Annotated in this window: 191 protein-coding genes and 4 pseudogenes (2 of these 195 only partly in view); 97 read left to right on the plus strand and 98 right to left on the minus strand. The window is 63.9% G+C overall.

Annotation, left to right across the window (positions count from 1 at the left end; all coding sequences use genetic code 11):
- The 6 genes from KXR83_RS06420 to KXR83_RS06445 form a co-directional block, all read right to left on the minus strand.
- Positions 1-1,373, minus strand: partial view of a substrate-binding domain-containing protein gene (locus KXR83_RS06420; RefSeq protein ID WP_437424096.1) — the 5' portion only. Its footprint begins 310 nt before the window's first position; the window shows 1,373 of its 1,683 coding nt (coding positions 1-1,373); its start codon is at positions 1,371-1,373; the stop codon falls past the left edge of the window.
- A gap of 129 nt (positions 1,374-1,502) precedes the next feature.
- A complete protein-coding gene (locus KXR83_RS06425; RefSeq protein WP_437424097.1) occupies positions 1,503-1,940 on the minus strand; it encodes a type II toxin-antitoxin system Rv0910 family toxin in 438 nt (145 codons plus the stop codon).
- A 54-nt stretch (positions 1,941-1,994) separates the two neighbouring features.
- A complete protein-coding gene (locus KXR83_RS06430; RefSeq protein ID WP_437424098.1) occupies positions 1,995-3,302 on the minus strand; it encodes a lipase family protein in 1,308 nt (435 codons plus the stop codon).
- A complete protein-coding gene (locus KXR83_RS06435; RefSeq protein WP_023962599.1) occupies positions 3,229-3,435 on the minus strand; it encodes an antitoxin in 207 nt (68 codons plus the stop codon). Before KXR83_RS06435 ends, KXR83_RS06430 begins: the two co-directional genes overlap by 74 nt.
- A gap of 30 nt (positions 3,436-3,465) precedes the next feature.
- Positions 3,466-5,955, minus strand: coding sequence for an HAD-IC family P-type ATPase (locus tag KXR83_RS06440; protein WP_437424099.1), 2,490 nt, complete (start codon positions 5,953-5,955; stop codon positions 3,466-3,468).
- Positions 5,952-7,082 (minus strand): MBL fold metallo-hydrolase, encoded by a 1,131-nt coding sequence (locus KXR83_RS06445; protein WP_437424458.1) that lies wholly within the window; start codon positions 7,080-7,082, stop codon positions 5,952-5,954. Before KXR83_RS06445 ends, KXR83_RS06440 begins: the two co-directional genes overlap by 4 nt.
- 194 nt (positions 7,083-7,276) lie before the next feature.
- On the opposite strand from KXR83_RS06445, the gene KXR83_RS06450 reads away from it, so the two are divergent.
- Together KXR83_RS06450 and KXR83_RS06455 are read left to right on the plus strand one after the other, a co-directional pair.
- Positions 7,277-8,455 (plus strand): thiolase family protein, encoded by a 1,179-nt coding sequence (locus KXR83_RS06450; RefSeq protein WP_437424100.1) that lies wholly within the window; start codon positions 7,277-7,279, stop codon positions 8,453-8,455.
- Between the two features lie 98 nt (positions 8,456-8,553).
- Positions 8,554-9,492 (plus strand): ROK family protein, encoded by a 939-nt coding sequence (locus tag KXR83_RS06455; RefSeq protein WP_437424101.1) that lies wholly within the window; start codon positions 8,554-8,556, stop codon positions 9,490-9,492.
- 10 nt (positions 9,493-9,502) lie between these two features.
- Here KXR83_RS06455 and KXR83_RS06460 read toward each other — a convergent pair whose 3' ends face one another.
- A complete protein-coding gene (locus KXR83_RS06460; protein WP_437424102.1) occupies positions 9,503-10,642 on the minus strand; it encodes an acyl-CoA dehydrogenase family protein in 1,140 nt (379 codons plus the stop codon).
- 95 nt (positions 10,643-10,737) lie between these two features.
- Between KXR83_RS06460 and KXR83_RS06465 the strand changes: the two genes are divergently transcribed.
- The gene (locus tag KXR83_RS06465) at positions 10,738-11,322 is read left to right on the plus strand and encodes a TetR/AcrR family transcriptional regulator (protein WP_437424103.1); all 585 of its coding nucleotides are present in this window, start codon (positions 10,738-10,740) and stop codon (positions 11,320-11,322) included.
- Positions 11,323-11,333: 11 nt separating this feature from the next.
- Here KXR83_RS06465 and KXR83_RS06470 read toward each other — a convergent pair whose 3' ends face one another.
- Positions 11,334-12,437, minus strand: coding sequence for an FUSC family protein (locus tag KXR83_RS06470; protein ID WP_437424104.1), 1,104 nt, complete (start codon positions 12,435-12,437; stop codon positions 11,334-11,336).
- A gap of 61 nt (positions 12,438-12,498) precedes the next feature.
- Between KXR83_RS06470 and KXR83_RS06475 the strand changes: the two genes are divergently transcribed.
- Entirely contained in the window at positions 12,499-12,999 is a 501-nt protein-coding gene (locus KXR83_RS06475) for a MarR family winged helix-turn-helix transcriptional regulator (protein ID WP_437424105.1), read from the plus strand.
- A gap of 20 nt (positions 13,000-13,019) precedes the next feature.
- On the opposite strand, the gene KXR83_RS06480 is transcribed toward KXR83_RS06475, so the two are convergent.
- Entirely contained in the window at positions 13,020-13,478 is a 459-nt protein-coding gene (locus KXR83_RS06480) for an NUDIX domain-containing protein (protein WP_437424106.1), read from the minus strand.
- A 155-nt stretch (positions 13,479-13,633) separates the two neighbouring features.
- On the opposite strand from KXR83_RS06480, the gene KXR83_RS06485 reads away from it, so the two are divergent.
- Positions 13,634-14,506, plus strand: coding sequence for an aldo/keto reductase (locus tag KXR83_RS06485; protein WP_437424107.1), 873 nt, complete (start codon positions 13,634-13,636; stop codon positions 14,504-14,506).
- Positions 14,507-14,563: 57 nt separating this feature from the next.
- On the opposite strand, the gene KXR83_RS06490 is transcribed toward KXR83_RS06485, so the two are convergent.
- The 9 genes from KXR83_RS06490 to KXR83_RS06530 all read right to left on the minus strand — a co-directional run bounded on the left by KXR83_RS06490 (position 14,564) and on the right by KXR83_RS06530 (position 24,072).
- Positions 14,564-15,949: an aspartate aminotransferase family protein gene (locus KXR83_RS06490; RefSeq protein ID WP_437424108.1), complete on the minus strand. Its 1,386-nt coding sequence runs from the start codon at positions 15,947-15,949 to the stop codon at positions 14,564-14,566.
- A complete protein-coding gene (locus KXR83_RS06495) occupies positions 15,946-17,259 on the minus strand; it encodes a M20 family metallo-hydrolase (protein WP_437424109.1) in 1,314 nt (437 codons plus the stop codon). The genes KXR83_RS06490 and KXR83_RS06495 overlap by 4 nt, the downstream gene beginning before the upstream one ends.
- 25 nt (positions 17,260-17,284) lie before the next feature.
- Positions 17,285-18,304, minus strand: coding sequence for a TIGR03842 family LLM class F420-dependent oxidoreductase (locus KXR83_RS06500; RefSeq protein WP_437424110.1), 1,020 nt, complete (start codon positions 18,302-18,304; stop codon positions 17,285-17,287).
- A 71-nt stretch (positions 18,305-18,375) separates the two neighbouring features.
- A complete protein-coding gene (hydA, locus tag KXR83_RS06505; protein WP_437424111.1) occupies positions 18,376-19,797 on the minus strand; it encodes a dihydropyrimidinase in 1,422 nt (473 codons plus the stop codon).
- On the minus strand, positions 19,797-21,116 hold the full coding sequence (locus KXR83_RS06510; protein ID WP_437424112.1) for a uracil-xanthine permease family protein: 1,320 nt from the start codon (positions 21,114-21,116) through the stop codon (positions 19,797-19,799). The genes hydA and KXR83_RS06510 overlap by 1 nt, the downstream gene beginning before the upstream one ends.
- 87 nt (positions 21,117-21,203) lie before the next feature.
- On the minus strand, positions 21,204-21,614 hold the full coding sequence (locus KXR83_RS06515; protein ID WP_437424113.1) for a VOC family protein: 411 nt from the start codon (positions 21,612-21,614) through the stop codon (positions 21,204-21,206).
- Positions 21,615-21,630: 16 nt separating this feature from the next.
- Positions 21,631-21,906: a 2Fe-2S iron-sulfur cluster-binding protein gene (locus tag KXR83_RS06520; protein WP_437424114.1), complete on the minus strand. Its 276-nt coding sequence runs from the start codon at positions 21,904-21,906 to the stop codon at positions 21,631-21,633.
- Positions 21,906-22,901 carry an isopenicillin N synthase family dioxygenase gene (locus KXR83_RS06525; RefSeq protein ID WP_437424115.1) on the minus strand — a complete coding sequence of 332 codons (996 nt, stop codon included), beginning with the start codon at positions 22,899-22,901 and terminating at the stop codon, positions 21,906-21,908. The genes KXR83_RS06520 and KXR83_RS06525 overlap by 1 nt, the downstream gene beginning before the upstream one ends.
- A gap of 181 nt (positions 22,902-23,082) precedes the next feature.
- Positions 23,083-24,072, minus strand: coding sequence for an isopenicillin N synthase family dioxygenase (locus tag KXR83_RS06530; protein WP_437424116.1), 990 nt, complete (start codon positions 24,070-24,072; stop codon positions 23,083-23,085).
- A gap of 52 nt (positions 24,073-24,124) precedes the next feature.
- Here KXR83_RS06530 and KXR83_RS06535 point away from each other — a divergent pair, with 52 nt between their 5' ends.
- The 3 genes from KXR83_RS06535 to KXR83_RS06545 all read left to right on the plus strand — a co-directional run bounded on the left by KXR83_RS06535 (position 24,125) and on the right by KXR83_RS06545 (position 27,581).
- A complete protein-coding gene (locus tag KXR83_RS06535) occupies positions 24,125-25,585 on the plus strand; it encodes a PucR family transcriptional regulator (protein WP_437424117.1) in 1,461 nt (486 codons plus the stop codon).
- A gap of 74 nt (positions 25,586-25,659) precedes the next feature.
- Positions 25,660-26,355: a FadR/GntR family transcriptional regulator gene (locus KXR83_RS06540; protein WP_437424118.1), complete on the plus strand. Its 696-nt coding sequence runs from the start codon at positions 25,660-25,662 to the stop codon at positions 26,353-26,355.
- Positions 26,352-27,581 (plus strand): CynX/NimT family MFS transporter, encoded by a 1,230-nt coding sequence (locus tag KXR83_RS06545; RefSeq protein WP_437424119.1) that lies wholly within the window; start codon positions 26,352-26,354, stop codon positions 27,579-27,581. The genes KXR83_RS06540 and KXR83_RS06545 overlap by 4 nt, the downstream gene beginning before the upstream one ends.
- 9 nt (positions 27,582-27,590) lie before the next feature.
- On the opposite strand, the gene KXR83_RS06550 is transcribed toward KXR83_RS06545, so the two are convergent.
- A complete protein-coding gene (locus KXR83_RS06550) occupies positions 27,591-28,514 on the minus strand; it encodes an oxygenase MpaB family protein (protein ID WP_437424120.1) in 924 nt (307 codons plus the stop codon).
- 77 nt (positions 28,515-28,591) lie between these two features.
- On the minus strand, positions 28,592-29,050 hold the full coding sequence (locus tag KXR83_RS06555) for an O-acetyl-ADP-ribose deacetylase (RefSeq protein WP_437424121.1): 459 nt from the start codon (positions 29,048-29,050) through the stop codon (positions 28,592-28,594).
- A gap of 17 nt (positions 29,051-29,067) precedes the next feature.
- On the opposite strand from KXR83_RS06555, the pseudogene KXR83_RS06560 reads away from it, so the two are divergent.
- Positions 29,068-29,286, plus strand: a pseudogene (locus KXR83_RS06560) (allophanate hydrolase subunit 2 family protein); the annotation flags it as partial.
- Complete coding sequence (locus KXR83_RS06565; protein ID WP_437424122.1) at positions 29,283-30,104, plus strand: putative hydro-lyase; 822 nt, start codon at positions 29,283-29,285, stop codon at positions 30,102-30,104. The pseudogene KXR83_RS06560 and the gene KXR83_RS06565, both read left to right, overlap by 4 nt.
- Here the strand turns inward: KXR83_RS06565 and KXR83_RS06570 are convergent.
- Positions 30,101-31,420: a DUF222 domain-containing protein gene (locus KXR83_RS06570; RefSeq protein WP_437424123.1), complete on the minus strand. Its 1,320-nt coding sequence runs from the start codon at positions 31,418-31,420 to the stop codon at positions 30,101-30,103. The genes KXR83_RS06565 and KXR83_RS06570 overlap by 4 nt on opposite strands.
- Before the next feature lie 275 nt (positions 31,421-31,695).
- Between KXR83_RS06570 and KXR83_RS06575 the strand changes: the two genes are divergently transcribed.
- The gene (locus KXR83_RS06575) at positions 31,696-32,274 is read left to right on the plus strand and encodes a TerD family protein (protein ID WP_437424124.1); all 579 of its coding nucleotides are present in this window, start codon (positions 31,696-31,698) and stop codon (positions 32,272-32,274) included.
- 31 nt (positions 32,275-32,305) lie between these two features.
- Positions 32,306-33,223 carry an RNA polymerase sigma factor SigJ gene (gene sigJ, locus KXR83_RS06580; protein WP_437424125.1) on the plus strand — a complete coding sequence of 306 codons (918 nt, stop codon included), beginning with the start codon at positions 32,306-32,308 and terminating at the stop codon, positions 33,221-33,223.
- 8 nt (positions 33,224-33,231) lie between these two features.
- Here the strand turns inward: sigJ and KXR83_RS06585 are convergent, their stop codons facing one another.
- The 6 genes from KXR83_RS06585 to KXR83_RS06610 all read right to left on the minus strand — a co-directional run bounded on the left by KXR83_RS06585 (position 33,232) and on the right by KXR83_RS06610 (position 41,283).
- Positions 33,232-34,701, minus strand: a complete 1,470-nt coding sequence (locus KXR83_RS06585) for a flavin-containing monooxygenase (protein WP_437424126.1) — start codon at positions 34,699-34,701, stop codon at positions 33,232-33,234.
- A 32-nt stretch (positions 34,702-34,733) separates the two neighbouring features.
- Positions 34,734-35,858 (minus strand): FO synthase, encoded by a 1,125-nt coding sequence (locus KXR83_RS06590; RefSeq protein ID WP_437424127.1) that lies wholly within the window; start codon positions 35,856-35,858, stop codon positions 34,734-34,736.
- On the minus strand, positions 35,855-37,573 hold the full coding sequence (locus KXR83_RS06595) for an MFS transporter (RefSeq protein ID WP_437424128.1): 1,719 nt from the start codon (positions 37,571-37,573) through the stop codon (positions 35,855-35,857). Before KXR83_RS06595 ends, KXR83_RS06590 begins: the two co-directional genes overlap by 4 nt.
- Before the next feature lie 90 nt (positions 37,574-37,663).
- The gene (locus KXR83_RS06600) at positions 37,664-38,404 is read right to left on the minus strand and encodes an alpha/beta fold hydrolase (protein WP_437424129.1); all 741 of its coding nucleotides are present in this window, start codon (positions 38,402-38,404) and stop codon (positions 37,664-37,666) included.
- A gap of 50 nt (positions 38,405-38,454) precedes the next feature.
- Positions 38,455-39,276, minus strand: coding sequence for an alpha/beta fold hydrolase (locus KXR83_RS06605; RefSeq protein WP_437424130.1), 822 nt, complete (start codon positions 39,274-39,276; stop codon positions 38,455-38,457).
- Positions 39,277-39,423: 147 nt separating this feature from the next.
- A complete protein-coding gene (locus KXR83_RS06610; protein WP_437424131.1) occupies positions 39,424-41,283 on the minus strand; it encodes a sensor histidine kinase in 1,860 nt (619 codons plus the stop codon).
- A gap of 171 nt (positions 41,284-41,454) precedes the next feature.
- Here KXR83_RS06610 and KXR83_RS06615 point away from each other — a divergent pair, with 171 nt between their 5' ends.
- Entirely contained in the window at positions 41,455-41,823 is a 369-nt protein-coding gene (locus KXR83_RS06615; protein ID WP_437424132.1) for a response regulator, read from the plus strand.
- A 38-nt stretch (positions 41,824-41,861) separates the two neighbouring features.
- Here KXR83_RS06615 and KXR83_RS06620 read toward each other — a convergent pair whose 3' ends face one another.
- From KXR83_RS06620 to KXR83_RS06630, 3 genes are all read right to left on the minus strand, one after another.
- The gene (locus KXR83_RS06620; protein WP_437424133.1) at positions 41,862-42,521 is read right to left on the minus strand and encodes a response regulator; all 660 of its coding nucleotides are present in this window, start codon (positions 42,519-42,521) and stop codon (positions 41,862-41,864) included.
- A 65-nt stretch (positions 42,522-42,586) separates the two neighbouring features.
- Complete coding sequence (locus KXR83_RS06625) at positions 42,587-43,174, minus strand: carboxymuconolactone decarboxylase family protein (RefSeq protein WP_437424134.1); 588 nt, start codon at positions 43,172-43,174, stop codon at positions 42,587-42,589.
- A gap of 84 nt (positions 43,175-43,258) precedes the next feature.
- A complete protein-coding gene (locus KXR83_RS06630; protein WP_437424135.1) occupies positions 43,259-43,540 on the minus strand; it encodes a DUF3253 domain-containing protein in 282 nt (93 codons plus the stop codon).
- 158 nt (positions 43,541-43,698) lie between these two features.
- On the opposite strand from KXR83_RS06630, the gene KXR83_RS06635 reads away from it, so the two are divergent.
- The 10 genes from KXR83_RS06635 (at position 43,699) to KXR83_RS06680 (ending at position 54,756) form a co-directional block, all read left to right on the plus strand.
- Positions 43,699-44,436 (plus strand): SDR family NAD(P)-dependent oxidoreductase, encoded by a 738-nt coding sequence (locus KXR83_RS06635; RefSeq protein WP_437424136.1) that lies wholly within the window; start codon positions 43,699-43,701, stop codon positions 44,434-44,436.
- A 36-nt stretch (positions 44,437-44,472) separates the two neighbouring features.
- Entirely contained in the window at positions 44,473-45,138 is a 666-nt protein-coding gene (locus KXR83_RS06640; protein WP_437424137.1) for a DUF998 domain-containing protein, read from the plus strand.
- A gap of 169 nt (positions 45,139-45,307) precedes the next feature.
- Positions 45,308-46,048, plus strand: a complete 741-nt coding sequence (locus KXR83_RS06645; RefSeq protein ID WP_062795960.1) for a GntR family transcriptional regulator — start codon at positions 45,308-45,310, stop codon at positions 46,046-46,048.
- Between the two features lie 5 nt (positions 46,049-46,053).
- Positions 46,054-46,281, plus strand: a complete 228-nt coding sequence (locus KXR83_RS06650; protein WP_023962513.1) for a 4Fe-4S dicluster domain-containing protein — start codon at positions 46,054-46,056, stop codon at positions 46,279-46,281.
- A 61-nt stretch (positions 46,282-46,342) separates the two neighbouring features.
- A complete protein-coding gene (locus KXR83_RS06655; RefSeq protein ID WP_437424138.1) occupies positions 46,343-47,782 on the plus strand; it encodes an ABC transporter substrate-binding protein in 1,440 nt (479 codons plus the stop codon).
- Positions 47,782-48,639, plus strand: a complete 858-nt coding sequence (locus KXR83_RS06660; RefSeq protein WP_437424139.1) for an ABC transporter permease — start codon at positions 47,782-47,784, stop codon at positions 48,637-48,639. The genes KXR83_RS06655 and KXR83_RS06660 overlap by 1 nt, the downstream gene beginning before the upstream one ends.
- A complete protein-coding gene (locus KXR83_RS06665; protein ID WP_437424140.1) occupies positions 48,636-49,415 on the plus strand; it encodes an ABC transporter ATP-binding protein in 780 nt (259 codons plus the stop codon). The genes KXR83_RS06660 and KXR83_RS06665 overlap by 4 nt, the downstream gene beginning before the upstream one ends.
- 8 nt (positions 49,416-49,423) lie before the next feature.
- Positions 49,424-52,135, plus strand: a complete 2,712-nt coding sequence (locus tag KXR83_RS06670; RefSeq protein WP_437424141.1) for a fumarate reductase/succinate dehydrogenase flavoprotein subunit — start codon at positions 49,424-49,426, stop codon at positions 52,133-52,135.
- A 99-nt stretch (positions 52,136-52,234) separates the two neighbouring features.
- Positions 52,235-53,176: an AurF N-oxygenase family protein gene (locus KXR83_RS06675; RefSeq protein ID WP_437424142.1), complete on the plus strand. Its 942-nt coding sequence runs from the start codon at positions 52,235-52,237 to the stop codon at positions 53,174-53,176.
- Complete coding sequence (locus KXR83_RS06680) at positions 53,176-54,756, plus strand: FAD-dependent oxidoreductase (protein WP_437424143.1); 1,581 nt, start codon at positions 53,176-53,178, stop codon at positions 54,754-54,756. Before KXR83_RS06675 ends, KXR83_RS06680 begins: the two co-directional genes overlap by 1 nt.
- A gap of 31 nt (positions 54,757-54,787) precedes the next feature.
- Here the strand turns inward: KXR83_RS06680 and KXR83_RS06685 are convergent, their stop codons facing one another.
- Positions 54,788-55,354, minus strand: coding sequence for a TetR/AcrR family transcriptional regulator (locus KXR83_RS06685; RefSeq protein WP_437424144.1), 567 nt, complete (start codon positions 55,352-55,354; stop codon positions 54,788-54,790).
- 82 nt (positions 55,355-55,436) lie between these two features.
- Positions 55,437-55,955 carry a PaaI family thioesterase gene (locus KXR83_RS06690; protein ID WP_437424145.1) on the minus strand — a complete coding sequence of 173 codons (519 nt, stop codon included), beginning with the start codon at positions 55,953-55,955 and terminating at the stop codon, positions 55,437-55,439.
- A gap of 128 nt (positions 55,956-56,083) precedes the next feature.
- Between KXR83_RS06690 and KXR83_RS06695 the strand changes: the two genes are divergently transcribed.
- A complete protein-coding gene (locus KXR83_RS06695; protein WP_437424146.1) occupies positions 56,084-59,128 on the plus strand; it encodes an RND family transporter in 3,045 nt (1,014 codons plus the stop codon).
- A 44-nt stretch (positions 59,129-59,172) separates the two neighbouring features.
- Here KXR83_RS06695 and KXR83_RS06700 read toward each other — a convergent pair whose 3' ends face one another.
- The 3 genes from KXR83_RS06700 to KXR83_RS06710 form a co-directional block, all read right to left on the minus strand.
- A complete protein-coding gene (locus KXR83_RS06700; RefSeq protein ID WP_437424147.1) occupies positions 59,173-60,906 on the minus strand; it encodes an alpha/beta hydrolase in 1,734 nt (577 codons plus the stop codon).
- Between the two features lie 14 nt (positions 60,907-60,920).
- Entirely contained in the window at positions 60,921-61,241 is a 321-nt protein-coding gene (locus KXR83_RS06705; RefSeq protein WP_437424148.1) for a hypothetical protein, read from the minus strand.
- A 149-nt stretch (positions 61,242-61,390) separates the two neighbouring features.
- On the minus strand, positions 61,391-62,104 hold the full coding sequence (locus tag KXR83_RS06710) for a hypothetical protein (RefSeq protein WP_437424149.1): 714 nt from the start codon (positions 62,102-62,104) through the stop codon (positions 61,391-61,393).
- 84 nt (positions 62,105-62,188) lie between these two features.
- On the opposite strand from KXR83_RS06710, the gene KXR83_RS06715 reads away from it, so the two are divergent.
- Entirely contained in the window at positions 62,189-63,718 is a 1,530-nt protein-coding gene (locus tag KXR83_RS06715) for a glycosyltransferase family 39 protein (RefSeq protein WP_437424150.1), read from the plus strand.
- An 18-nt stretch (positions 63,719-63,736) separates the two neighbouring features.
- Here the strand turns inward: KXR83_RS06715 and KXR83_RS06720 are convergent, their stop codons facing one another.
- Positions 63,737-65,050: a uracil-xanthine permease family protein gene (locus KXR83_RS06720; RefSeq protein ID WP_437424151.1), complete on the minus strand. Its 1,314-nt coding sequence runs from the start codon at positions 65,048-65,050 to the stop codon at positions 63,737-63,739.
- Positions 65,051-65,274: 224 nt separating this feature from the next.
- Here KXR83_RS06720 and KXR83_RS06725 point away from each other — a divergent pair, with 224 nt between their 5' ends.
- The 4 genes from KXR83_RS06725 to KXR83_RS06740 all read left to right on the plus strand — a co-directional run bounded on the left by KXR83_RS06725 (position 65,275) and on the right by KXR83_RS06740 (position 69,844).
- Entirely contained in the window at positions 65,275-65,592 is a 318-nt protein-coding gene (locus tag KXR83_RS06725) for a hypothetical protein (protein ID WP_062795588.1), read from the plus strand.
- Positions 65,589-67,976 carry a hypothetical protein gene (locus KXR83_RS06730; RefSeq protein WP_437424152.1) on the plus strand — a complete coding sequence of 796 codons (2,388 nt, stop codon included), beginning with the start codon at positions 65,589-65,591 and terminating at the stop codon, positions 67,974-67,976. The genes KXR83_RS06725 and KXR83_RS06730 overlap by 4 nt, the downstream gene beginning before the upstream one ends.
- 157 nt (positions 67,977-68,133) lie before the next feature.
- Positions 68,134-68,862, plus strand: a complete 729-nt coding sequence (locus tag KXR83_RS06735) for a hypothetical protein (RefSeq protein ID WP_437424153.1) — start codon at positions 68,134-68,136, stop codon at positions 68,860-68,862.
- A gap of 163 nt (positions 68,863-69,025) precedes the next feature.
- The gene (locus KXR83_RS06740; RefSeq protein ID WP_437424154.1) at positions 69,026-69,844 is read left to right on the plus strand and encodes a hypothetical protein; all 819 of its coding nucleotides are present in this window, start codon (positions 69,026-69,028) and stop codon (positions 69,842-69,844) included.
- A 392-nt stretch (positions 69,845-70,236) separates the two neighbouring features.
- Here KXR83_RS06740 and KXR83_RS06745 read toward each other — a convergent pair whose 3' ends face one another.
- From KXR83_RS06745 to KXR83_RS06775, 7 genes are all read right to left on the minus strand, one after another.
- The gene (locus KXR83_RS06745) at positions 70,237-70,968 is read right to left on the minus strand and encodes a heme peroxidase (RefSeq protein ID WP_437424155.1); all 732 of its coding nucleotides are present in this window, start codon (positions 70,966-70,968) and stop codon (positions 70,237-70,239) included.
- 84 nt (positions 70,969-71,052) lie between these two features.
- Positions 71,053-72,276, minus strand: coding sequence for a nitrate/nitrite transporter (locus tag KXR83_RS06750; RefSeq protein ID WP_437424156.1), 1,224 nt, complete (start codon positions 72,274-72,276; stop codon positions 71,053-71,055).
- The gene (narI, locus tag KXR83_RS06755; protein ID WP_437424157.1) at positions 72,273-73,019 is read right to left on the minus strand and encodes a respiratory nitrate reductase subunit gamma; all 747 of its coding nucleotides are present in this window, start codon (positions 73,017-73,019) and stop codon (positions 72,273-72,275) included. The genes KXR83_RS06750 and narI overlap by 4 nt, the downstream gene beginning before the upstream one ends.
- Before the next feature lie 7 nt (positions 73,020-73,026).
- A complete protein-coding gene (narJ, locus tag KXR83_RS06760; RefSeq protein ID WP_437424158.1) occupies positions 73,027-73,674 on the minus strand; it encodes a nitrate reductase molybdenum cofactor assembly chaperone in 648 nt (215 codons plus the stop codon).
- Positions 73,671-75,335, minus strand: a complete 1,665-nt coding sequence (gene narH, locus KXR83_RS06765) for a nitrate reductase subunit beta (protein ID WP_437424159.1) — start codon at positions 75,333-75,335, stop codon at positions 73,671-73,673. Before narH ends, narJ begins: the two co-directional genes overlap by 4 nt.
- Positions 75,335-79,063 (minus strand): nitrate reductase subunit alpha, encoded by a 3,729-nt coding sequence (locus tag KXR83_RS06770; RefSeq protein ID WP_437424160.1) that lies wholly within the window; start codon positions 79,061-79,063, stop codon positions 75,335-75,337. The genes narH and KXR83_RS06770 overlap by 1 nt, the downstream gene beginning before the upstream one ends.
- 364 nt (positions 79,064-79,427) lie before the next feature.
- Positions 79,428-80,720, minus strand: a complete 1,293-nt coding sequence (locus KXR83_RS06775; RefSeq protein WP_437424161.1) for a lipase family protein — start codon at positions 80,718-80,720, stop codon at positions 79,428-79,430.
- A gap of 233 nt (positions 80,721-80,953) precedes the next feature.
- Here KXR83_RS06775 and KXR83_RS06780 point away from each other — a divergent pair, with 233 nt between their 5' ends.
- From KXR83_RS06780 to KXR83_RS06795, 4 genes are all read left to right on the plus strand, one after another.
- On the plus strand, positions 80,954-82,969 hold the full coding sequence (locus KXR83_RS06780) for an OPT family oligopeptide transporter (protein WP_437424162.1): 2,016 nt from the start codon (positions 80,954-80,956) through the stop codon (positions 82,967-82,969).
- A gap of 49 nt (positions 82,970-83,018) precedes the next feature.
- Entirely contained in the window at positions 83,019-83,165 is a 147-nt protein-coding gene (locus KXR83_RS06785; RefSeq protein ID WP_437424163.1) for a hypothetical protein, read from the plus strand.
- 285 nt (positions 83,166-83,450) lie between these two features.
- Positions 83,451-86,477: a hypothetical protein gene (locus KXR83_RS06790; RefSeq protein WP_437424164.1), complete on the plus strand. Its 3,027-nt coding sequence runs from the start codon at positions 83,451-83,453 to the stop codon at positions 86,475-86,477.
- Positions 86,478-86,690: 213 nt separating this feature from the next.
- Complete coding sequence (locus KXR83_RS06795; protein WP_437424165.1) at positions 86,691-88,001, plus strand: hypothetical protein; 1,311 nt, start codon at positions 86,691-86,693, stop codon at positions 87,999-88,001.
- Between the two features lie 104 nt (positions 88,002-88,105).
- Here KXR83_RS06795 and KXR83_RS06800 read toward each other — a convergent pair whose 3' ends face one another.
- Together KXR83_RS06800 and KXR83_RS06805 are read right to left on the minus strand one after the other, a co-directional pair.
- Positions 88,106-88,594 (minus strand): hypothetical protein, encoded by a 489-nt coding sequence (locus KXR83_RS06800; RefSeq protein ID WP_437424166.1) that lies wholly within the window; start codon positions 88,592-88,594, stop codon positions 88,106-88,108.
- A 47-nt stretch (positions 88,595-88,641) separates the two neighbouring features.
- Positions 88,642-89,382 (minus strand): DUF6745 domain-containing protein, encoded by a 741-nt coding sequence (locus KXR83_RS06805; protein ID WP_437424167.1) that lies wholly within the window; start codon positions 89,380-89,382, stop codon positions 88,642-88,644.
- A 652-nt stretch (positions 89,383-90,034) separates the two neighbouring features.
- Between KXR83_RS06805 and KXR83_RS06810 the strand changes: the two genes are divergently transcribed.
- Positions 90,035-90,937 carry an FAD-dependent oxidoreductase gene (locus tag KXR83_RS06810; RefSeq protein ID WP_437424168.1) on the plus strand — a complete coding sequence of 301 codons (903 nt, stop codon included), beginning with the start codon at positions 90,035-90,037 and terminating at the stop codon, positions 90,935-90,937.
- A gap of 261 nt (positions 90,938-91,198) precedes the next feature.
- Entirely contained in the window at positions 91,199-92,149 is a 951-nt protein-coding gene (locus KXR83_RS06815) for a DUF808 domain-containing protein (RefSeq protein ID WP_116916037.1), read from the plus strand.
- Positions 92,150-92,222: 73 nt separating this feature from the next.
- Here KXR83_RS06815 and KXR83_RS06820 read toward each other — a convergent pair whose 3' ends face one another.
- A complete protein-coding gene (locus KXR83_RS06820) occupies positions 92,223-92,813 on the minus strand; it encodes a GIY-YIG nuclease family protein (protein WP_437424169.1) in 591 nt (196 codons plus the stop codon).
- Positions 92,814-92,920: 107 nt separating this feature from the next.
- Between KXR83_RS06820 and KXR83_RS06825 the strand changes: the two genes are divergently transcribed.
- Together KXR83_RS06825 and KXR83_RS06830 are read left to right on the plus strand one after the other, a co-directional pair.
- Positions 92,921-94,063 (plus strand): HNH endonuclease, encoded by a 1,143-nt coding sequence (locus KXR83_RS06825; protein ID WP_437424170.1) that lies wholly within the window; start codon positions 92,921-92,923, stop codon positions 94,061-94,063.
- A gap of 106 nt (positions 94,064-94,169) precedes the next feature.
- Positions 94,170-94,490 (plus strand): hypothetical protein, encoded by a 321-nt coding sequence (locus KXR83_RS06830; RefSeq protein ID WP_437424171.1) that lies wholly within the window; start codon positions 94,170-94,172, stop codon positions 94,488-94,490.
- Positions 94,491-94,694: 204 nt separating this feature from the next.
- Here the strand turns inward: KXR83_RS06830 and KXR83_RS06835 are convergent, their stop codons facing one another.
- Positions 94,695-94,955, minus strand: a complete 261-nt coding sequence (locus KXR83_RS06835) for a LuxR C-terminal-related transcriptional regulator (RefSeq protein WP_437424172.1) — start codon at positions 94,953-94,955, stop codon at positions 94,695-94,697.
- Positions 94,956-95,274: 319 nt separating this feature from the next.
- Between KXR83_RS06835 and KXR83_RS06840 the strand changes: the two genes are divergently transcribed.
- The 4 genes from KXR83_RS06840 to KXR83_RS06855 all read left to right on the plus strand — a co-directional run bounded on the left by KXR83_RS06840 (position 95,275) and on the right by KXR83_RS06855 (position 98,508).
- Positions 95,275-96,093 carry a T3SS (YopN, CesT) and YbjN peptide-binding chaperone 1 gene (locus KXR83_RS06840; RefSeq protein ID WP_437424459.1) on the plus strand — a complete coding sequence of 273 codons (819 nt, stop codon included), beginning with the start codon at positions 95,275-95,277 and terminating at the stop codon, positions 96,091-96,093.
- 44 nt (positions 96,094-96,137) lie between these two features.
- Entirely contained in the window at positions 96,138-96,329 is a 192-nt protein-coding gene (locus tag KXR83_RS06845; protein ID WP_437424460.1) for a hypothetical protein, read from the plus strand.
- Positions 96,330-96,337: 8 nt separating this feature from the next.
- Positions 96,338-97,096 (plus strand): hypothetical protein, encoded by a 759-nt coding sequence (locus tag KXR83_RS06850; RefSeq protein WP_437424173.1) that lies wholly within the window; start codon positions 96,338-96,340, stop codon positions 97,094-97,096.
- Positions 97,097-97,197: 101 nt separating this feature from the next.
- Positions 97,198-98,508 carry a hypothetical protein gene (locus tag KXR83_RS06855; RefSeq protein ID WP_437424174.1) on the plus strand — a complete coding sequence of 437 codons (1,311 nt, stop codon included), beginning with the start codon at positions 97,198-97,200 and terminating at the stop codon, positions 98,506-98,508.
- A gap of 105 nt (positions 98,509-98,613) precedes the next feature.
- Here the strand turns inward: KXR83_RS06855 and KXR83_RS06860 are convergent, their stop codons facing one another.
- Together KXR83_RS06860 and KXR83_RS06865 are read right to left on the minus strand one after the other, a co-directional pair.
- Complete coding sequence (locus tag KXR83_RS06860) at positions 98,614-99,648, minus strand: restriction endonuclease (protein WP_437424175.1); 1,035 nt, start codon at positions 99,646-99,648, stop codon at positions 98,614-98,616.
- A gap of 379 nt (positions 99,649-100,027) precedes the next feature.
- Positions 100,028-102,481, minus strand: coding sequence for an AAA family ATPase (locus KXR83_RS06865; protein ID WP_437424176.1), 2,454 nt, complete (start codon positions 102,479-102,481; stop codon positions 100,028-100,030).
- 120 nt (positions 102,482-102,601) lie between these two features.
- Here KXR83_RS06865 and KXR83_RS06870 point away from each other — a divergent pair, with 120 nt between their 5' ends.
- The 3 genes from KXR83_RS06870 (at position 102,602) to KXR83_RS06880 (ending at position 110,921) form a co-directional block, all read left to right on the plus strand.
- Positions 102,602-105,676, plus strand: coding sequence for a DUF3427 domain-containing protein (locus KXR83_RS06870; protein WP_437424177.1), 3,075 nt, complete (start codon positions 102,602-102,604; stop codon positions 105,674-105,676).
- A 159-nt stretch (positions 105,677-105,835) separates the two neighbouring features.
- Positions 105,836-107,716 (plus strand): GmrSD restriction endonuclease domain-containing protein, encoded by a 1,881-nt coding sequence (locus KXR83_RS06875; RefSeq protein ID WP_437424178.1) that lies wholly within the window; start codon positions 105,836-105,838, stop codon positions 107,714-107,716.
- A 1,411-nt stretch (positions 107,717-109,127) separates the two neighbouring features.
- On the plus strand, positions 109,128-110,921 hold the full coding sequence (locus KXR83_RS06880) for a hypothetical protein (RefSeq protein ID WP_437424179.1): 1,794 nt from the start codon (positions 109,128-109,130) through the stop codon (positions 110,919-110,921).
- 381 nt (positions 110,922-111,302) lie between these two features.
- Here the strand turns inward: KXR83_RS06880 and KXR83_RS06885 are convergent, their stop codons facing one another.
- The 3 genes from KXR83_RS06885 to KXR83_RS06895 form a co-directional block, all read right to left on the minus strand.
- Entirely contained in the window at positions 111,303-111,614 is a 312-nt protein-coding gene (locus tag KXR83_RS06885) for a DDE-type integrase/transposase/recombinase (protein ID WP_437424180.1), read from the minus strand.
- 16 nt (positions 111,615-111,630) lie between these two features.
- A complete protein-coding gene (locus KXR83_RS06890; RefSeq protein ID WP_437424181.1) occupies positions 111,631-111,855 on the minus strand; it encodes a hypothetical protein in 225 nt (74 codons plus the stop codon).
- Between the two features lie 193 nt (positions 111,856-112,048).
- Complete coding sequence (locus tag KXR83_RS06895) at positions 112,049-112,354, minus strand: transposase (protein WP_437424182.1); 306 nt, start codon at positions 112,352-112,354, stop codon at positions 112,049-112,051.
- Positions 112,355-112,992: 638 nt separating this feature from the next.
- Between KXR83_RS06895 and KXR83_RS06900 the strand changes: the two genes are divergently transcribed.
- The 5 genes from KXR83_RS06900 (at position 112,993) to KXR83_RS06920 (ending at position 125,548) form a co-directional block, all read left to right on the plus strand.
- Entirely contained in the window at positions 112,993-116,262 is a 3,270-nt protein-coding gene (locus KXR83_RS06900; protein ID WP_437424183.1) for an ATP-binding protein, read from the plus strand.
- Positions 116,259-116,735, plus strand: coding sequence for a DUF7680 family protein (locus KXR83_RS06905; RefSeq protein WP_437424184.1), 477 nt, complete (start codon positions 116,259-116,261; stop codon positions 116,733-116,735). Before KXR83_RS06900 ends, KXR83_RS06905 begins: the two co-directional genes overlap by 4 nt.
- 14 nt (positions 116,736-116,749) lie before the next feature.
- Positions 116,750-119,662, plus strand: coding sequence for a DUF1156 domain-containing protein (locus tag KXR83_RS06910; RefSeq protein WP_437424185.1), 2,913 nt, complete (start codon positions 116,750-116,752; stop codon positions 119,660-119,662).
- A 3-nt stretch (positions 119,663-119,665) separates the two neighbouring features.
- A complete protein-coding gene (locus tag KXR83_RS06915; RefSeq protein ID WP_437424186.1) occupies positions 119,666-122,977 on the plus strand; it encodes a DEAD/DEAH box helicase in 3,312 nt (1,103 codons plus the stop codon).
- Positions 122,978-123,355: 378 nt separating this feature from the next.
- The gene (locus KXR83_RS06920) at positions 123,356-125,548 is read left to right on the plus strand and encodes a hypothetical protein (protein WP_437424187.1); all 2,193 of its coding nucleotides are present in this window, start codon (positions 123,356-123,358) and stop codon (positions 125,546-125,548) included.
- A gap of 597 nt (positions 125,549-126,145) precedes the next feature.
- On the opposite strand, the gene KXR83_RS06925 is transcribed toward KXR83_RS06920, so the two are convergent.
- Positions 126,146-126,340: a hypothetical protein gene (locus KXR83_RS06925; RefSeq protein WP_437424188.1), complete on the minus strand. Its 195-nt coding sequence runs from the start codon at positions 126,338-126,340 to the stop codon at positions 126,146-126,148.
- 9 nt (positions 126,341-126,349) lie between these two features.
- On the opposite strand from KXR83_RS06925, the gene KXR83_RS06930 reads away from it, so the two are divergent.
- Entirely contained in the window at positions 126,350-126,478 is a 129-nt protein-coding gene (locus KXR83_RS06930) for a hypothetical protein (RefSeq protein ID WP_437424189.1), read from the plus strand.
- On the opposite strand, the gene KXR83_RS06935 is transcribed toward KXR83_RS06930, so the two are convergent.
- The 4 genes and pseudogenes from KXR83_RS06935 to KXR83_RS06950 all read right to left on the minus strand — a co-directional run bounded on the left by KXR83_RS06935 (position 126,471) and on the right by KXR83_RS06950 (position 127,677).
- Positions 126,471-126,947 carry an amidase family protein gene (locus tag KXR83_RS06935; protein WP_437424190.1) on the minus strand — a complete coding sequence of 159 codons (477 nt, stop codon included), beginning with the start codon at positions 126,945-126,947 and terminating at the stop codon, positions 126,471-126,473. The genes KXR83_RS06930 and KXR83_RS06935 overlap by 8 nt on opposite strands.
- Positions 126,931-127,206: pseudogene (locus tag KXR83_RS06940) on the minus strand (amidase family protein); the annotation flags it as partial. The gene KXR83_RS06935 and the pseudogene KXR83_RS06940, both read right to left, overlap by 17 nt.
- Positions 127,207-127,218: 12 nt before the next feature.
- A complete protein-coding gene (locus tag KXR83_RS06945; protein ID WP_437424191.1) occupies positions 127,219-127,383 on the minus strand; it encodes a hypothetical protein in 165 nt (54 codons plus the stop codon).
- A 42-nt stretch (positions 127,384-127,425) separates the two neighbouring features.
- Positions 127,426-127,677, minus strand: a complete 252-nt coding sequence (locus tag KXR83_RS06950) for a hypothetical protein (RefSeq protein WP_437424192.1) — start codon at positions 127,675-127,677, stop codon at positions 127,426-127,428.
- 30 nt (positions 127,678-127,707) lie between these two features.
- Between KXR83_RS06950 and KXR83_RS06955 the strand changes: the two genes are divergently transcribed.
- The gene (locus KXR83_RS06955; RefSeq protein ID WP_437424193.1) at positions 127,708-127,974 is read left to right on the plus strand and encodes a hypothetical protein; all 267 of its coding nucleotides are present in this window, start codon (positions 127,708-127,710) and stop codon (positions 127,972-127,974) included.
- 367 nt (positions 127,975-128,341) lie between these two features.
- On the opposite strand, the gene KXR83_RS06960 is transcribed toward KXR83_RS06955, so the two are convergent.
- Genes KXR83_RS06960 through KXR83_RS06970 form a run of 3 tightly spaced genes read right to left on the minus strand, consistent with a single transcriptional unit; the run spans position 128,342 to position 129,778 of the window.
- Positions 128,342-128,827, minus strand: coding sequence for an HD domain-containing protein (locus tag KXR83_RS06960; RefSeq protein ID WP_437424194.1), 486 nt, complete (start codon positions 128,825-128,827; stop codon positions 128,342-128,344).
- Entirely contained in the window at positions 128,820-129,068 is a 249-nt protein-coding gene (locus KXR83_RS06965) for a hypothetical protein (RefSeq protein ID WP_437424195.1), read from the minus strand. Before KXR83_RS06965 ends, KXR83_RS06960 begins: the two co-directional genes overlap by 8 nt.
- A complete protein-coding gene (locus KXR83_RS06970; protein WP_437424196.1) occupies positions 129,065-129,778 on the minus strand; it encodes a hypothetical protein in 714 nt (237 codons plus the stop codon). Before KXR83_RS06970 ends, KXR83_RS06965 begins: the two co-directional genes overlap by 4 nt.
- Positions 129,779-129,812: 34 nt before the next feature.
- Between KXR83_RS06970 and KXR83_RS06975 the strand changes: the two genes are divergently transcribed.
- On the plus strand, positions 129,813-130,136 hold the full coding sequence (locus KXR83_RS06975; RefSeq protein WP_437424197.1) for an SIMPL domain-containing protein: 324 nt from the start codon (positions 129,813-129,815) through the stop codon (positions 130,134-130,136).
- 138 nt (positions 130,137-130,274) lie between these two features.
- Here KXR83_RS06975 and KXR83_RS06980 read toward each other — a convergent pair whose 3' ends face one another.
- The gene (locus tag KXR83_RS06980; RefSeq protein WP_437424198.1) at positions 130,275-130,772 is read right to left on the minus strand and encodes a hypothetical protein; all 498 of its coding nucleotides are present in this window, start codon (positions 130,770-130,772) and stop codon (positions 130,275-130,277) included.
- 646 nt (positions 130,773-131,418) lie between these two features.
- Between KXR83_RS06980 and KXR83_RS06985 the strand changes: the two genes are divergently transcribed.
- The 6 genes from KXR83_RS06985 to KXR83_RS07010 all read left to right on the plus strand — a co-directional run bounded on the left by KXR83_RS06985 (position 131,419) and on the right by KXR83_RS07010 (position 138,657).
- The gene (locus KXR83_RS06985; protein WP_437424199.1) at positions 131,419-131,742 is read left to right on the plus strand and encodes a hypothetical protein; all 324 of its coding nucleotides are present in this window, start codon (positions 131,419-131,421) and stop codon (positions 131,740-131,742) included.
- 8 nt (positions 131,743-131,750) lie between these two features.
- Positions 131,751-132,992: a hypothetical protein gene (locus tag KXR83_RS06990; protein WP_437424200.1), complete on the plus strand. Its 1,242-nt coding sequence runs from the start codon at positions 131,751-131,753 to the stop codon at positions 132,990-132,992.
- A gap of 1,383 nt (positions 132,993-134,375) precedes the next feature.
- Positions 134,376-135,152: a hypothetical protein gene (locus tag KXR83_RS06995; RefSeq protein WP_437424201.1), complete on the plus strand. Its 777-nt coding sequence runs from the start codon at positions 134,376-134,378 to the stop codon at positions 135,150-135,152.
- On the plus strand, positions 135,035-137,575 hold the full coding sequence (locus KXR83_RS07000) for a DEAD/DEAH box helicase (protein ID WP_437424202.1): 2,541 nt from the start codon (positions 135,035-135,037) through the stop codon (positions 137,573-137,575). Before KXR83_RS06995 ends, KXR83_RS07000 begins: the two co-directional genes overlap by 118 nt.
- A 144-nt stretch (positions 137,576-137,719) precedes the next feature.
- Positions 137,720-138,142 (plus strand): ArsR/SmtB family transcription factor, encoded by a 423-nt coding sequence (locus KXR83_RS07005; protein ID WP_437424203.1) that lies wholly within the window; start codon positions 137,720-137,722, stop codon positions 138,140-138,142.
- Positions 138,139-138,657, plus strand: a complete 519-nt coding sequence (locus KXR83_RS07010; protein ID WP_437424204.1) for an SRPBCC family protein — start codon at positions 138,139-138,141, stop codon at positions 138,655-138,657. The genes KXR83_RS07005 and KXR83_RS07010 overlap by 4 nt, the downstream gene beginning before the upstream one ends.
- Positions 138,658-138,689: 32 nt before the next feature.
- Here KXR83_RS07010 and KXR83_RS07015 read toward each other — a convergent pair whose 3' ends face one another.
- The 4 genes from KXR83_RS07015 to KXR83_RS07030 are packed head-to-tail and all read right to left on the minus strand — an operon-like array spanning position 138,690 to position 141,617.
- The gene (locus tag KXR83_RS07015; protein ID WP_437424205.1) at positions 138,690-139,934 is read right to left on the minus strand and encodes an alpha/beta hydrolase; all 1,245 of its coding nucleotides are present in this window, start codon (positions 139,932-139,934) and stop codon (positions 138,690-138,692) included.
- The gene (locus KXR83_RS07020) at positions 139,931-140,176 is read right to left on the minus strand and encodes a hypothetical protein (RefSeq protein WP_437424206.1); all 246 of its coding nucleotides are present in this window, start codon (positions 140,174-140,176) and stop codon (positions 139,931-139,933) included. Before KXR83_RS07020 ends, KXR83_RS07015 begins: the two co-directional genes overlap by 4 nt.
- Entirely contained in the window at positions 140,173-140,832 is a 660-nt protein-coding gene (locus KXR83_RS07025; RefSeq protein WP_437424207.1) for a VOC family protein, read from the minus strand. Before KXR83_RS07025 ends, KXR83_RS07020 begins: the two co-directional genes overlap by 4 nt.
- 29 nt (positions 140,833-140,861) lie before the next feature.
- The gene (locus KXR83_RS07030) at positions 140,862-141,617 is read right to left on the minus strand and encodes a maleate cis-trans isomerase family protein (protein WP_437424208.1); all 756 of its coding nucleotides are present in this window, start codon (positions 141,615-141,617) and stop codon (positions 140,862-140,864) included.
- 254 nt (positions 141,618-141,871) lie between these two features.
- On the opposite strand from KXR83_RS07030, the gene KXR83_RS07035 reads away from it, so the two are divergent.
- From KXR83_RS07035 to KXR83_RS07055, 5 genes are read left to right on the plus strand one after another with little or no spacing between them, the layout of a single operon-like run.
- Entirely contained in the window at positions 141,872-143,980 is a 2,109-nt protein-coding gene (locus KXR83_RS07035) for a hydantoinase/oxoprolinase family protein (protein WP_437424209.1), read from the plus strand.
- A gap of 18 nt (positions 143,981-143,998) precedes the next feature.
- A complete protein-coding gene (locus KXR83_RS07040; RefSeq protein WP_437424210.1) occupies positions 143,999-146,320 on the plus strand; it encodes a hydantoinase B/oxoprolinase family protein in 2,322 nt (773 codons plus the stop codon).
- Complete coding sequence (locus KXR83_RS07045; protein WP_437424211.1) at positions 146,317-148,014, plus strand: (2,3-dihydroxybenzoyl)adenylate synthase; 1,698 nt, start codon at positions 146,317-146,319, stop codon at positions 148,012-148,014. The genes KXR83_RS07040 and KXR83_RS07045 overlap by 4 nt, the downstream gene beginning before the upstream one ends.
- A 10-nt stretch (positions 148,015-148,024) precedes the next feature.
- Positions 148,025-149,599 (plus strand): FAD-dependent monooxygenase, encoded by a 1,575-nt coding sequence (locus tag KXR83_RS07050; RefSeq protein ID WP_437424212.1) that lies wholly within the window; start codon positions 148,025-148,027, stop codon positions 149,597-149,599.
- A gap of 19 nt (positions 149,600-149,618) precedes the next feature.
- Positions 149,619-150,356 (plus strand): TetR/AcrR family transcriptional regulator, encoded by a 738-nt coding sequence (locus tag KXR83_RS07055; RefSeq protein WP_437424213.1) that lies wholly within the window; start codon positions 149,619-149,621, stop codon positions 150,354-150,356.
- A 631-nt stretch (positions 150,357-150,987) separates the two neighbouring features.
- On the opposite strand, the gene KXR83_RS07060 is transcribed toward KXR83_RS07055, so the two are convergent.
- From KXR83_RS07060 to KXR83_RS07070, 3 genes are all read right to left on the minus strand, one after another.
- Positions 150,988-152,874, minus strand: a complete 1,887-nt coding sequence (locus KXR83_RS07060) for a WXG100 family type VII secretion target (RefSeq protein ID WP_437424214.1) — start codon at positions 152,872-152,874, stop codon at positions 150,988-150,990.
- A 587-nt stretch (positions 152,875-153,461) separates the two neighbouring features.
- Complete coding sequence (locus KXR83_RS07065; protein WP_437424215.1) at positions 153,462-154,844, minus strand: aspartate aminotransferase family protein; 1,383 nt, start codon at positions 154,842-154,844, stop codon at positions 153,462-153,464.
- A gap of 15 nt (positions 154,845-154,859) precedes the next feature.
- A complete protein-coding gene (locus KXR83_RS07070; RefSeq protein ID WP_437424461.1) occupies positions 154,860-156,350 on the minus strand; it encodes a CoA-acylating methylmalonate-semialdehyde dehydrogenase in 1,491 nt (496 codons plus the stop codon).
- A gap of 144 nt (positions 156,351-156,494) precedes the next feature.
- On the opposite strand from KXR83_RS07070, the gene KXR83_RS07075 reads away from it, so the two are divergent.
- Complete coding sequence (locus tag KXR83_RS07075; protein WP_437424216.1) at positions 156,495-158,102, plus strand: PucR family transcriptional regulator; 1,608 nt, start codon at positions 156,495-156,497, stop codon at positions 158,100-158,102.
- Between the two features lie 5 nt (positions 158,103-158,107).
- Here the strand turns inward: KXR83_RS07075 and KXR83_RS07080 are convergent, their stop codons facing one another.
- From KXR83_RS07080 to KXR83_RS07105, 6 genes are all read right to left on the minus strand, one after another.
- Complete coding sequence (locus KXR83_RS07080) at positions 158,108-158,947, minus strand: enoyl-CoA hydratase-related protein (protein WP_437424217.1); 840 nt, start codon at positions 158,945-158,947, stop codon at positions 158,108-158,110.
- A gap of 90 nt (positions 158,948-159,037) precedes the next feature.
- Positions 159,038-160,021, minus strand: coding sequence for an SDR family oxidoreductase (locus tag KXR83_RS07085; RefSeq protein WP_437424218.1), 984 nt, complete (start codon positions 160,019-160,021; stop codon positions 159,038-159,040).
- 51 nt (positions 160,022-160,072) lie between these two features.
- Complete coding sequence (locus tag KXR83_RS07090) at positions 160,073-160,453, minus strand: nuclear transport factor 2 family protein (RefSeq protein ID WP_247207842.1); 381 nt, start codon at positions 160,451-160,453, stop codon at positions 160,073-160,075.
- 107 nt (positions 160,454-160,560) lie between these two features.
- Positions 160,561-161,961: an acyl-CoA synthetase gene (locus KXR83_RS07095; protein ID WP_437424219.1), complete on the minus strand. Its 1,401-nt coding sequence runs from the start codon at positions 161,959-161,961 to the stop codon at positions 160,561-160,563.
- A gap of 118 nt (positions 161,962-162,079) precedes the next feature.
- Positions 162,080-163,189, minus strand: a complete 1,110-nt coding sequence (locus KXR83_RS07100; protein WP_437424462.1) for an NAD(P)/FAD-dependent oxidoreductase — start codon at positions 163,187-163,189, stop codon at positions 162,080-162,082.
- 22 nt (positions 163,190-163,211) lie between these two features.
- Positions 163,212-164,231, minus strand: coding sequence for a ketopantoate reductase family protein (locus tag KXR83_RS07105; RefSeq protein WP_437424220.1), 1,020 nt, complete (start codon positions 164,229-164,231; stop codon positions 163,212-163,214).
- 141 nt (positions 164,232-164,372) lie between these two features.
- Between KXR83_RS07105 and KXR83_RS07110 the strand changes: the two genes are divergently transcribed.
- The gene (locus tag KXR83_RS07110; protein ID WP_437424221.1) at positions 164,373-165,725 is read left to right on the plus strand and encodes an FAD-binding oxidoreductase; all 1,353 of its coding nucleotides are present in this window, start codon (positions 164,373-164,375) and stop codon (positions 165,723-165,725) included.
- A 29-nt stretch (positions 165,726-165,754) separates the two neighbouring features.
- Here the strand turns inward: KXR83_RS07110 and KXR83_RS07115 are convergent, their stop codons facing one another.
- Positions 165,755-166,615 (minus strand): sulfurtransferase, encoded by an 861-nt coding sequence (locus KXR83_RS07115; protein WP_437424222.1) that lies wholly within the window; start codon positions 166,613-166,615, stop codon positions 165,755-165,757.
- Entirely contained in the window at positions 166,615-167,511 is an 897-nt protein-coding gene (locus tag KXR83_RS07120) for a LysR family transcriptional regulator (RefSeq protein WP_437424223.1), read from the minus strand. Before KXR83_RS07120 ends, KXR83_RS07115 begins: the two co-directional genes overlap by 1 nt.
- A 332-nt stretch (positions 167,512-167,843) precedes the next feature.
- Here KXR83_RS07120 and KXR83_RS07125 point away from each other — a divergent pair, with 332 nt between their 5' ends.
- From KXR83_RS07125 to KXR83_RS07155, 7 genes are all read left to right on the plus strand, one after another.
- On the plus strand, positions 167,844-169,040 hold the full coding sequence (locus KXR83_RS07125) for an LLM class flavin-dependent oxidoreductase (protein WP_437424224.1): 1,197 nt from the start codon (positions 167,844-167,846) through the stop codon (positions 169,038-169,040).
- A 20-nt stretch (positions 169,041-169,060) separates the two neighbouring features.
- A complete protein-coding gene (locus KXR83_RS07130; protein ID WP_437424225.1) occupies positions 169,061-170,209 on the plus strand; it encodes an acyl-CoA dehydrogenase family protein in 1,149 nt (382 codons plus the stop codon).
- A 47-nt stretch (positions 170,210-170,256) separates the two neighbouring features.
- On the plus strand, positions 170,257-171,939 hold the full coding sequence (locus KXR83_RS07135) for an ABC transporter substrate-binding protein (RefSeq protein WP_437424226.1): 1,683 nt from the start codon (positions 170,257-170,259) through the stop codon (positions 171,937-171,939).
- Between the two features lie 83 nt (positions 171,940-172,022).
- Positions 172,023-172,991 (plus strand): ABC transporter permease, encoded by a 969-nt coding sequence (locus KXR83_RS07140; RefSeq protein ID WP_437424227.1) that lies wholly within the window; start codon positions 172,023-172,025, stop codon positions 172,989-172,991.
- A gap of 1 nt (position 172,992) precedes the next feature.
- Positions 172,993-173,958 (plus strand): ABC transporter permease, encoded by a 966-nt coding sequence (locus KXR83_RS07145; RefSeq protein WP_437424228.1) that lies wholly within the window; start codon positions 172,993-172,995, stop codon positions 173,956-173,958.
- A complete protein-coding gene (locus tag KXR83_RS07150; protein WP_437424229.1) occupies positions 173,955-175,628 on the plus strand; it encodes a dipeptide ABC transporter ATP-binding protein in 1,674 nt (557 codons plus the stop codon). The genes KXR83_RS07145 and KXR83_RS07150 overlap by 4 nt, the downstream gene beginning before the upstream one ends.
- 51 nt (positions 175,629-175,679) lie before the next feature.
- Positions 175,680-176,426, plus strand: a complete 747-nt coding sequence (locus KXR83_RS07155) for a DUF1684 domain-containing protein (protein ID WP_437424230.1) — start codon at positions 175,680-175,682, stop codon at positions 176,424-176,426.
- A 24-nt stretch (positions 176,427-176,450) separates the two neighbouring features.
- On the opposite strand, the gene KXR83_RS07160 is transcribed toward KXR83_RS07155, so the two are convergent.
- Both KXR83_RS07160 and KXR83_RS07165 read right to left on the minus strand, forming a co-directional pair.
- Positions 176,451-176,870: a nitroreductase family deazaflavin-dependent oxidoreductase gene (locus KXR83_RS07160; protein WP_437424231.1), complete on the minus strand. Its 420-nt coding sequence runs from the start codon at positions 176,868-176,870 to the stop codon at positions 176,451-176,453.
- A gap of 27 nt (positions 176,871-176,897) precedes the next feature.
- Positions 176,898-180,233, minus strand: coding sequence for an SNF2-related protein (locus KXR83_RS07165; protein ID WP_437424232.1), 3,336 nt, complete (start codon positions 180,231-180,233; stop codon positions 176,898-176,900).
- A gap of 124 nt (positions 180,234-180,357) precedes the next feature.
- On the opposite strand from KXR83_RS07165, the gene KXR83_RS07170 reads away from it, so the two are divergent.
- The 3 genes and pseudogenes from KXR83_RS07170 (at position 180,358) to KXR83_RS07180 (ending at position 182,719) form a co-directional block, all read left to right on the plus strand.
- Positions 180,358-180,954, plus strand: a complete 597-nt coding sequence (locus tag KXR83_RS07170; protein WP_437424233.1) for a pyridoxamine 5'-phosphate oxidase family protein — start codon at positions 180,358-180,360, stop codon at positions 180,952-180,954.
- 294 nt (positions 180,955-181,248) lie between these two features.
- A pseudogene (locus tag KXR83_RS07175) lies at positions 181,249-182,167 on the plus strand (DUF222 domain-containing protein); the annotation flags it as partial.
- A 126-nt stretch (positions 182,168-182,293) separates the two neighbouring features.
- Positions 182,294-182,719 (plus strand): hypothetical protein, encoded by a 426-nt coding sequence (locus KXR83_RS07180; RefSeq protein ID WP_437424463.1) that lies wholly within the window; start codon positions 182,294-182,296, stop codon positions 182,717-182,719.
- Between the two features lie 28 nt (positions 182,720-182,747).
- On the opposite strand, the gene KXR83_RS07185 is transcribed toward KXR83_RS07180, so the two are convergent.
- Positions 182,748-184,292, minus strand: coding sequence for a carboxyl transferase domain-containing protein (locus KXR83_RS07185; RefSeq protein WP_437424234.1), 1,545 nt, complete (start codon positions 184,290-184,292; stop codon positions 182,748-182,750).
- Between the two features lie 84 nt (positions 184,293-184,376).
- Complete coding sequence (locus KXR83_RS07190) at positions 184,377-185,189, minus strand: mycofactocin-coupled SDR family oxidoreductase (RefSeq protein WP_437424235.1); 813 nt, start codon at positions 185,187-185,189, stop codon at positions 184,377-184,379.
- Between the two features lie 324 nt (positions 185,190-185,513).
- On the opposite strand from KXR83_RS07190, the gene KXR83_RS07195 reads away from it, so the two are divergent.
- The 3 genes and pseudogenes from KXR83_RS07195 to KXR83_RS07205 all read left to right on the plus strand — a co-directional run bounded on the left by KXR83_RS07195 (position 185,514) and on the right by KXR83_RS07205 (position 188,544).
- A complete protein-coding gene (locus KXR83_RS07195; protein ID WP_437424236.1) occupies positions 185,514-186,887 on the plus strand; it encodes a styrene monooxygenase/indole monooxygenase family protein in 1,374 nt (457 codons plus the stop codon).
- Between the two features lie 89 nt (positions 186,888-186,976).
- Positions 186,977-187,626, plus strand: a pseudogene (locus KXR83_RS07200) (class II aldolase/adducin family protein).
- 3 nt (positions 187,627-187,629) lie between these two features.
- Positions 187,630-188,544, plus strand: coding sequence for a carbohydrate kinase family protein (locus tag KXR83_RS07205; protein ID WP_437424237.1), 915 nt, complete (start codon positions 187,630-187,632; stop codon positions 188,542-188,544).
- Between the two features lie 44 nt (positions 188,545-188,588).
- Here the strand turns inward: KXR83_RS07205 and KXR83_RS07210 are convergent, their stop codons facing one another.
- The 3 genes from KXR83_RS07210 to KXR83_RS07220 form a co-directional block, all read right to left on the minus strand.
- Positions 188,589-189,245: an SDR family oxidoreductase gene (locus tag KXR83_RS07210; RefSeq protein WP_437424238.1), complete on the minus strand. Its 657-nt coding sequence runs from the start codon at positions 189,243-189,245 to the stop codon at positions 188,589-188,591.
- Between the two features lie 174 nt (positions 189,246-189,419).
- Complete coding sequence (locus KXR83_RS07215; RefSeq protein WP_437424239.1) at positions 189,420-191,099, minus strand: purine-cytosine permease family protein; 1,680 nt, start codon at positions 191,097-191,099, stop codon at positions 189,420-189,422.
- A gap of 200 nt (positions 191,100-191,299) precedes the next feature.
- Entirely contained in the window at positions 191,300-192,031 is a 732-nt protein-coding gene (locus tag KXR83_RS07220) for an enoyl-CoA hydratase (protein WP_437424240.1), read from the minus strand.
- A gap of 30 nt (positions 192,032-192,061) precedes the next feature.
- On the opposite strand from KXR83_RS07220, the gene KXR83_RS07225 reads away from it, so the two are divergent.
- The 6 genes from KXR83_RS07225 (at position 192,062) to KXR83_RS07250 (ending at position 197,497) form a co-directional block, all read left to right on the plus strand.
- Positions 192,062-193,195, plus strand: a complete 1,134-nt coding sequence (locus tag KXR83_RS07225; RefSeq protein ID WP_437424241.1) for an NAD(P)-binding domain-containing protein — start codon at positions 192,062-192,064, stop codon at positions 193,193-193,195.
- 156 nt (positions 193,196-193,351) lie between these two features.
- Positions 193,352-194,401: an esterase/lipase family protein gene (locus tag KXR83_RS07230; RefSeq protein WP_437424242.1), complete on the plus strand. Its 1,050-nt coding sequence runs from the start codon at positions 193,352-193,354 to the stop codon at positions 194,399-194,401.
- 75 nt (positions 194,402-194,476) lie between these two features.
- The gene (locus tag KXR83_RS07235) at positions 194,477-194,752 is read left to right on the plus strand and encodes a helix-turn-helix transcriptional regulator (RefSeq protein ID WP_023959804.1); all 276 of its coding nucleotides are present in this window, start codon (positions 194,477-194,479) and stop codon (positions 194,750-194,752) included.
- Positions 194,749-195,375 (plus strand): hypothetical protein, encoded by a 627-nt coding sequence (locus KXR83_RS07240; RefSeq protein ID WP_437424243.1) that lies wholly within the window; start codon positions 194,749-194,751, stop codon positions 195,373-195,375. The genes KXR83_RS07235 and KXR83_RS07240 overlap by 4 nt, the downstream gene beginning before the upstream one ends.
- Positions 195,372-196,268, plus strand: a complete 897-nt coding sequence (locus tag KXR83_RS07245) for an ABC transporter ATP-binding protein (protein WP_437424244.1) — start codon at positions 195,372-195,374, stop codon at positions 196,266-196,268. Before KXR83_RS07240 ends, KXR83_RS07245 begins: the two co-directional genes overlap by 4 nt.
- Positions 196,265-197,497: an ABC transporter permease gene (locus KXR83_RS07250; RefSeq protein ID WP_437424245.1), complete on the plus strand. Its 1,233-nt coding sequence runs from the start codon at positions 196,265-196,267 to the stop codon at positions 197,495-197,497. Before KXR83_RS07245 ends, KXR83_RS07250 begins: the two co-directional genes overlap by 4 nt.
- On the opposite strand, the gene KXR83_RS07255 is transcribed toward KXR83_RS07250, so the two are convergent.
- A complete protein-coding gene (locus KXR83_RS07255) occupies positions 197,487-198,809 on the minus strand; it encodes a glycosyltransferase (protein WP_437424246.1) in 1,323 nt (440 codons plus the stop codon). The genes KXR83_RS07250 and KXR83_RS07255 overlap by 11 nt on opposite strands.
- Positions 198,810-198,955: 146 nt before the next feature.
- Between KXR83_RS07255 and KXR83_RS07260 the strand changes: the two genes are divergently transcribed.
- From KXR83_RS07260 to KXR83_RS07275, 4 genes are all read left to right on the plus strand, one after another.
- Positions 198,956-199,795, plus strand: coding sequence for an ABC transporter ATP-binding protein (locus KXR83_RS07260; protein ID WP_437424247.1), 840 nt, complete (start codon positions 198,956-198,958; stop codon positions 199,793-199,795).
- Positions 199,796-199,818: 23 nt separating this feature from the next.
- On the plus strand, positions 199,819-200,616 hold the full coding sequence (locus KXR83_RS07265) for an ABC transporter permease (protein ID WP_437424464.1): 798 nt from the start codon (positions 199,819-199,821) through the stop codon (positions 200,614-200,616).
- Entirely contained in the window at positions 200,613-201,488 is an 876-nt protein-coding gene (locus tag KXR83_RS07270; protein ID WP_437424248.1) for an ABC transporter permease, read from the plus strand. Before KXR83_RS07265 ends, KXR83_RS07270 begins: the two co-directional genes overlap by 4 nt.
- A 146-nt stretch (positions 201,489-201,634) precedes the next feature.
- Entirely contained in the window at positions 201,635-202,693 is a 1,059-nt protein-coding gene (locus KXR83_RS07275; RefSeq protein WP_437424249.1) for an ABC transporter substrate-binding protein, read from the plus strand.
- Between the two features lie 56 nt (positions 202,694-202,749).
- Here the strand turns inward: KXR83_RS07275 and KXR83_RS07280 are convergent, their stop codons facing one another.
- The 7 genes from KXR83_RS07280 to KXR83_RS07310 form a co-directional block, all read right to left on the minus strand.
- Positions 202,750-204,099, minus strand: coding sequence for a cryptochrome/photolyase family protein (locus tag KXR83_RS07280; protein WP_437424250.1), 1,350 nt, complete (start codon positions 204,097-204,099; stop codon positions 202,750-202,752).
- 39 nt (positions 204,100-204,138) lie between these two features.
- Positions 204,139-206,811: an MGH1-like glycoside hydrolase domain-containing protein gene (locus tag KXR83_RS07285; RefSeq protein ID WP_437424251.1), complete on the minus strand. Its 2,673-nt coding sequence runs from the start codon at positions 206,809-206,811 to the stop codon at positions 204,139-204,141.
- Positions 206,812-208,356 carry an alpha-amylase family glycosyl hydrolase gene (locus KXR83_RS07290; protein WP_437424252.1) on the minus strand — a complete coding sequence of 515 codons (1,545 nt, stop codon included), beginning with the start codon at positions 208,354-208,356 and terminating at the stop codon, positions 206,812-206,814. It lies immediately after the preceding gene.
- 151 nt (positions 208,357-208,507) lie between these two features.
- Positions 208,508-208,867, minus strand: a complete 360-nt coding sequence (locus KXR83_RS07295; RefSeq protein ID WP_023960055.1) for an FKBP-type peptidyl-prolyl cis-trans isomerase — start codon at positions 208,865-208,867, stop codon at positions 208,508-208,510.
- Between the two features lie 3 nt (positions 208,868-208,870).
- A complete protein-coding gene (locus KXR83_RS07300) occupies positions 208,871-210,193 on the minus strand; it encodes a citrate synthase (protein WP_437424253.1) in 1,323 nt (440 codons plus the stop codon).
- Positions 210,194-210,293: 100 nt separating this feature from the next.
- Complete coding sequence (locus KXR83_RS07305; protein WP_437424254.1) at positions 210,294-211,223, minus strand: carbohydrate kinase family protein; 930 nt, start codon at positions 211,221-211,223, stop codon at positions 210,294-210,296.
- 10 nt (positions 211,224-211,233) lie between these two features.
- Positions 211,234-212,145 (minus strand): aldose 1-epimerase family protein, encoded by a 912-nt coding sequence (locus KXR83_RS07310; protein WP_437424255.1) that lies wholly within the window; start codon positions 212,143-212,145, stop codon positions 211,234-211,236.
- Positions 212,146-212,299: 154 nt separating this feature from the next.
- Here KXR83_RS07310 and KXR83_RS07315 point away from each other — a divergent pair, with 154 nt between their 5' ends.
- Both KXR83_RS07315 and KXR83_RS07320 read left to right on the plus strand, forming a co-directional pair.
- Positions 212,300-213,325 carry an oxygenase MpaB family protein gene (locus KXR83_RS07315; RefSeq protein ID WP_437424256.1) on the plus strand — a complete coding sequence of 342 codons (1,026 nt, stop codon included), beginning with the start codon at positions 212,300-212,302 and terminating at the stop codon, positions 213,323-213,325.
- 267 nt (positions 213,326-213,592) lie between these two features.
- Positions 213,593-214,936, plus strand: a complete 1,344-nt coding sequence (locus tag KXR83_RS07320) for an ABC1 kinase family protein (RefSeq protein WP_437424257.1) — start codon at positions 213,593-213,595, stop codon at positions 214,934-214,936.
- A 3-nt stretch (positions 214,937-214,939) separates the two neighbouring features.
- Here KXR83_RS07320 and KXR83_RS07325 read toward each other — a convergent pair whose 3' ends face one another.
- Entirely contained in the window at positions 214,940-216,205 is a 1,266-nt protein-coding gene (locus tag KXR83_RS07325) for an MFS transporter (RefSeq protein ID WP_437424258.1), read from the minus strand.
- Positions 216,206-216,263: 58 nt separating this feature from the next.
- Complete coding sequence (gene pdxH, locus KXR83_RS07330; RefSeq protein WP_437424465.1) at positions 216,264-216,941, minus strand: pyridoxamine 5'-phosphate oxidase; 678 nt, start codon at positions 216,939-216,941, stop codon at positions 216,264-216,266.
- A 168-nt stretch (positions 216,942-217,109) separates the two neighbouring features.
- Between pdxH and KXR83_RS07335 the strand changes: the two genes are divergently transcribed.
- From KXR83_RS07335 to KXR83_RS07350, 4 genes are all read left to right on the plus strand, one after another.
- On the plus strand, positions 217,110-218,234 hold the full coding sequence (locus KXR83_RS07335) for a citrate synthase 2 (RefSeq protein WP_062795471.1): 1,125 nt from the start codon (positions 217,110-217,112) through the stop codon (positions 218,232-218,234).
- Between the two features lie 94 nt (positions 218,235-218,328).
- Entirely contained in the window at positions 218,329-219,462 is a 1,134-nt protein-coding gene (gene serC / locus KXR83_RS07340; protein ID WP_437424259.1) for a phosphoserine transaminase, read from the plus strand.
- Between the two features lie 146 nt (positions 219,463-219,608).
- Complete coding sequence (gene sepH / locus KXR83_RS07345; protein WP_437424260.1) at positions 219,609-220,649, plus strand: septation protein SepH; 1,041 nt, start codon at positions 219,609-219,611, stop codon at positions 220,647-220,649.
- 76 nt (positions 220,650-220,725) lie between these two features.
- Positions 220,726-221,505, plus strand: a complete 780-nt coding sequence (locus tag KXR83_RS07350) for a DUF6928 family protein (protein WP_437424261.1) — start codon at positions 220,726-220,728, stop codon at positions 221,503-221,505.
- Between the two features lie 37 nt (positions 221,506-221,542).
- Here the strand turns inward: KXR83_RS07350 and KXR83_RS07355 are convergent, their stop codons facing one another.
- Positions 221,543-222,412 (minus strand): TrmH family RNA methyltransferase, encoded by an 870-nt coding sequence (locus KXR83_RS07355; protein ID WP_437424262.1) that lies wholly within the window; start codon positions 222,410-222,412, stop codon positions 221,543-221,545.
- A gap of 41 nt (positions 222,413-222,453) precedes the next feature.
- On the opposite strand from KXR83_RS07355, the gene KXR83_RS07360 reads away from it, so the two are divergent.
- Complete coding sequence (locus tag KXR83_RS07360; protein ID WP_437424263.1) at positions 222,454-223,680, plus strand: GNAT family N-acetyltransferase; 1,227 nt, start codon at positions 222,454-222,456, stop codon at positions 223,678-223,680.
- A 21-nt stretch (positions 223,681-223,701) separates the two neighbouring features.
- Here KXR83_RS07360 and KXR83_RS07365 read toward each other — a convergent pair whose 3' ends face one another.
- Positions 223,702-224,133 (minus strand): MarR family winged helix-turn-helix transcriptional regulator, encoded by a 432-nt coding sequence (locus tag KXR83_RS07365; RefSeq protein WP_437424264.1) that lies wholly within the window; start codon positions 224,131-224,133, stop codon positions 223,702-223,704.
- A gap of 227 nt (positions 224,134-224,360) precedes the next feature.
- On the opposite strand from KXR83_RS07365, the gene KXR83_RS07370 reads away from it, so the two are divergent.
- Complete coding sequence (locus KXR83_RS07370) at positions 224,361-224,603, plus strand: DUF2530 domain-containing protein (RefSeq protein ID WP_437424265.1); 243 nt, start codon at positions 224,361-224,363, stop codon at positions 224,601-224,603.
- Here KXR83_RS07370 and KXR83_RS07375 read toward each other — a convergent pair.
- The 3 genes from KXR83_RS07375 to KXR83_RS07385 form a co-directional block, all read right to left on the minus strand.
- Complete coding sequence (locus tag KXR83_RS07375) at positions 224,491-225,084, minus strand: phosphatase PAP2 family protein (RefSeq protein WP_437424266.1); 594 nt, start codon at positions 225,082-225,084, stop codon at positions 224,491-224,493. The two genes, KXR83_RS07370 and KXR83_RS07375, sit on opposite strands and share 113 nt — an antisense overlap.
- A gap of 67 nt (positions 225,085-225,151) precedes the next feature.
- Positions 225,152-227,917 carry a sacsin N-terminal ATP-binding-like domain-containing protein gene (locus KXR83_RS07380; RefSeq protein WP_437424267.1) on the minus strand — a complete coding sequence of 922 codons (2,766 nt, stop codon included), beginning with the start codon at positions 227,915-227,917 and terminating at the stop codon, positions 225,152-225,154.
- Positions 227,874-228,698: a DUF3027 domain-containing protein gene (locus tag KXR83_RS07385; RefSeq protein ID WP_437424268.1), complete on the minus strand. Its 825-nt coding sequence runs from the start codon at positions 228,696-228,698 to the stop codon at positions 227,874-227,876. The genes KXR83_RS07380 and KXR83_RS07385 overlap by 44 nt, the downstream gene beginning before the upstream one ends.
- Positions 228,699-228,780: 82 nt before the next feature.
- Here KXR83_RS07385 and KXR83_RS07390 point away from each other — a divergent pair, with 82 nt between their 5' ends.
- On the plus strand, positions 228,781-230,686 hold the 5' portion of the coding sequence (locus KXR83_RS07390; RefSeq protein ID WP_437424269.1) for an MFS transporter. It continues 140 nt past the right edge of the window; only the first 1,906 of its 2,046 coding nucleotides appear in the window; its start codon is at positions 228,781-228,783; its stop codon lies beyond the right edge, outside the window.

Raw genomic sequence — 230,686 nt, forward strand, 5'->3', positions numbered from 1 at the left:
GCCGCGAGCGTCGTGTCGTAGAGCCCGGTGGCGCCGCCCACCCGACCCGGGAGTGTCACGATCTGCGACTCCAGGTATTCGCGATGGGTCTGGCCATCGGTATCAACGGTGTCGAGGCGTTCGATGGGAGCGATCGGCAACCAATCCTGGTCCGGTCCACCCATGTCGATGGAGAACAGCCACGCCCCCAGTGCCGAGTTGTTGGGGAAGATTTTCAGGCCGTTCTGGCTGGCCTCCACAAGCATCTCGGCCCGGGTCGAGGTGCCCGCCGGTTCACGCATCGAACCGGACGCGTCTTCCACCACCAGCGTGCGGATCGGCACCCCGAGAACCGCCCACTGCCTGAGCGCTTTCTCCTCTTGCGCAGGGTCTTTGAGCGTCAGCACCTTCACCGCACCCACGCCGCCTTCCGGCGACGGCGCGTCGATGGCCGTTCGGAATCCGGCGGTGGTCAGCGCTGTCGCGCCGTCCTCGGACGTGATGTGTCCGGCCAGTTGTTCGCCCGCTGCGGCCACGATCTCTTTCCGAGCTGCCGACGCGGTGTTGAGCATCGGATAGTCGAGAATCATGGTCCCGTCGGCGGGGATCGCGGCTTGCAGACCACTGTTGGGGCTGGTGTTCTGGAACTCGATGAAGTGCTGCTCGCTGACCACTGTCGGCGACTCGCTGCCTGCGGCAACCTGCAGCCGGTCCACATCGGAGTCGCCCCCGATGCGGGCGTTGCCCTGCTGCAGAGCCAGCAGGGTCATTCCATCGGTGAACTGTTTGCGGTCGATGGCGCCGGCCTGTTCGGCCGCAAGCGCCCCGACGATCGGCGCGTCGCCGGTGCTGGAGTCGATCGGGTTGCCGAGGCGCAGGCCGGGCAGCTTCATGACGTCGACCCAATTGGTCAGTGCCGGAACATCTTTGCCTGCCACCACCACCGGACTGGCCGCAACGGATTCGGCGATCACGTCGCGCTGCACGCGCGCCTGGTCGGTGACCTTACGGGCGCGGGCCTGCGAATCGGCGATCCACAGGTCGGGCGCCTGATCACCCTTGGTGAGTTGGCCGGCGACGTTGGCGCCGCTGACCGCAGCCACGTTGAAGTCGTAACACGAGTCGGCCGACGCCTCGGCCGCCAGCGGTTTGAGGGTGGCAGCCATCGACGGATCGGCGATCACCGACACCGCTTCTCGAGAATCGCAGTCGCTGCCGGACGATGCCCAGACCGTCCGCCAGAGAATCAGCCCGGCCACCAACACCGCGACGACAACCAGCGCAAGAAGCGCCCAACGAGCGCCGCCGCCCCCACCGCCACCCCGGCCGCCGTCTCGACCCTCGCTGAATCCGAAGTCGTCATCGGCCCTGCTATCGACCCCATGTCGACCCATGCGTCACCCACCCTGTTGTTTCGAGGTTCGCCGGATTCTATCCACAGCGAATCAGGAACCAACACCCCAGATGGTGGCGGGCAGACGCCAGACCCGGCTCGCCCTCAGGTCTGGCGAACGGCTCTACGTTCAGGAGTAGAGATCGCGAAAGTTCTTGAGGGATTGGTTGATCTCACCTTTGAGGATCTTCGCGGTACTGCGGATGATCAATGACATCATCGGCGATCCGGTCAGGTTCACCTCGAGTCCTACCTTTGACCCATTCTTGGCGGGCTCCACCGTCAGTGTCAGGGTGACCGTGACGCCACCCTTGCCGTCGCCCTTCAAGTCCACCCGGCGGGCCGGATCGAACTCATCCACCACCCAGTCGAAACGAAGCTTGGCATTCTTGGCCGCGATGACCGAAGACACCTTCGTGCCCTTCTGGATCTCGTCGGGGCTGGGCAACTCGCTACGCCAGCCATCGTGCAGAGTGAGCCACTCGCCGTACCGCGACAGATAGAGCACATGCGCCCACGCGTCTTCCGGGGACTGGTTCACGTCGATCGAATCTTTGACCTTTGCCATAGGTGCGACGTTAGCGCTCCGACACCGGCAACCGGTGGACCATAGCCGTCGGTGTCATGCCGGGCAGGTGTCCGGAGCGGGTTCACCAGCGAAGCGATCGCCGATCCAGTCGACCGCCGGGCCTGTCACACCGAGATTGGTGTGCCCGCCGTCGGGCTTGCGAACCACCTCGATGACGTCACCGCCGGCACACGCACGCTGCACTGCTGCAGCGGTCCATGCGGGCAAGATGATCGAGTCCTGGTCGCCGAATGCGACGAAGAGTGGTCCGGCCGCCCGGCCCGCAGGCAACGCATCTTGCTTCAGGATCGTGCGGATACGGTCCACTGCCTCCTGGTCGGCGACAGCCGCGTCTCCAGGGGCCACGCTCATCGCCGCACTGAATCGGTCCACCAAGAATGTGGGACCGCAGGATGTGAAGACTTCGGCGTTGTCGGCCAGCCCTCCGCGTATGTAGTCATCCGCGTCGAAATCGGGGTACACCTCCCTCAACCCCGCGATGAGGTTGGGGATGAAGATCTTCTGAGCGTCGGTGTACGCCATCTGGGTTCCGGCGTCGGTGATCGGCGAAAGGTCGGCAGCAGGGGCCAATGCGGCCGCCCCGACGAACTCGAGACCCTCGCCGTAGTCGTCGGCGTAGTCGGCGGACGCCCACGCGGCCTGGCCCCCCTGTGAGGCACCCATTGCCGCCCACCGGTCCGAGGTGTCCGGAACGAGGTTTCGAGCGGCACGCACGGCGTCGATCATGTTGTAGGCGATTGTCTTCGGTTCGAGGTACGGGTGGCCAGGTGCATCCTCCACCCAGGTACCCAGCCCCTGGTAGTCACTGGCCGCCACCACGTATCCGCGGCCGACCAGTCGCGTGATGGCACCGTCTTCGCCGAGAAGGTCGGGATAGTCCGACGGACCGCAACTCTCGTCGGTACCTGTTGTTCCGTGACCGAAGGCGACGATCGGCCAGCCACCCGCGGGCGGGTCACCGTTCGGGACGGCGACCACTCCGGACACCTCCGTGCCGAACCCGCCCTGGTATCCGGCGGTCGAGCGATAGATGACACGCGTCACCTCTGCCACGTCACTCAGGGATGAACTCGCCTGGAACGGCATCTGCTTGACGATGTCGCCGCGCTCGCCGGGCGCCGGAGCCGGCGGTCGATCCGAATCCGGGACCGGAACAGACGAGGACTGGGCATACGACAGCGGCGAGGACGCGGCCGTTCGACCGTCGTCCTCGCCGCTGGCGCACGCGCTCACCGACAGCAGCACAATCGCTGCTGCCGGGATCGCTTTACCGAGGAGGCTGATGACCGGGGTTCTGGTGGCCGGGGTTGTTCCCGTCCTGCGCGAACTTCCGGGCAGCATCTGCACCCTTTCGGATCTGGTTCGAGTACTTGCCCTTGGTGGCCTTGTTGACCGCGCTGGCGCCCTGGTCGATGAGTTTGGTGTTCTTGCTCAGCGTGGACTTGCCCTTGTTGACCAAATTCTTGAAATCCATGCCACTCCTATCTCCGGATCGCCGATGCTCTCATGCCGGCGATCTTTGCTCTTGCGGATTCGATTTAACTTTACTAAACCACGCCGCAATTGTCGGGTTCAGTCGCCACAGCACTTCCACAGCAACGATACCGATCACCGATGCAATAACTGCAATTCCGGTTTTGCTCCAGTCAGTCGGGTCGAGTTTGAACAGCTCTTGCGTGAACGGCAGCGAGAAGATCAGCACGTATGCCAACGCCGAGCCGACCAGCAGCACAACCTTCCACCAGTTGTACGGTCGCGCGACCACCGCGAGAACCCACAACGCGATCGCGATGAGGGTGATCAGGGCCGTCGTGGCCGCCTGCGTCTGATCCGGGGTCATCTCGACGGAGTCCTTGCTGCCGAGCGCTACACCCTCCCCACCGGGATAGACCAGTGCGTACGCCACGAACGTGCACACGGCGATCACGATGCCGGAGGGAATGGCCAACCGCAGCACCCTGCCGACAAAACCACCGCGAGCGCGTTCGTTGTTGGGCGCCAGCGAGAGGACAAACGCCGGCACACCGATGGTGAACCACGCGGAGATCGTGACGTGGATGGGCTGGAACGGGTAGGAGATGGGCGTGAAGCCGAACAGCTCGCCGGCCACCCCGGCGATGCCGATCATCAACGCCAGCAGCACCGCGTACACGGTCTTGGTCAGGAACAGGTTGGAGACGCGTTCGATGTTGCCGATGACCCGCCGGCCCTCGCCGACCACATAGGGCAGCGTCGCGAACTTGTTGTCGAGCAAGACGATCTGGGCCACCGAGCGGCTGGCCGAACTACCCGACCCCATCGCCACTCCGATGTCGGCGTCTTTGAGGGCCAAAACGTCGTTGACGCCGTCGCCGGTCATCGCGACAGTGTTGCCACGGCCCTGCAGCGCCCCCACCATCGCGCGTTTCTGGTCGGGCCGTACGCGACCGAAGGTGGTGTGGCCGTCGAGGACGTCGGCGAGCTCGTCCTGGTCGGTCGGCAGACTCCGCGCATCGACGGCGTCGTCAACGGTTCCCAGGCCGAGCGAACCCGCCACCGCGCCCACCGACACGGCGTTGTCGCCAGAGATCACCTTCACCGATACCTGCTGAGATGCGAAGTAGTCCAATGTCTCGCGGGCGTCGGGACGAACGCGTTGCTCGAGTGCGATGAGTGCCCGCGGCACAACGTTTCCCGGTGCGGACAGGCCGTCGTCAGTCGGAGTGTCGACGGGCTGATCGGTGGAGGCGAGTAGCAGAACCCGCAATCCTTCCGAGCCCAGTTCCGTTGCGCGCGCGGCGGTCTCGCTCGCCGGATCGAGCAACATGTCGGGGGCGCCGAGAAGCCAATTGCCCTGATCCTGGGCTGTTGTGGTGTCCTGGAACGAGATCCCGCTCCACTTCTTCGCCGACGTGAACGGCGCGATGTGGGTCATCGACCACTCCGGCGCGACGGGATAGGCCTCGGCCATCGCCTGCACACTGGCGTTGGGGCGTGGGTCGTGCGCCGCGAGGGCGGCCAGAGCCTCTTCGAGCTGCGCGCGATCGTCGCCGAGCGGAACCAGTTGCGCCAGCCGCATACCGTTCTCGGTGAGCGTGCCGGTCTTGTCCGCACACACCACGTTGACGCGGGCGAGGCCCTCGATGGCCGGCAACTCGTTCACCAGACATTGGCGGCGACCCAGCCGTACGACCCCGACGGCGAAGGCGATCGACGTCATCAGCACCAGGCCCTCGGGAACCATCGGCACCAACGCGGCGACCATGCCCAAAAGGGCTGCCTTGATGCCGTTTTCACTGATGAACAGCTGGTTGACGATGGTCAGCAGACCAGCGGGGATCAGTAGCCAGGTGATGATCCGGAGGATCTTGTCGATCCCGTTGCGGAGTTCTGAGTTGACGAGGGTGAACTTGCTGGCTTCCTCGGCGAGCTGCGCCGCGTACGCGTCGCGACCGACCTTGGTCGCCCGGTAGGCACCCGAACCCGACACCACGAAGCTGCCGGACAGGATCGGATCACCCACCGACTTGAAGACGGCGTCGGCCTCACCGGTGAGCAACGATTCGTCGACGTCGAGTGCCCCCGCTTCCACGGTCTCGCCGTCGACAACGATCTGGTCTCCGGGTCCCAATTCGATGATGTCGCCGAGCACCACCTCGCTCGGCGCGATCTCGGCGGCCGCCCCATCCCGGCGCACCATGGGCCGGGTCTGCCCGACGATTGCGAGCGCATCGAGTGTCCGCTTGGCCCGGATCTCCTGGATGATGCCGATGCCGCTGTTGGCGATGATCAGCAAACCGAAGGCGCCGTTGATGATCGAGCCGGTGGTCATCACGATGATGAACAGCACACCCAAGATGGCGTTGATGCGGGTGAGGACATTGGCGCGAACGATGTCGAGGACACTGCGGCCCGAGCGATCCGGCAGGACGTTGACCTGGCCGGCGGCAACGCGTTCGGCCACCTGTGCGGTGGTCAGGCCTGCGGTGGCGTGTGTTTCTCCGAGCGTGGTCACGCTGCGCCTTCCCACCAGGACTGGGTGTCGAATCCGTGGCCCGACCGCGACGGTACGTCGAAACGCGCACCGGGCATCGGCGTGATCACGGGGATGTGTTCGCTCTGAGCGGCGGGCAGCAGACGTTGAACCGGGTCGGCCCATTCATGCAGAGCCAGATTGAAGGTGCCCCAATGAATCGGCAGCAGCAACGACTCGGACAGATTGGCGCGATTGAGCATTCGGTGCACTCTCACCGCCTCTTCCGGATTGAGGTGGATGTCGGGCCACAACCGGTCGTAGGCGCCGATGGCGATCAGCGACAGCCCGAACGGACCGTGGTCGGTGCCGACTTGCTCGAACGCATCGGTGATTCCGGTGTCGCCGGAGAAGAAGAAGTTGTGTCGAGGTCCGGCAACCGCCCAACTGGCCCACTGGGTGGTGTTGCGCTGCAGCCCGCGTCCCGAGAAGTGGCGTGCGGGAGTGCAATTGAAGGTCAGCTCGCCGATCGTGACCGAGTCACCCCAGTCGGCCTCGTGAATACGTTCGGGGCTGATGCCCCAGTACTCGAGGTGCGCCCCGACGCCGATGGGAGCGACAAACGCGGCCTCGGGGTGGGTGGCCGCGAGTTTGCGAACAGTGGCCGTATCGAGATGGTCGTAGTGGTCATGGCTGATGAGCACCACATCCAGCGCGGGCAGATCCGCCAGCGCGTGGGGTACCGGGTGCATACGCGCCGGTCCCACCAGACTCGACGGCGAGCACCGTTTGCTCCAGACGGGGTCGGTGAGGATGCGGTATCCGTCCAGTTCGACGAGCACCGACGCGTGCCCCATCCAGGTGGCCGCCAGCTCGGCTGCGACATCAGGCAGAGGCGTCACATCGAACTCCAGCGGTCGCCGCGGCTTGCCGATGTCGCCGCGACGGAGCATCGCCAGCGCGGCCGCCCGATCCCCTTCAACGGGTGTCGGCGGCTCCACGTTGCCGAAGTTGCCGCCAGTTTGGTGCGGCGAATGGCTGATGTGAGAGAGCACAAGGTCTTTGGGTGCACCCATCGCTCGGAACACCTCGGACCCGGCGCCGACGCCGGCCGCGGTGAGCGCTACGCCAGCTGTTGCCGCACTGGTCAGAAGCCTTGGACCGGTCATGAGATTGGGAAGACGCACCACGGAAGCACACACTACCGGCCAGGTGGGGTGGCCGACCGGGACCGACCTTCCCCGCCCCGCCCCGCCCCTCCTCGAACGGCGGGGACAAGGGCGCGGTCGGAGGGTTTACAACCCGGAATAACCGGGGGTATACCTGACTTATATAGACCATAGCCAGATAACAGGAGGCCGCAATGAGTTCGATCGTCGACGCTGTCATCGTCGGGGCAGTCAGGACCCCGATCGGTAAGGGCAAATCAAACGGAGCGCTTCACGGCGTGCATCCGGTGGACATGTTGGCCCACAGCCTCACGTCCCTGGTGGAACAGACCGGCATCGATCCGGCCCTGATCGACGACGTGATCACCGGAAACGTCACACAGGCCGACGAGCAGGGCCAGAACATCAGCCGCAATGCGGTGCTCGCCGCGGGCTTCCCCGAGACCGTTCCGGCCACCACCGTGAACCGCCAATGCGGGTCGAGCCAGCAGGCCATCTCGTTCGCAGCACAGGCCGTGATGTCGGGTGTGCAGGACATCGTGGTCGCGGCGGGCGTGGAGTCGATGAGCCGCGTACCGATGTTGTCCGATGTCCGAGACGGAGCAAACCCATTCGGCGAAGCGCTCTTGCGCCGCTACCCAGAGGGGTTCATCCCCCAGGGGTACAGCGCAGAACTGATCGCCGCGGACTGGGGCTTCTCGCGCACCGAGCTCGACGAGTTCTCGATCGCCAGCCATGAGAAGGCTGCCGAGGCCACCAAGGCCGGCCGATTCGAGCGAGAGATAGCTCCCCTGGCGGGCGTGTCGACCGATGAGATGATCCGCCCCGGCGGCACCGTCGAGCAATTGGCCGGACTCAAGGCCGCGTTCTACAACCCGGCCATGAAAGAACGGTTCCCGCAGATCGACTGGCGGATCACCGCGGCCAACTCGAGCCCACTCTCCGATGGCAGCGCCGCGGTACTGATCATGAGCAGCGCCAAGGCCAAGGAACTGGGCCTCAAGCCGATGGCCCGATTGCACAGCTTCTCCGTGGTCGGCTCCGACCCGATCTACATGCTCACAGGTGTCATACCAGCGACGCAGAAGGTCCTCGAGAGAGCGGGTCTGCAGATCTCGGACATCGATCTGTTCGAGGTCAACGAAGCCTTTGCACCAGTTGTGCTGGCCTGGGCCAAAGACACGGGTGCCGATCTCGGCAAGACCAATGTCAACGGCGGCGCGATCGCACTCGGCCATCCCCTCGGAGCCAGCGGAGCACGCATCATGACCACGCTGGTCAACGCACTCGAACAGACCGGCGGCCGCTACGGACTGCAGACGATGTGTGAAGCCGGTGGGCTCGCCAACGCAACGATCATCGAACGGCTCTGAACTCGGTTGTCGACCATCAACGCATGACGCGCCACCCTTCGTGGCGCGTCTTTGCGCAACTGAACCGTGCAGGTGACCCGCGCACTAGGCTGTGACGGGTGTCCGATGATGTTGTCCTGGCTGTCGACTTCGGTGGAACGAAGGTCGAAGCCGCCTGGGTCGATTCCTCCGGGCAGGTGTTCGAGGCGGGACGCAATCGCGCACCCACCGGGCCCGACGCCACCAGCTCGGAACTCGAACAAAGCGTTGTGCGCGTCGTCGACTCTGCACTTGCGCAGATTCCGGCCGGTACACAGGTGGTCGGCGTGGGCATTGCCGCCGCAGGGCCCGTCGACGAGGACAACGGAACTGTCTCCCCCATCAACCTGCCCCGATGGCGTCGTCATCCACTTCGACAACTGATCAGCGACCGCCTCCCGGATCCGCTGCGCGACACCCCCGTTCACCTGCATCGCGACGGCGTGGCGATCGTGCTGGCTGCACAGTGGATCGGTAACGCGATCGGTGCCCGCAATCTGATGGGCATGGTGCTCTCCACCGGCATCGGTGGGGGTTTCATCGTCGACGGTCGTGTGCTCGCCGGAAACAGCGGCCACATCGGCCAGATTCAGGTGTCGGGGTTCACGGGCGAGGTAAGCATCGGCAGCCGGACCACCCTCGAGTCGGTGGCATCCGGACCCCACGCGGTGGCGTGGGCCCGCGCTCAGGGGTGGACCGGCGAGTCGGGTGAAGACCTGGCGGCGTCGTACCGCGACGGAGACGACATCGCCTACAGCGCGGTGCTCCGGGTATCGGAGGCTGTGGGCCAGGCGATCTGCAGTGCCGCGGCGCTGGTCGAGCTCGAGACTGTTGCCATCGGCGGCGGATTCTCGCGAGTGACTCCCGATCTACTGCCGCTGATCCAATCCGTGGTCAATCGCCATCCGCTGCAGTACATCTCGCGGGTCAAGATCCTGGACGCCGGATTGCCGGACGACGCGCCGCTCGCCGGGGCAGCGGCGCTGATCTACCGGCGCGACATCGTCGGACTTCCCTGAACCCGGCGGATCAACCTGCCAGCGACCGACTGATCACCAGCCGCTGGATCTGGTTGGTGCCCTCGAAGATCTGCGTGATCTTGGCCTCGCGCATCAACCGTTCGACCCGGAAGTCCTTGGTATAGCCGTAGCCGCCGAACACCTGAACAGCATCGGTGGTCACCTTCATCGCCGCATCGGTGGCGACCAGCTTGGCCACCGAAGCGTTGCGCGAGTACGGCAGCCCAGCGTCGCGGCGCCGCGCTGCATCAAGGTATGTCGCCCGGGCGGAGTCGACCGCTGCGGCCATGTCGGCCAGGAGAAACCCGAGCCCTTGGTGGTCGATGATCTTCTTACCGAATGTCTTTCGCTCCTTTGCGTACGCCACCGCCTCATCCAGTGCCGCCTGGGCGATACCGACTGCCACCGCAGCGATACCCAACCGTCCTGAATCGAGTGCACTGAAGGCGATCTGCAGCCCCTGGCCATCCGCGCCGATGCGCCGGTCTTCCGGGATGAAGGCGGAATCGTAGTGCGCCGAGGTGGTCGGAACGGCCGAGAGGCCCATCTTCTCTTCGGGTTTGCCGAAGGTCAGTCCGTCGGTGCCATCCGGGACGAGGAAGCAGGAGATTCCTTTGGAACCCTCGCCGGTACGCGCGAAGAGGTTGTAGAAGTCGGCGATCCCACCGTGTGTGATCCATGCCTTCGCGCCGGTGATCCGGTAGCCCCCGTCAGCGACCACTGCCTTGCAGTTGAGTGCCGCCGCATCTGATCCGGCCTGCGGCTCCGACAGGCTGTACGCGCCGATCTGATCGCCGCTGAGCATTCCCGGCAGCCATCGCTTCTTCTGCTCGTCGGTTCCGAACGCCATCAAGGGATGACAGGCCAGCGAGTGCACGCTCACCGCAACGGCCACTGCCGCCCATCTGGCGGCGATCTCCTCGAGCACCTGGAGGTAGACCTCGTACGGCTGGCCACCACCACCCCACTCCTCGGGGTACGGAAGGCTCAGCAGCCCGGTCTGCCCCAGCACCGTGAACGCCTCAGGGGGGTACTTCTCGGCCTTCTCGTACTCATCGGCGATCGGCTTGAGCGTCTTGTCGGCGACATCGCCTGCCAATTGCACCAGGTCGCGGGCTTCGTCGGTGGGCAGCAGCCGGTCCACGGGCATGGGTAACTCCTCGGTTGGACGGGCGCGACAGTACTGGAGGCCGCGCTTGAGTACTGTCGACAGTACTAGATTCACTTCGCCAGTACTATCGACACATGGCCACTCCCGCTGCGCCGACCCACGCCACCGCCCGCCGCGCCGAGTTGTTCGACGAACTGGCGGCTCTGTTCCTCGCCGACGGTTTCGCGCATCTCACGCTGGACCAGATCGCCGCGCAACTGCGCTGCTCCAAATCCACCCTCTACACACTCGCGGGCAGCAAGGACGGTCTGGTGCGAGCGGTCACCGTGGACTTCTTCCGGTCGGCCACGGCCGAGGTGGAACAAGCGCTGGCCGGCATCACCGGCACCAAGGCGCGGTTGACCGCGTACCTCACCGCCGTGGGAGCGGCACTCAGCCGCGCGAGTGAGACCTTCATGGAAGATCTCGCCGCCTTCGCGCCGGCTCGAGAACTGTACGAGCAGAACACACGTGCCGCCGCGGGCCGAGTCCGCGAACTCATCGACGAAGGCGTTGCCACCGGGGACGTACGTGATGTGCACGCCGACTTCGTCGCCGACGTCGCGACCTCGGCGATGGTTCGTATCCAGCAGCGAGGCGTGAAAGCTGCTGTCGGGCTTGACGATTCTCAGGCGTACCTCGAACTCGCCCATCTCCTGACCGAAGGAATCGGGCGTTGATCTGACGCTGATCAGACGGTGGCGTCGTGGTGGGCGATGGTGAATGCGGCCAGCACAACCGCGATCACCACTCCGACCGCCGTGTCCAGCACCCGGTCGACAGCGACCTCGGGCGCAAGTCCGGCGCCGAGAGCGGTCAGCATCAGCGCCATCGGCGTGACCAAGAGCGAACACAGTGCGTAATTGACGGTGACCAGTGTCTCCGCGAGCACTTGCAGAACGGCGATGAGGACAACTGCGCCCCAGTAGCCGATCGGCAGTGCCAGCAATCCAGCGGCGATCGCAGCGCCCCCGACGTTCCCGAGCAGTCGCTGAACTCCCCTGGTGACGGTCAGGTGGTAGTTGACGCCCTGCAGCGTGGCAACGGCACCCATGGCCGCCCACATCGGATTCTGCAGACCGACCGCCGCGACGACGCCGGCCGCCACACCGCCGGCCACGACGATCCGGAGCGACCGCGACAGCAGCTTCGCATCCCCGATCCGTGTCAACTCCTGGGCCAGAGAGGCGCGAGCGGCTGACGGGTGGGGACGTTCGCGCCGAACCCACATCACACACCACGGCGCAAGCGAGGCGACCACGCCCACCGCCGCGCCGATCACGGCGGCGGTCGACGCTTTCCAGACGTCGTCGGCACTGTTGGCAAAATCTGCGGCGCCGGCCGCGGCGAAGACCATCACAACCGGGCCGGGGCCGACCACCCGTAACGCTCCCAGCAACAGCGCGGCGAAACCTGCGGCGAGTGCGATGGCCACCACCTCTCCGGCGAGAGATACCCCCGCCGCCCCCAGCACTGCACCCAATGCGACGTACCCGGTGACCATCACCCCTGTCACAACCAGTCGGGGCAGACGAACCCGAAAAGGGTCGGGGCGACAGAAGGCCGAGGTGAGAGCACCCAGCGCGGCGAATCCCGCGACGTCTCGGTGGCCCGTGAGCCCACCGACAACCAGCACCAAGGCCACAGCCAGTCCCACCCGGACTGCCGAAGCAACCGCAGTGTTGCCGGTCTCGACGGTGACCAGGGCGGACCGCCAGGTCTGCGGATCAACCGAGTGCAGCAGCGCCGACCTGCTCCGATGGACACGGTCGATGATGGGGACGGTGAGAGGCACCAAAGTAATTTATCACTATTTTACTAGTGAACTAAATACTTGGGGCCGATAAGCTGTGCCGGTGGTCGAAGAGAATGAGCCGTCGGACGTCGTCGAGCGGGTTCGACGGGAATGGGCCAGGACATACCCCGATCTCGACACCGAACCCGTGGAGGTGATCGGACGGATCAACCGGATCTCGTCGGTCCTCGCTCACCAACTCGACCGCGATCTGGACGCACATGCCATCACACGGTCGGAGTTCGACATCCTGGGCGCACTGGCCCGCGCCGACCGTCCGCTGCGTGCCAGCGAGGTGGTGTCGACGACAAAGCTCAGCGGCGCATCCATCACCAAACTCACCGAGCGCCTCGCCGAACTCGGCCTGCTGGCGCGCAAGAAATCCGACCGTGACGGCCGGGTGGTGTTGCTGGAACTGACCGACACCGGCCGCGAATTGGTCCACGCCCAGTTCCCGCGGCGACTGGCCCGAGACACCGCGGTGCTCGCCGGCCTCACCGCGAAAGAGCGCGCCACTCTGGTCCAGCTGCTGCGCAAGGTGTCACGCGCCATGCCGGACTGACCCCGCCACAATTCGCGCGCTCAGAGCAGGTCGAGCAGCCGATCGAGGAACGGCCGTTGCCCCTTGAGCAATTTCACGCGCGCGGTCTCCACGTCGAACCAGGCGACCCGGTCGACTTCGGGAAACGACTTCATCGTCCCCGACCGTGGCGGCCATTCCATCTCGAATTCGTTGCTCACCGCGCCGGTGATGTCGAGGTCGGCCCCGATCGCGAACGCGGTGACGACCTTTCCACCCGACTGTTTGATCGCCCCGAGTTCTGCGACCTCACCGCCGGGCACGTCCAGACCGAGCTCTTCGCGGAACTCCCGACGAGCAGCGTCCAGGGGCTCTTCGTCCTCGGTGTACTCCCCTTTCGGGATGGACCACGCAGCTTCGTCTTTGCGGGCCCAGAACGGACCACCGGGGTGTGCGATCAGCACCTCGGTGGCTCCATCACGACTGCGGTACAGCATGATCCCGGCACTGAGCTTCGGCACTCGGATCCCTTCACGGTGTTCGTTCGGACGTCAGAGCACCAGGCTAGCCCGCACGACCTCGCGCCCATCAAGCCCAGAAGCGCCGCGCGCTGATCGGGTCTACCGTGAAATGACCCGTCCAATCCAATCCTCGATCCTCAACCGGGAGTGCCTTTATGACCAGCAACACCACAGCCGCACAGCAATCCGGACAATTCGCCATCGGCGGATCCTTGACTGTCAACAGACTCGGCTACGGAACGATGCAGTTGACCGGGCCCGGCGTGTGGGGGCCGCCCGCGAATCCCGAGGAAGCCGTGAAGGTGTTGCGTCGAGCCGTGGATCTCGGGGTCAACCTCATCGACACCGCCGATTCCTACGGCCCGGCGATCGCAGAACCGTTGATCAAGGAAGCCCTTCACCCCTACGCCGATGACGTCGTGATCGCGACAAAGGCAGGCCTGACGCGCAGCGGCCCAGGTGACTGGCGGCCGGTCGGCAGGCCCGAATACCTACGCCAGCAGGCCGAGATGAGTCTGCGCATCCTCGACATCGAGCAGATCCCTCTGTTCCAGCTCCACCGCATCGATCCGAAAGTCGATCTCGCCGACCAGATCGGCGAACTGAAGCTGCTGCAGGAGGAGGGCAAGATCAATCAGATCGGCCTCTCCGAGATCAACGTCGACCAGTTGATCGAGGCACAGAAGATCGCCGAGATCGCCACCGTGCAGAACCTGTACAACCTCGCGAATCGCAGCGCGCAACCGCTCCTCGACCACTGCACCGCCGAGAACATCGGCTTCATCCCCTGGTTCCCGCTCGCCACCGGCGAACTCGCCGGCCCCGGCAGCAAGCTCGCCGCCATCGCCGAACAGAAGCAAGCCAGCCCCTCGCAGCTCGCGCTCGCCTGGTTGCTCGCGAAATCGCCTGTGATACTGCCCATTCCAGGGACGTCCAGCGTCGACCACCTGGAAGACAACATGGCCGCGGCCGGTATCGAGTTGTCCGAGGACGACATCGATGCACTCACCGCCGCTGTCGAAGAGTAAGCGGACCGGTAACGACGCCGGACAGCACACCAGCCGATTGTGACCGGCCGCTCGCCGTCAGCCGACCAACGCGTCGGCCACGGTGAGTGCGGCGTCGAGGATCTCCAGACCTTCGGCGACCTCGGCCGGGCTCACCGTGCACGGGGGCACCATGTGCAGGCGGTTGAAGTTGGCAAACGGCAACAGTCCACCCTTTTTGCACGCGCCGATGACGTCGTTCATGGCGGCACTGGTGGAACCGTACGGCGCCAACGGTTCTCGGGTGCCCTGGTCTTTGACCAGCTCCACCGCCCAGAAGACACCGATCCCGCGCACCTCGCCGACGCTGCGATGTCGTGCCGCCAGCTCGGCGAGCCCCGGCCCCAGGACGTCGCGTCCGATGGCCGCTGCGTTCTCGACGATGCCTTCCTCGGTCATCGCGTTGATGGTCGCGACCGCAGCCGCTGTCGCCAACGGGTGTCCGGAATAGGTCAACCCGCCCGGGTACACACGGTTGGCGAACGTCTCGGCGATCGCATCACTGATCGCGACACCTCCGAGCGGTACGTACCCCGAGTTCACTCCTTTGGCGAACGTGATGAGGTCAGGTACCACTCCGGAGTGGTTGATGGAGAACCACTCTCCCGTCCGGCCGAACCCCGCCATCACCTCGTCGGCGATCATCACGATGCCGAACCGGTCGCAGAGTTCACGCACCCCGGCCAGGTAACCCGGCGGCGGGACCATGATCCCCGCGGTTCCGGGCACCGGTTCGAGGACGATCGCGGCGATGGTCGCAGGACCCTCCATGGAGATGACGGCCTCGAGGTGTTCGAGTGCGCGCTCACACTCCTGCTGCTCGTCGGCCGAGTGGAACTGTGTGCGGTACAGGAACGGGCCGAAGAAGTGGACCACCCCCGCGGCGCCGTAGTCGTTCGGCCAGCGCCGTGGGTCGCCGGTCATGTTGATCGCTGTGTCGGTGCCGCCGTGATAGGACCGGAAGCGGGTCAGCACCTTGCGTCGCCCGGTGTGCAGTCGCGCCATCCGCACCGCATGTTCGACGGCATCCGCGCCGCCGTTGGTGAAGAAGATGCGGTCGAGGTCACCGGGGGTGCGTTCGGCGATCAGGCGTGCAGCTTCGGACCGTGCCACGTTGACGTGCTGGGGTGCGATGGTGCACAGTGTGCGCGCCTGTTCGGCGATGGCCTCGACCACTCTGGGATGCTGGTGTCCCACATTGGTATTCACCATCTGCGAGGAGAAATCCAACAGCCGGTTGCCGTCGCCGTCCCAGATGTGTGAACCCGACGCCGCGAGGATCGTCATCGGTGAGAACTGAGCCTGCGCCGACCACGAGTGGAAGACGTGGGCGCGGTCGAGTTCGTGGGCACGGCGGCCGGCCTCGCGTGCCTCGTCGAATGCGTCCTGGCCCCCGAACGGAGTGCTCTCGAATGTATCGGTCACAGTTTGCCTTCCACCATCCGCGCCACGGTCTCGGTCAGCACGTCGACCCCCGCGGTGAGATCGCCGTCGTGCGTGTACTCGTTCTCGGCGTGGGATACCCCGTCGACGCTCGGGATGAACAACATCACGGTGGGAACCACGTCCTTCATGTTGGTCGAGTCGTGACCTGCACGGGTACGCACCTGCATGTGGCTGTGCCCCAGGGCATCGATCACCTCTTCGGCCAAAGCCACGCCTTCGGGCTGATAGGTATGGCCTTTCCAGGTGTGTGCGAAACGTCGCTCGATCTTGACGTCGGCGGCCACCTCGATCTCGGCGAATGCCCGGGTCAGCTTGGCGTCGGCCTCCTCGAGCAACTCATCGGACGGCGAACGGAGGTCGAGATGCATGTCCACCTCGCGGGCGACCACCACCGGCGAGTTGGGGTACACGGTCAGCTGACCACAGGAAGTGTGCAGATCATCGCCGTACTCGTCAGCGAGTTCACGCAGAGCCACAACCACTTTCGCCGCCCCGTACAGGGCGTCCTGACGGTCGGCGATGGCGGTGGCCCCGGTATGCGATTGAGCACCCAGCACCGAGATCTCGTATTTGTTGGCTCCCCAGGTGGAGGGCACCACACCCATCAGCACACCGGCCTTGTCCAGCTCACGGCCCTGCTCGATGTGGATCTCGGCGTACGACGCGACAGCCCGGCCGCCTGCGGTGTGGTGGTCACCGACGGTGAAGACGTCGTTGTCGCCGAGCATGTCCCACGCGCCCAACACCTGCGCCACGGTGGTCCCGTCGGCGTCGGTGGTGTCGAGGGCAGCCTGCAGACCGATCTTCCCGGTGAAGACGCCACTGCCCTGCATCGATGGCTTGAAACGGGAGCCCTCCTCGTTGAACCAGTTGATCACTGCCAGGTTGTGGCGGGCGTGCTCCGGATGGTCGGTGTAATGGCGACGCAGCCTGTCCATCGCGTGGGCGGCAGCCAGCACACCGTACGCACCGTCGAAGCGTCCGCCGCGTGGCTGACTGTCCAGATGCGAACCCGCGAGCACGTAGGGCGCACCCGGTACGAGTTCGTAGAGGCCGAACATGTTGCCCACGCGGTCGTAGAGAACGGTGAACCCGCGATCGGTGAGCCACCGGCCCAACCAGCGCCGGTTGTCGGCATCGGCGGCTGTCGCGGCCTGCCTTTCGACACCGCCCGCCGTGGTGGCACCAAACGTCGACATGGTGGCGAAGTCATCGAGGAACGCGGTGTCGGAGGCCGACTTCGATTCGACACGAACGGACCCGGAGGCGGGCGATTCGGATGAGGTCATGACGGTCCTTTCTGTTCCGCGCCGGTCATGATCGCGCAGCGACTGTGGGCGCGAGGGCGGGAATGATCGTCTCGCCGTATGCGTCGAGTGTGGAGTCTTTGCCGTCGTGCTGAAGATAGACGGCGAACTGGTCGACTCCGAGGGCGTGCAGTTCCTCCAGCCGCTCGATGTGCCGCTCCGGGGGACCGAGGATGCAGAACCGATCGATGATCTCGTCGGGAACGAATGCGGTGTGGCTGTTGCCTACTCGGCCGTGTTCGTTGTAGTCGTAACCCTGCCGGTTCTTGATGTAGTCGGTGAGGGCCGACGGTACCTGCGCGCCGTCACCGCCGTATTTGTCGACGAGGTCTGCGACGTGGTTGCCCACCATTCCTCCGAACCAGCGGCATTGATCGCGTTGGTGGTCCAGATCGTCTCCGACGTAGGCCGGGGCGGCGACCACGATCGAGACCGCCGCGGGATCACGCCCCGCTGCCTCGGCGGCGTGCTTCACGCGTTCCACTGTCCATCGGACGATGGCGGGATCGGCGAGTTGCAGGATGAACCCGTCTGCCACCTGACCGATCATCTCGAGCGCCTTCGGTCCGTAGCCGGCGCCGTAGACGTCGAGGTGCGATTTGCCTGCCCAGGGGAAGCGCACGGACGTGCCGTTGATCGTGGCACTGCGCCCGTTGCCGAGTTCCTTGATGACATCGATGCTTTCGCGCAATGTCGCCAGTGTGGACGGTTTGCCCGACAGCACCCGCACGGCCGAGTCGCCCCGGCCGATACCGCACACCGTGCGGTTCCCGTACATGGAGTTGAGCGTCGCGAACGTCGAGGCCGTCACCGTCGCGTCACGCGTGAGCGGATTGGTGACCATCGGACCGACAGTCACAGTGCGGGTGGCAGCGAGGATCTGGCTGTAGATCACGTTGGGCTCCTGCCACAGCACGTGGGAGTCAAAGGTCCAGACGTGGCTGAATCCACGGTTCTCGGCCGAGACGGCGAGTTCGACCACCCGGGATGCCGGCGGATTGCATTGCATGACAACACCGAAGTCCATGCGGTGTCTCCAATCGTTGTGTGCGGTGATCGACCGTTGCCGGGACCGCTGTGGGAAAGATGACTGTCTTCTCAGAGCAGGTTCTGTGACAGCTCGCGGCGCACGAACCGCCCGTCCGACCTGGCACCGAGGTAGTTGCCGCCATCGACGATGACCTTGCCCCGGGAGAGCACCGTCTGCACGGCGCCGTCGATCTCGAAACCCTCCCAGGCCGAGTAATCCATGTTCATGTGGTGCGTTTTGCCCAGACCGATGCTCGTGTGGCCTGCCGGGTCGTAGATCACCACGTCGGCATCGGCGCCCGGGGAGATCACTCCCTTGCGGGGGTACATCCCAAACATGCGGGCCGGCGTGGTGGCGCATACCTCCACCCACCGCTCCAGACTGATACGCCCGTCGACCACACCTTGATACATGAGGTCGAGCCGATGTTCGACACCGCCGATTCCGTTGGGGATCTTGGAGAAGTCGGAGATTCCGAGCTCCTTCTGGTCCACCATGCAGAACGGGCAGTGGTCGGTGGCGACACCGGACACATCGCCGGTTCGGATGAATTTCCACAGCTCGTCCTGATGGCCCTCGGCACGTGAGCGCAGCGGGGTCGAACACACCCACTTCGCACCCTCGAAGCCCGCGGCACCGAGTTGTTCCTCCAGCGACAGGTACAGGTATTGCGGGCATGTCTCGGCGAACACGTTGGCGCCCTTGCCACGTGCGGTCGCGATCTGCTCGAGGGCTTGCCGGGCGGACACGTGCACCACGTACAGCGGCGCTCCGGTGATATCGGCGAGCATGATGGCCCGGTGCGTGGCCTCCTCCTCGAGCTGCCACGGACGGGAGACACCGTGGAAGTACGGGGAGGTCTCTCCACGCTTGAGGTGCTGGGCCACCAATTCATCGATGGCGATGCCGTTCTCGGCGTGCATCATCATCAGTGCGCCGGTGTCGGCGGACTTCTGCATCGCCCGCAGGATCTGGGCGTCATCGGAGTAGTAGACGCCTGGGTAGGCCATGAACAACTTGAAGCTGGTGACCCCTTCGGCCACCAGTTCGCTCATGGCCGAGAGGGATTCGTCGTTGACATCGCCGATGATCTGGTGGAACCCGTAGTCGATCGCGCAGTTGCCCGCCGCTTTGTCATGCCACGCGCCGAGGGTGTCCTGCAATCGCTCCCCCGGTGTCTGGATGGCGAAGTCGACGATGGTGGTGGTGCCACCGAAAGCTGCTGCACGGGTACCTGTTTCGAAGGTGTCCGACGCGGTGGTCCCACCGAAGGGCATCTGCATATGAGTGTGCGCGTCCACACCGCCGGGGATGACGTACTTGCCGGTGGCGTCGATGACGGTATCGGCGGTGGCGGAGAGATCGGCGCCCAGCGCAGTGGCGCCCGGTTCGACGAGCGCGACGATCGTCTCGCCGTCGATCAACACGTCGATGAGCTGTCTGCCGGTCGAGGACACCACCGTGCCGCCGCGGATGAGTGTGATCGCCATCAGATCTCCTGCTTCTCCGCGTTGTGCGGTCGTTCGGGATCGGTCGGCCCGGTTGTGGCAGGCACTCGTTCGTCCACGACCACGGTGCCGCGCCACTGTCCGATCAGACGCATCACGTGGTAGATCACCACCGCGGAGATGGCGCCCAAAGCGATGCCACCGAAACTCAGATCGCCGATCTTCCACGAGAAGTCGGCGATGCCGATGACAAGTGCGATCGCTGCGGTGAACTGGTTGACGGGCTTGGAGAAGTCCACCTTGTTGGTCACCCAGATGTGGACGCCGAGGATTCCTACGAGGCCGTACAGCGCGGTGGTCACGCCGCCGAGAACACCCGGCGGGATGGACGCGATGACCGCACCCACCTTCGGCGAGAGGCCGAGCAGGATCGCCGCGCCTCCTGCGACCCAGTAGGCCGCGGTGGAATACACCTTGGTCGCGGCCATGACGCCGATGTTCTCGGCATATGTGGTGGTGGCAGAACCACCGCCGCTACCGGCCAGCACGGTCGCGAGTCCGTCGGCCGCCAGTGCCCGCCCGATCCGGTGGTCGTTGTTGATGCCGGTCATGGTGTTGATGGATTTGACGTGCCCGATGTTCTCGACAACCAGCACGAGCACCACCGGGATGAACATTGGCAGCACCGACAGGTGGAAGGTGGGGGCGGTGAAGTCGGGCAGACCGAACCAGTCGGCCTGGCCGATGGGATCGGTGTCGACCTTGTCGCGAGCCAGGGCGATGAAGTAGCCGATCACCACGCTGGTGAAGATGGCGAGTCGACCGAGCAATCCGCGGAACAGCACCAACGACAACAGCAGCAGCACAAGCACGATGAAGGCGGTGATGGCGTCTTCTTCGAAGTTGGTCTTGGCCGTCGGCGCGAGGTTGAAGCCGACCAGCGCCACGATCGCGCCGGTCACCACCGGGGGCATCAACGCTTCGATCCAGCCGATGCCGACGAAGTGGACCACCACACCGATGATCATCAGCAAGGCACCGACCACAACGATTCCGCCGAGTGCACCGGACGGGCCGTGTGAAGCGCCGGCCGCGATCGTGGGGGCGATGATGGCGAAACTCGAACCCAGGTAGCTGGGCAGCCGGTTACGCGTGATGATGAGGAAGAGGATGGTCCCGATGCCGGAGAACAGCAGCGTGGTGGCCGGCGGGAAACCGGTGAGGACCGGGACCAGGAATGTCGCGCCGAACATCGCGACAACGTGCTGTAGCCCGATGCCGACGGTGCGCGGCCAGCTGAGGCGTTCGTGGGGCGCCACGACGGCGTCACCGGTTTTGAGTTGCCAGTCGAATATGGACATGCGGGCTTCCTTTCGGCGCAGAGAAGGCCTGCGCCCGTGCGGATGTGATGATTCGACGGCACTGTCGAGGTGGGGCGGGAAGAAAACTCAGGAAGACTGTTCGAGCGTCAGGTGGTTGAGTCGAAAGGCGTTGCCGTCGGGGTCGAGCAGCACCGACTGCCAGGCCCCGTAGTACGTCCGGCCAGGTTCTTTCACGCAGGTTGCCCCGGCCGTCGTTGCGGCCGCGGTGACGGTGTCGACGTCGGCATCGGTGGGTAGTTCGAACGTCAGGAAGCTGCTCACTCCGTCCTGCTCATCCTGCGGGGCAACGAGATTGAGCATCGAGTAGGCGGTGGGGGCACTGAAGCCCAGGATGGTGTCGCCGATGCGCAGTCCCCGAAAGTGCTCCGAGCGCAGCTCGAGTACCTCGTCGAGTCCGAGCAGCTCACGGTAGAAGGTGCTGAGCTTTTCGATGTCCGCGCTGAACACGCTGGCAAACGACAGGCTGGTTGTCGTCATGGTCGGGCCCTTTCGATCAGAGGTCGAGCACCAGCCGATCCGAGGCGGATCGACTGACACAGAGGATGATTCGCTTACCTGCCGCCTTCGCCCGCTCGGACAGAACGGTGTCGCGGTGGTCAGGGGTGCCTTCGAGCACTGTGGCCACGCAGGCACCGCACTCACCCTGGAGACAGTTGAACTCGGCGGCGGGCACCACGTCGCGGACCACGGCCAACGCGGTCCGGTCGGCTGGTACCGTCACCACCCGCCCGGTGCGCCGCAGCTCGATCTCGAAGCTCGAGCCCGACATCAGCGAGGCGTGAGGGCGATCGTCTTGGCGAACTTCTCGGTGAGGTGGTCACCGGAACTGATCGGCCGGTACTTCGGCTCCTCCCCCGGCGCCAGGCACGTGGGCAGGCATTCGATCATCGCGTCGTAGTTCGGCTGGTGGAAGAACACCAGCGACATCCGTCGGGTGTCGCCGGTCGCGTCGGGCCGTGGCGTGCGCACACGGTGCCGGGTGGACGTCCACTGGTCGTTGGTCCACTGCGCCATCAGGTCTCCGATGTTGACCACCAGCGCACCCGGGATAACCGGGACCGGGATCCAGTCCCCGTCCATGGTGAACACCTCGAGTCCGCCGGGCGCCTCTTCCTGCCGGACGATGGTCAGGCTGCCGTAGTCGGTGTGGGCGCCTGCACGCATCTGACCCGGCTGGGGCGGTGTGGTCATGTGCGGGTAGTTGATGGCCCGGAGCATGCTGATGTCCTTGTCGATGGTGTCGACAAAATAGTCGGGATCGAGTCCGAGTCCGCGGGCGAAGGCACTCATCAGGTTGCGGGAGAGGTCGTTCATCGCGCGGAAGTACGTGCTCCAGGCCTCTTCCATCTCCGCCGGACGTTGCGGCCACTGGTTCGGCAGGAAGTGCGGACCTGCGTTCTCCACCGAGAAGTAGGGGTCGTCGCGATCGAAGTCGACCGGGCCCACATCGAACTTCTCATGCAGGTCACGCGGCTGATGCACGTCCTCGCTGTACGAGAACGCCTGTTCCCCGATGGACGAGTAACCGCGCACGGTGTCCGGGCTCGGCTGTGCAACGTGCCGCTTCTCGGCTTCGGGCAGCGAGAAGAACTCGTCGGATGTGCGGTACATGTCGGCGATCACCCGGGCGTCGATTCCATGATTGGTGATCTGGAAGAACCCGATCTCGCGGCATGCATGGTCGAGTTCGGCCGCCACCGCGGCCTTGGCGTTTTTGTCGTCTCCGTGCAGTGCGGAAATGTCGATCACCGGTACTACAGACATCTGCAGGCTCCTCACTTGTCGTCTGCATCAAGTCTGTTAGCGATGCCAGCAACCAACAAGAGCACCGATCACCGATAGTTCGCGCCGCCACCTGTCACATCACCACATCGGAAACACATGCGTAACAGTGGATTACGTGGACGTTTCCTGACGCACTCGAGACGTAACACCGCGATCGGCGTCAATCGGCGGTGCGCCGGCCGAATGTGGTCTGCCGTACGTACTTCTCGGCAAGGTGGTCGCCGGCACGCAGTGGGTCCGGTACGGCCGTCGGATCGGATGCCGCGAAGGGAGGCAAGGCCGCAACCGACACATCAAAGTTGGGATGTTGGTAGAAGGCGAAACTCAGGCGCGAGCTGTCGAAGGCCACCGACCGCGGCGGATTCGCCGTGCGGTGCAAGGTGGCCGGCCAATGATCACCGGTCCATTCCGCGAGCAGGTCACCGGTGAGCACCACCAACGTGGCCGGAGTGGTGGTGACCTCCAGCCATTCGCCGTCGGGGTCGAGTACCTGAAGGCCTCCCGGCGACGACTCCGCGGAGACCACGGTGAACGCGCCGTAATCCGTGTGGATGCCGGCGCGTGCCTGGTGGGCGAGGGGCGGTTCGGGTTGGGGTGGAAAGTACAGCCCGCGGAGCATGCTCATCTCGGTGTCGAACATCGGCGCAAAATGATCGGGCGGCAGACCGAACCCCTCGGCCGCCAGCGACAGCAGTTCGGCGCCGACCCGCTGCATGTGGCGGTAGTAGTCCTCCCACACCGCTCGGAACCCCTCAGGGGATCGCGGCCACAGATTCGGATAGGCCATCGGGCCGGCGCCGGGCTGCCCCACCGTCGGACCCGACACCGGGCCGATGTCCATCTTCTCTTTGAGGTCGCCGTGCGATTCCTCGTCGAGCGAGTAGGCCATCCCCTCGGATCCGAGTCCCGTCCAGCCGCGGACCTGCTCAGGCGCCGGCTGCCTCACGATTGCCTTCTCCTCGTCGGACAAGAGGAAGAACTGCCTGCTCACGCTGTACAGCTCGGTGAGCAACGAGGTGGGGATACGATGACCTGTGAGCAGGGCGTAGCCGGTGCGGGAGCAGGCGGTGTCGAGCAGCTCGATCTGGCGCGCCCTCGATTCGGGGTCGCGGGAGGCTTCGAGCAGGTCGACCGGCGGGATGGCGAGCACGCGACTACTCTGCCTGACGAACCTGCAGTGTGGTTCCCAGAGGAGGATCGACGTGCCGAACGGGAGAGCCACAGCGGCCGGGCTCGCCGAGGTCACCGGCGTCCAGATGGCCACCTCGCCCGTCGGAATCGACACGTCGATCACGTCGGTGATCGACCTGGCTGACGCACGAGACCACCTCACGCTTGACCAGGCCGTTGTGACCGTGGAATGGAAGCCCACCCGGCCCAGCGGCCCCCTTCCAGATCTGTTGCCGATCCTGGACCCGGTGCTGGTGAAGAAACCCGTGGCAGTACTGGTCAGCCCCATCCGCCCGGTCAATCCGCCCCGGCAGCTGGTGGCTCGCGCCGAGCGGGCGGGTGTGTGCCTGTTGTGGAACAGCGCCCTGGTGCCGCATGCGGATCTTGTTGTGTCCTTCGAACGGCAGCTGCAGCAGTCGGGCGAGGTACCTTCCGAGACCGGGCCACGCGCCGCGTCCGTTCCCGACGACATCCTTGCCGCTGCCGACGACCTCGACGGACTGCTCGATGTCCTCGGCCGGTTCCTCGGCGCCGACCTGCAGCTCTCCGACGTAGCGGGCCCGGCCGATCCCGACGTCACGTCGGTGCGATTGTCTGCGGCGTCGGTGGGCGGACCCGTACTGGAGGTTCGCCGCGACAACGCCCTCACCCCAGACGAACTCGTGATCCTGACGACGCTCGCGCCCGTCTTTCGCCTGCACGCCAGGCTCGCCGACACAGCCACCGACGAAGCCGCCGCGGAGATCGCCCGCAATCTCAAACACATCCTTGGCGACGACCTCGTGCAACGCGAGATGAGCTTGCGCAAGAGCCGGCGGTTGTCGTTGTTCCCGCGCCATCGCGTCGTCTGTCTGGGCATCGAACCGTTCGGCATCTCGGTGGACTTGAACGGTCTGCAGCAGCTCAGAACGGCAATGACACCGGTGGCCCTGCGATTCGATCCCGACTCGATCACCATCGTCAATTCCGGCACCGTGGTCGTGATGATCCGTGCGACAGTCGATTTCGATGCCCTCGCCCGTGCGCTGTACCGGTCGGTGCAGGTTCCGCTGGCGGTCGGCTCAAGCGACGAGGTCGACGATCCTCGCAGCTATCCGAGTTCGTTCCGGCAGGCCGGCCGTGCCGTGGCGGTCGGCAGACGCGTCGGCGCGATCAACCGGGTGACCAGATACCGCGACCTGGGTGTGCTCGGCCTGCTCTACCAACTGCCCGAACACGCACGCCGCAGTTTTGTGGCCGAGACACTGGGCTCGGTCGCCGGCCCTACACCGGACGGTCTCGATCAACGGCGAATCCTGCGAGTGCTGCGGTCCACCGATTGCAACATCACCGAATCCGCTCGGGAGCTGTACATCCACCCCAACACGCTTCGTAGCCGGATTGCCCGGATCGAGCAGATCACCGGACCCTTCATGAATGAACCGGAACGGCGGCTGACAATTTTCACCGCTCTGTCGATGTTCTCGCTGGACAACAACGTCGAAGGCGAGTAATCCGCCCCTTCCCGACCATTGGGCGCTCGCCACCATCAAACATGGGATGTTAGGTTGTTTCAATGCGAACGGAGATGACCCAGGCACCCGTCGAGGCGGCGTCGATCACTCGGCCGAGACGAACGAGCGAACTCGTCGTGGAGCAAATGCAGGAGTTGATCCGGTCGGGCGAGTGGGCAGTCGGCGCCAGGATCCCCGCTGAGCCCGAGTTGGTGACCCAGCTCGGTGTCGGGCGCAACACCGTTCGGGAAGCCGTTCGCGCGCTGGAACATTCGGGTTTCCTGGAGCCCCGGCGCGGCGATGGTACATATGTGCGCAGCCGCAATCTCCTGGCCGCCGCCATCGGCCGGTGCGTGGAGAACACCGAGATCCTGGAGCTGCTGCAGGTGCGGCGCGCCCTCGAGCGCGAAGCCGCACGCTCGGCAGCGTCCACTAGGACCGACGATGACGTACGGGAACTCGACCGACTATTGTCCGAGATGCGCGAGGCATTCGACGCCGACGACCTGGGGCGATACATCAACGCGGACATCGCCTTTCACACCGCCATCATCACGGCCTCGGGCAATGGGTTCCTCGGTGAGCTCTACGCCGGAGTCGCCGAGGTGATGGCACGCACCCATGCGACCGTCATAGCGGCCGACGCCCAATCACACCCACATCCGACCGGACATGCCGAAGTGGTCGCAGCCATCCGGGATCGCGACCCGGTGGCGGCAGAGGCGGCTGTCGCCTGCTACCTCGACCGCTCGATCGAGGTCCTCTCATGACTGGTCCCCTCACGGATCCGGGAAGTACCGCTGTCGCGGTGGGTCCTCCGTCGACGTCCCCGCGACGGCCCGGCCGCAGCGCGGCGATCTTCGCCGGCCTCGCGATCATGGTGGTGGCAGCGAACTTACGGCCTGCTGTGGTGGCCGTGGCTCCCCTTGTCGACGACATCAAGGCTTCTGAGGGCTTCAGCAGTGCCACCGCCGGGTTGCTGACCACCCTTCCGGTGTTGTTCTTCGGGCTGGTGTCGCCGATCGCGCCGCGGCTCGTCCGCCGGTTCGGTATCGAACGCACGGTGTTCGGGGCAATGCTCCTGTTGCTCAGTGCAATACTGCTCCGTCTCGTTCCCTCGGTCCCGGCGCTCTTTGCCGGATCGGCGTTGGCCGGCGTTGCGATCGGCATCTGCAACGTGGTGCTGCCGGCATTGATCAAACGGGACTTCGCGCACCGATCGGGGTTGATGACCGGTCTCTACTCGATGACGCTGTCCGGCGGCGCGGCCCTGGCAGCGGGCCTGACGGTTCCTATCTACACGGCGGTCGATGAGCAGTGGCGCATCGCCTTGGCATCGTGGTCGCTGCTGACCGTTGTCGGGCTCGTCCTGTGGATTCCGCAACTCTCACGCAAGCACCGGATGGGCGCCCGACCCGCACTTCCTTCGTTGTGGCGCAACAAGATCGCTTGGGCGATCACCATCTACATGGGTGCACAGTCGCTGATCTTCTACACGTTCACCGCGTGGCTTCCCGAGTACCTGATCGATGGGGGCATGGCCAAGTCTGCAGCCGGCGGTTTGCTGGCGCTGGCCCAGACCGTCGCACTGCTCATGTCGCTGGTGGTTCCCATCATCGCCGGGCATTTCCGCGGACAGCGTGCGATCACCCTGGCAGCGTGCGTGGTGAGTGCAGTCGGGTTCGCCGGACTCATCGGTACCGACCACTGGACCGCGTTCTGGGTGATCTGTGTGGCTGCCGGGCCGGGGGCGTCGATCAGTTTGGCGCTGTTGTTCATGGTGTTGCGCAGCTCGAGTCCCGCCCAGACCGGGCAGATATCGGGGATGGCACAGGCCGTCGGCTACTGCCTCGCTGCAGCCGGTCCCTTGGCCATCGGCGCCTTGCATGACATCAGCGGTTCGTGGACGCTGGCCATGGGGGTGCTGAGTCTTGCCCTGGTGCCACAGGCGCTGTCAGCTCTCCTCGCCGCAAAAGACGTCAAGATGCCTGCGTGAGTTGCCCGCTCACTTGGCGAGGGTGGCTGAAGCTGCCTGCCCCGAAGCCACCGAAGACGAATCGACGTGCGCCACAGGGCATCCACGGGGGAATGTGCCGAGCGTGGTGACGTCGTAGCCATCTGGGTAGGTACGGATGTTCGGGAGGTCGCGGGCATGCAACGGCTCCTTACGGACGGGGAACCAGCGGACCAACCGGCCCCTGGCACGAAGCGCTGCGCGCGACACGGCTCGGACAACCCTCGGCGGATGCCGGTAACCGAACGCATCGAGTAGGGCGTCGTCCATCAACGACCGCGCGAAGATGTTGATCAACCAGGCCGGGGCCTTGTCATTCGGCGGGAACGTGGTCATCAGGGCCAGCGTCGAATCGGCGACCTTGCGCGCACCGTCGTTGTAGGCGAAGTTCTTCTGCTCGTAATCGTCGAGGAAGTGCTCGAACTCGGTGTAGGTGGCCGGAATTTGCTTGATCCCCATCAGGTTTCCGAGACGGCGATAGTAGTTGGTGGCGGCCACCACCTCGTTGTGATTGAGCTGCCGCCACCCGTAGTCCTCGATCCAGCGCACCGGGGTGACCACGAATGTCGCGAGTACGTAGAGCATGTCGTCGTTCGAGATGTCGTAGGCGCCGTGCATCTGATTGATGCGGCGGATGCTCGTCCGCCCGGTCTCGCTGTCGAGTCCGTGTTCGAGCACGCCGTCGAGGAGCAGGGTGGTGTCGTCGTAGCGCTTCTGGACTTTGTCGGTGAACTCTCCGGTGTCGAACAGCAGCTGGCCCACGGACGGCACCGCGTACGTCCGGAACAGCGCAAAGCTCAATGCCTGGTTGATGTCCCACGGGAACTCGATGGTCGCGAGCAGCCGGTTGATCTCCTCGAAGTCCTTCTCGGGGTCGAGCTGGCTGGTCTTGGAGCGCACTGCGTACCGGTTCATGGGGCCTCCTGTGGTGCCGGTCACTATGACCTGCTGACAGCTTAGCCCCGGTACCGAGTGTTCATCAGCCGACCCGGTCAGCCGACATAACGCCTGCTCAACTCGGCGATCTCGCGCGAGAAGGCCACGAGAGTCACCAAGTCCACGTTCACTTCAGCCGTTTTGATGGCGTGAACCTGTCGGGACACCGCGTCGGCGACGGGCCACCCGTATGCACCGGCCGAGATCAACGGGAAGGCGATAGATGTCGCCCCCAATGACCGAGCCAGCAGCAGGCTGCGCTGATAACACGCCCGCAGGTCGGCCGACCGGTCGTGACGGGTCGAGTAGCGCGGCCCCACCGTGTGGATCACCCACTTCGCCGGGAGTCTTCCCGCCGTGGTCGCCACCACGGCCCCCACACCGAGGCCGTCCGGAAGTGTTGTTGCACGGATGAGCCGGCACTCATCGAGTATCTCGGGCCCGCCCACGCGGTGGATTGCGCCGTCGACACCACCGCCGCCCAACATTGACGAGTTCGCAGCGTTGACGATCACGTCGGCTCGCGTGGGCGCGTGGGCTTTCGCATCGCGACCCCGACCGTCAGTTGCCCAGCGAGGGCATGGTGCGAGGAGCGATTCAGGTACCTCCGAGTGGCCAACCGGTGGTGTTCCTCGCCGACCATCCGGTCACCGGCGGCTATCCCGTGGTCGCCGTGTTGATCGACGAGGACGTCGATCGCGCCGCCCAGATCCGCCCTGGCCAGTCGGTGCGCCTCCATTGGACTCGATGACCAACGTGTTCGCTCGACAGGAGTTCCAGATGACATCGCCCACAGCCATCACCCCATCGGCTGCCCGAAAGTTGTTCCGCGACGGGCTGATCACCCCCACCGCGGGTTGGTCACCCGGATTTACGCAGGCCAACTTGTTGACCCTTCCGCGCGCCGACGCCTACGACTTCCTGCTGTTCGCGCAGCGCAATCCGAAGTCGTGCCCGGTCCTCGATGTGTTGGATGCCGGCGAGGTGACCGGACCGATGCTGGGTGCGGAAGGCGACATCCGCACAGACGTGCCGCTGTACCGGATCTATGAAAACGGCGAACTGGTCGACGAGGCAACGGACGTGACGCCGTGGTGGCGGGAAGATCTGGTCTCGTTCTTGATCGGGTGCAGCTTTACGTTCGAGGCTGCCTTGATCGAGGCCGGCGTACCCGTGCGACACATCGAACAGGGATCAAATGTGCCGATGTACAAGACCTCTCAGCGTTGCCGCCCGGCCGGGAGTCTCTCTAGTCCGCTGGTGGTATCGATGCGGCCGGTACCAGCAGAATTGGTCGCAACCGCAGTACGGGTGACGTCGCGATATCCCGCGGTTCACGGTGCCCCGCTTCATATCGGCGACCCCGCCGCACTCGGAATCTATGACATCGACCAGCCCGACTTCGGCGACGCCGCGGACATTCGCCGGGGTGAGATTCCGGTGTTCTGGGGTTGCGGTGTCACCCCGCAGGCCGCCGTGATGGAGTCGCGGCCGGCGTTGGCGATTGGTCATGCACCGGGCCACATGGTGATCACCGACGTGCGTGACAGCCAGTACCTTGTGCCCTAGCGGCCCAGACCGTGTGGTCGGGTGACGTAGGTCTGTCCGTATTGAGTTGTCCACGTGATGGTTCGGTCTGAGTGCATTCGGGCCATCCAGTAGCCGAGTGTTTTGCGCTTGTGGTCGGGGCGACAGATGGGGGCGAGGTTTTCTTCGATGGTCCAACCACCCGATCGGGGGTCGGCGTGGTTAAACGGGATGATGTGGTCGATCTCGCACTCTGATGCCGGTGTGGAACATCCGGGCGTGCGGCAGGTGCCGTCGCGGGCAATGATCATCTCGCGCAGCGCCTGTGAAGGTTGATAGGTCAACGCGCCTGGTGGTGGTTCGGTGAGCCCGCCGTGCCCGTCGGGTGGGAGCAGTCCCGGTGGTGGGGCCGTGATTCCGGGTTGCCGGTGTCGGCCTCGGGCGAATTGCTCGGCTTCCCGGAACAAGCCCTGCCACGTCGCATCAGCGGCGAGCTCGCGTGCCAACGCGGGGTCGATGACGCCGTATCCGTCGATGGTGGGGACTTGTCCGATCAGCCCGGCCAATGTGGCTGCGTCGGTGATGATTTTGACCATCGGCTTGGGTGGGGCGGGTAAGGGTTCGCGGTGCTTCTCTGGGCATTGGTCGCGTTCGCAGGCGCAGTCGAGTTGTTGATGGCCGCGCATGACGGCGACAAATGCGTCGGCCCGTCGCTGGCTGGGCTGCCGACGGTCGCGGGCGCAGACCGTGCCCGCGACTGCGGTGATCCGGGCGTCGAGTTCGGAGGCTTCGGCTGCGGTGATGGTCGCGGAGATGTGTGCGAGGCCGTTGAGGTCGCGGGAGGATCGGTAGTCGCGGTGCGGTTCCATCGCTTTGCGTCGTTCTGCTGCCCCGTCGGGATCGGCAGCAATCACCATCCGGTCGAGTTCGCTACGCAGGACGGAGCGTGAGAGTCCCTGCTGTGCAATAAGAATGGCTTCGGCTTCGAGTTGCGACAGCAGTTCATCACTCAGGGCCTGGAGCGCGGTGACGATCTCGCGTACATGAGTGAACCCGATGTCGCCTTCTTCGAACGCCGCACGTGTGCCGTGGAAGCGATCGCGGAGTTGCAGGCCATTGTCGATGTAGACACCAGCCATCGTGCGTGAGATGTCGAGTAGCAGGGACACCTCAACGACCGGTATGCGGGCGGCCTTGTCCAGGTCCCCTGACACGGCCAATTCTTCGTGCACCCGCAGCGTCGCCAGCTCGACAACGTCAGCGATCGTGCGCGCGAAACGCCGATTCACCTCGCGCGGAACAGCTCTCAGATCCTCGGCCAACTGCGTGACTCGAGTTCCCCCCTCGACCAACAACATGAACCTATTTTAGAGCAGGGGTCTGACAATTTCATCGAACATGTTCTGGCACAGACACTCTCGCGGGCACCGTGGCACACAACCCCGGACCAGACATCACATCCGGCCATCAAAGCACGACTTCCGTGCACTCAGGCACATCACCCGCTGGAGCATGGGTCAGGGAACGATGGAGTCCACATAGCCGCCGTCTACTCGAACAGCGGCGCGCGGCCATCGGTACTCTTGGAAGGGATGGTTTGCGTGCCAAAGAACCCGCTCCAAGGAGGATGACGATGTCTGTGAGCCTGGCCAAAGGCGGAAACGTCTCGCTGAGCAAGGAAGCCCCCAATCTGACCGCGGTGAGTGTCGGACTCGGATGGGATGTCCGATCCACGACCGGCGCCGACTACGACCTCGACGCCAGCGCCCTTGCGATCAACGCGAACCGACGCGTGGTGAACGACTCGTTCTTTGTGTTCTACAACAACCTGCGCTCCCCTGACGGCGCCATCGAGCACACGGGAGACAACCGCACCGGCGAGGGCGAGGGCGACGACGAGACGATCACCGTCGATTTGAAGGCCCTGTCGCCGGACGTCGACTCCATCATCTTCCCGGTCACCATCCATGAGGCCGATACCCACGGCCAGAGCTTCGGCCAGGTACACGGCGCTTTCATCCGAGTGGTCAACCGGGCCGACGGGCGAGAGCTGGCACGCTACGACCTGAGCGAGGACGCGTCGACGGAGACCGCCATGGTGTTCGGTGAGATCTACCGGCGCGGCGGCGAATGGAAGTTCCGGGCGGTGGGCCAAGGTTATGCATCAGGACTTGCCGGCATCGCCCGCGATTACGGCGTCAACATCGCCTGAGGATCGCCCGCCGCCCGCCTACGATCACTTCATGCCGAGTCTTGCCGATCGATTCCAAGATCAACGCACTCGCCTGCTCTCGGTGGGATATCGGATCACCGGGAGCGTGACGGACGCCGAGGACGCCGTGCAGGAGTCGTGGCTGCGTCTCGCCGATGCCGATCTCGACTCGATCAACGACCTCGGCGCTTGGCTGACCACAGTAGTGGGCCGAATCTGCCTTGACCGCTTGCGTTCGGCTGCCGTACGTCGGGAACACTATGCGGGACAATGGCTTCCCGAGCCCATCGTCACCACGCTGCAGTCCCGCGACCTGGACGACCCACTGCAGGCCGTTGTCGCCGCCGAAGAGAGCCGGTACGCCGCGATGGTTGTACTCGAGACACTGGGTCCCGCGATGCGGGTGGCATTCGTGATGCACGACGGCTTCGGCGTGCCCTTCGCTGAGATCGGCGCCCTCCTGGGCGTTCAGACGGCCACGGCCCGCAAACTGGCCTCACGGGCCAGAAGGATTGTCTCCGGAGGTCCGCCGTCGGTCCTGGAGACCGAACAGGCCGACGCAGTGCAACGCCTCGTCGCCGCGTTGGCCTCGGGTGATGTCGAATCAGTTGTGGCAGCACTTGATCCGGACGCCATGATCGTCGGTGATGCGAACCGCACCACCCCGACAGCGGTCAAACCCATCCACGGTGCGGACGGCGTCGCGCGTTTCCTGCTGGCGTTGGTACGACGGTACGGAGAGTCGTTCCTGTCCGAGCAGATCCCGGTGCTCGTCAACGGCGAACTCGGCGCGTACAGCACCGGATGGGACGCAGTCGGTGACCGTCGCGCATCCCCGGCTCGCGCCAGTTGCTTCGTGGTCCGCGACGGCCGTGTGGCGGCCATCTACGACATCGCCGACCCCGAAAAACTGAAGGCGGTACCGGATGTAAGCCCACCTGAACCGTGAGAGCGGAGTCAGGAAACCCGGCAATCGTGGCCGACGCCGACCGCACTGACCGTCTCATAACGCTGCGGATCGAAAGTACCGTTGCGTTCCCGGAACGAGCGACCGGTACCGGGCCACAGCAGGGTCAACCTGCCGCTCTGGGGGTCGAGATACCAACTGCTGCAACCACTGAGCCATACCGTCGACGCACTGCGCTCGTCGATCTCCCGCGTGTAGTCGCGTTCGGCGTCCGCCGACACCTCGAGCGCCAACCCACTGTTTCGCCATAGGTGGTCCAGGGCACCCAGGACGTAGTCGATCTGTGTCTCGATCATGTAGATGGCGGAGTTGTGGCCGAGGGCCGCGTTGGGGCCGTCCAGCACGAACATGTTCGGGAAGCCGCTGACCGCCGTGGACGCATACGACACCATTCCCTCGCCCCAGTGGTCCGAGAGCAGTTCACCGTCCACACCCGCGACCTTCTCGGCGAACGCGGGCCTGGCCGCCTCGAAACCCGTGGCCATGACCACGACGTCGAGTTTGTAGGAACGCCCGCTGGCAGCGACCACCGAGTCGCCGTCGAACGCAGCGAGTGCAGATGGTTCCAGCGTCACCGACGGCCTGGTCAGCGCCGGATAGAACTCGTCACTGAGAAGTATTCGCTTACAACCGATCTCATAGTCCGGCGTCAAGGCCGCGCGGAGATCCGGATCGACGACCTGAGCACTCAGATGCCCAAGCGCTCGGGCCCGGATCTCATCGATGTCCGGCCGGAGCCCCCGACGCTGGGCAAACGCTTTGTCGGCCTCGGTGAAGAGCTCTTCCCTCAAGCGGTCTGCGTTCGCCTTCACCTGCAATTGCACCCGCTCGGTCTCGCTGTAGCGGCGGTCGCCCCGCGGCACCACATAGGGCGCGCTCCGGGAGAACACCACGAGCTCTCCGGCCCGCTCAGCGAGGTGTGGCGTGAGTTGAACCGCCGATGCCCCCGTGCCCACGATGCCGACGCGTGCGCCGTCGATCGGAGCTTTGTCATCCCACTGGGCGGTGTGAAAAACATTGCCCGAGAAGGTGTCAGAGCCGCTGACCTCAGGCATGAGCGGGTCGGCCAACCGGCCGACAGCCACCACGAGGACACGTGCTCGCACCTCTCCGGCGTTGGTCGCCACCAGCCAGCAGAGCTGATCCGGAAGCCATCGTGCCTGCGTCACATCGGTGTTCAGGTGCAGGTGAGGCGCAAGACCTTCGTCGGCCACCGCACGGGACAGATAGTCGTGGATCTCGGGCCCGGACGCGAAGAGTGAGGTCCAGTCACCGGGGGGCCGGAACGAATACGAGTAGACGTGCGCGGGCACATCGCATGCGACACCCGGGTAGTGGTTGTCCCGCCAGGTGCCGCCCACCGAATCGCCGCGTTCGAGGATGACGAAGCTCTCCCGGTCGGCCCGAGCCAGCCGAATGGCCAGTCCCAACCCCGCGAACCCGGCACCGACAATCGCCACGTCGACGCAGTGTGGCAAGGAGAACGATGAGGTCACGCGAAGACCCGTCGCAACACTTCGACCCGCTCGGCGGGTGGGTCCTCGTAGAGAGTGGTGCGCTGACGCGGTGTCCGGCCGAGCTCGGAGCCCAACGCCGTCACATCCTCGGGTGATAGCTCTCTGCCGCTCTCGGGCCCCGCGTCGGGGCGAAGCGTTCCGTCCATCAGGACGCCGCCGACATCGTCGGCACCGCCGCGGAGCACCGCACGCAGCGCATCGGCGTCGAGCTTGGTCCACGCGGCCTGCACGTGGTCGATGGTGCCGAGCATCATCAGGCGTGCCACCGCATGTACCGCGCGGGTCTCGCGGAGCGTGGGGCCCTGGACCGCTTGGTCCCGGACGTGGGGTGGGGCGTTCTCGGGCAGCATCGGCATGAGGATGAGTTCGGTGAAGCCGGACGTGCGGTGCTGAATGTCGGCCAGCAGACGCAGGTGGGCCACCTGGTGAATCGGGTCCTCGACGTGCCCGTAGAGCATCGTCGCGGTCGACTTCAGACCCGTCTGATGGGCGGTGATGATCGTGTCCACCCACGCGGCGACCGACAACCCGCGGCCATCAGGTGACAGGGCGCGGCGCACGTGGTCGTCGAGTACCTGCGCCGCAGTGCCGGGCACGGTGTCGAGGCCCGCCTCACGGGCTGACCGGAGAAACTCGCCGGCGGTCACGTCGAGTCGGGTCGCGGCGTCGAACACCTCTGTCGCGCGGTAGGCGTGCAGATGGATCTCGGGCGCGACCGCTTTGATCCGCGCGATCAGCTCCAGGTATCGGGTGGCGGGTTCGGTGGGAGGAACCGGACCCTGCAGGCAGATCTCTGTGGCGCCGAGTTCCCAGGCCTCGGCGACGAGGTCTTCCAGGCTCGCGTCGCCACTGTCGGCCAGCACGGCGGCCGTCTCGAAGTTGCGGTTGGCGACGAAGGTGAGGTCGTTTCCGGTGGTCTCACTTCGGGCTGTATTGGCCAGGGCACACAGTTCGTCCAGCTCAGGACCGTCGGCCTGCAGGAGATAGCTCCACTCCAGATCGTCGATCGCGCCGGGGTCACGAGCCAACCGTCGCAGAACCGGTTGCACCACAGCCGGCGGCATGTGGTGGTCGGCGGCCCATGACGATCGCAACTTCATCCCTTGACTGTAGAACCGTGCCGCAACTCCGCCCGTTCAGCGGTACCGTTCGGTTCGCCGACCTGGCCGATGTGGTCGCCGGCCCGCGCCGGATGGCGGCCGGTCCGGGGCCCGACCGCGAACAGCTGACGTTCGTCCTCGGTCGCGCCGGTCACCGTGTGCGACAACGCTGCGGTGATCAGCTGATGGTCCGAGTCCGTCCAGCGTTCGGTGGTCTGCCGCTTGTAATCGCTCCACGAGGGAACGGTGAACTGTTCCACCCGCAGCTCCGACTCGGCGCCATGGCGGTACAGACCCCAGGAGTATCCGCCGGTCCGGCGACGCGCTCTGCCGACAGCGATCATCGCCTCATCGAACCGGTCCAGCTCGCCCGGTCGCACCCGGTAGGTCACCGAGACCACAACGGGGCCGTCGTCGGGCTCGGGTCCGAACACCACCATCGGGGTGGGCCACGCGGTCGACACACCTCGCGGCAGCGTCCCGGTCTCCGGCCGCAGCGGTACCACGGCGACGCTGGCCGCAGCGGCGACGAGGAGGGCCGCCGAGATGAGCAACGCCGTGACAAAACCCGTGTGGGACGCAACCACACCCCAGACAAACGATCCGAGCGCCTGCGATCCCATGAACACAAGCAGATAGATGGACATCCCACGGGCCCGCACCCAGTGCGACAGCGACAGCTGGATCGCTGCGTTGAGCGTGGTGAGAGTTGCGATCCAGGCGGCTCCGGCCAACAGCAGCAGCGGCAGCACCGCCCACACCGGCAACACTCCGACCGCGACCACTCCGATCCCGTACGCGATCGCCGAGGCCGCGAGCAATGCGTTCGGAGACAACTTCTTCCGCAGGCGCGGATAGATCGCGACACCGGCCACCGCTCCGACACCGAGCATGCCCAGCACGAGGCCATAACCCGACGCCCCGAAATGCAGGCGCTCACTCGACGCCACGGGCAGCAGAGCCCAGAGGGCAGACGCCGGGAAGGCGAAGAGCGCCGACCGCAACATGATTCGCCGGACGATGGGTGCGGCGTGAACATAGTGCAGGCCGGTCACCAACGAGCGTCCGAGACGCTCGCGGTCGACGCCTGGAGTGTCGGGCGGCCGGCGCCACCACAGCAGTGCACCGATGATCGCCAGGAACGACACGGCGTTGATGCCGAACACCGCGGCCGGCCCGGCCGCAGCCACCACCACTCCGCCGATCGCCGGACCCACCGCACGCGCGGCGTTCACGGTGACGCTGCCCAGCGAGGAAGCCGCTGGGATCTGTTCCCGCGGAACGAGTTCTGGCTGAATCGCCTGCCAGGCCGGCGCCGACAGTGCCGAACCACATCCGAGCAGGAACGTCATCGCCAGCAACATCACGGGGGTCAACACATCGGTCCAGGCCAGGAATGTGGTGACGGCCGCAGCGACCGCTGTGTAGGTGCTGACCGCGATCAGCAGGCGCCTGCGATCGAGGAGATCGGCGAGGCCGCCGGCGGGCAACGCCAAGAACAGTGTGGGGAGCAGGCTCGCGGTCTGCACCAGCGCGACGATGGTGGCGCTGCTGCCATGCTCCACCAGGAACCACTGGGCCCCGACGGTCTGCATCCACAGACCGATGTTCGAGACGAGCTGGGCGATGAAGAGCCAGCGATAGATCTTGTTGCGCAGTGGCGCCCACGCAGACACCTGGGGCGTTGGCTCCACAGAGGTGGTCACAGCGCTCATCTTCTCGGACTCTCTCCTCAGCCGGTGATGGATGTTCAGAGACGGGAGCGCCGCCCAGGCCACGATCGGCCGGGGCGGCGCCTGGAGCCGTCACACGTTCGCGACGGCGCTTTCCTGGGTCACCGCAGTGACGGCCTCTTCGATGAGAGCGACGACCTCAGCCGGCTTGGCCAGCATCACCAGGTGGGGAGCGTCGAGTTCGACCACCTTCTTCAGACCTGCACGCTCGTATCCGAACCGCTCGACATCCGGGTTGATCGTGTGGTCGTTGCTGCTGACGATTCCCCACGCCGGCGTGGTCTTCCACGCCGCAACCGGTGCTGCTTCACCGAAGGCCGCGGCAGCCAGTGGTCGCTGCGACACCGCGAGCACCTCTGAGTCCTCCTGCGGGATCCCAGCTGCGAATACCGAAGGGAAGGCACTGATCTTCACCGAGACGTCGGTGCCGGGCTCGGCACCCTCGATCGGGAACGGTGAGTAGACGAGGTTGGCCGCGAGGTCCGAGTCGGGGAATCGGCCCTGGAGTTCGCCGAGGCTCTCCCCCTCTTCGAGTGCGTAGCCGGAGACGTACACCAGCCCGACGACGTTGTCCGCGGCCCCGGCCACGGTGATCACTGCGCCACCGTAGGAGTGGCCGACCAGAACCACTGGTCCGTCGATCTGCTCGACAAACGAGCGGATGTACGCCGAGTCACCGAGCAAGCTGCGGTTGGGAACCGGCGGCGCAAGAACGGTGTGGCCCTTGTCGAGCAGACGGCGGGTCACCGGGGACCAGCTAGCGGCGTCGGCGAATGCACCGTGGATGAGAACGATGGTGGGTGTTGCGGACATGAACGAACTCCGTTTGCCTAATGTGCTGAGAGAGTGGGGCCTGGCTGCTGCTACTTGGCGATGAACTCGAGGATGTCGGCGTCCAGTGCCTTCTGGTACTCGCCGTAGATGCCGTGTGGGGCACCCGGGTACACCTTCAAGGTGCCGTCTTTGACGAGGTTGATGGTCTTCTCGGCCGCAGCGGCGATGGGCACGATCTGATCGTCGTCGCCGTGCGCGATGAAGATCGGCACGGTGAGGGCCTTGAGGTCTTCGGTGAAGTCGGTCTCGGAGAAGGCCTTGACGCAGTCGTAGGCAGCGGCGAGGTTCACCAGCATGCCCTGGCGCCAGAAGTCGTCTTTGGCGCCCTGAGAAACGTTGGCGTCGTCGCGATTGGCACCGAAGAACGGCACGGACAGATCCTTGTAGAACTGTGAGCGGTCGGTCAGCACGCCGTTGCGGATGTCGTCGAGAGCCTCGATCGGGGTGCCCTCGGGGTTGGTGTCGGACTTCAGCATGATCGGCGGGACGGCGCCGGCCGTGATCACCTTGGCCACCCGGTCACCGCCGTGCTGTGCGGCGTAGCGAACCACCTCGCCACCACCGGTGGAGTGTCCGATCACAACCAGGTCGCGCAGATCAAGTGCCTCGACGAGCTCGGCGAGATCTTTTGCGTAGGTGTCCATGTCGTTGCCCTGGTACGTCTTTGACGACCGGCCGTGGCCGCGGCGATCATGGGCGATGGCCCGGTAACCGGCGTCTGCGAGCACCTTGAGTTCGAGCTGCCAGGCGTCCGACGACAGCGGCCATCCGTGGCTCAGGATGACCGGCTGGCCACTGCCCTGCTCGGTGTAGTAGATCTCGGTTCCGTCGGTGGTGGTGATGTACGGCATGGTGTCTCCTGTGGTCGCTTCGACGTGGTGACATCAACACTCGTCCATCACGGCAGCTGTGTCGACGCTGCTGGCGTCCAACCCCGGGGGGTGGTGACCGGAGGTGCCTCTACCGGCTAGCCGGTAGTGGGGTTCCGAGCTCAGGTGTCAGGCGTCGCGTCCGATGGGAATGCGCGCGATGAGGTTTGTTCCCTCACCGGCCGGACTCGACACGGTGAATGTTCCTCCGACGGCCTCGATTCGATCCTGTAGGCCGATCAACCCTGATCCGGCCCCCGTGTCGGCCCCACCGTCTCCGTCGTCGGCAACCGCCAGATCGAGAACGCCATCAGTTGTTGTCGCCGTGATCGTCACCTCGGAGGCGGCGGCGTATTTCGCGGTGTTGGTCAACGCCTCGGCCACCACGTAGTAGGCGGCCACTTCCACCGGATCCGGCAATCGTGCGGGGATGTCGATGGACAGGGACACCGGTACCGGGGATCGGCGGGCGAGGGTCTTCAACGCGGGACCGAGCCCACCTCGCGACAGGATCGCAGGATGGATACCGCGCGAGAGCTCCTGAAGATCGGTGTGCACGTGGGTGAGCGCATCGACACTGCGGTCCAGGCGGAGCCGTAGGTCGTCCCGATCCGCGGGGACGGCGGCCTGCGCGGCCCGCAATTCCATACCCAGGGAGACGATGCGTTGTTGGGCACCGTCGTGGAGGTCGCGTTCGATGGTGCGGCGCGCCTGATCGGCTGCGGCGATGACACGCGCACGCGACTCGGTGAGCTGCGTGCGGGTCTCGCAGTTGTAGACCGCGGTGGCCACCAGGTCGGCGAAATCGGCCATGCGGGCCTGTATCTCGAGTTCGGGCGCGCGATCGGCGGAGGCCACCACCACTGCGCCCCAGACCTCACCGTCGATGGTGATCGGTACACCGAGCCCACACACGAGCTCCCGCTGGTGCATCCGATCCGCGATCGGACCCGTGGCTGCGGCATAGTCGACGGCCGCCGGCTGTCCGGTGGTCAGCACGGTGGTGCAGATGTTGTTCCCACCCAATTGGAGACGCTCACCGGGAGCGAGATGGTTGTTGTTGCTCTGGTCGTCCCAGGCCGCGAGCACCACACCCTGGCCGTCCTCGAATCGCACCACGGACACGTGCTCGGCACCCAGACCGGACCCGAGCTCCCGCGCGACGGCCGGGTACACGTCGTCGGGTTCCACTCGCAGGGCCACCAGGGTGGCGACCCTGCGCAGCGCGGCCTGCTGACGCGCCAGTCTGACCGTCTGCTCATGGAGCTGTTCCCGGTCGCGGGCAGCGGCCAGCAGAGCTTCGAGGGCAGGCACGATCCGCCTGACCCGGCGCCCGTCGGCGGCATCGAGCGTGGCGGGCACCAGAAGGGCGCCGAGCTCGAGACCGTTGTCACGCAGCAGAATTCGCTGCTGATCTGTTGCCGGGGCGGTCTCGGCCGGGCCGAGAATTACATGCGGCGGCGGCAGTTCCAGTACGTCGGACAGCCGGGAACTGGCCTTCTCGAACATCTCCGGCGACATCGACTCACGCAGCATGGTGCGCGCGAACGCGGCCAGCAGGTCGGCTTCCCGTCGGCGTTGATCGGATTCGACTGCGCGCAGCCGTGACTGGCCCACCAGTACGTTGGTCAGGATCGCCAGCGTCGAGAACACCACGACGGCGGGCACCAGGCTCTCACTGTTCTCGGATACGTGAACGTAGGCGTAGGCCGTGGCACTGGCCACTGACGTGACGAGTGCCAGGCCGAATCCCCAGCCCGCCGACACAACCAGGACCCCGAAGAGGAACACCGCGCCGAAGGCCGAGTTGGGGGCGATCTGTTCCAGGAGATGCACCACGAGCATCTCCGCCGCGATGAACCCGCCCGCGATCGCGATCCCCCACTCCAAGGGAGGAACACTGGGCCGGAGCACCGTGGTGGCGAGCCTGTCACGCCAGGAACCGCGATCGGTGCTGAACTCCGTCCCCGATCGAGCCGCAGAGATCATCGTGCAGGCCCACCGCAGTGAGGCCTGATTGTTCGCTCGAGCACACGGCGATGATAGTGCCGTTCTTCTGCAGTGGCTTGTCGCCGGCCGGCCACCGCGACGCTTCTCGGAGAGAGGATGTTCCTGCTAGCGGTAATGCCTTGCGCGCGTCAGTCTGACACCCTCGAAAAGGTGAAGCCCTCCGACCATCGCTGCCTCATCGTCGATGACAGCGACGCCTTCTGCGCTGCGGCGCAGAGGTTGCTGGAGGCTGCCGGTATGACGGTGGTCGGGACCGCCGCAACACTTGCCGCAGCGGTACAGACGGCTGCCGCCACCCGGCCCGACCTGATCTTGGTGGACATCGACCTGGGCGGCGAGAGCGGCTTCGATGTGGTGGAGGCTCTGCTGGAGACCCGGCCAGATCCGGCGCCCGCCGTCATCCTGGTCTCCACACACGACGAAGAGGACTTCGCCGACATGGTGGAGGCGAGTTCGGCGATCGGGTTCCTGCCGAAGTTCGAACTGTCCGCCGAAGCGATCATGCGCATCGTGCGCTGACATCCCTCGCACCGTGAAGCTGCTTGCCCGCGTAGCGATCAGGTCATTGCGTCGAGGTACATGATCACTGCCCGGACCCGCCGGTGGTCGTCGGCTGTATCGGCCAGATCGAGCTTTGTCAGGATGCTGCGGACATGCTTTTCCACGGTGCCCTCGGTGATCCACAGCCGACGACCGATCCCGGCGTTGGACAGTCCTTCGGCCATCAGGGTCAGCACGTCTCGTTCCCGTGCGCTGAGGGCACCGAGCGGGTCATCGCGCCTTCGCGCGGCCACCAGCTCATGCACCAGAGCGGGGTCGACCACCGAGGCACCGTTCGCGATTCGACCCACGGTGTCGACAAAATCGGTGACGTCGGTGACCCGGCTCTTGAGCAGGTAACCGATCCCCCGGCCCCCGTCGAGCAGCTCGAGAGCGTGGTCGACCTCCACATGGGCCGACAACAGGAGCATCGACACCGAGGGGAACTCTTTGCGGATCTGCAGCGCGGCGTCGAGACCCTCGGAGCTGTGCGACGGCGGCATTCGGATGTCGATGATGGCCAGTTGCGGCGGCGCCGCCCGCACGAGCGTGAGCAATTCATCGGCGTCACCGGCCTGCCCGACCACGTCCAGCCCGGCATGCGTCAGCAGGCTCGACAGGCCCGCCCGCAGCAATACATCGTCGTCGGCGATCACCACGGAGAGTCCGGCCGACATATGAGTCCCTTCGTAGATCGCGCCACTTGCCTGCACCAGTGTGCCCGGTCGGTCGGCCGATGACGTCAGTCCGCCACAGCTGCGTCGGGATCGGCCCACGGAACCCGGCAGGAGTCGGTCGAGAAGCCCTGGTCGGTGATCCCGAGCGCGGAGTACATCCGCGCACGCTGATTCTCCAGACCGATCTGATAGGTCAGCTCCACCACACCGGCGTCGCCGAAACGCTCACGCAGATCGGCGACCTGCTCATCGGTCACCGTGGTCGGCGTTGCGGTGATCGCATCGGAGTAGGCGATCGCTGCCCGTTCGTCGTCGCTGTAGTGCGGCGAACTCTGATAGTCGGCGATGTGACGCAGGCGGTCGATGTCGAGGCCGTCGAGACGCTGGAGCATGGTGCCAAAATCGACGCACCACGAGCAACCGATCGTCCAGGCCGTACGGAACACAGCGATTTCCCGGATGTTCGACGGCAACACCGTCGACGCCTTGTCCACGGCCGTCTCATGTATCGCGGACGCCAGGAACAGGCCGCGGTGATGGGCGGTCACGGCAAACGGTTCGGGCACCGAGCCGAACCTGCGGGCCGCGTACCGATACGCGCCCTTGACCATCAGACCGGCGTCATCGGGGTTGACTGCTGGAATACGTGCCACGCGAGGAACCTCCTGTTTCAGACGAGCGCACCGTGCGCCCCTATATGGAGGACGACACAGCAGCGCACAACGTGACAGGCGCGCTCAGCGAGTCCAGCGAATGCGGATCGGACCCCGGACGTTCGCTGGATCGTCGACCACTTCGCCACCCTGGGTGATCTGGACTTCACCGTCTGCCATCATCCGGCGCGCGACCGCACGCACCGGTTCCATCAGGGGACGCCAGTCATCAGGGGCAACCGCCCGCGCGACATCCGACGGGCAGATACTCGATTCCGGCGACCGCGCGCTCAGCAGGTCGCGAATCGTCGCGGTGAGGGCAACGTCATCGGTGCCGTCCGGCGCCTCGCCGTTCGTGTGGGCCATCTGCCCAGCTTCCCGTCGCGGTGGCCCACCGTCAACGTCCCCTCCCCCGCGACGCGAGGTCCGATTCCCGCCAGCACCCCCGAGCGGTCGTGCGATGAACTGATGCTGCGCAATTGAACAGCGCCAAACTGCCTGTCGCACAGAGAATTGGAGTCATCGTGTCGAACGTCGCACTGGTCACCGGATCGAGCCGGGGCCTGGGCCTTGCCACTGCGTGGGCACTGGGCCGCGCAGGGAACACCGTCATCATCACTGGCCGCGACGGCGGGCGGATCGAATCCCTGGCCGCTGATCTACGCGACGAGGGTCTGCGTGCAGAAAGCCTGCTCCTCGATGTGGAGTCCTTCGAAAGTGCTCGATGCGCGGCTCGCGAACTCACCAACCGCCATGATCGGCTGGATGTCCTGGTGAACAACGCCGGTGTCCTGCCCGAGGCCACACAGCCGACCGAGGTGAACTTCAGTCATCCATCGGCCGCCGCGAAGACTTTCAGTGTCAACACTCTTGGAGTTCTCAATGTGGTCGAGGCGATGCTGCCGCTCATCTGGCGCAGCGCCGGCGGTCGCATCGTCAACGTATCGAGCACCATGGGATCGTTGGCGGATCAGAAAGATGCTCAGTCGCAGTACTATTCGATGGTCGTTCCTGCCTATCAGGCGTCCAAGGCGGCCGTGAACAGCATCACCATCGGGCTGGCGAAGATGCTGGTCGGCACCACCGTCAAGGTCACGTCGGTGTGCCCCGGTCATGTGCAGACCGATCTCGCCCCCGGCAATCGGACACACGCGCCGTTGACGGCGGAGGAGGCAGCAGCCGTTGTGCTGCGTGCGGCAACGCTTCCCGACGATGCCGAGTCGGGCACCTTCATCGACGCGGCCGGACCCGTACGCTGGTAGCCGGTGTCGGGGTTGTGATCGCAGGAAGGCGAACAGTTGTCGGCACCGCCGCGGGTACCTCAATCGGCCGTACCGCTCTGGGCACTGATGAGCGCCGCCGCTGCTCCCGTCCTGTTGATCGGCTCCTCTGTGATCGCCGCGATGATCATCACCGAGCGGTACAACGCCACGACACAGACCCTCAGTGACCTGGCCACGATCCCCGGCGGCGGCTGGGTGATGACAACCGGGATCGCCTTGAGCGGGGCCTGCCAGATGGTGACAAGTGCTGGTCTGGCCGGAATCAGAAAAAGGGCGCGGATCGCGCTGGCCGGAGCCGGTGCGTGTGGGATCGCCGTGGCGTTGTCGCCGGTGGACGTCGCACCTACGTTCCACCTTCTGGCAGCCGGAGGTTCGGCGGTCCTGTTCTGCCTGTGGCCTCTGCTGGCGATCTCCCGCGCCCCCTCTGCCGCACTGACCACTCGACCCGCCGTGGCGGCGACGGCCTCGATCATCCTGCTCGCAGTGCTGGGGTGGACGGTTCTGGAGACCGGCGGAGGCGACCGGCTGGGACTCGCCGAAAGGATCAATTTCACCGCCGAGATGCTGTGGCCGCTGGTGGTGGCCATCGATCTGCGGCGCCGGGGAACCCAGGTCAGGGCAGGTTCGAGTGGGTTGAACGGCCCGAGGACCACTCCCTCCGAAACTTTTACACCCCGCTGATTTAAATCCCCGGCCGGCTCGCTGAGGTGGCGAATTGGCCCCTCGGCGCCGCAGCAGCCCAGGTCACGGCGGAGTCGACCAGACGCCACCTGGCGCATTCCGAACGGCCGACCACAGCCGCGCATTCGGCCAGGCCGAACCCCGAAATTCGGGCGTTATGGTGCCATTCATGCAGATGAGGCCCCCTGGCGGCACGCGATTACGTGCCGACAACGCGCGGATGGTCGCCGATGTCCTGCGGCGCCAGGTCCACGACGGAGACGTCGCCGGATCACTTGACGAACCCACCCTCATCGCCGACTTCGGCGTATCTCGCAACACCATCCGCGATGCCCTGACCATCCTGCGCGACGAAGGACTCATCGAACGCTCTCCACGTGTCGGCACCCATGTGGTGGCGCGACAACTCGAACACGGTCTGGACGCCCTGCAAGGACTCAAGGAGACGTTCCTCATGCACGGCGAAGTCCGCAACACCGTCAAGGTGGCGACCTTGGTGGACCCTCCCCGCGCCGTGGCACGCAAACTGGCACTCGACGACGGTGAGCAGGCCGTCTACATCGAGCGGCTGCGGTTTCTCGACGACGAACCGATCAGCCTCGACGTCACCTATCTCGTTCCCGACCTGGGCATCCCGCTGATCCAGCACGATCTGGAACACAACGACGTCTTCGCCCTTCTCGAGCAGATCGCGGGCGAAAGGCTGGGCCGCGCCACGATGACCGTCGAAGCGGTGAACGCCGACCCACACTCTGCGGCCCACCTCGAGATCGCCTCGGGCGCAGCCATGTTGCTGCTCGAGAGACTCACCCACCTACAAGCCGGAGACCGACCCGTCGATCTCGAATACATCCGAATGCGCAGCGACCGAGTCTGTCTGCGCAGCACAGCCCGCCGAACACAGGAGTAGTACCAGTGAGCCAAGTCAACGCCCGAGCCGACGTCCCGGTCACCATCGACGAATCCCTGTGCATCACGGGCTGCACGCTCTGCGTCGAGGTGTGTCCCCTCGATTCACTGGCCATCAATCCCGAGAGCGGCAAGGCCTTCATGCACGTCGACGAATGCTGGTACTGCGGCCCCTGCGCGGTCCGGTGCCCCACCGGAGCGGTCACCGTGAACATGCCATACCTGCTCCGCTGACTCATTCCCACCAGCCCAACACCTTTCGCACTCCACCCTTTCGCACCACAAGGAAACCTCGATGAGATCAACCGCGTCTCGACGTGCCCGATTGGGCACGCTGTTCACCGCCGCTGCGATCGTGCTGACGTCGGCGGCCTGTTCACTCGACAGTTCCGGTGACGACGATGCGATCCGCGTGGTCGTCGGGTACCAATCCAAAACCATCAACACCGTGACGGCCGGAACGTTGCTTCGCGCCGAGGGCAACTTCGAGAAGCGCTTGGAGGAGGTGACCGAGCGGACCGGCCAGAAGTACAGCGTCGAATGGCAGGACTACGACACCGGCGCTCCGATCACCACCGGAATGATCGCAGGCAAGATCGACATCGGGTCGATGGGTGACTACCCGATGCTCATCAATGGGTCGCGGGCGAATGCCAATGACGCAACACGCACCGAGATGTTGTCGGTCACCGGGTCGAGCCCCAGGGGCTCACTGAACATGGTTGTGGTGTCACCTGATTCAGATGCGAGGACCATCGCCGATCTGCGCGGCAAGAGCGTCTCGGCCAGTGTCGGCTCGGCCGGACACGGCACCCTGGTCCAGGCGCTTGACCGCATCGGCATCGACCCCAACGACGCCGTCAACGTGCAGAATCAGCAACCACAGGTCGGCGCATCTGCACTCGAATCGAACAAGGTCGATGCGCTGGCTCAGTTCGTCGCCTGGCCGGGTCTGCTGGTATTCCAGGACAAGGCGCGGCTGCTGTACGACGGCGCCCAGCTCGGCGTTCCCACCCTGCACGGTGTAGTTGCCCGATCGGCGTTCGCCGACGAGCACCCGGATGTGGTGGCCGCCTTCCTGCGGGCACAATTGGATTCCACCAAGTCCCTGATCGACGCTCCACTCGCCGCTGCGAACCTGGTCGCCAAGGACAGCGGCCTGCCCGCCGAGGTGGTCTACCTCTACAACGGCCCCGGCGGCACCGACTTCAACCCAGCAGTCAAACCGCAACTGGTGGAGGCGCTTCGGGGCGACCAGCCCTACCTCAAGTCGATCGGCAGCTTCGAACACGAGCTCGACCTCAACACGTTTGTGAACACCTCTCCCCTGGAGCAGGCATTCACCGCAGCCGGTCAGAACTACGCAGACTCATTCGCGTCCACCCAGAATGCGTCGCAGATCCGGGGCCTTGACCCGGTGTGCAACATCGACGTCGACCCGGCCGATGCAGCAGAACTGTGGCTCGTCGGCAGCGACAACACCCAGCCGGCGGCCGGACCGACGTGCCTGCTCAAAGCAATCCGGCAGGCCCAGTCACAAGGCGAATCTGTTCGCGCAGCGTATATCTCGGACCCGCTGCTCGGAACCCGATGGTTTGCCGACAAGGCGGTGTGGCTGCGCGACGGAACACAGTTCGTGCCGTTCACCACCCAGGACAGCGCCGACGAGTACATCAAGACCCACCCCGGGGCTGTGCCGGCGTCGTACGATCAGGCTGTCGCGGAGGTCATCTGATGGCCACCGCCACCGTCACCCCGGCGCTGGACATCCAGACACGTTCAGCGACAACACCGAAGCCTGCCCGGAGCAGAAGCCACTGGCTGACCGTCTGGCCACTTCGCATCCTGGTCCTCGTCGCCGCTGCGGGACTCTGGCAGTTCCTGACCACCGCCGATGTCGTCCTGTGGGCCCGGTTCGACACGGTGCCGTCCGTCACCGACATCGCCCAAGCATTCTGGACGAGTCTGGGCACCCAGGAGTACTACCTCGACCTCGGCCAGTCGCTGATCCGTATCGGCGCCGGTTTTGCGCTCGCCGTCGGTGTCGGCGTTCCGGTCGGAATCCTGTTGGGCCGGTCTCGTATTGCCACCAACACGGTGGGCACCCTCACCGAGGTCCTGCGTCCCATCCCGGCCATCGCCCTGGTGCCGGTGGCAATCCTGGTACTGCCGACCGACGAAGCCGGCATGGTGTTCATCACCTTCGTCGCCGCATTCTTCCCGATCTCGGTGGCCACCCGGCACGCGGTGCGTGCACTGCCGACCATCTGGGAAGATTCCGTCCTCACCATGGGCGGACGCAAGCGCGACGTGATCCTGCGAGTGGTGTTGCCCGGCATTGCCCCCGGCGTCTTCAGTGGACTGTCGGTGGGCATCGGCGTGGCGTGGATCTGCCTTATCTCCGCCGAGATGATCTCCGGCCGGCTCGGTGTCGGTTACCGCACATGGCAGGCGTACACGGTGGTTGACTACCCGCAGGTGTTTGTCGGCATGCTCACCATCGGCATCCTCGGCGCCCTCACCTCGGGCGGCATCGAGTTGATCGGCCGCCGATTGACCCGGTGGCTGCCCCGAGCTCAGGAGACCCGATGACCAGCACCGTCAACTCCACGACCGCCCTGAACCCGACAACCGGTCTTCGGCTCGAACTCGACGATGTTCGACTCGACTACGGCGGCGACGCCGTGGTGGACGGACTCGACCTGACCATCGAACCGGGTGAGATCCTGGTGCTCACGGGTCCGTCGGGATGTGGCAAATCCACTGTGCTGCGGGCGATTGCCGGACTGTTGCCCGTATCGGGTGGTCGAGTGCTCGCCGACGCGGAGCCCGTACGCAAGACCTCTCGTGATCGGGCCATGGTCTTTCAGGATGACGCCCTGCACCCGTGGCGCACCGTGCGCGGCAACATCATGTTGGCGCTCACCCTCCGCGGGGTGCCGCGTCGAGACCGCAAGGCCCAGGCAGAGCGGTGGATGGACGAGATCGGGCTGGCCGATTTCGCCGACTACCTCCCGAAGTCGCTCTCGGGCGGTATGCGTCAGCGAGTCCAACTCGCCCGCGGACTGGCCGGTGCACCGAGGGCGGTGCTGATGGACGAGCCGTTCGGCGCGCTCGACGCCCAGACCCGGTCGACCATGCAGGCGTTGCTGATCGACACGCTGGCATCGCATCCCGCGACCGTGGTGTTCGTGACCCACGACGTGGACGAGGCGCTGCTGCTCGGCGACCGGGTTGTCGTGTTCGGGCGCGCCGGACGCCCGGTCCGCGACATCGTCGATGTGCCGCGTCCGCGTGACCCCGACCACCGGGATGCCACGGCGACCGCCCAACTGCGTGCGCGGATCACCGCCGCACTCGAGAACTGAAGGACCACATGGACATCCCGAACATAGCTGACCGCGATCGCCGGGAATGCGACGTCTTGGTGATCGGCGGCGGCACCGCCGGGACGATGGCTGCACTGACCGCCGCGGAGAACGGCGCATCGGTGTTGCTGCTGGACAAGGCGCACGTGCGGCACTCGGGTGCGCTTGCCATGGGTATGGATGGTGTGAACAACGCCGTCATCCCCGGCAAGGCGACGCCGGAGGCGTACGTCGCCGAGATCACCAGGGCCAACGATGGCATCGTCAACCAGAAGACCGTGTACCAGACGGCGACTCGTGGCTTCGCGATGATCGGACGCCTCGAGAAGTACGGCGTGAAGTTCGAGAAGGACGAACACGGTGAGTACGCGGTGCGCCGAGTCCATCGCTCCGGTTCGTACGTGCTGCCCATGCCGGAGGGCAAGGACGTCAAGAAGGCCCTTTACCGAGTGCTGCGCAAGAAGGACATGCGTGAGCACATCACCATCGAGAACCGGCTGATGCCCGTGCGCGTCCTCACCGAGAACGGCCGGGCCGTCGGCGCGGCTGCGTTGCACACGCGCACCGGTGAATTCGTGGAGATCGCCGCCAAGACGGTGATCCTGGCGACCGGCCCGTGCGGGCGGCTAGGGCTGCCGGCATCCGGCTATCTCTATGGCACATACGAGAATCCGACCAACGCGGGCGACGGTTGCTCGATGGCCTACCACGCGGGTGCCGAACTCAGCGGCATCGAGTGCTTCCAGATCAATCCACTCATCAAGGACTACAACGGCCCGGCCTGCGCCTATGTGGCCAACCCGTTCGGCGGCTACCAGGTGAACGCCGAAGGTGAGCGATTCGTCGACTCCGACTACTGGTCCGGCGACATGATGGCGGAGGTGAAGACCGAGATCGAATCAGCCCGCGGGCCGATCTATCTGAAGGTGAGCCACCTGCCCGAAGAGACGCTCGACGCACTCGAATCGATTTTGCACACCACCGAACGGCCGACCCGTGGCACGTTCCACGCCAACCGCGGTCACGACTACCGGACCCATGACATCGAGATGCACATCTCCGAGATCGGCTTGTGCAGTGGACATTCCGCGTCTGGGGTGTGGGTGGACGAGAACGGCCGCACAACCGTCGACGGGCTGTACGCGGCAGGCGATCTGGCGTGCGTGCCGCACAACTACATGATCGGCGCCTTCGTGTACGGCGAGCTCACCGGACAGCACGCCAGCGACACCGCGCGGGACCGCGCGATGCCGACGGCATTGCCGCTCGACCAGCTCGCCGAGGCGCACGACCTGATCTACCGGCCGCTGAGGCATCCCGATGGTCCCCCACAGCCCCAGGTGGAATACAAACTGCGTCGCTTCGTCAACGACTACGTCGCACCGCCGAAATCCGCCAACAAACTGGCCATCGCCATCGAGTCATTCGAGCGGATGCGCGGTGAGATCGACGAGATGGGCGGGCGCACACCGCATGAGCTGATGCGTTGCGCCGAGGTGTCGTTCATCCGCGACTGCGCCGAGCTGGCGGCCCGTAGTTCGTTGACACGCACCGAAAGTCGGTGGGGTCTCTATCACGAGCGGGCCGACATCCCCGAGCGACAGGATGACACGTGGGGCTATCACCTCAACGTCCGGAAGAACGCCGCGGGTGACATGGAGTTCTTGGGCCGGCCGGTCGAACCCTACTTCGTACCGGTCGACGGTCTCGACCACATCCCGCCCGCCGATCGTTCCGTCATCGCCATCGAGCAGCCCGACGTGGTCACCGGGCCTGCCCATGCGGGCGTGGAGAGTCCCGTCCGCACGGTCACGCATGTCGAAGACCGCCAGTCGGTCGCTGCGGCCTCGCCGCGAATCGTCGAACTGCTCGCGATGGGGTCGGCCGGTATCGACGAGTTCCAGTCGTACCTCACCGACGACGACGCCACCGTGCGGAAGACCGCCATCTCGGTCCTCACGGAGAACACCCCGGAGGGTTTTGACGTCGCGATCGCACACGCGCTGAGTGACGTGGCCCCCGAGGTGCGTCGCTTCGCCGCGCAGGGGTTGCAAGAGTTGGTCGAGGTCCTCGACGCAACCGAAGAGTTCATCACAATCCTCGATACGACGCTGACCTCGGTCGACGCCACCGTGCGAGCCACCGTCCTCGACCTCCTACGCGCCCTGCGCGCCGCGCCTGCGGAGACGTTCGCCGCCGCGCTCGCCGACAGCGACCACCGCGTGCGCATCGAGGCCGTTCGCGGACTGGTGTCACTGGACGAATCGGCACTGATCGCCGAGTCTGTCGGCGACGCCAACCGAGAGGTACGCATCGCCGTGGCCGCGGGGCTCGCGACCGTCGGGACCAAGGGCGCCGAGGCGGTCCGCGTTCTCGCCCAGGACATCGATCCGCTGGTGCGAGCCGCCGCATTCGAAGCGATGGCCCGCCTGGGAGAAGCTCCCGTGGACGGTCCACTGCTGGTCAAAGCCCTCAAGGACTCCGCTTGGCAGGTGCGGGTCGGCGCGGCACGAGGCCTGGTCTCGGCACCGGGGTCCACGGCGATCACAGTGTTGTCGGCCGCGATCACCGATCCCCACAACGACGTGCGGAAGGCCGCCGCCCTCACACTCAGCCACTGGTCCGACGATCCCGAGGTCCGAGTGGTGCTCGACGCGGCTGCCGACGACACCGACGCCGACGTGCGGGCCGCAGTCCGGCGGGTGGTCGCCGCGCACTGATTTCGGCCGCGACCCTTTTCAGACGCCCACCTCCGTGTTAGCGTGACAACGCACATTGTCGTATCAATGTCCGTTGTCTTAGTTTGTGGAGGTTCTCCGATGTCTGTGAACGCGGCGCAAGCGCACGACCCGTCGACCCGCGACAACGTGGTGAGCATGCACGATCAGGGCACCGACGAAGTGTCCAAGCGTCTGCTCGCCTCAGCGGCACGACTGTCGCGCAATGCGATGACCGAGATCGACTGGGACCAGCCGATGGACCCGGACAAATACGGGTGCAGCCCCGAGTGGTCGTCGCTGTACGGCACCGACTACTGGGATGAGCTGACCGAACCGCAGCGCGTGGCACTGACCCGCCACGAGTTCGCGTCGATCATGAACATCGGCATCTGGTTCGAGATGATCCTGCAGGAAATGGTGATCCGGGATCAGTACCTGGGCGACTACCACGACCCGGAGTTCCAGTTCGCGCTCACCGAGATCGCCGATGAATGCCGGCACTCGATCATGTTCGCGAAGGCCTCACAGAAGATGGTCGGCAAGTCGTACCACCCATCCAAGTTCGTCGGATGGATGGGCAAGGTCTTCATGCGCACTGCGCGTTCCGAGATCGCATACACCGGAATCCTGGTGGCAGAAGAGATCCTCGACGTCTTCCAGCGCGGCTGCATGCGTGACGAGAAGGTGCTTCCGTTCATCCGCACCGTCAACGAGATCCACGTCCTCGAAGAGTCGCGGCACATGAAGTTCGCGCGCGAAGAGGTCCGGGATGCGATGAAGGGTGTCGGCTGGCTGCGCCGGCAGTGGAGCGCTCTGGTGGTGTCCATCGCCGCCGCGTTCATCTTCACGAGCATGATCCGTCCGCAGGCGTACGCCGACGCCGGTCTCGACGCCAAACGAGCTGTCGCCACCCGCCGGTCCAACGAGCACTTCCACTCGATGGTCCGAAGCAGCTGCGCACACCTGATGAGCTTCCTCGATGAGGCGGGTCTGCTCACCAAACCCGCTGCCCGCGTCTATCGCAAAGTCCACATGCTCTGATGTTTGTCATCACCCAGACCTGCTGCAGCGACGCAGCATGCGTGTCCGTGTGCCCGGTCAACTGCATTCACCCGACACCGGAGGAACGCGGGTTCGGCAGCTCCGACATCCTGCACATCGATCCAGAAGCCTGTATCGACTGTGGCGCCTGCGCCGACGCCTGCCCCGTGGACGCGATCTACCCCGCCGACAAGCTGGGTACCCGCGACAAGGTGTTCATCGACATCAACGCCTCGTACTACCGCGACAACACCGACGTGACCTCCGGGTGGACGCCGATCACCTACCCTGTCATCCCGAAACTGCCTGCAGGCCAGCGCATTGCGGTGGTCGGAACCGGCCCCTCCGGTGGCTACGCTCTGCGTAGCCTCCTGGACCGAACGACCGCTGACATCACGGTGATCGACAAATTGCCCACGCCCGGCGGCCTGGTGCGCGCCGGCGTGGCACCTGACCACCCCGGTACCAAGAAGGTGCTACGAGGGTTCGACATCCTGTACCGCGACCCGCGGGTCACCCTGGTCACGAACGTGGAGGTCGGCGAAGATATTGCCGCCGGCCAGATTTCACCCGCCGAATTGGCCGATCATTTCGACGCGGTCTTCTATGCGGTGGGAGCCAGCGACTCCCGGCAGCTCGGAATCCCCGGTGAGGACCTGGACGGCTCGACCTCGGCCACCGATCTGGTTGCCTGGTACAACGCCGCGCCGGCAGTCGCCGATGCTCAGGTGTTGCGCCACAACAACACCGGACGCGTTGTGGTTGTCGGCACCGGCAACGTGGCACTGGACGTGGCCCGGATCCTCGTTTCGCCTCCCGAACTTCTCGCGACCACCGACATCGCCGATCGGGCGTTGGAGGTCTTGCGGCGCCAGAATGTGCGCGAGGTTGTGCTACTCGGCCGCCGTGACCAGGCCGGCGCTGCCTACTCCGCGGCCGAATACCGCGCGCTGAACTCCATTCCGGGTGTCGACGTGGTGGTGGAGAACGATCCCGGCGTCATCTCCGACGACAGTGGGGTGGCCGACCCGACCGCTCGTCGCATTGTGTTCCGGTTCCACTCGGTTCCCGAGGAGATTCTCGGCGATTCTTGGGTGAGCGGCGTACGGGTTCGCACCGGCACCACCTCCCACGTCATCGCCGCCGACCTCGTGGTGCGATCCATCGGCTACCGCTCCACCCCGATCGCCGGCCTGCCATTCGACCAGCAACGCGGAGTGTTCCCCAATGTCGATGGCCGCCTTCTCGATACGAACGGCGACGTCATCCCGGGCAGCTACGTGCTCGGCTGGGCAAAGCGTGGGCCCACCGGCGGTATCGGGGCCAACAAGGTGTGCGCCGAAGCGACGGTGGACGAATTCTTGATTGACGCGGAAAAGGGCCTGCTGTCCGGTCGATCGCACGGCCAGAAGCACTTCGACGCACTGCTGCGACAACGCAAGGCTCCGGTGATCGGCTACCGCGGCGTCCGAGCCATCGACCGCGCCGAACGTCGGCGAGGCGAGGAGCTCAACCGCCCTCGGGTGAAGTTCACGTCTGTACCCGACATGGTGAAGGCGGCGGGGCTACGCAAGCGCTGAGCAAACGTCGGAGCCCGTCGAGTCCTCGAGTTCAGGTGAGCGTTTTCAGCAGGACTTTCAACTCGGTTGCCGTGTGCTTGAGGGGAGTTGTCGATCTGGTCGACTTGCTCAACATCACCGCGCCCTCGAACGCGGCAAGTGTCAGTGTGGCGAGACGTTTGGCGCGGGCCGGCGAAACACCATCGTTGACGATCACCCGTTCGAGCCCGACCATCCACGCCTTGAACCAGCGCGCTGCCGCCTCCCCGAGTTCGGCGTCGGCCGGCCCCGCGCCCACCGCGGCCCCAGCCACCGGGCATCCCGCCGCAAAGTCACTGGTCTCGAGCCAATCGGTCCACCAGCGAACGAAGGTGTCGATCGCAGCGATCGAACCCCGTTTCACGGCAGATTCGATGACGCCGTTGATGGTGGTGCCGGCATAGTCGAGCGCTTCGGCGACGATCTGCTGGCGCCCTTGCGGGAAGTGGTAATACACCGAGCCACGCGGCGATCCGCTGCGCTCGAGCACCGCATCCACCGTGACACCGGCGGCTCCACGCTCGCGCATCACCTCGACGGCGCCGATCAGCATCCGTTCGCGCGTTCCCAGACGCTCCACTGTTCTCCTCCGCGACGCAGCCAGCAATATGTCCTAATGAATACTACGTAACAGCTGCGGGGCAGGGTTCCAGATCCGTCGGTCAGGATTGCGCCTGAGGCGCAACCGCGGCAGCGGCGGCCACGGGTGATCCTGCCGATTCGGCATCCTTTCTCGGGGCCAGGATGAGACATGTCGTGGTCGCGTGCGCAACCAGACGCCCTTCGTCGTCGTGCACCTTTCCCTGAGCTGTCGCAACGGTTTTGCCCACGTGGATGACCTCTCCGGTCGCTGTCAGCGTCCGGCCCTGTGTCGACACAGAGCGAATGTAGTTCACGCCCAACTCCAGGGTTGTGTACCCGACTCCCGCCGGCAGAGTTGTGTGCACGGCACAACCCATCACGGAGTCGAGCAGGGTCGCTGCGATACCGCCGTGCACACTCCCGAGTGGATTGGCGAAGTCAGGCGCGGTGGTCAGCACCATCGTGACCTTGCCCAGATCCACTTCGGTGAACTTCATGCCCAGCAGCCGACCGATTGATGGAACATCCTGCAAGTCAGCAGTTTTGATCCACTGCAGGACTTCCAGTCCGGTCATTTCCGCGACGTTGTCGTGCGCCATCTTGTTCTCCCTTATCGCTGTTCGACGACCAGATCGCCCAAACGAGGACTTCCGATCCGGCGTCCTCCGTGCTCTACTATGCCATACAACATAACAACGGTCATTGACTCATAAAGAGGTCTTCCGCAATGTCACACGGTCCCAACGCCTTCTTCCGGAACACCGGCGCGTTCTGCGCACGCCATCGGTGGTGGGTGATCGGCTTCTGGGTTGCGTTGGTGGTCGGGCTGAACCTGGCAGTCCCGCAGATAGAGCAGACCGTGTCGGAGAAGTCGGCCGCGTTCCTGCCCGAACACATGCCGTCCGTCGACGCCCTGCGCGACATGTCGACGGATTTCGGCGCTCCCGCGTCGACAGCTGTGGGCAGTGTGGTTCTGGCTGATGACGGCGGGATCAGCACCGAAGATGATGACTACTACGGCCGCCTCGTCGAGGTTCTGTCGGGTGATCACGAAAACGTCGCCTACGTCCTCGACATGTATGGAAATCCCGCCACCCGCGCCGCCGCGCTCAGTCCGGACGGCAAGGCCGTCAACGTCATGGTGGTCGCCGAGGGCGACGTCGGCAGCACGCGCGCACACCACAGCACGGTCGCGATCCGTTCGGCGATCGACTCCATTCCCAAGCCCGACGGGCTGTCGGTGTACTACACCGGCGCCTCACCCACCCTTGCCGATCTCTTCTCGTCGATCGATCTGTCGCTGCTCATCATCACCGGGGTGTCGGTTCTGCTGATCACGTTGATGTTGCTGATCGCCTACCGCTCACTGATCACAGCCCTGATCCCGTTGGCGACCATCGGTTTCGGACTCGGCGTGGTGCGGCCCATCGTCTCGTACCTCGGCGCGAACGACCTGACGTCGATCTCGAACTTCTCGATCGCCATCATGACTGCGCTGGTACTGGGCGCCGGAACCGACTACGCGATCTTCCAGATCGCCGGCTACCACGACGCCAGGCGCGCAGGGGAAGATCCGGACACTGCTGTTGCGACCGCAAGTGCGCGGGTCTCCCCGATCCTGGTTGCCTCGGCCCTGACGATCGCTGCTGCTGCGGGTGCCATGATCTTCGCCGAGGTCGGGATGTTCAAGACCGCAGGCCCGCCGACCGCGATCGGGGTGCTGATGGCGATGGCGATCTCGATAACGCTCACACCGGCACTGATGTCCGTGGCCGGACGTCGCGGACACATCGAGCCCAAGGCATCGACCGAACGGCGATGGCGCCGACGCGGTGCGACGATCATTCGACACTCGGGCCCGCTGGTGGCGGTATCGATGGTGGTTCTCGTCGCGTTGGCAGCGATGGTTCCCCTGTTGCGCGTCAGCTTCGACGAAGAGTCCGTTCAGCTCTACGCCAACGACTCCACACGCGGCTACGACAAAGTTCTCGAACACTATGGCGTCAACGAGATCCTGCCCGAGTACCTGATCATTCGGGCCGACCACGACATGCGTAACACCAACGATTTGGCGGCGCTCGAACTTGTGGCGATGTCGGTGTCGAAGTTGCCCGACATCGCTTACGTCCGATCGATCACTCGACCCGATGGCTCACCGATTCCCGAGGCATCCACCGGATATCAGGTAGGCCAGGTCGGCAATCGGCTCGACGATGCCCATCGTCAGATGGTCGAGGCCACACCAGAGTTGCAACGACTGGCCTCTGGGGTGACTGCACTTCGCGATGGCGCCGACAGCGCGCTGGGACAGTTACCCCTTCTGGTGGACGGGACCAATCAGGTTGTGGGACTGGCCGGTGGCGTGCTCGACGGAGTGGACACCGCGTCTCGAATAGTGGCGATTGCCTCTGATGGCCGACTCGCTCTTCCTCAAGGACTCACTGAACTCGCAGCCCTTGCCGACACCTTGGGTCGTTTGATCACAGCAGTTTCAACGAGCAATGCCCAGACGCTGGCTGCCACCGAACAGCTGGACGACGTGTTCGGTCCCATGCTCATGACCGTTCCTGATGCACAGTGCCAGGCCGACCCCACATGCCTGGCGGCGCGGTCGGCGTTCAGCCTGTTCGACAAGGCCACAGGCGGGAAAGCCTCACGGACGTTGCAGCAGGCCGTGAACTTGTCGGGTGTGCCGGGCGAGGTCATCGACAAGGCACAGGCATTGCTGCCCGAAATCGAGACCGGGCTGAGTCAGGTCAAGATCCTTCTCGATGGGCTCGGAGGAAAAACCCCGGAGCAGCTGCGTTCTGAGCTGGGTGCCCTGACTGCGGGGATCACTGAACTCTCGACAGGAATGACACAGCTGGCCGAGGGGCTTCGCCAGGTCAAGGTCGGCACCGACAAAACCGTCTCGCTCACAGGGCAACTCACCGCCGGTCTCGGCGAAGCCGGCGACTACCTGCAGACGATGGCTCGAGACACGACGTCTGGCCCAGGGGCGGGTTTCTACCTTCCCGCACAGGGGCTCGAAGATCCGCGATTTGTGGCAGGCACCAAACTGTTGTTGTCACCCAATGGCAAGACCGCGCGGATGCTCGTGGTGCGCAGCATCAACCCGTACGGTCACGAAGCGATCCGCACGGTGCACGACATCGCCGACACTGCCCGAACAGCAACCACTGGAACGGTTCTCGACGGATCAGAGGTGAGCTCGACCGGTCTGACATCGTTGTCCGCCGACATGAACGATCAGGTCAACAGAGATTTTGCACTGTATGCCGTGGTCGCGATCCTGGCGGTGTTCCTGATCCTGGTCGTGCTGCTCCGCAGCATTCTTGCACCACTGCTCCTGGTTTTGACTGTGCTGCTGTCGTTTGCGGCGACCGTTGGGTTGTCGATTCTCTTCTGGCAATACGGACTGGGTATCGACCTCGATTGGTCGGTCGTACCGTTGGCGTTCATGGCGCTTGTGGCCGTCGGCGCGGACTACAGCATGCTGTTCGCGTCCAGGATCCGCGAGGAGTCCCAGACCGGGATGATCGGCGGAATCATCCGGGGCTTCGGGTCGACCGGCAGTGTGATCACCACGGCCGGCGTCGTCTTCGCCGTCACGATGTTTGCCCTCATGAGTGCCACCGTGATCAATCTGCTCCAATTCGGTTTCACGGTGGGCGTGGGGCTCATCCTCGACGTGGTGGTGGTTCGGTCGATCCTTGTACCGGCCGCGATGGCCGCGATCGGCAACCGCATCTGGTGGCCTGCGAAGGTATGACGGCCCGCCGCATCTGGGTGGTGGGTGTTTCGGCGTAGCGTCCATCACTCAGCCCTGTCGGCGAGCTCTGGACGGTCTGCGAGAACTGCGGCCAAGTTGTATCCGCTGATGCGGAGTGGGTTCTCGCGGGTGCCCGGATTGCCCTGATTCTCCTGGGCCCGGGAGTACTGACCGTGGCTGTCCACCCCGTCGCGGTGCACGTTGTCTGCAGTCGTTCGCTCCTCGGTGGACAACTGGATGAAGTCCGAGGCGAACGGATTGGATCCGTGAACACCCTCGCTGGCAGCGAGATTGATCCACTTGTCATCGGGGTCGTTCATCAGATACGCATGCCCGTACTCCAGCCCTAATTGCGATGACGTGTTCGCGTAGACGCCAGGACTCCCGTAGAACACGGTGTCGTCCACGTACTCATGCGCTCCTCCCTGCAGGGCCAGCGACGCCGTTGTTGATCCGTAGGAGTGCCCGTTGAGTACAAGGTGCTGCTCGGCCTCGGCATGGTCGCTGGTCAGGCCGAGCGAACGCGTGAAGTCGGCGAGGCTGTCCGCTCCGGCTTTCGCTTTGCCATCCCCGAGTGCTTCCCACGGGGCACCGTCGTTGACGTCCGGGGTGTCGTACCCGAGCCACGCCACCGTCGAGACAGCTTCTCCCTCACCGCCGGTGGCGGCGAGGATGCCGAGGGTTTCGCGACGCAAGGCACCCGCCTCGCTTGTCATGGTGCCGATCGACTTCGCGGTGGTGTTCACTCCGGGCACGGTCACGCTGACGTGGCGGGCTTTGTCTGGATCCCCTACCGCCACAGCGGCTTTTGTCTCTTTCCCGTCAGGCGAAAAGGTCAGCAGGAACGCTTGCGCTCCCGTGTCGTTGTGATCAACGCGGTAGTCCCCGCCCAGCGCCGTGTCGATGGCGCGCAAGCCGTCGAGCTCTTCGCGCTTTTCCGCCAGCCGCGAGGCGAGTGCGTACTGACCCCGGGCGCCGATGTACGCCCTGTCGAGCGCGGCGAGTTCGGCTTCGACTCGTTGCGTCTGCGCCGCGAGCGCGATCCGGTTGGCGGCGTCGCGCGAGGCAGCGTCCACACCGTCGAGGTTTCCGATCAACCCCGGATACTCCGCAATCATCTGCTGCTTTTGCGCCTCCGGCAGCGCCCGCCACCAGGCGTCGATCTCTTCGGGCGTCTTCTTGTCCATGTTCGGCCAGGTGGGCGCAGTCAGAGATGCACCTGCCCGGCCGGACTCGAAGGCCTCTGTGGGCGAGCCGAACTCCGGATAGGCGATCTCGCCGGCGACGATCTTGCGCAGGACAGTCGCGGTGTCGTTGTCGATGTCCTCGGCCTGGACGACTAGCGCTCGCGCACGGACCAACAAGTGCCTTTTCGTCTTCTTCCGATCTGTCCGTTCTTCATCCGTCATGTCCGAGTGGGCCGGGGCCAACTGCGACGCATCATCGACTGTCGGTGGCGGATGGATCACCATGTCTGCATCCGATGCGTCTGCGCGAAGCAGCGTCAACGCCGACTTCAATTCGCCGACCGCGATACTCGTCTGTCGGGCCAACTCCGACGCCGCGCCCAACGCAGCTGCCTCGTCGTTGAGCGATGTGGACACGGATCGAAACGACCCCCCGGCCGCGGTTGCTCCTTCGCCCTTCCACCCAGGAGTCGCGGCGACCTTACGCAACATCGCGTCTGCGTCGATCACAGATGTGAAGCGGCCGTTGAGTTCTGCGACCAGCACGTCGAGTGCGGCAGTGTCCCAGTTGTCGATGTCGGTGAGATCCACGACTACGTCGTCCTCTACAGCCGCAGCCGGGTCGAGGATTGTTCGAAAGCATCTACCGCATAGTCATCCGCCGACCGGTACGACGCCGCGGCGCCCGCCAGGCCCGTGGCGAGCCCTTCCAACGCACCCAACATCTGGCCCGCCCGCCGCTCGAGTGTTGTCACGTAAGTGACGAACTCCGTCTGCGTCGAGCTTCCAAACCCGTTGACGCACAGCGCAATGTGTCGTGCCGATCGATCCAGGGCCGAGCCCAGGTCTTCGCCCAGAAGCGCCACTTCCCTGCCCCACCGCGCAAGGCCGATCGTGTCGACCTCAGTGTTTGACTGATTCCCCACAGTTCCCCCGAACCTCGCCCGAACCCAGTGGCGTTAGGACGCCGGGTCGAACTCGACGGTTCCAGACGACGGGAGGCGCCGCACTGCTGAGCTCCCCGACCAGGAACGCGCTCAATTGCCGACGGTCCGGGCACCTGCAAGAGAACTCATCACGCCGACGGTTTGCCCGCCACCAAGTCTTCGATGTCGAGACCCCATCGCCCGAAGGTCTCGTCGAACTTCTTTTCGTGCTGCTGCGCGCGATCGAGCTTGACGCCGGAATACCGTTTGCGAGCCCACCTCGACTTCGTCCTGGCGAGACGAACTGCGCCGATCCAGGCCACGGGAGGAATGAACGCGCCGATCGCAGCCGTCTGGTACTTACCCTTCTCGACACACAACAACAGGGAGAGAATGTGGAACGGGATGGTGCCGAGCAGGACAAAATGGCCTGGCGTCCCGACGTTCGACACGACGGGATCGATGCCGAGCAGCACCAGTCCGAGGAGTGAGCCCGTCAGGGCGACCACCTGCACCGACAGCTGGCCCTCGGCGGACCAGTAGACGTCTTGCAGGTGCAGGATCATGGCGAACTCGTCGAGCACCAGCGACGATCCGACCCCGATCATCACCGCACTGACCTCGGCCCAGGGTGAGTCACCGTGGACGGCCACGGACAGGAATCCCCCGCCGATCGTGGAGATGATCCCGGGGACCGCGTGATGAATGTGGACGCCGCCGGCAACGTTGTCGTGGAAGGGTCCGCGTCCGGAGCGGATCATCCGGGTGATGGTCCGGGTGACCACAAACGTGATCATGAACGAGGCGAAGAGTAGCAACATCGGCAGTCTGGTGTCGTCTACCAGGCCCTCGAGGAACGACATGGCTAGAAGCTACAGCGATCTTGCTGAGATACGCTCGACCGCGTCCACAGGCCCGGTGAGGAGACAGCGCTGAACGATCAGACGGTGGTCCCGGCCGAGTCGCGCAGGTCGAGGTTTCGAGTCGGCCCGAACGTGGATGCGGTCGCCGTTGCCTTGCTTGCGTTTGTGGTCAGTTTCGTCGGCATCGGCAATCCGTCCTTCTGGTACGACGAAGCCGCCACCATCTCGGCGTCCACCCGGTCGATCTCGGAACTGATCGATCTCATCTCGTCCACCGACTCTGCCCATACCTTCTATTACGTCCTGATGCACGGCTGGTTTGCCGTCTTCCCCGAATCGGAGGCGTGGTCGCGGCTACCCAGTTCCATCGCGATCGCTGTCGCCGGTGCGGGCGTGGTGGTGCTCGGCAAACTGTTATCGCGCCGCGCCGTCGGCGTGACCGCCGGCATCGTCTTCGCGATCCTGCCGCGGGTCACGTTGGCAGGCATCGAGGCACGTCCTTACGCCCTGGCCATCGTGGTGTCGACGTGGCTGACCATCGTCTTGTTCGTAGCCATCCGGCGTGGGGTCACGTCCTGGTGGCTGCTGTATGCGGTTCTGGTGGTGTTGTCGGTTCTTGTCAACATCCACCTGTTGTTGCTGGTGCCGGTTCATCTCATCGCCCTGATCATGCTCGGCAACAACCGGAGTCAGCTCCGTGCCTGGGGCCTGTCGACGGTTCTAGCCGTGGTTTTGCTCATCCCCTACCTCGCCTTCATGCGCGCCAAGTCCACTCAGCTCAGTTGGATCGATCCTCTCGACGAGCGTGTGTTCGGCAATGTCCTGCTGACTCAGTACTTCGATTTCTCGGTCGCCTTCGCAGTGGTCGCTTTTCTCCTGTTGGGCACCGCTGTGGTGCTGTTCTTCGCGCGGCGAGAGCGGATCGCGACCAGCGGCATGCGCACGGTGGTTGTCCTCTCGATCGTGTGGATCGTGGTCCCCACCGTGGGGTTGCTGTTGTATTCGTTGATATCCCAGCCCATCTACGTCGATCGGTATCTGTCGTTCACTGCGCCTGCGATGGCTCTGCTGATCGGGGCCTGTGTGGTGGCCATCGCGCAGAAGCCGGCGGCCATCGCCGCCGTGCTCGTCGTCATGGCGATCGCCGCGACGCCCAACTGGATCGATCAGCGCGGTGACTACGCCAAGTTCAAGATGGATTACAGCCAGGTGGCCGACCTCATCGGGGCGCAGGCCTCGCCTGGCGATTGCCTACTTCTCGACGACACCGTCTCGTGGGAGCCCGGCCCCATCCGCCCGCTGCTCGCCGCGCGGCCAGAGGCATATCGGGGCCTGATCGATGTCGGGTTGTGGCAGCGAGCCCGGCCCGAGGGACTTCTCTGGGACACCAATGCGGCACCTCATCTACGCCGTGACCAGATTCGTGCCTGCACCGTCATCTGGACCATCTCGGAGAAGGACAAGAGTCTGCCTGCGCACGATGCGGGTCCGGCGCTCGACCCCGGCCCGCGCCTGGCCCCGACCATCGCCTACCGCGTGCCTGCACGGATGGGCTTCCGGGTGGTCGAACGCTGGCAATTCAACATCAGTCAGGTGACGAAGTCGGTGCGTTGACCGAGTCGAGCCGGCGGGTCAGCTGGGTGTCGGCCCGGTTTTCTCGGTCGACGGGTCCACCGTCACGGTCCCCCGCCAGCCACCGACCACGCGCATCACGTGGTAGATCAACAGGGCTGCCATGGCGCCCAGTGCGATACCGCCGAAGCTGAGGTCACCGATGACCCAGGAGAAGTCGGCAATACCGATTACCAGGGCAATGGCTGCGGTGAACTGATTGACCGGCTTGGAGAAGTCGACCTTGTTGGTCACCCAGATATGCACACCAAGGATGCCGACCAGGCCGTAGAGCGCGGTGGTGACGCCACCGAGCACACCGTCCGGGATCGCCGCGATCACTGCACCTACCTTGGGTGACATTCCGAGGATGATCGCCGCAACGCCGGCGACCCAATATGCCGCCGTCGAATAGACCTTGGTCGCGGCCATCACGCCGATGTTCTCGGCGTAAGTTGTTGTCGCCGAACCGCCGCCGCTGCCGGCGAGCACCGTGGCAACACCGTCTGCTGCCAGTGCCCGGCCGATGCGGTTGTCGTAGTTGAGACCGGTCATGGTGTTGATCGACTTGACGTGCCCGATGTTCTCGACAACCAGCACCAGCACCACCGGCAGGAACATCGGCAGCACCGAGAGGTGGAAAGTCGGAGTGGTGAAGTCCGGCAGTCCAACCCAATCCGCCGATCCGATCTTGCTGGTGTCCACCTCGTCTCTCGCCAGCGCGAACAGGTAGCCGAGCACCACACTGGTGAAGATGGCAAGGCGTCCGAGGAGCCCCCGGAACAGGATCAGTGACGCGATCAGCAGAACAAGCACCACGGTCGCCGTGATGGCGTCTTTCTCGTAGTTCGCCTTGGCTGTCGGCGCAAGATTGAGCCCGATCAGAGCGACAATCGTGCCGGTCACCACTGGGGGCATCAACGCTTGGATCCAGCCAGTGCCGGCGTACTGCACCACCACGCCGATGATGATCAGCAATGCACCGACCACCACGATCCCGCCTAGCGCTGCCGATTCCCCATTGGATGCAGTCGCCGCTAGGACAGGCGCGATGATCGCGAAGCTGGAACCCAGGTAGCTGGGTAGCCGGTTGCGTGTGATCAGCAGGAACAGGATGGTGCCGATTCCGGAGAAGAGGAGGGTCGTCGCAGGCGGGAAGCCGGTGATCACCGGGACCAGGAAGGTCGCGCCGAACATCGCCACCACGTGCTGCAGGCCGATGCCCACAGTCCTGGGCCAGGTCAGCCGTTCATGGGGAGCCACCACGTCTCCGCTGCCGGCCACCTCCCAGCTGAAGAACGACGGCGACTTCTTCTCGAGATGTTCGTTCGGCATGGCCACCAGTCTGAGGCATCCGCAGGCGGCATCGGTGCATTGACCGGGTGAGTAGCGGCCTGCCCGGCTCCGCTCGCGTTTTGCTGTGGTCTCGTGGCGTACGCATGTCCTGTCTCAGGCATGTATTACTGTCGAGTCCGGACTCGGTGGGAGGGTCCGGGGGACGGCAACGTCAGAGCGCTCGACGCGCGTTCGACACCGCCACTATCTGATTCGGGGGAATCATGGACGTCATCATCAACGACGCCGTATTGGGCGTCTTGGCAGGCGATATCGAAGGCATCGCGGCAGAGGTCGCGGAGATCGCGCATCCGGATGTGACTGCTGTCGTTGCAGCTTTCATGCCGGATTCACCGATGGTGGCGGCCACGTCGACCGCCACGGACACGCTGCGAGGGTCGTTGACCGTGGTCTCGGGCCAATGGGAATCGATGGCCTCAGTAGTTCGAGCGACCCGCCAAGGATTGAGTGGAGTCGACGAGCTCTCTGCGCTGAAGTTCGGAGGGTTGGGCCAGCTGCCCACCGGTGACGGCCCGCGATGACCCCCACCAAGAACCAGCTCGACAAGTGGATGCCCGATCAACTCGTTCTTGCTGCGCTACCGATGATGGCTGAACTACTTCGAGGCAAGCTGGATCAAGCGGAACGGAAGTTCGATTTGCCGACGTCGGACTGGAAAGGTCAGGCGCGAACGGCGGCGGAAAACCGGTCAACCGAAGAAGCCACCTGGGGCAAGCGCGTTGCCGCTGGTTACGAAACTCTCGGTACCACGCTCAGCGAGGCTGCGACCGGTATCGGCGGAACACTGACCGCAGTCGACAACGCAATCGCCGATGCGTCAGGCAAAGGCTTCCATCTGATCAGCGGCGACGACCCGGAATGGCTGGTTCGCTACGTCCCCGCCGAGGACGACGACTCATCCGAAGAGAAGAGAGCGCAGCTGAGGCATGAGTGGTCCGCGTTCCTCAAAGGCAAGGCCGATACGGCCGAACAAACATGTCAGCAGTACGCCGCCACGGTGACGGCCAGTCTGCAGTCGCTGGCTGAACTCACCCCCGCCGTGCTCGGTCTCAGTGCCGCGGATGGCCGCACGGCGGCAATGATGTCGGCGGACGGATGGACTCCCGAAGAACTCGAAATCGTCGGGAGGAGTTTGGAAGCCGCCGGGTTGACTCCTGAACAGGCTCAGCGATTGCTCAATGGCGAACGCGTGGAGGACCTTCCGGTAGGCGCGCAAGAGTTCCTTCATCAGTTCTACAACAATCTGTCCATGGACCAGACTCTCGGATTGCAGTCGGAGTTCGACAACCTGGGCACCGACGAAGGCACAACGTGGTCGAAGGCACTGGGGTCTGGGCTCCTGATCCTCTCCAACGAGAAGGTTGGTGCCGGCAGCGTCCACGGTGGGTTCGACAGTTTGCCTCAATGGATGCGGGACTGGTCTACGCATCGCGACCGCGACGAGTGGATCGTGAACCTCGGCGGAAAACCGACGAACATTGCCGCGCAGGACTACAAGATCGCAAAGATGCTCGCCAACACTGGGTCTGGGATCGCACCTGGCGAACGGCTGGGCACCGAGCTGATCCGCAAATCGGAAACCGAGATGGCGTGGAAGCAGCATTCCGAGTTGATCACGGGGTCGTTTCCCGGCGCCGAGGTGTCAGACCAACAGAACAACTACGAGACCACCATGGAGAACCTGCTCTCAGTCGGAACGCGTAGCCATGAGGCGTCCGCGGCAATCCTGTCAGGCCATTACAGCGACGGCACCGCCCTCGACGGCGACTACAACCGGGATCGGACCGTGCAGAACCTCCTGGCGCATGAATGGCGGGAGCAGGACAACGGCAAGACCGCGGCCAATCTTGTGAATTGGGTCGACGACTACGCTGCCGACCAAACCGACGCCCATCGAGCCGAGCTGTCGGCTCGCGCATTCCGGGGTCTGCTCGACAGCACGTCAGCCACGGGTGACCAGTTCGGCAACCTCATGAACATCGGCGCGTCGGAGAAAAGTGTGGGTGATCTCAACCCAGCTGTCGCCGCCGCCATCGAGGAATCGATCCGTCCCTACCTGAATGTGATGTCCGGCGGTAGCCCAGAGATGTACGGGTTCGACACCAGTACTCACAATGATCTCGATTTCGGCAATGACGCAGACGCGCTCCGGGATCAGTCCCAACGAGCGATGGCCCTTGCTGCGTCCGACCCGGAGACCGCGGCGAGATTGGTGCACGATGTCCAGGCACAGCAAGCGCTCAACGTACATAATTTGGTGACCCTGGAGCCTGACGCGAGCGCGGTACCGAATGCGACCGAGGTGGGCGCACGAAACGGCGGACTCCAGAACCTTCTCACCGATGGACTCACTGCTGCCGAACTCGACGACTGGCACGACGAGCATCTCGGTTCTGGCACAAGCGGACTCAGTAACGATGACCGCGCGGCAATCTCGTCGAACGTCGAGGAGACCATCAAGAAGGTAGCGGGTGGTTTACCCGTCGTCGGGAACACAGCTGAGTTCGGCCTCGACCTCGCGTCCCCTTGGGTTCCGGCGTGGGACGCCGACGTGAAGGCCCCGGATCAGGGGCCAACTCCTACGAATGTGCCTGACGCAGTTGAGAATGCGCAGCTACATCAGTACTACCAGATGTATGCGTCGACAAATCCTGCTCCCAGTGACCTCGATCCGCTAACCGCCGACCGCTTGTTCGAGCACGGCAAGCTGAAGCCTTTGAACGAGCTGGTAGACGAATTCGGGCAAGGAAATCAGAACCAGCTCATCGGACTGATGAGACCGCAGGTCGACTCTGCCGGTGTCGACGTAGGCGCGTACGACACTCAATATTCCCGCTACGAAGGAGATCCGACCGAAGCCATGTCCTATGAGGAGTACAGGAACAGGTTGCTCGATGAAGGCTAGTCGTGGCCTCGCCTTAGCCTCCGTAGCATTTACGCTCATGCTCGGCTGTTCACCGACGGTCGTGCCCGAAGGCCAACCTTCAACTCCGACTCCGACTCCGACTCCGACAAGTCCGTCTGACTACGTACTCCCGGCCGAACTGGGGCCCTACACCAACGTGTGGGCCGCCGACCCTGGTGTCGATCTTCTGCGCGAACCCGTGGCTGTCGTTCGTGCGGCTGTCGAAGCTGAAGCTATCAGCGACATGGTGGGTCGCTATGACACCTACCCTGGATATGGCCGCCTTCTGGATAGCGCCACTCAAACCCGTGATTTGAAGGCTGACATTCACGTCGGCGACACGCCGAGCTACCCCCGACCTATCTCTCTCACCGGAACGAAGCACTACCGCCTCTACGACGTCGTAGAAAACGACAACGTTATCGACGCACGGATCTGCGCCGTGTCTTTTGGTGTCTACCAGACGGAGTCTGATGCGGGCCGTAAACCGTTCGATCCGATTGACCTGCGTCCTGTAACCGACCCCGACCACCTCGACAACAACGGCCATATTCCCGCCTACAACACGCTATGGCGCGTCCGTCTCGAACGCGACCCGAACATCGCGGGGACACCACCACCATCATCGTCCACTCCGCCGAACGGCGAAGCGACATTCGATACACCGCAACGCTATCCGAACCAAGATTTGTTCCGCGGGTGGAAACTTCTTCAGTTTTCATACGAGACCAAGGCCGAGCCACGGTGCCTTCATTGGGCGCGGGATTACTACCCGATGGCAGTCATGGGCAGCAAAGGCGTTGCTTACCCCACCAATCCAGTGGACCCGGCATACCTACCGACGCTGCCGCCATACCCGGGATGGACACACGTCCCAGCTGTCTAAGACCCGGCCTCCGCCGTGCGAACCGATCCCTCTGTGCCACAACGCGACAGGAACAACGGTGGCAGGTGACACCCGAAGGATGGATTGACGAATGACAGCCGGCCGTTGCCTTGCCCTAGCCCTCGCTGCGATTGCAGTCGTGCTCGGATGTACACCGACGGACGTGCCCGAAGACATGACTTCCTCAGCCTCGACGCCGTCGAGTCCTTCGGACTACGTACTCCCGGCTGGACTGGGTCCCTACACCAATGTGTGGTCTGCCGACCCCGGCGTCGACTTGCTCTCCGAGCCAGTAGCGGTCGCCCGAGCAACCGTAGAAGCGAAGGCCGTTGCTGAGATGGTCGGCCGTCACGAAAGCTACCCCGGGTACGGGCGATTTCTCGACCAAGCGACTCAGACTGCCGTAGGAAGGAATCGAATCGACGTCGAAGACACACCCCGGTACGAGAAACCTATTGCTCTCAACGGGACCCGGCACTACCGGATGTATGACGTGGCCGAGACAGACACCACCATTGCAGCCAGCATCTGTGACATCACCTTTGGCGTTTACCAAAGACACCCTGCTGTCTGGCGAGGCATCTGGGACCCAGCCGACCTACAGAAGGTCACAGACCCCGACAGACTCGACGAAGACGGACACATACCCGCCTATAGCCACCTCTGGCGGATAGAACTCAAGCGGACTCACGGACCGGATAACAACGCGGCATCGCCGAACGCGACGCCGACAACAACGACCAGTCTCGAGCGGGCCGACCCCGAACGCTATCCAAACCAAGACATCTTCGAAGGATGGACGCTCGAACGATACTCGGTTGCGGTTTCGGCCGAACCTCGTTGCGAAGCCTGGACTTTAGACGCTTATCCCATGGCAGTCGTCGGCAGCGAAGGCTTCGCCTACCCCACCAATCCAGTTGACCCCACATACCTACCGACCCTGGCGCCATTCCCGGGGTGGACACACGTCCCCGCCGTTTGAGGTTCACAGCTCGTCGAAGCTGGCGATCGGGCGCTGTAGTGCCGATGGGTCCCGCGGTTTGGTCAGCGTCGGATCGGCACAGTCCCTCCGGTTTCATTCACATGCTCCGGTTGCAACCGGAGGAACCACACGAAGTCGGAGGAAACACGGGCGACGCCCGCAACCCCTCCGCACCCGGGCTCCACACCCTCCGACACCAGCCACATGCTCCGACTGCAACCGGAGGAACTACACGAAGCCGGAGGAAACACGGCCGACGCCCACACCCCCACGCACACCCGGCCCCACACCCTCCGACACACCCACACCCTCCGACTACAACCGGAGGAACTACACGAAGTCGGAGGGACTAGGGCAAACGCCGCACTCCCTCCGACTTCTGCAGCACCCTCCTACCCGGCCACGTCGGCCACTTCGACCACCGACTCACTCACCGGACGCCTGGTCTGCAGCCGCCAGATCGCATGTTCGGTATGAATACTCTTCCATCCCTTCGTCTTCGCCACCTCGCGAATCCACCCGCTGACCGATCGCGCGTCGACCTCACCTACCGGAAGCTCGAGCACATCGGCCACGTACTCGACCACCAGTCGATTCGCTTTTGTACCCGGTATCCCCGCGAGCATCAGCACGTACGCCCACGTCACGCCCGACCGCTGGCCGGGCACCTCGCGCCACGACTTGTTGACCACATCGATGGCGTCGGACTCTGCCGTCAGCCGCAGCTCTTCGACCGACCGGATCCCCAGTCCGACAAGGCGGCTCGCACCGTCCCGAACGGCTTCGGCCTTCAACGGCGCACCCGGCGTCGTCGACGTCGGCCTACGGTTGCCGATCTGTTCCGCCCACGCCTGCGCGCTACCCAGCTCGTCGAACGTCGCAAGCAACTCCGCGGGCCCGTCGAGGTCCGCATCCCCACCCTGGCCCGATCGATACTTGCGGTACCGCTCGACGATGTTGGCCACCTGACCGTACTGAGCGCCGGTCGAGTAGATCGAGTCGATGATGCACAGCGCCAACGACTCTGGATACGCCCTCGGCTTGATCCACAAAGCCTCGTCTCCCAGATCGCGCTCGCACGCGTTCACCAACGCATCGATCCGAACATCCACCCCTGACGACATACTGTTCCCCCTTAATTGACGTCACCCATCCCCATGGGCAACACGTGGGGAGACAGTAACGCCGGCATACGACAACGGGGCCGCTCAGACGGCGGCGTTCTCCGACTTCCGGTGCCGGATACCGAACGCCGTGTACACCGCAGCGAGCGCGGACACGATGACCAGGAGCGTCAGCCCAACCGTGTAGCTGTGGTCTTCGGCGTTGTAGGTGGCTCCCATGAGCAGCGGTGGGAAAAAGCCCCCGAGTCCGCCTGCCGCACCGACGATTCCGGTCACGGAACCGACTCGCTCCTGCGGCGCCTCCTTGGCCACCCAGCTGAAGACAGACCCTGAACCGAGCCCCATACACAAAGCCATGAGCACGAAGTCGAGGCCGGCGGGGATCTCCAAGGGCGGTTTGGTAATCATCCAGATCGCCAGGACGGACGCCCCGGCACACGAGATCACGGTGATGAGTCGCGCTCCGAAGCGATCCGACAAGATGCCACCGAGCGGCCGTGCGACCACCGCCGCGATCGCGAAGCCTGCGGTGCGGGTTCCGGCGGCCTCCAGGTCGAAGCCGTACACGTCGTTCAGGTAGGTCGGAAGGTACGTCGAGAAGGCGACGAACCCACCGAAAGCCGCGGCGTAGAGGAATCCCATCTGCCATGTGATCGGCAGCTTTGCAGCACCGATCAGCTTGGGCACCACCGCGTCGTGATTCGCGGCCCACCGGGGTGAGTCCCGCATCAGCATCCAGCAGATCGCCGCGACAACCACGAGTGTGACAGCGATGATGACGTGGGTGGTGACGTATCCGAACCACTGGACAAAGCGCGGTGTGAAGAACGCCGACAGTGCTGTGCCGCCCATTCCCGCGCCAAAGATGCCGGTGGCGAAACCTCGCCGCGACTTGTCGTACCAGGCATTCACGAATGGGATGCCAACCGCGAACGAGGTGCCGGCGATACCGAGGAAAAAGCCCGCGATCACGAGGATCGTGTAGTTGTCGAAGTGCCCGCCGATGGCCACCAGGATGACAAACGGCACCGAGGCAAGGAGCAACACCGGGAACATGATTCGTCCGCCGAGCCGGTCGGTCAGTGCCCCGGTGAGGATCCTGCCCAGCGAGCCCACCAGGATCGGGATGGCCACCAGCACCGACTTGGCTGTCGACGACAGGTCCATGTCGGCGGTATATCGAACCCCCAACGGGCCGATCAGGTTCCACGCCCAGAAGCTGATGGTGAACGCGGTGGTGGCGAGGACAAGATTGAGCGACTGAGCGCGCCGATCGATGGGCGCGGACTGTTCTACCGAAGTGGTCATCGTTCACGGTCCTTCACTCCGACCGGCGCCCATCCGCGTCGGTATTGCTGATTGCCAGGAGACGACTGCCTGTCGCGGCTGCGATAGACGATGTATGGACGGAACAGGTAATGCACCGGCGCGGTGAACATGTGCACCAGCCGAGTGAACGGCACCATCGCGAACAGCAGCATGCCCACCAGCACGTGGATGTGAAAGCGCAACGGCGCGTTGTTCATCGCAGCGATGTCCGGGTTGAGGTAGAAGATCGAACGAAACCAGGGCGACACCGTCTCCCGGTAGTTCACACCTTCCTGGCCGGGCACGACACCGAGAAAGGTGACGTAGCAGCCCACGAGAAGCGCGGCGGTGAGCACCAGGTACATCACCTTGTCGTTGCGTGTTGTGGCCATGAACACCGGCCCGACGCGCCGGCGCCGATAGATGAGAATAATCAGACCGGCCACCGTGCAGACGCCGGCGATCAATCCGAAGAACGCGGAGTTGAGGTGGTACAGGTCCTCGGAGATTCCGACTGCCTCGGTGAATGATTCGGGTATCACCAGACCGATGGCATGGCCGATGATCACCACCAGGATCCCGAAGTGGAACAGCGGTGAACCGATGCGCAGCAGTCGCGATTCGTACAGCTCCGATGACCGGGTGGTCCATCCGAACTTGTCGTACCGGTAGCGCCAGATGGTGCCGCCGATGAGAAGGGCTAAGGTCAGATACGGGACGACGCCCCACAGGAAGATGTCCACGTCACTCTCACCTCGTCTCCGCAATGGGCAGCAGGCGGGGGTCAAACGGTTCGAGGCCAACGGTTTCCACCGGAATCGACGGCCGCATGGCCATCGCAGATTGACGATCGGTCGGCGACGCACCCGGCAGTGTCGAACACACGGCAATCAATACATCGACGTAGGGCGAGCCCGAATCGAGAAGTCCGAATCGGACGAGTTCCAAGGCCGCTCGGTACCTGATGAGAAGCTCCTGAGCAACGGCAGGATCAACGCGGGCGCAATACTCGAGCACCACGGGCAGATGGTCGGGCAACTCACCGTGCAGATCGACGAGATACCCGCTGTCGCGGTACATCTGCTTGAACTCGCCCAGCACTGCTCCCCTGCGTCTGGTGTCGCCATCGGTCCAGTACGACAGGTATAACGTCCGCTTGTTCGACAGGTCGAAGACGTCGACGTACTCGCGGCGGATGGCCTCGACGTCAGCACTGGCCAGATAGTCGACGAAACGATGCAGCGGCGTGGCGGTGTTCCGGTCTGGATGTTCGTCGAGAGCTGCCTGCAGGAGTTCAACTTTCGACAACAACTGTTCATCCGGATAGCTCAGACACCATGACGCGACCTGGTAAATCACCCGGTGGTCAATACCGCGCGTGCCGCGTAGCCACCTCATCGCTGCTCCGATGGTCCGGGGAACATACCGTTTGGGACACCGTTGCCGTCCCAGTTCAGCAGGTTCACGCGGCCTGCCATGCTCGCCTCCCCCGCCGCAGTTTTGGTGGTCTGCCGTTGTTTAAGAGCGTGGAACGTTTCCACCGACACCGGCGCCGGGCGACCGCTGGCCTCTCCGAACGCGCCGGACTCGAACATCCCGGGGCCCTCTTCGTAGTCCAGCGCGCACGCCATCTCGTCGAGTTGCTCGGCCTGCTCGAGATGGGCAGTCGGAATCACGTAGCGGTCTTCGTATTTGGCGATGGCCATCAGGCGGTACATCTCGTACACCTCTTCCTCGGACATACCGACCGCAGCCGGAATATCAGGATTAGGCTCTCGGCCGAGCGTGACGTCGCGCATGTAGGAGCGCATACCGGCCAAGCGCTTGAGAACCCTGTCGATCACGTCGGTGTCTCCCGCAGTGAACAGTTCAGCGAGGTACTCCACCGGGATGCGCAGAGCGTCGATCGCGCCGAACAACGTGCCCGGACTCTCCGCATCATGTCCCTGATCGGCGAGCAGGTCGACGATCGGCGAGAGCGGCGGGACGTACCAGACCATCGGCATGGTGCGGTATTCCGGATGCAGGGGCAACGCGACGCGGTACTTCTTTGCCAGCGCGTACACCGGTGACCGGCGGGCTGCCTCCAGCCAGTCGTCAGGGATCCCATCTCGTCTGGCAGCGGCGATCACGTCAGGGTCGTCGGGATCGAGAAGGAGGTCGAGTTGTGCTTCGTACAGGTCTTTTTCGTCCGGTGTGGAGGCAGCATCGGTGACGGCGTCGGCGTCGTAGAGGAAGATGCCGAGGTAGCGCAGACGTCCGACGCACGTCTCCGAGCACACCGTCGGCTGCCCGACTTCGATGCGGGGATAGCACAGCGTGCACTTCTCGGCCTTGCCCGACTTGTGGTTGAAATACATCTTCTTGTACGGACATCCGGTGATGCACTGGCGCCATCCGCGGCACTGGTCTTGATCGACCAAAACGATGCCGTCTTCACTACGTTTGTAGATCGCGCCGCTCGGGCAGGATGCCATGCACGAGGGGTTGAGACAGTGCTCGCAGATGCGCGGCAGGTAGAACATGAACGTCTGCTCGAAGCTGAACTTGATCGCTTCTTCCGATTCGCGGCGTAGCTTCTCGACGATGGGGTCGAGGTCAGCGAGTTCAGTTGCGCCGCCGAGATTGTCGTCCCAGTTGGCCGACCATGAGATCTTGGTGTCCTCGCCGGTGAGCAGCGATTTGGGTCGGGCCACCGGGAAGTCGTCGCCGAGCGGGGCGTCGATCAGCGTTTGGTAGTCGTAGGTCCACGGCTCGTAGTAGTCGGCGATGGTGGGCTGAACAGGGCTGGCGAAAAGGGTTAGCAGTTTCTGCAAACGGCCGCCGGTGCGCAGTCGGAGTTTGCCTTTCGCGTTGAGATGCCAACCACCACGCCACTTCTCCTGATCTTCGTAGCGCCGCGGATACCCCTGCCCGGGCCGCGTCTCGACGTTGTTGAACCACACGTATTCGGTGCCGGCACGATTGGTCCAGGCCTGTTTGCACGTCACCGAGCACGTATGGCACCCGATGCACTTGTCGAGGTTCATCACCATGCCGACCTGCGCCATGACTCGCATCAGAACGTCACCTCCTGGCTGCGTTTGCGAATGGTGGCCACCATGTCGCGCTGATTGCCTGCCGGTCCCAGATAGTTGAAGGCGTACGACAGTTGGGCATAGCCGCCGATCAAGTGCGACGGTTTGACCAGCAAACGGGTTGCCGAATTGTGAATACCGCCGCGACGGCCGGTCGCCTCGGACTTCGGGACGTCGATGGTGCGCTCCTGCACGTGGTACACGTACGTCACTCCGGCCGGCATTCGGTGGCTGACAATGGCCCGGCAGACGTAAACGCCGTTGGCGTTGACACATTCGATCCAGTCGTTGTCGGACACGTCGATCGCGGCAGCATCCTCAGGACTGAGCCAAGCGGTCGGGCCACCCCGCGACAGCGACAGCATGAACAGGTTGTCCTGGTACTCAGAGTGGATGGACCACTTCGAATGTGGCGTGAGGTAGCGGACGGTGACCTGTTGCGCGCCATCGGGTCCGAGTCTCGGTTCACCGAACAACCGATGCATGTCGAGTGGGGGCCGATAGATGGGCAGCGCCTCACCGATGTCGATCATCCAGTCGTGGTCGAGATAGAAGTGCATGCGGCCGGTGAGGGTGTGGAAAGGCTTGAGCCGCTCGATGTTCACGGTGAACGGCGCGTATCGGCGGCCACCGGTTTCCGAACCCGACCACTCTGGTGAGGTGATCACCGGTACCGGTGCGCGCTGGGTGTCGGCGAACGTGATCCGCTTCTCCTCCGAGCCGCCCGCGAGGTCGTCGAGGCGCTTGCCCACACGTTTTTGCAGCTTCTCGAATCCGTCCACAGCCACCGCGCCGTTGGTGGTGCCCGAGAAGGTCAAGATGGCTTCGGCGAGTTTGACGTCGGTGTCGAGGGCGGGGCGACCATCGGCGGCACCACCGAGCATCACGCCGTTGGTGGCGGCCAGGTGTTCACTCTGCTCGGCCAGGTCGTAGGTGACGTTCTTGACCGTGAAGCCTAGCTTGTCCACCAACGGCCCGACGGCAGCGAGCTTGTCGGCGATGGCGGTGTAGTCACGTTCCACCACAGTGAAGTTGGGCATGTTCTTGCCCGGAGTGCCTGGGTCCGGCGCGCCCTGCCAATCCATCACGCGGCCGTGCGGCTGCGCAGTCTCGCCTGGCGTGTCGTGCTGCATCGGAACGCTGACCAGGTCGTGTCGCACCCCGAGGTGGGTCTTGGCCAGGGCCGAGAACTTCTCTGCCAGTGTGTGAAACAGATCGAAGTCGGACCTGGCTTCCCACGGCGGATCGATCGCGGGCGAGAAGGCATGCACAAACGGATGCATGTCGGTGGACGACAGATCGTGCTTCTCGTACCACGTGGCGGCCGGAAACACGATGTCGGACAACAGTGTTGTGGATGTCATCCGGAAGTCCGCCGACATCAGCAGGTCGAGCTTGCCCTCGGGGGCCTCGTCATGCCACTTCACGTCGCGCGGCCGGGGCGTCTCGGGATTCTCGGTTCCCAACACGTTGTGGTGTGTCCCGAGCAGGTGACGCAGGAAGTACTCGTTGCCCTTGGCCGACGAACCCATCAGGTTCGAGCGCCACAGCACCAGCGTCCGGGGCCAGTTCTCTGGCGCGTCGACGTCGGTGATCGCCGGGGTGAGCCCACCGTCGTGAAGCTTCTCGGCCACATAGCCACCGACCGAATCTGCAGTCCCGGCGTCCACCGCAGCATTCGCCTCATCGGCGATGTCCAGTGGGTTGCGGTCGAATTGGGGGTAAAACGGCATCCAGCCGAGACGGGCCGACTGCGCAATGGCATCGGCGGTGTGTTCGTGGTCGAGCGTGCCGCGAGACAAGGGTGACGCAAGCGACGCCGCGGAGTAGCCGTCGTTGCGCCACTGGTCGGTGTGCATGTACCAGTACGACGTTCCGGTCATGGTGCGCGGTGGCCGCGACCAGTCGAGCGCGTTGGCCAGCGAGATCCATCCGGTGATGGGCCGGCACTTCTCTTGCCCCACATAGTGAGCCCAGCCACCACCGTTGCGGCCCATGCAGCCGGTGAGGATCAGCAACGACAGGATGGCGCGGTAGGTGGCATCCCCGTGGAACCACTGACAGATGCCGGCTCCCATGATGATCATCGAGCGACCACCCGAATCGATCGAGTTGGTGGCGAACTCGCGGGCCACCCGGATCGCGGCTTGCGCCGGGACGCCGGTGATCTCGGCCTGCCACGCGGGTGTATACGGCGTGCTGACGTCGTCGTAGCCGGACGGCCACTCCCCCGGTAGGCCGTCGCGAGCGACGCCGTACTGCGCGAACATCAGGTCGAAGACGGTGGTCACCAGCGCTCCGTTGACCCTCGTCGCAGGAACGCCCCGTCGCAGAATCGTGCCGGAGCCATCCGGGGCGTCGAAGGCCGGGAGCAAGATCTCGACGGCGTCGGTGCCGTCACGTCCGAGCAGGGTGAGGGTCGGTTCGATGTCGCCGAGGTCGAGATTCCACCGGCCCTCTCCCGACTTCGAGAACCGGAAGCCAAGTGATCCGTTCGGTACCACCGGCTCGCCGGTGTTCTTGTCGAGGACAACCGTTTTCCACACATCGTCCTTGGGCGCCGCACCGTCGGGCAGTGTCGCGAGTTCGTCTGCGGTGACGAACTTTCCGGGTACGTACGCGCCGTCGTGCTCATCGAGATGAATCAGGAACGGCAGATCACTGTAGGTCTTGATGTAGTCATTGAAGAACGGCACCGAGTCTCGAGCGAAGAACTCGGTGAGGATGACGTGACCCATCGCCATCGCGAGCGCCGCGTCGGTACCTGCCTGCGCGGGTAGCCATTCGTCGGCGAACTTGCTGTTGTCGGCGTAGTCGGGGCTGACGGTGACGACTTTTGTTCCGCGGTAACGCACCTCGGCCATCCAATGCGCGTCGGGCGTGCGCGTGACCGGGACGTTGGAGCCCCACATCATCAGATAGGTGGCGTCCCACCAGTCGCCGGATTCAGGCACATCGGTCTGGTCGCCGAACACCTGCGGGCTGGCGACCGGGAGGTCGGCGTACCAGTCGTAGAACGACGTCATCACCCCGCCGATGAGCTGGATGAATCGGGTGCCCACACAGTGCGACACCATCGACATCGCCGGAATGGGCGAAAAGCCGGCACATCGGTCGGGACCGTAGGTCTTGATGGTGTGGACATGCGCCGCGGCTGCCATCTCGATGGCCTCGTCCCACGGCACCCGGACCAGGCCGCCCTTGCCCCGCGCCTGCTGGTAGGACCTCCGGCGCATCGGGTCGCCGACCACGTCGGCCCAGGCGAGCACCGGGTCGCCCATCCGGGCCTTCGCCGCGCGGTACATCTCCACGAGTACGCCGCGGGCGTAGGGATGCCGGACCCGTGTGGGCGAATAGGTATACCAGGAGAATGCGGCACCTCGTGGGCATCCACGTGGCTCGTACTCGGGCCTGTCCGGGCCGACCGATGGATAGTCGGTCTCCTGTGTTTCCCAGGTGATGATGCCGTCTTTGACGTACACCTTCCACGAGCAGGAACCGGTGCAGTTCACGCCGTGGGTGGACCGGACGATCTTGTCGTGACTCCATCGGTCGCGGTAGAACACGTCACCCGCACGGCCGCCCTCCCGGAACACCATGCGGCCGTCGTCGCTCTCATCCCACCGGGTGAAGAACCTGCCGACGTCGAGGAGGGCCTTGGCTGCCTCGCCCTGAACCCCGTTTGGCGTCATATCCGTTGACCGGGCCATGAAGCCACCATACGAAAATCAAATGTATTGCACGGTCTTTTCGATACGAAAATCAAGTAACCATTCGGACAACGGGCGATTTCATAAAATTGACCATCTATTGATCTTGGTAAATCACATATGTGGCCTTTATCCGATATGTCCGGATTTGCATCTGACAACGCAGAACACCAGATCAGAGGTGGTTGCGGACCGCCTGGAATAAGTTCTCAGTTGCCTCGAATTCGATACAACTGGACTCTTAACTGGTGGCCAAACACGTGCCCAAACCCAGACAACCTGTCATTTGATCTCCCGCCGAATGCCGAATCATCGACGCAGGTTCCACTCGAACAATTCGACTACCACGCAGAGTCAACAAGCATCACGCGATCACGCACCGCGGCTGCGGCACTGCGGTGAATCTGTCGATCATCCAGCCCAACGCGATCGGGATGCCGAAGAACTCTGGAATACCGTGCGCTGCGGCAGTACCGGGGAGAATCGGCGGCAGCGGGAAGGTGGTGAACTGGACGGTGGCACCGCGGCCGCACCATTCGCGAGCGACGTCTCTCGATGCGCTCCACGGAACCACGTCATCGTTATCGGAAGCGACGATGAGGATGGGTGCCTCTGGTGTGAGCGTACCGACGCGCTGTTGATCGAAGACCGACTTCAGAATCGGGTTGCCCGTGGCCACCTCGGCGAGTGGCCGGCCACTGGTGGTCCACTGACTGGTCCGCTGGAATGCGTAGCGTGCCAACGTCTCCGGAACGCACTGGTTTGCCGTGTCGCGCATCAGCGCCTTGCCCGCCGGGTTGATGAGCCGATCGAGTTCAGGCCTCACCGAGGGGTAATCGTTGTAGATGCCGTTGAGCGCGTATCCGACTGCCCCGGTGAGGATTCCACCTTCAGCGAGGCCCAGGGTCTTCAACGGATCGACAGGTGGTGCGCCGGCGTAGGTGCCGCGAACGTTGAGTTCGGGCGCATAGTCGGCCTGCAGCTCGGCGGCTCCGGCCACCGCTCCCCCGCCCTGGGAGTAACCCCACATGCCGACCGGGGTGTCGGCCGGCAGCGACTTGAGGTCGATGGCCGCGCGGGCGGCGTCGAGCACTGCGTGGGCTTGCGCCACCCGGTTGAGGTAGCCGTGCACTGCCGGCGTGCCCAGACCTTGGTAATCGGTGACGACCACACCGATGCCCTGGGCCACGGCCGCGTACACCGCGGCGATCTCGTACTGCACCATCACATCGAGTCCGCCACCGTAGTGGATGACGGAATTGAAGAGATGCGACGGTGCGCACTGGTCGCCTTGTCCGTGGGTGCCGACTGCCATGCTGATGATCGGGCGGGGTCCGGGCTTGTTCCACGCGGCGGTCGGATCGAAGTATGTGCCGGTCACGGCGATGGGTGCACCGTTGAGGTCGGTGCTGCTGTACATCAGGCGTGTGCCGGTAGCCGGGAACGCGCTGCCGCCTGCGGGGATGCTGAATGTCAGCGGCGACGGCTCGGACCGCAGAACAACCCCTGGGTTGTCTGGGATGTCGACTGGTGGCTGATAGAAGGCCGGTGCCGCACCTGCACCTCCCGCACCGGAGAACCCTGCTGCGGCGACGAGAACCGCCGCCAGAAAGATGCTCGGAAAAAGACGGGCCAGGCGTGCGACGGTGGGTCCCATCCTGCGGAAACTACCAGCAGAGCCGCGCGGCGGGACCGTTTCTAAAGACGCGGTGTCAGATCTTTGACCACCAAAGAGCAGGCCGTTTGCTTCCCATGTGCTCGATGCCGGTGGGCGTTTTGGACGTTGAGTGGTTCACCCGGGTGCATACGGGATTACAGTGTCACGGTCAACGATGCTTTTGTTTCAACGGCTAATGATCAATAGACCCGTTCAAGATGAGGGGTAGCACCATGTCCACAGAGGACGCGACCGTAACGGACAAGAAGTCGCCCGGGCTACGGGAACTTACTGTCCGAGGAATCATCCTGGGCGGACTGATCACCCTCGTGTTCACGGCCGCCAACGTCTATCTCGGCTTGAAGGTGGGTCTCACCTTCGCCACGGCGATCCCGGCGGCCGTCATCTCGATGAGCATCTTGCGTTACTTCGCCAACCACACCGTTGTCGAGAACAACATCGTGCAGACCATCGCTTCGGCAGCGGGCACACTCTCGGCGATCATCTTTGTGCTGCCCGGTTTGATCATGGTCGGCTGGTGGACCGGCTTCCCGTACTGGATCACCGTGGCGGTGTGCGCCATCGGCGGCATCCTCGGCGTCATGTATTCGATCCCGCTGCGCCGAGCGTTGGTGACGGGATCTGATCTGCCCTATCCCGAGGGGGTGGCGGCGGCCGAGGTGCTGCGGGTAGGCGACACCACCCAGGGCGCCGAAGAGAACAGGGGTGGGCTGCGGATCATTCTGATCGGGTCGGTGGTTGCCGCTGCGTTCAACCTTCTCGCGAACCTGAAACTCATCAGCAACTCGTTGGCCGGTGCGGTCAAAGTCGGTGCGGGCGGGACGATGTGGGGCGCCAGCTTGTCACTGGCCCTGATCGGCGTGGGTCATCTCGTCGGACTGACCGTCGGTATCGCCATGCTCATCGGCCTGGTCATCTCATTCGGCATCATCCTGCCCATCCAGAGCAACGGGAACCTGCCCGCAGGCGAGGCCCTGCTCGACGGGGTCAGCAGCATCTTCTCGTCCGACGTTCGGTTCGTGGGCGCCGGAGCCATCGCGGTCGCCTCGATCTGGACTCTCCTCAAGATCATCGGCCCGATCATCAAGGGCATCAAGACAGCGATGGTGTCGGCCAGAACTCGTCGTAAGGGGTCGTCGGTCGAGCTGACCGAGCAGGACATCCCCATCACCTACGTCGGGCTTGTCATCGTGGTGGCCCTGATCCCCATCGGGCTACTCCTCTGGGACTTTGTGCACAACACCGCATTGCACGGCACGGCCACCGGAATCATCGCTGTCAGCATCATTTTGGTGTTCGTGATCGGGCTCGTGGTCGCGGCGGTGTGTGGTTACATGGCCGGCCTCATCGGGTCGTCCAACAGTCCGATCTCCGGGGTCGGCATTCTTGTTGTTCTCATCGCGGCCTTGCTCATCAAGATGGTGTACGGCGATGCCACCGACGCGCAGAACACCGCATTGATTGCGTTCACGCTGTTCACGACAGCAGTGATCTTCGGTGTCGCGACCATCTCCAACGACAACCTGCAAGACCTCAAGACCGGCCAGCTCGTGGGTGCCACGCCCTGGAAGCAGCAGGTGGCGTTGGTGATCGGTGTGCTGTTCGGTTCCGCCGTGATCCCGCCGATCCTGCAGCTGATGCAGACGGCCTTCGGATTCGTCGGAGCACCCGGCGCGGGCGAAGACGCGCTCGCCGCCCCGCAAGCCGCACTGATCTCCTCGCTCGCCAAGGGCGTGTTTGGCTCCGACCTGGACTGGAACCTGATCGGCGTCGGCGCCCTCATCGGTATCGCCATCATCGTTGTCGACGAGGTGCTGGCCCGGACGACAAACAGCAAGTTCCGTCTGCCGCCCCTGGCCGTGGGAATGGGCATGTACCTGCCCATCTCGCTGACGTTGGTCATCCCAATCGGCGCCATCCTCGGCACGTTCTACAACAAGTGGGCCGAGAAGTCCGGCGTCGAAGTGGAACGCAAGAAGCGCATGGGCGTCCTGTTGGCCACCGGCCTCATCGTCGGTGAAAGCCTCTTCGGTGTGGTATTCGCCGGCATCGTTGCCGCGACCGACGACGAGAACCCGCTCGCCGTTGTCGGCAGCGGTTTCGAGAAGATCTCCGAGTACCTCGGTGTGATCGTCTTCGTCGCCGTTATCGCGTGGCTGTACAAGAAGACTCAGCAGATCGCCGCGAAGCCGGCCGAGGGCGAGTCGGTCAAGCTGGACAAGAGGTGAGTTCGTCATTTCCCCCGCAGCACTGACACTCGGTATCTCGTTGTATTCGATGGCGATCCTCATCGGCATCGGAGTCGGCATCAACGCTGCCGCCAAACATCGGCGTCGGCTGGCCTGGATCATGGCCACGGTTGTAGGTGTGTTGGTGGTTGCGGGTGTGGTTGTTGCGATCTTGAGCAGCACCCACGGGGGATGATGCTTTAACTGGAACAAGCTAACTTTAGTTTGGTAAGCGCCAGTCAGAGCATTCGCACCTGTGGTGACGTGAACTCGCAGCCCTCAATGTTGTTAGCTAACAACACCTTCGGCGTCAAGATGCACTTTTTTACCGGCAGGACTATTCTTCGTCCCTGTACGGCGGTTATCCTCGACCATAGATAAATCGCTCTACCCACCCCCGCCTGATCACATCGGCCGCCTCAATTTCGCCGGCGAGGCTTCGTCTAATTCGAATTGCTACGCGCCTGCAAAAGGATCGTCAATGACCGATGCTGATGTGAACAATTTGTTCCAATTCATCGCTGTTCGACCGCCCCAACTGGTCAGCGAACGAGAGTCCGCGCAAATACAGATCTCTGATCCGCGAATAAGAGATGAAGATGAATTCGAGAATCTTCGCAACTCGGTATCGCAGTATGCCGATACTGGTCTGGCCCAGGCCCTCTGGGACGACTACGACCTCAGTTGGCCTAAGGTCCTCCACGAGTTCTACGCAACGTTACGTCGCCACTATCGGGGCCTAATGGACTCCGAAACCGATCCTCCGTCAGATCCGCCCGTGGGCCGCGAACTGATCCAGTCTCTCGATGCCGACGTGGCTGGAGGTTTGGAATACAGTCCCGAGTTGGAGATTCAGATGTGGGATCTCCTGTACCTTGCCTACTCACTGGGCAATTACTCCGGCGACAAAGTAACATACCCACTGGCCGGACTGCGACTGATCTACTTCTGGCGCGTGCTGGGGTGGGAGCCACAACCCTCGCCTGACCGTGCGATCCATCTTCTCGACTCCACCGTGCTCCTGTTCCCCGAGTACACCGATCTCATCCGCAGCGGCCGCGTGTACCCGGTAGACGACTCGTCTGAAGCCGAACGGGCTCCAGACCCTGGGCATATCGAGAAACTCCAAGCACTGGCACGAGACATTGTGGCCGCGCATCGCCTCCTGGAAGAAATCAACAAACCACAACAGGCGGCTGGCCCGGGGACTGTGCGCAGCGTCCCGCCTGGCGCAGACTGGACGACCAGGGTGGAAGTGTCCACTCTGCCACTGGCGAAAGATGTCATACCCGAGAAGCTCACCTCAGGCCAAGCGGAGCTTCTCGATTTGCTAGAAATCACCGCACAGACTCCACTCCCCGCGGTCCATCAACTGTTGACTGATCACTCCCAGAAGCTGGCGCACGTAGCGGAGTCATTGGGAGACGACCCTCAATTCCAAAGTGCTTACAACAGGGAGCGAGGTCAGATCGCCGACTCTGGAGTGAAACTCACCTCGGGCGACCTACTCAAACCAATACCGGATGAACTCACCTGGATTCCCTACTTCCCACCGCAACCTTCAGACACTGACATGAGCGGCCTTATCCAGCCGCTGGGGGTGGGCGACCTCAAAGTCGTGAAGCAAACACTGTTGGCCTACGTGGCCGGCGAGGTATCACACATCGAGAATGTGATGAACGGCGAGAGCAAATCGCGCACTCATCGTAAGTTGGACCGCACCGAGGTCACCATCTTCCAAGCCACGGAAGAAAACAAGGAGTCCGAACGTGACGTCCAGACCACGGACAGATTCGACTTGAAGGACGAGACAAGCAAAGTACTGAACTCAAACACGTCGCTGTCTGCTGGGTTGAGTGTGACCGCAAAGTACGGCCCGGTGGAAACCACCGTCACCGGCAATTTCGCCACCACCTCCGCCAAGGAAGAATCCACGAAAAACAGCAGCAGCTACTCCCGCGAAGTCGTAGACAAAGCTGTCACCAAAGTCCAGTCGAAGATGAGGGAGGAACGCACCACCAAAACCATCACCGAGGTGGAGGAGATCAACGTCCACACTCTCGAAGGGAAACGGCCCGATGGCTCGCACACTGTGGGCATCTATCGGTGGGTGGACAAGAAGTACCGCGCGCAGGTCTACAACTACGGCCAGCGACTGATGTTGGAGTTCCTCGTTCCCGAACCGTCGCTGTATCGGCGGACGTCGTGGGTGAACGACGACGTCGAGGTGGGCGTCAAGCCGCCCCCCGCACTGTTGAATTACTACCAAGCAGACGGCAGCGCGACCCCTTTGAACCAGCGCGTGGAACTGAACGCCGCCCACATCTCTGAGACCAACTACGAGCTCTATGCTGCGAGATTCGGGGCGACGGACGTGGCTCCGATCCCGCCTGTGTACGCGACGGTGTCGACCTCTCTCGGTACGCCGCAACACATCGAGGACGGGAAGTCGTTCTCGCTGAGGGGCGATGAGAAGTTCGCGACCCCGGAAGGCTATGCGCTGCAGGCAATTACCTTTGGCGTCAGTTCGATCAATGTGGCCTACCCGAGTTTGATTGTCCACATTCTCGGAATTCCTCTGTCTCTACTCACCCATTCGCAGGGACACACCGACTACGTCAACCGTCCGGGAGCAACCGACAAGCTCGGCACTTTCGATTCAGCAGACCCAGCTGTCGCTGCGATCAGTGAGATCTCCGACGTCCAGGGCGTCATCCCCGTTGCCCTCACCGGATACGACGTGATCTCGGCATCAGCAACTTTCACCGGCTATTGCAGACGAACGAGACGGGCCGAGGCAGTCTGGCGTCTGGGCACGTACAAGGCAATCAAGGCGGCCTGGCAGACCCAACAGGGCGCCTACGAGCAAGCCGTGTCCGAGGCGAAGCAGCGCAAAGCCAATGAGGCAATGTTCCAGCAGGGCCAGAACCCTCTCGCCAACAAGAGAGAGCTGGAAACCGAACTGAAGAAGCTGTGCATCTCGATGATGACCGGCGAGCACTACGACCACCACAACGGATACTTCGAGAGCAGCACCGAAATTCATCCCATCAACGCGCTGCGAGATGGTCGTATATCCCAGTTCTTCGAGCAGGCCTTCGAATGGGAACAGATGACCTATCTGTTTTACCCGTACTTCTGGGGTCGAAAGAGTAAGTGGAGGGACTACCAGCACCTCACTGACCCGGATCCCCTCTACCAGTCGTTCCTCAATGCAGGCGCCGCGCGAGTGGTGGTTCCCGTACCACTCCCTTACAAAAATGATGTGATCTATCTTCTCTGCAACCCGAACGGTGCCACGGACCTGTCGTCCAAAGTCTGGATGGGCGGAGATCTCCCCCATCTCAGCGATCCGCGGTATCGCTCGATCGCGGAGGAATTCCGCGACCAGACAGACGACATCCAAGGCGCCACACCCGAAGGGGAACCGTGGGAGTACAAAGTCCCCACGACACTGGTGTGGTTGCAACAAGACGACGACATGCCGATCTCATTCGAACCGAGCTAGTCGTAGGAGTTCCCGGTGGCAGAATGCGGCAGCTTCACGGTGTGGCGGGACCCGGTCGGCAACATCGTCCACCTCCTTCGGCGACACGGCAACATCGAACATCTCATCGTCGAAATCGATTTCTTGGGACAGCTGTGGCGGCTGCCGCGTGGCGAATACACCATTCCGGGCGCATCCATGACTGCCGGAAGCACCCGAGACGGGTATGCCGACGTGTGCTCGCTGCTCTACCGCCAGATCTGGGAGATCAAACCCAAGGTCAACAAGGGCAAAGACGGTGAGGTCGAAGCCGTCATCGACGCCACCCACTATGTCAACCACGCAAACCAAAAGTGCGGCAGCGGTTGGACACTCGGCGTTCGATACACCACGAGGGGCCTCTTCTCCCGCAAAGATTGTGTTTGGCGGTTCGAGTACAACGGCGAAGAATACTTCCTCATCGCTTTACAGCGAGCACCCGGGGCAATCTGCTACCACTGGGAGGATTCAAAGGGTCGAGAGCTGGCCAAAAGCGAGGTGAACGAAGCCTTTCGCGCGAAGATGTTCGAGTCAATTTTCGGAAGCGCCGCACCGCAGATCGAGCCGCGAACGAACAAGCCGCGCAAGGTGAAAAGACCAACCAGAGTGACCAAACCGGTGAAGACCCCCCAGTTGGAAGAGCAAACTGCAAAAGTGGGGCTCACGTATGAGGAACTCCCCGCCGAGGCCTACATTCCTCCCTTCATGGGTGTGCCCGTGTTACAACAGTGCGTCGAGATCCTGCGTAACTACGCCCCGGCCATCCAACAATTCATGCAAACGGTGGCAGTGACGACGCTCTTTGATGGTGATCGGGTTGCGGTTCTCCTCGACGATTCCGCCTACCAGAGACTCCTTCTCGAGCGAAGGATGCAACAGACCGAGAACATGTTGAGACCAGGACTGCCCCCAATAATTCGAGATTCGCCCTCGCAAGTGTTGGGGCAGCCTGTTCTCAGACCCATCGTGGAACCGTTCATGAGGTGGTGGAACGGTCTCACTCCCGAGCAGAGGCAGTACGTGCTGATCGGTGCAGCGGTGGTGGCGGTGGCAGCCGCCGCCGGCGGTGTGGCGATTGTCTTCGGAGCAGAGCTCATCGGCGCAATATCAGTTGGCGCGGTGTCGGTAGGGAGCGCGATCACCACCGCCACCGCCTCCGTCTCCGTCGGCAAGATGGTCTTGGTCGGTGGAGCGTTGATGTTCGTACTCACCGTTGAGGGGAAGGCGGCGGCGGCGGCCCCGACAACTCCTCGTACCCCCAATCCTGTTGCAGACCAGATCGGTAGATCGGTCGCGCAGAATCTGGCCGCGTTCCCATCGGTTCCCGCCGGCACCAACGCGTTGGTGATCGGCATACCACGTGTTACGGGTGGTGGAGTGACGTCCATCGAGACCGTCATGCCTCAGTATTCTCTGGTCGACAGCACGGTTGCTTTGGACTCCACGCTGCTCATAGACGGCACGACGTACAGAGTGGTAGGCCTGTCCCAAGAGATGCGGCTGTGATACTCCCTGCCACATTGTTGAGTTCGCCACGACAATCATCACCGCAGTGTTCTTCCGCCGGCATCCGTGAGGCGGGGCCGGCGCAAGACCAGTCGGCGGGTTCGTCAGTCAGCGACGAGCCGCCCACTCCCCCAGAGGGAATCGCTCGTCGTCCAGGCCGGCGGTGTCCGACGAATAGTCATGTCGAACTCCTGCTGGCGTCCGATCACGTATCGACCAGGCGCGATTCCCGTGGCTCCGTGCTCGGGATGAATGAGGTACGCGACCACCTGGGTGTCGAGGATGCCGAGCGCCAGACCTCTCGGATCGATTACACGCGCCATCCACATGCAGTGGCCTGCTTCGGAGACAAGGCTGTGCGGGTTTCCGCCGGCTGCGCTGCGTAGCAGTTCAATTCCGGCTCGTGAAACCGGTTCGGGACGTGTATTCGGGTAGGACGTGACCATCGGCAAGATGTCGGCGGGAGTGACGAGAAGGTCGCCCTGCGCTTGGAGTCCGTCGACAACGGGAATCGACATTTCGGTGTCGAGGTAGTCGAACACTTCGAGGCCTGAGAGCGCGGTGAGATCGGACAGGGTCATGGTGGAGTTCATGTAATCACCTTGTGGTTGTTTGTGGCGTGGATGTTGTTGGAGGGTTTTCAAGTGCGGCGGACGAGCCGCGAGTAGTCGTCGCCGCTGATGCCGTAGGTCCAGCCCGCGGCGTCGAGTGCAGAGGTCATCCCATCGGGCACGGGAAGTCCGTACCGTCGGCGGGTACCATCACGTTCCCGGGAACCGTTGAGAACCAGCAGTATTCGTCCTCCTCGGCGCACACTGGTCGGAGTTGCGTACAGCGCCAACGTGCCATCGACGTTCCCAGGGTCATCGGCCTGGTCGATCAGTGTCATCCCGGCTTCCGAGATGTAGACGTCCCAGCCGAGGCGCTCGATCGCGCACCGACGGACCTCTACATTGCGTTCGCGAGCGATACGTTCAACGGTCGGATCATGCATCACCCATTCGGGAACGACAGTGCCATGAAGCACGTAAACTGCTTTCCGATCGGCGAATTGGATGGCGGGCGCTTCGTCATGGTGCAGGCGCCGTTGGCCGAACTTCGCGTCCGGGGTGGGTTCGGTGTGCATAGTTGCGGGTCGTTCTGCCATGACACAGACGTCGTCGAATGGCCACCACCATCCCGTCGCTCGCGCCAACGCGCAGTTGACGTCGAGGATCTCGGTGTCTTCCTGCGAATACCTGGACAGCCCGAGTTGCCGCCCGGCAATGCAGTGCGCGAGCCAGGGGGCTTCGTGCTGGCCATACCAGGTGACGTAGCCGGCGATCGGTGGAGTGAGGGTACGGATGGCAGTGGCGATTCCATCAGAAATGCTGGTGTGCAACGAATCCCGGATTTCCCGACGCGCTCGTTCCGTTGGCCGCGGATTAGGGCCCGGCGGCGGAAGCGTGGCTTGCCACGACCTGAAACGACGGCGATGCGGGTCGATTTGCGCCCACATCCGCGCTTTCGACCTGGTGATCACCGCTGCAACGTCAGAATGTGCGGACTGCCGCATGCCGTGGACGATCGGAACCGAAGACGCGAGACCTTCAGAGATGATCAAGTCGGCACCCGCGGGCGGTGACGGCACCCAGACAAAATCGGGTTCCGGACGGTCAGCCAGTCGATACAATTGTGCCACAGCGGCTTCCGCAGAACTTCGATCGCTCGGCCCGGTGGCCAGTGCGTGCGCAAGCCACGCTGCGTGAATGTCAGCGATGGTGCGTGAATGTTCGAGATCGAACTGAGAATGTTGGTCTTGCGGCGCTCGGTGGTCAAGAACCGAGGGCCCAAATGCGGCGCTCACGCGACGGTGGCGGGATCCGCCTTTCCTGTAGTCATGTTTCCCAGAGTGACACCCGGAGCCGGAGTTGGCAAGTGCTGGCCGCAAACTTGTTTCTGGACAGCGCGTTTCGGGTCGAACTCCATCGTTCGACTTCGCCCGCTGAACTCGGGAGCCACCCGCCCCGGTAGACCGCGCGTTTGCCAGTACGGTGCGCGGCCTCCGCATCGCGCTCGCTGAACTCGGAGACGCTCACGCTGCAGACCGAGCGTTCGCCACGATCCCGAGCGAACTCCGCATCGCGCCCACCAAACCCGGAGACGCTCATGCTGCAGACCGAGCGCCCACCAGAAACGCGAGCGGTCAACTCCGCCCGCTCAACGAAGCCGAGGAAGCTCACCCCGCAGACCGAGCACCCACCAGGAACCCGAGCGGCCCACCCGCGACTCATGCGACTTCTTCCCGAACCCGCCTGAGCCCCGTTCACCGCATCACCCATTCGCCAACTGCAGTGGAGGTCGAGCTAACGAGTGGGACCACCGAACGCGCCGACGCGGTGATCGTCACCGCACCCATCGGCGCCCTCTCGCACATCGAGTTCGACCCGCCCCTGCCGGCCGGTCAGCAGAAGGTGATCGCCGAGGGCACCAACTCGGCGGGGTTCAAGATCTGGATCAAGGTGGCCGGACGACACTCGATCATCGCGGGCGCTCCCGGCGACAACCCGATCTCGCTTCTGCGCAGCGAGTACTTTCTCGACGACGAGGACGCCGCCATCTTGGTGGGCTTCGGATCCGACCACAACGCCATCGACCTCCAGGACGTCGACTCGGCACAGAAGGCCCTGAATGTCTGGCGCGACGACCTTAAGGTGCTGGACTGCGGCGGCCACGACTGGGTGGCCGACAAGTGGTCGGGGCAGACCTGGGCCACGTTGCGGTCGGGACAGTTCTTCGACGGATGGAGCAACTTCCTGTCGAGCGACTCGCGGCTGCGATTTGCCGGCGCCGACTTCGCCCGCGGATGGAACGGCGTGATGGTGGACGGGGCCATCGAGTCAGGAATCGTCACCGCACGGTCGTTGATCAGGGAGTTCGCGAACGAGCTCGGCTGACCGTCAGCAGAACGGGTGGGTGACGGTTACGCCGGTATTTGCAGATCAAGCGCGGGCCGTTTGGCTTCGGTGAGTCGGGGTACAGCAGCATGTGGCATCGGGACGATGACGTCGCGTGTGAACACGAACATCGTGCGTTGTGCGGGTTGAGGGCACGGACCTGACGAGTTGAGGGTAGGTCACCCGCGTCTTCAGACCGGACAGTGTGCAACCACGACGTATTGTTCTGAACTACACCGTTGACCTGAGGAGGCGTCTGCAATGGCTGGTGGTCTCGTAGCTCTACTCGATGACGTCGCTGCAATCACGAAGGCTGCTGCGGCGACGCTCGACGACGTCGCTGCCGCTGCAGGCAAGGCGAGCGTGAAGGCGACGGGCGTGGTGGTGGACGACACCGCTGTGACTCCCCGCTACGTGCATGGGTTCACTCCCGACCGCGAGTTGCCGATCATCCGCAAGATCGCGCTGGGGTCGATCCGCAACAAGCTGCTGATCATTCTGCCGGTGGCCATGATCCTCAGCCAGTTCCTGCCGGGGGCGCTGCCGTATCTGCTGATCGTCGGCGGCGCGTTCCTCTGCTACGAGGGGGCCGAGAAGGTCTACGAGGCGTTTGCCGGACACCACGAAGAGGTGGTGGAGCCCAGCGAGCGTGGTCCCGACTTCGAGAAGACGATGGTCAGCGGCGCCATCCGCACCGACCTGATCCTGTCGGCGGAGATCATGATCATCTCGCTGGCGTCGGTAGAGGACGAGCCGTTCGTCACCCGCCTGATGGTGCTGATCGCCGTGGCGTTCCTCATCACCGCGCTCGTCTACGGCGTGGTGGCCCTCATCGTGAAGATGGACGACCTCGGCTTGGCGCTGGCCAAGCGCAACTCCACGGTGAGCCAGAAGGTCGGTCGTGGGCTCGTCTCAGCGATGCCCAAGCTGATGAGCATCCTCACCGTCGTGGGTATCGCCGCGATGTTGTGGGTGGGGGGACACATCCTGTTGATCAATGTCGGCGAGGCCGGCTTCCATTGGCCGACCGATCAACTCCACCACCTCGAACACTGGGGTGAAGAGCTTGTCCACGGATGGTTTGGTGGAGTGCTGTCGTGGGTGCTCGGTACCGCTGCTTCTGCGGTGATCGGGCTGATAGTTGGTGCGATCATTGTGGCGATCATGCATGTGGTTCCGAAGCGGAAGAAGAAGGACGCGGCGGCTCACTGAGAGATTCAACTCTTGCGACGCCGTGACGGTTTCCGCGATGTCCCGGTAGACAAGTCGCGACTGGTCCACCGCGTCAAGGTAGTGGCGGCAGCTCTTTGGCCCTTGCCATGGCCGATCTGCGCGCTTGCCGCAGAACAGGGGTGAACGCGTTGTCCGCGCCGTCGATGTTCAGCGGCAGAACGAGAGTTTCGATCAGTTCGTCCTCCAACATCCAGGGTCGCGGGTGCGTGATCCAAGAAACCAGGGCGTTGCGCGCCATCCACTCCGACAACCGCTCCTCCCCAGCGCCGAACGTACATCGCCCACTAGCGCCGGTTCGGCGGAGTTCGATACCGAGTTCCTGAGACAGCAGGCACCCAAGAGACTTTCGCAGTGTCGACACCGAAGCATTTCCTGCGTAGTGGAGTTTGATCCGCCGCCTGATGTTCTGTTTGCTGGCAACCCCGGCGGCGGACGGCTTGCTCGGACTGATCCCTGCGTACAACAAGACCAAACCGTCGTCTCGGCGGACGCACTTCGCCGTGTCCACGTCGGCGGGGATGGTCTTGAACCACCACCCGTACACGCCAGGCTGCGCGGGAACCGGGTACGGCTTGGCGAGTACTTCGTCACGGCGATGGGCGGGCGCAGCAAGGTACTGCGTGTGGAACGCGTGCTCTGACATGGCCGTAAACGCTACCGACTCCCTGCGCTAAGAACCCTCGATTCTCCGGTTCCGCATCCAGTTCTCGACACCGTTCCCGCGCACCCCCGGTGCACTACCGTCGAGGCATGCACAACCTCGACGCTCGAGACCCGTTGGCCCTCGGCCAGCAGCTCATGAGCGTGCTCGAGGGCGGGCGCCGTACCGCTACGTACAAGCTCGCTGCTCTGCTCGCACTTCTCGACTACGCCGTAGAGAACACCCCAAAAGATCAAGACGCGGCTGTTTCGGTCGATCTCGATGACCTTGCGGAGCGTGTAATTGGCCTCTATTGGCGGCAAGTTCGCCCTCTTGACGGACACGACCTCAAACAATCCTCCCAGCCGAAGGCTCGCATTCCGGACGCCGTGCGGGCGTTCAAGCGGGCATCGTCCGTCGGCGAGGTGGCTCTTGACGTCTGCAAGCGTCGCAACCCCGAACCATTCCGGGAACTGCGCAACGAGGTAAAACTCACGCTGGTGCAACAACCTCTCCCCAGGTTGCAACGACTGACCAAAGCAGAGACACATAAATGCTTCCTGTACGACGACAGCTGGATGTTCGACAGGACCTCGTTGGCATCCATTGCGAGACGCGGCAACGTCATTGAACTCTATCCAGGGGTCGGTTTCGCATTAGCGCGGCTCTCCTCACTACTGAAGCCTGCTCTTCAGATCGCGTGGGTCGGAGATGTCCGCAGGCACAACGCGTTCTTGAAAGAGGATGCTCCGGATCTGGCGGCGCATCTCTTCGGTATGGATCGCGTCTCGCTCTCCCGAGTAAGAGAAGTGTTAATGAAGAAATTCGGCGCCACGTGCTTCTACTGCGGCGTGAGGGTTGGAGCCGGCTGCCATGTTGACCATGTACTGCCATGGTCGCGAGTCGGCATCGACGGACTCAGCAATCTGGTATTGGCTTGCACGCAATGCAACGGCGACAAGTCGAATCTTCTCCCGGCTCCGGTTCACGTCACGACCGCTCTGGGGCGAGGTCGAACGGTGCTCGAGACGTTGGCAGCGTCGATCGACTGGCCCAGCCAGTTCGACAGAACTGCGTCAGCGGCCCGCGGCATGTACTCCACGCAACCTGCTGGCACCCCGATGTGGCTGCGAACACGCGAGTTCGAATACCTGGCCCCAGACTTCGGATGGACGACCGCATCTGACGAGGTCCGGTGGACTGCACCCGTAGACGAATTAAGACTGAAGGGGCAGGTGACCATCGATGAGTGAGTACCAGCCAGCACGGAGACGAGATCCTTCTTCACCATTGTGGAAGGGCACTGAGAGTCTGGGTCGCGACCTCGCAGATTTTTGGGCATGGTCAGAGTCAGACCTGTTGAGTAACACCACACGCGGCCTGCTCGCTGAGTACATCGTGGGGATTGCCCTGAGCTGCACAGACGGAACGGTCAGACGCGAATGGGATGCATTCGACCTGCTGACGCACAGCGGCCTTCGCATCGAAGTGAAGTCGTCAGCGTATCTTCAGTCGTGGCAACAGAAGTCGGCCTCGGCAATCAAGTTCGCTGTCGGTCCGGCGACGGCGTGGTTCGCCGAAACGAACTCCTACGCCGAAGTCCGCGAACGTTCTGCAGATGTCTACGTATTCTGTCTGTTCACCACCGCAGATCGAGCCGTGGCCGACCCCTCGACGTAGACCAGTGGACCTTCTACGTCGCGTCGACCACCCACATCAACGCAGCGATTGGCGAACAGAAGACCATCACGTTGGCCAGCCTGCGAAGTCGCGTCCAGCCACTTGAGACAGGCTTCGGTGGCCTGCTGGCCGCTGTTGAGGATGCTGGACGGTCGAAACGGCCCTAGCCGTGACAAAACGAAGGGCCAGTCGATCGCCCTGGGGTCAGATCTCGTCAACGTGGATCAGTTCATCCTGCAGCGCCCGCGCCAGGAGTAACGCCTTCGTGCCGGCGGTACGACCGACGGCCTCGTACTTGCCGCGGATCCGCGAAATGTGGGTGTTGACCGTCGCAGCCGAGACGTACAACAAACGCCCCGCGGCCTCTTTGGTGTCGCACATCAACCAGGTCCGCAGAACCTCGATCTCACGCGCGGTCAACGCCGGCACTGTGGCCCTGGCTACCGCATCATCCATTGTGTCCATCACTGATCCGATCTCTCCCTGATCGACAGCCGGGAAGTTGACTGCCTGCAACGGACCGAAAGGTAGCGGTGGCCTAAGACAACGAATTCCGTTGCGCCACAGGGCCTTATAAGAACAGCAATGTAATTTCGAACGCATGATCGAGCCACTTTTGAGTGCCCCGAAAATGTCAGACCCCCTCGTTACCCTTCCTTTGACAGGACAAGAGAGAGCGGGTGACCATGTCCAACATCTTCGACTTCGACGCTTCCGTTTCCGATGGATGGGCCGCGTTTCGTGACGAGCTGACAACCAGCCTAACCGGCCTGCATGCCGACGGATCAGTGCGAGTGACCGCCCGAACAGCGAGGTCGACGGCGCCGGCCCGGCCGCGATTTTCACCATCACCGCCGACGACGAAGTGCGGTGCCACCTCAGCCCCACGATCGTCGGCCAGGGACGCGAGCTTTCCGACGACGAACTCTCTCTACTCATGGCGCTTGAGTGGGATTCGATCTGCGAGGACGAGTGCATTGTCGAGTGCAGTCGGCACGAGGCGGAGCACGTGGTACGGGCCGCCACCGGTGTGATGCAGGAACTGTGGCAGGTGCTTCACCCGAGCTTCCTCATGACGGTCGAAGAGCAGCCTGCTGAACCGATTCAGCACACTGGATTTGAGCCCGCCGGCCAGACGCAGCTTCAGGATCTAGTCGATGCTGCCCTCGAACGCATGACCGGATGCGCGCCGCGCAAAGACGACGACGGCGACATCACCTTCACCGTCAACCACGAGACGTCGTGGCTGTGCGTCGACGTGAACGATCCCGTCATCGAGATGTTCACGAATCTTGCTGTCGATGTGAATGACTCGACTGCCGCCAGTGAACCGATCATGGACTACTCTCGCAAGTGGCCGGACATCAAGTTCGTCCTCGTTGACTCCTACGTCCGGGTGACGACTCGGATGGATGCGACCGTCTTCACCGACGGGGTGCTGCAGTCGACGCTGACGAAGTGGTTCGACTTCTTGACTGAGGGCGCCGGCGATGTGGCTGCCGTTGTGGCCGAGGCCCACCCGCCAGTTGAGGACACTGACGAAGGTCTCCCAGCAGGACTCATGTGCCTGCTCCAGCTCGATGACGACGAGTCGGCCCGCTGACAACCCGTGAGATCGCGGCAGTCTGTGACTTCGACCGCGGCGCCATCCTTCGGTACATCAAGGTGTGCGAGGAGCAGCGATTCTCCTGGCGGAGTTCGATTTACGACGCACTCGACCGCCAGGACGAAGAGGAAGCGGCCGCGTGTGAACACGAAGAGAAGGCGTGGGCAGCGACCACCAAGAGCCTGCGTGCCGCACTACGATTCGTGGTCCTGTCGGGCCGGCTAGAGGGGTGAGGTGAGTTGTGACCAACAGAGCAGAGGGGCCCGTACATGTTGTTCTCGCTGAGGTGCCGCCCGGCACAGCGCACGACGACGACGAGAGCTGGTACACGTTCCCGGACGGCACAGCTGACGGAGACCTGGTGATCTTGGTTGCCGAGGCACGTCAGCCAGCTGTGCTCGACGTCAGGACTCTGTGGATGGAGGACGACGACAACTGGGGTTTCAGCAGCGCTGAGCCACACGTCGGGGACGGCATCGCGATGGCAGCGTTAGAGCGCAGGCTCGACGAGCACTTCCCAATCGAACCGCGAACGCTGACAAACCAAGCCGCTGCGGGTGTTCTTGGTGCGATCGCAGCGGAGGTCGCATCCCCGACCCCGTGGACCGCACTGCCGCATCGATGTCTAGATCCTCGCGACTCGGAAGTCGTTCAGGCCGCAACAGTCTGGGGTTGTAACGCTTGTGGCAGCCGTAACGAGACACCGTACAAGCCTCGGCTGCAGGTTCACCGGGAACCGGGCAATGACTGGCCTTTCCACGAGGCATTCGCCGTGTGCCCGTCCTGTCACGACATCCTGCATCAGCCGCTGGGTCCGACATTCGACCAGCTGATGTTCAGTCCTCGGCCGGCGTGCCCGCGCTGTGGGGCTCAGCAGGCGCTGAAGCTGATGATGGGTTTTCCACCCGGCCCGCCGCCTTACGGGACTCAGCTGGGCGGCTGCGTGATTGGGCCAGACATTTCGTCGTACGTTTGCCAGGCTTGCCAGCTTAGTTGGTGACTGAACTGAGTGCCCACAGCGCACGAGCTCAACCCCTGTTAACCCGCAGAGTCACGACGAGTCCAATATCGTGTCGCTGACAACGTGAAAGAAGGCTGACTATGGTCAACGACGACAAGCATTTGGCGCCTGTGTGGACGCTCGCGACACGTAACGTTTCCGTTCCCGCGTTGACAAATGGCCAGTCGATGACGCCCGAGCGACTCGCCGAGATACGTACGGCGTTGGCGGCTATGGCCGACACACCCATCGCAACACTGGAGGCTCACCCAGTTCCGAAGGAATTGGACCGCAGCAAGGGCATCCATCTCGACAGCCTCAGCCCACTTGCCACTCATCTGTCCCTGTTGATCAGCGATACCTCGGGTGCGGCGCCTGCAGCGTCGAGCGCGCTAGCCGGGGAGACCCTTTACCGAATGGTGGTTCCAGCGAAAGTCGCGGCCCAGGTGGGTAGCGGAATGGTCAAGCCGATGGCTTCAAAAGCGGCCGCCGACGGCGTTCACAGCGCGCTCATGGGGGCGTCCGGTATTGCTGGCCAGGCAACGTTCGTCCCTGTGGCGGGGAAGGCAGCGGCAGCTGGCGCCGCCGGCGGCTCAGCAGCTACCGCGGGGCTCGCTGTCGGAGGCGCAGGCGCCCTTACCGTCGCAGCGCCGCTCGTCATGATGGCGGTTGCGGTAGGCGTCAGTGCCCACGCCGACCGTAAGCGGCAACAAGCAACCGAGAACATCACTGTGCTGTTGGAAAAGTTGCACAGCGATGCCCTGCAAAAGGAGAAGAGCTCGCTGAATGGATGCCGCGACGCGATCGACAAGGCCACTGCAGTCCTCCTCGACCAGGGCCGCGTAGGCGCGTCGCTCGGACTCGATTCCGCGGTGCACGCCATAAGCACAGCCCTTGCTGACGCTGAGCAGCGCCTGACTAAGTGGAAGAAGGAACTTGATGCACTCCAAGCGAAAGATCGTGTCGAGCTAGCCCCTCTGCAGAAAGCCTTTCCCGGGATCGATGTCGATGGCGGCGAGTTCTATGCACACCTCGAACTCGCAGATCTCGCGATCTCGCTCAAGAAGCGGGTCATCGTTCTGCAGGCCGTAGAGCACGCCCAGATGGACACCGCCAATCCATTCGACAGCTTCGTGCGCACGCTAAGGTCCGATCAGCAGCGCGTAACAGCGCTAGAGGCCAGTATCGCTGACGTGCGAATCGGCTTGTCGCAACTCGAGTTGGACCGCTCGCACGGAATCCGTGACTTTGCCTTCTCGGCCGGAGATGTAGACAAACTTCTGCGTACATCAACTCGGCTACGCGCTCTGGGGGATGGAATTGACGGCACGGGTCGGGCGTCGGACGTAACTATCGACATCGCCCGTAGCCTCGACGGTTCGATTGTGGTGCTACCGGCTTTGGCCGGGTAGTGGCCTCTGGCTCCCCGGCGCCTCTCGGGTCCGTCGCAACAGAAGCCGTCCTGCAGCAACGGTTCTGCGTCGCGTCTAGTCTGCTCGGCTAGTCTGGCCTGCGAGTCATCCCGCTGCGCCAGTCTCAACGACGTACACCTGCCTTAGCGCTACTCTGTCCCGCCACTTCTGTGGAAGGTCCGCATACGAGTCAAGAAATAGGTCGATGAGCTCGTCACCGCCGATGAGTCTTAGGTCGAGGCGATTGCGTTCCAGCGCGAGGGCATCTTTGCTGTACGTACCCAAGCTGACGAAAAGACCTAGCTCGCCCCGAGAAAGCGTTCCAGCGAGTCGTTGAACATCCGGGGCTCCAATCGTGGCGACCATGTGCTTGCACTGGATCTTGATCAGCGGGGGCTCGAGTCCAAGCGGATCTTTGTGGGCAAGAACATCAACACCACCGTCCGCGGAGTACTGCGTCACTCGTGCTTGGTATCCAAGTGTGCGCATGAGGTCTGCAGTGAAATGCTCAAACTCCTCATGCGACAGCGCTTTATGTAGCTTTGAAGCAACAAAATCACGAGTGAACCGCCCGATTCGGTCAACGTTCGGCTCCTCCTCCGCCCACTTGACCGCCTCTTCCGTGTCTTCGGGCGAATCTGCCGGTGGTGTGGAGGCCGCAAAAGCCGCTTCGTCCGAAGATGCAAGGAAACGTTCGAACTCCGCAGCATGGTTCTTCACCCGAAACAGAGTCAGCGCGGAACCGATCTCGTACAAAGCCTTCTGACTGAACACAGCTCGCGGAACACCTGTCCGTAACCAGCGGACCGACCGGCGATGACGATGCGTTGGTTCGTCTGGCAGGAACTGGTAGTCGCCGACTACTTCGCCAAAGTTGATCGTGCTGTCCGCCTTGTTCGGCGCTACGACGAGGTCACCCCGCTCCATTTCGAAGCCGAATCGCAGCAATACCCCAGCCCAGACTGGGAATGCTCCCGGCTTCGACGCCGGGTATGCGGCCGCCAACTGACTCTTGATTGACGCCCGATCAGCCCCAATCGCTTTGAGGTCACCTATCTCATCCCACCCGATGCTGACGAACCGGCCGTCGACCAGGTCGAGGTTGGACACGTCATTGTGGATGCCCCAGATTTGCGTCATAAAGAAGATCGAATCACACGGCTCACGTCATTTTCCGCCAACAGTCCGGTGGCCGCTGCGCACACGTCCCGAACCTCCCCACTCGTTGGCGCCAACTCGTACGCATGGTGATGACAGCAAGCACTGAGCTGATTCCACACGAATCCGATCTGCGCGGTCCGATCGCCGTCGTCCAGCGACGTGAGTATCGCAAGCCGCGACCGCATGGAGGCACCTGGGCACTCGGCCCCAACGGTTTTCAGCCGTTCGTCAACAAGTGCCTCAACTGCCTGCCGCGCAACAAAAGCGGCCAATCGAGCCGAGTTGCCTGAGCCGGGCCCGGTGGCTCCGTCGAGTATGCGCTCAGCTTCGCGCAGCAACTGTGCTGCCGGTGTCGACATCATTTGTCAGCAAGGATGTCGTCGACGGTCCTGTGCAAACATCGAACGTCGTCCTTCGTGAGACCCGGGATGTTGCCGTGCGATCCTCGGTTGCAGATCGTCAGAGTCGGATAACGATGCTCCCGGTACGAGCGCCACGCTGAGATGTCGGCTTTCGCGTCCCCGTGAACAGCGAGAGCCACACGTTGATTCATCTTCTTGTAGAGCTCCCACTCCAGCTCGGACTGATCGTGGGGCTCGCCTGCTGCTGCGCGTTTCGCGTAGAAGACCTGTTGCGCAGCCGATTCGACCGCAAGCCGAAACAGTCCGGGAGCTGCACGTCGTTTGATCGCGTCGTCGACGTTGTCGTCAGCAACTAGCGCGAACGCGTCGTCGGCAAATCGCTTAGCCGGGTTGCTCGCGGTCTTGACCGTGATCGATGACCCGGTCTCGCGGGTCACCTCGAGGAGCTGGGCGGGAACGCCGAGCTGACGGATGGACGCAGCTAGGCGATCGTCGTGCGAAAAGACGATGACCTGCCGGCTCTCCGCGAGTGTGCGCAACACACTGATGAACCCTTCGATCTTGGCCGGGTCCATGGCCTGGATGGGGTCGTCGAGAACGATGAACCGGAACGGGCTTGCCTGTGCGGTCGCCCGCGGGATGAACAACGCGAGGGCCAGGGCATGAAGTTCTCCCTGGCTCATCACCGTCAGCGCGGCCGCCGGCTGACCGTCCACACTTCCTTCGAGCACCGCCCTGCGGTGAGTTCGCGCTCCCTGCAGAGTAATTGAGCTGATATCGACGTTGCTCTCTTGGCGTAGTTGCGACCAAATTTCGCGCGCTCGGTCGGCGATGGGTTGCATACGTTGATTGCGAAGCACGTTGGCGTTGGTCGTAACCCACTTCTTTGCGGCGTCCAGGCGTGCAACGACGTCGTACGCGCTACGAGCCGTGTGCTCCAAGCTGAGCCATCCGTTGATTTTCGCCGCGATGGGCGCCCACGCATCTTCGAGAGATGTAGCGGCCGCAGACGCCTCGGTTTGCAGATCCGTTAGCGCGTCGATAACGCGAGGCATCACCTGATCGGCATGGTCGGCGAGACGGCCAACATGGCTCGGCCGAGCACCGGCAGCAGCGATCGCGGCGGCGTATGCGTCGAGCGACGGCAACTGAACCCCGTCGACCTGTGCAACATCGACCGTCCCAGAGAGGAGCGCTTCGACGGCGACGCGCGCGTGCTTCAGCTCGGTCTGCGCGAGGCGATAGTCCGTCAGTCGCTGGTCTTCGGCGTCAAGAAATTCACGTGTGTGCTGCTTCCACCCGCCGTCGAGTGCACCAACTCCGCATACCGGGCACTGCTCGTCGTCGGTGGTGTCGCGGTAGGCCAACGCCTGTCGAAGCAAAGTCGACCGATGTTCAGCCGCATCGAGAGCTTGGTCAGCAAGCTCAAGCGCCTTCGATTCTTTCTGTCGCAGTGTCGATGTCGTCGATACTACGTCGTCGAGATCTGGCACTGACATCTCCGCGACCGCGCGCAGTTTCGCCACAATCAACGTCTGCGGCGAATCAGCGCCACTCACTAGGGCGGTAACAGCGTCGAGATCTGGCTGCCGCTTCTTCAACAGGTTGGCGGCGTCTAAAGCACGTGGGTCGTCGGCATTTTGCAGCGTGGCTTTCAGATCGCGCAGAGCATTGGTCGCGACCGCTCGGGCCTGTTTACGTTCGCTCAACAGACCCGCCAGGCGCTTCTCAGCGTCCTGAATCTCCTCAAGCCCGAGCAGTGTCGCGAGCGCGTCGTAGAGCTTGAACGGCTCCTGATCGAGCAAACCACCGATCTCGTCGTATGTCAGTAGCGGTCGGTAGATGTCGAGTGCATTCGCCCAGCCCAGGCTGTCTGTGCCTGGTTGCCGTTTCGCGCCCGCAACCTGAGTCCAGGTATCGCTGCCCGTCAGGTCAGCCCCCTCAGCCCAGTCAACGCCGGCAGTTGTGACGTTCGCGCCTGGGACCGTGAACTCGACTCGTACCTCACACGGGTTGCCTTCATGGAGGTTTCGCCAACTGTCGGCCCACATCTTTGCCCGCTTGTTGCGCCACCGGTAGCTCTGGCCGGTGAGAGCGAACTCCAGACCTTCTGCGAAGCTCGACTTACCCGAACCATTCCGGCCGCTGATCACAGTGATTCCCGGATAAGGCGACACCTCCAGAGTTGCCCGCGGGCCGATCCCCCGAAAGCCGGCGACCGTGATCGACTTCAGATACGCGCCTAGCGGCTCGACGATTTCAGCATCGTCGGTCGACGGGCGTTCCACCGGAGCTGCGGTGCCGTCAATTTGCTCCCGGAGTGCTTCGGCGCTCTCGAGGGCCGCGATCACCGCGTACTTGGCGTGCTCGTCGAGTCCGGAATCTGCATCGAGAAGGTCCCAGACCACCTCGGTCAGAGACTGCTCAACCCTCGGGCCGCTCTCCGTCATCGACACTCCTTCTGTGCTATCCGAACTGCCACTCTCGCAGATCCATCCGACAGAATCAGTCGATACGGTTTCGCGGGCGGAACGTCACAGATCGTCGGCACCGCGTGATCTACTCCAAGGGTGAATGAACCACTCCCACGCGGCATTTACGAGTTACTCCACACCCGACGAGTCGGCTCAGACCTGCAGGATCAACGGCTGGTTCCCGACTATAACGATATCGGCGACGGTGATACCCCAACAGTGTTGAGCCGGCACATCGCTGCCGCACTTGTTCGACATCTCAGCGCACTCAAGCCGGCGGAACAGCTGGCACGAGCCAACGAGCTCTTGGGTCACCTCGGCGAAGTCGACGACGAGGTGCTTCGACCCGAGCTGCTGGTGGCGCTCCGTGGCGTCGACGAACCGAAGCTGCTTCGGCCGGCAACTCCGCTCTCGGAGGTTGCCCTCCTCACCAACACCAAAGGTGAGCCGAACATGGCCGGCGAAATCGCGCACGAGCTCGCTAGCGCCGACCAGGTTGATCTACTGTGCGCCTTCATCCGGTTCGCGGGGATCTCGGTGCTCGGCCAGCAACTCGCCGCCCTCCACAAACGCGGGATTCGTCCGCACGTCCTGACAACGACGTACCGCGGTGCTACCGAGCGCCGCGCCCTCGACACCCTGGTCACCAAGTACGGCGCACATGTCAAGATCCGGTACGAGACTGCCTCCACCCGTTTGCACGCTAAGGCGTGGTTGTTCCGTCGGCACAGCGGCTTTGATACCGGATACGTCGGTAGCTCGAACCTCTCGAGGTCCGCCATGGTCGACGGACTTGAGTGGAACGTTCGGATATCGGGCGTCAGCACTCCCTCGCTGATTAGAAAGTTCGAAGCTACCTTCGATACCTACTGGAACGATCCAGCGTTCAAGGACTACGACCCGTCAACTGATGCTGACCTCCTCGATCGCGCACTGGCGGAGGCAGGCGGCAGCACCCAAGGACGGCAGACACTCACCGTCTCCGGTCTCGAGGTCAGGCCGTACCCGCATCAAGAGCGCATTCTCGAAGCTCTCGACGTCGAACGACAGGTGCACGAGCGTCACCGCAACCTCGTCGTCGCGGCGACGGGCACCGGCAAGACGGTCGTCGCTGCACTGGACTACCGAGGTTTGTGCGATCGAGCGGGTCGACGGCTTCCGTTGCTGTTCGTGGCGCATCGCAAAGAGATCCTCGAGCAGTCGCTTCGGATGTATCGAGAAGTACTCGCAGACGCCAACTTCGGCGAACTCTTCGTGGGCGGCGCCCGCCCTACCGAGTGGAATCACGTTTTCGCGAGCATCCAATCTCTGAACGCGGCTGCGCTCGACGGTATCGATCCAGCACAATTCGATGTGGTCGTCGTCGACGAGTTCCATCACGCCGAAGCAGCGACCTACAAGCGGCTGCTGAACCATGTCAGGCCAGCGGAGCTCCTCGGTCTGACCGCAACCCCAGAACGCACCGATGGACGCGACGTCTTTGCCTGGTTCGACGGCCGCATCGCGTATGAGCTGCGGCTGTGGGATGCGCTCGAGCAGGATCTGCTGTGTCCATTCCATTACTACGGCGTCGCAGACAACACCGACCTGCGATCGATCACGTGGTCGCGCGGCGACTACCGCATCACCGACCTGTCGAACCTGTACACCGGCAACGACGCTCGCACGCGGCTGGTCCTGCAGGCTCTGCGTGACAAAGTCAGCGATCCGACCACGATGCGTGCGCTCGGCTTCTGCGTGTCGATTGCGCACGCGGAGTATATGGCTCATCGCTTCACCCAGCAGGGGGTCAGGTCGGTGGCTGTGTCCGCGGAGACCAGTCCCGGCGAACGCGCCGCAGCGTTCGCCAACCTGCGGGCCGGCGAGGTGCAATGTCTGTTCGGTGTGGACGTCTTCAATGAGGGTCTCGACATCCCCGACGTCGACACCATCTTGCTACTCAGGCCTACGCAGAGCGCAACCGTCTTTCTCCAGCAGCTAGGCCGCGGACTTCGGCGCACGAAGACCAAAGCAGTGTTGACGGTCCTCGACTTCATCGGGCAACAACGCCGAGAGTTCCGCTTCGAAAACAAGTTTCGGGCACTCACGGGGTCCAGCCGCGGACGGCTCTTGAACGAGATCAGCGAAGACTTCCCATTCCTCCCTGGCGGTAGCCGCCTAGTCCTCGACAAAGTTGCCCAGGAAATCATCACGGAGAGCATCAAGCAAACGATCCGCCTGAACCGCCGCGTTGACCTCGTTGCCAGCATCGCCTCGCACAAACCGCGCACCCTGAAGGAGTACCTCACCGAGTCCGGTCACGACCTCGTCGACGTATACGGGGGCACTGCTGGCAAATCCTGGACTGCGCTGGCCCGCGATGCCCTCATTGCAACGCCTGAGCCGGGACCCGGCGAAGAAGCTCTGCTCCGGCGGATTCGGATCATGACGCACGTCGACGACCTGGAGCGCGCCAAGGTGTATCGAAAGATTGCCCAGCCCAACGGGCCCCGATACGACGAGCTGCCGTCCCGTGAGCAGGCGTACGCCCGAATGCTGTTCTTCCTCCTGTGGCCAGACCGCGGCGACCATGCTGATTACGACGCCGGCTTGCGGCATCTGCAGGCCAACCCCGCCATCTGCGACGAGATCAGTCAGATCCTCGACGTCACCACTGACGAGATTAGACACGTTCCGAAACCGATGGACGCAGACGACCTACCGCTCTTCACCCATGTGCACTATCGACGCGAAGAGGTCCTGGCTGCCATGGGGTGGGCGTCGTTGACGCGCAAGGCTTATGGCCAAGCAACGGGTGTCGTCTGGACAGATGACGGTGCCACAGGCGCGTTGTTCGTCAATCTTCACAAAGACGAAGGGCAGTTCAGTCCAACCACGATGTACCGCGACTTCCCGATTTCCCGCGAGACGTTTCACTGGGAGTCTCCGAACAACACCACGGTTGGCTCCAAGCTCGGTCGACGCCTCCTGGGAACGAGCGGGGAGGACGGCAAGGTCTTATTGTTTGTTCGCGATCGGCCCAACGGTGACATTGGAGCTGAACCGTTCATCTTCCTGGGCCGGGTTGACCTAGTCAGTCATCATGGTGAGCGGCCGATTTCGATCACATGGAACCTGGACCGGCCGATGCCCGCTGACGTGTTTGCAAGTGGGTCCGTCATCGCCAGTTGATCCCTGCACGAGCACGGACTGAGAGTTCTCCGGGACTGCGGCTGCCACATTGCCGCCACAGCTCATGCCCTCGACCAACGAGCCAAATTTCTGCGATGCGGTCGGTAGGTTGTCAAGTGGACTCTGACCTGCAACCGACGGCCCTACCGATAGGAATCCATGAGCGACAACGGATCGATGTTCACTGCCAGTTCGGTGAAGCTAACGAAGTTGCTTGAAGATGCAGCTGAGGGACACCTCCAACTTCCTGACTTCCAGCGAAGCTGGGTCTGGGACGAGGAGCGCATACGCAGCTTGTTAGCGTCGATTTCTCGGGGATTCCCGGTAGGAGCTGTAATGACGCTCGGCACCGGAGGTGCGGTCTCCTTTAAGCCAAGAGTGCTTGAGGGAGCTCCGCCGACGGTCGATCCTCCGTCATCCCTTCTTCTAGACGGCCAGCAGCGACTTACGTCCCTGTACCAGGTCCTCGTGAGAGGGAAAGCCATCCGAACCGTCACCCCACGTAAGCAGCGCGTCACCCGTTGGTTCTACATCGACATCCCCACGGCGCTCGACCCCAAGCGCGATCGGGACGAGGCAATCGTCATTGTTCCCGAATCCAAGAAGATAACGTCCAATTTTGGCAAGACAACTGAACTTGATCTCTCCTCCCAGGAGTACGAGATCGAGAACATGATGTTTCCCGCCAGCGAACTCTTGGCATGGAACACTTGGCAGACCGCATTTATTCAAAAACACACCGGAAAAGAAGACTTCGCCGAGCGTTTCGCTGAATTGACGCGATTTCACGACCAAGTCGTACAAAGTTTTATTGGCTATCTCGTTCCCGTCATCGCTCTCGACAAAGCCACTTCAAAAGAAGCCGTGTGCACAGTATTCGAAAAAGTTAATACTGGCGGAAAGGCTCTAGATGCTTTCGAGTTGATTACCGCCATGTACGCCGCCGAGGGTTACGAACTGCGCAAAGATTGGATTGGCGCCGATAACCGACCTGGCCGCCAAAACAGACTTGAGAACATGTTCAAAATGCCATCCAGCCCGCGCGGTGTTTTAGCAGGCGTCAGCAACACCGACTTCTTTCAGGCTGTTTCCCTCTTCCATACTCAAGATCTTAGAAAGAGCGCGGAGTCCCAGGGCGCCAGCGGCAAGGATCTCCCGCAGGTCTCGGTGACACGTAGCACGCTTCTCAACTTGCCCCTCGCGGCTTACTTAAAATACGAAAAGCTCGTAGAGGATGGGTTCACGCGAGCGGCGAAATTCTTAGTTAATCATCGAATCTACCGCGTGGCGGATTTGCCGTACCAGAGTCAAGTCGTCCCACTGGCGGCGATCCTGGCCGACCTCGGGGACGACTTTGAGAACCCTTCCATCGCGAAAAAGGTCTCCGAATGGTACTGGTGCGGAGTTTTCGGTGAATTGTATGGCTCGACCACCGAAAGCCGCATTGCGCGAGACTTTCTGCAGGTACTCGCGTGGGCACGCGGCGGTCCCGAGCCCACCACAGTCCACGACGCGACCGTGCGCGCCGATCGACTGCTCAGCATGCGTACCCGCCAATCGGCGGCGTATAAGGGCGTGAACGCACTGCTTATGGACATCGGCGCACAGGACTTCCGAAAGGGCCAAGACTTCAGCAACACAATCTTCTTCGAGGAAAACGTCGACATACACCACATCTTCCCGAAAGCGTGGTGCAAGAAGCAGGGTATAGCACCGACGAGGTACGACTCAATCCTTAATAAATCGCCACTAAGCGCTCGGACCAATCGAAAGATCGGGGGCGATGCGCCAAGCGCTTACCTTAGTCGTTTACTCGCCGAGGTCACCCCCCAGGACGAGCAGCAACGGGAACGTCTTCGAGCGCGCTTATCCAGCCACGCTTTAGATCCTGACCTACTTTGGGCCGACGATTTTGAGGGATTCATGGAAGACCGCCAAAGGCGGCTTGCAAAGCTGATTGAGAAAGCAACAGGAAAATCCGTCATCTACCCAAATACTAATTTGCCGTCAGAAGAGTTTGTCGTTGAGGACGACGAATGACGCAGAAATCCATGTTCAGCAGCTCTCATCCGCGCTCGCCGCTTTGTCCATGAAGGTGCGAAGTTAGCCCAGCGCGGGCCGACTGATATTCACCCCCCCGTTGCAAGGATCCCCGGCACCGAAGAAGTTCCGGCCGATAGCTCATAGCGGGGTTTCGGACGACTTGCTTACTCGGCCGGATGGCCAGGATTGCTCGTTTACAGGCGGGGCATCCTCGGTGTCGATCTAGAACAGTGGCCCCACCTGTCCTGCAGAAGATCAACCGGAGACTGTAGGCCGTCTCTCCTGTGACACCTTCGAGCAGCGACGCATGCATCACGAGCTGGAGCCTGTACTCCTCGACAGTTGCAGAGCTGACCCCAATATCCGTCTTGTAATCCGCGATAGCGAGATCACATGACTTGTCGCGGTAAACCAGGCCGGCAATACCGTCGATGACGGTCTCGCGATCGGGGCCGAGCCCCGCAGGCGGCATCTCCCGCCACTGTTTCGGTAGCCGCAGGTCGACGCGCCGGGTCGCACTCCAACGCGGACCGGGCCAGCAACACGAAACGATCTGGATCCTGAGGTTTCGAGATGTCGGCCGCGACCCGCGCTTGCGCCTTCAACGCATCATCCCCTGCAGCAGAGAGATCGACGATCGCCCGCCTCGTCCCAGATCGCCGGGTCACTCCCGATCGAAAGCCACCGCTCGTTCCGGCGACAATCACCATCGGAAACCGCAATCCCCTAGGCCGCGTGCATCGTCATGATGTGCACCGCGTTCACGCCGTTCTCAGGAAGAACCGCCTCGGCCACGCGTGCGTTCTCCTCGCTCTGGGTGGCCACCCAGTCGAGGTCGCCTGAGCCGTGATCGGTCGACCTACCACCTCTGCGAACAGTCTGGACGCTTCGTCAAGAATCCGCTCGATCGACGCCTCCAGCAGCGGATACGGCAGCGGAAGTCTGGGCTCGAGCTCCGGGAGCGGCCAACGTGCCGACCACGTCGTCGAGCGTCAGCACGCGTGTATGCGCCGATCCGCCGTATCGGGCGAGCGCACATGTGACGTCCCGACGAGCGCCCGAACCCGTGACGATAACAGTCACTAACCGCAGGGGGTCGCCGGCCTTCGAGGCGGAGACCGCTGCGACGAGATCGGTTGCCGATGGACTACTCACAGTTGACGATCATCCCCACCAGTCCGACAGTCAGGGCGGGCCGATCTTGCGAACCCGGGCTGATCTCGCGAACCAATGTCACGTTCTAAGTATCTGCGATACAACCGTACTGATGAATTGGGGCCAGCGAGTTTGATCTGGCGCGGTCTCAGATGCGAGCGGGACTGCCCTCGGTCGCGCTGGTGTGTCGGACGAAGTCGCTAAGCTGAGCGGCGCCCCGACGGCGTAGATCAAGAGACGGAAAGGCGTTTGGATGAAGCTCGTCTACTTACACGGAGTCGGTGATGGCGATGCGGACCACGGATGGCTCAGTGCATTGAATGACAGCCTCGTAGCCCAAGGGCTCACCGCAGTCGACGAAGTCGACGTTATCGCACCCTCCTATTCCGACATCTTGTCGTCACCGGATGCAAACGCCGCGGTCCCGAAACCGACCGCGCAAGGCCAAAAAGCTGACGTCTCGTCTGAGCGTGCGGAGTTCTTGAACCGACAGATCGAGGCCGCCAGGGCAGTCGGCGCGGACCCCTCTGTGCAAAGTATCGGGTTTCCACTACTGGACATAGACCCGTCACATTCAACGCTAGGCGGATTGGCGAAAGCGCTACCCAACAAGCTTTTTGCGAACGAGATCCATCAGATTGAAGCTTATGTCTACCAGAAGGGCATGCGCGGAGCTGTTTTGCAACGTGTGCTGTCTCAGCTCCCTGCGCGGGAAGAGGTCGTCATCGTCGGCCACAGTCTGGGGAGCGTCATAGCTGTCGACCTCATTACTCGGCTTCCGAAAGACATCGTCGTTCGACGCGTTGTCACCATCGGCAGTCCAGCCAACACCGCGCTCTTCGCGGCATCACGGAGGGAGCTCATCGGGAACTTTCCCTATAACTCAACAAACTCATGGCTGAACTTTTTCAGTCCACGAGACCCGGTAACGCGCGCTCGTGGACTCGCCGGCGTGTTTGCAGACGTTCAAGACTTCCGCGTCGACATCGGCACGGCTGGGCACGGCTCGTCGTCCTACCTGCGAAACACAGCCGTCGCACGGGCTGTTGGAACGGCGTTCCATCAATCGTCCAGGACCCCTCGCCGCACAACGCGAGTCACGACAGCGCTGACCGACGACGTGGCTGCGCTGATCCTCGAGTTGCACTTCCGATACGCAGTGCGTGACTCGATCAACGACAAGAAGGTTAGCGCACGATACTCGGAGGCCATCCGCATTAAGCGGGCTGATCTAGTAGCCCAGGTCTGGGACGCCGACGCAAACGGCATTCCGCTTCCGCGTGAACTCCATAGGCTTGCTGAAGGCGACACGCCCAAGATCCCCGATCACTGGACGGTTGCTGGGCTGATCGAACAGCTCACTATTCTCGCTCTCAGCGACTTGATCGCACCGTTCGAAATTGATATCGATGATGCAGCTTTCAAAGCTCTGCCCCTAATCACCGAAAAGGCGGGGCAATCGACGTCGTTCGGCCTCGAACTCCGATCGATCGTTCGCGTGTTCAATGAATCGATCACAAAGATGACCAAACCTGGAGCCAACTGGGGACGCATCGCATTTGCAGCTGCCGGAGTCGCGGTAATCGCGATAGCGCCGTACAGCCTCATTGCACTAGCGCCAGCAGGCGCGGCCGGCGCCGCAGCGTTGACGGGCGGGTTGGCGGCGCTTGGGCCAGGAGGAATGGTCGGAGGACTCGCTGCGATCGGCGGTATCGCTAGCACAGGTGCTGCCATCACCACCGCCGCCGCTGTTGGCGGACGAGGAGAAAGAGGCCGATTGAACTCCGGGCAACTGCTATTGGCGACGGCAGTCGCCTTTGCGCAAAAGAGCCTCGGGCACGAGTTCGACGACGCGATCTGGTTGAAAGCATCTGCGGCCGCCGCAGAGCTTTCGGCCCAGATAAATACAGTAGAAGCGATCAGCGACAGTAAGTCTCGGTCGCTTTCAGCGTTGATTTCGGAGCGAGACCTTGCACAGAACCTCATCACGTTCATGGAAGCGAACAACCTCACGCCAGCCGCTACCCCCCAGCTCGTTTTAGAGTAACGCCCCCAGGCCTAAAACGGCTATTCGACGCTACCGGCGCTTACAAAAGTGCCTCGATGAACACTCGGCCAAGGCGGCTATGGCGAATACAACCCTCCGAACGGCTCCAGGCCGAGCTGACAAGCATTTCGAGCTGCTAGTCATTTCTTCGCCGCCGGTGTTGGCGCCCGCGACCGTGTGACTTGGGCCGCGCAGACGGAAGCCAACGGCGTAAGTAGTCGATCGAGCGTTAAGATGTTCCAGGATAGCGGAGGGTGGTTACGCGACGTAGAGGTCCGCTGTCAGTGACGTCTCGTAGTTGATGGGCTTGCATCCCGATCGTTGAGTGCCGCCGTCGAGTGTTGTAGTAATAGAAAAAAATTGTCGACTGCTGCAACGAACTCAGCGCGATGTACGTAGCTGTGGCGTTGGTAGTGCTCGTGTTTGAACGTCAATACAAACTCTCGGCAGCGGCGTTGTTGTCCCAGCAGACCCCGGTCCGATCCATGACCGGAGCAGTCCGTCCTTCCCGCAGGCCTTCGTCATCAGGGTGGATGTGTACTGAGATCCCCTGTCCGAGTGCATGATGATTCCCTTCATTCGGTCGCGGCGGGTGCGAGCGGCCATGTCGACCGCGTCGGTCACCAGGTCAGCGCGCGTATGGTCGGCCACCGCCCAGCCCAACGCCCGTTTCGAGTGCTCATCTTTGATCACGCACAGGTATACGCCGTCACCGCCGCAGGTCAGATACGTGATGTCCTATGTCCACACCCGTCGGTGCGGCCCTGGCCGAAGAGACGGTGGACAGATCCGGCGGGAACGTCGGATGCAGATCCACGATCGTCGGCGGCGGCGAGAAATTGGGCGGACTGATGCCCGCGAGACCCACTCGGCCATGATGTTGGCGGCGGTCTTTTCGGCCCACGAACTCACCCCGCGCACGCAGATCTGCCACGATCCGTACACGCCGTCCGAGTTTGTGGATCGAGGCGAGCGGAACGCCAACTCTTTCCGACGTTGCCGGTTCATCCCCAATCCCGTTGCCCCGATTGACCTTACATGACGGCAGTAGCCTGGACACCCCCAGCAGGGCGGCCACGCGGCTGATTGGTGTGGTGACGCAGTCCGTGGGACAGGCGCGTGCTTCTCTACCGTTGATGGCTCGCCGCGAAGTACGCCGACGCTTTTTCCAAGAATGCGATGTCCTTCTCCTGATCGGCGACCTGCCACCGCAGCCGGGTAACCTCATCGCGTTCGACAGCTGTCAAAGGCTCATCACCCTCTCCCCGCGCCGCATCCAGGCGCCTGCGCTCATCAGCGACCCACCGCCCCAGCAAGCCCTCAATCAGGCCGAGATCGCGTGCGACCTCAGCAATAGATCGACCAGGTTCGATCACCCGATGCGCAGCATCGACCTTGTACTCGGTCGTAAACGATCGACGCTTCCGCGACAAGTGGACAACCTCCCAGCGGAACTGCTGATCCTGCTAGCTCGGTGTCCACCACCTGGGGGAACCACAGTCGACGCTGGAAGTCACTTTGGCCAGTATCAATGTTGATCGGGTGGCGCCTTTAGTGTCAGGGCACGTCTGGTTACATCTGGGCCGGCCGTCAAGCTCTTTCGGACATGCTCGCTGCGGTCGTGTCGCCGGAACCTTGCCATCATTGAAAGTCGCAGATTGAAAGATCGACCAGAGGGATAGGCAGCGAGGCTGCCGCAACCACGTATTTGCAGAGCGGACGAAGCCAGCGGCGGTAGGCTCCGCTCATGGACCAGCTTGACGAAACGATCGCTGCACACGACAGAGCAAAGCCGGTCATACATACCATCAAGAGTCACTACCTGCATAACTCGGGGCCACCGCACTGTGTCACGACGGAGACCAACCTGGTCCAAAAGAGCGGGTACATCCTCAAACATAAGCGTCGCATCTCACTTTGAATGCGCCCGCAGATCGCGGCGGATGACCGCACGGTCCAGTTCAGTCACCAGCCACGCACGCCGCTAACGCGACATGGTTAGACGCTCGTGTGACCAAGCATCCGCGAAACTCAGCGGCCATGGCATCATCAAACAAGGGGTACGACCAGAATGGCAAACGAAAACTACGGGGCGGGTCTTGTAGCGCTACGCACGGCCTGCGAGCCGCGCGAAGACGTCCTTAGCGGTGGCCTCGCCGACAATCACTTCGCAGCCCAGCTGGACAAGGTTGTTCGCGACGCCGACCACTACCCGGTCTACGGCGACCCAGATGCGTTCTTCGCGCAGACCTACGCCACCAGCGGGCTGCACACCCTCCTGACAAAGACCTTCGGCCGCGTAACCGGAGCGAAGGGTGTGGCAGCCGAGAATGGCGTCCTGCGCCCCACAACTTCGTTCGGTGGAGGAAAAACCCACGGCCTCACTGCCGTTTACCACCTCGCCAAGGGCGCCCGCCCGGCCAACCTTGCCAACTTCGTGGATCTGGCGTTACTGCCCACAGGACCGGTGCCGATCGCAGCCCTCGTCGGTGACGCACTCGATCCGGTCGCCGGAGTCGAGACCAACGGTCACCGCACTTACACGCTCTGGGGTGAGATGGCCGCCCAGCTCGGCGCCGACGCTTTCAGCGCCATGGACGCCAGCGATCGGGAACGCACCGCTCCCGGCACCGCAACGATCAAGGAGGCGTTCGCCGGGCAGCCGACCATAGTCATCATCGACGAGATCGCCAAGTACATCCGGCAAATCACCTCCTCCGGTAGCGAAGACGTCCGACGCATGGCCAAGGCCATCCCGGTGTTCCTCGGCAACCTTTTCGAGGTCGCCACCGACCCGACGAACAACGTCTCCGTCATCATCACCCTGGCCGCTGCGACCAACGCATTCGGTGAAGAGACCACCGAGATTACCGACCTCCTCGACGACGCCGCCTCCGCCGCGAGCGGCGCGGTGGCCGAAACCGCCGACGTGCTCACCCGCGCGGTCCAGCCGTCCGCCGTCATCAAGCCGGCCGATGACACCGAGATCGGCGAGATCCTCAAGACCCGCCTGTTCAAGACCGTCGACCTCGGCGCCGCCCGGGCCGCTGGCGATGCCTACCGAGACTTCTACGAGGTGCTCGGCAAGACCGAGAGCCTCGCTGGCGGACCGGAACAGCCCGTCACCTACGGCAACCAGGTCACCAAGTCGTACCCCTTCCACCCTGAACTGGTGCGTGTCCTCGACAAGCGTCTCGGCGACATCCCCCAATTCCAGCGGGCCCGCGGCGCCCTCAAGCTCCTCGCGGAGGTAGTAGCCGGCATCTACCGCGACGGGGACGACACCGCAATCATCAACGTCGGCGACATCGACTACTCCGACCCACCCGTCCTCAACCACCTCACTGATGGCCTCGGCCGCGGAGAATTCTCTTCCGTCGCGAAGGGCGACTTCGCCAGTTCCACCTCCCACGCCGTTTCGGTCGACGCCGACGTCTTCCCCGGCAAACCGCACTACGCGACCCGGGTCGCCCGGACAGTCTTCACGCACTCGCTGGAGATGAAGTCCAACGCCGGCGCCGGGCGCAACGACTGGCTGCTTGGCACCCTGCGCCCCGGCGAGGACGCCACGATCTTCGAGAAGGCACTGACCGAGTCCGAAAAGGTGTTTTGGCACCTGTCCTTTGACGGCGCGCGGTGGCGGTTCAACGTCGAACCGAATGTCAACGCCATCATCGAGGCCGAGAAGCGCAACGTCGCGAATACCCGTGTTGCAGCCATCGTTGACGACCTCATTCACCGGGCGTTCTCGAACGACGGCGGGGTCGCCGCCGTCCATTTCCCGTCCGCCGCCGTCGACATCCCGGACCAGGCCAGCCTGCGCGTCGCGGTGCTCGACTACCGCGTCCTGTCGGTGACCATCAAGATTGCCGACAACGCCCCCAGCCTGCTGGTCGAGATGCTCGACAAGGCTGGAACCGTCGGCTCACCCCGCAAATACCGCAACAGCGTGGTATTCGCGGTCCCCGACGACGACCAAATCGATGTCCTCAGGGACCGGGCCCGCGCACTGGTCGCAGCGGACATCCTCGCCGCCGACACCACACGACTGAGTCAGTTCAGTGCCGAGGTGCGGAAGAAGATCGAGACCTATCAGAAGCGGGCATCGCTCGAAGCACGGATCGCCGTGAACCGCTGCTACAAGCACATTTATTTCCCCACCAGCGACAAGTCGAACGGGCACTTGCGGCACAGGGAGCTTCCGCCGCAGGTCCAGGGCGACCCGAAGAACGCGACGTCCGCGGTGATTGCGCTTCTCGAGGACGAGAGCAAGATCCGTCGTGACTCGTTCACCGCATCGTTCCTGCGCTCGAAGACCTGGCCGAAGACCGACGCCGTCACCACCGCAGGGATCGTGGACTTCTTCTGGATGGACCACGCGTCCCCGATCGTCCGCAACCCTGCACTCCTTCGCGAGGCCATCACCAACGGCATCAAGAACGAGAACTGGGTCTACTACGACGGCGCCACAGGCAAGGCCTACACCGCGCACGCGATGGCAGGCATGAACGTCGGATTCAGCAGCGACGCCGAGATCATGACCGCCGCCGAGGCACAGACACGGGGCCTGCTCGTCCGCAAGCCCACCCAGACCGACCTGCGCGCGGTCCTGACCGCCGTTACCATGACCGGCGCCGAACTCCGGGCTCTGCTCGACGCGGAGTGCGGCGGTGAACCCACTAAGACTGACGTCCTCGAGCTCCTGGCCACTGCGGTGCAGGCCAGCGACTACAAGTCGTTCGTCGTCCTAGACGCGGATCCTGCGCCCGGAGTGCGCGCGCTGACGCCGAGCGCGCTGAAGGAAAAGGGGCTCGACACCCTCCGCATCATCCCGCGCGCGGAGGCCGACACCGCCGGCGTCGAGGTACCGACGCGGACCGTCAACAACAAGACGTTCACCGCGAACGGGCCCGGCGGTGCTGCATTCCAGAAGGTCGTCGACCAGGTTTCCGATTTCACCATCCATACCGTCTCCCGGCTGACCCTGAAGGTCACAGCTGACGAGGCGAAGGGCACCGGCGACATCGACCTTGCTGTCGCAGCGCTAGGCATGCTGCCCAAACATTCCATCACCGTGACGAGCACCATCCTCGCCGAATACAAGAACCTCACCGGCGGACTCCGATTCGCCGGTACTGCGGAGCGAACCGACTTCCAGAGCGCCTATGGCAACGTCAAGAAGGCGCTCTCCGGTGCCGCCAAGATCGCCGGCGACATGACCCTCGACATCGTGTTCGAACCGCCCGTCGACGTCAGCGCCGCGGACATCAGCCAGATCCACACCGTGGTCAAGAACCTCCAGATTCAGCAGACCACCATGACTGCCGAGGTGACCCGATGAGCGCCCGGCGCAACACCACTACCCGAATCCGACCTCTCACCGCCGTCGGCGCCACGCGGGCATTCCGGATCACCGTCGTTCCCGGCAAGAACGACTCCTACGGACTCGTTCTGGAGGAAACCTACGGTGAGGCCGGCAACGCACTCGCAGCCCCCGTCGTCGCCACGACACCCGCGCAGACCGGCCGGATCACCGACGCCGTCTTCGCGGCCGCCCGCGGATCCGGGCACCCACCCAGCATCCTCGCGTTCACTCGTACGGCCCCGATCCGGATCGACGAAGTCGACGGCGTCCGACTCGCACTGATCCTCTTCAGCACCCAGCCCATCTCCAAGCACGCTAGAGTGCGCGCGATCGTGGCCGGCATCAACGCCATGAGCGTCGAGGAAACCTACTACTGGTACTCCAAGTGCATCGGCACCGAATCCTCCCGCGCCCGCAAAGCGCTTCGCACGCTCCTCGCCGACGACTGAAGCGAAAGAAGGACATGACCAACACCAAGCCCCGTGTGCTCATCGAGGACTGGCTCCCCGTCGCTGAACTCGGCATTGAGTCCCGGCGTGAACGGGCAGCGTCTTCGGCGCTTCCTCCCCTGTCCTATCTGCATATCTGGTGGGCTAGGAGACCCCTGGTCGCGTCTGCGGCGGTCGTTCTAGGTGGATTAATGCCTTCCTGGTCAGAAAGTTTAGCGGCGGCATTCCCGGATTCTGCTCAATTGCAGTCAGAGATGCACTACCGCCAATGGTTCCTTCATCTGGTAGGCATCCGCGGTGATGTCCTTGCCGCGCATGCAGAAAAGGAGGCAGCAGCTCTGACAGGCACCCGGCTGAAGCACAACCCCTTCACCTACAAGCAGGCTTACCGATACACGCCCGAGGAAGCCGATCGCGCCCTTCTCCACGCTGTTCTCACATCGACTTGGGGTGAACTGCCCTCCGTCGCAGACCCAACGGCGGGGGGTGGGAGCATCCCCTTTACTGCCGCCCGAATCGGGCTTCCAACACTTGCCAATGACCTCAATGGCGTCGCGGCTTCCGTCCTACACGCCAGTGTTGCGCTCCCCGCCAGATACGGAGGCGATCTCAATGCACCATTGAAGAGGTGGGGCGACGTCCTCGTGGGACGAATAACGGAGGCGCTGGAGGAATTCTTTCCTGCGCAGCCAAATGAAAAGGTTACCCGTTACATATGGGCCAACGCAGTGAACTGCCCGCGCACCGGCCGTCTCGTTCCACTCCTGCGTGACAAATGGTTGAGGAAGGGCAAGGGACAGGAAGTTGCCATACGGCTCGTCACCGAGCGGGATGGCAATTCTTTAACTGAACCAGCATTCGAAATTGTCAGTGGCCAGAATGTAGACCGTGCGGACGCGGAGTCCGGGACAATCGGCCGGGGCACCGGTGTAAGCCCCTACGACAATCTCGTAATAGACGGCCAGTACATCAAGTCCGAGGCGCAGTCAGGTCGCATGCGGCAAGTACTGTATGCGGTGGTGGTCTCGAAGCTTAATGGAGACACCAGCTTCCGCGCACCGACCGAGTCGGATTTGGCGGCACTGAGGGCCGCGTATGGCCGGCTTGGCAAGGTGCGAAAGGACTGGGAGGCGCGCGGGATTCTCCCCGTCGAGGAGATACCGGCGGGCACTAAGACGCGAGAGCCAAAGAACTTCGGCTTCGGGTCATGGGCCGACATGTTCACTTCTCGCCAACTCCTAGTTCACGGAACGTTCGGCGCGGAGTTCCGAAACATGATTCCCGAGGTTCACGACGATTTGGGCAGGGAGCGAGGTGATGCGGTCCTGTTCGAGCTGGCAGCAATGCAGGGTAAGGCACTCAACTGGAACTCACGGTTATCGTCTTGGAATGTCAATTACCAACGGATGCGTAGTGTCTTCGACAGCCACAACTTCGCCATGAAATGGACGTTCGCCGAGATGGAAGGTGCGCACGACATCTATGGCTGGGCGCTTAGTCAGGCGCTCAAGTCCTATCGGGACCTGTCCGCGATGTTCGATCGGGGAGATATGCCAACGCTAACCACAGCCGACGACACAGCACTGACCGGAGTCCAGGTGACACGGGGAAACGCTGCTAACGTGCCCTGGGCTGACGGATCCGTCGCGCACGTCTGTATGGACCCCCCTTACTACGACAACGTAATGTACGCCGAGCTAGCGGACTACTTTTATGTCTGGGAGAAGGGAACCTTGGGTGCGCTGGTTCCGGAGTTCTTCCTCGACACGCTCACCGACAAAGAAAACGAGGCAGTCGCGAACACGTCTCGCTTCGAGGCCATGGGACGCCGAAAGAAGGAACTAGCAGACCTAGACTACGAGACTAAGATGACGGCCATCTTCGCGGAAGCCCGCAGGGTGCTCCGCGTCGACGGTGTCCTGTCAGTGATGTTCACGCACAAGCGCGCGGAGGCTTGGGACACGCTTGGAATGGGCCTTTTGCAGGCCGGATTCACCATCGAAACCTCGTGGCCGGTCAACACTGAGTTCGAAAACTCACTGCACCAAGCGAACATGAACTCCGCGGCATCGACAATCATGCTTGTGTGCCGCAAACGCAACACCGCCGGCGGGTCTTCGCAGGTGTACCTCGACGACATTGAACATGACATCCGTAGTGCCGCTCGGGCCGCGGCACAGCGATTCCAGCACGACGGCATCGACGGCGTGGACCTGCTGCTGTCCACCTACGGGCCGACACTGTCGGTTATCTCGCAGAACTGGCCGGTGTACTCATCGGTCCCGGACGCAGACGGCCGGGACCAGCTGCTGCGCCCCGAGGACGCTCTCGACCTCGCCCGCGAGGAGGTCGTGCAGTTACGCCGTGCCCGACTGGTGGGCAAGGCAGCGCATGTCGACGACATGACCGATTTCGTGCTCTTGGCCTGGGATATCTTCGGGGCCCGCGAATTCCCGTATGACACCGCTCGGCTGCTTGCACTCGCCGTCGGAGGATTGGACGTAGATAACCTCGAGCGCGCCAAGATCGTCAAGAAGAAGTCCGGCAGCGTCACCTTACTCGGGCCAAGTGAGCGACTGCGGCGCGATGCAGACAGCGAGCTGCCCGGTGTGCGGCCGGAGGCCGCAAAGTTTGAGTACACGATCGACGCCGTCGACACCGCTCTTTATATCGCCGATGTCGACGGGATGCTGGCTGCCAAGCGGTTCCTCGATCGGCATGGGTTCAGCGCCGACTCCGGCTTCGTCTCCACCGTGCAGGGGCTCGTCAACGCGATCCCGCGGACGAAGGCGAAGGGGGCGTGGGCGGTTCACGAGGCAGGCCTGCTGGACACCCTATGCACTCTCTACCTCCCGACCGTCACGCTGCCCGAGGCGGAAGATCTGGCTGCACCGACGGTTCAGGGATCGTTGTTCGGGGACGAGTGACTGATGGAGCCGGATCCGCAGGAATCATTGCTGTTGGGTTTGTCCGCTGCGGGGCCAGCGCAACAAAAAGCGTTGATCGAGGACCCCGATTCCAACGATTCGTTCGTCGGCATCGGACTGAAGGGCCGCTACAGCCCCAAAGATCACCCGCTGAGCTCGTTCTACATACAGATGTTGTCCCGCGCGATCGCCTATGACCGCGCGGTCGGATACTGGTCAGCGGCGGAGCTCGCCTTCGCTGCCCAAGGAACAGCACAGTTCCTGGCCAACGGCGGCCGTATGCGCCTCATCGTGGGCGCTCAGCTGAACGAATCCGACGTCCACGCGGTGCTGTCCGGGCGCCCGTTAAGCGACGTTGTCGCGGCGCGACTGTTGGCGGATCCGGCGCTCGAGGGAACGAAAATCGTCGCGGACGAACACTTGAGCGTGCTCGCCTGGATGGTCGCGCACAACCGGCTCGAGATCCGAGTCGGGGTTCCGCGGCTCGGCGGGAAGCTCCTCTCCTACCAAGAGTCGGGTCGGTACTTCCACACCAAGTACGGCGTGTTCACAGACCGGCTCGGGAACAAGGTCGCCTTCAACGGGTCGAACAACGCCTCCGTGCGGGCGTGGGCCGCGAACCACGAGACCTTCGACGTGTACCCATCGTGGATGCCGACCGTATGGGAGTGGAACGGGCAGGAAGCTGTTCGGGACTTCGAGCGTCACTGGCATGACCAACCCGACGAGGGCTGGGCGATCGTGCCGCTTCCCCAGGCGGTGCGCGAGCACCTCATCGAGCACGCACCCGCCGTGGCCCCACTGCCGAAGGTGACGCCGGATTCGGACGCCGAGGATGGCGGCGAACAATCGGCACCGGAGGTCGAGGTGGCGGACACGAAGCTGGCGTGGGCCGAGCTCGTCGACCTCGCCGGCCGACCAACGGCGTCGCCGTATACCGCGGTGGGCACCGCGCAGGTCGAACCACTGCCACACCAGGCGCGTCTGATCGACCGGGTCGTGGCCACCTACCCGCGCGGCTACCTGTTTGCTGACGAGGTGGGGTTGGGCAAGACCGTCGAAGCGGGCCTCGTGCTGCGGGAGCTGTTCCTAGCTGGCAAGGCACGCAAGGCACTGCTGCTGGTACCCGCATCGGTGATGCGGCAGTGGCAGGAAGAGCTGCACGAGAAGATGAACCTCGACGTGCCACGGCTCGAGAAGGGCGAGTTCCTCGACCGGAACGATGAGCTCGTTCCAGTACCCCCCGGCGCGAACCCATGGTCGGCATTCCCGATCGTGCTCGCATCGAGCCACCTCGCGCGCCGCAAGGACCGACGTCGGGACATCCTGGCCGCGGGACCGTGGGACGTTGTCCTCGTGGATGAGGCCCACCACGCACGCCGGCGGGGATCGAAGCCGAGCGACACCCCGAACTCGCTGCTTGGCCTGCTGCTGGAAATGCAGGGCAAAGAGATGTGGAAGGCCTTGTATCTCGCAACGGCCACCCCGATGCAGATGAACCCGCACGAGGCGTGGGACCTCATCGCTCTGCTCGGGTTGAACGGGAGGTGGGCGGTGTCCGCGTCTAACTTCCTCGAGTACTTCGAGCGGTTCCGCCATGATCCCCGGTCGCGCGGCTGGAAACTCCAGTGCGAGATGCTGGCCGACTACTTCGCGGATCCGAACGCGGAGCAGGACCAGTACCTGGACGATCAGGTCAACGCGGCGCTCGGGTTCGTCGGCGCATGGGCGGTGGCCGAGCTGCACGCGAATCCGCCGTCCGCGGAGGCACGTTCGCAGATGCCGAACGAGACTTCCGAATGGATGGACAAGTGGCTGCGCCGCCACAATCCGATGCGGGACCGGGTGTTCAGAAACACCCGGACAACCCTGCGGGAATACCAGGCCGCGGGAATCATCGCTGACGACGTTGTGATCCCGAACCGTCACGTCAACGACGCTTTCATCCAGCTCGCACCGGACGAGCGGAAGCTGTACGACCGGATCGAGGAATACATTCGGCGCCACTACAATTCGTACAAGACGGACCAGTCCAGCCAGGCGCTAGGCTTCATCATGACCATCTACCGGCGTCGACTCACTTCGTCGTTCGAGGCGATCAAAAAGTCCCTTACCCGCCGTCTCGACGTCCTCGAACAGGGCAAGAGTCTGGTCGACCTCCTCTCCGATGACGACAACATCGATGTCGAGGACTCCCTCTTCGAACCCGAAACGCTCGAAGGATCGGCCAGCCGGCTCCAGGACGAGATGCACGAACTCCGCCTGTTTCTCAACGACCTGAACAAGATCACCGGCGAGGACACCAAGGCCACCCAACTGGTCACCGACGTGAACCAGGCGCTCCTCACCTACGACAGCTTGGTCGTGTTCACTCAGTACACCGACACGATGGACTACGTCCGCGAGCGCCTGATCGCGGCCGGGATCGCCAAGATCGGCTGCTATTCCGGCCGCGGTGGACAGATCTACAACGACACCGAAAAGGCCTGGTCCGAAGTCAGCAAGGCCGTGATCAAGGACCTGTTCCGCGGCGGTGAGCTGACCGTGCTCATCGGCACCGACTCCATGAGCGAGGGACTCAACCTGCAAACGTCCGGCCGCCTTATCAACTACGACATGCCCTGGAACCTCATGCGGGTCGAGCAGCGCATCGGCCGCGTCGACCGTATTGGCGCGTCCTTCAAAGACATTGCCGTCACGAACTACTTCTACGCAGACACCGTCGAACAGCGTGTCTACGAGGGAATCGCCGAGGACTACGGGGACTTCACCGACATCGTCGGCGACGCAGCACCCGTGCTCGCCAACATCGAGAAGGCGATCGAGCAACTCGCACTCGGAGATGCCAGCGACGAGGCGATCGAGAAGCAGGTCGACGCACTCAAGGGGGAGGTCGAGAATCTCAACAACAACGCCATTAAGGCCGCCGATCTCGGAAACTCTCCAGAAATCATCGGGCACATCGAACAGCCGCGTGAGCTGCGCGGCGAGACCGATCTCGATGACCTGGAGACGGCGCTCACCACCAACCACCTGACCCGGCCGCACCTGACCCCGATCGCCGGGGCGGTCGGGGTGTATCGACTCACTCCGCCGGTAGCGGTGGCGTCGAACTCATTCGCCACGAACTCGGGAACGAGCACCGCGGCCGATTACGTGCAAGGTCCACGGGATTACGCTGAAGTCCTCGTCACCTTCGACCGCAACGTCAGCGACCACAGCCGCGAGGATGTAATTCTGTTGACCTACGGGACCCCTGAACTTGAGGCCCTGTTGCCAACGGGGCGAGTTAGCGAGAGACGGCTCCCGCGTTAGGCCTGCCGCACCCGCTGCACGCCGACGAATCATTACCCAAAAAGTCGAGCCCCGAATCGGGGCACAGCCAACGACTGCCATGGATGATCCCACCGCGCAACTACGAGATTAAGTGCAACCCTCAATTGTAGTGTGAGCCTCTGGCGTGTCCCCGACTATCGGGACCTGCCACTCAGCAGTCGTATGTTCAGCTCCAGCCTGTCGACCGCCCCTGTTGTACCGATGTTGTTCCAAGAGCCTTGACGTGTGCGAACCGTCGGTCTACGGTTAGCGGTACAACGCCGGTACAACCCTGGAGGTTCCATGCGCCCCTACACAGCAAGTAAAAACCGAACCAATCGTGCTGGCTGGTCCGTAATCTTCAGGCATCCAGCGGTGATGGATGCGGACAGCGGGAAACCGAAAAGATTCCGATACGGGTTAGGCACGCGCGACGACGACGCCGCCGACACGCTTGTGGCTCAGATTAACGAGCTTCTCTCTGATAGGCGGTGGTGGTCCCTGTCTGCAAGGCCAGAGGCCACGGGACGATTCGCTCCGAAGGCCGTCGATATCTTTTACGGCGCGATGACGTCAAACTCCGTCGATAGCGCCTCGGTTCGGGAGAACTTGCTTCCCTATCCAAGTCGCGAACTTGGCTATCGCCGCATCTTATTTCTCGGCACCACGGGCTCAGGCAAAACCACGGTCCTTCGCCAACTTATCGGCACCCATCCAGACCTCGAGCGGTTTCCGACTACGGCCACCGGGCGGACCACGATTGCAGACACGGAGGTTGTCCTGAGCGACGGACCCTTCGCAGCTGCAGTGACTTTCTTCTCGCTGGATGAAGTATCTGCCCATCTGCAGGATTGCGTTCTCCAAGCTGTTCTTTCGGTTCGCCGAGGCGAAGGCCGCGCCGAGGTTCGACGATCACTACTTCGGCACAAGGATGAACGATTCCGCTTTAACTATGTCCTCGGCGATGGCCTGACTGAAGAGAGTCCAACTAACGAAATTGCGCTGCTCGCGAACACGTCGTTCGCATCAAAATCAACTAAAATCGAAGCTGGAATGCCTGAGCTGGGTGAGCTACCACTCCGGCAGACGAACGAAGTTATAGGCCAACTGATCGACAAGATCTTCGAGATTGCCCAGAACACCGCAAAGAGGATCGAGACGGATCTCGGCAACGCTGCGACGGACGAGGACCAACGCGTCCGGGACATTCTCGTCGAAGAGGGACTCGAAGAGCAACTCCGTGACGACGATGACGTCCACGCCCTGAAGGACGACTTAGTCGAAGAGATCCGTAAACGATTCGACCTTATTGGTGATACCGGCGAACTGACGAAGACACGCCAGGGATGGCCTGAATCTTGGAGTTGGGCAACCGATGATCGTGGCGCGTTCATCCGTGAGCTCCGGCGTTTTACGAGTAACTCCAAAACCGGTTTTGGGCGTCTGCTGACACCGCTAGTAGACGGGGTTCGAGTGTCCGGACCGTTCAGACCGCGATGGAACGACGGTGTTTCGCCGAAGCTAATTCTCATCGACACCGAGGGACTGGGCCACACTGTCGAGTCCGCAACTAGCATATCCTCCAAGTTTACCCGGCTGATCGCGGAGGCCGACGCTGTCGCTCTAGTCGACAGTGCTCAGAATCCAATTCAGGCTGCACCCGCGACTCTCCTGCGGGCTATGGCACGAACTGGGCATGGTGCTAAGTTACATATTTGCTTTACACATTTCGACGCAGTGAGTGGTGACAATTTGCCCACCGACGCCGACCGCGCGCTTCACGTAATAAACGCATGTGACGGGGTACTCGCCCGAATCGGAAAAGACCTCGGAATCTTCGCTGAGAGACCCCTTCGTGCAAGGGTTCGCGATGCCACTTACTTTCTGTCGGATTGTCAACGCGTCCTGAACGAAGACACCGACGGGTTAACGATAGGTGAGTTCGATCGGCTACTGGTTGGCCTGCAGGATAGCGGTGACCGACCTACCCTGGCGGACACGCGCCCCCGATACGACAGGACAAATCTCGTCGTAGCAGTCCGGGATGCCGTAGAAGAGTTCCACACGTACTGGAACGCAAGGCTTGGTCGGACGTCCTCTCCTGATGTCGAAGCGGCACATTGGGGCTCTGTGAAGGCCCTTAGCCGACGATTCGCAGTAATGAACCAAGACGAGTATCAGAACCTGCATCCTGTAGCCGACCTCCAAGGTTGGCTCCAGAGCCAGGTGTGGCTACTGATCCAGTCTCCGCTCGAATGGACTGGCGGAGAACCGAGCGACGAAGAAAAACAGGCACTCTATGACGAACTCGCGAATCGCCTAAGCGAGAGGATGCTCGACCTTTCGCACGAACGCCTTTTCTCACAGCGAGGGAAGGAGTGGACAGACGCCTACTTACTTTCAGGAAAAGGTTCCACGTTTGATCGTGCAAGAGTAATCGCTGAGCACATATACGCCACTGCAGTTCCGATTCCTCAATCAACACCCGACCCGAATCAGAACGAATTCCTTCACCGAGTAATCGACCTGGTGCGGAGCACTGCTTCGGAGATGGATATCGAGCTTATGTGAGCCATTGAGTGCTAATCTCCGTCGCCAAATAACTCGGCAGACCGGGCAGTTTCGTCGAACCCGGGGAAACGCGGAGTTAATTGATCCCTGGACGTGGACCACCTCGCAGGCCACGACACGGCGGGTCTGCGAGGGCGCCGGCTCCAATGCAATGTGACTGTCCCAGCTCGCTGAGACTCAACTGGGGGGTCACGCCCACCGCGAAAGATGCACAAGTTCCGAATTGAAGGCTCGGAAACAACTGCGAGGCCCTGCCGCTGATTCGTGTATTCCCGCGCTAGTAGCCCACGTTCGCGAACACCACCGCAACAAATCATGCATCTCGCACAGCGGGGGCACTTCGCCTATGCTTGACCAATTCATTGCAATGGCTTCTCTGTGGTTCGCTAGTCAAAAGGCCGCTCAGTAGCGTTAGCCGTGCACCGGATCGCCAGGTCCCCGACGCCGAGCAGGCTCACCCACCCACAAAACCGTCCCATCCCCCAAATGCCTCCCCACAACTTGCAATCCCCACCGGCCATCCATCCCCTGTCACCCCACAGCCGGCGCACTGATCGCCGGCTGACCCGTCAGGTTTGACGGATACGTGAACCACTGCTACGCCGTATCGGACACTTGTCGCCCCTCGATCACCTCCGGGCCCTGCATGCCGACCGGAAACGCCGCCACATTCGCCGTCGGCGTGACCAGCACGTCGTAGTCGGTCATAAACCGCGCCATCCGGTTGACCACGGACTTCCGCCACACATTGGCCTGGGTGAAGTCCTCGGCCGTCCAGTCAGTCTCCAGCATCCTCACCAGATGGGGCGACATCTGATCGCCGAACTCCCCATCATCTTCCTCATCCCGACCAGATCAGTCTCCGACATGATCAGCGCCGTGAACTCGTTGCCCGGCTCCGGCCACCCGGGGTGCGCCTCCGTCACGTGACACCCCAATCATCCTCGATCGACGCTACCGCCCGGCCCACGATCTCCCGCACCTCCGGATCCACCGACAGATAGCCGATGTCCGAGCTGTAGGCGACGCGCAACCCCGTCACCGACGACGGCTGCACCGCCGCCAGCCAGTCGACATCACCGGCCGGGATGCTGTGCCGATCACGGGAGTCGGGGCCGGCCAGCACCGACATCACCGCGCCCACATCGGCGACCGCCCGGCACATCGGACCGATGTGCTCGATGCTCGCCCACCCCGACACCCCCAGATACCGCTCATCCCGGCATCCCGGATACACCGGCACCCGCCCCATCGACGGCTTGAACCCCACCAACCCCGTGAACGACGCCGGAATCCGAATCGACCCACCACCATCGCTCCCCAGCGCGAACGGCACGATCCCGGCCGCCGCCGCAGACCCCGCCGACGCCCCCCCCCGGGCGTCAGGTCCAGGTTCCACGGATTCCGGGTGACCGGGAACCGTGGGTTCTGCCTATTGCGCTGTAACCAAACTCGCTGGCGTTGGTCTTGCCCAGCGAGATCGCGCCAGCCTCCCTGCAGCGTTCGACGACCACATCGTCCTCGTCGGGCACGAAGTCGCTGTAGGCCACCGACCCAGGATGTGGTCCTCGCACACCTTTGGTTCTGATTAGGTCCTTCACGCCGTACGGAACGCCGGCCAACGGGCCGACCGGCTCTCCCCGGGCGATGGCCGCGTCGAGGGCTGCGGCCTACTCGAGCGCGAGCTCCGGCGTCCAAGTGCAGAACGCATGCAACTCCCCGTCGAGCGCCTCGAGCCGCTTCATCGACTCCTCTACGACCGACAGCGCACCGGTCTCGCCGCGGCCGACGGCATCGGCGATCGCCGACACCGCCGGCCACTGGCCGCTACTCATACCGCCACGGCCTCCGGTGCTGGCGTGGACGTCGCCGTCGCATCAGAGACCAGGAACCTTCTCGTAGCTCCAGAACACCACGGACGCAACGACAGTCCCGACGATGGCATCGACTGATCCGGGCACGAAGTAGTTCGACAGCGTCGCCACTCCGGCTCCGATGATCCACGCGGTGAACGCACTGGCCCGCAGCCGAGTGAACGCGGAGGCGCTGCGGCGCAGATGATGATGATCGCGCCGATCGGCGGCACGAAGATCCCGAGCAGGTTCAGCCAGCCGACGAAGTGCGACCACACGCCGGTAAATGCGACTGCGGCATCGCGGATGCCGAGGATCTCGGCCACCGGACGCATCGTGGTCTTGGTGAGTCCCGACCATCCGACGGCACCGTTGTACAGCGCAGTGGGTGCCGACGCTACCGAGGTTCGCGAACACAAAGAACACCTCAATGACGGTGAGGATCGCGCTGTGGCCGGTGAGCAGGTCAAGGAGGCCGCCACCGTTGTTGGCCGGGTCGCTGGATCCACCGACGGCGACGACGAGTCCGACCAGCGCGTACGCCCACGAAGTTCGACACCGGGAATGCCGTGAATGTGGCTATGCCCGCGGACTATCCGCTAGTCGACCAGCGGGTGAACTCACCGGGCATGAGGATCGAGAACGTCTGCGCCACCGTCTCTCTCATTACCGCACGCATACCTCGGCCAGAGCAATCGAGGCTGCACCCAGGTCGCAGTATATTTGTTATCTCTAGATTTCTATGGATACCGCAGCCGGTATAGGGGCCAAGGCGACCCTGTCATCCGTCGTGGCCGATCGTCAGCATCCGCGTGTGTCGCTCCGCGGATTGGTGCACCGAGCTCGCGAGCAATCCTGGCGGCCGAATTGAACCCTAGATTGAGCGCGCACGACATCCTCAACCGTCGCCAGGATTACTGAACGCCACCACACCCGAATCCTATGCCGACAAGCGCTGCGCCAACGCAGCTGCGAGGTCTTCCCGACCCAACGCTCGGTACGCCTTCGTGTACTTCGTAATCAGGTTCCGTTGCGTCGCCTCATCCAACAAACCCAATCGGGTTGGGTCGGTGTTATCGACGAGGTCCGCCAGCTTCACCTGCTGTGCGACAGGGTCTTTCGCAATAGCTTCGTAGTAGTCACCGTCTGGGACGTTACGACGCCGCGTGAGCAGCTCGACAGCCGCGATCACATTCGCAGGAATGCCGCGTTCCGCCAGGTCCTCCGGCGCCACAGCCGAATCCTCAACGACATCATGCAGGAGCGCCGCAGCTACGGCCACCTCATTGCTCTGGTCCACGCGCCGCGCAACGGATCTCGGATGGTGAATGTACTCGTTACCGAGCTTGTCCGTTTGGCCTGCGTGCGCCTCGACCGCTATGGCGTCCGCGATGGCGACGATGCCGGAGCTCGAGTCTTCATTCATGGTCAAACCCACCTCTGTATTCCTTTTGTGATTGATTGACTATCCACCGGTCACGCGCCAGAACCGCGGCCTCCACACGGTCACACAGATCTCGCAGTGGCACGTCCCGGTTGTCTTTGACGAGTTCGCCGAGCGCGCGGTACTTCCTCACACTCGGACCGAACCGCCGGTTGAGGTAGTCCCCCTCGTCGGCGTAGATCGAATAGCCCAGCGGCACAACACCTGCCTCGCCGAACGTCAACAGACGCTCGGTCGCCCACCGACGTGGCCGCGTATACACCTGGTCGATGTATGCCCGAAGGATCGGGAGAAGCACCGACAACGTCTCCCCAGCCCCTCGTCGCTGTGTTGGTACGTCGACGCACCACGGCCGAGAACCAGCAGGTACTGCACCGTCACCCAGTCCGCGTCCTCGGGACGAGCTGCCACCGAGCCACGACCGAACAAGCAGGCACGAAGCGCCCGTAGTTGGTCGGCCGGCGCCATCATGCGAGCTGCAGCAGCCCGTGCAATCAAACCGTCCTCCCGCAATATCTGCGCGACCGCCTGCCCAGTCTTGGCTTCACGCTCGGCCACTGCTTCCCGTGCGGCCGTCCGGTAGCGCTCGATCAGCGCGAGTTCCCGCGGACCGACATGTTCCTCCCGTGTCGAACCCGGTGGCGGCTCAGCGACGATCTCTCGACAAACCAGGTCGCTGCCACCCAGCTGAGTCACCGCCTGCAGCAAGTCGATCCGACGGAGCTGGTCCGCGTCGAGTCGAGTGCGCAGCAACGTGATCCGACCTGTAGGCACATCCGGCCGCGACAGATACAGTGCCACTGACCCGGCCAAATCTTCCGATCTCGCGTTCGCCGTCCACTCGCCCGGGATCTTCATCGCCGACTTGATCAACGCGTCGTCACGCCACAGGCAGTCCCACGCTTGCTGGTCAGTGAGTTCAGGCCGACGCACGAGGTCACACCATGGCTGAAGCAATGGGCTGGCCGTGTGGCTGACGCGGAAGGCGACGCTCAAACGCACTGCCCGCGTCCGCGATCAAGCGGTACTCGACGCGCTGGCAAAGGCCAAGGGCTACACGGCAAGCCTGGGCTACAACACCTTTCATGCGGTAGCCATCGCTGATCCCGGAATGCTGGGTATCGTGGCGGCCGAGCCCCACCACGAGAGATTTATGGCAGCGCCACCCGCAGCAATGGGACTACCGGCCGACATGGGCGGCGAGGATCAACCTTCCCCGTCCCTACGGCCTGAGCGCATCAGTATCTCGGCGTCGGTCGAGGCTAGGTTCGAAGCCCTGATGCCTGACTAAACGCTCGGACAGAAGCACGCACCTCTGTGTGTGTTGTGGCGGTTTCGCGGCCCAGGTAGCGCGAGCCAAGGAGGCCACGACACACGTTGTCTCCTCTGTCACACAACTTCTTTCGCAGCGCATGGGTAAGGTCGTCAGCTAGTCGGCGATCGACCAGGCAATCTTGGTCTTGCCGTTGACGCAATCTGGGAAGGCAACCACACCGCGGTACTTTCCGTCGATGCGATCGGAAGCTTGGTAGCCGGAGTCACTGCCGGGTTGCGTGTTGTATGTCCGTTCACATTCGATCAGAGTGTTCCCGCACGAGGTAGCGACGTTAAACGTCGGTTCCAGCGTTGCAACATCGACGTACTCTCCGACATACTCGCGCCATTCGGCCGTCGGCATCAAGAACTCCACACCTGAACACGCACCCTGCAACGCAATAGCGGGGTCGTCGACGCTGACATCGGACGCATTCGAAGGGATGTCGATGCGAAGTTGCTCCGTGATAGCCGCGGCCTGATCATCACCCGGACGAATGAGCCACCACACCGCTGCAACGAATACCAGCAGAACGCAGGTAAGTAGAATCCCGAATTTGTCTGCGTACCAACGCCAAACCGCACGCAGCGCACGCACAATCTCGCCGCTCATCGTGGATACCCGACGGCAAAGGTGTCCGATGATCCCGCGACGTCGAAGTTCCGAGCCCACCGCCCGCGGAGCGGATCGCCCCCGCTCGAGAACTGCTCTGATGGTGAGCTAACCGTCGTACGCCCGATGCAGTAGTCGCAGACACTGCTCTGGTACTGGAATTCGATGTTCGGGCCCCAGCGCGGTCCGACATCCAACGACGCGACGCACGTCGACCAAACCAACACCAACTCTGGATGTACCCACACCATGCCCCCCGGCAGACGAAAAGACTGTTCCCAACAGCCGACCCTAGTCGCAGTCGACCTACTGGCATACGCGGCCAACGTCAGTCGAGCACCCTGAGAATCTTCGGATGGCCCTGGCGATGCCGTCCCTCAACAGGACCGCAGCATACCCATCACACAGTCCCTGGAGGTTAGTTCGGGGACGATTGCCGATCCTCCGAGACAGAGCAGATGCTCGCAGACAATCGACCGAAGGCTTTCTTGAACAACCACTCTCGGACGTACGCGGAATGCCAGGCCGTACGTCCCTACCGCGGGCTACGCGCCAACCGCCGCGAAGAACCGGGGCAGGTCGCCTGCAGGCACAGTGCCGCCGCCACGCGCAATGCGGTTGTGTTGGCACCTGTAAAGTTCGCCCAATGGGGGAACTACTAGTACATCCGGATGACTTACTTCACGCAGCGAAACAAGTTCGCACGTGGCACGACGACTGTGCGGCGGTGTTCGCGGACTCGCTGCAAGTAATCGGCGTGGCGACCGAACAGGGCTGGACTGGGAGCTCGAAAGAGTCGATGACCAGCCTGTCGGCTCGATGGCAAGGTAAACACCGCGCGTTGCTCAGCCAAGTTCTCGCGCACTCCCAGGAGTTTTCATCAGCAGCGCTTGAGTACACCAACACCGACGACGCTTCCAGCCATGCGATAGAGCTGGCAGCCACCAACACGCCGTCGCTGAACCTCTAAGTCATACTGTGGTCACCGTTGCAGACATAGACCGCTGGAATTCCGAGCAAGTCAGAGAAGTTTTCCACCGAACCAAAAAGCAGATCGCTGCATGCGACACCATGGTTGCTCACTTCACCAACTTGTCCGTCTTTGGCCAGTGGTCTGGGCAGACGGCCGAGGCGGCCAAGACGTCGATCAACAGGACGATTCTAGACTTCACCGACCACAAAGAAGAGGCCGCGGCCATCGCAAACGCCGCGAAAGAGGCGGCCGACGATATCGACGCCGTCAAGCAGAAGCTCGCTGCCATCCGAGCGGATGCCGCAGCGCAGTCGCTGACCGTTTCACCGGATGGCCGTGTCGACGGGCCGCTTCCGGCGGGCTTCGATTCGTGGGACAGTGCGGCCCAATCCAAGTACTACGCCATCAAAGCTCAGCTGCAGGAGCAGCTCGACGGCCTGTTGTTGTCCGCTGAGAACGTGGACAAGAATCTCGCGGCTGCGATCGACGGAGCCGACGGTGACTTACCCGTCAAGGATGTAGACCCACTAGACGGCACAAGTAGCATCGCGCGTAAGGCAAATCAGACGCAAGCGTTCCATGATCAGTTCGGCCGCAACCCGGTGTCGGCTAACGATTGGCGAATGGCAGAGATGCTCGATACGAACACTTACGATCCAAAATACAAAGGGCTCGACTCTGCCGTTGTTGTAAAGACGATCGACAAGGTGCCAGGAGGCGGGCTGCAACGGATCAATGCCTTCATCCCGCGCGATAATGTGAACAACCCGCCTCACCAAAACCGAGGTGGTGACAACCGCGGCTTCGACCCCACCGCCGGCGCCGAGGACAGCAGGGTCGCGATCTACGTTGATTACGACAACGGAGTTGTCGTGATGCGGCAGAACCCTTCCATCGAAACCCATTCCGGCGCAGTTAAAGTCGACACACCCACTTTCGGCGTTGCTCAGGATGACGAACGCGTTCAGGTTACGTTCGAAGCGATGGATCCGTATGCCCCGCTCTATGATCAAAAAGTGGGCGAGTATGGCGCCAGCACATTTGGATGGACGGTCCGTGGGACCTTGATCACCTCACCGCTCGACGGTACCCCTGAAGTTGCGGGACAACTCTCGAATTATCCCGCGTGGGAGGTGTACAACGATAGCCCCTCAGGGGTGACCACTCCGATGTACGAGTACATGCCCGATAAATCCGACCCATGGGGCCCGTTGAAGCATTTACCGGGCCACCACGAGGTGCCATAGGTCATGAGGAGGCTTATACGACCCTACTCTTTTGGTTTGTTTCTTCTTTCTTTGCCGATCAGTTACATTGCTTTCGTTTTTGGCTTCATCATTTTGCTCATGATCGCGGAGCGCACCCTAATTGATCTTTCCGACGGCGTATATTACTTCAGTATCACGTACGCAGTGAGTTGCTATCTCTGGATACCCGGAACTTGGTTGCTCTTGTCGATTGGAGGCCGCTTCATCCAAAAGCGCAGGGCAAGAAGCCCGAAGCAAGAGTAGTTGAACGGCGCCCGGGGTGCGGAATCCATTGCCCGACGGTGGGACCAAGTGAAAAGCCGAGTACTTAGACAAATCTGACCTGAACGATCCACATCGCACTTGGTGTGTCCCGAAGTCCTGAACATGGTCGGCACGTCAAATACCAGACTATCGAGTGGGCCGTACCGCGGTAGAAGACCCGACGTCGCCTATCGATTCAATCAATCGCGAGGACTCACTCAAATGTTTGTCATGCTCTTGCCGCGAAGAACCACTCTGGGTCGTTCAGTCCGTTCGCTCGCACTCCTCATGATGTTCGTGGCGGGGGTGACGGGATGTGACGTTGTCGCCAAACTCGATACAGACAATCCGGAGAAGGCCGCGTCCGTGTTGAAGGTCTCCATTCCGGACAAAGCAGGAGAGGTAGTTTCTTACACCGATTCGTCGGCTCAAGGTAACTGCACAGATCTTTCGTTTCTGCTGCCAACAAGCGAGTGGGAATCGTACGTTGGGCAGTACTTCCACGAACCGCTGAGTGAAGCATTTGTTGACGGGTACGCCTGCAACGAATCTCGGCCCCCTTGTGAGGATCGCCCCGGGGGCCAACTGCCTCAGCGAGTAGACGCCGAAGACGTTATCCGGGTCGATGACTCGCCACAATATCGCGCGCTCTTGATCGTTTCAGAGTGCTTCCCCGGACAAACCCTCGTCTCTTGGATGACAAGCGCCATTTGAGCACGAACTCGACCCCGCGTGCTCCGACAGTGGACTCCTGGCGCATTGGTAACTAGTCGGTCACCATTACAGCGTGAGCGTGTTCGAGGCACCAACCCATAGTTGGCAAGGTCGGGTCGACGACCAAACAACGCATGGCGGCGCCATGGAATCAAAATCGTTGTCTCGCAGTACACCTGACCCGCCGCGACACCTAGCGGGCCTGCTCGGGCCGCCGTCGATAGTTGGCCAGTGACCGCGTGCCCGGCGTCCATACCGCGAGCCGCCAATCAACAGCTCGGCACCAGCACGTCAATGGGTCACACCCTGCGGGAATGAATTGGAGCGACCACCGTCTTCGCCGACTGCACCAGAGCAGCACACCCGAGCCACACCCGGTGGAGGGCTTAGCCTATCGTCGGCGGTATGTCCGGGGGGAATACAGATGAATTGCGGGTTCAACGACAGCGGGATGTCCTGCGGTATTGGCGACTTGTGGAGTTGTTCAGTCCGCAGAAGGTAGAAAAGCTCGATCCCAAGAGCGACAACCATCCGGTGGTGAGCTGGCGCCCGGGGCGGCCCCTGCCATGGGAGGCTCTGCCGCCCGCCGGGTTCACCGGCAAGTCGCAGCAGCATGAAATGGCCTGGCAGCACACCGTTTATCTGGGGGTATATCAGCTCGAGAGCATTTACGAGCACCTGCACTCGGTGTTCCCCAGCGATGAGGATGCCTACGACGAGCGCCCGGATGGCCGCAGCGCCTGCGCCGGCCTTGTCATCGCTGATGACGGTCGACTGATTGCAGAATCGGAAATGCTGTCGTCAGCGTTGTGGGCGGTGGGACGTACCGCGAACCCGGGGGTCCACAATCCGACGTGGCTCGAGGGATTCGACGGCGCGCAGAAGGCCCTCACGGAAAGTCTGACCGACTATGTCGCTGACCTGAAGAACGAGCGTGGGCTGACAGAAGATCCTCGCGTCGACAAAGACATCCTTCGGGCGTTCCTCCAGATCGCGCAGGCGACAGCAGGCGTAACTCCCCTGCGCGACTGGCCACCGCGGACATCTACATCGCCAGCACCAAGGTGCGCAAAGATCGCGCCGACCAGTTGCCGGGCTACAACTTCCTCAACAGCTTCTTCCTCGACGATCTGGGCATGGTGGCGGGGTCCGAGTTCGGCACCGCGCTGGACCAATATCTGACGTCCGAACAGGATGTTCCGGTCTCGACTCGGATCGATGTCGTGGACGATACCGAGGTGGTCCTCGCGGGCACGGACTGTCATCGAATCCCTCTCGGACGCTGGCTATCCAACCCCGACCACCCACTGGCAACGAGTCAGCAGTTCGCCGTTAACGAGGCACTGCGCACATTGGGACCGGCGCAAGGCGTGATGGGAGTGAACGGCCCGCCTGGCACCGGCAAGACGACGATGCTGCGGGATCTGCTCGCCGGCAACGTCGTGCACCGGGCGCAGGTCTTGGCCAGTCTCAGCAGTCCAGACGAAGCGTTCACGGGCACCCAGCACTACTGGAAAGCCGGCGACTATCCGCGACGGGTCAAGCAGTTGCGCGCCGATCTGACCGGGTACGAGATGATCGTGGTGTCGTCCAACAACCCGGCTGTAGCCAACGTGTCCGACGAGTTGCCGCAGCAGCGTCAAATCCACGAGACCTGGCGGCAACACGCTGACCACTTCGCTCAACTGGCCAGCGAGATTGCCAAGAGCTCCTTCGACGGCGACGGTGGCCCACCGCGATCGTGGGGGCTGATCGCGGCCCGATTGGGAAACTCCAGCAACCGCAACCAGTTCTACTCCACGTTCTGGTTCGGCAAAGGCGTGCAGAGCGGACCACAGGATCCGCAGGGCACGGTCGTGCACGGTATGCAACAGTTGCTGAAGAACTGGGAGAAAGATGCAGCCAGTCGCCCCTCGTGGGAGGAGGCGCGCACCAAATTCGCTGCGGCACAGAGCCATGTCGAGAATTTGGTCGCCGAGGCCCAGTCGGCGGCAGGCCGACTCGATCGGCGCAACACCATCGGCAACGAGATCCGGGCGGTGGACCAGCGACTGTGCGATACGGGTGATCGTCTCCGCAGTGCCGAACGTGAACTCACACAGCTCCAATCGCGCAGCGCACACCTGAACTCCATCACGACCGCCTGCGCCGCACAACGTGCTCGACATGTAGATGCGCGACCGACCTGGTTCGAAACCTTCATCACAGCCGGCCAGGCCTCCCGCACATGGCGGCAGGAACTGCTCGACTTCAACCAGGCGCTGGCCGCAGCAGAGGGCAACGAGCACCATCACACTACGCAAGTGCAGGTGCTACAGAGCCAGGTGTCCGCGCTATATGGCGAAAGGAGGTTCTTCGCAGACAGAATTGCCGAACTGCGAAACGAGGAAGCAGTCCTCTTACGAACTGTCGCAGCCGATTCCGAGCGGTACGGACGTTGCTATCCCAATCAAGAGTGGCTCAACGACGAATCCAGACGCGAACTGCACGGAGCGTGGCAGCATCCTGACCTCAACCGTGCCCGCGCCAACCTCTTTCTCGCAGGCCTGGAGCTCCACCGCGCCTTTCTGGCCAACGCAAGCCAGATTCGGCAGGGACTCATGGGATCACTTGACGTGATGCTCGGTGCCGCACCTGCCGACCTCGATCCGCGCGCACGGCTGGCGGCGTGGCAGCTCTTCTTCTTTGCTGTCCCGCTGATCTCCAGCACATTCGCCTCGGTCGCGAGAATGCTCCGCGGGGTAGACCGCGCCGCGCTGGGTTGGCTGCTCATCGATGAGGCCGGACAGGCAACGCCGCAAGCAGCGGTCGGCGCTATCTTTAGGTCTCAACGTGTCGTCGCTGTTGGTGATCCAATGCAACTCACGCCCGTGGTGACCATTCCCAAACGCGCACAACACGACTTGGCGAAACAGTTCCATGTCGCCGACACATGGATCCCGTCCTACACCTCCGTACAACAACTGGCGGACCGTATCGGTCGCTACGGCACGACCCTGCGTAACGGCAACGAGCCCACATGGGTCAGCGCTCCCCTGCGAGTGCACCGTCGCTGCGATTCACCGATGTTCGAAGTGTCCAACGCGATCGCCTACGACGACATGATGATCAACGGCGTCCATCGAAGCGCAAAAACCATCGCAGACTTCGAACAGATCTCACCGAGCCGGTGGATCGACATAGCCGACCCCCTTCCTGGAAGCCATCTTCAGACTGCCGAGATCGAGCAACTCCGCATCGAGATCGACAACCTCATACTTGCCGGCGTCGATGCGAAGGAAATCATCGCGATCTCACCGTTCCGTGCTGTGGCACAGGAACTGAATCGAGTCGCCGACGACTACCCCGGAATGACCGGCGGCACAATTCACACCGCGCAGGGACGCGAAGCCCCCGTAGTCTTTCTCGTGCTGGGTGGCGACCCGCAACGTAGCGGCGCCAAAAGGTGGGCATCGCAGACGCCAAATCTTGTCAATGTCGCGGCTAGCCGAGCACAACGTCGCCTCATCGTTATCGGCGACAAAGCAGGGTGGGAGCGGTACCCGAACTTTGCCGTCCTCGCCGAGTACCTGACCGTCCGTGACGAAGTACCACGCTCGAGCTGAACGTCACCTGGTCAAACGCTCATCTCGTGGAAGACCAGTCTGCATGCCCGATCACGGCATTTGTGACCCTGCGCAGTTCGCGACGCCAAATGATTGTGGAGTCCACCCTGGCTTATTGGTAACCGGTCGGTTACCCTTTCAATCGTGAGCGTCTTCGAAGCCATCGCCGACCCCGTGCGACGCAGCATCCTGCGCACCCTGGTCGCTGGTCCCTCACGTGTGGTCGATCTCTGTTCGAATCTTGCTGATTCACAACCCATCTCCCGGCCAGCGGTTAGTCGCCACTTGCGAGTGCTGTCGGAAGCTGGGCTCGTCGTCGCCGAAGACAGAGGCCGTGAACGGCACTACCGCTTAGAACGACAGCCCATCGACGAAGTCCAGCAGTTCATCGACGAACTGACGCCCACGGGGGAAGTCCAGCCGGCACCAAGTTCCGCGGAGCGCCGCCTGCCGGTCCCCGAATCAGCCCTCGACGCTCTCGCCACCGAGGTGCGTCGCACCGTCAAGCAACGTCGCAGCATGCCGCGTCAAGCCCAATCCACCACCCCCGACGAGGAGACCGCATGACCATCACACCGACTGGTTCATTCACCCCGCGCGACGAGGGCGACGCAGTCGCGTTCGTCCGCACCTTCCGTGCCCCCATAGACGACGTGTGGGCAGCCGTCACCGAATCCGACCGCCTCGCACGGTGGATAGGGTTCTTCACAGGCGACCCTGAGCAGGGGTACGTCGAGTTCACCATGAACGCCGAGGGTGACGACGTCACGCCCGCGCGCTACAACATCGAACGCTGCGAGCCACCACGAGTGCTGCGGGTGCGCACCACTGACGACTTCGGGACGTGGGACCTCATCGTCGAACTCTCAGAGGCCGACGGGGTCACGACATTGACCCTGAGCCAAATCATCGACGACCCAACAACAATAGAGAACACCGGGCCAGGCTGGGAGTACTACCTCGACCGGCTTGTTGCTGCACTCACAGACGCGGATCCAAGTGCCATCGACTTCGACGACTACTACCCCGCCCAACAGGAGTACTACCTCGGGATCCAGCAACAGGTGACCGGCGGGAAGTAGTACCCACGCCGATATCGCGCGGCGGTGTGACGTCAGGATTCGAACCGCTCCCCCAACCACCCACCGATCTCAGCAGCCGCCAGACTTGCCCCGGTCGGAGCCCCGTCCCGAATCGGGCCACCAAAGTGGGTTCCTTCCACCCGCACATGCGTCACGTCATCCGACCCCATGGCACCAACCATCTCCAGCGCATCTTCCGGGAAACATGCTTGATCCCCGGTCAATTCCACGAACAACGTCGGCGCCTTCACCCCCGGCGCACAACGTACAAACGCTGCATTGCTCGACAACCCCGACCACGTCGACAACCAAGCATCCGCAGTAGACAGTCGGCCGAACCCGACCAACCCGTAATTCGTCAGATCGGGCCTGCGACCGAACAACGAACCATACGGCCGGTCATTCGGACTCAGTGACGGGTCCACAAACCGCAGATCCGCGTCCGTTCGATACACCGTCATCAGCCGCGGGGCCAACGCCGCACGTCGATCCACCGGATCACTCGAAACCTTGAATCGCGCACGCGCATCGGCACTCTCCGCAACGTGCACCCGCGCGACCGCATCCAGCCGCTCCACCCGCGCACGCTGAGCCGCCCGATACTGCTCCACGAACTCCGGCGCATACGACGACGCACCGGGCGCATCAACAAAGCCGTTGGCCGGATCAAACGCATTCAACGCCGGATCCACACTCAAAGGATCGTTCTCGTCAACCACCGACGGATCGATCAACCGCAGGAGCAACTCCCCCTGACCAGGATGCGGCGCCATGAACAACGCACCGTCGGGCACCGGCATCTCCGCCGACGCAAGATCAATCGGCCTACCAGCCGGGGTCCGCGTCAGCCGATCACCTGAGGCCAACCCCGCTTGCTGGTGATAAAACGCAAACAGCGTTCCACCCCCGGAGTGCCCCAACGACACCACCGAATCAAAGCCCCTGTCCCGCAGAAACACCTGACCCGCAGCGACATCCAGCAACGCCTGCTCGTGAATCAGATTCAGGTCGTTGTTCACCGACCGCGTGCCCTGCGTCCACACCGCAAACCCCCGGGCCAGCAGTTCAGGCACCAGCACGTGGTGGGTGAGATCCTGGCGCGGATGCATCAGCGCGACCACGGTCCGCGCCGACGGAATAGTCCGCAACACCCCGGACGCCTTCGCACCGTCAGACGTGGTCAGCTCATGCACCGACGTCACCGTGTTCGACGGTTGCTCCGCGGACTCGATGTACCGACCTGCGCCTAAGCGCTCGCCGGCATCAGCAACACTCACAGCGGTTCCACCTTCAAGGCGTCTTTGTCCCACTGCGTGATTCGTGACGCTCCCAGACCGGCGACGCAGCTGTACCAGACCGCGTGGCGACAACCGGTGGCTCGCCGGTCGACCACGATGGCCGCGTCAGCCGACACCCGGTAGTACGGCCCCACGTGATCGACGGTGACCTCCGGGTCCTCGCCCGCCACCGCAGCGACCGCCTTGTTCTCGGGCACATCCAGAATGAAGAACGTGGTCATCGGCCGGCCTCCACCACATCAAGCACCGACTGCGCGTCCTGCTCCTCTTGCCACTGCGCCGCGCGCTGAACGATCAGTTCGGCCTTACGCGTCAGCAGACCGGCCATGCTCGGATTCGGCGCAGACACAACGTCGATCAACGCGTCAATGGTCAGGTTCGCATCAAGATCCTCCTGCGGCGTCACCGGACGCATCGCTCGGGTGATCTCGATCATGTAGCCGTTGGGGTCATGGGTGTAGATCGACTCGATGGTCTCGTGCTGGATCTGCATCTCCACCGGCCAGTCACTGCCGTCGAGGCGCCGACGGTATTCGAGCAAGTCGTCCTCGTTGTCGACGTGGATGGCCAGGTGCCGCGATCGGATGAAGAAGATCGGAACATCCTCGGCGAAGCGCGAATACGAGTCGCCCTGTGGTCCACCCTCGAACGGTTCGAGGCCGAAGTAGTAGAAGAACGCGAGCCGGTCGTCGTTACCGATGTCGAAAAAGAAGTGGATGAAGTCGGGATGCTTGTCTGGACCCCAGCCAGCGGCGCAAATGGAATGCACCACAGGGAAACCGAGCACGTCGCGATAGAAGCGGACGGTGCCCGCCGGGTCGAATGTTGGGTAGGCGACGTGGTCAACACCGCGCACCTTGTGGTCAAGCTCGCTCATGAGTACGTCCTTCTGTTGAGCTTCGGATGTCAGGCGGGAACGGATGCCACGTCTGCGCGCAGCAAACTGCCGGCGCCGTCGATGGCCACGGGCAGGCCGAGACCACGCAGCAGGCTGTACGCGCCGGCGGTCGCAGCCGACAGCACGGGAATGCCGAACTCACGCTCGGCGTCGTCGATCAGTGCAAGTGACGGCATCTGCACGCAGCACGAGAGCACCACAGCGTCCACGTCGGTGAGGTCAAGTGACCGGGCGGCTTCCATCACGCGGTCGCCGGCAATGCAGCCGACCTCGGCGTTGTCAGCCACTTCAAGTGCACGCCAGTCGACCACCTCGAAGTCCTCGGCCTCCAGGTATTCGACAACCTTCTCGGCCAGCGGCCGCAGGTACGGCGTCACGATGGCGATGCGCTTGGCATCGAGAGCACGCAAGCCCTCGACCAACGCTCCGGCACTCGACCGGATGATCGCCTCCGAACCGCCCGTCGCCAACTGCTCGGCAACTGCACCTTCCACCCGCTGGTGCTCCCCCGGCCCACCGACCATCAGAGCCACCAGGCAGGCGTAGAGGATCGCCTCGGGCGCGGCGTCGGCAATCTCCATCACGCACCGCTCACGCTGGGCATTCATGGCAGCGAGCTCCTCCGGAGACACCCGGTGCATCCGCATACGCGTCGAGTGAAACGAGAACTCCGAGGTGGGATGTCGCCGCAACAGGGCCGGCATCTCGGTTTCGACGGTGACGTTGGAGCTTGGCACCACCAGGCCGATTCGGTGAACGCTCATCTGGCCGTCCTTTCGAGTTCAGGCGCCGAACACGGCGCCATCAAACGTCGGTTGACGTCTACGACGATTATTCGACGCGAATGACAATCCGTCAAGCGGCAATCTCCACAGTCCTGAGCTGCACAAATATCGACGCGCGCGGCACAATCGGTGAGGCGGCTCACATTTCCTGCTTGACAGCTGAGCAGTGGCGTCGAATACTCAACGTTGACGTAAATGAACGAACTGAGCGGCAACTGAAGGAGAACCTGGCCATGGCATACGTGATCGGAGTGGACGTCGGAGGGACGTTCACCGATGCCGTCCTCGATGACGGGAACGGCCTGCTGATCGGCGGCAAGTCGCCGTCGACGCCCCCGGACTACTCACAGGGGGTCATGGACGTCCTCGATGTGCTTGCGGAGCAATTGGATCAGCCGCTCGACGAGATGCTGGCGAACACTCACCACATCGCGCACGGCACCACGTCGTCGCTCAATGCCTTGGTGATGGGCAACGTGCCCGACGTCGGGTTCCTGACCACCAAAGGCCACCGCGACTCGATCTACATCATGAACGTGGAAGGCCGGTATCTCGGCCGCTCCCCCGAGCAGCTGCAGAACGTGATGGCACAGAGCAAGTCTCACGGTCTTGTGCACAAGCGCCACGCACTCGAGGTCACCGAGCGGGTCGACCGCGACGGCCGCGTGGTGGTGGCGCTCGACGAAAACGAGGTACGCGCCACCGTCAGAACCCTTCTCGACGACGGCATCACAGCCATCGCCGTGTCGCTCCTGTGGTCGTTCCGCAATCCCGCGCACGAACAACGCATCCGCGACATCGTCCACGAGATTGACCCCACCGTCTTCGTGTCCCTCTCCAGCGAAGTCAGCCCGCGCATCCGCGAGTTCGCGCGCAACGCAACAACAATCATGAGCACCCAGATCGGGCCCGGCCTCCGCGACTACCTCGGTGAACTCGACGGCAAGCTGCGCGAGCACAAGCTCGCCGGTCCCCTGCTGGTGATGCAGAGCAATGGTGGCGCGGTCGCCGCGTCGGAAGCTCCCGGCAACGCGATCTCCACCGTGGGGTCGGTCCTGACGGGCGGTGTTGTCGGGTCGGTGTCCCTCGGACGCCAACTGGGACACACCAACATCATCGCCACCGATGCCGGCGGCACCACGTTCCTCGTCGGCATGATCGTCGACGGCGAACCGGTCCGATCGTCGAGCACCATCATCAACCACCACCCCATCAACGTGCCGACGCTCGAAGTCCACGCGATCGGCGCTGGCGGAGGAGCGATCGCCTGGCTCGACGCCGGCGGCAACCTGCAGATCGGACCGCACAGTGCGCAGGCTGTTCCCGGTCCCGCGTGTTACGGCCAGGGCGGCACCGAGCCCACCAATACCGATGCCAACCTGGTCCTCGGCATCCTGCCCGAACGCGGCCTGCTCGGTGGCCGTAAAGCGCTGGACCTCAACCTCGCTCGCGAAGCCATCCGCACCCGCATCGCCGAGCCACTCGGACTCTCGGTCGAAGAAGCCGCCGCAGCGATCTACGCAGTACAGAACGCTCAAACGGGAGATCTGCTGCGCAAGACGGTGGTGGAGGCGGGACACGATCCCCGCAACTTCATTGTCTACGCCTTCGGCGGTTCCGGCCCCGCACACTGTGGGCTCTACGCCCAGGAGATCGGGGTGTCGCAGGTGGTGGTGCCCCTCGGCCAGGTGGCCTCCGCATTCTCGGCCTACGGCCTGGCCTCCTCCGACATCGTTCTCGCCAGGGAACTCTCAGACCCAGCTGCGTTACCGCTCGATCCCGCGCGCGTGGAGCAGAACTTCAAGGTCTTGGAAGAGCAGGTCCGCGAACAGCTCGACCGGCAGGGCCTGACGTTCAAGTCGGTGGAGATCGAACGCGAGATCGACATGCGGTACGCGATGCAACTGGCCGAGGTGGCCACACCGATTCCGTCAGGCTCGTTGACCTCTGCTGAAGTCGCCACAGCAGCAGAGACATTCGAGAACCGGTACGCCGAGCTCTACGGCAAGGACAGCGGCTTCCGCGAGGCCGGGATACAGGCCATCACCTACCGGGTGCGCGGCACGGGTGTCCTCCCCTTCACCCCGGAGCTCCCTGAACTGGAGGTCGCCGACTCACCGGACGCGAGCTCGGCCCACCTCGGCGTCCGGAAGGTGTGCCTCGACGGCCGCCAGGGATACGTCGACACCGACATCTACGACTACGCCGGCCTGCGTGACGGCCACGTTCTGCGCGGCCCCGCGGTCATCGAGGTACCCACCACCACTGTTGTTGTGCCGCATAACACCACGGGCGAGATCGATCGCCTCGGCAACCTCATCATCACGGTCGACCAGACCTAAAGCCACAGGAGCCCATTCATGACCGCACCGATCCCCGGCTCAGAAGTCTTCTCCAGCCGGCCGATAGACGTCGACGCCCTCGCCAGGTCGTTGCCCCCGTCACTCCCCGTACACACCGTAACCCAAGAACAGATCGACCAGCTCGACCCGCTCACCTACGAGGTGATCCGGCACCGACTGTGGTCGATCACCGACGAGATGGGCGACGCTCTCAAGCGCATGTCGGGATCGCCGATCGTCACCGACGCCAACGACTTCGACTTCGCCGTCAGCGACGAACTCGGACAAGAAGTGCAGGTGGGCCTCTACAACACCATGCTGGTCGGCGCCGTCGACCTCGCCATCTACTGGACCCTGCAGCACCGCTCCACCAACCCCGGCATCACCGAGGGCGACATGTTCCTCTGCAACGACCCGTGGGTCGGCGGCGGACTGCACCAGAGTGACGTCATGGTGTACCAACCGGTCTTCTACGACGGCATGCTGTTCGGATGGACCAGCGCCATCTGCCACGAGCCCGACCTCGGTGGCTCCGGCCTCGGCTCGTTCGATCCCGCGGCCAAAGACGTCTTCTCCGAATCACTTCCGACGCCGCCGATCAAAGTGGTCCGGGACTTTCAGCTGCAACGCGACGTCGCCGACGTGTGGGTACGACGCTCCCGCGTACCGATGCTGGTGGGGCTGGACCTGCGCGCGAAGATCGGCGCGAACAGCGTCGGCCGTGAGCGACTGCTCGCAGTCATCGAACAATACGGCGCCGACACCGTCAAAGCCGTCATGAAGCGCATGATGGCCGATGCCGAGAATCGGCTGCGCGCCAAGCTGACCGACCTGCCCGACGGAACCTGGCACGCCACCGGCTATCAGGATCAGTCGAGCGTCGGCGACCGGGAGGTCCACAAGATCACCCTCGCCATGACCAAGCAGGACAACCACCTCTCGTTCGACTTCACCGGCACCGACCCGCAAACCGGCGTCATCAACTGCACGTACGCGGGCATGCGCGGCGGGGTGATGCTGGCCCTTCTGCCCATTCTTGCGGGTGACATCCCCTGGTCTGCGGGTGGTTTGATGCGATGCTTCGACCTGATCGCCGAAGAGGGCACCATCAACAACGCGACGTTCCCCGCCGCGGTCAGTCGCGGTCCGATCGGACCGGCGTGGCTGACGGGCAACCTGGTTGCCGAGTGTCTGGCGCAGATGCTCGACCGCCACATCGAACTCGGCAAGAACGTCATGGCGTCGTGCTGCGGCACCTGGGATACCGCGGTGGTCGCGGGCCTCGATGAACGCGGGGAACAACCCGTGCCCTTCCTGAATATCCTGATGGAGCCGATGAGCGGTGGCTACGGCGGACGGCCTGTGGCCGACGGCATGGACACCGGCGGATTGTTCTGCATCCCCATGGGTCGCATCCCCGACACCGAGATGACCGAGTTCCTCTACCCGCTACTCACGTTGTGGCGCAAAGAAGAACCCGACTCCGGTGGCCCCGGCCGTCATCGTGGCGGCGTGAGCGCCTCGCTGGCCGTCACCCCATACGGCACGAGTCTGCCGATGGGATTGATCTTCGCCTCCGCCGGCAAGGCGGTCGCACAGAACTCAGGATTGGCCGGAGGTCTGCCCGGCAACACGGGACTGGAGATCCTCGCCCGCAATTCCGGAATCACCGAGTTGCTGGCGAGCGGCACCATCCCGGGCTCGCTCGATGATCTGGGTGCCAACAAGGAGATCGGAGCCTGCTACGCCGAGAGTTACCTCGCGCCGGGTGAGGTGCTGTACATGCACTGGCAGGGCGGCGGTGGCTACGGCGACCCCCTGCGCCGCGACCCCGAGTCGGTGGCGCTGGATGTCCGCAACGGCAAGGTTACGGTGGATGGCGCTGCGGTGGGTTACGGGGTGGTGGTGAAAGACGGTGCACTGGATACCGATGCCACTGAACAACACCGTGCTGCACTGAAAGACGAGCGCCGCGATCGTTCCGATGTGCCCACCGGGCAGGAGTCGACGCTCGACCTGACCCGGGCCAGGCGGCTCGACGACAACCTCGTGGAGGTGACCATCGGCGACGCCCGGGTGGTTGGTTGCGCGCACTGCGGGCGACTTCTCGGCGACACCAAGACGGGCAAGCTGTCGCTGGCGCTGTACGAGGGCCCCTCTCACACCGCCGGACCGCAGGTCACGTCGGATCCTGCCGAATACGTCGATACTCCAGTGGTTTTCCGGCAGCAGTGCTGCCCAGGATGCTGGACTGCGGTGTACTCGGGCATCGTGCCCGCAGACCATCCCGATCACGTGGCCGAACTGACCCAGCTTCTCCCGGCGGTGGCAGGCAAATGACGGTTGCCACGCCGACCGGCCGCTCCCGCTGGGGAGCTCGGCTGGTCGACTATCCCGACGAGCGGGCCGAACGGTACCGGCGGTCAGGGTCGTGGACCGACCGGACCGTCGCCGGTCGACTGCACGATACGGTGCAACGCCATCGCGACCGGATTGCGGTGGTCACCGAGTCCGGGTCGCTCACCTACGGCGACCTGGGTCGGCGCACTGACCAGATTGCCGCGGGCTTATCCGACCTGGGACTCGAACCCGGTGACCCCGTGCTGTTTCAGGCCACCAACCGCATCGAGACCGTTCTCACCTGGTATGGCTGCCTCAAGGCCGGGTTGGTTCCGGTGGCAACACTTGCCGCGCACCGCGGGCACGAGATCGGACACATCAGTCGAGCCGTGGGCGCGGTCGCCCATGTGGTGGAGGTGGGTCTCTCGTTCGATCTGGTGTCGTTCGCGCAAGAGCAATCCGACGGGCATCCGACGATGCGGACGGTTCTGACGGTCGGCGCAACGGATCCCGCGCCAGGCGTGCACCGCATCGAGACCCTCGGCGAAGACGTTGTCGCCGAGGCCGCCCGAGAGCACGTGGAACGCATTCAAGCAGCTATCGATCCGCTTGACGTCTGTGCGTTCCAATTGTCCGGCGGCACAACCGGCGTCCCCAAGGTGATCCCCCGCCGTCACGTCGAATACTGGGACAACGCACGGCTTTACGCCGAGCGACTCGGCTGGACCGAGCAGACCCGGGTTGCACATCTGATCCCGTTGATCCACAACGCGGGCATCACGTGCGCATTGCATGCCGCACATGCGGTGGGAGCGTGCCTCGTTCTGGCCACTCCCGATGCGCCGAGCGCATTCCGGTTGATGGTCCGCGAACGCGCGACCGCTGTGCTCATCGGGCACGGGCACTACCAAGCGGTGGCAAGCGCAGCATTCGACGAACCACGACCGCATCTGCGAACTGTTGTGCTCTCCGGCGCAAAGCCGAGCCCCGAGTTGTTCGCGCGCGCCGACGGTGACGTGGACCAGCGGGCGGGCCAACTGTTCGGGATGTCCGAGGGCCTGTTCCTGGTGACACCCCTCGATGCACCCGCATCGGCCAGATCAACCACCGTTGGCACGCCCGTCGCCGAAGACGACGAGGTGCGGATTCTCGAGCCAGGGTCAGAGGCTGTTCTCGCTGACGGCGAGGTGGGTGAATTGTGTTGTCGCGGGCCGTACACCATTCCTGGGTACTTCGACGCTCCCGACCACAACCGCTCGGCATTTACGTCCGACGGTTTCTATCGGACCGGTGATCTGGCCCGCGTCACGGTGATCGACGGGGTCCGTTACGTGTCGATTGAGGGGCGGATCAAAGACCTGATCAACCGTGGCGGCGAGAAGATCAACGCCGAGGAGATCGAGCTGCTGCTCGTCAAGCATCCTGGCATCGCCAATGCCGCGGTGGTCGCCATGCCGGACCCCCGGCTCGGCGAGAGAACCTGTGCCTATCTCGTTGCCGCAGAGGGTGATCAGCTATCGATGGCTGATGTGCAAAACCATCTGAACGCGCTGGGAGTGGCGAAGTTCAAGTGGCCCGAACGACTCGAGTGGCTGACAACCTTGCCGCAAACCAACGTGGGAAAAATCGACAAGAAGCAGCTGCGCGCCGATGTGGCGACCAAGCTCGGCGCGTCGGTCCCCGTGAAACAGTGAGGACTAATCGATGAAATTGCAGCGCGTCGCCGTGCTCGGCGGTGGCCCCGGCGGGCTCTACGCCGCCCGGCTCTTCAAGCGCAGTCACCCTGACGCCGAAGTGACCGTGTACGAACAAGGTTCCCCCGATACAACATTCGGGTTCGGCGTAGGACTTGCGTCGAGAACCCAGCGGAATCTTCGAGAAGCCGACCCGGCCTCGCTTGATGCGATCGTCGACGTTTCCCACGCGCATGAGATGTCGATGCGAGTCGGTGATTCCGTGGCCCGGCTGTCGCACGGCGAACTGCTGGCCATCGCCCGTACGTCTCTGCTGGATGTGCTGCAACGCCACGCGACCCAGGCAGGGGTGCACCTTGAGTTCGGACAGCGACGCACTGTCGCGGATCTCGATGCGGACCTGATCATTGCCGCGGACGGCGTGGGTAGCGCCACGCGTACCGAGATGTCGGATCAGTTCCGTCCCGACATCACCACAGGCAAGGGCTTGTACCTCTGGTGTGGAACAGATTTCGCGCTGCCGAGCGCTATCTTCACTCCGGTGACCACCGAACACGGCACCTTTGTTGCTCACGCGTACCCGTACGCATCCGATCGGAGCACATTCCTCATCGAGACCGACGAGACCACCTGGCGCAATGCCGGATTCGACGTCACGACAGAGAACACCGGCCCTGCCGACAGCGACAACCAGTCGCTGAAGTATCTCCAGGACGCCTTTGCCGACACCCTCGGAGGCCATGCCCTCATCGGCAACCGCACGCGGTGGCTGAGGTTCCGGACGGTGACGTGCGAACGCTGGCACGCGGGCAATGTGGTGTTGCTGGGCGATGCTGCACATACAGCGCACTATTCGATCGGCTCTGGCACCAAGCTGGCCATGGAAGATGCCATCGCCCTGAATCGGTCTGTGCTCGAAGCAGAATCGATGAAAGAGGCGTTGACGGAGTACGAGGCGGCGCGTCGGCCCGGTGTCGAGTACCTACAGTCCATCGCTAACCGTAGCGAACTGTGGTGGGAGTCGTTCCCCACCCGCACCGACATGCCCGTCGACCAATTGATGGTGGCGTACATGACCCGCGCGGGAAAAGTCAGCCTGGATCGATTCGCGGAATCGGCTCCAGACGTGGCGCGACGCGGGCTCGCCGACTACGCAGGCGTGCCGTCCGACGAAGTTCCGGACCGTGAAGTCAGCGAGTGGGCGCTGCTGCAGCCCTTGGAATGGGATGGGTTCGCCGCCGACAGTCGGTTGGCCGACGCGTCGCTACGGTCGGGTCCCAACACCGCTGTTGTCAGCGTCGACCTCGAATCAGCATGGGGTGATCCGGCCGACGAACTGCTCGCCGGCCTGTATGGGCGAGTCGTGTGGCTGACGGGTTCGTCGCATCGCGACGCAGTGCTCACCCGTCTCGACCTGGGTGAACGCGTGCGCAACACCGGGCGGATTGTGGTGGTGGAGGCCCCCGAGGCGTATCGCAGCGATCTGGCCGCGGGGTTGGTGAGTCAGCGGACGGATCTGGTGCACATCGTCAATGAGGCCGCCATCGACGGCGCCTTCGAGGACGTTCACGCGGCAACGGTGTGACGCGCACTATTGTTCGCTCATGACCAAGTCGACGCCGGACGGGACACCGTCGACCGCGACCGGGAAGCCGGGCGTGCGCAGTAACTCGCGCCGGGAACTGGTGGAGCGCGAGATCATGGAGCAGGCCACCCGGCTCTTCGCCGAGAAGGGACTGGCCAGCACCACGTTGCAGGACATCGCTGACGCCACCGGCCTGACCCGTCCGGCGATGTACCACTACGTCAAGAACAAGGACGAGTTGTTCGCCCGGCTGGTCAGTGAGATCGCCGAGGAGCCGGCGGTGTTGCTGCACGACATCAACCAGCGCACCGACCTCGACCCGGCAGCCAAGATCCGCGAGATGGCGATGTCGATTGCGCTGCACCAGATGCAGACTCAAGACCGCTTCCGTCTGCTCATCCGTTCCGAGGCCGAGCTGCCGCCGGCGTTGGCCGAAACCTATCGACAAAGCCGTCGTCGGGTGTTGCGAGAGATGACCACCGCGATGAACGAGGGGATCGCTACCGGGGCATTCCGAGCGGCCGATCCCCGCGTCGCGGCACTCGGCATCATCGGAATGCTGAACTGGATCGCCTGGTGGCATCACCCCGGAGACACCGACGACGACCGCAACACCGCCCAACAACTCGCGGACATGGCCGTCAGCTCTGTTCTCGAACCCGACGCCGATGAGACAGAACCCGGGCCTGACCGCATCATCGCAAGGATGCGGCAGAACTTGGACTATCTGGAACAGTCGCTGCGGGTTGAGGAGTGAGTTCGAGGAAGCTTTGATGCTGGTTATCGGACTGACCGGAGTCGATCCGCGCCCGCCGTTGTCTACTCTTTAGAGCACGATCACACAATCCGAAGGTCGTCTGCCGATGCTCAACTGTATTGATCATCACCCTCAAACCGGATGCAAGACGAAACCGATATAAGTTCGTACGTCTGAGTGCCGTCAGCCGTCGCATCGACCCGCAGCAAGACGAAGTACCCGCTATCGTTCGCCACTTTTCTATTCGCGGGTGAACCTGATGGTTTCTTTACCGCAGAGTAGCCGCGTCTTTCCAGAGCAGCGAATCCGCGCTCGATATCTTGGACTTCCGAAGGCGTAGGTTCCAAGAGTGTCTGTTCGACTCGCAAACTCCACGGTGGCCCTGTAGCCAGACTGTTCTTGCCAGTCGCACAGCCAGTCATACTCGGGGGCGGCGACAACGGGTCCTCAGGAAACGGGTTGGCAGCGTCCCACTCAGGAGAGACCTCGTGCAAGTTGACGTTGATGGTTCGCCAAGCTTCGTCTCGTGGAATGTCACGCACGACTGGATCTGCGCCGTTGGAGCCGAAGCATCCAGCCAGCAGTCCGCTCACAAGGACAGCCGTCAAGGACCCTTTGAGGGTCTTCATCTTCACCACGGCAGTTTGAGCGGAACGTCGGGCAGGGGGCCTGGCAGGTCTATATCTCCGTCCAATGGATCAAGGAGTGGCCCTAACGGCGTAACTCCCATCACCTCCTCGGCAACATCCCATGCTGGGTCCGTAGGCCGGTCAGATCCATGCTCGACATAAGGAGTCGGATCACCTCCGGTGACGACTTCAACGATATTTTGAAATCCTCCCGACTCGCGATCATCCCAGTATCCGCCGTGCCCACGGCCACCCTCCACTAGTCCTTCGGGGTATTTCGGGTTGTCCCCGCTGTAAGTACCTGTGTCAAGCCGGGTTACGCCCGGCATGCTGTCGGGGTCGCCCCCGTGAGGACTCCCTGGCATCGACTGAATGTACTGAATCGGGTCCCCTGGGGCAGTCAACGAGAACCGTTCGACATTGGGGTTGGCGTTCTGCCATTCTCCGTCGAAGACTCCAGTTCCCGCCGATGACGCGTAGATGACCCGGTCTGCATTGAGGCCGAGCTGTTCCGCACTTCCGACCGCCGACCCGCCGTACGAGTGCCCGATGAATGTGGTTTTCGCGTCCGGTGCGTGCACAGCAATCTCAGCGTCGAGCTCCCGTCCGAAACTCACCAATCGAGGTGCCATGTCTCGGGCAAACTGAGGATCTGCGGCCGAACCTTCGATCGAGTCTGAAATACCTGGGATGCCGCCGGCGATGAAGCCACCCACTGCGCCGGGAAGGCCAAGCGGGCCGCCGGCCACCAGTGAAGGGATTGCGCCTGTCAGGCCGCCCTTACCTGCATCGACAAGTCCTTCGTGGCCCATACTTTGCGGTAGGTCACCGTCCATATAGACGAACACCGGGCCGTTCGTTTTGTGGGCCAGATTCCAGGCAGCGGACGTATTGGTGTTGCTCCCGTTCAGATTTGACCCCGTTCCGGGTACGTACACAGTGGCGTTCTTGGTATCCGATGTCAGGCCTCCGATCATCTCGACATACCGGCCGTTCTCCGTGTTCTCGAAAGAGATGAACTGTCGCTCGACCTTACGATCCTCGACGGTACGATCGGTCTTTTCTTTTCTGTCCGTGGTCTGTGCTGGATCGTTTTGCTGGCGAAGCAGCTCGCGAAGCATTTCGACCCGATTATTCCTGCCTGGTACATCGTTGCCGGCCTGAACCTCGTTGCTTATGGCATTGCGAATGTTGATCTCGTTTGCAACTCCTCGTACCGCGAACGGAACACCATTCGTATTGCCCATGAAGACTGGGTCGGCCTGTACAAGTCGCCGGACATCCTGTTCGCTCATGCCCGCGAGGAACGCACGCCGCTCCGCTTCAGACATGTCGCGAAGTCTGGCGATTACCGCGTCACCGTCCATCCTGGTGCCGTCCGGCAGAACCACGTCGGGTTGGCCATTGACCATCGCGGCGAGATCGCTCTGTAGCGCCTCGATTCGGGTTCCGTAGTCTTCGTCGAGAGTGTCAATCGTAGTCAACCCGCGCTGGATATGGCTCTCATAGTTGTCCGCGACTTCCTTCTTGGCCTTGTCGGGATGTGTGACCTCACCGGCGTCAGAGACGGCACAACCGTCGTGCAACGCGCCGTCGACTTGTCCGAGAACGAATGTGCGGGAGTGCGCCAGATCGTGCGCGGCGTCTTTCGTCTCATCCGCGATCTGCTGCAGCACATTACGCACTTCGTTGGCGTGGTCTTGCTCTTCCTTGACCTTGTCTTGGGCGGCGAACCTGGTCTTACCTGACCACTGTGTGTTGGCGTACATGGCGCGGACAACCGCGTCCACGGCCCCGTCGAGCGCAGTTGCGTTGTCCTGGGCCGTGGTGCCGGCATCGGTCAGCTCGCCAGGATTCCAGCCGCGTAGCTGGGAGATTGTCGGACGCATCAGCGCGGCATCAACCTGGTGAAGGAATCGGCAGTGGTGCGATCGTTCTCACTGGACGTCACCGTGAAAGTTCGAAGACTCTCACCAAGCGTCGTCAGTCTGCCGCCGATCGACTCGGTTGCGTTGGTCGCGGCAACACTGCTCGCCACAACCGCAGCGAAAGTTCGTGATCCCGAGCCACTGGCACACGCCATGCCAGAGAAATCGAGACCGTTTACAACGACGCCCTGTTGCTGCCACGTGCTTGCGGTCGCCATGACCTCCGCCGGACTGATACTGAACGTCTCGCTGACATCGTTCGGAGCCACCCCTACCCCCAGACTTATCCGCGCCGAGCGCGTTTACTTACGTTCGGCCTTCACAAAAAGCGGATGACCGAACGACTCCCCCGGTCGGAAATGGTACATCGCCGGCCTGACGGTCGCTCGTGGTGCAGTACGCCACCCGACGGGCCGCGTCGGACCCTCGGCAGCGCATTACGCGCCCGTAGCAACGTCAGTCACACATCGCTCACAAAACCCGGGTTTGCTCGGTCCGTAGACCGAGCAAACCCGAGAACATTGAGCAAACTGCGTCGGGTTAGGCGGTCAGGACACCGCATGCCGGTCGGCAACAGTGAGCGCGGCATCGAGGATGGCCAGGCCCTCGCGCACCTCGTCGTCGCTCACCGTGCACGGCGGCACCGCGTGGATGCGGTTGAAGTTCGCAAATGGCAACAGTCCGTTCGACTTACAGGCAGCAATCACCTCGTTCATGGCGGTGCTGGTACCGCCATACGGCGCCATCGGCTCACGCGTGGCCGGGTTGGTCACCAACTCGATGGCCCAGAACACTCCGAGCCCTCGCACTTCGCCGACCGACGGGTGACGGGTAGCCAACTCCTGCAGTCCCGGACCCAGGATGTCGGTGCCGATACGGGCAGCATTCTGGAGGATCTTCTCGTCTTCCATCGCATTGATGGTGGCGACCGCTGCCGCCGTGGCGAGCGGATGACCGGAGTAGGTCAGGCCGCCCGGGTACGGTCGGTCGGCGAAGGTCGCGGCGATGGCGTCGCTGATGGCAACCCCGCCGAGTGGGACATACCCGGAATTCACGCCTTTGGCGAAGGTGATGAGATCCGGGGTGACGTCAAAGTTGTCGATGGCGAACCACTGACCGGTTCGACCGAACCCGGCCATCACCTCGTCGGCGATGTAGATGATCCCGTAGCGGTCACAGATCTCACGGACGCCCGCCAGATATCCCGGCGGCGGCACCATGATTCCAGCGGTCCCGGGCACCGACTCGAGGATGATCGCCGCTATCGAAGCGGGACCCTCCATGGCGATCAATCTGTCGAGATGCTCGAGCGCGCGGTCACACTCCTGTTGCTCATCAGCAGAATGAAATGTGGATCGGTACAGGAACGGCCCGTCGAAATGGACTGTGCCACTGGTGCCGTAGTCGTTGGGCCAGCGCCGGGGATCGCCGGTCAGATTGATCGCGGTGTCGGTACCACCGTGGTAGGAACGGTAACGAGAGAGCACCTTGTATCGCCCGGTGTGCAGTCGCGCCATGCGCACCGCATGCTCCACCGCATCGGCACCACCGTTGGTGAAGAACACGCGGTTGAGGTCGCCGGGTGTTCGCTCGGCGATCAGCCGCGCAGCCTCGGACCGCGCCGAGTTGACGTGCTGTGGCGCGACGGTACACAGCTTCGCTGCCTGTTCGGCAATCGCGGCAACAACTTTCGGATGCTGGTGTCCGATGTTGGTGTTGACCAGCTGCGAGGAAAAGTCGAGCAACCGGTTGCCTTGGCCGTCCCAGACGTACGAACCCTGCGCGGCAACGATTGTCATCGGGTCGATCTTGGCCTGGGCCGACCACGAATGGAACACGTGTGTGCGATCGAGTTCGTAGGCCCGCCGGCCTTCGGCCAGTGCGGAGTCGGTGTCCTGGCCATTCGGGAAAGTTGAAACTACTGCAGTCATAGGGAACTCCGTGCGTCAGTTGTTCTGCGGGAAGCCTAGATTGATACCACCGTGGCTCGGGTCGAGCCAGCGTGTGGTGACCACCTTTGCGCGGGTGTAAAAGTGCACCCCTTCGGTACCATGCGCGTGAGTGTCGCCGAACAGCGAGTTCTTCCATCCGCCGAAGCTGTAGTACGCGGTGGGCACCGGGATCGGGACGTTGATGCCCACCATGCCGACCTCGATCTCGTTCTGGAACCGGCGTGCCGCGCCACCATCATTGGTGAAGATGGCCGTGCCGTTGCCGAACGGCCCGGAGTTCACCAGATCGATGGCGTCGTCGTAGGTGTCCACGCGAACAACTGACAGGACGGGACCGAAGATCTCGTCGGTGTACACGCTCATGTCGGTGGTCACGTGGTCGATGAGCGTTGGGCCGAGCCAGAATCCACCCTCGTCACCGTCGGCCTGCACCTGGCGTCCGTCGACCACGATGGTGGCTCCGTCGGCTTCACCGGCATCGACGTAGGAGGCAACCTTGTCGCGGTGGGCCTTGGTGACCAGCGGCCCCATGTCGGTGCCGCGTGTGCCGTCGCCGATCTTCAGGCCCACGGTGCGGTCGGCGATCTTCGCCACGAGTTGATCGGCAATACCGCCGACGGCGACGAGCGCGGAGATGGCCATACACCGCTCCCCCGCCGAGCCGAAGCCGGCATTCACCATGGCGTCGGCTGCCAGATCGAGATCGGCATCGGGAAGAACGATGGCGTGGTTCTTGGCACCGCCGAGCGCCTGCACACGCTTACCGTGCGCTGTCGCAGTCGAATACACATACTGCGCAATGGGTGTGGAGCCGACAAACGAGATTGCCTTGATCGCCGGGTTGGTCAGCAGTTCGTCGACCGCGACCTTGTCTCCCTGCAGCACGTTGAACACACCTGCCGGTAGACCTGCCTCGGCCCACAGTTCCGCGAGCCACAACGCTGCCGACGGGTCCTTCTCACTCGGCTTGAGCACCACGGTGTTTCCCGCGGCGATGGCAATCGGGAAGAACCACATCGGGACCATGGCCGGGAAATTGAACGGGGAGATGATGCCGACCGGCCCCAGTGGCTGGCGAAGTGACGCGACATCAACCTTGGTCGAGGCGTTCTCGGTCATACCGCCCTTGAGCAGATGGGCGATGCCACAGGCGAACTCGACCACTTCCTGACCACGGCTGATTTCGCCGAGCGCATCACTGACCACTTTGCCGTGCTCGGCGGTGATGATCTCGGCCAGCTCGCCCTTGCGCGAGTTCAGCAACTCGCGGAAGGCGAACAGCACCGACGTGCGCTTCGCCAGTGATGTGTCCCGCCACTCCGGGAAGGCCTCTCGCGAAGAATCGATCACTGCACGAGCATCGGCGACGTCCGCCAGCGCCACGTTCCCGGTGACCTGACCGGTCGCGGGATTGGTGACCGGGGCAGTGCGGTCGGCTGCGCCGGCGAAGGCTTGGCCCCCACTCCAATGGCCGATGGTCGACACGGTGGCGGCGGGTTTGTCGGCAACGGTCTGCGTCACGGGGGTCCTATCGTCGGGGGTCTTCTCTGGTTCCACCATGCAGGGAAACCAGGTCGCATGGTGCCTACGATGTGTACGGTTTGCCCGCCATTGCCTTACAGTGTGTCAATGCAGCCGACGCTCGCGGACATCCTCGCACTCCCAGTGGTGCAGGCCGGGCAGCCCGAACTGGTCTCCGAGGGCTCCCTTGATGTGCCGGTCCGCTGGGTGCACGTCAGCGACCTCGCCGACCTCTCCGATCTACTCGAGGGCGGCGAGCTGGTACTCACCACCGGCCGCGCGCTGGCCGACACGCCTACGCGGGACACCTACCTCCACGGCCTGGTCGCGGCGGGCGCGGTCGGACTGATCATCGAGCTGGGTGTCCATATCGATGAGGTTCCGAGATCGGTCATCGAGGCCGGCCGCTCACTCGCCTTCCCTGTCATCGCGCTGCATCGACAGATCCGTTTCGTGCAGGTCACCGAGCAGGTACACCGCACAATCGTCGCCGATCAATACGGTGAACTGGAGTTCGCCCGCAGCGCTCACGAGACCTTCACCGAACTCAGCATGCGTCGTGCGACTGTGGACGAAATCGTCACTGCAGCAGCAGAAATGCTGAAGTGTCCGGTAGTACTCGAAGATCTGAACCGGCAGGTTGTTGCCTTCTCGGGCAGCGAGCCGGCCACACTGCTGGCCGACTGGGACCGTCGATCCCGCCTGACCCCTGAGGTCGGCGCCCAGAGCAACGCCGACCCCGACGCTTGGCTGGCCCGGCCCGTGGGCGCGCATCCCCAGACCTGGGGCCGGTTGGTCGCGCCGCAGACGCACGATGCCGACAACCGGTCGGTTGTCATCGTCGAACGAGCCGCTCAGGCGATCGCCCTCAACCGGATGACCGAGCAAGACCGCAGCTCACTCGAACTACGTGCACAGGGTGGCTTGATAGACGACCTGCGGCGCAACCGCATTCGCACCGAGGCAGAAGCAACCGCCAGAGCCTTCGCGCTGGGGATTCGACCCAGTCCTGCCTACATCGCGATGACCATCCGACTCCGTGATGCCGGTGGCGCCGATCAGGTGCTGGTGCAACAACGCCGAGCCCGCATCCTCGACTCGGTCACGCACACGATCAAGGTCACCCGGCACACCGCACTCACCACGGCATCCGAGGGCGGGCGACGTATCGATGTGCTGCTCGCCCAACGGCACACCGCTTCGGCCGCCCAGGGTCTCGACGAGATGACCAACGTCTGCGTCTCCATCCGGCAGACCATCATGCGGGTCGAAGGCGTGACGAGATGCGTGATCGGAGTCGGCCCCGAGTCGACTCAGATCACCGATGCGGCACAGGGATTCGACGAATCCGGACACGTTGCCGACGTCGCTCTTGCCCTCCCCGACGACCGCCCGTTCCATCGTTCATCCGACACCCGTCTTCGTGGACTGGTCGCCTTGATCCGAGACGATCCGCGGGTGCAGGCATTTGCTGAAACGGAACTGCGGGGACTGCTCGAACACCGCGCCAAACACGGCGACGAACTGTTCGCGCTACTGCGTCGCTACCTCGACCTCGGCGGCAACAAGGCCGAACTCGCCAAATCGCTGAGGCTTTCGCGGCCCACCCTCTATGCCCGCCTGGACACGTTGTCGCGACTACTCGGCGTCGACCTCAACGACGCCGAGTCGCGCACGTCGCTCCACGCAGCCCTGATGATCATCGACCCATCGTGAGTGCTTCACCCGAGCAGATCCGGCAACCCATCAGACACCTTCATCGGAAACTCCGGCGCGCGCTTCTCGAGAAATGAGTTCACGCCCTCGCGAACGTCGTCGGAGGTACCGCGAACAAAGATCGCCTTCGACTCGGCGCGATGAGCAACCTCCGGGCTGTCCGCACCGAGCATCGCCCACATCAACTGACGAGTCAGCGCCACCGAGACCGGAGCGGTACCCGTGACCAGATTCGTCGCGACCTCGATGGCCCGGTCCAAGACCTGATCCACCGGCACCACTTCACGGACCAGTCCGCGTTCCAGCGCCTCCGTCGCCGAGACCATCTTGCCGCCCATCGCCCACTCCAAAGCCGTTGAGATACCGACTATGCGGGGCAGGAACCAGTTCGAACAGGCTTCGGGCACCAAACCGCGACGCACGAACACAAAGCCGAATTTGGCTGTCTCCGAGGCAATTCGAATGTCTGCGGGCAAACTCATCGTCACCCCGACACCGGCCGCCGGACCGTTGATGGCCGCGACCACAGGCTTGGTGGACCGATAGATGCGCAAACTCACCCGGCCGCCCTCATCCGGTGGGGCCTCGCCGGTACCTCCGTCGTCGAGCACAAAGGTGGCGCCTCCACCGCCGAGGTCGGCTCCGGCGCAGAAGGCTCGTCCCCTGCCGGTGATGACCACTGCACGAATCGAATCGTCGGCATCACACTGGTCGAACACGTCGATCATCTGACGATGCATCTCGCTGGTGAACGCATTCAGCCGATCACGACGGTTCAGCCAGATGATTCCGATGCTGCCCCGGCGTTCCAGCTCGACCACAGACTCCGACTTCGTCTCCGCCACAGCAGCTCCTCAGATCGCCTCACGACACGTCCCACTGAGAACAGACAATCATCAGACGAGGTGTGCGAGCTCACCGACCCGCCGGTGCAATCAGTCGAGGACGGTCGCCAGGTCGGCGAGGGTCTCGGCCGCGGAATACTTCGGCTCCCAGCCGAGGACGTCGCGCGCCCTGGACGTGTCCATCACCACCGATGTCTTGAGGATGTTGACCCACTCGGCGTCCGACGGTTTCACTGGAAGGCGGTTGATCACCTCGGCGACCACATTGATAGATGACGACGGAACCTTGACCGGCTGGGCACCGAGGACCCTACCGATGTCCGACAGCGAAACGGTTCCCGAACCGGCGATGTTGTAGGCACCGGCAGGCGCATCGGTGGTCGCGCACAAGGCGATGGCCCGCGCGACGTCGTCGTGGTGGACCAGTTGCACCGGCACCCCGGTGTCCGGGAACGGCACCTTTGCAAAAGGGATCGAGCCGGCCACTTTACGTACCGGCTCGGGAATGTAGTTCCACGGCATCGCGTCGGCCAGGGCTGTCGCCTTCGGCCCGGCGACGATGCAAGGGCGGAGCATGAAGAGCTCGATAGACGAATCCTTCGTGATCTCCGCGATGACCTTCTCGACCTCGGCCTTCTGCTCGGAGTAGTAGTGCTCACTCGAACCACGCGTGGGTACGTCCTCGGTCAGCGGCACCGGGTTGTCGGAGTGATAGCCGTACGCCGCAACCGACGAGGTGTAGACGATGCGCTTGGGGCGTTCGGCCGCGATGGTCGCCTCGAAGACGTTGCGGGTGCCGGCGAGATTGATCCGCTGCCCTTCGCTGCGCGAACCCAGGACGAGGAACGCCAGGTGCACCACTACGTCGGCGTCGCCGACCAGGGCATCAACAGCATCGCGATCGAGGATGTCACCCTGGCGATACTCGGTTTTGGTCCAGCCATGCGATGACGGGTCAAACTCTCGCCGCGCCATCCCGAGAATCCGATCCACTCCCGGATCGGCCTCGAGCGCCGTGACTGCCGAAATCCCGATTTCCCCTGTCGGCCCTGTGACCGCAACTGTGAGTCCCATGGCCGGGGAGGTACCCCAACACCCGGCGAGCTATTCGTAGTCCGGCTAACGTCAGCTGCCGAGCACCGCTTCCAACTTCTCGCCCATCTTGTCGGCGAACGCATGCGTGGCCTTCATCGGCCGAAGCATCACCGTGAACTCGTCGATCTCGCGGTCGGGGTTCTCGTGGATGAAGTCGCACCCGTGGACGTCGAGGCCGTCGACCTTCGCCTTGAACACCAGCCCGGTGTAGCCATCGAGCGGCGAGTCCAGCTCACGGATGTATTCGAAGTCCTCGAACGTCTCGAACGCGGTGCGCAAGATGGCTGCCACCGTCTCGCGCCCTTCGTACGGATGAAACGCCACCGGACTGTGAAAGGTGACCGATTCGGACAGCAGTGACTCGATGTCGTCGATGTTCTTCGCCTCGACTGCAGCACGAAATGCGTGCACAGGGAACCTCCTCGTCGTCGCCGTGCAACCACGCTAACGGCAGGTGCAGCCAGACGGGCAGGATTCGGCAAACGGGACAGGTTCACACCACAAGCGCTACGCAGCGGTCACAACAGCAACTTCTTCTGCACCTTGCCCATCGCATTGCGTGGCAGCGACTCGAGCACCCGAATCTCTCTGGGTCGCTTGTGGTTCGACAGCTCTGTCGCAACCAGATCGATGAGGTCTTGCTCCACGATGCCCTCACCCACCACGCAGGCGACGATCCGCTGACCGAGGTCATCGTCCGGAACGCCGATCACCGCGGCCTCACGCACGCTCGGGTGCCCCAGCAGCACGGCCTCGATCTCCCCCGCGCCCACCCGGTAGCCACCGGTTTTGATCAGATCTGTGGATGACCGGCCGACGATTCGGTGCATGCCGTCCGCATCGATCACCGCGACGTCGCCGGTGGCAAACCACCCGTCGTCCAACCAGGATTCTGCGGTGGCGTCGGGCCGGTTGAGGTATCCGGCGGCCACCATCGGCCCGCGAAGCTGCAGCGCGCCAATGCTTTCCCCGTCGTGGGGGACGTCTGCACCCCCGTCGTCGCGCAGCCGCGTCTCGACGCCGGCCACCGGAGTGCCCACCCAGCCGGGTCGCCGCTCGCCGTCGGCACGAGTGCTCACGGTGATCAGTGTTTCGGTCATGCCGTAGCGTTCGACGATCTCGTGGCCGGTGAGGTCTTTGATGGTGGTGAACACCGGAACCGGAAGCGGGGCACTCCCGGACACCAGGAGCCGGGCCGTTGCGAGCGCGCGAGCCGAGTCCTTGTCCGCGGCGATCCGCGCCCACACCGTCGGGACCCCGAAATACATCGATCCGTGTGCCGCCGCGTAGGCCTCGGGGGTCGGCTTCACGGTGTGCACCAGCGAGCCGCCGACGCGGAGCGGACCGAGGGCACCCAGCACCAGGCCATGCACGTGAAAGAGCGGAAGACCATGGACCAGAACATCATCCGCGGTCCACGCCCAGGCATCGATGAGGGCGTCGAGCCCAGCCGCTATCGCACGGCGGGTCACCGGCACACCCTTGGGCAAGCCTGTTGTTCCCGATGTGTAGATGATCAGGGCCGTGGAGTCCGGGTGCGGCTCCGGATGGCTGTGCCACGACCGCGCGTACATCCGCACCGGAACCACCGGCAGACCCGGTTCAGCGGGCGCGGCCCCCAGCCACGCCTGCGCACCAGAGTCGGCAAGGATGTGCTCGCGCTCGGCCGTGCCTGAGTCGGGCGGCACCGGGACCACAGCGACACCAGCGATGAGCGCACCGACGATGGCGACCACCGTCTGGGCGGTGGGTTCGGCGAGTACCGCGATGCGCCGGGCACCGCGGATCCGTTCGGCAACCGACGTGGCTGCGCCGACGAGGTCACTGCGGGACAACACCACATCCCCCACGGTCACCACCGCGGGTTTGTCGGCGCCGTTGGCGAGGGCAGACTGATTCAGCGTCGGGAAGAGAACCACGGGTTTCACCTTGTCACATCGCTGTGCCGGGTCCACGCAGGGCTTTCGTTCGTATACCGGCACTGCAGCGCCGGCATCTGAACACAAATCCTGCACAGATCAGTGCCGGGCCCCGTGGTCAGCTGCCGCCCAGCATCGACTCCGGACGGAACAACTCAGGTACCGATCCGGCCGTCACCGACTGCGCCAGGGTCTCACCCAAGACCGGCGCGTGTTTGAAGAGATTGTGACCGGCCAGGACAAAGATGTGATCGGACTGCCAGATGGCAACGCCGTCATCACCCCAGGGCAAGGTGGTGATCCAGCAATTGATGGGCTGCAACGGCTTCGGGTCGAGACCCGGGAGCGCCCTCGCCACATAGGCTGCGGCGCGGTCGATCAGCTCTGCCAAGGCATCCGGATCAGCCACGCCACCGGGCCCATTCGTGTCCACCTCACGGGCAATGCCCAGTCCGAAGGCCGACCGATCTGGGTGCGCCGCCCCGTAGATACCGGCCTCCTCGAACGCGCCGCTGCCGTCTTGCAGATTGGGCAGCGTCGCAAGGGTGTCGTCTCGCACCCGGAACGACGCCCGGGCATGCGCCTTCACGGTCACCGGCAGCGACAGTCCGATGCCGGCTGCCAACTGGACCGTGCCGAGGCCCGCGCACACCACCACGTCGCCGTGGACACTCGCGTTACAGCCGGCCCGTACTTCGACTCCCGCAACACCCAGCGTGCGCACCGCCAGAACGTGGTCTGTGACAACGGGTGTGGCCAAGCTGTTCGCCAGTGCACCGATGGCGGCCTGGGTGCGGATGGCACCTGCACGTTCGTCGAACACGGCGGGGCCGTCATACGACGCGAGAATTGGCATCAGCGAACGCAATTCGTCTCCGGACAGATGCCGCACCGGGATGCCCGGACGCGACCGCAGCGTGTCGACCCGGCCGGCTGCGACCTCTCCGAGCGCGATCGACCCGTCTGCCGAGATGAGCTCTGTGCCGAGGTCTGCGGACCAGCGGTCCCAGAGCGTCCGCGCCTCGACTGCAAGATCCACCATGCGGGGATCGTCGTGCGCGTGCCGGAAGAGTCGTGATGCGCCAACCGATTGGCCGCCGCCCGGCGGGCCGCTGTCGTACACGGTGACCGACAGGCCACTGCGCTGAAGTGCGTACGCGGCCGACAGGCCCACGATGCCCGCTCCGATGACAGCTACGTCTGAGGTCGAATGCACCTCGCCCACGATAGTGCCGAAGGGTTCGGTGGAGTCAGCGTGCGGGCGCCGCCGCCGCGAGCTCGACCAGGGAGTCGAGACCCGCCAGATCGGTGCCACCGCCTCGCTCCGATGCCGTACCCAGCAGCGTCTGCAATTTGGTGTTCAGGGGCGCGTCCACGCCGTGCAATCGGGCGAGCAGTGCGATCTCACCGTTGAGGTGGTCCACTTCGTGCGAGCCCGCTCCCCGCGCGAAACTCTGCCAAGTGGATTGCTGCCCCGCGACCACGTCGATCTCGGGGTCGAAGCTGGTCTGCTCGGCGTTGATGACGAGGTCGCGGGTGGCTCCGTACTCAATCCCAGCCGCGGTGAGCACCCGTCGCGCCTCCGCTTCGAGCGCCGACCCGATCTGGACCCGATCGGACTGGTCACCGGCAAGCACTTCGAGGCCGTTCTTCACGCTGTGGAGGATCTTGGTTGCCTTGATCTTGGTGATGTCGGCGGCCTCCGAGACATCGATGTTCACCGCCCGTAGATCTGCGGCGAACTCGTGAACGGCGTCCGCACCGATGCCGGTGGAGCGATAGGGCTCCCCCAGGTGCACGCCGCCCAGGCTGGGTGTGCCGCCCACTCTCACTTCGCCGACCTCGGTGTAGCGCGCGGCGATCAGGACCGTTGCACCGATGACGTGCGCAAACCATCGCGCCACGGCTCGCTCGGCGTCGAGACCGTTCTGCAAGGTCACCACCGGCAGCGTCTCCGCGGCAGATCCGACCACGTCACCGGCCGGCGAGTGAACGGGCCTCCACGCCAGGGTTTCCGCGACGTCGCCCACGTGCTGGGTCTTGACGGCGAGCACCAGCACGTCGCCGGCACGCAACTGCAGTTCGTCGATCGCGACGGCGTCGAGTCGAACACTTCGGGTGCCCGCAGAGGTGCGGAAGGTCAGCGGTTTGTCGCGCAGATGGTCGAGGTTCGTGCCTCGGGCCACCACCACGACCTCGGTGCGGTCACTCAGGGCTGCTGCGAAGCTGGCTCCGACTGCCCCGGCTCCGACGATCACGTATCTCGACATGAGCTGAAGCTACCGCCGCCCCCGCAAGAACCAACAGGTGACAGCCGTTTTCGGATCAATCCGGTTCCATGTGGCCGACCGATCAGACATTGCGATCATCCGGAATTGGTGATCACACCGGTCGGGTGGACATGATGAAGCGTGACCTCCTTTGCCCTGTGGGAACAATCGCTCACCGGTGCCGTCCGCACCGGCGCGCAGATCCCTGACGAGTACCGCATCGACCGTTCAGGATTCAACCCGGTCGGAGCACCAGAAGTACTGGTGCAGGCAAAGACCGTCGACGATGTTCAACACGCGGTGACCTATGCGGCGGACACCGACTTGTCGGTGGTGATCCGGGGCGCTGGTACAGGTTTGGCCGGTGGCGCCAGTGCCGGGTCAGGCTCACTTGTCCTCGACGTGAGTGGCCTGAACCGCATCACCGACATCGCGCCCGCCGACGAACTCGCAGTGGTGGAACCGGGCGTCATCACGGCGGCATTGGACGCCGAAGCGGGCCGATACGGATTGCGTTACGCGCCCGACCCGGCCAGCGCCTCGATCTCCACCATCGGCGGCAACATCGCCACCAACGCAGGCGGTCTCCGATGCGTCAAATACGGCGTGACCGGCGATTCGGTTCTGGGACTGAGCGTTGTGCTGGCCGATGGCCGGTTGATCCACACCGGCCGTCGCACTGCCAAAGGTGTTGCAGGCCTAGATCTCACCAGTCTGTTCACCGGCTCGGAAGGGACTCTCGGTGTGATCGTGTCGGCGACGGTCCGCCTGCAGCCCAAGCCCATCGACACGGTCACCATCGCTGCGTACTTCGACGATGTCGAGCAGGCAGCCGCGGCCACCACTGCAGTTCTGGCCGCACGCGTTCGTCCCTCGATCATGGAGCTGCTCGACGAGGCGTCGCTGCGGCAGAGCCGGGACTTTCTCGGTCTGCCATCCGATGCCGCGGGCGCTTTTGTGGTCGCGCAGACCGACGGGTTCGGAGCTCATACCGAGGCGCGGATTGTGCAAGAAGTGTTCGGGCAGTTCAGCTCTCGAGTCAGCGCGGGTGACGATCCGCAGGTCTCCGACGAGTTGCTGGCGATTCGCCGAGCAGCGTTACCTGCGTTGGAACGCCACGGCCGAGCGCTCATCGAAGACATTGCGGTACCTCGTACCCGTATTGCCGACGCGATTCGGGCGGTCGCCGAGATCGCCACCCGCCACCGCACCGCCATCTACACGTTCGGCCACGCCGGCGACGGTAACCTGCACCCCATCATCGTGGTGGACCGCGATGACCCGGATGCGTATGACCGTGCTGTCGCCGCCGCCGACGAGATCTTCGGCACCGCACTGGCTTTGGGTGGCACTATCACCGGCGAACACGGCGTCGGTGTACTCAAACGGCGATGGCTCGAACGCGAGCTGGGGCCCGACGGTGTCGAACTACAACGGACCATCCGCAGGGCACTCGACCCGACGGGGCTGTTCAACCCCGGCAAAACGGTCTGATCGCGCCGCGGGCAGTCCAGGTCGGGTGCTCAGGCAGGCCCGGTGGCCACCGGGTTGGTGGCGTCGGAACTCCACTGCGACCACGAGCCCGGGAACAGCGCCGCGTGGACGCCGGCGACCTTCAGCGCGACCAGGTCGACGGCCGCTGTGACTCCTGAGCCGCAGTAGACACCGACCGGCGCGGAACCATCGGCACCGGCGGACGCAAACAGCTCACGCAATTCGTCTGCGTCACGGAAGGTTCCGTCTTCACCGAGGGTTGCGGTGCTCGGCGCGTTCCCGGCGCCGGGGATGTGACCGGCGACCGGATCGACGGGTTCTACCTCTCCGCGGAAACGTTCGGGTGCGCGGGCATCCACCAGAACACCCGAATCGGTGAACGTGGCAACTTCCTCGGCGGTCAGAGTGGCCAGCGCCCCGCGATAGAGATCGGTATGGGCCAGCGTGACGTCGCCGACAGCCGGTGACTCAGCACCCTTCGCCAGCTCCTCGCCCTCGGCCACCCACGCACTCAATCCGCCGTCGAGGATGCGTACGCCTGTGATGCCGGCAGCGCTCAATACCCACCACGCCCGAGCCGACCCGGCACGATTCCAATCGTCGTAGACCACCACCGGAACGTCGTCACGCAATCCCCACCGGCGAGCGGCCGACTGCAAGACGTCACCACTGGGCAAGGGATGGCGACCGCGGCCGGTCACCGAATGATCGGACAGCTCCGTCTCGAGGTCGACGTACACCGCGCCGGGGATGTGACCGGTCTCGTGGTCGTCGCGGCCGTCCGGACGGTCGAGTCGCCAGCGGACGTCGAGCACCGTCACCGGAGCGTCACCGGCAATCAGCGCCGCCAATTCGGTTGTGGTGATCAGGACTTCGTCACGCGAGGTCATCAGGCAACTCCTTGTAGGTGTGTTCCGGCGTCGCCGGCCTTGTCGGCAACCGTCCGGTAGTGGGCGGTGACCGCTTCGACGGCAGCCTGCTCCACATCGGTGTCGATGCCGCGTCGGGCGACGAGCCGGACGTCGATGTCGCCCATGTCCGGCAACTCTTGGACCTCCACGAGGCCTTCGGGAACCGGGCCCGAAAACGGTAGCAGGGCGATTCCGAGACCGGCACGCGCAGCGGCGAGAACCCCGTCGAGATTTCCGGACTCGGCGCTGACCGTCACCGCGTAGCCGAGGTCGTCGAGCTGAGCGAGCGCGCGACGCCGCAGTCCGCACGGTTCCTCGAAGGCCACCAACGGAATCGAGTCGTCGACCTCGGTGATGTCCCATCCCGTCGCCGCCACCCACCGCAGAGCGAGCGCTCCGACCTCTGTGCCGATCGGCTCGGCGTTACCGCCCAGCACCACGGCGAGATCGATTGCACCCTTGGTGACCGAGTCAGCCAGCGAGGTGGACCGCTCGATGCGGAACTGCAACCAGACATCCGGGTACGCGCCACGTAGCGCTGTCAGCAGTTCGGGCAGCAGACCATCCGCGGCGTGTTCGGTGGAACCGATGGTGAGCTTGTCCGGCACCGCCATCGAGAACCGTTGCAACACCTCGTCTTGCGCCGCGAGCAACTTCCGGGCCTCCAGGACCAGGCGCTCCCCTGCTGCGGTGAACCGCGACCCGCGGCCGTCCTTGACCACCAGCGACTGCTTCAGTCGCTTCTCGAGTAGTCGGACGTGTTGGCTCACCGTCGGCTGACTCAGATGGAGAGAATCTGCCGCGCGTCGAAAGCCACCTGTTTCGGCTATCGCGACAAGGGTGCGCAAATGCACCAAGTCCAACGGATCCGCCATCACACACTCACCTGTTCCCGCAATTTCCTGGCCTGAGATATCTGGGTATGGACTACAGAATCCTCTATCGGCGTCGACGATGCGCAGTTTGATTCGCAGCGCGTAAAACCCTGGCGCAAAGGCCGGACGTAGGGCTATCTGATGGCATCGGCGAATGCTCTGACCTGCAAAGATGAGATCAGTACAACCAATCGATTGCGATCGGCAATACGAATCGGAATCGGTGATCTCAACCCTGGTTCAAGGGCCTGAACGCCCCTAGCATCCATTTTCGAACCAGGCCCGGCCTTTCGGTCCTGCTCGCCACAGACACGTCAGGAAGGACCCCTCACATGACCGCCGATCCGTCCCAGGAGTCGTTGCCGGTGCCGGCCGATGCCGCATCGAAGGTCGAGTTCATCAGCCTCACGCACCTGAACCCGTCCACCGAGCTCAACCCGATCCCGTCACGTGGCATCGACCTTCCGTTCTTCCGCCGCTACGTCCGGTCCCTGGAGGACGGTGGCTTCGACATGACGCTGCTGCCGTACGGGTCCAACACCGCCGACTCGTTCGTGATGGCCTCTGCCGTAGGCCAGCTCAGCGACACGATGAAACCGATCGTCGCCCTGCGTCCCAACACGGTGTTCCCCACGGTGGCCGCGCAGCAGCTGGCAACCCTCGACCAGCTGACCGAGGGTCGCGCGCTGGTCCACCTGATCTCCGGTGGCAACGACGCCGAGCAGGCCCGCCAGGGTGACTACCTCACGAAGGAGCAGCGCTACACCCGCACCGACGAGTTCGTCGACATCCTGCGGGATTCGTGGACCAAGACAGAACCGTTCTCCCACAGTGGAACCCACTACAAGTTCGACAACTTCGGTCCCGGCTTCGCCCCCTACGGCGCGCAGGTCCCGATCTCGATCGGCGGACAGTCCGACGCCGCCTTCGAGATCGGCGGACGCAAGGCCGACATCTTCAGCTTCTGGGGAGAACCGTTGGCGGACATCAAGAGCCAGATCGAGCGCGTACACCGCATCGCCGCCGAGTCCGGCCGCACAGACCGGCCGCGGATCTGGGTCACATTCCGTCCCATCATCGACCGCACGGACGATCTCGCCTGGGCCAAGGCCCACGACTACGTCGACCGCATCGAGGCCAACTTCTCGAAGAACCCGATGTACAAGGCCATCGCCGGCAACAACCCGCAGAACGTCGGATCGCAGCGCGCACTGGACTTCGCGAACCGTAAAGACATCTACGACCGGGCGCTGTGGACCCGGACCGCGGCAGCCGTGAACGGTGCAGGCGCGTCCACGGCCTTGGTCGGCAGCGCGGAAACGGTGGCGGCCGCCATCCTCGACTACATCGACCTGGGCGCCGATCTGGTGTCGATCCGCGGCTACGACACCCTCAACGACGCCATCGACTACGGCCGTTACGTGGTGCCGCTGGTTCGTCAAGAACTCGCCCACCGCGAGGCCACCGGCAAGCGCGGCACCCTGCAGGCCGATCACCTCGGCGCCTTCGCGACGGCCGGCCAGGCATGACCATCACCTCGGTGCGGGGCGTGACGCTCCCAACACCCGACCTCTCACCGTCGGGCCTCAAGGCGCTGACCGCCGAAGTCGCTTCCACCGCTGAACAATACGACCGAAGTGGAGACATCCCGGTGGCCGGCCTGGCTGCCGCCCATCGCGGCGGGTACCTCACGGCAACTGTGGCAGCACGTTTCGGCGGTCCCGAGGCAGGACCGTTCGAGGTTGTGCAGATCCTCTCCGCGCTCGGTGAAGGCGACCCGTCTGTGGCACTCATCGCCGCCAACAACCTCGCGATCCACCAGATGCAGGCGGCCACCGACTCGTGGCCCGCCGACCTCTACGACAACCTGCTCCGGCAATCGGCGCAGGGACCGGCCCCGGTCAACGTGATCCGCGCCGAACCCGAACTCGGTGCACCGGCGCGCGGCGGTCTGCCGAAGACCATCGCGCGGCGGACGGCGAACGGTTGGACCCTCACCGGACGCAAGACCTTTGCCACCGGAGGGACGGCACTGGCGTACCACCTGGTCTGGGCGATCACCGATGAAGAGGAGCCGAGGGTCGGGCACGTGATCGTTCCCGCCGACTCCGCCGGAATCACCTGGCACCAGACCTGGGATCATCTGGGACTGCGCGCCTCCAACACCCACGACGTCAGCTACGCAGGTGTCGAGGTCGGCGAGGAGAACTTCCTCGAGATCCCGAAGACCGATGGCGTCTACCGCGACCCCGCAGTGGCCACCGGCCCAACGGGTTTCGGCCATCCCGCGCTGTACGTCGGAGTTGCGCGGGCGGCCCGTACGGCATTCGTGACATACGCCCGTGAACGCGTACCGACCGCGTTGGGCCGTCCCATTGCCGAGACAGAACGCATCCAGGCCATCGCCGGTGAGATCGACGCCCAGATCGTGCAGGCCGAAACCCTGCTCTACGGAACACTTCTGCGCGTCGTCGCCGACGATCCCGCCGTGGCAGCAGGTCTGTCACTGGTCAAGGTCCAGGTCGCCCGGTCGGTGATCGCCGCAGTCCAGACCGCGGTCGCCGCCCTCGGCAACGCCGCACTGACCCGGCACAACCCACTGGAGCGACACCTGCGCGATGTGCTCTGTGTTCGCGTGCATCCGCCCCAGGAAGACACCGCTCTGCTGGCCGCTGGCCGCGCGCTCCTGCGCGGCTGATCCCGCTCGACCGCTTCATCACCTCACCCGAAAGAAGAACCACGACAATGCGTCAACACACCCGCACGAGATCCGGCCGCTGGAAGGTCGCAGGCGCACTCGCCCTGATGTCGACCCTGGTCGCGACCGCGTGCAGCTCCGGCGGAAACGCCGAATCCGGCCCCAGCGGCGATGCCGCCAACCCCGTCCGCGGCGGCACCCTCGACATCGCCTACTTCCCGGACAACCCCACCTTCACCTGTGTTGACCCGTTCCAGACCTATTGGATCGAGCACCGCTCGGTGATCCGGAACATCGCGGATTCGCTGACCGACCAGAACCCGGGCACCGGCGAGATCGTGCCTTGGCTGGCGAGCAAGTGGGAGATCAGCCCGGATGGCCTCGACTACACCTTCACCCTGCGCGACGGCGTGACCTTCTCCGATGGAGCACCGCTGAACGCCGAGGCCGTCAAGGCCAACTTCGACGCCTTTGTTGCACTGGCAAAGTCGAGCGGCGGCACTGCCTTCGGCGCCAGCTACATCCTGGGCCTCGAGTCCACCGCTGTGGTCGACCCCTCGACGGTGAAGTTCCACTTCACCCAGCCGAATTCGTCCTTCCTGCAGGCGACGTCCACCACAAACCTCGCCTTGATCTCGCCGGCGTCATTCCAGAAGACGCCGGAACAGCGGTGCCTCGGCCAGTTCAGCGGTTCCGGACTGTTCAAGCTCGACAACTACACCCCCGGCCAGGGCATCTCGCTCAGCCGGCGGGCCGGATACACCTGGGGATCGAGCCTCAACAAGAACACCGGCGAGGCGTACCTCGATTCGGTCAAGTACAGCTACGTCGCCGAAGACAGCGTCCGCACCGGCAATCTGGTCAGCGGCGCCGTCGACATCACCTGGCCACGCAACCCGTTGACCGTCGAAGATCAGGAACTGATCAAGAGCTCCGGCGGCTACATCGAGTCGCGGTCACTGCCCGGCGTCTCGAACACGTTGTTCCCGAACGTCAGTGCCGGCAAGCCGTTGTCCGACCCGCAGGTCCGCGAGGCGCTCTACAAGGCGACCGACCTCAAGACCAACGCTGCCACGGTCTACGGCCCCGACTACCCCGTCGTCGAAGGCGCATTCGACCTCACCACACCGTTCTTCGAGTCACAGGCCGGCAAGCTGGGCTTCGATCCCGACGGCGCCGGCAAGCTGCTCGACGCCGCCGGCTGGACCAAGCCCGCCGGCAGTGAGTACCGGTCCAAGAACGGTCAGCAGCTGACCCTCACCCTGCCCGTCGTCGGACAGTTCGCCGCCGGTAACGAGCTCCTGCAGGATCAGTGGCGTCAGGTCGGCATCGACCTGCAGCTGAAGGTGGTCACTCAGGCCGAGTCGATCGGTCTTCTCAAGAGTGGTGGCTACGATCTGATCGGAACCTACTTCACCCGCGCCGATCCCGGTGCGCTGCAGTTCATCTTGGTCGAAGCGCTCGCCAATCAGAAGGCAATCGCCAAGAACGCGGCCACCCCCGAGGTGGCGGCGCAGATCCAGCAGTTGTTCGCGAAGGCCGTGCAGACCACCGACGAGGCCCAGACCAAACAGGCCTACGCAGATCTGCAGAACCTGCTGATCGATCAGGGTGTCAGCTTCCCGCTGTTCGAACGCCAGCAGCTGGCCGGCGTCAGCAACAAGGTCAACGGTTTCCGGTTCACGTCCGAGAGCTTCCTGGCTCTGGGCGACACGTTCCTCCAGCCGTAATCGACCACGCATCAACCGAGCTCGACCGGTTGGCCCCGGGTGAAGACCACCGGGGCCAACCGCCACAGGAAGGAACCGCAGCCATGCGCAGGTACATAGCAGGCCGAATCGCCCAGGCGGTTGTGGTGTTGTGGGCAGCATTCACGTTGACGTTCGTGATTCTCTATCTCCTGCCCAGCGATGCCGTCGGCATCCAGCTGGGCGCGGCCGGACTCGACCCGGACACCATGTCGCCGGAAGAGTTGCTGGCGGTCAAGTCGAGGTACGGACTCGACAAATCCATGATCGACCAATACTTCTCACTGCTGAGCGGCGCCGTCCGCGGAGAATGGGGCCTGTCGATCTCCAAGCAGGCACCGGTATCCGACCTGATTGGCGAACGCCTCGGTGGCACGCTGACCCTCAGTGTGCTGGCCGGGCTACTCGCAGTCATCGCCGGGACCGTCCTCGCGTACCTCGCCGCGTTCGTCCAGTTCAAGCCCGTCCGGATCCTGCTGGACCGCTTGCCCGCCTTCGGCGTTGCGGTTCCGTCCTTCCTCATCGCCCTGATCCTCATCCAGGTCTTCGCATTCAACCTCGGCTGGTTGCCCTCGCAGGGATCGGGTGGTGCCGAGTACCTCATCTTGCCGGTGATCACGATGGCCATCCCCACAACGGCGGCGTTGGCGCAGGTGCTGACCCGGAGCTTCAACGAAACGCTGAGCGAGCAGTACATCGTGACCGCCAGGGCCAAGGGCCTGTCCCGCAGTGCCGTTCAGCGCAAGCATGCGTTCCGCAACGCCGCCCTGCCGGCGCTGACCATCTTCGGTCTGCTCGTCGGGGTGACGGTGACGAGCGCGATCGTCACCGAGACCGTGTTCAACCGCAACGGAATCGGCAAGCTGGCACAGGAAGCGGTTCTCGCCCAGGACATTCCGGTGGTACTCGCCATCGTGACGCTGGCCGCCGCCGCGTTTGTCCTGGTCAACCTGATCGTCGATCTCCTCTACCCGCTGCTCGATCCTCGCATCGCCCACACGACGAAAGTCCGCACGAAGACAAAGGTGAGCTGACATGACCGAGACGCTGAAAGACCGCATCGACACATCCAGCTCGAGTGCCAGTGCACTGGGGATCGATCTGCCGGTGGAGCGGACTGTCGCGAAACCTGACCACTCGCTGACTCCGCCAGGCGCAACCGAACCCGGAGGACGCTGGGGTCCGTTGCGGGAAACCACTGCGAAAGCCGTTCGGCGGCCTCTGTTCGTCCTGACCGTACTGTTCGTCGCGTTTGTCGGGGTGTCGGCGTTCTTCCCGTCCTGGTTCACTTCCTACGACCCCTACCGCACCGCCCCGGCCGACCGACTGTTGGCGCCGAGCACAACTCACCTGTTCGGTACCGACGAGATGGGCCGCGACCTGTGGACGCGGACACTGTACGGATCGACCTTGACGATCGAGGCAGCTCTGATCGCCCTGGCCATCGCAGTCGTCGTCGGACTCACGCTCGGCGTGATCTCGGGGTTCTTCAGCGGCGTCACCGATTCGGTGATCATGCGGTTCGTCGATGTGCTGCTGGCCATTCCCGGTCTGCTGCTGGCCTTGGCGATCGTCACCGCGCTCGGCTTCGGCACCGTGCCCGTCGCCATCGCCGTGGGTATCGGCATCGTCCCCGGTTTCGCCCGGACGACCCGCGCCGAGGTGCTGAGGGTCAAGACCCTCCCCTACGTGGAGGCGGCCCGTGCGGGTGGCGCCTCGTGGACGCGAGTCCTGTTGCGGCACATCTTGCCCAACTCGTGGGGTCCGGTCGCGGTCCTCGCCGTCCTGGACTTCGGTGTCGCGATCATCGCGATCGCTGCACTGAGCTTCCTCGGCTTCGGTGCCGCACCACCGCAGGCCGAGTGGGGCACTCTCGTCTCCACCGGACGCAACTTCCTTGTCACCGCCCCGTGGGTCTCGCTGATGCCCGGTCTGTTCATCGCGATCACAGTGCTGTCGCTCAACCACATCTCCAAGACCCTTCAGGAACTCGAACGATGACCACCAACCTCAGCAAGTCGGCATCTGATGCTCGCGTCCCGATCGTCGACATCCGTGGCCTGAACATCGGCTACCGACGGAACCGGCAGGTGACACCCGCCGTCCACGACCTGGATCTGCAGGTGAATCCCGGAGAGGTGGTCGCGGTCGTCGGCGAGTCGGGTTCCGGCAAGACCACCACCGCGAACGCGATCATCGGGTTGTTGCCCGCCAACGGGCGAGTGACGTCTGGATCGATCAAGGTCGGCGGCGTGGAGATCGCCGACGCCAAGGAGAAAGTGGTTCGGCGACTGCGGGGTTCGGTGGTCGGACTCATTCCGCAGGACCCGATGGTGGGACTGAACCCCACTCAGCGCATCGGCGTGCAGGTCGCCGAAGCGGTGAAACTGCGTGGTGTTCGCGGACCCGAGATCGGTGACGAGGTGATCGACGCTCTCACCAAAGCAGGCCTTGACGACCCCGCCGAACGCATCCGCCGCTACCCACACGAACTCTCCGGCGGTCAACGTCAGCGCGTTCTGATAGCGATCGCGCTCGCGGGCAAACCTGACCTGATCATCGCCGACGAACCGACCAGCGCGCTCGACGTCACGGTGCAGGCCCGCATCCTCGACCACCTCGAATCACTCGTCCGCAACACCGGCACCGCCCTGTTGATCATCACTCACGATCTGGCGGTCGCCGCGGACCGTGCCGACCGGGTGATCGTCATGCAGCACGGGCACATCGTCGAACAGGGTTCGCCGGCAAGCATTCTCGTCGAGCCCGACAACTCCTACACCCGCCGGCTGATCGCCGCGGCACCCGCGCTCGCCCAGGGCGGCGTCATCACACCCCGTTTTGTGGTCGCTCCCGACCAGGTCGAGGTCGACAATCCCATCATCGAACTCCACTCGGTGACCAAGCGATTCCCCGTCGGCGGGGGCGAGCCGTTCACTGCCCTCGACGACATCTCCGTTCGCGTCGCCGCCGGCAGAACCCACGCCCTCGTCGGAGAGTCCGGATCGGGCAAGACCACCACTCTGCGGGTGGCCATGGGCCTGGAGAAGCCGACATCAGGCCGGGTTCGCTTCGACGGCACCGACATCACCGATCTTTCCTGGCGCGAACTCCGACCGCTGCGCCGACGATTCCAGCTGGTTCATCAGGATCCGTTCGCCTCACTCGATCCACGCTTCACCGTGCGCGACAGCATCATCGAGCCGCTGGTGTCGTTCCGGATCGGTGATCGCCGTTCCCGCCATCACAAGGCCGCGGAACTGCTCGACCAGGTGGGCCTGCCCCGCGACCACCTCGATCGGTTGCCGGTCGAGTTGTCGGGTGGCCAACGCCAACGTGTGGCCATCGCCCGTTCGCTGGTGCTCGAACCCGAAGTGGTACTCCTCGACGAACCCGTATCGGCGCTCGACGTCTCGGTGCAGGAACAGATCCTCGAACTGCTCGCCGAACTGCAGGAGCGTCTCGGCCTGACCTATCTGTTCATCTCTCACGACCTCGCCGTGGTCGATCAGGTGGCACATACCGTGTCCGTGTTCAACAAGGGAAAGATCGTCGAATCCGGCTCTGTTGCAGACGTATTCCAGCACCCGTCGAACCCATACACCCAGCGCCTGCTCGACGCCATCCCAGGTAAACGCGCAGCCGCGCGCACCGCTTCGCTGACCCACTGATCAACCGAACGTCCACTCTCGCTGTACCAGCCCGAACCGAAAGGCATCACGGTGACCACTTCCGCCACCACAACAGACCATTGGCTCGACCAGTGGCATCTCTGGCGCGCCGACCGCGACGTCGCCGCGACCGCACCCCACGGTCTGGCTTCGGTCACCGGCACCCACTGGCTCGATGATCAACCGCAGACCATCAATTCGCTTCCCGGCTCGTGGGCCGCCGTCGACGGCACGGCCGTTGTCAGCCGTCCCGGCGAGTCCGATACCTCCCTCGAGCCCGGAGCGAAGCAGAATTTTGGTGACGTGACGGTGGCTGTGCTCGCCCGGGCAGGACGAGTGGCAGTCCGGGTCTTCGACCCGCAGGCGCCCACCCGAGGGGCACTGTCAGGCATCGAAGCTTTTGACCCGGATCCGTCCTGGGTTCTGGGTGGCACCCTCGAACTCGACGAGGACGAACTGCCGTTCGATCACGTCGACGGGTTCGTGGGTTCCAAGGCCACCGCGACCATACGGGTGACGGTGGACGGGTCGGCGCTTACGTTGTCGGGCATCGCGAGGCCGGACGGGGGCGCTCAACTTGTGTTCGCAGATTCAACCAACGGCAACGAGACGCAGCGGTTCCGATTCCTCGACGTCGAACCGGCGAATGCGGACGGCCGCGTGGTGGTGGACTTCAACCGGGCCTACCTGCCGCCCTGTACCTTCACCGATCACTACCTGTGTCCGCTGCCGCCGCAGAACAACCGGTTCGACTTCCCGGTACGGGCGGGCGAACGCCGCCTGATCACCAAGGGCTGACCAGGCGGCGGCGGTGCTCCTGGGTCAGACGCGCTCGAGAACCACCACGGGGATGGGACGCGACGTCTTGGTCTGGTACTCGTCGTAGTCCGGCCACACCTCGACCATGCGGGACCACATCGCCGGCTTCTCCTCGTCGTTGGCCACTCGCGCTCGAACGGCAATCCGCTCGTCTTTGACTTGGATCTCCGCTTCGGGGTTGTCCTGCAGATTGAGGAACCAAGCGGGCGGCGCGTCTGCCCCGCCCTTTGATGCCACCACCAGATAGGCATTGTCTTCCCAGGTGCGGAAGATCAGGGCATGTCGTCGCTCGTCGCCGGACTTTCGACCCTTGGTGAACAGGATGAGGATCTCAGTCCCCTTCCAGTGGAAGCCTTCTTCCCCGTTCGTCTCGAGGTAACGCTGGACGTGCGGTTCGCCGTGTAGTTCATCAACATTTGCCATCACTACAGCGTGCCAGCGAAGTTGTGATCAGTCGAGCATGTGCCTGATGTCGTCGGCACTGACGGTTGATGAGAACATGTTCCCGTCGTCGACCACGGCACTGAACAGCTCGCGTTTCCGGTTCTGTAGCGCAACGACTTTCGCCTCGATGGTGTCGGCCGACACCAGCCGGTACACGGTGACCGGCCGGGTCTGGCCGATTCGGTGAGTGCGGTCGACGGCCTGCGCCTCGGCTGCCGGATTCCACCAGGGGTCGCACACGAAGCAGTAGTCGGCCTCGGTCAGGTTGAGTCCGAAACCACCCGCTTTGAGGCTGATCAGAAAGACCTTGGTGGTGCCTTCGGTGAACGCGCTGACCGCCTCAGCACGTTCGCGCGACGACAGTGATCCGTCGAGGTAGCTGTAGGTGATGCCGTCACCGTCGAGTCCGCGCCGCAGCACGTCCAGGAAGCCGGTGAACGAACTGAAGATCAGCGCACTGTGCCCCTCGGCGATGAGCTCGGGAAGCTGCTCTCGGATGAAGTCGACCTTCGCCGACGCAACCTCGGCGTCGGCCGGGTCGACGAGTCCGGCGTGCAGACTCAACTGCCGAAGCATGGTCAGCGAGCGGAAGATCTGGAAGCGGTTCTTCTCCAGGTCGCCCAGCAGCCCGAGGACGATCTCGCGTTCGCGCACCAGACGGGTGTCGTAGATCTTGCGGTGCCTCGCCGACAACTCGACGTGCAGTATCTGCTCCTGCTTGGCAGGGAGATCGCGGGCCACCTGATCTTTGGTGCGTCGCAACATCACCGGCTTGATCCGCTTGCGCAACACCGGGAGACGTTCTGGATCCTCGCCTTTTTCGATGGGTTTGCGGAAGTAGTCTGCGAATGCCTTGGGGTCGGGGAACAGTCCCGGAACGGTGATCGAGAGAAGTGACCACAGCTCCATCAAGTTGTTCTCCATCGGCGTACCGGTGATGGCCAGTTTGAACGGTGTGTTCAAGCGCCGCGCACACAGATGCGCTTTCGAATTTCGGTTCTTGACGAACTGGGCCTCATCGAGCACCAGTGCCGCCCACTGCTGTTCGTCGTAGGCCGGGAAGTCGATACGCAGCAGTGCGTAGGTGGTGATGACAACATCGGCGTCGGCGATGATCTCGGCCAGGGGTGTACGCCCACGCGCTTGCGTTGCTGTGATGGTGACCGCTCGCAGATCCGTGAACCGGTGGCATTCCGACGCCCAGTTGTTCACCACACTCGTGGGTGCGACCACAAGGAACCGGCCGGTCTCGCCGTTCTCCCGTGCCCGGCCGAACAGGGCCAGCGTCTGCAGCGTCTTGCCCAGCCCCATGTCGTCGGCCAGCACGCCTCCGAAGCCGTTGTCCCACAAGAAGGACAGCCAGTTGAGCCCGTCGAGCTGGTAGTCGCGCAGAGTTGCGTGAAGCATCGCCGGTGGTTGGACCGGTTCCGGTGGCCGTGCCGCACTGAGCGTCGCGATGCGCTCCTGCCACGCCAGCAGCTGTTCATCGACCACGCCGAGTTCGAGCAGTTCCTCCCACAGTGTGACGTTTGTGGGTACCGCGGGCACCCTCCCGGACTCGGCCTCACCGAGGACCTCCGCTTCGTCCATCAGCTGACGCAGCTTCACGAGTTCGGGTGAGTCCAGCGGGAAGTAGACACCCGATGGCAACAACATGTGCGTTGCGCCGGTGGATAATTCGGCGAGTACCTCCGCGATGGGTACCTGCTCACCGTCGACGTCCATGGTGATGTCGAGATCGAGCCAATCGGTGTCGGCAGACTGCGAGCCGGCGATGCGCAGCCGTGCGCGCTCGGTGACCTGCCGGTACCGCTGCGCCACCTCGGCGACCTCGACGATCAGGTCGTCGCGGCCTGCGAGTGCCGGTAGTACCTCGGCGCACAGCCGTGCAGTTTCGAGGGGGTTCAGGTGTACGTCGTGCCGCAAGAAATGCGTGGTGACACCGTTGACGGCCTCCTCGTAGTCGCCAGGTTCCACCTCATGTGCCTGCCGGACCCGGCCAGAGCCTCGCTGTGCGTCGAAGGCTGCGATCAGTCGCCGGCCGGCCGCGCCCGATGTGAGGGCGACCGCAGCCAGCGCCTCGCGAGTCGACTCCCAGATCCGCTCCTCGATGGCGCGGTCTCGCCACGACGGCTGCGTGCCGATGGCATCGTCGAGGTCGCGGGGTGTGTTGTTGACCAGGTAGCGCATCGCCCAATGGGTATGGGCGACATCGCCGGTGAAACGGACGGTCATCACCGGCGTCGGACCAGAGATGGTGGGCGCCACGAACACCGAGTCGTCGACCCGGATCGGTACCGACTCGCGAAGCCGCGGCAACACCACATCGGCGAATCTGGAAACGTCAGCGGCGGGGATGACAATCGGTTGGTCACCGTGCAGCAACGCCGCGGCGGGCGCGTCGGCCGAGTCGAAGGGGGCGAGGGTGAGGACGCCATCGGCATCGAGATAGCCAATTCCGTGCGGATCGGACTTTCCGAGCATGGTCACCTCAGACGTCGGCACCACGTTGCCGTCGATGGTCACCTCCACCGACACGTGGGCATCGGCTCCGACCTCTCCGCTGACCGAGACGGTGAGACCAGCCCGTTTGGCGACCAGCACGGTGTTGATCCCTGAGGCCAAATCACCGAGCAGTGGGATTCCCGCTGCTGCTGCCGCGTCGAGTTGTTGCCAGATGGTGGCAGGCGCGTCCGCCAGGATCAGCCCGTGCGGAAGTCCGTACGGTGTGGTGCGCATGGAATCGCGCGCCATCGACTGCAACACCGAGAGCTGTTGTGCTGCAAATGTTCCAGGCTTAAGGTCGATGATGGCCGGCCAGTCGACACCTGACTTGATCCAGGCGCTCCTGGTGCCCGGTCGCATCGGCCGCAACGCGAGCTGGGCCCGGCGAGTGCGCGATGCGAACAGCGAAGGCGAGCTGAGGAACGCCTGCAGCGCAAGCTTTTCGGGCGGCTTAGGGTGGTTTTCGGAATAGAGTGCTTGCAGCGTGCGCTCCCACTGCGGCGAACGCTGGGCCGGCGGAGTGGCTGCGGTGGCGGCCTGATCTGCGAAGGTCAGCAGTAGCGCGACGGCGTGCTTACAGAAATAACCAACCGGACACGTGCACCCGGCATCGGCGAGCTTCCAGCCAGTGCCGAGGTGGCTGAAGACGACGTGCACCGAATATGTGGCGACGCCCGTGCCCTGACAGCGCCCGGTGAGTCTGCGTTTGTCGTTGTCCCATTGCACGGCGGCGACACGGTGTTGTCGCGCATAGGCCGACCCACGCTGAATCGCCCCGGCATCGAAGTCGCCCTTCAACGCGTCCGGGGTGATGGTGTGCGCCCACTCGGTGGTCATTGGTTGCAGGTTATCGCCGCACGCAGACACAACGAGGCCGGCCGGGCTGCGACCTGCAAATCGGCTTGACGCGGCGGGGCGCTCTTGGGACGTTGTGCGTGCACCGACGACAAAGGGACTCACCGTGGATCAACTCAATCGCCGCAAGGAACGTCAGGGCGATCGCGCACTGCTCGATCAGATTCTCGACGAAGCCAAGGTGGCCACCGTGACCACGGTGGTCGACGGCTTGCCGTGGTCTGTTCCGATGCTCTTCGCTCGGCACGATGACGAGATACTCTTGCACGGTTCCACAGGAGCGGGCGCTCTGCGACACATCGCCGCAGGTGCCCCGGTGGCGCTGTCCGCGTTCATCGCCGACGGACTCGTGGTGGCCGACACGCTCTTCGATCACTCCATGAACTACCGGTCCGCCGTTGTTCGCGGTGTCATCGAGAAGTCGTCGCTCGACCCGGCGCAGGCCCTGACCGCCCTCAGCGACAGCATTCTCCCGGGCCGCAGCGCCGAGGTCGCGCCCCACACGAACAAACAACTCGCCGCCACACTGGTGCTGTCACTTCCCATCATCGATGGGCAATGGATCACGAAGGCGCGCAAGGGCGGCCCCGGTGACGACGATGCTGCCGGCTGGACCGGCGAGGTGCCGATGCGAGTGGTCTACGGCGAGCCAGTCACCCATACCGGCGGTGACGTTCCCGAGTCGGTGCGGCGGTTGGGGTGATTGGGCGGCCGCCCAAATTCGCTCCACTTGCCTGCCTTCGAGCCTGTTGCACCGGGCTCGAACGCATATAGGTGGAGCGAATTCGGTCGGCGGGTCAGAGGCCGGGTCGAGCTCGGACAATTGTCAGACCCCTCTTCTACAATCGAACACATGAGCGAAACGGCCGATCTGATCGCCGCCATCCAGCAACTGGATGCCGGCGCATTGGTGGCCGTCCGCGAAGCCGTCTCGCAGCGGCTGCTGGTGGTGCCGTTGTCGTCGATGACGGACGACGAGGTGGTCGCGGCCACCGCCATGGTCGAGACGGGTGCGCGCCGAGATGATGCCGTGAAGATTCGATGGGCGGTGGAACTGCGTGAGCGTGGTGTCGCGGCAAAACGCGGGCTCAAGCCGGCCAGGTTTCTGTCGACACTGCTGCGGCTCACCCCGTCCGAAGCCAGTGCGCGCAGCAAAGCCGCTGAGCGAGTGGGGTATTGGCACGAACTCAACGGAGAACTGCGGCCCGCCGCGTATCCGGCCGCAGCCGCGGCGATGGACGCCGGTGACATGGAGTTTGCGCACTACCGGGTGATTCATCGCGCTCTGACCAAGTTGCCCACTTCTCTGCGGACGCCAGAACACTGGTCGACCATCGAATCGGATCTGGCAAACCAGGCCTGCGCGCTGTCTCCAGATCAACTGGAAAGCGTTGCGCAGCGGTTGCTCGCCTACCTCAACCCCGATGGCGAGTACACCGACGACGCCGACCGGGCCCGCCGTCGCGACCTGACGCCGGGGCGCCAAGACATCGACCACATGAGTGGGATCTCCGGGACGCTGGATCCCGCGACTCGTGCACTCTGGGACGTTGTCGCGGCGAAATGGGCGCAGCCAGGCATGAACAACCCTGAGGACCCCGAATCACCCGGCGGCGACGCCGATCTCGTTGACAGCACGGTTCTCGCTGCTGCCGCCGAACGAGACAACCGCACACAGGGTCAACGCAACCACGACGCGTTCAAGAAAGATGCTGGAGACGGTCGTCGGGTCGGGCACCCTCGGAAAACACCGCGGACAGCCGGCCATCGTCGTGGCAACGATGACGCTCGACGATCTGGAGGCCGAGACCGGCATTGCCACCACCGCATCGGGAGGCATCCTCCCCGTCCGGGATGCACTCGCACTGGCAGGTAGCAACCGAAAGTTCCTTGCGCTGCTCGACAACGCACACCGGCCGCTGTTTCTCGGCCGCGAAAAACGTCTGGCATCGGCGATCCAGCGAATCGCATTGATCGCGGCCGAACGCGGATGTTCGCGACCCGGCTGCGATCAGCCTGCCACCCGGACCGCAGTGCATCACATGCACGAATGGAAAGACGGTGGACGCACCGACATCACCGTCCTGACGCTCGTATGCGACGGCGACCACGCTCAGGTCCACGACGGCGACGGTGGCTGGATCACCGAGATCATCACCTCCGGAACCGGTCCCACAGAGTGGGTTGGGCGCGTCGGATGGCGGCAACGTGGCACCGACGACGCGCTGACTCCGAACGACACGCATTTCCCCGACCGGCGATACCAGCGAATGGTGGCTGAACGGCGCGAAAAAGAAGAGGCTTACGCCGCATGGTTTCGCCGGCGAGCGAAAGACGAACTCGCCGAGCAACAGTGGCGGATCGAGCACCCGATCTGGCATCGAGAAGAACAACGCTGGCTCGACGAGGTGGCACATCTACCCGACCCCTCCCCACCTCCGGAGAGTTGGTACAAGAATGTCGCATAGACGGCTGGCCGAAACTGGTTCCGGCAGTTCAGATCTCGACACCACCGATGCGCCGGAGGCGTTCCGTCCGCCACCCAGCGCGGGCTTCAACCGTGCTGTCGTCCAACGCCTCGATCTCGGCGGCGAGCCGGTCACCCAGCTCCGGCAAAAATCCGTCCAGCGCGGCCTCGGGGACCACCACATCCACGATGCCGGCGGCGTGCAGATCGGTCGCACGGATTCCCTGGCTCCGTGCCATGTCGGCTGCGTGGTCGGTGTCCCGAAAGACGATCAGGCTGGCGCCCTCGGGCGGCAGCGGAGACAACCACGAGTTCTCCATGGCCACCACCCGATCCGCAGGGAACAGTGCCAGCGCGGCTCCCCCAGCTCCCTGACCCAGCAGCACCGCCACCGTCGGCACCGTCAACGCAGTCAGCTCCGCAATGCAATGAGCGATCTCGTTTGCCAGGCCCGACTCCTCGGCGTCAGCGGACAGATCGGCGCCCGGAGTGTCGATCACCGTCACCAGCGGCAGATGCAGACTCTGCGCCAACCTCATACCCCGGCGGGCCAGCCGCAGATCAGCCGGTCCCACCAGCGAGCCGGGCACCTGACGGTTGCGGTCCTGCCCGACCACCACAACCGAATGCCCACCGAAGCGCGCCAACGCGAGAATGATGCCGCTACGCGAATCCAGTTCGCCGCCACCGGCCAGTTCCATCGCCTCGTCGGCCGACTCGCGCAGCAACTGACTCACGCCTGGTCTGCCGGGATCCCTCGACTGCTCCACCACATCCCAGGCCGACGACTCACCCACAGTCCCCTCGGACAGTCCCGGCGCAGCAGTCGGCCCAGAAGACGGCCCGGTCGGCCCGCGCCGGGAGTGATCGGCGTCCACCAGCGGGTCGACCAGAAGCCTGATGATGCGTGATGCGGTTGATCCCAATTCGTCCACCGCCACAACAAGATCCACCAGACCGTGTGAACGCAGGTTCTCCGACACCTGGACGCCCTCGGGGAATGCCTCGCCGTACAAGCCCTCGTACACTCGCGGGCCGAGAAAGCCGACAAGAGCGCCCGGCTCGGCCAACGTCACATGTGCCAGCGAGCCCCACGACGCGAACACCCCACCGGTGGTCGGATGACGCAGATACACCACGTACGGAAGATGGGCGGCCTTGTGATCTACGACCGCCGCCGTGATGTTCACCATCTGCAGAAAAGCCGCAGTCCCCTCCTGCATCCGCGTTCCGCCCGACGCCGGAAGGGCGAGCAACGGCAGACCTTCAGCAGTCGCTCTGCGGATCGCCGTGACCACGCGACGTCCCGCGTCACGGCCGATCGACCCACCCAGAAAACCGAACTCACTGACAACAACGGCCACTCGCACGCCGTTGACATGCGCTTCACCGCAGATGATGGACTCGTCGAGTCCGGTCTTCTCGCGGGCCCGACCAATGTCCTCTGCGTACCCGGCATCGTCGGGAAGCGCAGTGATCTGCGAGTCCCACGGGTGCCAACTGCCCTCGTCGACGAGCTTGGCCAGCAATTCCGTCGCCGAGGTGCGCTCGGGTCGATCCGTCCGATCAGTCACCCATCAACCGTAGAACTCTTGCCCACGATTGCCAGGGCAGATGGCAGATTCCTCGACCGACATCACCGGCACAGAACACAGCGGTCAGAAGTACTGGGCACCACCATCGACCGAGACGTGTTCGGCAGTCATGAACGACGACTCGTCCGACGCCAAGAACGCGACCACGTTCGACACCTCCTCCGGGTCCGCTGCGTACTGATTGAGAAACGGTGTACCCATGGGCGCCAATCGCGGATTGGCTGCATTGGTCTCTTCGATGCGGGCCACCATGTCGCCCGACCCCATCGGCGTGGCGACCGCGCCGGGGTGCACGCTGTTGACCCTCACATTGTGCGCACCCAATTCGGCAGCGAACGCCCGGGTCATGCCGGTGACGGCATGCTTGCTGGTGGTGTAGTGCACCATGAACGGCTGCACCTTCTTTCCGGCATACGAGCTGATCAGGATGATCGACCCGCGTCCGCGCTCGACCAGGTGAGGCGCCGTCGCCATCACGGTGTTCCACACGCCGGTGACGTTGATGTCCATGTGATCGCGGAACATCTCCGGGGTCGCCTCGTCCCAGATCGCCGGGATACAGATCCCGGCGTTGGCGACCACGACGTCGAGTCCACCCAGCTGGGTCACCGCATCGGCGGCGAGGGACCGTAGCCCCTCGAGGTCGCGAACATCCCCCTGGCGAAGAAGTGCTTTGCGACCCTCGGCCTCGACCAAGCCCGCCGTCTCGGCGAGATCGGCCGGCGTCGCCGAGTCGTACGGCACACCCGGCAACGGCCCGGCAAGATCAACACCCACGATGTCGGCGCCTTCACGTGCGAGCCGCACCGCATGCGCGCGACCCTGTCCGCGGGCCACTCCCGTGATGAATGCGACCCTGTTCGCCAGCCGTGTCACTACGCCCACCAATCGTTGTTCCCCGCGGCACGCGTCGCGAGTGCTCGAACCGACTGTAATTGGCCTGCATGAGCTGAACCGCCGTGTTTGCTGAGATGCACTTAACTTCGGCCTGAGTCGAATCCTTCCGCGGTATCGCAAACCAGCGAATGCTCACCGGCATGAGATTCGACGGCATGACTATTTCCACCGAGGTCCCGTGGTGGGCCGGAACACGGCGATGTACCGGCGCGACTGCCGGACAGTCATGACGTCCCCGCATCGTAGTCACTCCGTATTCGATTATCGAACAACATCATTCGCACAAACACAGGAGATCGTTGCATGAGCAACACCAACCGTTCCGTCGCCATCATCGGTGCAGGCCAAACAGGCGTCTCGGCGGCCGTCGGCTTCCTCAACGCAGGATTCGACGTGACCGTCTACAGCGAGCGTGATCAGCGGAGCCTGCTGCACGACGTATCCGCCACCGGTACCGCGGTGACGTTCGGCCTGTCCCAGCAGTCCGAAACCGCCTTGGGTGTCGACAACTTCGCCGGCCGGGCGCCGCAGGTCACCGGGATCAGCGCTCGCACCATCACGGGCAGCGGGCACGACTACACCGAGCTCCTCGACTTCGACGCCGAGTTCCCCGGATTCGAGGCGATTGGTGTCGACACCAGGCTCAAGGTCGACGAGCGTCTCACCCTGTTCCTCGAAAAGGGTGGTCGTTTCGTGGTCGAGAATGTCGATCCGGGCCGACTCGACTCCATCGCAGCCGAGAACGACCTGACCTTCGTCGCCACCGGCAAGGCCGGACTGTCCAGCCTGTTCAGCGTCGACGAATCACGATCGCCGTACAAGAGCCCACAACGCAGCGTCCTCCTGCTCACCGTGGCCGGGCTGGGTCACGACCCAGATGTGTTCGCGCACCGCAGCCCCGCGGGCCCGAAACACCAGGCGTTCAACTTCGCCGACCAGGGCGAGGGCTGGTGGGGCCCCTACCTGCACAAAGACGCCGGACCGTCATGGTCGTTCCTCGGGTGGGCGCAACCCGGCAGTGAATGGGAACGCAGATTCCAGTCGGTCACCGACGCACACTCTGCGCACAAAGTAGTCATCGACTTGCATCGCGAATACTTCGATTGGGACCTGCCCGAGGTGCTCAGCACCCAGGTCATCGAGGAGGACCCGCACTCCTGGATCCAGGGAGCGGTCACGCCCACCGTGCGAAACGCGCTCGGACACACAGCAAGCGGACACCGCGTGGTTGCTCTGGGCGATACCGCTGTGGCCTACGACCCCATCACGGGCCAGGGCGCGCAGAGCGGGTTCATCCAGGCCGCACAGTTCGTGGCCGCCGCCAAGGACCACGAGGGTGAGTTCGACGACGCCTGGATCACCGCCACCTACAACAACTTCCTGACCAGCCGTGTGGACGCCGCCAACCTTGCCACCCGGATCTTCCTGCGCGACCCGGTGTTCCAGGAATACGCTTCGGTGCTGTTCCCGGCCGCGGCAACCAATCCGAAGTTCGGCTCAGCGTTGTTCGGCCTGCTCTCGGATCCGTCGCCGGTGCTCTCCATCAACTCCGTGGACGACGCCAAGTCGCTGATCACCCAGGTGACCGGCGAGGACGCCGACTCCATCCTCGCGAAGTTCGAACCGGCAGGAAGGTTCTCACGGTCGACGTACCGTTCGCTGACCCCGGTCGGCTGACCATCTGAAGCACCCGACGGGGGCTGAACAAACCGACGATGGCGGCGATCCGTGATGGATCGCCGCCATCGCCCGTTATTGTCAGCACCATGACTGTCGAAGAGCGGCGAGCGGATCTGGTCGACGCCGCGCACCGCCTCGCCGCGCGCGGCCTGGTGATCGGCACGGGTGGCAACCTGTCGGCGAGGGTCGGCGACCAGGTGGTCGTCACCGCCAGTGGCGCTGTTCTCGAGTCGCTCACCGCGGACCAGTTGGTGGTGACCGACCTCGACGGGCACGTGGTCGAGGACACCGATCACGTCCCGACGTCCGAGCTGCTCCTGCACCTGGAGATCTACCGCTCCACTGACGCGGCCGCGGTCGCGCACGCCCATCCGGTGGCTTCCATCGCGGTGGCCAACCTGGTCGATGAGCTGCCTGCGGTGCATTACACCGCGGCGTTGGTCGGCGGCGCCGTGCGCGTGGCGCCCCACGAGATCTTCGGCACCAGGAACTCACCGACGCAGTGGCCGAGGCGCTGACCGAGCGGACTGCCGCTTTGATGCGCAACCACGGTTCGGTCGCCTACGGCCCTACTCTCGAAGCAGCTTGTGAGCGCATCGAATTGGTGGAATGGCTGGCCGAGATCTACCTACGCACAGCCGCCGTCGGCGATGGCGCCGTGCTCAGCCGAGACCAGCTGATCGCGGTGGCCGTCGCCGCGGCGAACCGCGGCTACTCACCGCTACCCAGGAGATGATGCATGCAGGTCGTGACGTTCGGTGCCCATGTGCTCGATGTGGTTGTCCACCCGGTTGATTCGATACCTGACGGCCAGGGCGCGGCACTTGTTCCCCACATTCGGTTGGTGCCCGCGGGCCCGGCCGGCGGCACCGCCATCACGCTGGCCAAACTCGGAGCGGTGGTGTCGACGGTCGGCGCAGTGGGTCGCGACGACTCCGCCGATTTGCTCACCACCATGCTGCAGCGTCGCGGCGTGGTCACCGAACACCTTCTGCGAGTGGACGGTCAACCGACGTCGATGAGCGTGTTGCCCATCCGCAGCAACGGTGATCGACCCGCCCTGCACATGCCCGGCGCCAATCTGGCCTACCCGCTCGATCGAGTGCCGCTGGACCTTCTCACGTCCGCGGATCACGTGCACATCGGCGCGCCCGAGCTGCTCAACCCATCGGAACTGGCGGGCGTACTCGAACGAATCCGGGCTGCGGGCGTCCGCGTCTCGGCCGACATCTTGGCGCCGGGTGATCCTGGCGTGTTGTCGTGGATCGAACCCGTTCTGCCACACCTGGATTACCTACTGCCGAACGACGAGCAGGTGCTGGGCTTCACGGGTGCCACCGACCTGGTGGACGGTTGTCGCGCCCTCATCGACCTGGGTGTGGCCTGCGTCGCGGCCACTGCCGGCGCGGACGGCGCCTGGGTTGTCACCGGCGACGGTGCCGAACACGCCGCAGCCACCGATGTCGAGGTTGTCGACACCAGTGGCTGCGGGGATGCGTTCTCGGCCGGGTTCATCGCGGGCCGTCTCCACGACTTCGGCCTGCTGCGGTCAGCGCAACTCGGTTGCGCGGTGGCCGGAGTGGTCGCCACCGGGCTGGGCAGCGATCACGGCGACTTCGACTGGGAATCGGCGACAGCCGGCCTACCGGCCTGAGCTTGCCCCCGGCCTACCGGCCTGAGGTCATCCCGACAGATCCGTCAGACACCTTTGACGGCGTCGGCAATGGGGGTCTGACCACCGGTGAACTCGACCGTGGTTCCGACACTGGACTGCGTCTCGAGCACCGCAGCGAGGACCTCTGCCACATCGTCGCGGGACACGCTGGTTCCGGCTTCGGCGCCGCGTTCCTTGGTGGCGATACGGCCCGTGCCGGGCTCATCGTTGAGAGCGCTTGGTCCCACGGTCGTCCAGAGAAGTGTGGTCTTGCGCAGATGCTCGTCGGCTGCCGCCTTGGCCTCGGCGTAGGCGTGGAACGAATTGTCCTCGGGTACACCATGATCCGGTCCGGCACCGAAGTACGACACCTGGACGTAGCGGGTGATGCCGGCCTGCTGCGCCGCGTCGATGCTGCGGATGGCGGCATCACGGTCGACGGCGTACGTGCGGTCGGGGTTGCCGCCGCCGGCGCCGGCAGAGAACACCACGGCGTCGTGGCCCTTGATGGCCTCGGCGATCTCGTCGGTCGAGAGGTTTTCCACATCTGCGATGACCGGGGTGGCCCCGGTCTGCGTGATGTCGTCCGACTGGTCTGGATTACGGATCAGGGAGCTGACCTGATGTCCCTGACCGGTCAGAATCTTGGCCAGCTTGAGCGCGATCTTGCCGTGGCCTCCGATGATGGCGATTCGTGACATGCATCGTTCCCTTCGTCGTTGATGGGCCCTGCGTGTTGGAGCACTGAGGAGCACAACAAGAACAGCCGGCGAGGCATTCCGGCAGTTGCGACGGGAAGACCGACAGCTCCACCCGTCCTTGTCGCAGAACGGGTGGAGCTGACGAGCAGAGCAGGCGCTACTTCTGGGCAGGCGCTACTTTTGGGCAGGCAACACGTGTTCACCGGTCTTGTCGCAGGACAGTGCCAGCGAGCTGATGTACTGCTTCTCACCGTTCGGGCCGGGTTTGTTCGATGCGAGCATGTCGGGGCGCTCGAACTCGATACCGGTCACCGAGCACAGCAACTTGGCGTCGGACGGGTTGCCGTGTTCGTCGAACATCGGCAGGTCGATTCCGTCGTCGGTGCGTCGCAGGTAGTACTTGCCCTTGGTGATCACCGCGATGATCGGCGGCAACACCAGCGCGAGGATGGTTGCCACGATCGGCGAGTACGGCTGGATGGCGTCACCGAAAGCGTGGAAGTACACCAGCACCGACAGTCCACCGGCGAGGATCACGCTGATGAACCCGACCGGGTTGAAGTTGTACAGCATCCCCCTGCGGAACTCGGGCACCTTGGGCGAGAGCTTCAGGACGTACTTGTTGAACACGATGTCCGAGGCCACCACGACGATCCATGCGATGGCGATGTTCGCGTAGAAGTTGAGGATGTTGTTCAAGAAGCTGAACATGTTGGCTTCCATCAACACCAGAGCGATCGCGACGTTGAAGAAGACGAAGAACAGTCGACCCGGGTAGGTCTTGGTGATGCGGGTGAAGCTGTTGGTCCAGGCCAACGATCCCGAGTACGCGTTGGTCACGTTGATCTTGATCTGCGAGATGACCACGAGGATGACGGCGAGGGTCATCGCCAGCCAGTGCGGCATGAACTCCTCGTAGACCGCGAGGAACTGCTCCACGGGTTCGTTGGCGACGCCGGCCTGGTCGGCGAAGTTCATGATCAGGTAAACGGCCAGGAACAGGCCCACGATCTGTTTGATCGCACCGAAGAACACCCAGCCCGGTCCTGCGGTGATCACGGCGATCCACCAGCGACGCGAGTTCTCAGGTGTCTTGGGAGGCATGAACCGCAGGTAGTCGATCTGCTCGGCGATCTGGGCGATCAGCGACAGACATACACCGGCGGCGAGCATGATGCCTGCGAAGTTGACGCCGTGGCCGCCCTGGGCGTCGGTGCCACCACTGAATGCGAGGAAGTCTCCGATCGCATCAGGGTGCTTGATCACGAGGTAGACAAACGGCAGCACCATCATCACCAGCCACAGCGGCGTGGTCCACACCTGCAGTTTTGCCAGTGTGTTCATGCCGTAGATGACCAACGGGATCACCATCACCGATGAGATGAGGTAGCCCAGCCACAGCGGGATGTGGAGACCCAGCTTGAGGCCCTGCGCCATGATCGAGCCCTCGAGGGCGAAGAAGATGAACGTGAACGACGCGAAGATGACGTTGGTGACCACCGAGCCGTAGTAACCGAAGCCGCTGCCACGGGTGATCAGGTCGAGGTCGATGTTGTACCGGGCGGCGTAGTACGCCAGCGGGTAGCCGGTGAGGACGATGACCACCGCGAAGATGAGAATGCCCCACAACGCGTTTCCCGTGCCGTTGGCGATGCCGATGTTGGCGCCGATGGCGAAGTCGGCCAGGTAGGCGATGCCACCCAGAGCCGAGGTGGCGACCACCGCGGGCCCCCACTTGCGGTAGCTACGGGGCGCGAAACGAAGGGTGTAGTCCTCCAGCGTCTCGCTCATCGCGTTGATGTTGGTCGGCAATTCCCCCGCGGCTATCGGGTCCACCGTTTTGTCTGCAGACATATCTCTCCCTCGCGTAATGCCCACGTTTCCTCTGAACCAGAGACTGCGAGGAACGTAAGGCCGCCGTGTATCTGGGAGGCTGCAGCTGTGTTACCACCACGAAAACCCGCTTGAGCCGCAGGTATTGTCGAGGGGTCGTGCCGAGGGCAGTTTGGGAAAGCAGCTGCGGGAAGCGGCTGAGGGCAGAGCTGAGGAGGCCTCTACTTCCCGATGAAGTTCGGCTGACGCCGCTCGGCCCGGGCGGCGCGGCCCTCGGCCATGTCCTGGCTCTGCCAGGCCCTGACCATCGCTGCGACGTGGTCGGGTGCGGCCTCGTCGCGAGCACCGTCGTCGCCGAGAACCAGCTTGTAGTGCTGCAGGGTCAGCGGGGCCAGCGCGGCGATGCTCGCGGCCCACTGCTGCGCCTCAGCTAGATCGCCGATCCGATTGGCGAAACCGACGGCCGCAGCCCGGTCGGCACTGAGCGAGTCACAACCGATCAGGATGCCCGCCGCATCACCGGCACCGACCAGCGAGACGAGACGCTTGATGGTCCATTCATCAACTGTCACACCGATCTTTGCGGCGGGGATACCGCACCACGCCGACGGCGACATCACCCGCAGATCAGCGGCCATCGCAAGCTGCAGTCCGGCCCCCAGCGCGGCACCGTTCAGCGCGGCGATCACCGGTACCGGGATGCTCTCGACAACCCGGAGCATCGCCAGCAGTTCGTCGAGGAAGGTCTGTTCGTAGACCGGGCCGGACAGATCCGCGCCCGCACAGAACACGGTTCCCTGACCGGTGAGGACGATGGCCCGTACACCTGACCCCGCCGCGTCGGTCATCGCCACCGACAGCGCTTCCACCAGTTCGTAATTGAGTGCGTTCCGCCTCCGCTCACGCTGCAGTTCGATGGTCAGCACATCGCCATCCCGGCTGGTCCCAATCATGGGCGTCAGCGTACCGCTATTGTTCGACAGGTGAACTCCAACGCCTTCGGAGGCCGGGCGCGTACCGATGTACTCGTCATCGGCGCCGGGCAGGCGGGCCTGTCGGCCGGGTATTACCTGGGCAAATACGGCCTCGGTGATCGAACAATGATCGTCGACCACTCCCCCGGGCCCGGCGGCGCGTGGCAGTTCCGTTGGCCGACATTGACTTTGGCCGGGGCCAACAATGTGCACGACCTTCCCGGCTTCGGCCTGTCGGAAGCGCTCGGCGTCGAATGCGACCAGTGGCCGGCGTCCACGGCGGTGCCCGATTACTTCGATCAGTACGAACAGCGGTTCGGGCTCGACGTGCGTCGACCTGTCGACGTCCGATCGGTGTCGCTCGACGGCGACGACTTCCTGGTCTCGGCTTCTGATGGCTCACAGCTGATGGCGCGCACCGTGATCAACGCAACCGGAACCTGGGATCGGCCGTTCATCCCGTACGTGCCGGGTATCGAGGCGTTCACCGGGACACAACTGCACACCCACGACTACAAGAGGCCGACCGATTTCGACGGTAAGCGAGTTCTCGTGGTGGGAGCCGGCATCTCCGCCATCCAGCTGCTGATCGAGATCGCACGCAATGCCGAAGGCGCACAGACCTTCTGGTGCAGTCGCACCGAACCCCAGTTCAGCAGTGCCCCGTTCACCCCCGAACATGGCCGGGCCGCAGTGGCGCGTGTCGAGGAACGGGTGCGCGCCGGGCTTCCGCCCGGGTCGGTGGTGTCGGTGACGGGGCTGCCCGAAAACGACGCGATACGCGCCGCACGCGCGGACGGCATCCTCGCGTGGCGACCGATGTTCACCCGCATCACACCCACGGGAGTGTGCTGGGACTGCGGGACACCCGCGAACGGCGGTGGAGGTGGCGGGGGCGGTGGTGATCATCTGGATGTCGACGTCATCCTGTGGTGCACCGGCTTTCGGAGCGCCCTGGACCATCTGGCGCCACTGAAGTTGCGGGCTCCGGGCGGCGGCATCGTGATGACGGGCCGGCTGGCAACCGTCGTGGCATCCACTCCTCGTCTGCAACTACTGGGCTATGGCCCGTCGGCGTCCACCATCGGCGCCAACCGCGCGGGCCGCGAAGCAGCCCGGGTGGTGCAGGACATTCTCGCCTGACGCACCCTGCCGGCTGATGCCGCAGCCGCAACCGCAGGACAGTGACAGTCGCAGTGCACTGCAACGTTCAGACCACATTCCGCCCGAAATCCGGCTACTCGTCAGCTGAGATGGTCAAATCGATCTACAGCGGGTCGGGCCGAGGTGAGGTGTGCGATGCGATACACGGACAGCAGACGTGGCCCGGGTCGATTCCGGAGTTTGTGCGCGGCGGCAACGATTTCCGTGCTCCTCGCCTTCATCTCGGTTTCGCCAGCGGCTGCCGACAGCAGCGAGGGATCGGACAGCGCCCAAGGATCAACTGCGTCGCTGTGGGAAGTACCCACCCGTCCCGGCCCGGCACAGAACACGCATCATGAGGCCTCCCGCCATGTCGGCGACCACCCGGGCTCGGTGCCACCGGGCGTGAACGACTTCGCCTGCACCCCATCGCCGACGCACCCGCGGCCGGTTCTTCTACTCCACGGCACTGATTCGAGCGCGTACTCCGATTTCGCGAAGATCGGCCCCCGGCTCGCGGCCGAGGGCTTCTGCGTGTTCGCGGTGAACTTCGGCGGGCGTGCGGGTGGCGACAACTTCGGCACCGAAGACATCGTGGAGAGCGCTCGGCAGGTCGGCGACTTCGCGGCTGAGGTACTGCACGAGACGGGAGCCACCAGGCTGGACATCGTCGGGTATTCGCAGGGCGCAACGGTCGGCCGGTATTTCGTCAATCGGCTGGGTGGGTCGACGATGGTCGGGCACTGGGTGGGTCTGGCATCCCCGTCGTACGGCAGCTCCCTGTACGGCTTGGTGCCGATTGCCGCCCGGATCCCCGGCGCGCTCGACGTCGCGGCCACCGTGATCCCACCTGAGCTGGTCTCCACCGCCCTGTGGCAGCAAGTTCAGGATTCGCCGCTGCTCGCCGAACTCAACAACGGCGGCAACGACACGGTCCCCGGCGTCGGGTACACCACCATCGGCACCCAGGTGGACGAAGTGATCCAGCCGTCGGCAACCGTCGCGCTCAAAGGTGCCGGCGCAACAAATCTGTTCATCCAGGATCGCTGTCCGGCCGATCTGAGCGGCCATTTCCGCCTGCCTTACGACGACTACGCCGTCGGGCTTGTACTCAATGCCCTGGACCCGGCTGCGGCGGCACCCACCTGCACGCCGGTGGCGCTGGGCACGGACATCCTCGAGATGGTGATCGCAGAAAACTCCTGAGTCTGGCGATCACAAAGCACCCTCCATATATGGCAAACATTGACATTCTGTTGTGTTTTCCCAACACTTACATCTGTGAGTCCGGTCAAGAAGGCAGGCCACCTGCCGATCTACAACCGCATCGGCGTACTACGCGCCGAGCGCCGGATGTCACGCGCGCAACTTGCCGAGTTGGTGGGCGTGAACGTCCAGTCCATCGGCTCGCTCGAGCGGGGTGACAACTATCCCAGCCTCGACCTCGCCTTTCGCATCTGCGATGTGTTCGGGCTCCCGGTGGAGGCCGTCTTCAGTCGCCGCGAGTTCGGCGCGATGTCGACACAGTTGTATCGCACGAATGGAGGGCCGTCGTGAACGATCCGAACAGCGTGATCCCCGAGTCCGCGAAACCGGCGTGGTGGCGCGGGTATGAGGAATGGCAGGTACGCAGACACGAGAAGTTCCTGCGTCGCTATGGCCACCGGTTCCCCCGTCTGCGGAATCGGCGCAGTGCCCGCAAACTTGTGGTCGCGCTTGTCATATCGGTGATCCTGGTGATCGCGAGTGCAATCGTCATGTTCTTCACCATGTGGGCGGCGCCGTTCATCGGCCTCATCTTGTTTGTCATGCTCCCGCTCATCTACGTGCTGCGGGCAGTGACGCGCAACGTCAGCGATGCACCGGCCTCGGCCCTCGACGAGTTCGAACTCGCCAGCCGCAACGCCGCCCGATCGATCGCGTACACCGCGCTGTGGGTCTCGATGTTCATCCCGTACCTCGTGCTCATCATCTTGTCGGGCGGAGGCGACAACAGCGTCGGCGGCCAGGTGATCTACGGCAGCGCGGTGCTCCTCATCGTGCTGGTCGCCGGGGCCACCTGCATTCCCACCTGCCTGATCGGATGGTGGCTACCCGACCCCGATCCAGAAGACTTCGCCACCTATCCCCAGGTGGTGGCCAATGAAAACGTCAGCCAATCAGGAGGATTCGAACAGTGACCGCTCCCCTCATCGTCGACGGTCTGAGTAAGAGATACGGGTCCCTCAAGGCCCTCGACAACATGTCCTTCACCGTCGCCCCCGGAGAGATCTTCGGATTCGTCGGTTCCAACGGTGCCGGGAAATCCACCACGATGCGCATCATCCTCGGTGTGCTGTCGGCAGATTCGGGTCGCGTACTGCTGGGTGACTCACCCATCGACCTCGACACGCGACGTCGCATCGGCTACATGCCCGAAGAACGCGGCCTGTATCCCAAGATGAAGGTGGGTAAACAGCTCTCGTTCCTCGCACAGTTGCACGGTCTGTCCCGCGCCGAAGCCGATGACCAGGTGGAGACCTGGGTACGGCGGCTGGGTGTGTACGAGCGGATCGACGATGACGTGAACAGCCTCAGCCTCGGCAATCAGCAGCGTGTGCAGCTGGCGGCCGCCCTGGTTCACAGCCCTGATGTGCTGGTGCTCGACGAGCCGTTCTCGGGCCTGGACCCCGTCGCCGTCGACGTGATGAGCGACGTGCTGAAAGAAAAGGCCGCACAGGGTGTTCCGGTCATCTTCTCCAGCCACCAGCTGGAACTGGTGCAGCGCCTGTGTGACCGGGTCGGCATCATCTCCTCCGGCACCATGCGGGCACTGGGCACCGTGGACGAACTCCGGTCGGCAGGCGAGATCCGGCTCGACGTCGGCGCACCGCAGGCCCCTGCCGGATGGGCCGATCATCTGCCCGGGGTTGTCGGCACCATCCAGAACGGGTCGATCACCACGGTCAGCATGACGCCGGGGACCGACGAGCAGGCAATTCTGACCGCTGCCCTCGCCACGGGGCCGGTCACACATTTCGCCCAGTCCCGACCCGACCTGACCGAACTCTTCCGAGAGGTTGTATCCGCATGAGTGTGAACGCTTCCGATCCGAACAAGCACCCGAAGTCCGGCTCGGGCCGGATGAGCGCGTGGCGAGCCGTCGATCTGGTGGCCCGGCGCGAGATCACCACCCGCGCGGCCACCAAGTCGTTCATCATCACCAACGTGATCCTGCTGGTGGTCATCGTCGCCGGCATCATCGTTCTCTCCATCTTCACCGGCGACGACAAACCGACGAAAGTCGGACTGGTGGGCGACAACTCGCAGTTGTCGGAGACGATCGTCGCGGTCGGCGACGCCTCGGGTGAGAACATCGAGATCGTGCCCATCGGCAACGCCGACGAGGCGCGCGCCCAAGCGAAGGAAGGCGACGTGAAGGTGGCGTTGGTTCCCGGGGCTCCCGGAACCAACAACTACGAAGCCGTCACCAAAGACGACCTCGACGGCAGCCTCGAAGGTGTGTTGCGAACGGCCGTGAGTCAGGACGGGTTGACCAAGGCCCTGGCCGCGGAGAACGTGGACCTGTCGGCCATCAGCGCCGATTCCACACTCACCGTCAGCGAGACAGATCCAGCCAAACCGAATGAGGGACAACGTATTGCCGTGGCGCTCGTCGGCGTCTCACTGCTGATGTTCGCTGTGCTGCAAGGCGGCTCCATGGTCGCGGCGGGAGTTGTCGAAGAGAAGACATCCCGGGTGGTCGAGTTGTTGCTCGCAACGATCAAACCGCTACATCTGTTGTGGGGCAAGATCGTCGGCATCGGATTGATGGCTTTTGCGCAGGTGGTCCTGTTGGGCGGTACCGCGCTCGTAGCCGCCCTCGCCACCGGCATTCTCAACGTGCCCACGGCGGCAGGCTCGATGTTCGCCGCGGTTGTCGTCTGGTTCGTGCTGGGCTTCGTCTTCTTCGCAACCTTGTACGCCGCAACGGGCGCAGTGGTGTCGAGACAGGAGGAACTGGGCTCGAGTTCGGCCCCGCTCACCATTCTCGCGATGGCGGTTGTGTACTCGGCCTACTTCGGCATCGGCTCCCTCGACAGCACGTTGATGCAGACCCTGGCATGGATACCGCCGTTCTCGGCGTCGATCATGCCGGTGCGGATAGCAACGGGCGACGCGACGGTGGTCCAGGTGATCGTCACCATCGTCCTGATGATGATCGCCTGCGCGGTGGCGGCATGGCTCGCAGCCCGCATCTACCAGCGCAACATCCTGCGCACAGGTGCCCGCGTGAAGTGGAAGGAAGCCATCAAGGGCTGACCGGACGAGTCACCCCGAAACGGTCCTCGACGAGTTGGGCAGCATGCGTGGCGGCGGCGTCAGGTGCGATCAATGCACCGGCGACCGCCGCTACTCGTGTACTGACAGCAGGGTCGAGGATCACCTCGAGGCCGGCCACCAACCGCTCGGCGGTCAAACCCTTCAGCCGGCAGAATGTCCCGAGGCCAAGGGTTTTCACCTGCCTGCCCCAGTACGCCTGGTCGGCGCCACCGTGGCAGATCATCGTGGGCAGACCCGCCCGCAGTCCCGCAGCGGTGGTTCCCGCCCCACCGTGATGCACCGCGGCGCGGCACCGTGGCAGCACGGACGCGTGATCGAGCGATTCGGCGAAGAACACTCCGTCATCCAACGGGTCGGGTCCGGTGGTCCGTCCTTTCATCGTGATCAGCGCGCGGACACCAACCGCCGCACAGGCTTCGGTGATCACCCGGGTGAGTGCGTCCGGATCGAGAACCGGCACACTGCCCACCGTGACGAAGACCGGTGCATCACCTGCTGCCAGCCACTGATCCAGAGCGCCGGTATCCGCCTGCGTTGTCCCGACATTCCCGGCGGCTTCACCTCGCGCATCGGCGGGAAGGTCGAGGTACCCGACGACTGGCTTGCGATCGCCCCATTCCTCGACCAGACCGGGGAACAACGCCGGGTCGTAGGCCTGGATCTGAAGAACCCCGCTTGCCATCAATCTCTGATGGAGCGACTGCTGCACGGCAGGTAATCCGAGCCTGGATCGGAACGAGTTCTCCGCACCTCGCCCGGCCATGAACCCCAGCGCGTCGGTCAGCTTCCACGACGCACGGTTGACCGCAGCCGGACCTGGCAGGGCAACTCCGGGAACGGCGCCCACCACTCCGTTCTCGGAGAACGGTCCGAAACGCAGCACCGAGAACGGCACGCCTAGTTTCTCGGCGATCGAGTACATCCGTTCCTGACACAGGGGTCCGCTCACCACACCGTCCACGCCGGTGAGTTCGGCATCGGGTCCGGTGAGCAGATCCACCGCGTCAGCGTCGAACGCCGCGAAACCCTCCTTGATCGCCGCGCCGGCCAGCCGCAGCTTGGTGTATGGGTTCTTGGTCCGCAGGATCTCCTGCCCTCGCGGGCTGTCCCACACCGAGGCGGTGTCCGAACCCACCGCATATGCGATCAGGCCGAGATCCCGGGCGAGCGGGACGTAGTTCGGCGGCACCACCATCCTGACGTCGTGGCCGCGACGCTGCAGTTCGAGCCCGAAGGCCAGACCCGGCTGGATGTCGCCGCGGCTCCCGTAGAACATCAACACCAATCTCATGCCCGCACGATAGACAACGAAAACCGTTGTCGCTGCGTGGATGAGGCCACGGTTAGGTCCGGATGATCGCGGTAACGCGGGTGTAACCGCGAAGAAACTCCAGACGCCTAGCGTCGCCCGATATGACCCACGCTGACTCTCCGTCGATGAGTGTTACGGACGAATCGCCCACCGCACCCAAGGCTGCCCGGCCGCTGGGCACCGGTATCAACATCTCCGGGCTGACCAAGGAGTTCAAGTCCGCGGGACTGCGGGGCGGGTCGTCGGTGACCGCGCTCGACAACGTCGACCTGCAGACCTCGGAAGGCGCGTTCCTGTCGCTTCTCGGGCCATCGGGATGCGGGAAATCCACGGTCCTGCGCATCCTGGCGGGTCTCGAAGAGGCGACTGCGGGCACGGCGCTGATGAATGGGCGCTCACCAAAAGAACTGCAGTCACAACACGGGCTGGGCATCGCCTTCCAGGACTCCGCGCTGCTGCCGTGGCGCAGCGTCGAATCGAACATCAAGCTGCCGTTGCAGGTCGCGGGCATCTCCGTCGACAAGGGTTTCATCGACGAGCTGATCGACCTGGTCGGCCTCAAGGGCTTCGAGAAGGCCAAACCGGCCACCCTGTCCGGCGGTATGCGTCAGCGCGTATCCATCGCCCGCGCTCTGGTCGTCAAACCCACAGCGCTGTTGCTCGACGAACCGTTCGGTGCCCTCGACGACATGACCCGCCAGCGCCTGAACATCGAGCTGCTGCGCATCTGGACCGAGAAGCCGGCCACCACACTGATGGTCACCCACGGCATCGCCGAGGCGGTGTTCCTCTCCGATGTTGTCGCCGTGATGAGTCCCCGGCCAGGGCGGGTCCTGGAGACGGTCACCATCGACCTGCCCCGCCCGCGGGTACCCGACATGATGCGGACCCCGGAGTTCCACGCCCTACACGACCACCTGAGCGGCCTGCTGTTCGGCAACAAGGGATCGGCGGGCGTCGCGTGACCACCCTGACGGCAGGCAAAGGGATGGGCGGCACGCAACTCACCGGTCGGGCGCAACTGGCCGGGAAGCGCTGGGGTGCAGGGGCGATAGGCATTGTCGCGGTCCTGATCATCTGGACGATGGCCGGGTACTTCGAGTGGTTCAAAGGCACCATCCCCACCCCGCTGGCCGTCATCGACGCCATCGGGGACAAGGGGTGGGACTACTACATCAACAACTTCACACCCACGATCGAACTGTCCCTGCGAGGGTTTCTGTGGGGCAACGTACTCGCCATCGGCCTGGCGCTGCTGGTGGTGATCATCCCGTTGATCGAGGGTGTGGCCACACAGCTGGCCATCATCAGCTACTGCACGCCGATCATCGCGGTGGCGCCCATCGTGCAGGTGGCGTTCGCCGAGGTACAGACCATGATCGTGTTCCTCGCGGCGATCTCGGTGTTCTTCACCACGATGATCGGAACGTTGTCGGGCCTGCGATCGCCACATCAGGCAAGCCTCGACCTCGTCAAAGTCTATGGCGGAGGGACCTTTTCGCAGCTGGTACGCGTACGCATCATCTCAGCACTGCCCAGCACCTTCGGGGCGTTGAAGATCGCCGCACCGGCAGCTGTTCTCGGTGCCGTGCTCGGTGAGTTCCTGGCCATGCCGGAAAAGGGTGCGGGGCCGGCACTCATCATCGCCCAGCAAAGCGGCGACATCCCGGCCGTGTGGGCGATCGCTCTCGTCGCGGGAGCAGTCGCCGGCATCGGTTACGGCATCGTGGCGTTCTTCTCGGTCTTCGTCACCCGCTACAGCACCGGAATGGCAGGCAGCAAATGACCGCCACCACCACGTCCCAGGCTCCGCCGAGCGCGCCGGTTCCCGCGGCCGCAGCCGCCCGGGCGAACGCCGGCAACGGCAAGGCGATCGCCTGGGAGATCGCCAAGTTCATCGGCTCCCTGGTGATCTCGTTCTTCTTGATCCTGGTCATCTGGTGGTTGTTCCTGCTGGCGTACCCGGACATCGGCCCGATCATCGGCAAGACGCCGGTGGACGTGTTCCACTACCTGTTCACCGACCCGACGGCCTCGGCAGACCGCAGCGCGATCCTCGACAATCTGTGGATCACGCTGAAGGACGCCGGAATCGGGTTCGTCTGCGGTATGGGCGCAGCAGTGGTCGCCGCCGCGTTGTTCGTGATGTTCCGCCCGGTTGCCCAGACGTTCATGCCGATCGCCATGTTGCTGCGGTCGGTACCGCTGGTGGCGATGACCCCGCTGATCACGCTTGTGGTGGGGCGCGGTGTTGCCGTCGTTGCGGTGATGGGCGGGATCGTGGTGTTCTTCCCCGCGTTGGTGATGATCATGACCGGCCTGGCAAATGCTCCGCGGCAGATCAACGACGTCATCGTGGCCTACGGCGGAACCCGCCTGACGGCCATGAGGATGGCGGCCTTGCCCTCGGCCGTTCCAGCGCTGTTCGCCGCGGCCAAGGTCTCGGTGCCCGGCGCCATGATCGGTGCCACCGTTGCCGAATGGCTGGGCACCAACAAGGGTTTGGGCGCCACGCTGCAGCAGGCGTTGCCCGCGGCGGCCTACAACGAGCTGTGGGCGTCGGTGCTGGTCATCACGGTCGCGTCCATCGTGCTCTATGCGTTTGTCGGTGTCGCCGAGAAGCTCGTGCTGGCGCAGATGGGCACCACACCGACGTAGATCAGCGGCCGGTGGCGCAGTTTCACAACTCGTTACAAACAAACGCACGTGCGCAATGTGGCCGAAACCGCGCCACCTTAAGTTCTGCCGAAGGCGGATCTCGATCTGAAGTACCGCCGACGTTCACTGAAAACAGGAGTCTGCACATGGCTTACACGTTCGACCGCCGATCCTTCCTTCGGTACTCCCTGATCGCCGGTGGCGCTGTCGGAAGCGCCAGTGTTCTCGCCGCCTGCAGTTCCGGCAGCAGCGACAGCGGTGGGAACAGCACCACCAATCCCAAGGTGCAGTTGTCGTGGCAGAAGAACATCGAGTTCGCCGGCGAGTACTTCGCCATCGAGAACGGCTACTACGAAGCCGCCGGACTCGGCACCCCTGAACTGATCACCGGCGGCGGACCGGGCACAGGTGTGGAGACGGGCCTGACGTCGAACAAGGTGTGGATAGGCATGACCGCCCCGCAGCTGACCGCTCCCGTGATCCTGCAGGGCGCCAAGCTCAAGACCGTCGCCGCGACCTTCCAGAAGAATCCCTTCTGCATCGTGTCGTCGGCGGGTAGCCCGATCCTTAGTCCCCAGGAGATGAAGGGCAAGAAGATCGGCGTCCAGGCGTCAAACGAGAACGTCTTCAAGGCACTGCTCACCGCAAATGGCATGACCGACTCGGACATTCAGAAAATCACCGTGCAGTACGACCCGACCCCACTGACCAAAGGTGAGGTCGACGGCTGGGTCTCGTATGTCACCAATGAGCCGATCACGTTGGCAGAGGGCGGTTTCCCCAACGCGAACTTCCTGTTCGCCGACTTCAATCTGCCCCTCGTCGCCGAGACCCTCGTGGTCCGGCAGGAGACCATCGACAACGAACGCGACAAGCTCAAAGCCTTCATCAAGGCCGACATCCAGGGCTGGTACGACGCAGTGGCCGACCCGGCCAAGTCGGCCGAACTGGCCGTCACCAAGTACGGCAAGGACCTCGGCCTCGAACTCGGCGAGCAGACCAAGGAAGCCGAAGCCCAGAACACCCTGGTGGTGTCGGACGAGACCAAAGCCAATGGCCTGCTGACGATGTCAGATGAGCTGATCGACCTGAACATCGAAGCGCTTGCCAAGGCGGGCTACGACATCAAGCCGGCCGACATCTTCGACATGACGATCGTCAACGAAATCTACGCGGAGAACCCGGAGCTGAAGAAGCCGATCTGACATTCCCCCAGCGTGCCCTTTCACCCGTTGACGCCGAAAGGGCACGCTCGTGGGATTCAGTCGAGCTGGTTGTAGCGATCCAAGGCGACCCGGCGTTGTGCCGAGTGGTCCACGATCGGCTCGGGGTAGTCGTCGGGCCGCAGTGCGCCGGGTTCGTGGACAGCGCTACCCGGAATGGGGCGGAGCTCGGGAACCCAGCGGCGTACGTAATCCCCGGAGGGATCGAACTTCTTGCCCTGCGTGGTGGGGTTGAACACTCGAAAGTACGGTGCCGCATCGGTTCCCGACCCCGCAACCCACTGCCAACCGTGCTGGTTGCTCGCCATGTCACCGTCGATGAGTTGATCGAGGAACCATGCGGCGCCGCGCTGCCACGGCAGATGGAGGTCCTTCACCAGGAATGAGGCGACGATCATGCGCAGCCGATTGTGCATGAACCCACTCCCCGAGAGCTGACGCATACCCGCGTCGACGATCGGGAATCCCGTCTTTCCTTCGCGCCAGGCATCGAAGTCCGCATCGGCGTCCGATCCCGAATCGTGCTGCATCGCATCGAACTTCTTGTTCAGGTTCCACCACACCGAGTCCCGTCGCTGATACAGCACATCGGCATAGAAGTCCCGGAACGCCAATTCCCTGACGTAGGCGGCCTGTCCGGAACCCTCGGACTTGTCGAGTTCGACAAGCATCGCCCGCGGATGGATGTTGCCGTACTTCAGATACGCCGACATCCGGCTGGACGCCTCGAGGTCGGGCCGGTTGCGGTCCTGCTCGTAACCGAGCACGCCATCGGCGATGAACTCGGCGAAACGCTCGTGCGCGGCATGCTCGCCGGCAGGGATGTCGAGTGTGGCCGGCGGGTCGGGAATGTCGATGGACTCGACACCTGCGACGTCACCGGGGTCGATCCAGTCTGCGGACTCCACTCCGGTGTCGGCCGGCTCCCGCCATCCGTGTGCTTTCCACGTACGGAAGTAGGGGGTGAACACCCGGTAGGGCTCGCCGTCGTCTTTGCGAACGCGACCGGGCGTCACCGCGTAGGGCGATCCTTCGGCGCGCAGCGGCACGTCGCCCAGCGCTTCGGCCACCTTGCGGTCGCGGCGACGTCCGTACGGGGCGAAGTCGGCGGTGATGTGCACCGCCTCGGCGTCGATGACCTTCGCGAGGGCGGGAATCTGTTCCTCGGGCGCGCCACGGACGACCAGGAGTCTGCCGTCGAGCTGGTTGTGCAGATCACGGAGCGACTCGAACAAGAACGCCAGTCGTCGATCGCCCGACGACGCCTCGAGTTTGGGGTCGAGAACAAAGCAGGCCAGGACGCGCCTGCCCTCGGCGGCCAGCAGCGGGGGCAGATCACCCAGCCGCAGGTCGCGACGAAGCCAGAGCAGGATCGGTTGTTGGTCCATTCACCCATCCTGCCGAAAACAACGGCGAAGGGTGGTACATCAATGTCGCGAATGCTTCGGTGGATGCAGCAGCAGGTCGATGACCAGCGCCGTCCACCCCGTTTGGTGACTCGCACCGAGACCGGCCCCGTTGTCTCCGTGGAAGTACTCGTTGAACAACAGGTTGTCTTTCCACGCGGGGTCTGTCTGGAAGATCTCCGTTCCGCCGTACACGGGACGGCGTCCGTCCGCGTCGGGCAACCAGATCGACACCAGTCGGTCCGCCAGGTCTTGGGCGATCTCGAAGAAGTCGGAGTCGGCGTCCGCCCCGGTGGGGTACGCCATCGTCGCCTCGGGGCCGAAGAAGCGCCCGTATTGCACCAGTGCCCGGATCGCCAGGTAGTTGATCGGGAACCACACCGGTCCCCGCCAATTCGAGTTGCCGCCGTACATGGCGGTCCGCGACTCCGCGGGCTCGTAGTCGATGACCGCGCCGGTGGCGCCGGGCAACGTGTACGGCTCGCTGTACTTCTTCGACAACGAGCGCAGACCATGATCGGAGAGCAATGCGTCCTCGTCGAACACCGTGCGCATCAGCGACCGCAACTGGTCGGCAGACAGCACCGAGAGCAGGATGCGCGGCTTGTCGTCGTCGGTGCGGATCCGCCACGATTGTGCCTCCCCGATGCCGAGAGCCGCGAACCGCCGGGTGAACCGTTTCCGTAACCTGCTCATCCGCTTGGCATTGCGCGCAGGGATCTCCGCCGCGGCCAGCGCCGGGATCAGACCGACCAGACTCTGCACCTTGATGGACTCACAGGTTCCGTCAGGGTCGGTCAGCCGGTCGTAGTAGAAGCCGTCTTCCACGTTGTAGAGGCCGGATTCCTTGAGCGACTGCGCGATCAACGTGAAGTGCTCGAGGAACTTGATCACCATGTCCTCGTAGACCGGGTCGTGGTCGGCCAGTGCCAGCGCAATGCCCAACATGGCCTCGGCATAGAACGCCATCCACCCCGTGCCGTCGGACTGTTCGAGTGTGGTGCCCGGCGGCAGGTGTGAGCGGTCGACCGGACTGATGTTGTCGAGTCCGAGGAACCCGCCACCGAATACGTTGTTGCCGTTCGGATCCTGTCGGTTCACCCACCAGGTGAAGTTGAGCAGCAGTTTCTGGAAGACCCGTTCGAGGAACTCGATGTCGGTGCCGCCGTCGATGTTGAACACCCGCAGCGCCGCGAGGGCATGCACCGGCGGGTTGACGTCGTCGAAACTCCACTCATAGGCGGGCAGAGCACCATTGGGGTGCAGGAACCACTCCCGCAGGAGAACGATCAACTGATACTTCGCGAACGCCGGATCCAGATGCGCCCACGAGATGGAGTGAAAAGCCAGGTCCCAGGCGGCAAACCACGGATACTCCCACGGGTCCGGCATCGCCAGGATGTCGAAGGCATCGAGGTGTCGCCAATCGGTGTTGCGACCGTGCCGATGTCCTGGTGGGGGTGGCGGCTCCGCGGGATCGCCGTCGAGCCATCGCCCGACCTGATAGGAGTACATCTGCTTGCTCCAGATCAACCCCGCGGCGGCCTGGGTGAGGATCCGCATCTGCTCGGTGTCGAGATCCGGGCCGATGGCGGTATAGAACTCGTCCGCCTCGCTTTGCCTCTGCGCGGCAATTCTGCCGAAGTCGTCTCCCGCCCAGTCACTTTCATGGGAGCCGGCGTCGTCCGGGCCGGACAACCGCACCCGCGCCTGCACCGTGTGTCCCGCGGGCACGTCCAGGTGGTACCACCAGGCGGCCTTGGTTCCGCGTTGCGCCGGATTGACCGTCGCAGCGCCCGCGACCACATGGTCGTTGATCCCGTCTTTCGGGTACGGAGTGACCGGGTCACCGCCGAAGATCTTGGGATTGTTGGTCTCGTTGTCGCAGAACAGCACTCGCGGCACGGTTCCGTCGCTTGCCGGCGCTGCCCGCAGTCGGTAGCCGTCGAACCGGGCGTGCTCGAGTACCACCGCATCACCGTCGGCGGCCAAACCCGGGATGTTCTCCTCGCCCGCGGCTCGCCAGGTGTTCCGGAACCAGCCGGTGGGCAGCACGTCGATCGACGCGTCGTCCGCGCCGTTGTTGGTGACGCTGATGGTCATCAGGATGTCGGTGGGACCGGCTTTGGCATAGGTGACGTCGACAACCCAGTAGCGGCCATCGTCGAAGACCCCGGTGTCGAGCAACTCGTACTCGAAGTCGTCGCGTCCACGCCGGGCGTTCTCCGCCACCAGTTGTTCATAGGGGAACGCCGCCTGCGGGTAGTGGTAACGCCACTGCAGCAGAGCATGACTCGGCAACCCCTGCAGATACCACCAGTATTCTTTGACGTCTTCACCGTGATTGCCCTGCGGGCCGGTGAGCCCGAACATGCGTTCTTTGAGGATGGGGTCGGCGCCGTTCCACAATGCCAACGACAGGCAGAACTCGTGCCCGATGTCGGAGATCCCGGCCATACCGTCTTCGTTCCAGCGGTAAGCACGGGAACGCGCATGGTCATGCGGGAAGTAGTCCCATGCGTTTCCGTCGTCGCTGTAATCCTCGCGCACCGTCCCCCATGCCCGCTCGGACAGGTACGGACCCCACAGGTACCACGGGTTCGCATCGTGCAACCCGTCTTCGAGACGACCGGTGGCTTCGGCGAGACGCCGATGCTCGGCCGTGCCACCCGGCCGGCGATGTTGCCCGTTCACTCAGATCGCCTCGCGTTCAGCATCATCGGAGGTGCTCTCCGCAGGGACCGGCTCCACGCGGAACAGATGCCACAGCATGGGGCCCAGCTCGACGAACAGGCCGTCGGCCAGATCGGCGGCACTCCGGCGATACCGCAGGTCACGGGTGTCGTCGACGAGGTCGACCTCGTCGACCTGCATATCCTGCGTGACGTGCTGCGAGTCCAGTGCCCCAAGACCGTCCCATCGTGCTCGAACCATGCCACTGGCGACCTGGTCGCCGAGGTTCACCACGACGAGCCAGCGGGTATCCCCGTGCCAGGTCCACGCCAGCAGATCCGCTGTTGTGGAGTTGTCGGCCCATCCGGTGATCTCGGACGTGGCCCACGATCCGAATCGAAAAGTGTTGTCGCGCAGAATGTTCATCAGCCGGCCATAGAAGTCGAGCAGCTCGTTGTCGACCTCCTCCACCGGGCTGCGGCCCAGTTGCACAGGGAGATGTACGCGCCGACCCTCGAACTGGCCGTCGTAGATCAACCTCGCGCCGGGCTGGGTGAACGACGTGACTGCCGCGATCTTGTGCTTTTCGAGCGAAAACACCGAGGCAGCCCTGGGCTCGTCGTGATTTTCGAGGAATCGGACGAGCCGGCTGAGATGGTCCGGCTCGGCATCGAGTTGCCTTCTGACCGTGGCGGCGTCGCCGCCTTCGACGAAGCGGTCGTACAGACCCTTGTCGTAGCAGTAGTCGAATCCCTGCTCCTGCAGGGCGGCCTCGAGGCCCCAGTACGCCTCCGCGAGGAATGTGAAGTCGGGGTGTATCGACCGCACCGCTCCGATCACGAGTGGCCAATACTCCTGCGCCGGAACTTCTCCCGCGCGCTCGCCCCAGGTTCTGCCGAACACGTCGTTCATCATCAGCATCGCCATGTCGCACCGGACGCCATCACACTGTTCGGCGATCCGCGTGAGGGTGGTGATGACGGCCGCACGCAACTCGGTGGAGAAGGCGTTGAGTTGCACAACGTCGGGCCACGCGGGGAAGTAGGGGTCGCGGCCGTTCGCGAGTACCTTGTCGCCGACCTCGATGAAAGACGCCGGTTCCTCGCGCAGGTCATCGGCGGTGCCGCCGACGAAGAACTCCGGGTGCGCGGTGGTCCACGAGTGGTCGGGCGCAACGTGGTTGGGCACGAAGTCCAAGATCAAGCGCATCCCGCGGTCGGCAAGGGCCTGCCGTGCCGACGCCAGCCCGTCGGGGCCGCCGAGCATCGGGTCCACCTCGTATCCACGGATGCAGTACGGCGAACCGACGATGTCGTCGATGGTGAAGTCGGGCAGAATGTCCCGGCAGTGTTGCACCAGGGCCTCGTCCGCTCTGGCGATCGCGACACCGGCCGGGCTGCGCTGCCACACCCCCATCAGCCACACCGCATCAGCCCCGGACGCCGCGATCGTGTCCCACACCTCGCCGGGAACATCACCCAGTTCGACGCGCCGACCGCACCTCCTGCTGAGCTCGTCGAGCCACGGCCACGTGTTGATCTCGTAGATGAACGGGTGCGCGATCACCCCGTAAACCTATCGCGCACAATCCCGTCGGTGGCGGTGAACGCCGGGAGATCATCGCCCGTTCACCGAGGAAGACCGGGTGGGTGCTGCACACAGCAAACAGCCCCGCACGGTGACCGTGCAGGGCTGCTGCGAAGATGCTTACCGGAACCTAGGAAACGCCGAGCAGATCGATCACGAAGATCAGCGTCTTACCCGACAGCCGGTGTCCGGCACCCTCGGGCCCGTAAGCGAGCTCGGGAGGCACGGTGAGCTGGCGGCGGCCGCCGACCTTCATGCCGGGGATACCTTCCTGCCAGCCCGGAATCAGCCGGTCGAGCGGGAAGTTGGCGGACTGGCCGCGGTTCCACGAAGAGTCGAACTCCTCGCCTGTCTCGTACTCAACGCCGACGTAGTGGACGTCGACCACTCCACCGGCAACAGCGACGTCGCCGTCACCGATCACCAGGTCGGTGCTCACCAGTTCGGTGGGTGCGGGGCCTTGGGGGAACTCGATCTCAGGTTTTGTCATGGTTCAGCGCTGATCCATATTCAGGTAGTCACGTTCGGTGTATCCGGTGTAGATCTGCCGGGGACGGCCGATCTTCCCGGTCGGGTCGGCGTTCATCTCACGCCAGTGCGCGATCCAGCCGGGTAGCCGGCCGAGTGCGAACAGCACGGTGAACATCCGGGTGGGGAACCCCATCGCGCGGTAGATCAAACCGGTGTAGAAATCCACGTTCGGGTACAGCTTGCGCGAGATGAAGTAATCGTCGCTCAGGGCCACTTCTTCGAGCCCCTTGGCGATGTCGAGGAGATCGTCGTTGACGCCGAGGAGCTCCAAGATCTGGTCGGCGGTCTCCTTGACGATCGCGGCCCGCGGGTCGTAGTTCTTGTAGACCCGGTGCCCGAAGCCCATGAGCTTGACGCCGTCTTCTTTGTTCTTGACCTTGTTCATGAACTCCTTGGTGTCGCCACCGGAGGCCTTGATGTCGTCGAGCATCTCGAGCACGGCCTGGTTGGCACCGCCGTGCAGCGGGCCCCAGAGTGCGTTGATGCCACCGGAGATCGAGGTGAACAAGTTGGCCTGCGACGACCCGACCAGGCGAACCGTGGACGTGGAGCAGTTCTGCTCGTGGTCGGCGTGCAGGATGAACAGCATGTCGAGAGCCTTGACCACGTCGGGGTTGACCTCGTAGGGCTCCGCGGGGAAACCGAACGTCATCCGCAGGAAGTTCTCGACCAGGTTCAGCGAGTTGTCCGGGTACAGGAACGGCTGTCCGGTGGACTTCTTGTATGCGTACGCCGCGATGGTGGGCAGCTTCGCCAGCAGGCGGATGGTCGAAAGCTCGACCTGCTCGGGATCTTTCGGGTCCAGGGAATCCTGGTAGTACGCGCTCAGGGCGTTAACTGCGCTGGACAGCACCGGCATGGGGTGCGCGTTGCGCGGGAACCCGTCGAAGAAGCGCTTGAGGTCTTCGTGCAGCAGCGTGTGGCGGCTGATCTTGTTGGTGAACTCGTCGAGTTCGGACGGGGTCGGGAGCTCGCCGTTGATCAGGAGGTAGCTGACCTCGAGGAAGCTCGATCCCTTCGCCAACTGCTCGATGGGGTATCCGCGGTAGCGCAGGATCCCGGCATCGCCGTCGATGTACGTGATCGCCGACTTGGTGGACGCCGTGTTGACGAAACCACCGTCGAACGTGGTGAGTCCGGTCTCGGCGAGGAACTTCCCGAGCCCGACGCCGTTGGCACCTTCTGTCGCTTCGACGATGGGAAGCTTGATCTCGCCGCCGGGATAGGTGAACGTGGCCTTGGCCTCCGCTGCCGATCCGTTGGCGGACACTGTTTCGGCGGACACTTGGTCCTCCCCTTTTCGACGGGCTGCACCGGTCTCGTGAACCGGTGCAGGTGTTTTACCTCCGGGGTCGTCGTAACGATCGTGCGACCCGGTTAACAACCTAGTCGGTTTCAAGCTCGCCCGCCCACGGAGGGTCCGCGCCGGGCCGCGACACGGTGATCGCAGCTGCCCGGGCGGCGAACTGCAGGGCCTCTGACCAGTCGTTTTCGGTCATCGTGCGGAGCAGTGCGGGGTCGAGGAAGCGGTGCGTTCCCAGCCAGTGCAGCAGGGCGCCACAAATCGTGTCACCAGCCCCTATGGTGTCGATCACATCGACTCTCCGGCCGGGTACACGCGCGGTGAGGTCGGGCGTGCGAACACTGAGTCCATCGCCCCCGTGCGTGATGACAACAGCGCCCACGCCGGCTTCGATCCAGCTGTCCGGATCTGTTCCGGCGGCGCCCTCGACCAGCCATTCGGCGTCGTCGTCGGACACCTTGACGATGTCGAGCGACGGCAACCACGAGGCAAAGCGCTTGCGGTAGGCGTCGGGGTCATCGATCACACCGGCGCGGATGTTGGGGTCGAGCAACGTGAGGCGGCCCTCACCATGACTGCGGTGCAGGAGTTTCTCGTAGGCGCTCGCGCCGGGTTCGAGCACCATCGACAAGGTTCCGAAAGCGAGGGCGGCGACCGTGCGCGGCAGCTCACCCGGATCGGCGACCAAGCGGTCGGCGGTGCCTTGAAGATAGAAGTTGTACTGCGCCGATCCGTCGTCGCCGATGCTGGTGAGAGCAAGCGTGGTCGGTTCTGGACCACGTTGCAGCAGAGAGAGATTCACGCCGGCGGAACGAAGTGCATCGGCGAGGGCATCGCCGAACGCGTCGGTGGACACCCGCGAGCACAACGACACCGCGGACCCGAGCCGGCCCAAGGTGATCGCGGCGTTGAACGGACCGCCACCCAAGGCCGGTGTCAGCGGACTGAGCGCACCGGGTGCAGACGGCACCAGGTCCACCAGCGCTTCTCCACACACGACGATTTCTCTCACGGCGCCACCCTCATTCCCGGAATCGCAGGCCCCAGCGGCCGGTCCAGATCTGGCCCGGTTCGAGCACGATCAGATCGGTCCCGGTGGCAAGCGCGTTGGGCGGTGCGGTCATCGGTTCGATGGCCACGGCCCTGCCGCGACCGGGGTACGGCTGGTCGTGGCCCGGGTCGGCGGTGAAGGCCTGGACCCACGAGAAGTTGAGGTCGGTCCACAGTTCGGTGGTCCCGTCCGAGCCGATCAGGCGATGGGTGATGATGCCGTCGTCATCCGCCATCGCGGTGAACGGGGTGTCGAGCCACACTCCCTCGACCGGTCGTGGTGTCCGGAAGTCGAACTCGGTGCCGGCGACGTCGACCGGGTCACCGTCGGGGAGTTGGCGTTCGGCGTCGAGTGGCTGGTACTTCGCCGCAGCCAGCTGCAGTGAGCAGTTGTCGGCCGGCACGTCGCCCACGCGGACGAACGTGTGCTGGCCCAATGCGTAAGGCGCGCGGATGGTCCCGGTGTTGGTGGTGGTGTGGGTGACCGTGAGCCCATCGGGCCCCACCGCGTAGGTGGCGGTCAGCTGGAGGTCGAACGGCCAACCCGGATGCTGCCCCACGGCGACGCCGAGGGTGACCGACGTCGAGGTCTGGTCGAGGACATTCCAGTCCACCATCCGCACGAAGCCATGGTTGGCGTTGTTCCGCCCGGCTTCGGTGATGGGGAGCTCGTACGACGTGCCGTCGAAGGTGTATCGGCCGTCGCCGGTGCGGTTCGGCCAGGGCGAGAGCACCAATCCGCACGAGAGCGGCGGCTTGACCCCGGGTTCGATGTCCCAGGTCTCGGTGAGGAGTCGGCCGCGCCATCTGACAGCCCGGAGCCCGGCGCCGGTCGCGGCGATCTGTGCGCTGTATCCATCCGCTTCGATGCTGTGCCCGGCCACATCGGTCAGCTTAGCCGCCACCTGTGGTCGCGATGCGAAGTTGTCGCCCCGGCAAAAGCTTTCATCCATTCGGCTGTGGCGGTTGACACTCCCCGTGAGACGGATCTAGAGTTTCGTCTCATTGGTGTCCCCCGGCACCGGCCGTCGACGAAGGATGTCTCCCGTGACCGACCTGCGCGATACCCGACCGATCACCACGCCCGACCCGACCGCATCCACACCCGTGCCACAACTGCTCGGCCCGGATTCGGTGACCTGGAAGTTCTTCGGCGGCTGGCACGGAATGCTCATCGGCCTGTGGTCGGGCTCGATGCAGAACATGCACCCGAAGCTCGGTGCGGCCGTGTCGGAGCACTCCGACTTCTTCGGCGAACGCTGGGAGCGGTTGATGCGGTCGCTCTATCCCATCATCGGGGTGGTGTTCGACGGCACCGAGGACACCGGTCGCGAGGTTCGTGATTACCACCGCGAGATCAAGGGTGCGATGCCCGACGGCAGCCGCTATCACGCGCTCGATCCGGACGTCTTCTACTGGGCGCACGCCACCTTCTGGTACGGCAACATCCGGTGCGCGGAGGTCTTCGGGCCACCGATCACCGAAGCGGAGAAACGTCAGCTGTTCGAGGAGTCACGCACCTGGTACGCGATGTACGGCGTGAGCACCCGGCCATGCCCGGATACCTACGAGGAGTTTCTCGAGTACTGGGATCACATGTGCCGCAACGTCCTTCAAGACCATCCCGCCGTCCGCACGGTGCTGGACATCTCAGAACTGCCGCCGCCCCCGTGGATGTCGTGGATGCCCCGCCCGGTCTGGAAACAACTGGTCCGGCCCACCGAACGGTTCTTCACCTGGCTGACGGTGGGACTGTACGACCAGCCGGTTCGCGACCTGATGGGCTTCACCTGGTCAGAACGTGACGAGCGCCGTTTCCGCCGGTTCGGCAAGGCCGTCAACACCTTCATGCACTTGTTGCCCGAGCGCTACCGCAAACATCCACGGTGCCGCGACGCCTGGGATCGGCTGGCCGGAGCCGTGCCCGCCGACGCACCACTGCTGGACACACCGGTACGCAATCTGCCTCCCGAAGCCGTCCGTGGCGAGCCGATGCACTACTGCCCGGTGACGGCGGCGCGGCGGGCGAACCTGCCCTGGCAGTCCAACGAGACCGCACTCTGAGAGCTCGACCGGCCTCCGGGCCCAGTGTCACCAAGACCACACCGTGTAACCGTAACGCGGCCACCTGGGGATTCGACTAGTCCTGCAGCACCGAAAGCGCTACGCCCACGCCGTCCCGCACCGGGGCGGCATGCCACGGGCAGCGCCCAAGACAAGCCGACTGGCGCTCACGGCCAGATGCCCTACCATGTCCGGCGGAGCATCGACCATCGGCCGTCCCCAAAACCGGGATGGCCTGCCCCGGCGACAAGTCGCATGCGGAGGACCATGACCATCACCACAGCCGAGCCACGACCGACACTGCAGAAGGTGCCGCTGACCACCGAGGCGGCGCGCATCGGCGCCACTGCCTGGCACGCCGTCTGCGGAGGCGCACGGTTCGCCACCCGGGTACGCCACAGGCAGGACGCGGCCGCGATCGGAGCCGGTGAGACGCGCAACACGTTCGCCGCCCTGGGCCCGACCTACGTCAAGCTCGGGCAGCTCATCGCCTCGAGTCCGGGCGTGTTCCCCAAGGTGCTCTCCGATGAGTTCCGGTCGCTGCTCGACAGGGTGCCCCCTGCCGACCCCGAGCAGGTCCGTGCGCTGCTGACCAGCCAGCTCGGCCGCGACCCCAATGAGGTGTTCGACGACTTCGACGCCGAACCGATCGCCTCCGCGTCCATCTCGCAGGTCCACACCGCGACGCTGAAGACCGGCGAGTCGGTGGTCGTCAAGATCCAGCGCCCGGGCATCAAGGCCCGACTGGCCGCCGACCTGCAAATCCTGCAGCGCACCGCCGCGCTCGTGGAACTGTCGTCGTACGGACGCATGCTCAGCGCCAAGGCGGTGATCGAGGACTTCACCGTCAACCTCCATTCCGAGCTGGACTTCCGCACCGAGGCCGCTGCCATGGAGGAATGGACCGCGGCCATCTCGGGGTCGAAGTATGCCGACAAGGTGCGTGTTCCCAAGGTCTACTGGGACCACACCAGCGAGCGGGTGCTCACCCTCGAGCGGGTGGACGCCATTCGCATCGACGACGTCAAAGCCATCCGCCGCGCGGGTCACGACGGCACCGAGATCGTCAAGACCCTGCTGATGTCGTTGCTCGAGTCGGCCTTCACCGACGGGATCTTCCACGGCGATCTGCACGCCGGGAACGTTCTCGTCGACGCTGACGGGCGCATCGTGTTCCTCGACTGGGGCATCGTCGGCCGCTTCGACGACAACACCCGCATGATCGTCCGCGAATTGCTCGGCAACCTGATGCGCAGCAACTACGAGGCCGCCGGTCAGGCCCTGGCTGCGCTCGGCACCTTCGGGAAACCGGGTTCGGTCCGCGAGACCGCCAAGGACCTGCGACGCGTCGCCGCCCCCATCGGCGGAACCGAACTGGGCAACATGGCGTACGCCGACCTGGGCCGCCAACTCGCGAACCTCGCCAAGAACTACGACGCCCGGCTCCCCCGTGAACTGGTACTCGTCGGCAAGCAGTTGCTCTACGTCGAGCGCTACATGAAACTGCTCGCCCCGCGGTGGAAAGCGATGGCCGACCCCCAGGTTGTCGGGTACACCGCGGGGCTGCTCAAGGATTCGGCACCCAGCCGCACCCGCGCCGCGGCCCGGTGATCGTCAGCGCGTGATGCGGTAGCGGACAAAGGCGGGAACGGCGAGGGCCGCGAGGACTGTTCCGATCACGACGAGGATGCCGCCACCGGCGGTGGCGACCGCGGCGCCGACCGATGCGGCTGCGGCGCCGTGTGCAACGTCGGCAATGCGGGGCCCGCCCGCGACGACAACGATGAAGACGCCCTGAAGGCGCCCTCGCACATCGTCATTCGCGGCCGCCTGCAGCATCGACATCCGGAACGCTGCCGACGCCATGTCGGCAGCGCCGCCGATCATGAGCAACGCCACCGTGATCGGGAGCATCGGCAGCGCCGACCCCGAGGCGAACCCGACGCAGATCCCCACCCCGGTGATCGCCACACCCCAGATGAGGATGCAGATGATCACTGCGTACCCCTGACGCTGCACCCGAGAGACCCAGCCGGAGAACACTCCCCCGATCACCGCACCCGCGGCGATGGCCGAGAACAAGAGCGCAAAGGCCACACCGCCGCCGTCTGGTCCGCCGAAACTCTCGTGCGCCATCTGCGGGAACAGCGCCCGGGGCATGCCGAAGATCATCGCTATCAGGTCCACCAGGAACGACATCATCAAGACCTTGTGACCGCCGAGATAGCGGAATCCCTCGATCACCGACTTCAAGCCCGGCGTGCCCCGTTTGTCCGGTCCCTCCGGACGCAGCGACGGCAACCGGATCACCGCCCAGATCGTGGCGAACAGGAACAACGTGTCCACCAGGTACAGCACGGAATAGCCCAGGACCGGGATGAGCGCCCCACCCACCAGCGGGCCGGCGATCCCGCCGGCCTGCATCACCGTCATGTTCAGCGAATTGGCAGCGGGCAGTTCGGTTTTCGACATCAACTTGGGCAGGATCGCCGACCGCGTCGGCTGATTGACCGCAAAAAAGGCCTGCTGTACCGCGAACACCACGAGGATGAACCACACGTTGCCGAAGCCCAGCGCCGACTGCACAAAGAACAGAGCGCTGGTCGCGATCAACCCGAATGTCGTGATGATCAACAGGATTCGCCGGTCCACCACATCGGCGACCGCGCCTCCCCAGAGGCCGAAGATCACCAGCGGGACAAGGCCGAACAATCCGGTCAGCCCGACATAGGCCGAACTGCCGGTGAGCTGATAGATCTGTGCGGGAACCGCCACCACCGTCAGTTGCGCACCGATGACCGTGACGATGTTCGCCCACCACAGGCGTCGGAAATCAGGGTGTTGCAGCGGGGTGGTGTCGGCGAGGAACCGGCGCGTCACCTCGTCCGTGCCCCGGAAACCGAACCCAGCAGGATCCGCCGGGTGAGCGTGGTCGGTGTCACGGCTGCAATCTCACACTGCGCCAACGACCGTCGACAAGCGTGCACCGAACCCGGTTGTGCAACCTGTTGGCCCGGCCCTGCCAGAACTCCACCTCGGTGGGCGCCAGGCGATAGCCACCCCAGCGCGGCGGCACCGGAACCGGTTGATCCCCATCCGCGCCACCGAATTGGTCCGCGATCGCGGCGGCACGCTCCTCGAGCGCCTGGCGTGACTCGATGGGTGCCGACTGTTCGGACGCGTAGGCACTGAGCTGAGAACCACGCGGCCGCCGGACCCAGTAGTTCTCGGTGGCCTCGGCGGGCACCTTGCTGACGGGCCCCCGAAAGTGCACCTGCCGCTCCATCCCGATCCACGGGAAGGTGACCGACGCATACGGAGTGGACGCCAGATGGTTCGCCTTGTCGGAGTCGTAGCCGGTGAAGAACACCACCCCGTCGGCATCGGCGCCCTTGCACAGCACCGTGCGTGTGGACGGATGGCCGTCGGCATCAACCGTGCCGAGAACCATCGCATTGGGTTCGGCGATCGCGGCATCGATGGCTTCGCGCAGCCATTGACCGAACAGGGCCAGCCACGGCGGATCCCCTGCGAGCCAGCTCGGGTCGAGGTTGCCGCGCACCCCGTCCGCACCTGCCGCGTCGTCACCGCCCGAAGCCGAATAGGCCACCCGCATGCTCGACAGATCCACCGGTTCGTTCGTCACGACGAATAACGCTACTCCCGGGTAACCGCCGCCGGAACGGGCTACTACAGTCCTAGGCAAGTACGGCAGTCGGTGCCCCGAGACCGCGGGTGACAGCGCGGCCGCAGTGTGCAGCTCGAACCGCGAGGAGTGCGATCGATGGCAGTCAATGTGCAGGTCCCGGAAGGATTCGTCGAAGGTCTCGAGGGCGTCACCGCCTTCACCACCGAGATCGCCGAGCCGGACAAGAACGGCGGCAACCTTCGTTACCGCGGGGTCGACATCGAGGACCTCGTCGAGAACAACGTGACCTTCTCCGATGTGTGGGCGCTGCTGGTCGACGGGAAGTTCGGCGACGGCCTCCCCCCGGCCGAACCCTTCCCGCTACCCATCCACACCGGCGACGTCCGCGTCGACGTACAGGCCGGGCTGGCCATGCTGGCTCCGATCTGGGGCTACAAGCCGCTGCTCGACATCGACGAGTCCACTGCACGCAACAACCTCGCCCGCGCCTCGGTGATGGCGCTGTCGTACGTCGCCCAGTCGGCACGCGGCATCCATCGTCCCGCCGTGCCGCAGGACGTGATCGACGAATGCGACACCGTCACAGCACGTTTCATGACCCGCTGGAAGGGTGAACCGGACCCCGCACACATCCGCGCCATCGATGCCTACTGGGTCAGCGCCGCCGAGCACGGCATGAACGCCTCCACGTTCACCGCCCGCGTCATCGCCTCCACGGGCGCCGACGTCGCGGCGTCGCTGTCGGGTGCGATCGGCGCGATGTCCGGCCCGCTGCACGGCGGCGCACCGGCCCGCGTGCTGCCGATGATCGAAGAGGTCGAGCGCACCGACGACCCCCGCGGCCTGGTCAAGGGGATCCTCGACCGCAAAGAGAAGCTGATGGGTTTCGGTCATCGCGTCTACCGCGCCGAAGATCCCCGGGCACGGGTCCTGCGCCGCACGGCCCAAGAGCTCAATGCGCCGCGCTATGAGGTTGCTGCCGCGCTCGAGCAGGCTGCCCTGACCGAACTACGCGAACGGCGCCCCGACCGCGCCATCGAGACCAACGTGGAGTTCTGGGCCGCGGTCATCCTCGACTTCGCCGAGGTGCCGCCGCACATGATGCCCGCCATGTTCACCTGCGGGCGCACCGCCGGTTGGTGCGCACACATCCTCGAACAGAAGCGTCTGGGCAAGCTCGTCCGTCCTGCCGCGCTGTATGTCGGCGCCGCACCTCGCCGGCCCGAGGACGTCGAGGGCTGGGCCACCATCGCCGGCTGACCCGGAAATGGTGGGTTCGGGCGAACAAACCCCCAGGTCGCGTTCGCCAAAACCCACCATCATCGGGTTCGGGGGCGGTCTCTAGACTGGTCGCATGAGCGAAACGATCACCATTCCGGCCGACCTCCTGCCCGCTGACGGCCGATTCGGTTGCGGCCCTTCCAAAGTGCGCCCCGAACAGCTGCAGTCGCTCGTCGACACCGGAGCATCGGTGTTCGGTACCAGCCACCGGCAGGCCCCGGTCAAGAACGTCGTCGGCTCCATCCGTAGCGGTCTCGCCGACCTGTTCAACCTGCCCGACGGTTACGAGGTTGTGCTGTCCAACGGTGGTACCACCGCCTTCTGGGACGCCGCGGCGTTCGGACTCATCTCCAAGCGGTCGCTGAACCTCACCTACGGCGAGTTCTCCAGCAAGTTCGCCACCGTCGCGAAGAAGGCCCCGTTCCTCGACGACCCCATTGTCGTCTCCACCGAGCCGGGCACCGCGCCGAGCATCGCGACCATCGGCGCCGAGCAGTACGAGGGCGTCGACCTGGTCGGCTGGGCCCACAACGAGACCTCCACCGGTGTTGCGGTCCCGGTGACGCGCCCCGACCTCGCCGGTGACGCCCTCATCGCCATCGACGCCACCTCCGGCGCCGGCGGCCTGCCGGTGAATATCGCCGACGCAGACGTCTACTACTTCGCCCCGCAGAAGTCGTTCGCCTCCGACGGCGGCCTCTGGATCGCGTTGATGAGCCCGGCGGCCCTCGACCGGATCGCCACCATCGGCGCCTCTGATCGCTGGTGCCCCGAGTTCCTGTCGTTGCCGACCGCGGTGGACAACAGCAGCAAGAACCAGACGTACAACACCCCTGCTGTCGCGTCCCTGCTCCTGCTGGCCAACCAGATCGAGTGGATGAACAACCAGGGCGGCCTGGACTGGTGCACCGCCCGGACCGCCGACAGCTCCAGCCGGCTCTACGACTGGGCCGAGGCCAGCGAGTTCGCGAGCCCGTTCGTCGCCGACAAGACCTACCGGAGCCAGGTGGTCGGCACCATCGACTTCAACGACGACGTGGACGCCGCCGCGGTCGCGAAGATCCTGCGCGCCAACGGCGTCGTGGACACCGAGCCGTACCGCAAGCTCGGCCGAAATCAACTGCGCGTCGGCATGTTCCCGGCCGTCGAGCCCGATGACGTCAGCAAGCTCACGGCGTGCATCGACTACGTGGTCGGCGCTCTGTAGCGGCCAAACCGCCACTCAACACACCCCCGCTGAGCTGGGATTTTCGGGCGTGTCACAGCATGCGATCTGCTGAATCTGCATTACGCTGTCGCTAATGCAGACCGACGCAAGTGTAAGGCTGGCTCCCTGACGTGAAGGAGGAGCAGATGCGTGAACTTCGAGTCATCGGCCTGGAGCCGGACGGCAAAAAGGTGATCCTGCAGGACACCGAGTCGAGCGAGAAGTTCCGCATCCCCGCCGACGACACCTTGCGCGCCGCCGCTCGTGGAGATCTGACCCGGATGGGCCAGATCGAGATCGAGATGGAGAGCACGCTGCGTCCGCGAGAGATCCAGTCGCGCATCCGCTCCGGGGCGTCGGTCGCCCAGGTCGCCGCCGCTGCCGGCGTACCCATCGATCGCGTCGAGCGGTTTGCGCACCCGGTTCTGCTCGAACGAGCACGGGCCACCGAACTCGCCGCGCAAGCTCACCCGCTCCGCTACGACGGCCCGGCACTGTCCACGCTGGCAGAGGTGGTCGCGGCCGCACTCGGGGCCCGCGGTCACAACCCGGACGACACCGAGTGGGACGCCTGGAAGGGCGACGACAACCGCTGGGTTGTGCAGGTGAGCTGGCGCGTCGGCCGGTCGGTGAACCGTGCGCACTGGCGATACGTTCCGGGGTCCAACTCGGGCACCGTCGAGGCCATCGACGAAGTGGCCGACGAGCTGACCGATCCGGACATGAGCCGGCCGTTGCGTAGCGTGATCGCCGTCGCGCCGGTCTCAGAAGACAACACCTACGACTACGACCACCCCGAGCTCGCGTTCGACTACACGCCTCCGCCCGCGGCACAGGTGACACCGGTCTCGCGGCCCGCACGTCTGACCGTGAAATCCGACGGAACCGAAGCCGTGACCGTGGACGCCGACTCCCTCACCGGCGCACAGACGGCTCGGCGTATACCCCCGAGGCGGGCCGAACCAGTGCCCGCACCCCCGGTCGACACCGAACCGGCGGTCACCGAGCCCTCGCCTGCCAACACCGACGATCACGACGACCACAATGACCACCACGACGCCCCGGAGGCCCCTGCGGCCGAACAGCAGCCACCCGCGCCGCGTAAGCGTGCTCGCAACAGCCGCAAACCCGCCGTGCCGACCTGGGAAGATGTCTTGCTCGGTGTCCGGAGCAGTGGCAACACCTGACGCAGGCTAAGTTGTTTGATGCACGTAATGTCGGACAGCAATCACGGAAAGGCTTGAATTGGCAGCGAAGGCGTCCATGCTCTGGTTCGTCAATTCGAGCGATCCGGCGGCCGAGATCCGCGAGGGCGTGACCAACGACGAGAATGCGGCGCAGGCACTGGCCACGGATCTGTTCCCCGACATGACCCTGCTGCCGATCGGACAGTGCGATCTGGTGGCGGCCGCAACCCCGGCAGCCGACCAGCTCTTCGTCGGCGTCTACCGCTCCCTGGCCGTGGTGACCGGATCGATCCTGCGGACCAGTAGTCCGTCCACTCTGCCCGAGCAGTGGACCGCGGCGTTGCCGGCGCAGGCAACAGTGTTCCTCAACACCGATCCGGAGTACTCGGTCGGTGCCTTCGCGCGCTGGGAGGACGGGATACTGCGGCGGTCGTTCGCGGCCAACCCCGTCGACATCTACGAGAACATCGGCCTGCCGTTCATCTTCGAGGGTCCGTTCTGGGCCGGTGAACGCCCGCTCGTCTACGCCGAGGGCGCCATCCCCGACCCTCAGGCCCTCCCCTTCCACCCGCAGGAGTTCGCCGAGGAGGCGATGCGCACCTGGCTGGGCTTCCGCATCACCACCCCGCGTGACCCGTCGGACTCCGATCCGCACTCGATCCAATTGTCGGGCTTCACAATTCGGCCGCAGGGTTACCAACCCGACCAGCGTTCGGATGAACGGAACCCCGTCGAACAGCACCCGTCCGACGGCCAGTACTCAACCGAGCACCCGCAGCGACCCGTCGAAGAGTCCACGCCCGCACCGGCGGTCAAGCGCGTCGCCCGGTGGTTCGGATTCGGACCCAAGGCTTGATGCAGGCCTGATTCGCGACATTGTTCAGCGGGCCCGTTCAGCGAGCCCGCTCGTAGAACGCGAGGGCGGCGGCAGTCGCGACGTTGAGCGAATCCGTTCCGCGTGCCATCGGGATGCGGGCGCGCACATCGCCCGCACGCATCGCCGTCTCCGTCAGTCCCGGCCCTTCGGCCCCCACCATGAACGCCACACGCGGGGCATCCACCACCTGCGACAGGGTCGCCACCTCCGGGTCCGGGGTGAGCGAGATGATGCGAAAGTCGTTGCTGCGCAATACGTCCAGGTCTGCCGGCCAGCTCGTGGCATGCGCGAACGGAACCAGCAGTACGTGGCCCATCGACACCCGGACCGATCGGCGGTAGAGCGGATCGGCGCATGCCCCACCGAAGATCACGGCGTCCACGCCCAGGCCTGCGGCGTTTCGGAAGATGCTGCCGATGTTCTCGTGGTCGTTCACCCCTTCGAGTACCGCGACCGTGCGCGCGCCGGCCAGGATGTCAGGCAGCGCAAGGGGTTCGGGGCGGCGCGCGACGGCGAGCACACCACGATTGAGGTGAAAGCCCACCACCTGGGCCATCACGTCTGCGTCAGCGCGAAAGAACGGCACCCCGCTGACCGCAGGATCGGTGAGGGTGTCACCGAGTTCACGCAACCTCTTGTCCACGCCGAAGAAGGCGTGCGGCGCGAACCGGGAAGCGACCATCCGCTGTGCGACGAGCACACCCTCCGCGATGACCAGCCCCCTGCCGGGACGTCCTCCGGCGAGGACCGGGAGATCCGGCCGCCGGTCGACCGAGTTGAGGTCGCGGAAGTCGTCCACGCGTGGGTCGTCGGGGTCGTCGATGTCGATGACCGTCACCGCGAGGTCCGACCTAGGTCCTGCCTGGTGAGCGTGCGATCCGACCATCCGACTAGTTTGCCCGACGGCCGATATGGCAGGTTGAACGGGTGAGCAAAGGGAATCTGACGCTTCGTCGCGCAAATGAATCCGACTGGCCGGCCATCGCGACCGCAGATGCCCGGGCCTTCGCGTTCGTCAACCCCCTCGACGAAGAGGCGCTGGCCGACATCCGCTCGAAAGTCCGCGATGACGACGTCATCGTGGTGCACGACATGTCCGATCCCGAGCGGCCCACGCTGGTCGGTGTGTCGATGTTCTTCCGGATGACGATGTCGGTTCCCGGCGGACATCGGGTATCGCTGCCCGGGTTGTCCTGGGTGTCGGTGGCCTCGACGCACCGCCGCCGCGGCATCCTGCGGATGATGATCACCGAGCTGTTCGAACAGTGGGAGCGCGAGCAGTCCGTGTTCTCCATCCTCACCGCATCCGAGGGCACCATCTACGAGCGATTCGGTTACGGCCCTGCCGCTTTCGAGCAGCAGGTTCGGATCGACCTGCGCCGCGCACAACTGCGCGCACCGGCCCCTGAGGATTCGCGGGTCCGCTACGCCGACCCGGACCAGATCCGCGACCGGGTTCCCGAACTACACGACCGCTGGGTCTCCACCAGGCCCGGCGCGATCGTCCGGGCGCCGGTGTGGTGGAACATGATCTTCGCCGACCGTCCGATCCTGCGCGACGGACGAAGCGGTCTGCACTACCTGCTGCATCCCGACGGCTATGCCAGCTACCGGATCCACCACGAGTCGGAAAGCGTGTCCGTGGCGGAGGTCTCGGAGTTGTTCGCCGTCACCGACGAAGCGCATTCCGACCTATGGCGGGTGCTGGTGGGCCTGGACCTGCTGCCCGCCATCACCGCGACAACGCCGGTCGACGACCCCCTGCCGCTGAAGCTGACCGATCTGCGTGCACCGTCGGTGACCGGGATCCGCGACAGCATGTGGCTGCGGATCCTCGACGTCCCGGCGGCCCTGACGATGCGCGAGTACGGTCTCGACGCCGAGTTCGTGATCGAGGTGTCCGACAAGTTCCGCCAGTCGGGGGGCAGGTTCAAGCTCGTCATCACCGACGGCCGGGCCGAGGTCACCGAGACCGATGCCGAACCGACGGTCACGATGGACATCTCCGTGCTGGGCAGCCTCTACCTCGGGGCGTACCGCGCGGTGGACTTCGCATCGGCAGAGCGGCTCTGGGCCGTCGACGGTCCCACACTCCATGCGCTGGATCAGGCGCTGAGCACCGACCGCAAGCCGGTGGCGGGCACGTTCTTCTAGTCCCGCGCTCGGGAGCGGCGTTCAGTCGCTCTCTGCGACGATCGATTCGATGATGCCGACGGCGTCGCGCAACGTCGCCATCTGGTCGTCGTCGAGGCGTTTGAGCTGGGCGCGCAGCCATTCCTCACGGGCGTTTGCCTCATCGACCACAACGTCGGTTCCCGACTGCGACAGCGTCACGATCACCTGACGTCCGTCGGTGGGGTGTGGTTCGCGCTTGACCAGGCCGAGGTCGGCCAGGGAGGCGATGACCCTGGTCATCGACGGAGGTTGCACACGCTCCCTCGAAGCGATGGCGCCCGGCGTCATCGGCCCTTCCCTGTTGAGGGTTGCCAACGCCGAAAGCTGTGTCAGCGACACCGGCGACGCCGACCGGCGACCGCGCAGATGCCTGGTCAACCGGACAACGGCGATCGCCAGATCGCTTGCGAGCTTTTCGTCATTGTGATCCACGCGATCAAGGATAGGTGAGCCCGCGCTGAATGCACCATGAACCGGCGATGTTCATGTGTTCGGTTAAGGAGTGAATGCTCGTTAACTTCTTAAAAGACAGTTCGTATCGTAGTGCTGCACAAGCCCTCCCCAGCTCGGAAAATTACGCTTGGACGACTGCCTAAACGAGTGAACTTTTGACTGCGTACGAGTTGGCCGGTCGAGTTTTCGCCACTAGCCTGGTGGGCATGCCTGAACCCGTACCCGCGCTACCGCGCGCACTGACGGCACCAGAGCCGGTGATCGTGGTCGGCATGGTCGGTTTCCTCATCGCGACCGTGATGGTTGCCGTCTGGGACCTGGGAACCGACAACACGCTCACGATTTGCCTGGTGGGCCTTGGCGTCGGCCTGTTCGGCTGCTTTGTGGTGTCCCTGCAACGGTGGGCGATCCGGCGAGGGAGCCGCGCCGCCCAGGACGGTCTGTCCTGAACACGCCATAGGTCGCCGACGCCACGAAGGCCACGCCCAGGAGCCAGCCTGCGACGACGTCGGTCATCCAGTGGACCCCGAGGTACACGCGGCTCCAGCCGATCGCCACGGCCAGCACCGGAGCCACCAGGAGCACCAGGCGGTGCGCTCTCACCCACGAACTGCTGTGGTAGCCGGCGACCGCGATCAGGCCGTAGACGATCGTGGCCATCATCGCGTGTCCGGACGGCATGGAAAACGTGTCGATGTCCAGCAACCGGGCTTCCGCGGGCGGCCGTTCCCGTCCGATCAGGTGCTTGAGCCCGACCATCAGGCCATACCCGATCAGTGACCCCGCCCCGACCAGCACCGCCGACCGCGTTTGTCGGAGCACGAGCAATGCGACGGTCACCGCCACCGCCACAAGCGTCATGGTGACGGTGTCGCCGAGGGTGGTGACGACCTTCATCGTCCGGGTCCACGCGTCGGTCCGGTTCGTCACCGACCATTCCCAGACAGAACGGTCCGGCCCGAAGGCAAGGGAATCGGTTCGGAGAATGCCCCCCGGGTCAGTCAGGGATGACGTGGAACTCGGCATCGATGTGGAGCGCCCCTTTCTGATCGCGCCAGAACGGAACCCGGCGTCGACTCGTGGTGCCGTCGTGGTGCACCTCGACGACCAATTCATCATGTACCCGGATGGGACCGGTGGGCAGCGGCCTGCTCTGCATCAACGCCGATCGCAAGGCGCCGGGCTCGGCCTCCCACGTGGACGGTCTGCCCTCCTGCACCGGTTCTGCAGTGAACTCCTCGGTCGCCAGCGGCATGTCGAGCAGGTCGGCGAGCGACGATGCCAGCCCGATCTGCGACGGCACCAGGGTGATGAGTCGACCGGGGTCGATGGCGGCGGCCAGCCAGGGGGCGTCGAGCACAACCGCGTCCTGCGCCACGTTGCCGGCGAGAGTTCTTGCGACCGTTGGCGGTCCGACGTCGTCCAGCTCGATGCGGCCGGCCCGCAGCGCCTCGGCGAGGGCAGTGTGCGCCGTGGCCGCCACCAGCGGTGAGACCGCGCGGTCGGCCTCGGACAGCCGGTTCAGGATGAGCCGAGCCGCGTCGATGTCCTCGACATCGGCATTTCCCAGCGCGCCGGAGATCTCATCACCGTGCGGGTGATCGATGGGGTCGAGCAGGCCTGCGACGGTCAGGTCGCTCGGTGCGCGCCAGCCCCCGAGCGGTACTCCGTCGACCACCGCATAGTGGCGCAGCCACCAGCAGGTGTACCCGGAGCGATCGGCCAACAACGTTGCCGCGTCGGCAGATTCGACCAGCAAAGTCAGCGCCTCCGGCCAGCGGTCGGGGTCGACCAGGTCGAGATCGCGAACGGCCGCCAGCGTCTGCGGCGGATCGTCCAACGTGCTCCACCACTGCTCTTCGTCGGGTAGGTCGTGGTCGGGGCCGGTCGGGTACTCCTCACGCAGCACCGTGAAGTCCCATCCCACGCCCAGAGCACGGAACGCCGCCTGGCCGAACTCCTCGACCAGATCGGCCGAGACGATCCCGAACGGCGAATCATCGATCAGCACCTCCGCGAGCGGACTGCCCGGCAACAGCAGCTCGTCCGCCGGCCGAACATCGTCGTCATCGGCGGGCAGCTGCAACTGGCCCAGCCAGGTCGGGACCACCACGTCCGGAGCGGCGCGGAGCAGACCGAGCACACTACGCACCAGACGCTCATCGGCCGGGTCCTCGTCGATTTCACTGCGCAGGGCAGGGTCGGACAGCATCTCCCCCACCGTGATCCGCTGAGCACCGAGCCGTTCGAGCAGATCGTGGTTCGCCGCGGGATGGACGGTCGGGAGCCAGCTGGGTGCGACAACGTCGGCATCCTCGTCGCCGCGGTACGGCGGCAGCACTGTTCCGCGGGCACCGGGAAGCGTCCGCCCGTCGGTCAACGGCACCGGAAGCGCCCCGAGTTCGTCGACCTGGCCCTGCGCCACCACCGACAACTCGGCGTAAAGGTCGCCCCACCACCGTGGTTCGCGGTCCAGACCGGTGAGCCGTTCGGCCACCTCGGCCAGCCCGATCTCTGTCACACCCACCGACCGCAGCGTGCTGAGCGAGCCCCGGCCGGACAGGTCGGGGTGCACCAGTGTGGTGATGACCTCGCCCAAGAGGTCGGCGAGCCCGGCGGTGAGGTCGGGCAACACCTCGGCCCGGGACGCGATCAGGTCGTCGCCCTCGGCACCCGGAACCCAGGCGTGCCCGGCCAACTCGGCGAGCAGCGCTTCACGCAGTCGTTCGTCGTCGCGTCCGGCCGCGAACCCCGGCGCCGGGACGAGTCCCATTCGCTGATCGATGGGCAGCTCGGCAACGATTTGCGCGTAACCCTCTGCCAATACGGCGATGTCAGCGTCGGGGTGCAGCCCACGACGATCAGCTGTCAGCTGCACATCGCCGACACAGATGGCCGGCACGGTGAGCTCGACGTCGGTGCGGGTCGGTGCTCGCAGCACGTCGCGACGCACCCGAACCGGCCTGCCATCGCGCAGCGGGAGCAACCAGCGGGCTCGCGGTGCCACGAGCTCGCGCCAGCTCGCACCGCCGACGGAGATGATGTCGCCCTCGCGGATGCGTCGAAAAGTGTTGTCGGGCAGGGTAATCGTGTCGATCGATTCGAGTTCGAGCAGCAATTGCACACTCTCGGCGGCGAATCCGTCGAACATCGCGGCCATGTCGATCGAGTCGTCGATCTCCATCACCACCTCGGTGTCGAAGCCGTCGATCGGCGCGGTGTCGATCGGCCAGGCCAGGCGCAACGTCGGCACCTGCTCCACAACCGTCCCCTTCGCGGCGAGTTCGGCACGCGTGCGTTCGGCCGAGAACTCGAATGATCCGGTCACTGAACAGATCTCGACATGACGCGTCACCGCGGCAACCGCGGTGAACCCCACCCCGAACCGTCCGATCAAGCCGTCGCCGTGTTTGCTCGAGGAACGCAGCGCCGTCAGGGCAGCGGCACCGTCTGCGTCGAGAGGTGCGCCCGTGTTCGCGATGTGTAGCCACCGGCCGTCTTGCCACACACGAACCGAACCGATGATCCCGGCAGCTGTCGCGGCATCGGCGGCGTTGGCAACAAGCTCGGTCAGCAGGCGGTCGCGATACCCGACACCGACGAGATCTGTTTCAGCAGCAGTGTCTTCACGCAGGCGGGTGGGCGAGGTGAGCCACGACCCGAGAATCGATTCGCGCAGACGGCCGAGGCCGAACGGATCGGACGGCTGCACGACGGGGTCAGGAGTTGGCGTGGATCTCAACCGCGCCGTCGTCGTAGGCATCGTAGGCAGGGCTTCCGCCCCCGGTGGGCGCCTCGACATCCGAATGGGCGCCGCACCCGTACTCGGCGTGCACCACACGGCCGTCTGCGGCGTACTCGTTGGCGCACACACCGAACGCGGCGCGCAGCGAACCGACCACGGGGAGGTAGAAACCGCAGGTGCCGCAGTTGTGCCGGGCGCTCCTGGCCATCTCGGAAGCGGGACCGTGCTCACCCTCGACCCACCGCGAAGCTGCCTCGAGCCGACCCTCACGGCTCAGCAGCCGTTTGCGGCCGAGACCCAGTTCGGTCGCCACAGCGGACTCTTCGCTGAACGGATCGTTGTCGTCGTTGTCGACGTAACCCGGGACCAGGCGTGGATCGTCGGCCGGCGTCGCCAGTAGATCTCCGGGGTTCAGGTCTCCCGGGCGAAGCCGCTCGGCCCACGGAACCCATTCCGGCGCGGTCAGCGCAGTGGAACCCGGCAGCAAGGCCACTTCGTTGACCGTGACGTCGTCGCAGCCAGGACATCCGGCCAGGACCACACACCACTGCCATCCGCGATAGCCGGGCACGTGGGCGGCGAAGTAGTGGGTGACCGTGAAGGCGGCCTCGGTGACCGCTTCGAGGTGGTCACCGACCTCTTTGTCGTCGGCGTCGATCGCGGCCCTCGCCTGCGAGACGGCCGCTGTCAGCAGCGCTTCCACGCGTTTCTGCTCGGCGTCATCCCTCTCCTGGTCGACATGATCGCCGGGCCCGTCGTGATCAGTCACTGCGTCTGTCTGCTCGGTAACCGCGTTCACGTCCTCCAGTGTGCCGTATCGGGGCGCGCCGCAAGTGCCCGAGGGTTGGTAGGCCTGCGTCGGATAGGGAACAATCGGGAAAGTGAACCGAGGAAATCAACCACACGATCCTCGTACGACCTCCTCGGGCAGGGCCAGAGGCACTCGGGGCCCCGCCGACCCCGCCGGGCAAGACCCCCGCCAGCCGCCACGACCTGGTCCCGCAGCGCATCCGGGTTCGGCCAATTATCCGGTCGACGGCTCGACGCCGGGACCACGCCAGCCACGCCCCGGGGGCCAGCCCTCCTATCCGCGCAGCGGCCAGCCCCCCATGCCACCGCGTGGGCCGCGACCGCCCAGCAATCCTTTTAACGGCGGTCCTCCTAGCGGTGGCCCTCCCAACGGTGGTCCCGCACAGGGCGGCCCGCCGCCGAGTGGTCCCCCGCCCGCGTCCACCGCCGCGTTTCCCCCTCCCGACGACAGTCGCCGGAACGACACCCGCCAGCAGACGTCGCGCAACCCGCATCTGCCGCCACTGGACGAGACCGACTACCACCGCGAAGAATCCGGTGGTCGGGCAATGCCCCGCAAGCTCACCGTCACCCGCGTTGCCGCGCTCCGAGGCCGGGAGCTGACATCGAAGGGCCTGGGCAAGATCCACCAGGCGGCCACCGCCGACGGCGCAGACCGTTCCGGTCTCACCGCTTTGACGTATCCGACGGTGGTCAACTTCGCGGTCGACGCCGCGATGACGATCGCGTTGGCCAACACCTTGTTCTTCGCCGCCGCAAGCGCGGAATCAAAAGGCAAGGTCGGCCTCTACCTGTTGCTGACCATCGCGCCCTTCGCGATCATCGCCCCACTGATCGGACCGATGCTCGACAAACTGCAGCGGGGCCGTCGCATCGCGATGGCCGGCACTTTCGCAGGACGTACCGTGCTGGCCCTGCTGGTGATGGCGAACTGCGGCTGGGACGACGCCGCGAACCAGCTGACCTACGACCCCTGGGTGCTCTACCCATGCGCACTCGGAATGTTGGTGCTGTCCAAGTCATTCGGCGTGCTCAAGTCGGCCGTCACACCGCGTGTCCTGCCGCCGACCATCGACCTGGTCCGGGTCAACTCCCGCCTGACCACATTCGGGCTGGTGGGTGGCACGATTCTCGGCGGTGGTGTGGCAGCACTGTGTGAAGTGTTGCTGGCCAAGGTCCTTCCGCTGCACCTGCCCGGGGCCATGGTGTGGCTGGCGATCATCACCGTGGCCGGCGCCGTGCTGTGCATGCGCATCCCGTCCTGGGTGGAGGTCACCGCGGGCGAGGTCCCCACCACACTGACCTACCACGGTGAACCGGCGCGCGATCCGTTGCGGCGCCCCGATCCTGCCCAATACCCCCCGCCGGGTGGCGCACAGACACCAAGCGCAAAACAGTCCGGCGAGAAGGCCTCTCCGGTCAAGGCCCTGGCAGCCACGATGCGTCAGCCCCTGGGCCGCAACGTACTCGTCGGCCTCTGGGGCAACGGCACCATCCGCATCCTGACCGGCTTCCTGACCCTGTTCATCGCTTTCTATGCGAAGTCGCAGCAGGGCGGCGGCAGCGGCTGGGCTCAAGTCGCCATGCTCGGTGCTGTCGGCGCGGCAGCCGGCATCGGAAACTTCATCGGCAACGCCACCGGCACACGGCTGGAGCTGAAGAACCCCGAGCGCATCATCGTGATGGTGACCGGTGCCTGCGTCGCGGTCGCGGCACTGGCCGCAGCGTTCGGCAGCCTGCTGTTCGTGGCGGTCGCGGCGCTCGTCGCCTCGGGAACCAGCGCCATCGGCAAGGTCTGCCTCGACTCGTCCATCCAGAACGATCTGCCGGACGCATCACGCGCCTCGGCTTTCGGTCGCTCCGAGACCGTCCTGCAGATGAGCTGGGTGTTCGGCGCATCCCTCGGTGTGCTGCTGCCGCCGAACCTGACCATCGGCTTCGGAGTCGTCGCAGGTCTGCTGGCCCTGGGCCTGGTGC

This window comes from Williamsia muralis (assembly GCF_051487485.1).
Taxonomy (GTDB): Bacteria; Actinomycetota; Actinomycetes; order Mycobacteriales; family Mycobacteriaceae; genus Williamsia; species Williamsia muralis_B.

Excerpts from the sequence above, each read along its gene's own strand:
- KXR83_RS06465 (WP_437424103.1), top strand. The coding sequence starts at position 10,738 with ATGGCCACTCCCGCTGCGCCGACCCACGCCACCGCCCGCCGCGCCGAG.
- KXR83_RS06485 (WP_437424107.1), top strand. The coding sequence starts at position 13,634 with ATGACCAGCAACACCACAGCCGCACAGCAATCCGGACAATTCGCCATC.
- KXR83_RS07370 (WP_437424265.1), top strand. The coding sequence starts at position 224,361 with ATGCCTGAACCCGTACCCGCGCTACCGCGCGCACTGACGGCACCAGAG.
- KXR83_RS06880 (WP_437424179.1), top strand. The coding sequence starts at position 109,128 with ATGAAGCTCGTCTACTTACACGGAGTCGGTGATGGCGATGCGGACCAC.
- KXR83_RS07280 (WP_437424250.1), bottom strand. The coding sequence starts at position 204,099 with ATGGACCAACAACCGATCCTGCTCTGGCTTCGTCGCGACCTGCGGCTG.
- KXR83_RS07215 (WP_437424239.1), bottom strand. The coding sequence starts at position 191,099 with ATGTCTGCAGACAAAACGGTGGACCCGATAGCCGCGGGGGAATTGCCG.
- KXR83_RS06620 (WP_437424133.1), bottom strand. The coding sequence starts at position 42,521 with ATGTCGGCCGGACTCTCCGTGGTGATCGCCGACGACGATGTATTGCTG.
- KXR83_RS07145 (WP_437424228.1), top strand. The coding sequence starts at position 172,993 with ATGACCGAGACGCTGAAAGACCGCATCGACACATCCAGCTCGAGTGCC.
- KXR83_RS07265 (WP_437424464.1), top strand. The coding sequence starts at position 199,819 with ATGGGCGGCACGCAACTCACCGGTCGGGCGCAACTGGCCGGGAAGCGC.
- KXR83_RS06905 (WP_437424184.1), top strand. The coding sequence starts at position 116,259 with ATGAGCGCCCGGCGCAACACCACTACCCGAATCCGACCTCTCACCGCC.
- narH (WP_437424159.1), bottom strand. The coding sequence starts at position 75,335 with ATGCGAGTCATGGCGCAGGTCGGCATGGTGATGAACCTCGACAAGTGC.
- KXR83_RS06495 (WP_437424109.1), bottom strand. The coding sequence starts at position 17,259 with ATGACCTCATCCGAATCGCCCGCCTCCGGGTCCGTTCGTGTCGAATCG.
- KXR83_RS06770 (WP_437424160.1), bottom strand. The coding sequence starts at position 79,063 with ATGGCCCGGTCAACGGATATGACGCCAAACGGGGTTCAGGGCGAGGCA.
- KXR83_RS07140 (WP_437424227.1), top strand. The coding sequence starts at position 172,023 with ATGCGCAGGTACATAGCAGGCCGAATCGCCCAGGCGGTTGTGGTGTTG.
- KXR83_RS06720 (WP_437424151.1), bottom strand. The coding sequence starts at position 65,050 with ATGCCGAACGAACATCTCGAGAAGAAGTCGCCGTCGTTCTTCAGCTGG.
- KXR83_RS06575 (WP_437424124.1), top strand. The coding sequence starts at position 31,696 with ATGTCTGTGAGCCTGGCCAAAGGCGGAAACGTCTCGCTGAGCAAGGAA.
- KXR83_RS06510 (WP_437424112.1), bottom strand. The coding sequence starts at position 21,116 with ATGTCCATATTCGACTGGCAACTCAAAACCGGTGACGCCGTCGTGGCG.
- KXR83_RS07195 (WP_437424236.1), top strand. The coding sequence starts at position 185,514 with ATGAGCAACACCAACCGTTCCGTCGCCATCATCGGTGCAGGCCAAACA.
- KXR83_RS06445 (WP_437424458.1), bottom strand. The coding sequence starts at position 7,082 with ATGACCGGTCCAAGGCTTCTGACCAGTGCGGCAACAGCTGGCGTAGCG.
- KXR83_RS06695 (WP_437424146.1), top strand. The coding sequence starts at position 56,084 with ATGTCACACGGTCCCAACGCCTTCTTCCGGAACACCGGCGCGTTCTGC.
- KXR83_RS07260 (WP_437424247.1), top strand. The coding sequence starts at position 198,956 with ATGAGTGTTACGGACGAATCGCCCACCGCACCCAAGGCTGCCCGGCCG.
- KXR83_RS07160 (WP_437424231.1), bottom strand. The coding sequence starts at position 176,870 with ATGGCAAATGTTGATGAACTACACGGCGAACCGCACGTCCAGCGTTAC.
- KXR83_RS07275 (WP_437424249.1), top strand. The coding sequence starts at position 201,635 with ATGGCTTACACGTTCGACCGCCGATCCTTCCTTCGGTACTCCCTGATC.
- KXR83_RS06515 (WP_437424113.1), bottom strand. The coding sequence starts at position 21,614 with ATGACGACAACCAGCCTGTCGTTTGCCAGCGTGTTCAGCGCGGACATC.
- serC (WP_437424259.1), top strand. The coding sequence starts at position 218,329 with ATGAGCGAAACGATCACCATTCCGGCCGACCTCCTGCCCGCTGACGGC.
- KXR83_RS07320 (WP_437424257.1), top strand. The coding sequence starts at position 213,593 with ATGACCATCACCACAGCCGAGCCACGACCGACACTGCAGAAGGTGCCG.
- KXR83_RS06930 (WP_437424189.1), top strand. The coding sequence starts at position 126,350 with ATGGGGCGACATCTGATCGCCGAACTCCCCATCATCTTCCTCATCCCG.
- sepH (WP_437424260.1), top strand. The coding sequence starts at position 219,609 with ATGCGTGAACTTCGAGTCATCGGCCTGGAGCCGGACGGCAAAAAGGTG.
- KXR83_RS07010 (WP_437424204.1), top strand. The coding sequence starts at position 138,139 with ATGACCATCACACCGACTGGTTCATTCACCCCGCGCGACGAGGGCGAC.
- KXR83_RS07205 (WP_437424237.1), top strand. The coding sequence starts at position 187,630 with ATGCAGGTCGTGACGTTCGGTGCCCATGTGCTCGATGTGGTTGTCCAC.
- KXR83_RS06800 (WP_437424166.1), bottom strand. The coding sequence starts at position 88,594 with ATGAACTCCACCATGACCCTGTCCGATCTCACCGCGCTCTCAGGCCTC.
- KXR83_RS06605 (WP_437424130.1), bottom strand. The coding sequence starts at position 39,276 with ATGCCGTACATCACCACCACCGACGGAACCGAGATCTACTACACCGAG.
- KXR83_RS06790 (WP_437424164.1), top strand. The coding sequence starts at position 83,451 with ATGACCGATGCTGATGTGAACAATTTGTTCCAATTCATCGCTGTTCGA.
- KXR83_RS06780 (WP_437424162.1), top strand. The coding sequence starts at position 80,954 with ATGTCCACAGAGGACGCGACCGTAACGGACAAGAAGTCGCCCGGGCTA.
- KXR83_RS06900 (WP_437424183.1), top strand. The coding sequence starts at position 112,993 with ATGGCAAACGAAAACTACGGGGCGGGTCTTGTAGCGCTACGCACGGCC.
- KXR83_RS06520 (WP_437424114.1), bottom strand. The coding sequence starts at position 21,906 with ATGTCGGGCTCGAGCTTCGAGATCGAGCTGCGGCGCACCGGGCGGGTG.
- KXR83_RS06425 (WP_437424097.1), bottom strand. The coding sequence starts at position 1,940 with ATGGCAAAGGTCAAAGATTCGATCGACGTGAACCAGTCCCCGGAAGAC.
- KXR83_RS07025 (WP_437424207.1), bottom strand. The coding sequence starts at position 140,832 with ATGAGCGAGCTTGACCACAAGGTGCGCGGTGTTGACCACGTCGCCTAC.
- KXR83_RS07035 (WP_437424209.1), top strand. The coding sequence starts at position 141,872 with ATGGCATACGTGATCGGAGTGGACGTCGGAGGGACGTTCACCGATGCC.
- KXR83_RS06835 (WP_437424172.1), bottom strand. The coding sequence starts at position 94,955 with ATGGACACAATGGATGATGCGGTAGCCAGGGCCACAGTGCCGGCGTTG.
- KXR83_RS07165 (WP_437424232.1), bottom strand. The coding sequence starts at position 180,233 with ATGACCACCGAGTGGGCGCACACCATCACCCCGGACGCGTTGAAGGGC.
- KXR83_RS06430 (WP_437424098.1), bottom strand. The coding sequence starts at position 3,302 with ATGCTGCCCGGAAGTTCGCGCAGGACGGGAACAACCCCGGCCACCAGA.
- KXR83_RS06875 (WP_437424178.1), top strand. The coding sequence starts at position 105,836 with ATGAGCGACAACGGATCGATGTTCACTGCCAGTTCGGTGAAGCTAACG.
- KXR83_RS06945 (WP_437424191.1), bottom strand. The coding sequence starts at position 127,383 with ATGAGTAGCGGCCAGTGGCCGGCGGTGTCGGCGATCGCCGATGCCGTC.
- KXR83_RS07115 (WP_437424222.1), bottom strand. The coding sequence starts at position 166,615 with ATGACCTCGCGTGACGAAGTCCTGATCACCACAACCGAATTGGCGGCG.
- hydA (WP_437424111.1), bottom strand. The coding sequence starts at position 19,797 with ATGGCGATCACACTCATCCGCGGCGGCACGGTGGTGTCCTCGACCGGC.
- KXR83_RS07045 (WP_437424211.1), top strand. The coding sequence starts at position 146,317 with ATGACGGTTGCCACGCCGACCGGCCGCTCCCGCTGGGGAGCTCGGCTG.
- KXR83_RS06785 (WP_437424163.1), top strand. The coding sequence starts at position 83,019 with ATGGCGATCCTCATCGGCATCGGAGTCGGCATCAACGCTGCCGCCAAA.
- KXR83_RS07335 (WP_062795471.1), top strand. The coding sequence starts at position 217,110 with ATGGCAGTCAATGTGCAGGTCCCGGAAGGATTCGTCGAAGGTCTCGAG.
- KXR83_RS06750 (WP_437424156.1), bottom strand. The coding sequence starts at position 72,276 with ATGACCACTTCGGTAGAACAGTCCGCGCCCATCGATCGGCGCGCTCAG.
- KXR83_RS07350 (WP_437424261.1), top strand. The coding sequence starts at position 220,726 with ATGCTCTGGTTCGTCAATTCGAGCGATCCGGCGGCCGAGATCCGCGAG.
- KXR83_RS06645 (WP_062795960.1), top strand. The coding sequence starts at position 45,308 with ATGCAGATGAGGCCCCCTGGCGGCACGCGATTACGTGCCGACAACGCG.
- KXR83_RS07150 (WP_437424229.1), top strand. The coding sequence starts at position 173,955 with ATGACCACCAACCTCAGCAAGTCGGCATCTGATGCTCGCGTCCCGATC.
- KXR83_RS06690 (WP_437424145.1), bottom strand. The coding sequence starts at position 55,955 with ATGGCGCACGACAACGTCGCGGAAATGACCGGACTGGAAGTCCTGCAG.
- KXR83_RS06655 (WP_437424138.1), top strand. The coding sequence starts at position 46,343 with ATGAGATCAACCGCGTCTCGACGTGCCCGATTGGGCACGCTGTTCACC.
- KXR83_RS07135 (WP_437424226.1), top strand. The coding sequence starts at position 170,257 with ATGCGTCAACACACCCGCACGAGATCCGGCCGCTGGAAGGTCGCAGGC.
- narJ (WP_437424158.1), bottom strand. The coding sequence starts at position 73,674 with ATGAGGTGGCTACGCGGCACGCGCGGTATTGACCACCGGGTGATTTAC.
- KXR83_RS07065 (WP_437424215.1), bottom strand. The coding sequence starts at position 154,844 with ATGACTGCAGTAGTTTCAACTTTCCCGAATGGCCAGGACACCGACTCC.
- KXR83_RS07315 (WP_437424256.1), top strand. The coding sequence starts at position 212,300 with ATGTCTCCCGTGACCGACCTGCGCGATACCCGACCGATCACCACGCCC.
- KXR83_RS07250 (WP_437424245.1), top strand. The coding sequence starts at position 196,265 with ATGAGTGTGAACGCTTCCGATCCGAACAAGCACCCGAAGTCCGGCTCG.
- KXR83_RS07030 (WP_437424208.1), bottom strand. The coding sequence starts at position 141,617 with ATGAGCGTTCACCGAATCGGCCTGGTGGTGCCAAGCTCCAACGTCACC.
- KXR83_RS07295 (WP_023960055.1), bottom strand. The coding sequence starts at position 208,867 with ATGACAAAACCTGAGATCGAGTTCCCCCAAGGCCCCGCACCCACCGAA.
- KXR83_RS06980 (WP_437424198.1), bottom strand. The coding sequence starts at position 130,772 with ATGAGCGGCGAGATTGTGCGTGCGCTGCGTGCGGTTTGGCGTTGGTAC.
- KXR83_RS06435 (WP_023962599.1), bottom strand. The coding sequence starts at position 3,435 with ATGGATTTCAAGAATTTGGTCAACAAGGGCAAGTCCACGCTGAGCAAG.
- KXR83_RS07050 (WP_437424212.1), top strand. The coding sequence starts at position 148,025 with ATGAAATTGCAGCGCGTCGCCGTGCTCGGCGGTGGCCCCGGCGGGCTC.
- KXR83_RS06680 (WP_437424143.1), top strand. The coding sequence starts at position 53,176 with ATGTTTGTCATCACCCAGACCTGCTGCAGCGACGCAGCATGCGTGTCC.
- KXR83_RS06910 (WP_437424185.1), top strand. The coding sequence starts at position 116,750 with ATGACCAACACCAAGCCCCGTGTGCTCATCGAGGACTGGCTCCCCGTC.
- KXR83_RS07210 (WP_437424238.1), bottom strand. The coding sequence starts at position 189,245 with ATGTCACGAATCGCCATCATCGGAGGCCACGGCAAGATCGCGCTCAAG.
- KXR83_RS07220 (WP_437424240.1), bottom strand. The coding sequence starts at position 192,031 with ATGATTGGGACCAGCCGGGATGGCGATGTGCTGACCATCGAACTGCAG.
- KXR83_RS07355 (WP_437424262.1), bottom strand. The coding sequence starts at position 222,412 with ATGGTCGGATCGCACGCTCACCAGGCAGGACCTAGGTCGGACCTCGCG.
- KXR83_RS06920 (WP_437424187.1), top strand. The coding sequence starts at position 123,356 with ATGGATGCGGACAGCGGGAAACCGAAAAGATTCCGATACGGGTTAGGC.
- KXR83_RS06670 (WP_437424141.1), top strand. The coding sequence starts at position 49,424 with ATGGACATCCCGAACATAGCTGACCGCGATCGCCGGGAATGCGACGTC.
- KXR83_RS06745 (WP_437424155.1), bottom strand. The coding sequence starts at position 70,968 with ATGTCGTCAGGGGTGGATGTTCGGATCGATGCGTTGGTGAACGCGTGC.
- KXR83_RS06665 (WP_437424140.1), top strand. The coding sequence starts at position 48,636 with ATGACCAGCACCGTCAACTCCACGACCGCCCTGAACCCGACAACCGGT.
- KXR83_RS06460 (WP_437424102.1), bottom strand. The coding sequence starts at position 10,642 with ATGCCCGTGGACCGGCTGCTGCCCACCGACGAAGCCCGCGACCTGGTG.
- KXR83_RS06915 (WP_437424186.1), top strand. The coding sequence starts at position 119,666 with ATGGAGCCGGATCCGCAGGAATCATTGCTGTTGGGTTTGTCCGCTGCG.
- KXR83_RS06955 (WP_437424193.1), top strand. The coding sequence starts at position 127,708 with ATGCCGAGGATCTCGGCCACCGGACGCATCGTGGTCTTGGTGAGTCCC.
- KXR83_RS06985 (WP_437424199.1), top strand. The coding sequence starts at position 131,419 with ATGGGGGAACTACTAGTACATCCGGATGACTTACTTCACGCAGCGAAA.
- KXR83_RS06820 (WP_437424169.1), bottom strand. The coding sequence starts at position 92,813 with ATGTCAGAGCACGCGTTCCACACGCAGTACCTTGCTGCGCCCGCCCAT.
- KXR83_RS07075 (WP_437424216.1), top strand. The coding sequence starts at position 156,495 with ATGCAGCCGACGCTCGCGGACATCCTCGCACTCCCAGTGGTGCAGGCC.
- KXR83_RS07085 (WP_437424218.1), bottom strand. The coding sequence starts at position 160,021 with ATGGGACTCACAGTTGCGGTCACAGGGCCGACAGGGGAAATCGGGATT.
- KXR83_RS07180 (WP_437424463.1), top strand. The coding sequence starts at position 182,294 with ATGCACGAATGGAAAGACGGTGGACGCACCGACATCACCGTCCTGACG.
- KXR83_RS06610 (WP_437424131.1), bottom strand. The coding sequence starts at position 41,283 with ATGATCTCTGCGGCTCGATCGGGGACGGAGTTCAGCACCGATCGCGGT.
- KXR83_RS06725 (WP_062795588.1), top strand. The coding sequence starts at position 65,275 with ATGGACGTCATCATCAACGACGCCGTATTGGGCGTCTTGGCAGGCGAT.
- KXR83_RS06525 (WP_437424115.1), bottom strand. The coding sequence starts at position 22,901 with ATGTCTGTAGTACCGGTGATCGACATTTCCGCACTGCACGGAGACGAC.
- KXR83_RS06675 (WP_437424142.1), top strand. The coding sequence starts at position 52,235 with ATGTCTGTGAACGCGGCGCAAGCGCACGACCCGTCGACCCGCGACAAC.
- sigJ (WP_437424125.1), top strand. The coding sequence starts at position 32,306 with ATGCCGAGTCTTGCCGATCGATTCCAAGATCAACGCACTCGCCTGCTC.
- KXR83_RS06630 (WP_437424135.1), bottom strand. The coding sequence starts at position 43,540 with ATGGCCCACACGAACGGCGAGGCGCCGGACGGCACCGATGACGTTGCC.
- KXR83_RS06660 (WP_437424139.1), top strand. The coding sequence starts at position 47,782 with ATGGCCACCGCCACCGTCACCCCGGCGCTGGACATCCAGACACGTTCA.
- KXR83_RS07120 (WP_437424223.1), bottom strand. The coding sequence starts at position 167,511 with ATGGCGGATCCGTTGGACTTGGTGCATTTGCGCACCCTTGTCGCGATA.
- KXR83_RS06925 (WP_437424188.1), bottom strand. The coding sequence starts at position 126,340 with ATGCTGGAGACTGACTGGACGGCCGAGGACTTCACCCAGGCCAATGTG.
- KXR83_RS07055 (WP_437424213.1), top strand. The coding sequence starts at position 149,619 with ATGACCAAGTCGACGCCGGACGGGACACCGTCGACCGCGACCGGGAAG.
- KXR83_RS07270 (WP_437424248.1), top strand. The coding sequence starts at position 200,613 with ATGACCGCCACCACCACGTCCCAGGCTCCGCCGAGCGCGCCGGTTCCC.
- KXR83_RS06855 (WP_437424174.1), top strand. The coding sequence starts at position 97,198 with ATGGTCAACGACGACAAGCATTTGGCGCCTGTGTGGACGCTCGCGACA.
- KXR83_RS06710 (WP_437424149.1), bottom strand. The coding sequence starts at position 62,104 with ATGTCGTTCCTCGAGGGCCTGGTAGACGACACCAGACTGCCGATGTTG.
- KXR83_RS07125 (WP_437424224.1), top strand. The coding sequence starts at position 167,844 with ATGACCGCCGATCCGTCCCAGGAGTCGTTGCCGGTGCCGGCCGATGCC.
- KXR83_RS06550 (WP_437424120.1), bottom strand. The coding sequence starts at position 28,514 with ATGAACCGGTACGCAGTGCGCTCCAAGACCAGCCAGCTCGACCCCGAG.
- KXR83_RS06730 (WP_437424152.1), top strand. The coding sequence starts at position 65,589 with ATGACCCCCACCAAGAACCAGCTCGACAAGTGGATGCCCGATCAACTC.
- KXR83_RS06775 (WP_437424161.1), bottom strand. The coding sequence starts at position 80,720 with ATGGGACCCACCGTCGCACGCCTGGCCCGTCTTTTTCCGAGCATCTTT.
- KXR83_RS07380 (WP_437424267.1), bottom strand. The coding sequence starts at position 227,917 with ATGCCTACGACGACGGCGCGGTTGAGATCCACGCCAACTCCTGACCCC.
- KXR83_RS06860 (WP_437424175.1), bottom strand. The coding sequence starts at position 99,648 with ATGACGCAAATCTGGGGCATCCACAATGACGTGTCCAACCTCGACCTG.
- pdxH (WP_437424465.1), bottom strand. The coding sequence starts at position 216,941 with ATGCGGGTGGCCTATTCGGCTTCGGGCGGTGACGACGCGGCAGGTGCG.
- KXR83_RS06545 (WP_437424119.1), top strand. The coding sequence starts at position 26,352 with ATGACTGGTCCCCTCACGGATCCGGGAAGTACCGCTGTCGCGGTGGGT.
- KXR83_RS07105 (WP_437424220.1), bottom strand. The coding sequence starts at position 164,231 with ATGTCGAGATACGTGATCGTCGGAGCCGGGGCAGTCGGAGCCAGCTTC.
- KXR83_RS06960 (WP_437424194.1), bottom strand. The coding sequence starts at position 128,827 with ATGAATGAAGACTCGAGCTCCGGCATCGTCGCCATCGCGGACGCCATA.
- KXR83_RS06570 (WP_437424123.1), bottom strand. The coding sequence starts at position 31,420 with ATGTTGTTGGTCGAGGGGGGAACTCGAGTCACGCAGTTGGCCGAGGAT.
- KXR83_RS07060 (WP_437424214.1), bottom strand. The coding sequence starts at position 152,874 with ATGCGTCCGACAATCTCCCAGCTACGCGGCTGGAATCCTGGCGAGCTG.
- KXR83_RS06540 (WP_437424118.1), top strand. The coding sequence starts at position 25,660 with ATGACCCAGGCACCCGTCGAGGCGGCGTCGATCACTCGGCCGAGACGA.
- KXR83_RS06595 (WP_437424128.1), bottom strand. The coding sequence starts at position 37,573 with ATGAGCGCTGTGACCACCTCTGTGGAGCCAACGCCCCAGGTGTCTGCG.
- KXR83_RS06865 (WP_437424176.1), bottom strand. The coding sequence starts at position 102,481 with ATGACGGAGAGCGGCCCGAGGGTTGAGCAGTCTCTGACCGAGGTGGTC.
- KXR83_RS07020 (WP_437424206.1), bottom strand. The coding sequence starts at position 140,176 with ATGACCACGTTCTTCATTCTGGATGTGCCCGAGAACAAGGCGGTCGCT.
- KXR83_RS06450 (WP_437424100.1), top strand. The coding sequence starts at position 7,277 with ATGAGTTCGATCGTCGACGCTGTCATCGTCGGGGCAGTCAGGACCCCG.
- KXR83_RS07230 (WP_437424242.1), top strand. The coding sequence starts at position 193,352 with ATGCGATACACGGACAGCAGACGTGGCCCGGGTCGATTCCGGAGTTTG.
- KXR83_RS07040 (WP_437424210.1), top strand. The coding sequence starts at position 143,999 with ATGACCGCACCGATCCCCGGCTCAGAAGTCTTCTCCAGCCGGCCGATA.
- KXR83_RS06825 (WP_437424170.1), top strand. The coding sequence starts at position 92,921 with ATGCACAACCTCGACGCTCGAGACCCGTTGGCCCTCGGCCAGCAGCTC.
- KXR83_RS07255 (WP_437424246.1), bottom strand. The coding sequence starts at position 198,809 with ATGAGATTGGTGTTGATGTTCTACGGGAGCCGCGGCGACATCCAGCCG.
- KXR83_RS06815 (WP_116916037.1), top strand. The coding sequence starts at position 91,199 with ATGGCTGGTGGTCTCGTAGCTCTACTCGATGACGTCGCTGCAATCACG.
- KXR83_RS06600 (WP_437424129.1), bottom strand. The coding sequence starts at position 38,404 with ATGTCCGCAACACCCACCATCGTTCTCATCCACGGTGCATTCGCCGAC.
- KXR83_RS06565 (WP_437424122.1), top strand. The coding sequence starts at position 29,283 with ATGACCAACGTGTTCGCTCGACAGGAGTTCCAGATGACATCGCCCACA.
- KXR83_RS06995 (WP_437424201.1), top strand. The coding sequence starts at position 134,376 with ATGTCCGGGGGGAATACAGATGAATTGCGGGTTCAACGACAGCGGGAT.
- KXR83_RS06500 (WP_437424110.1), bottom strand. The coding sequence starts at position 18,304 with ATGGACTTCGGTGTTGTCATGCAATGCAATCCGCCGGCATCCCGGGTG.
- KXR83_RS06590 (WP_437424127.1), bottom strand. The coding sequence starts at position 35,858 with ATGAAGTTGCGATCGTCATGGGCCGCCGACCACCACATGCCGCCGGCT.